Raw genomic sequence first — 227,537 nt, 5'->3', positions numbered from 1 at the left:
CAGGCCACCGTGCCGTCGGCACCGTCCGCGATACCAGCCGCAGGGGGTGAGCCGGCCCCTGCTCCCAGCGGGATCACGTGCCCGGCCTGCGGGCCGCGCTCGCCTTCGACGATCAGGAAGGCCACCCGCTGCCCCTCGGTGACCACGCCGCCGGTCACGATGGCGGAGCTGTGCACGAAGACGTCGGCGCCGCCGCCGTCCGGCGACGCGAAGCCGTACCCCTTGCTCGGCTCGTACCAGTTGACGGTGCCGAGCAGGCCCACGGCGCTGCCGGTGGCCGCATCGGCGGTGACGCGAACGCGCAGCGCCTGGGGCCCGCGGTCGTTCTCGCCGACCTCGAACACGACGGCCTGACCCTCGCGGAGCACTTTCGCGCCGCCGTCCCCGACGATCTCGGAGGCGTGCACGAACACGTCCGGCGAGCCGTCCTCGGGCGCGAGGAAGCCGAAACCCCGTTCGGCGTCGAACCAACGGACGGTCCCTTGCGGCATAAAAGGCTCCAGATCGAGAGGGCGGGCACTGGCCCCCAGTCTCTCTGACAGGCCTCCGGGCCGTCGGGCCGGGCCCACAGTCGGGCGGTGCGAAGCCAGGGACGGGCCGTTGGTTCACCTAGCGACACGCCGAGTTTTGAGACCAGATCTCAGGGCGATGGTCCAGGTGCGGGGTCCGGCGGCCGACGCCTTCAGCCTGGGTCTCGTTGTCCAGGACAGGTTCGCCCGGGGTGGTTCCGGTTCGTAGCGCGTTGGCTGTGTCCGAGGCCACGTCGCCGCTGGACAACTGGCACGAACCTGAGCCGGGGCGACGTCCGGGTCCAGGCAGGCTTCCCGGCAGAACTGGCCGGTGATTTCTGCCGGTTGCGTCTTTCGCTCCCGCAAGCCGCTTGCCTCGGGGTTGGACGGTGTTTCCGGCCGGGGCGAGACGCCGGTTGAGACTGTGGGCAGGCATCGCGGATCCACGAGCCTGCCTCGGTCGTTGATGAAGGATTCGGGACACTCAACGTCCCGAATCCTTCATCGACGACCGAGGCGCTCCCCGCTGAAGGCATGCCGAAGGGCCCGTCGCCGGTGTGGCTGGCGGGCTCCTCGACGTTCAGACGTGATGCAAGGTGTTGCGCCGGGGTTGTCGGAGCGGATCCCGGTATTGGGGTGGGATGAACTCCGGTAACCCATCGGCCGCCATCCGGACTTCCCAGTCACCGTGATGAATCAACCGGTGATGAAAACCGCACAGCAGCACCAGATTCCGAAGATCCGTCGGTCCGCCGTCTGCCCAGTGCTCAATATGATGGGCGTGACAGTTCTTCGGTTTCCGATGACAGCCCGGGAACGCGCAGCCACCGTCACGGATGTTCAGCGCCCGTCTCTGACCGGGCGTGACGAACCGTCGTAGCCGTCCCACATCCAGGGGCTCTCCGGCGGCGCTCATCACGACCGGCAGCATCAGGCAGTCGCAGGCCGCCAGCCGGGCTTCCCTCGCGGTCATCGTGCCGACGAAGTCCAGGCACGCGGTGCCGAGGCCGGATTTGAGTTCGTCGAGTCCGATGGTGACGTGCACGAGGGTGCGGTAGCCGCTGGTTCCGGGTTGGTCGGGGCACGCGATGGCTAGGTCAAGGAGTTCGGCCCAGGCGTCTCCCAGGCGTTCGCACTTCATCCGCAGGTCGGCTTGGCCGAATTCGTCGACTGGCCGTGGTTGGGCGTAGGCCTCCAGGGCGGCGGCGGTGCGGGCGCCGGTCTCGTCGTCCAGGAGGCCGGTGAGTTTCCAGAAGCCGTCCCTGCGCCGCTCGAGGGTGATTTCGCGGCGTGGTTCTTTGGGTTCGGGGTCTTGGGGTTCGTTGCCGTCGGGGTCCAGCCAGCCCAGCAGGTTCGCCTCGGCCTTGGCGAGCTGCTGCGGACCGGCGGTCGGGGCCAACTCGGCGAGGATCTTCTCCGCGACCGCCTTATCTTCGGCGGAGGTGTCGGCGGGGAGTCTCTTCAAGATCTCCAGAATCTGATCGATCCGCTCATCCCCGACCAACCCCTCCGCCGCGACCGCCGCGGTCGCAGGCGCGACCGGTGGAACCTCCGTGCCATCCAAAGCCCGCGTGGGATTCAAAGCGACCGCCCGCTTCACCACCACACCAGCCTCGGCCCGCGACAACCCCGCCAACTCCGCGAACCAACTCGCCGTACTGCCATGCCCGAACAAGTCTTTCGCGCCCCGAGACTCGACCTCCGCCAGAAACCGCCCCAACCCGGCGGTGGCCATCCGAATCACCTGCAACGACTGCTGCACGCCATGGGCAAGCTCCAGCTTGCCGGCACGCCACAGTTCTTGCGGCAACTCGGGGAGGAAGGTCTCGGACACGCCTCCATAATACCCGAAAAAATCGAACAGGTGTTCGTAATTTTAAGCAACAAGCGAAACATGCAAACAACACCGAAGGGTGAACCGGCCATCAGCGCCGATTCACCCTGAGCAACCCCTCCGCAATTAGTCGACTAACTGCGGAGAGGCCCACCCTTGAGCGTGAACCGAATGCAGTGATAGATCACTGCACGGAAAAGTGGTCGCGGGCGAACTCGGTGACGTCGCGTGCGGGTTTCCCGGTCAGCTCGGCGACGGCCGTATGCACTTCGGCGGCTTCTCCCCTGGCGTAGTGCGCGTAGTCCTCGATGAGGCCGTCGATCTGCCACGGCGGGAGCAAACCGGCCAGTGCCGCGGCGAACTGATCGGCGGAGGTGTCGTGGAACGCGACGGTCCGCCCCATGGCTTCCGAAAGCGCGTGGGCGATCTGGGCGTGGGTCACCGCACGCGGTCCGGTCAGCGTGTAGGTCCGGCCGGCGTGCCCCGTTCCGGTCAGCACGGCCGCGGCGGCGTCCGCGATGTCCCTGGTGTCGATGGCGCTGACAGCGGCGTCGCCAATGGGGGCGGCGAGGAAACCCTGTTCGATGGTGCCGGAGAAGGCGAGCAGCGCCTGCAAATACAGGTTGGGACGCAGCACGGTGTACTCGATCCCGAGTGCTCGGACGTGCGCCTCGACTTCGGCGTGCCAGCGCAGGAACCGCACCGGCGAGTCGGCGCGCGCCGCGTACTGCGAGAGCAGCACGAGCCGGTTCACCCCGGCGTCCCGGGCGAGGTCGGCGAACCGGGTCTGGAGCGAGGCGGCGTCGGGTGCGGAAGGGCTGTTGAGGAAGACCGCGTCGACGCCTTTCAGCGCCGCGCCGACCGCGTCGGGATCACGCAGGTCGGCGACGACGGTTTCGGCGCCGGGGATGGTCCGCCCGGGGTCCCGGGTCATCGCGCGGACGGCGACCCCGCGGGTCAACAGGGAGGGAATCAGGGCGGATCCGATGGTTCCGGTCGCGCCGGTCACCAGGATGGTGTCCATTGTGGAATGTCCTTTCTCGACAGAGGTCAACGACGGGTGGAGAAGAGCGACACCGCGAGGGCGATGACGACGAGCACGGCTTCACCGAGGAACGCGGTCGTGAACGAGATGTCGCCGTGCGTCCCCGCGGCGCCGATGGCGATTCCGGCGAGCGCGGCGAGCCCGACCGCGCCGCCCAGTTGCTGCGCGGCGTTCACCAGTCCACTGAGCAGGCCCGATTCACCGTCCGCGCTGTCGCGTACCGCCATCGCGGTGGCGTTGACGGCACCCAGCCCGAGCCCGGCGCCGATCAGCAGGAAAGCGCCCAGCAGGCTGATCGAGAAGCCGCTGGTCGTGGGATCCCCTGCCAGCCAAAGGAATCCCGCGAGCAGTACGACGAGGGCGGCCGGCAGCGCCCGGGCGAGCCCGATCCGTTTCGCCAGCATGGGCGCGAGAACGCTGCCCACGATGATCATGACGGCGAGCGGGAGCTGGGCCATGCCGGTCGCCAGCGGGCTCATCCCGAGTACGTCCTGCTGATATTGGGGCAGGAAGAAGAACAGGCTGGTCAGGGTTCCGCCGATCAGCACCATCACCACGTTCGCGGTGACCACCGGCTTCCGGCGGAACACGCCCAGCGGCACCAGCGGACGCGCAGAACGCCGTTCGACGAACACGAACGCCACCAGGGAAACGAGCCCGGCCACGAGACCGGCGATCGTGCCGGGCGCGGTCCACCCGGCGTCGGAGGCGGAGACCATGCCCAGCGCGAGCCCGGAGATCCCGACGGTGATCGTGACCGCGCCCAGCGCGTCGAACCGGCCAGGCCTGCCGGGCACCGGCGGCACGGCGCGCCACACGACGATCGCCCCGACGGCACCGAACGGCACCGGGGTCACGAACACCGACTGCCAGCCGAGCAGTTCGGTCAGCGTGCCGCCGAGGAAGACGCCGACGAGACTGCCCGCTCCGGCGACCGCGCCCCAGATCCCCATCGCGCGGGTGCGCTCCGCGGGCGACGAGTAGAGGCCGAGTACGAGCGAGAGCGCGGCGGGCATCAGGACCGCCGCCCCGATCCCCTGCCCGATCCGCCCGGCGATCAGCAGCCCGCCGGTGGTGGCGAGCGCGCAGAAGGCGGACGCCGCGAGGTAGACGGCCATTCCGGTGAGGAACACCTTCCTGGCCCCGAGCACGTCGGCGAGACGGCCGCCGAGCAGCAGCAGGCCGGCGAACGTCACCAGGTAGCTGTCCACGACCACCGTGAGTTCGGCGGCGGTGAGCGCCAGGCCCTGCCGGATCGTGGACCCGGCGAGGTTCACCATCGCGGCGTCGAGGATGACCAGGAACATGGCGCTCGCGAGGCCGAGCATCGCCACCCCGCGCGAGATCCGTTTCGTCGCTCGTACTGTCATGCCGCCACGATCGCGCGGGCACCGGTCCGCTCGCGTCGGTGACAATCGCCTACTTCGCCTCGCTAGGGTTCGGACCATGCCCACGACGTCCCCTCGTCCGCTCGTCGGCAGACGAGACGAGATCGATCGCCTGCTCGCCCTGGTCCACGCGGCGGGCCGGGGCGAGGGCGGGGTGCTCGTGCTCCGCGGCGAGCCGGGTATCGGCAAGAGCGCGCTCCTGGACCACGTCGAACGAGCGACGGCGGAGGAGTTTCAGGTCATCCGCGCGTCCGGGTCGGAATTCGAGGGTGAGCTGCCGTTCGCGGCACTGCATCAGCTGTGTGTTCCGGTGCTGGCGCATCTCGACACGTTGTCGGCTCCCTACCGCGAATCCCTTCTCGTCGCCTTCGGGCTGGCCGACGGCGCGCCGGACCCGTTCCGCGTCGGTCTCGCCGCGCTCGAACTGCTGGCGACCGCCGCGGGGACGCGCCCGATGCTGTGCGTGGTCGACGACGCGCACTGGCTGGACACGGCGTCGGCGAGGGCGTTGACGTTCCTGGCGAGGCGGATCGCGGCCGAGCCGATCGCGATGGTGTTCGCCGCCCGTGACCAGGATCCGGTGCGCGGGCTGGACGAGTTGCCGGGACTGACGGTCGGCGGCCTGAGCGATACGCACGCGCGTGCCTTGCTGGCCGAAGAAAAGACCGTGACGCTGGACGAGCGCGTGCGCGATCGCCTGCTCGCCGAGGCCCGCGGCAACCCGCTCGCGCTCATCGAGCTGCCGAAGGCGGGCGGTTTCGCGCCGCCGGCGCCGTCGCCGATCGCGGGCCGGATCGAGCGCAGTTTCCGGGACAGGATGGCGGAACTGCCGGTGGACGCGCGACGGCTGCTGACCCTCGCGAGCGCCGATCCCACCGGCGATCCCGGTCTGCTGTGGGCGGCGGCGCGGTGGCTGGACATCGACGTGCCCGCCGCGAGCGCCGCGGCCGAGGCGTCCGGGCTGATCCGGTTCGACACGCGGGCGCGCTTCTGCCATCCCCTGGCACGCTCCGCGGCGTATCGCGCGGCCGAACCGGAGCAGCGCCAGGCCGCCCATCGAGCGCTGGCCGAAGTCACCGATCCGGAGACCGCCGGAGACCGGCGGGCCTGGCATCGGGCCCAGGCCACCACCGGGCCGGACGAACAGGTCGCGGCGGAGCTGGAATTGTCGGCGTCGCGGGCGCAGGCCCGCGGAGGGGTGGCGGCCGCGGCCGCGTTCCTCGAACGTGCGGCGGCGCTTTCCCTCGACCCGGCCAAGCAAACCGCGCGCACCCTCGCGGCCGCGCGGACCACACTGGAGGCGGGCGCGACGGACGCGGCGGCGGATCTGCTGGCCAGCGTCGACACCGCGACCTTGGACGTCCCCCAGCACGCCTCGGTCGATCTGCTGCGCGGGCGGATCGCCTTCGTCCAAGGCGCGGAGGGCGCAGTCCGCGGGCCGGAACTCATCCTGCGGGCGGCGGAGCGGCTCTCCGCCGTCGATCCGGTGCGGTCACGCGAGTTCTTCGTCGCTGCGCTGGAAATGGGACTCGTGGTCGGACGGGCCGCGGGAGTGCTGGACCGGGTTCTCGAAGCGGCCCGCTCGGCGCCTCCGGCGTCGGGACCGCCGGACCTCCTCGACGCGCTCGTGCTGTTGACCACCGAAGGACACCACGCCGGTGTGCCGGCGCTCCGCCGGGTTCTCACCGGCGACGACGCGGGCTGGACCAGGACACCGGCGCTGGCCACGGTGCTCGCGGGCGAACTGTGGGACATCGACTTGCATGCGACGATCGTCGACTGGCTGGTGCGGACCGGACGGGACACCGGATCGCCGATGACCATCCGGCTCGGCCTGTCCCAGGTGGCGCTGCACGCGGTGCTCACCGGGAACTTCGGGCGGGCGATGGCCGCGATCGCCGAAGAGGAGGCGATCGCGGACGCCGCCGGCGATCCGCCGCAGCTCTACCCGCGCGTGCATCTGGCGGCGATGCGCGGACGCCGCCGGGAAGTGCTGGATCTCTTCGCCGAAGCGACGACCCGCGGCAGCGGGCAGCTGACCGCGAACGCGTATTGGGCGACGGCCGTGCTGTACAACGGCCTCGCCGAGTATCCGGCCGCGCTGGACGCGGCGACCAGGGCCGTGGCGAGCGGCGAACTCTTCCTCACCGGCATCGCCCTGCCCGAACTCGTGGAAGCCGCGGTGCGCTGCGGGAAGGAGTCCGTCGCCCGGTCGGCGCTGGACTCCTTGACCGCCCGCACGGAACCCGCGGGCACCGCCTTCGCCCTCGGGATCACGGCGAGCGCGCGGGCCATGGTCAGCGACGCGGAACCCGACCATCTGGAAGCGCTCCGGTACCTGGCGGACGGCCCGCTCTCGGTGCACCTCGCGCGGGCGCGGCTGCGTTACGGCGAGTGGCTCCGCCGCGAGGGACGGCGTCGTGAAGCGCGTGAACACCTGCGCACCGCGCACGAACAGCTGTCGGAGATCGGGTTGGAGGCGTTCACCCGGCGGGCCGCCGACGAACTGCGGGCGACCGGGGAGGTCGCCCGCAGCCGCTCCGGGCATTCCTACGACCACCTGACCATGCAGGAGACGCATATCGCGCGGCAGGTCGCGGCGGGCGCCACGTCGAAGGAAGTGGCCACCCGCCTGTTCCTCAGCCCCCGCACGGTGGACGCCCACCTCCGCAACATCTTCCGCAAGCTCGGCATCACCTCGCGCAGGCAGCTGAGGGACATGCCCGATCTCCGCGACGCGGAGTTCAGCTCTTGACCGGATACGCCAGCGACTCACCGTTTTCGCCCGCGGCGATGCCGGCGTACTCGCTCACGAGCGCCGGGACGAGCCCGACGTCGTCGGTGGCCAGATCCTTGCCCGTCCTGGCGTCCAGCACGATCGGCTGACCGCCGCCGGTCTTGCCGTAGACGGCGCCGTGCCAGGCGAACGTGACGCTGGGAGCCACCCGGTTGGCCGCCTTGTCCGGCAGGGTCCAGAGCGGGGCCGCGGTGGCGGCGTCGTAGCCGGTGAGCACGCCGCCCGCGTCGCAGACGAGCACCGATCGTTCGTCGTGGCGGCAGGTTCCGTACGAGCTGGGGCCGAACTGGTCCTCGCCGTCGACCTTGCTCTTTTCCGCGCCGGTGGCCGGGTCGAGGAACAGGAGCGACGAATCACCGCTGCCGTAGTCGGTCCTGGTGAGCACGACCAGGGCCGGATCCGCGCGGACCGGGACGACCGCGGACGATCGCGCGGCGCCGGTCCATTTCTGCCCGCCGGTGGCCAGGTCGAGCGCGGTCGCCTGGACCATCGAGGAGTTCTCGGCGACGTTGAAGTCGGCGCCGACGACGACGTCGCCGTGCACGCTGCCGGCCTCGTAATCCTTGCGCTCCCACAGGGTTTTCCCGCTCGCGGGGTCGAGCGCGACCGTGACGTGGTCGTCCGAGCGGCCGTAGCGGGCGATGACGGCCTTGTCCGTGACGGCGACGACCTCGGTGACGGCGTTGCTCGCGTCGGCGTACTGGTCGTCGGAGACCTTGGTCTCGGACTGCCAGACCTTGGTGCCCTTCTCCCGATCCGCCGCGATCACCGACAGCGCGACGTAGCCGGGCGTGGTGCCCTTTTCCGGGATGACGACCGGGACCGCGGCGACGACGAGCTTGTCGCCGACCGCGGGCGGACGCGGCCCCGTGGTGTTGACGAACGGCCCGCTCTGGTTGTACGGGTCACCGGGCGTGCGCTCGAACGGGACGGTCCATTTCTGTTGTCCCGTCAGCACATCCACCACGTTCAACGCGGTGGGGGTGACGATGTAGCCGGTGCGATCGCGCAGCGTCATGAACAGCGAGGTGACGTGGCCCGCCGCGTTGGACCGGACCGCGCCCGCTGGGAGCCCGACGGGCGCGCTCTTGTCGAACGACCGGGGCGGGTCGGCGGTCTTCGCCTCCGGTGTCGCGGACGTGGGTGGCTGCCCGGCGGCCGCCGAGCCGCTCGGCACCGGGGCCGGGGCCCGGTCGTCGGTTCCGCAGCCCGACGCCGTGAGCGCGGCCCCCAGGCAGGCCACGAAGACCAGAAATCGCCGCATTTGCGCACCTTCCCTGCTCGTTCTCCGCTCCGGTCGGAGCCACGGCAGGACGTTAGCCGAACTCGCACCCACTGTGTGGCACTTTCACCTAAAGTGTCACTACTGGCTGGTCAAGGGGCTGCTGTTGATCCACATCCGGACACCTCCGTCCTCCGCACGCGGAAGACGGAGGTTCCCGTTCACGACTCAGACCGGGATGTCGCCTGCCGTCCCCCACTGGGTGGTGAACAGGCCGAGGCCGTACCAGGTCCCGTTCGACGGCCGCCACACCACGAAGTCCGCTCGCGGATCGCCGCCGAAATTGCCCGCCATGGGCACGTCACCGGCCACACCCCATTGCTGGGTCGCGATCCCGAGCACGTACCAGACACCGTTGCCCGGCCGCCAGACGGCGAAATCGGCACGTCCGTCGGCATTGAAATCACCGGCGACCGGAATATCGCCCGAGACGCCCCATTGCTGCGTCGCGATTCCCCGCACGTACCAGACGCCGTCGCTCGGCCGCCAAACCGTGAAGTCGGCGCGCCCGTCGGCATTGAAATCACCGGCGACCGGAACGTCACCGGCGACACCCCATTGCACCGTGGCGATACCGAGCACGTACCACGTGCCATTACTCGGCCGCCACACCGCGAAATCGGAACGGCCGTCACCGTTGAAATCGCCGGTCAGCGGAACGTCGCCGGACACGCCCCACTGCTGGGTCACCACCGCGCCGGTGCTGCTCTGGATGACGTACCAAATACCGTTGCTCGGCCGCCACACGGCGAAGTCGGCCCGACGATCGCCGTCGTAGTCCGCGGCCACCGGCACGTCGCCGGAGACACCCCACTGCTGGGTCACGACACTGCCGTTGCTGCTGCGGATCACGTACCAGAAACCGTTGCCAGGACGCCAAACCGCCTTGTCGGCGAAGCCGTCGCCGTCGAAATCCGCGGCTGTCTTCTGAGACGGCGGCGAGGCGGCGATACCGATGTCGTCCGCGCTCGCGGCCGCCGGTATCGCCAGCAGGCCCGCGAGCAGACCCGCCAACGCCGTACCCAGCCGAATGGATCTTCGCATTTTGCCGGAACCTCTTTCCGTTCGGTGGACGCACTCTTCCCAGCCCGCGCTTTTTGACCGAAGATACGGACCGGGGCAGTTCCAGCCTGACACCGGCGGCGTGACCTTGTCAGCAAGGATTCCGTCCAACGGACCGCGCGAGGGGATTTCAATGGAGACCAAGAGAAGACCCAGAAGCGTCCTCGAAGGCGCCTTCACCCTATTGGATGCCTTGGTACGACATCAAGGTGAAGCAGGATTGACCCAGCTGGCCAATTCCTGTTCGATACCGAAATCGACGGCATATCGATTGCTCGAGCAATTGACCGCACTGGAGGTTGTCCAGCGCAGCGAAAACCGCTATCGCGTCGGTGCGCAGGCATTCCGGCTCGGCCAATCGTGGCAACCGTATCCGCGCCTGCTGGAACTCGCGCGCGGCGAACTCCGGCGCCTGGCCGCGGCCACCCGGGCCAGTTCGGTACTCGCCGTCCCCTGCGACGGCCGCATCCTGATCGCCGCCGCCAGCCTCACCCGGCCCGAAGACGGCGTCCTGCTCCGGCCAGGATCGACCGTGCCCCAGCGCACCGGCCGGTTCTGCCCCACCTGGCAGGCCGAACACGAGCTCGTCGCCGTCGAAGCGTCCGTCCGGCTGCCGACCGGCCGGACGATCGGTTCGATCGCGACCGTGCTCACGGTGCCCCGGACCCCCGTCACGATGACCGACACCGTCGCCCGCGCAGCCCGCACCCTCGGCGCGGCGCTGGCGGGCTGAGCGACGTGCGAGATCTCGCGCTACGGTCCTCTCGTGACTCCGGCCGAAGCCCGCGAAGCCCTCCTGTTCCACTCCGGCGCGCACGCGGATGTGGACGATCCGCGGTGGCAGAAGGGGTTTCTCGGGTCTTTGCGACCCTTCAGTGGCTTACGCGAAGAGAACTACCATGAGGTGATGGCCGCGTTGCGGGCCCTCACCGAACAGCTGCAGGCCGACTCGGTGCCGCGTGAAGTCGTTTCCGCCGTGGTCGGAATCTGTCACTTCGCGCGGGCCTGGGGCGTCGCGCCCGACGGCATGCTCCGCGGGAACGGCCTGATCGGCGACGAGGACGCGGCGCGCCTCGAGGAGTGGATCTGGACCATTTCCTATGCGCTGTCGATGATCTTGGACGGCGACGCGGCGGAGGCCTTCGACGAGTACGACCGTGAATGTCGCCCGTAGGCCGGACTGGCTGTCCGGGTGGTGCGTGGAACACCTGGGAGCCGAGCCGGTCGCCGTGCTGTTCGAGGCGCGGTCGATATCGGCGGTGTTCGGGCTGCGCCTGGCCACCGGGCGCGACGTCGTGGTGAAGGCGCGGGAAGACGACGGCCGCGCCGCGTCGTGTGTCGCCGCGCAGGCCCTGCTGGCCGACCGGGGATTCCCGTGCGCCCGGCCGATCACACCCGCGACGGGCGTGGGGGCGCTGGCCGTGCACGCCGAGGAATCCAGGCCCGGCGGTGAATTGCTGCGCGGTGACTCACCGGACGTCGCCGCCCGCTACGCGGCGGTGTTCGCGCGGCTGATGGACGGGCTGGCCGGCGTGGCCGTCTCGCCGCCACTGCCGAATCCCCGCTGGATCCGCTGGGACCACACGGATCCCGGGTTGTGGCCGTCCATCGAGGACCTCGACCGGCGGGATCAGCACGCCGTGCCCGCGTACGTCGTCGAGACGGCCGGGCGGCTCCGCGAACGACTGCTCGCCGCGGACCTGCCCCGCGTACTCGGTCACGCCGACTTCGAAGCGCAGAACCTCCGCTGGCGGGACGGCCATATCTGGGCCGTGCACGACTGGGACAGCATGGCGTGGCAGCCGGAGGCGGCGCTGGCGGGAGCGGCGAGCGCGGTCTTTCCCAAGACCGGGCCCGCCCTGCTGCCGCCGATCGAAAGCTCCGAGGCGTTCTTGGCCACCTATCAGGACATCCGGGGCCGCCGGTTCACCACGGAGGAGCAGGAGGTCGCGTGGGCGGCGAGCCTGTGGCCGGCGGCCCATGACGTCCGCTGGGAAACGCTGCACGGCACTCCCCCGGGTTCGCATGACGCCGTCCGTGCGCAGGTGACCGAACGCCTGCACCGCGCGAACGCCTGAAAGGAGATCAGCAGGCCTTGACGACGACCGCGTGCGCCTTGCTTCCGAGGTCGAGGACCCGCACGTTCCGGTTACCGGCGGGCACGCGGACCTGGTAGGTGCCGGGGTAGACCGGGTAGCCGAAGTAGCTGCCCGCCGGGGCCGCGCCGGTGCCCGCGATCATCGAGCCGTCGGTGCGGTGGATCGTGGTGGAGACCGCGCTGCCGCAGGTGTTGTAGATGATGATCTTGCCCTTGGTCGCGGCGGAGGCGGAGCCCGCGCCGAGGACCGAGATGACCAGGCCCGCGGTGGCAAGAACCGCGAAAGCGCGCCGGGTGGTCGTCATGGTGCTCCTCAGGATGTGCCGGGGTATCGGCCACAAGATATCCGCGGACGCGTCCGCGCACTGCCGGTCGAACGCACCACACGAGCTCAGTACTTCGGCGCCACCTTGCCGATGGCGGCGGTGGCCAGCGCGGTCACCCCGTCCTTGACGGGCGCTCCGTCGGTCTGGTTGGTGTAGTCGACGTGGTACACGATGTTGCGGTACCGGGCGGTCACCGCCACCGAGTGGCCGCGTTTCCCGTGCTCGACGAGCAAAGCCTCGTCGGCGTCCTTCACGTTCACCGAGACCCCGTTCCGGACCCGGCGTTTCAGGTGTTCCTTCGCGGCGTCCACCCCGGACTTCGTGCGTGTGGCGCGGTAGACGTAGCTGGTGACGATCACGTGCGCCGCCCGGACCTTGTCCTTGATGAAGGTGTCGGTGTTGTTCCAGGCGCACTGCCCCTGTTCCAAGGAGTCCGAGGACGAATTGGCCGATCCTGCCTCGAAATCCGTCCGGCCGGGGATGTAGCGGGCCACCTCGCTCTTGTCGAAGACGGCACAACCGATCGGCGCCTTCGCCACGTCCTGTGAAGCGTCCACGGGCGGTGGCGCGTCGGAGTCGCCCTCCCTGACGAAGATCCAGTACCCGCCGAAAGCCAGCCCCAGCACCATGACCGTGCCCAGTGCCAGCAGCACGATCAGCAGCCCGGTCTTCTTCTTGCGAGGCGGCTGCCGGTGGTACTGCCACCCCGGTGGCGGCACGGGATAGGCCCCTGGCGGACCGGGCTGACTCATCGAACTCCCTCGGGCGTCTTCCTCGGCGCGGTGCCGCGGGCATCCGGTCCCCTCGACGCCGAATGCCCGCGACGCCCCCTGCTCCGTCGACGCTAGACCGCCCGCGGGCCCCGGGATGTCCGGTGAACGCCCTACATCGAAGCCTCGTTGAGCTCGGCTAGCGTGATGACGCCGTCGTCGAGTGCCCGGGTGACGAGCTGGCTCTTGGTGCGGGCTTCGCGTCCGACGTTCGAGTACTTCACGCGCACCCGGGCGATATGCGTGTCGACGGTCTTGACGGTGATGTGGAGTTTCGCGGCGACGAGTTCTTTGGAGGAGGCGGCGAACCATGCCCGCAGCACCTCGATCTCCCGTGGGGACAAACGTGGCCTGCCCGGGGAGTACCGCCAGACCGTCATCCGCGGCACTCATCGCCGCTCGCCCCAGATCCAGATGAACCTGCGATCGGCGCCCGACTAGCACATCCGGAAGTCGGTCCGTGTCCAGAAAAGAACCAAGTTCATAAGACCGCCGCGCATCGCCAAGTTGCACAGTGACGGACAACTCGTGGATCGCGACGTTGGTAGGTCCGAATCCCGTCCACAGGAAATTCCCCTCGCAGCCCAAGTCAGCAGCGAACTCGCTCGCTTGCCGCAGCCATTTACGCGCGTTCTGACTGGCACCGCTCCGGGCAGCCATGACCGCAGCCAGCAACGAGAGTGCGCCTTGTACGGAGATTTTCACTCGCACATCGTCGCCGCCCTTCGCTAACCGCAGGTCTTCGATGGCTTCTTCGACGACTTCTTCAGCATCACCAAGGTGCCCATTCAGCAACAGTGCACACGCGACTTGGTAACGGGCAATTCCGGTAACCTCGGCACTCCCGGCGTCCAACGCTGCCAGGTTTGCACGATCCGCGGCTAGCCACGCCAAACTGCCACTACCGAGTTTCGTCGCCAGCTTTGCAGCAGCAACGTAGCCATAAGCCTTCTGCATAGCCACTGAAGCGCTGGGCAACTGTCCATTGAGCCGGTCTATCACTTGCGGAAGCATCTTCGCGGCCGCCTCATAGTCGGCATGTTGATAAAGCCTGTGCGCCCGATTGACGGCTTGCATGAGCTGCCTCTGATCAGACGAATCCCCGGCGAGCGCGGACCGACCGATGATCGATCGCCGCAGGTCATCCAGCAGCGAAAGCTGGCTTCGAGGCGAACCAAAACCAGGATCGGTCGACGCTGATTTCGTGACCCGATGGCTTGACTGAATCTTGACCGTACGAAGCAGTCGGTCGAGCTCCGCGAGGGACAGGCGTAGAAGCTTGGCCACCTTAGGTCGCGTGGTCGGAATCGGCGCACTTGCACCGATCTCCCAACGGCCGACCGTGCTGACGTCGACGCCCAGTGCGAACGCGAACGTTTCCTGCGTGTACCCAGCAGCCGAACGGGCACGTGCCAAAGCGGAAGACTTCGTCGCCATCACTTTCCTGTCGCCACACATCGTTACAACAATACATTACCGCAGGTCAGCTGCCTGCGTGCAAGGTTCGTGCGTGGTTATTGCGTGGTTCGCGCCCTGGTCTGCGCCACGTGGCCATACCAATGTCGTGACATCACGTCCCCAAGGAGCTGATGTCTGTGACTACCGACTGCCTCGATCCGGTTGAGCGCGCATCCCGAGGCCGCGCGTTGCCGGTACGCGTCGACCCGCGCCCCGAGAGGTTTACGCCTTTGCCAGACAGCATCCGATTCTCCACGTCCTTTCCGCTGCCGACCGTCACAAGCCCCAGCTTGGCGTTGATGTCGCGAGTCCGTCAGGGCTTGTGCGGGTTGCGCACGGATCCTGCTAGCGCACCTTCATCGGCAGTCACGCCAACGGTATCCGCCCTATCGGCAGGTGATGTTCCGGTGCCAACGAAAGAATTCCCCCGGTTATCCATGCCCTGCGACCTATGCCAGGGAAACCTGTTTGCCCCCGACTGGGAAGGGTGGAGGGTAGGCCCTGATTCTGCACCATTCGGTGAGGTCTTCGTCTACCGGTGGCCGGATCATGCGGACGTATTGGTCGTCACTAGGCACATCTCCGCCGAAGCCTACCGAACTCCCTCACGAAGGGTGCCGACCCGTTCGCGCCTGAACCGATTTGCTGGTCGTTCGGCGGCAGGACCAAGGATTCCTTGCGACGACTCCTCGCTCTTCCTCACCCAGGGGACAGCAGGGCTCCGCATTGGGGGCAACGGTTTCATGGGACCGCGCGTGTTCCGTCGCCGTGGCGCCAGGCTGTATGGCGTCGCGTCGCTTTGTCCAGCCGGCAGCTTTGCAGTTGCGAGCCTTCGCCTGGACCACCGACCCTCCGGATTCCACCCGGTCCCGAGTGCGGCTGGAGCGCTGACCGTCGCCTTACACCACCCGATTCACAACCCGTTCTCGCCCATACCATCACAGGATTCCCATCATGCTCGAAAAACTTCGGCCTTCCGCTACGCCTGACACGTGCTCAGTGACATGCGCCATCACGAAGGTCGAGCACCAAGTGGCCAAGGATAAGCGGGCTGCGGGCAGACCGAACGTCGGGATGACCGCGCTTTGCGGTGCCGTGATCCTTCCTCAGATCGATGACTGGCCCTCGGGACGGGCCTGCCGAGAGTGTGGCCGGGCGCTCAAACGTCCCCGGGCTCAGGAGGCCACGACCGCGATTCCTCTCGATGTCCGAGACCTGTACGAGCGCGAAAGAAGGACCCCACCGCGACGTGGACGGGCTGGCCATCGACGACGCTGCGCTCTTGCCCGCCTGGTGCGGCGCCACTGTGGCACCACCACAACCCGGAGCGACATACCTGTGCCGAGGACCGGGAATCCCGTGGCCGCCGATACGAACGAGGCCGAATGAACCCGGACCCGTCGCCTCAATGGGAGCGCCCGCGGAGCGTCGAAGAGTGCCTCTCGTGTGATCGCGCCACTGCCAGCGGGTTCCATCCGCTATACCCCGGCGCGGCGGATCCACTCGCCGCCGCGTGGTACGTGCGGGTCGGCAGGAACTACACGGACGTCCTGTTCCTGCTTCCTGGCAAGCAGGCCTTCGCTCACCGCTACTCCGGAGACCACGTGGACAAGGGACCACGAGGTCGCGCCCAGCTGGCCGCGGGCGGCTCTGCGGACTCGGTCGTCGACGCGGTCCTGGAGTGGCCACGTGAGTAGGGCGATCGGGCGGCCTCACGACCGGCACCAGGCCCTGGATCCCAATGAACCGGTCTGGTGAGCGGCGTGGCCGGCCAGGTGATGCGCGGACCTCTCGACGGGGTCTGGCCGGAGCTGGTGGAGTACTGGTTCTTCCGCCGCGTTGTCCTGCACCGTGTCCCGCCTCGCTATCTGCGTCGGCTGCGCTACGGCCGGATCACCGTGAGCGTGAGCCACTGCGGGAAGCTCTGCGGCCCACCGTTCCCCACGGGCGAGCGGACAGTCACCTGGTGCGGCGCCTGCTACCCGCCATCATCCCAGCCATAGCCCCCACGGCTCCTCGTTCATCCGAGAACTCCAAAGCTCCGTGCCACCACTTACACCCCGAAAGGAACAGAATCCATGTCCCATCAACCCGCCGACAACACCGTCCTGCTCGAGACGATCAGTGGCCGCGACTACGCCGAGGTGTTCACGGCCGCGGCCGCCTGGTTCGCCGACTCCGCCCAGACCGACGTGGTCGTGTGGGGCCTCAACCTGGACGAGCAAGGCCCGCTGTACGTCGAGTCCGACGACCTGTTCTACCTGGAACTCTTCTACCAACGCTTCGACAGGCCCCGCCTCATGCGCGAGACCCTCGAATGAGCCATAGCCGTGATTCGGCGTCACTGGCGAAACTCCGCTAGAGCGGGCGCCGTACACGACGAAGCCCTCACCGAGCCCAGCGACGCCCCGAGAAATATCATGAGGAACTGCGAGCATGAGCAGAAAAAACATCAATTCTTTATCCACCGCGAAGAGGAGAGAGCTGGGTATCGAGCTCCAGCGAATCCGCAAGCGGACTGGGATCGACGGAGGGACGTTGGGGGAATTACTGGATTGCAACGCGTCCACCATCTCACGCTTGGAGAACGGTCTCAGCAAGGTTGAAGATGGAAAAGTCGCGCTCTATCTGGCACGAACCAACGCAACGCCCACCGAACTCGAGGAGCTCGTGGCTTTGGATCGCCGCGCAGATGACGGCTATCAGGTCAGGCCTCACCCCGCAGGCTTCCCCGACGATCTTCCCATCGTCGCCATGCTCGACCGTGAAAGTACCTTCATTACGAGCTACGAGCCCGTGGAGGTACCACGTCGCCTCCAGATCGAACCCTACATTCGCGATGTCCTTAGCCAGCACGGGCACGACAAGCACACACTCGGCGCAGCGGTGATGACTCGGCTCTCACGCCACCCATCCTCACTGCAGCCGCCAGGCTCGTTCACCTTCTACATCTCCGAGGCAGCGCTCCGCGACAACACCGAAAATCCCGTAGTCATGCGGCAACAGCTGACACATCTGGTCACCGTGTCCTCGCTGCCACATTTCCGCATCCATCTCGTCCTAGCAGACGCACCCCTGACGGACATTCGTACCGGGTTCACCTTCTTCCGGCACGACGAATATCGCCCCGTGCTGCATCACCAACTCCCTACCGTCAGCTTATTCCTTGAACACGAGACCGAAGTCAGCTTCTACGAGAGTTACGAGAAACTCATCACCGGTTTCGCGCTCAGCCGCGAGGAGACCCGACTCTGGATGAAAGCACGGCTCGCACAGCTGGATCACAACCTTCGCGATTGACCCTGCACCGAAGGCCCACGATCCACCTCGCCCAGTATTGCACATAGCAAAGGGAACCATCACCCCATGACAAAGAATGTTTCCACCATCAAGCAACGAGAGCTGGGCTCCGAACTTCGCCGAATCCGCAAACGCGCAGGCTATCTCGCCACCCACATGGCCTCCATGCTGAATTGGGGGTGAGCCTGCGATTTCACACTTGGAGAACGGGACTCGAAAACTCCAAGACGGCAGAGTTGCACTCTTCCTCGCACGAGCGAAAGCGACCACCGAGGAGTTCGATCGCCTGGTGGCGCTCGATCGCGACCCCGACAACGGCTACCAGGTCAGGCCGCACCCGGCAGGGGTTCCCGACACACTGCCCGCCATCACCCTGCTTGACGCGGAAAGCACGTCTTACTCAACCTATGACGCAGTGGACATCCCCCGCCATCTGCAAATCGAGCCGTATGTTCACACCGCCCTCGGCAAGCATGGCCATTCGCAGGGTCCCGCGCTTGACGCCGCAGCGCAAGCACGCCTCACCAGAAACCCTTCAGCCACACACAAACCCGGTCCTTTCATCTTTTATGTTCCCGAGTCAGCCCTCCTCTCCACACTCGAGAATCCGGTCACCGCATGCGAACAGCTGGTGCACCTGATTCTGCTGTCTTCGCTTCCCCGGTGTCACATCCGCCTTGTTCCCGCCGATGCGCCAGTGGCCGAACTCGGTACCGGGTTCACCCTGTACCGGCACGAGGACCATCCCTCGGTCGTGCACCACCAGCTACCCACCGCCAGCCTCTTCTTCGAGAACGAACACGACGTCGCCTCCTACGAGCGACACTTGGAACAGCTCGCGGATCTGTCACTCGGCCGGCGAGAGACACGAGAATGGCTCTCTCGAACGCAAGCAGATGCCGAGCGACGTTTGGCCGATGCTCAACCGGTCGTGCTGAGCCGTTGCGCCACTGGGACGGCGGCCGGGACATGAGACTCCCCTACACCACCGACGATGAGCACGCTGCTGTCATCGCGGTCGGCCAGGAAATCAACCATCCGGACGCAGCACGCTGGCGAGCGATGACCACTCAGGACGAGCGACTCCGGCAGACTTACCGCGCGCTCGGCTTGCTGATCAAACAGGTCGAGGTTTCCTTCCTCAAGCGCAAGGCCGATCTGCGCGCCTTCGAGGGCACCCGCAAGGAGTATCGGCAAGCGGCAGCCGAGTACGAGAACTGGAAGTCACGAACGGTTCACTTCGCGAACCGCGCGCGTGAACGCCGGGCCGAGCTGGAGGACCGGGTCCGCCTCCTCAAGCAGAGCCACGGGTTCGACGAGATCCGGACGGCGCTACGGACCCTCGCGCAGGCTGTAGCCGACCACCGTGACACGATCCGCAGTAGCGACCGTCAGGAGACGACTGCGGACAGGATGTTGTGGGGTCGCCTCGATCTCTTGCCAGATGGCACCTTGGCAGATCGCGCCTCCAGTTCCACCGCCCCTTGATCTCGACCATGAGCGGCACGACGTCAGTACACGCTGGGCGGAGTTCAGACGTCCTGTTCGATGCGTTCGAAGATGTCGATGTCGGTGGCCTGCTGCCACTCGGGCAGAGCGTCCCAGTCGGCGACGTAGGACGGTTTCGGGTCGGGGAAGTGTTTGAAGATCTGGCCGATCCAGCACAGGGCGACGAAGCGGCCTTTCTGCTCTGGCGTGAGTTTGGCCGTCGCGCCGTTGGTGGTGGTGATGAAGGCGAGGACCTGGTCGTAGACGGCTGCGGCGGCGTCGCGTTCCCAGTCCGGTGTCTCGTCCCAGGGCGTGATGTAGCCGGGTTTCGGTTCGCCGGGGTAGTGCTTGCTGACTCCGGCGATCCAGGCTTCGCGGAACACTCGGCCACGGTCGTTGGGCATGGGTTTCCTCCACTAGGCGGCGTGGCCGCTTACCAGGTCGGCGATCTCGGCATCGAGTCGCTGAATGTTCTTGTCGGCGAGCATGGGGACAAGGTGTGGCTGGAGGTCGCGCAGTTTACGAGCGACCACTCCAGAGCCGGTCTTCCGAGCGGTGGCTAAGACTTCGTCGGCGTAAGTGACGACCTGCTCGGGATCGGCACGGTGGACGCCGATCATGGCCAGGTCGGTCAAGACGCCGGCTTTCCGCCGGGCGGTGAGAGGTGCGTTGAGCGCATCAGTCAGGGCCGCTTCGGCCAGGCCTAGCCGACCGAGTGTCACGAAGCAGGTGCCGCGCTCCTCGGCCAGGCGTGAGCCGTCGAAGCGGAGCCATCCGCCATTGTGGACCGGTCCTGTCAGGTGCTGGACTTCTGCCGCGGTCTCGAGCGCACGTTGACAGGCATCGAGATCGCCGAGGCCCGCGAAGGTTTCCGCTTGGACGGCGGCGACCCAGTGCTGGGTCGAGAGATCGGTGTCGCCCCGTGACGCGAGAGTTGCGGCCAAGTCGAGCAGCGGTACGGCCTCGGTGTACTGGTGTTCGTAGACGGCGATGAACGCGTGCCGGGTCAGCGCGCAGGCCCACAAGTCCGGCGCTCCGGCTTCCTTGCTCGCGGCCGCGGCCAGGGTGTAGCAGTGCGCCGCGTCGGTGTAGCGATCACCATCGAAATAGATCTCGCCCGCCAGCTGGAATAGGTCGGCGGCCAGCTGACAGAGCCGTCGCCGGGTCGCCGGTGTCTGCGACTGACGGAGGGCGTCGGTGAGCACGTCGAGCTGAGTGCGCACGAGCGGCAGTACTTGCAGCTTGTTCGACGCCATGCCGTATAGCCGCCACAGCTGCCCTGCGAACGCGGCGAATTCGTCCGCACCCTCCATGTCGAGAGCACCGCTGCCTGCTGCCGCAGCAGCCCGGTCGGCATCTACGGCCGCCGGCAGCGCCAGCAGCGCCCCTGTCGCGCTGAACAAGCGCAACAGGTCGCGACGGTTCATGTCGTCGGCCTCCGCAAGATCGGGTTGGACTACGGCTGCGGTCGCGGGGCGCGGCTCTGGCGCCGCCGCCTGCTCTAGCAACGTACCGAGTTCGTGCAAGGTCACGCCGAGAGCCTTCGCCATCCGAGGCCTGTGGACTGGGCTCGGAGTCACCTCACCTCGTTCCCATCGGCTCACGGTGGAGGACTCGACCTCCAGCTCGGCCGCGAAGGTTTCCTGCGTGTAGCCCATCGCTGTTCGCCGCGCGACGAAAGCGAGCCTTCGGTCGCCCATCATCACCACCGCCCCACTGGTCACCGATCACGATAGCCACCAGTCCACCGAGGCTGATCACCCTTCACTGAGCTGCACCCGTTCGGACTACCACCCCCCCACAGAGACATTTACGCAGGTCAGAGCCCCTATGCCTGATTAATGCCTTGCCGATGCCGGGTTCCTGCTCTGGCTGCCGCGACCCGGCGCAGCGTTGACTGAGTTCGTTGTAGCCCGAGCTGCCCCGTCCGGACTCTGGACCGCCGCGGGAGCTCTGAGCAAACGAACCGACAAGGGAGAAACGCGATGGACGTTGACGTGATGTTCACCGGAGAACTGGTGCTCGGTGTGCCCTCGGTGGAGGCGCTCTACGCCCCGAAGATGCCCGGCGACGCCGACGGATGCGACAAGGGCGACCACTGCGCCAGCTAGCCGATCACCACACCTCACTGCGGCTCGGGCGGCAGGTACTGCCCGAGCCGCACCGTGAAAGGGGCAGTACCCATGCTCTCGTTTCGCCTGGCACTGAACGCCGGCGCCGACCCGGCCTGGCGCTGGGACACTGACCGATGGCGCCGCGGTGACAGCTGGATACAACCGGTCGTTCACCCGGCACTGCGTCATGACATCGACAACCGCCCGGGGGGCACCACGATCCTCGTCCGTGACGCCGCAACCCAGCTGGTTCTGCCGGAGGTAACGACCCACAAGCCGAGCGCTGATGGCATGGTGGGTGCCGAGCGGGGTGACGCCCTGCTGCTCGGCATACAACCAGGACGGATCACTCTCACCTCTGGCATCGGCGGAACTGCGCCGCTCTACCTAGCCGTCGACGGAGACGTCCTGCATGGCACCTGGGACCTTCCCACGATTCGCCATCTCGCACGACGGTCCAGCCTTCTCGATCGCGCCGTGACCCGTGCACTGACCAGGCGGCACCGCTACAGCAGCGACACCCTGTTCACCGACGTCACGATGCTGACCGAACGAGCGACCGCGACGTTCACCGCAGCAGGCCTGAACATCGCATACCCACCCCCAGCCAAACACGTCACACGAGCCCGCGCCCTACGCCCCGGTGTTGACACGACAGCCGCACTCGCCCATCTGCTCACCGACGCGCTACACCCTTGGCAGGACCGCAGCGCGGCGTGGGGCCTCGAGCTATCCGGCGGCTTGGACTCCGGCACCGTCGCGGTCGCCGCCCGTACGGCCACCTCGACTCCGCTACGATCCTTCGGCCTCATCGTCAACGGTGCCCTCGGCGCCGAGCAGCACCGCCGCCGCGTGGCGATCGCCCGACAGGTCGACGCGGTCGACGACATCCTGCGGGCGCACGACCACGCGCCGTTCTGTGGGCACGGCATCCGCGCCAGCGGCGGCGCGCACGATCCGCGAGGCGAGTTCTACCGCGAGGCGTTCGAAGCCCTCGCCGACAGAGCTTCCCGCAGCGGCGTGGAGATCATGCTGACCGGCAACGGCGGCGACGAGATCATGGCGCCCCGCGTCGACGAGTTACCTCAACTACCGCCCCAACCCCTAACAGAAGTCCCATGGCTCGGGCCACGCGCCCGTGAAGCCGTCGCGGCTATCGACGACAACCTCGCTCCCTCCGCCGTGCTGCCGACACCGACCCTGATGAGCTTCGCCATCCACCACCCCGCCTACCTCAGGTCAGGAATCTGGCCCGTCGCCCCGCTCACCCACCCGCCCCTGATCCGGTTCGCCGAGCAACTCCCCCTCGACCTCCGCCGGCACAAGAAGCTCTACCGCGACTTCCTCACCCGTGCCGGCCTGCCAGCCCTAGTCACCCACCCGCGGCGAACCGAGCACTTCCGGGACCTGATGCAACACGGCCTGCGGCACAACGGACTCCAGTTGGCCGAGCGCCTACTGGCCGACGGAATGCTCCTTGCAGACCACGGCTTCATCGGCCCCGACGCGCTCCACCGCACTGTGCAGCACGCCCGCCAGAGCGCTACCGTGCCGTCCGTGCTGTGCGACACCCTCGTCCTCGAAGTCGGCCTCCGATCCCTGCAGGCTCCAACCAGCGCCCCGGCCGCATGAACCTGGCCGCCCACAACATCGCCTACCGGCGCCCCGACCTCTACGACGCCCTCACCCGCGGCAGCGCCGCCGCCGCGACCTGCCAGCACCTCATCCACCAGCACGGCACCGCAGCCAACGGCACTGTCCTCGACCTCGGCTGCGGCACCGCCCGCGACCTCGCCCAGCTCGCGACCACCCACCGCTGCGTCGGCGTCGACCTCCAACCAGCGCTCATTCACTACGCACGACAGCTGTATTCCGATCTGGACCTCCATGTCGGAGATCTGCGCACGGTGCGGATGGGCACCACCTTCGACACCATCACGTGCCTCGGAAACACCCTCGCCTACCTGCACCACAACGACGACATCCAGGCAGCGTTCACCACCTTCGCGGCCCACGCACACCCCGGCACCCTGTTGATCATCGTGACCCAAATCGCACCCAACACCACGGCCACGCCGAGGCGGAGCCGGATCGACGCGGCAGGAATACACGCCGACGTCACCACCGAGCACAACTGGGACGCCCGTACACAGATCTCCACCGTCCACCGCACCTGGCAGCTCAACAACGGCACCACTGAACACGACCTGCTCGAACGCCGCGTCCTCTTCCCCCGCGAACTCGAGCTCTACGCCACCATCGCCGGATTCACGCCCCTCGCACTGTTCACCGACCCGCATCACCCCGCCGGGCCACTGACCAGCTCCACAGCGCACTTCATCGCCACGTACAACCCGCGTTAACATCCAACGCAGGTCATAGGCATGTTGAACGCACCGTCGAGGCAGCAGAGCCTGCGACAACGCGAGCACGGTAAATGAACTGGCCAGTGCCAATTCCGCTGACACCAGGCTGGTCGAGCACCTACGCCGTTTCGCCAGTCTGACGTTAACGCACCGTTAGATATATTGGAGACGCCGGATCTCTGGCGTAACTTGACCTTCGCCTCCGTAGGGCGTCTCGAATCGAGGTGCTTGAGGAGCTGCTAAGAGGACACGAGAAGATGTCGACGTGCTTGCAGACTCCAAGCAGGAACTGTTGAACTGGCTACGTCATCGATCTTCTTCCTTCGCACGATCATCTCAGGTACCCGTGCACGGAAGCCTTGGTGACCGCTGTCGGCCGCTGGTTCACCCCGGCAGCGCTCCCGCCCGGGCGTCGGCTTGGCCTGCAACGCAGGTGCTTCACCAATGCGACCAGTCACAGCCGGCGCCACGGGCTGAGCTACGTGGAAGGGTTCGCGCTTGCCGACTCCGGTGTCGTGGCCGCTCACGCCTGGTGCGCTCATCCGGACGGCACCGTCGAGGACCCGACCTGGGGGGACGCGGGCCGCGCCTACCTCGGGATCGCCTTCACCCCGGATTACCTGGCTGAATTCGAGGCCCGCCGCGGAACTGTCACCGTCCTGTTCGACCAACACCTCGACGACATGCGACTTTTACGCGAAGGCTTGCCAGAGAACGCCTTCGCCGACAGCGGCATCCCACACCACCACACCCCGACCCCGGACGTCGGCTAACAGACAGATCACCACCACTTCGTCCAGCGCGATTCGTCGGGGACGACTCCTTGTTCGGTCTGGTGTGTGCAGGGGTGCGGGCTGGGTGGTCCGATGGCTCCGACGCGTGCCCAGAACGCGACCGAAATCGGGTCCTGCCCGATGGGAAGCGTCGTCCAGTCGTAGCGTGGCGCCCGGGCGGCCGCGGCGGCGACCAGTACCCGGCCGGCGCCGCGGCCTGAAGCAGCGCCTTGCTGAGACAACCAGCACCATCGAGGAACTTGTCGACTTCAAAGCCCAAGCCCTGTCCCGTCTCGCTGCACAGCACGATGAGATCACCCGCCTCCGAGCAACGCTCGGCACAACCCAGCCCGTTCGTCACCTGCGCACTCGAAACCGCATCGCCGGTCCATGCAGCTGACCACGATCAGAAGACAGGAGCATCCCCATGATCACCGCCCCGCCGAGAATCCGTGTCGCCGCCTACGTCATCCGCCCGAGACCACAGCCCGAACTTCTGATCTTCGAGCACATCGACGTCCCCGAAGCAGGACAACAGGTTCCAGCCGGAGGAGTGAACACCAACGAAGACCTCCCGACGGCAGTGCTGCGAGAAGTCACCGAGGAAACAGGGCTGACCGGCGTCACGATCGTCCGGGCGTTGACGACCGAGGACAAACCCCACCCCGAGACCGGACAACCACGCCGCACCACCTACTTCCATCTTCTGGCCCCCACCGACACAGCCGATGACTGGATACACCGCGTCGAGGGGAACGGCAGCGACACCGGCATGACGTTCGCCTGCCACTTCCACCCACTTCCTTTACAGCATCCGCTGGCTGACGATCAGGACGCCTGGCTCGAGCTGATCGATCCCGCGTTGGCCACGCAACCGCCCCGAACAGGACGACAAGCCACGTGATCTACACCACGCAGACTCGGCCGAATCGCCACACGACTACAGCAAGACTGTTGCGAACGCCCGGTCGAGGACGGCACTGCCCAAACACCACTCGAACCCGACCGCACACGACGACTGCGAAGACAAGCCGCTTCTTCGCCACCGAAGCCGTCACCAGCGGCCTCCCCGTCCACATCGCGGCACGCCTGCTCGGACACGCCTCCCTGGACACCACCCAGGCCTACGTCGCCGTCTTCCAGGAGGACCTGGTCCGCACCTACCGGGCATTCCTCGCCCAGCGTCGCGCGATCCGACCGACCGACGAGTACCGCGAACCAACCGACGAGGAATGGACTGAATTCCAGCAGCACTTCCAGGCACGCAAGCTGGAACTCGGCACCTGCGGCCGCCCCTACGGCTCCTCCTGCCAGCACGAGCACGCATGTATCCGATGCCCGGTCCTGCGCGTCGACCCCCGCCAACGCGCCCGTCTGGTCGAGATCGCGAACAACCTCCGAGACCGGATCCGCGAAGCCGAGCTCAACGGATGGCGAGGAGAGATCGACGGCCTCACCGCCAGCCTCAAAGCAGCCCACACCAAACTGGCCGCGCTCGATCAGCAGCCTGCTGGCTCCGCCCGGTCCGGGCCGGTGAGCATCAGGATGCCCGTCATCAAGAAATGCTAGCCAGTTAGCTCGAAGACGATCACAGATCGAGAGCCTCAACAGCAGAAGACATCGACGTCGCGGCAACATCGCTTACCGAGGCGACCCGCAACTGTGAAAAGGCCGCCAGGGCGCCTGGCAAGATCTTCCAGAACCTGTGGTTGCATCTCGCCCGGGCATTCGACGGCTCAGATCCGATCGCCGTCGCTAAGCGAAGGCGATGGTGCGGCTAGCAGATTCTTCGCCACTCCGGTGACCACAGCGCAGATGTCGCCGAAGTCGGCCGCCACGATGTTCTGGTCCTCGGTGATGTGACGGGCGATGCCGATACCGAGAAGCCACGCCAAGAGAAGACTTGCCCTCAGCCGCGCGTCAGGTGCGCCCGAGAGTGTTGCGAGCGCGTCGGTGTATCCGTCCCTGACCTGCTTTCGGCCCGCCGAAACCGTCCCAGGCTGGCCGGTGGAGAGCAGGATCGCTTTGACGATCTGATCAGATCCGGCGCCCGGGCCGACCGCCAGAAGTTCGCGCAGGATGACTTCGATCAGCCGGTCCGGTGGTGTCTCATCGAGCTGGGCCAGTGCACGCCGGGAGACGGCGGCGTCGAACAGCTCTTCCTTGGAGCCGAAGTAGCGGAACAACAGCGCTTGGTTGACCCCGGCGAGGTCGGCGATGTCGCGAACGGTGGCGGCGTCGAACCCGCGGTCCACGAAGAGCTTCATGGCCGCTTGGAGAATCGCTTCTTTGGTGGCGGCCGAGTTCCGCTTACGCCGGCGATCGGGCTGAAGGTCTTCGCTCACTCTTCGATGCCTTCGGGCGCTATGACCGCGCCAGTGAGAAGGTCTCGGACTCGGATCGCTTCGACCGGGCACCCCTCCGCTGCCTCCGCGACGACGTCATCGGCAGTGATCTCCGCGGTGACGGCTTGTGAGCCCGTAGCACCTTGTCGGAATCGTTGCGGCGCGGCAGCAATACACAGTCCAGAGTGGATGCACGCCTTCTCGTCGACCGAGAGAACCCAGTCAGCCACGCTCGTCTCCGTCTTCACCAGTCTGTTCGGCGATGCGCATGGCCTCTTCGATCAGCGTCTCGACGATCGCGTGCTCGGGCACGGTCTTGATGACCTCGCCCTTCACGAAGATCTGGCCCTTGCCGTTGCCCGAAGCGACGCCGAGGTCGGCCTCGCGCGCCTCGCCGGGCCCGTTGACGACGCAACCCATGACCGCCACGCGCAGCGGGACCTCCATGCCCTCGAGCCCGGCGGTCACCTGCTCGGCGAGCGTGTAGACGTCCACCTGCGCGCGGCCGCACGAGGGGCAGGAGACGATCTCCAGCTTGCGCTCCTTGAGATTCAGCGACTGCAGGATCTGGATCCCGACCTTGACCTCTTCCACCGGCGGCGCCGAGAGCGACACGCGGATGGTGTCACCGATGCCCTGGCGCAGCAGCGCGCCGAACGCGACGGCCGACTTGATGGTGCCCTGGAACGCCGGGCCCGCCTCAGTGACACCGAGGTGCAGCGGGTAGTCGCACTGCTCGGCCAGGATCTCGTACGCGCGCACCATGACCACCGGGTCGTTGTGCTTGACGGAGATCTTCACGTCGTAGAAGTCGTGCTCGGCGAACAGCGACGCCTCCCACAACGCCGACTCGGCCAGCGCCTCCGGGGTCGCCTTGCCGTACTTGTCCATGATCCGCTTGTCCAGCGAACCCGCGTTGACGCCGATCCGGATCGGGGTGCCGTGATCCTTCGCGGCCCGCGCGATCTCCTTGACCTGGTCGTCGAACTTGCGGATGTTGCCCGGATTCACCCGGACCGCCGCGCAGCCGGCCTCGATCGCGGCGAAGACGTACTTCGGCTGGAAGTGGATGTCGGCGATCACCGGGATCTGCGACTTCTTCGCGATCGCGGGCAGCGCCTCGGCGTCGTCCGCCGACGGGCACGCGACGCGGACGATGTCACAGCCCGCAGCGGTCAGCTCGGCGATCTGCTGCAGGGTCGCGTTGACGTCGGAGGTGAGCGTGGTGGTCATCGACTGCACCGAGATCGGGTGCTCGCTGCCGACGCCGACCGGCCCGACCTGCAGCTGTCGGGTCTTGCGACGCTCGGAGAGGACGGGAGGAGGAAGCGCTGGCATACCAAGAGCGACCGAACTCATGATCAAAACCCCCGCTCGGCGAGTCTGGCCACAGCCTTGGCGACACGGCCCGCGCCGTCTTCTCGCTCCACTGCGGCGGCCACCGCGCGAGCGGCAGCCGTGTGGACAGGATCGGTGACCGCGAGCCGCAAAGCGTCGGCGAGGCCGTCCGCGGTGAGCGCGCAGAACGGGATCGCCTTGGGCGCGACACCGAGCGCGACGATCCGGGAAGCCCAGAAAGGCTGATCGATCGTGACGGGTACCGGCACCGCGGGCACCCCGGCACGGAGCGCCGCGCCGGTGGTACCCGCGCCGGCGTGGTGCACGATCGCGGCCATCTGAGGGAAGAGCCAATCGTGGGGCGCGGCCCCGATCGTCAGGACGTCGTCGTTTCTCGCGTCGAGCTGGGCCCAGCCCGCCTGGATCACCCCGCGCAGGCGCGCCTTCCGGAGGGCGGCGGTGGCGAGATCCGCCAGCCGCTCGACCTCGCCGGGAGACATGCTTCCGAAGCCGATGAAGACCGGCGGGGGGCCGGCCGCGAGAAAGTCGGTCAAAGCGGCCGGTGGCGTCCATCGCTTGCCGCGCTGGGCCCACCAGTATCCGACCACCTCCATTCCGCGTCGCCAGTCTCGCGGGCGGGGGAAGACCGTGGGACTGAAACCGTGCATGACCGGCCATTCCCGCCTGGCTTGGCGACGTCGGGTGTCCGCATACCCGGCCGCAGGTACGCCGAGCTGCGCGCGGAGGCGGTCGACCGCCTTCACATACGCCTTGTTCGTGATCCTGAGGCCAATGTGTCCAGCCGCCTTGTTCCCCCACCATCCGTACGACCTGGCACCACCCATCGGCGGCGGGAACTGCCCCGTCGGCTCGGTGGGCCCCCAATAGATCCCCATGCTGGGGATTCGCCGAGCTTCGGCGAAGTGGTAGGCGAGCGGAGCGGCCGTGCCGGACAACAGGAGTACGTCGGTATCGTCCGGGACCGCGTCGATCAGCCCGCCGGCCACCTCGTACATCAGTTCACCGACGTCGCCGATGATCGCCTTGATCCGGCCTACCTGATCACGGGCCGACCTACGGGAGTACCCGGATCTTTCCCAGCTCTGAAACGCCTGTGAGGACACCAGAGCCGCAGGGTCGCCGGGGATCGGGCTGAAGTCGAAACCGCATGATTCCAGCTGTTCACCGAACACCTTGTGCGTGGCGAAGGTGACCTTCCAACCTTCCGCTTGCAGTCGTGCGCCGATTCCGGTGTACGGCGCGACATCACCTTGCGTTCCGGTTGTGATCACCACGGCACGCATGACGTTTCATACCTTCGTTCCGGCGATCCGGGCGCATTTGAGCCAGCGCCCGAGCGCGCGCAAGGAGTAGGTGTGTGCGATGAGATCGTCGCTGTAGTACAAGGTGTCGTAGTACAGCCCGACGCCTTGCGGGCGCCACGTGCCGCTCTTGTCCTGGTGGTCGAGTAACCACTCCACCGCACGCAGCACCTGGGGATCATCGAAAGGCCGTCCGCTGATGAGCAGCGAGAACAACGCCCAGCCGGTCTCTTCCGCGGTGCCGCCTTCGGGCGGACCCTCGATCACTTTGTCCGGCCAGGCACCGTCGGGTCGCTGGTGGCTGAGCAGCCAGTCGGCCGCCCTGGTCGCGACGGGGTGCTGCGCCATGCCGAGTTCGGCGTAGGTTTCGAGCACCTTCGCCGTTCCATGCGTCGAGTCGCGGAACCACAACGAAGAGAACGATCCGTCAGGTGCCTGGGTTTTCTCGAAGTACTTCAGCGCTCGCACCAGCGGAGAGCGTCCCTTGGCGCTGCCGCCGTGACGATCGAACGCCATGACGACGTGAGACGTCACTCCCGGGCAGGGGCCGTCGTGGATCATGGTCGAGTTGCGGACCCACTCCGACCATGAACCGTCGCGGTTCTGCATGCCCAAGAGCCAGTCCAGGCCCAGCTGAATGCCTTGGTCGCCGCGTCGCATCCCGAGTTCCGCAAGTGCGGTCAAAACGACCGCCGTGTCTTCCGACTCCGGCCATCCGGATGGTGAGGCCCAGGACCATCCGCCCGGCGCCATCTTCAACGGTGTGAACGGCTTCTTCCACTGGGTCGACAGCAACCAGTCTCGTGTTCCACGGAGACGCTCGTCCTTGCTGACGTCCACCATTTCAGCGAGCGCCAGCACGGCGTAGGAGGTCACGGCGATCTCGAGGTCGCGGTCGATCGGCCATGAGCCGTCCGGCCGGATGGTCGATAGCAGGAAGTCCAGGCAACCCTGCTGGATGTCGGCGCCGACGTCCTCCCCGGCGATGCGAAGGCCGCTGAACACCAACGCGCACATCAGCGCGCATTCTTCGATCCCGCCGTTGGGACCCATGACCTCACGAAGCCAGTCCAGTGCCTTGGGTTCAGCCAGCCGGTGGGCATAAGCCTTCAACGGGCTCAGAGGAAGCACCCGCGCCTGTCCGATGCCCAGCCCGAGTACGCCGGGCAAGACGATCGACGCCCGATTACGCAAACTGCTCGGCAGGAGCATCACTTCGAGCGGCTGGGAGGGCTGGATGGTGACGTCGCGCAAACCTTCCATCGCCCAGACGATCGGGACGATCTCCCGCCAGGTCCTGGGTCCGCCGTCGCTCAGGTCCGGGGTGATGAGCGCTTCCCCACCGTGTCGGTCGATGTAGGCCATGCCTCGTTCGATCACGTCGCGTGAACCGTCGGGGTCCAGCACCTTGAACGCGGCGACGGCGAACGCGGTGATGTGCTCGCTGCTCGGCGGGTCGGCGTCGACCAGGCTCCAACCCCCGTCAGCACGCTGGTTGTCCCGCAGCCATTTCAAGCCTCGCGTGATCTGGTCGCGGTGCGCCTCCCTGCCCGCCCGGCCCAGTGCCAGGAGACCGATCGCGGTGGAGATCGTCGATGACGACATCCGGTCGGTCCAGCCTCCGTCGGAACGCTGTCGTGCGAAAAGCCACTCAGTCGCCAGATCCGCCGACGCGACGACCCGCTCGAAGAGTCCGCTGTCCCCCATCACAACTCCCTCAGACCGCACTGGGTTTCGGATTGGACCGCTTGGCCTGCCATCTGCGGCTCGGCTCGTAACTGCCCCGCATCAGGAACAAGGACGACAGGAAGGTGGCACCGATGAACGGGATCATCAGCCCGAGACCGAGCCAGATGCCGCCCGCCGCGGCGACGACCGCCGAGGCGAGGACCAGGCGCTCGATGACGAGTACCTCATGGGACTTGAGGCCGGCCACTCGCGGGATCGGGGTTCCCGCACGATAGAGCATCACGATCGAAACCCACGTCATCACGACCGCGATCGCGATGAAGGGCGCGTAAGCGCCGTAGGAAAGCTCCGGCAGGACGACCAAGGGATAGCCGATCGCGAGCACCATCCACAGCACGTGCAGGACCACCATTAGGCGCAACGAGACCTTCTCGCCGTGGCGCACAGGGAAAGTTCGGTATCCCCCTTGCCGGTCTCCCTCGGCGTCGCAGATCGCACCGACCACATTGGACGCCGCGTCATGAAGCGCGAAGATCAACGCGAAGACGAACAAAGCCGGTGCGGGTGAAGGATTCGTCGAAAAGACACCGACAGCGAACGCGCACGCCGTGATCGCACCTCGGGCGAGATTGCCCCATGCGCCTCGCGCCTTGAGCACCTTGCTGTAGGCCACTCCGAAAGACAACGCCAAAACGACCATCGCCAGGTTGACGGGATTGAGCAGAACGGCGATGACCATCCCGAGCAGCACCCAGACGATCATTCCGGTGAGCGCGGTGCGCGGGCTCATCCGGCCGGACGGCAGAGGCCGCTGCGACTTGGTGATCTTGTCCAGCTCCCGGTCGAAGTAGTCGCCGCCGTACATAGCGGCGAACCAGCCGCAGGTCGTTGCCGCCCATGCCCCGATCAACTGCCAGACCGACCATGTCGGTGAAGCGACGACCGCACCCGCCACGCTCACGAGACCCGAATAGAAGACGAGGTCAGGTCGGCCCACTTCGAGGTGGGTCAAGAAGTGTTCCTTCATGGTCCGCTTAGGTCGGGCTCCGCTCCGGCTACCGGCCACAGTCATACAACCCCCATATGTCAGGCACCCAGCCCTTCGGACTCGGGCGCCGTCCCCGGCTCTTCCCAGCAGGCTGCACAGACGGACGTCCACCGAGACCCGTCTCCGTCGTTCCGAGCAAACCACACCGAACGATCAAATTCCACAGAACTATGAAACTTTCGAGGATGGGTCCTGACAACGGCGCACGGGTGTGCTTACATCGCTTTCAGCAACCTGGGAGGGCATCGTGGGGACTGCACCTATCAGCGCCGAGACCGTGGCGGAATGGGCCGTCGACGGCGCTCAGCGTGTGTTGGAGATCGTCGAAGACCTCACCGACGAACAGATGGTCGGGCCACTGCTGCCGACGGTGAACCCGCTGATCTGGGAGATCGGGCACATCGCCTGGTTTCAGGAGATCTTCGTGCTCCGGCGAGCGTGCGGGCACGATCCCATCCTGCCGTTCGCCGACTCGATCTACGATTCCGGCGCCATCCCGCACGACACGCGCTGGCGACTCAAACTGCCGACCCGCGAAGAGACGGTTTCCTACGTCCGGACTGTCGCAGAGAGAGTCGCCGAAGCGATCACCGCGAAGGACGCGACCGACGTCGCTTGCCATTTCGCCCGCTACACGGTCCATCACCACGACACGCACAGCGAAGCGCTTACCTACACCCGGCAAACACTCGGCCTTTCCATGCCGAAGCTGCCAGGACTCACCGACGCCGGCGCTACCTACGATGCTGCCGACAACTGGAGCGGGGACGTCCGCTTCGGCGGTGGCCGGTTCGTTCTCGGCGCCCAGATGTCCGACGCTTTCGCCTACGACAACGAAAAATGGGCACATCCGGTCAACGTCGCGCCGTTCTCGATGGCGAAGACCACGGTGACGCAAAAGGAGTTCGCCGCCTTCGTCGACGACGGCGGCTACCGCAACCCGCTGCTGTGGTCCGACGGCGGAGCCTGGCTCGCATCGACCAAGGCCGAGCACCCCACCTACTGGCGCAGGGCCGAGGAGGGCTGGCAACGTCGTCACTTCGACACCTGGGTGGACCTCGAACCGCATCTACCGGCCAGCAACGTCTCGTGGTGGGAGGCCGACGCCTACGCACGTTGGGCCGGACGCCGACTTCCCACTGAAGCCGAATGGGAATTCGCGGCCACCGGAGGTTCCTTTCCCAAGTCCGACTACCCATGGGGTGCGGCGCCGCCCGAAGCCACGCAGGCCGCGACCGACTGGCGGTCCGGCGGCCCTGTGCACGTCGGCGCGTGCGCTCCCGGCGACTCTCCCGACGGCTGCCGCCAGCTCATCGGCAATGTATGGGAGTGGACCGCAAGCGACTTCGTGGCCTACCCGAACTTCGAGCGCGACGCGTACTTCGAAAACTCGGAGCAGTTCTTCGGCAGCCGGAAGGTACTTCGAGGCGGCGCCTGGGCGACCCGAGGCCGCTATGTCCGGGCGATGATGCGGAACTACTTCACGCCCGATCGGCGAGACGTGTTCGCCGGCTTCCGGACCTGCGCGGCCGGCTGACGTGATGCTGCTGGTGAGCCCGGCGCCGCCGAGCGCGGTCCTCGGCAACGGTGTGACCGCGGACCGGTGGTGCCGGATCCTCGCTGATCTCGGCCACGAGGTGGAAACCTCAGACCACTACGCGACTGGGCAGTACACCGGCCTCATCGCCCTGCACGCGGGGAAAAGTGGAGACTCGGTCCTGAAGTTCCGCTCCGCGCATCCAGACGCGCCTGTCGTGCTCGCCTTGACGGGAACCGACCTCTACCCGAGCCTGACCGCCAACGGCGTCGATCCCGCTGTCCTCGCCGCCGCGGACAGGATCGTGGTCCTCCAGCAACGCGCGCTCGACCAGGTTCCCCCGACTCATCGTGACCGGACGAGAGTGATCGTCCAGTCGATGCCTCCGATCGCCCCCGAACCAGCCGACGACTCCGTGTTCGAGGTCGCCTTTCTTGCCCATCTCCGCTCGGTCAAGGACCCCTTGCTGGCAGCGAACGCGGCGCGTCTCCTGCCACCCGAATCGAGGATCTGGATCACCCATGTCGGCGCCGGACTCGACGACGAACTCGCGATCGCGGCCAAGGCCGAAGCGTCGAGCAATGCGCGCTACGACTGGCTCGGCGCGCTCCCGCGGCCAGAGGCGTTGAAAGTACTTGCCCGAAGCAGGCTGCTGATACTCACCTCGCGGCACGAGGGCGGGGCGAACGTGGTGACCGAAGCCCTCGCCGCCGGCGTACCGGTGCTTTCCACAGCGATCGCGGGCTCCGTCGGACTGCTCGGCGAGGACTACCCAGGTTACTTCCCGGTCGGCGACGCGCAGGCCCTCTCCGTGCTTCTGCGAGCCGCCGAACTGGATCTGAACGACGTCTACACCCGGCTGGCCGCGGCCTGCGGCGAGCGCAGTCACATCGTGGATCCGCTGACCGAATCGAATGCGTGGGCCAGTCTGCTGGGGGAACTGAGCATCCCGGTCCCGCCGAGGAAGGACCGTGCATGCGAAGGCTCACCTTATGGGCGGCCACGACCGCCCTGATCGCGACTTTGGCCGGATGCGGTGCCGCACCCGGCGATCCCAACGCACCGGGGAACGCTGCCGGCGACAAGGTCCTGAGCATCAGCGCCATCCCGGACCAGGATCCACAGAAGCTGCAGCGCCTCTACGGGACTGTGTCGGAGTATCTCGGAGCCCGGCTGGGCGTCAAGGTGCGCTACGTCCCGGTGACCGATTACACCGCGTCGGTGACGTCGTTTCGGCTAGGTGACCTGCAATTGGTGTTCTTCGGTGGACTGACGGGCGTACAAGCACGACATCAGCTTCCCGGTGCCGTGCCGGTCGCGCAGCGAGACATCGACGCGCAGTTCCGGAGCGTCTTCGTCGCCTCCAGCACGGCGAACCTGCCGCCCGTCGGCGACGTCGCCGGATTGCGGAACCTGCAGGGTCATTCGCTCACCTTCGGCAGTGACTCCTCGACCTCGGGACGTCTCATGCCGGAATACTTCCTGGATCAGGCCGGAGTTTCCTTGGACAAACTCAAAGGCAAACCCGGCTACTCCAGTTCACACGACGCGACCGCGAAGCTGGTCGAAGCCGGCACCTACGAAATCGGTGCGCTGAACGCCGCGGTCTGGGACGACCGGGTCAAGAACGGCAAGATCGACACCACCAAGGTTCGCGAGATCTTTCGCACCCCGACCTACCACGACTACCACTGGCTGGCGAGACCAGACCTCGACCAGCGCTTCGGCGCCGGTTTCACGAAAAAAGTGACCGATGCGCTCCTGTCGCTGAAAGGTGACGACGAACAGCAGCGCCAGATCCTGGATTTGTTCCAGGCAAAGCAGTTCATCGCCACCGATGTGCGCAACTACGAGCAAATCGAGTCGGTGGCCCGGCGTATCGGTCTGCTCAGGTGATCGCCCGTGCCTGCAGATAGACCGTTCTTCGAGGTAACAGACCTTCAGGTATGTCTCGGCGGCGCGGAGATCCTCAGGAACGTCAACCTCACGATCTCCCGGGGTGAACGCGTCGCCGTGATCGGCCCGAGCGGTGCCGGCAAGAGCACGTTGCTCTCGGTGCTCAACGGCACGACCGCGGCCTCGTCGGGCTCGGTCAAGGCGGCCGGATGCGACTACACCTCCGCGGGTACCCGTGCCGTGCGCGCCGTACAGCGCCGTATCGGCACCATTCACCAGCAGTTCGATCTGGTCGGCGAGCTCAAGGTCGTCCACAACGTCAACGCCGGACGACTGGGAGCATGGCCGCTGTGGAAGTCGGCACTGTCGCTGGTGCGGCCGCGAGACCTGGCCGAGGTAGGTAACGCGCTGCAGCGCGTCGGGATCGAGAGCAAGGTCAAGGCCCGTACCTCCGAACTGTCCGGCGGCGAACAACAACGTGTCGCGATCGCACGAATCCTCGTCCAGCGCCCGGACGCCATCCTCGCGGACGAACCGGTGGCCAGTCTCGACCCCGCGAGGGGCCGGGAGATCATCCGGCTCTTGCTCGACATCTGCGCGGGCTCGTCGACCACCCTCGTCGTAAGCCTGCACGACGTCGACATGGCGTTGGACCGTTTCGAGCGGGTGATCGGCATCCGAGGCGGACAGGTGATGTTCGACGAACCTCCGGTCGCGCTGACCACAGACCGGCTCGACGCGTTGTACTCCATGGAGGCCGCGGGACGTGGACGATGAGCATCTCCACACGACAAGCCTCTACCCCGACGGCTACGCCGCTGCTCGACCGCCCCGCGAATCGCGCTTCAGGGAAGCTCTGGCTTGCCGGTACGGCCACGCTCGCCCTGGGATCGCTCGTCTGGATCGTCGCGGGCCAGGACGAAGTCGTGAAACCGGACGGCATGAACCTCGTCGGCGACTTCTTCGGCGCGGCCGTCCGGCCACGGCTGGACGGTGGGTTCATCTCCCTCGTGCTGCTCTCGACTGTCACGACCTTGAGCTATGCCGTCCTGGGAACGGGGCTCAGCCTCGTCATCGGGCTGGTCGGTGGGGTTCTGTGTTCGCAAGCCTGGTGGTCCTCAGGGGCCCGATCGACGAGGCGCCGCCGCGCGGCCGGATGGACGGCTTTCCGACTGCTTCTCGTGGTGCCTCGCGGGATCCACGAGGTCATCTGGGGATTGCTTCTCCTCGCGATCCTCGGCGTCGATCCCCTGGTTCCGGTGCTGGCGATCGGTATCCCCTTCGGGGCGGTCACCGCGAAGGTATTCTCCGAGCTGATCGACGAGACGGGGCGCCGACCGTACGAGGCTTTGCTCGCTCAGGGCGCGTCGAGAACGTCGGCGATGTTGTACGGCCTGCTCCCGGCGGCGACATCGGAGCTGTTGTCCTACGGCTTCTACCGGTTCGAGTGCGCCATCCGCAGCGCCACGATCCTGGGTCTTGTGGGAGCGGGCGGCCTTGGATTCCAGATCACCCTCAGCTTCCAGACGCTGCAGTACGACGAAATCTGGACGTTGTTGTACGCGGTCATCGCCATCAGCTGGGCCGCTGATCGCTGGAGCTCGACCATCCGCCGCCGTCGGCAACGGCCCACGCGCGCGGGCCGTGACCCGGTACTCACCGGCTCGATCCTCCTCGGCTGCGCGCTTCCGGTTTTCGCGATCTGGTGGGTCGGCCTGGATCTCGCTGTCGCGCTCTCGCCGCGCGCATGGGACGCGGCCGGTGACGTGTTCGCCGCGGCGTGGCCGCCTACGCTGGGGTCGGGAGGCTTCTCCGAGCTGGTGGTCGAAGCGTCGATCACCGTGATCATGTCGGTGCTGGCCGGAGTCATCGCCTTCTGCGGTGGCGCTCTGCTGGCTTTTCCCGCGGCACGCTTGTCCGAATTGGGCCGCGCCCGTTCCGGGCATCCGTTGGCGATCTCGCTTCGCGTGTCGCTGATGCTGCTTGCCCGGCTCGCCCTTCTGGTGATGCGCGCGATCCCACCGCCCATCTGGGCCCTGCTGTTCCTGTTCGTCCTGTTCCCCGGCGTCCTGCCCGGCGCATTCGCGCTCGCGATCTACACCGTCGGCATCCTGGGGAGGCTGATGGCCGAATCGGCCGAGAATCTCGACGGCCGGCCCCTACGCGCGCTGCGCGCTCACGGCGCGTCGGAGGTGCAGGTGTTCTGTTACGCCGTCGTACCGGCGGCCGCACCCCGATTCATCGCCTACGGACTCTACCGCTGGGAAGTGACCATCCGCGAAACCGTCGTGGTCGGCGTCGTCGGCGCGGGCGGGCTCGGGCTGGTCCTGCAGCAGCAGTTGGCCGGTTTCGACTACGGTGCCGCGCTCAGCACGCTGACGGCGATGGTGGTCCTCACCATCGCCGTCGACTTCCTGAGCGCAGCCATGCGCAGGTCATTGCGGTGATCGTGCGCCGGTCACCACGAAATCGGCACATGTGTCGGAGCGTTGAGCATCGACCCGACCGTCCATTCGAGTTCCGACAGGGGCGCGTCGAGCCGTAGCGTGGGAAACCGGCGAGCCAGCTGACCGAACGCTTCGACCAGCTCCGCGCGGGCAAGCGGTGACCCGAGGCAGAAGTGAGTGCCGTGCCCGAAGGCGAGGTGCGGGACGAACTCCCGGCCCGGGTCGAATACGTGGGCGTCGGTGCGGACGGAGGGATCGAAGTTCGCCAGGTGCAGGCTGATGAACAGCTGGTCGCCCTTCTTGATCGAGGCCCCGGCGAGCTCGGTGTCGATCTTCGCCCAACGGAAAAGCCCGGTGTCGATGGGTGTCTGGTGCCGCAAGACCTCGTCGACGACCTGGCCCGGCGTGACTTCCCCCGCCACCAGCCGATTCCATTGACCGGTGTGCAGCAGAGTCATCGTCCCGCGCGTGATCGACTTCAAGGTCGTTTCGTTGCCCGCGACCAGCAGCAGCACCACGGTCGCCACCAGTTCGTCTTCGGTCAGGGCGTCCTCGCCGTCCCGGGCTCGGATGAGGTGGGACAGGATGTCCTCACCCAAGTTCTTCCGCCGGTCGGCGACCAGCTGATGCATGTAGGCATACATGGCATCGACAGCGGTGCCGATCTCTTCCGAGGTGTACGCGGTCATCGCTGTGAAGATGTGCGACCAGTACCGAAGATGCTTCTGGTCGTCTTGCGGGACGCCAAGAAGCCGACAGATCACCCTCGTGGGCAACGGCATCGCCAGCGCGTCGACCAGGTCCAGTGGCGGGCCCTTCTCCTCCATTTCGTCGAGCAGGGACGTCACGAGCCCCGTGATGTCCGGAACCAGTGTCCGAACACGGCGGGGGGTGAAAGCCTGAGCGGCGAGCTTGCGGAGACGGGTGTGATCCGGCGGATCGATCACGACCATGTTGGCCCGGCTGTTGATCGACGAAGGATCGATCATATTGCTGAAGCGGTCCGGTTCGGACAACACCTCCCGGGCCAGTTCGTCACTGGCGACCAGCCACGCTTTGATGCCGCCTGGACCGGTCACCGGCACGAGCGGGTTGTCGCGGACCAGTTCCAGAAGGAGCGGATCCGGCAGTCCTTCCGACGTCACCGGCCGTGGGAACTCGATTGTTTCGGTCGTGCTCATGGACATCCTCCCAGTGATCTTGCCGATCGATGTCACGCCGGCCGACGGCCTGTAGCTGTCTCGACCGGCCGAGGAGCGTGTTCGGCGACGAGCTGGGCGACCCGGGACTCGACGCAATCCGCGGTGAGCTCCAGTTCCTTGAGGACCTGGGCGCGTTTGCCGTGATCGAGGAATTTCCGGGCGATGCCGAGCGTGCTCATCGGCCGGTGGACAGAGTGGTGCCGCAGCATCCGGGCCACGCCATCGCCTACCCCGCCCGCGACACAGTTGTCTTCGACGACCACGACCACATGGTGGCGCCGCGCAGCGTCGACGAGGGCGGTGTCGAGCGGTGCGACCCAGCGTGGGTCGAGCACAGTGCAGCCAATTCCTCTCGCCCGCAGGCTCTTCGCCGCGGTGAGGCACAGTTCGACCATGGGACCGACACCGACGAGAAGCGCGTCCTCCGAACCGCCTTGGAAGACGACGTCCATGTCACCGAGCTTGCCGAGAGCGGGAATCTCTTCAGGAACAGGTCCCTTGGGATAGCGGAGCGCCGTCGGCCCCTCGTCGATGGCGACGGCTTCACCGAGGAGTTCCCGCAGCCGTTGTCCATCACGGGGCACCGCGACACGCAGGCCTGGAACGATCTGCAGTATCGACAGGTCCCACATCCCGTTGTGGCTGGGGCCATCGTCACCGGTGACGCCCGCGCGATCGAGAACGAACGTCACAGGAGCGCGGTGCAGTGCGACATCCATGAGCACTTGATCGAACGCACGGTTGAGGAACGTCGCATAGAGCGCAACGACCGGATGGAAGCCCTCCAGGGCGAGACCGGCCGCTGAGGTCGCGGCATGCTGTTCGGCGATCCCCACGTCGAAGATCCGCTCGGGGAACCTCTTCGCGAAGGTTCCGAGGCCGGTCGGCCGCAACATGGCCGCGGTGATGGCTACGACATCGGCGCGGGCTCCGGCTATCTCGACCAGTTCGGTACCGAAGACCGAAGTCCAGGTCTCCTTCGACTGGTGGATCGACCTGCCAGTGACCGGATCGAAGGGCCCCGGCCCGTGCAGGCAGTCGTCCGCATGGTTCTCCGCCGGCAGGTAGCCGCGCCCCTTCTGCGTGAGACAGTGCACGATGACCGGCGCGTGCAGTCCTCGCGCTCTCCGCAACGCCGTTTCGACCGCGGCGAGGTCGTGTCCGTCGACCGGACCGAGATACTTCAACCCGAGATCCTGAAACAGCGCCTGCGGCGTCAACAGATCTTTCAGGCTGCGTTTGAGCCGCCGCAGCACCTCGTAGGCCGGCGCACCGACACGGCGGTTTCGAGGCAAGGTCCGCTTGATCGCGGCAAGGACTCCTTCGTAACCAGGTGACATCCTCAAGCCCGCGAAGTGATTGGCGATTCCTCCTGTCGTGGGCGCGTACGACCTGCCGTTGTCGTTGACCACGATGATGACCGGCCGATCTCGGGCTGCGCCGATGTTGTTCAGGGCTTCCCAAGCCATGCCCCCGGTCAGCGCCCCGTCACCGACGACCGCGACGACGGCGCGGTCCTGACGGCCGGCCAGCTGCAGCGCCTTCGCGACTCCGTCTGCCCAGGACAGCGCGGTGGACGCGTGGGAGTTCTCGATGACATCGTGTACGGATTCCGAACGACTCGGATAGCCGGAGAGCCCTCCTCGCTGCCGGAGGCCGCCGAACCCTTCACGCCGTCCGGTCAGGAGCTTGTGCACATAGGTCTGGTGGCCGGTGTCGAACAGCAGCCTGTCCGCCGGAGACTCGAACACCCGATGCAACGCGATCGTCAACTCGACGCAGCCGAGATTGGGGCCGAGGTGGCCACCGGTCCGGGAGACGGCGGACACGAGTTCCTTCCTGATCTCGCTCGCCAAGACCTCGAGCTCGTCGTAGGTCAAATCAGCGAGATCACCGGGTTCGTGCACGTCGTCGAGGAGCGTCACTCGATCCCCCATCATCGATCCGGCATGGGCCAGGACCCGGCTCACGATACAATATTCCCGCTAATTGTGGAATATCGGACGAGTGGGCAGGATAAGGTTCCGTGAGCGCTTCCGATACAGCGAGTGGGGGTTCCATGGCCGAGTACGACGCCCTGGTCATCGGCGGCGGGCAGGCCGGTCTCGGCATCGGCTACCGGCTCCGGGAGGCCGGTTTGAACTTCTTAATCGTCGACGCCCACGGGCGTACCGGCGATTCCTGGCGCGAGCGCTGGGACTCCTTGGAGCTGTTCACTCCTCGCCCCTTCGACTTCCTGCCAGGCATGAAGCTGCCGAAGTCAGCCCCGTACTACCCGCGCAAGGACGACATCGCCGACTTTCTCTTCACCTATCGGGACAAGTTCGACTTGCCGGTACGACACAACTTCTCCGTACAGAAGGTCGAACAGGTCGCCGAGGGATTCCTGGTGTCCGGACAAGATGACAACTTCACCGCACGACAGGTGATCATCGCGGCAGGCGCGTTCCACACCCCCCGCATACCCGACTGCGCCACGCGACTGGACCCCGGAGTCTGGCAAGGTCACTCGCATTCCTACCGTCGCCCATCTGACGTTCCCGACGGCAAGGTTCTCGTTGTGGGCGGCGGAAACTCGGCCGCCCAGATCGCCGACGAACTGTCCGCGACGCACACGGTCACGATCGCCAGCAACGGCCCGATCGGGTTTTCACCACGTTCTTTGTTCGGCGTGAGCATCTTTTGGATCCTGCATCTGACGGGCATGCTCCGATCCGACAAGGATGCGGCGATTTCCCGGTACGTCCGCCCGTATTCGGACACGGTGATCGGGCGGACCCTAAAGCGCAAAATTGACCGCGGCGTCGTCCGGCACATCCCGCACTCCGTTGTCGACTGCGAAGCCTCGACCGTGGTGTTCGCGGACGGCGGCCGCGACGACTTCCCCAGCGTGCTGTGGTCGACCGGCTACCGGCCCTCCTATGAATGGGTCAAGGTGGACGGCGCGCTCGACGATGCGGGGGCACCGTTGCAGGACCATGGTGTGTCGCCGGTCTCCGGCCTGTTCTGGATCGGCTTGCCCTGGCAGGGAATGCTCAACTCGGCGCTCGTCAACGGCGTGACCGCCGAGTCCGCCGCACTAGCGGAAGCGATACTGAAGGAACGGACCTGATCGAGTCGCCGACGGGAGCCCGGTGGGGGTGTCCCGGCTCCCGCCGGCGACTCCTCAATCAGCCGCCGAAGGTGATCGACGCCGGGGGCGCGAAGACCGAGGGGTCAGCCTGGCTGCCCGCGGCGATCGAGCACGGTCCGGCGGCACAATCGACCTGACCGGCCGGCTGCCCGGTGACCGGGTTGGTTCCGTCGAATGTCGAACGGACCACAATGGACGCCGATACCGCTCCCGCCCCATCGGCCGTCGTCGAGACGTAGTCCGCGTAGTTGCAGCTGAGCTGCGCCGGATCACTCGGCGCGTTGCACTGAACGATCGCGATACCCGAACCCGCGGGGAAACCGCCGCCGGTGACGGCGACACTCTGCCCGTCGGACAAACCATTCGCCGGACTGACACTGATCGACGGCGCGTCCGCGTTGGCGGGCTGCGCAAGGACGACCAGTGCGGCGGCGCCCGCGAGCGCGACCGCCGCGCGCGCGAGCCGCCTGTTGCCGGACATGATCATGATGAGTTCCTCCCAGTACACATGGATGTCGGCGAGCGCCGCCCGGCACCTGCAGTGCGCCTGAGCAACACCATACCGTGAATATAGGTAATTATTACCTGGGTACCCTAAATTGAGGGTACCCAGCGCCCGATCAAGGTCAAGTGCCATCCGGGTGAGTCGATCACGACCCCGATCACGCGCTTCGACGGAGATAAAAGTGTCTGGCACACAACAAAAGCCGGGGTGTGCGACGCACACCCCGGCTTCAGCGTCCCTCAGCGATCGGAGTCAGTGATCGCGCGCGATCACCAGCTCCGCGATCCAGCAGAGTCGATCCCGGCTCGCCGACGGAGGCAGGCAGTCCAACGCATAGCGTGCCTTCTGCGCGTAGTCCCGGGCGATCGCCGCCGTCGTCGCCAGCGCACCTGTCCGCCTCAAGAGATCGTTGAGCAGATCCAGCGCATCGAGCGGCGACAGGGCTTTCGCCATGCAATCCCGGATGATCTGCCGCTCGGCCTCGTCCGCCGCCTGATACGCCTTGATCACCGGCAAGGTCATCCGCGCGTTCTCCAGGTCGCTGGTGGCGGATTTACCGGTGGCCTCAGGGTCGGACACGTAGGACAAGAGGTCGTCGTGAATCTGGAAGGCCATCCCGAGGTACTCACCGTAGGCGGCGAGCGCCTCGATGTCGGAGAGCTGGCCTCCTCCCATGATCGCACCGCTCTCGCAGGCACCGCGGAAGTACGCGGCGGTCTTGAGCTTGGCGACCATCAGATAGGCGTCCGCGTCGAAGCGGAGATCCCGCGACAGTTCCGATTCGAGGCATTGCCCGCGGCACAGATCCAGACCTGCTCGCGAGACCGCGGCAAGGGCCGAGACGACCCGATCGGCGGGCACCCCCGCCTCCCGGCATTCGGCGAGCCCAGCGAACAGATCGAAGATCAACGCGTCGCCGGCGACGATCGCGTCACCGACACCGAACTTGTGCTGCACCGACGCGCGACCGCGACGCAGGTCATCGTGATCGATGATGTCGTCGTGGACGAGGCTCGCCACGTGACCGCACTCGGCGCCCACGGCCGCCGGGAGCACCCAGTCGAGTTCACCACCGACCGCCAGCGCCGACTCCGCGAGCAACGTGGGCCGGAAGAGCTTTCCCGTCGGGACCAAGGCGTAATGACACATCGTGCCCAGGAAGCTCTGGTCGCCCGCCCACCGCCGTTCGAGCTCCGCTGCCACCGTCGCCGTCACGTCCGGCCCATACCGTGGCAGATCGGCATAGGACGACGGGATTTCGTATCTCGTGCCGGCCCCAGCCGCGTCAGGCAAGACTGCGCTCATAGTTCCTCCCTACGCTCGGCACTGCCCCCGACTACGGCCCAGTGAGCACCGTGACCTGGCCAGCGCTTCCCCCAACAACCCTGCCGACCACCGCGGCGGGATGACCATCCGCCCGCAGTGCGGCGACGGCCGAACCGGCGTCCCCACCCGCGGGCACGGCGAACAGCAGACCTCCCGAAGACTGGGCGTCGTGCATCAGGACGGCCACGTCCTCGGGCACTTGCGGATCAACCGTCACGCTTCCGGAAAGATGTGTCATGTTCGCCCGCGTACCACCGGGCACATAGCCTCGGGCGATGGCTTCGCGAGCCCCGTCCAGCAGGGGCACCGATGACGCGTCGATCTCCGCGGCCAGCCCGCTCGCCGCGGCCATCCGGTGGAGGTGGCCGGCGAGGCTGAAGCCGGTGACATCGGTCGCCGCGACCGCCCCCGCCTGTCGAGCGATCTTGCTCGCGGCCGCGTTCAGCATCGTCATGGACGCGATCGCCCCGTCGACCCACGCGGGTTCCGCTCCGTCGTTCTTGATCGCGGTGGAGATGACTCCGGTGCCGATGGCCTTCGTCAGGACGAGAGTGTCGCCCTCGGCGAGCTTGTCGATCTGGAAAAGCCGCTCTGGATGCGCCAGTCCGACCACGGCCATTCCGTACTTCGGGATCGGGTCGTCGATGGTGTGACCGCCGACCACAAAGCAGCCGGCCTCCTTCGCCACGTCGGCTCCCCCGCGCAAGACGTCCGCGAGCAGCTCCATGGGCAGTTCGTCGCCCGGCCAGGCGGTGAGGTTGACCGCGATGATCGGCGTACCGCCCATCGCGTAGACGTCCGAGAGCGCGTTGGCCGCGGCGATCCGGCCCCATTCGCGAGCGTCGTCGACGATCGGCGTGAAGAAGTCCGTGGTGAGGATCAAGGCGCGTTCGTCATCGAGGCGATAGACCGCGGCATCGTCCCCCTCGACGGCTCCGACGAGCAGATCGCCGGCAGCGGGTTCCAGGTCCGTCCCCAAAGAGGCGAACATGTCCTCGAGTTTGGACAACGGCAGCTTGCACGCACATCCCGCTCCGCGAGACAACGAAGTCAGCTTGACCGCCGGGGGGTGCACAGGAAGGCTCATTGTTGCTCCATTACTACATGGAGGACTGTTCGACAGTCCTGACGCTAGCAGGCATGGTGCAGGACACGTAAGACCAGCGCGACTCTCGGCTTGGAATCCGAGATCCGTTGCCAGGGCTTGGGCTACCGAGCGGTACGCCTTTTACCTGAAGTGTCTCCCACATGTCGGCAATGTTGCCTACATCACCCGATCGGACCCATGCCGCCGTCGGCAGAACGAGAACTCCATGAGAAACTGGACGAATGACCGGCAACGCGCGCCCCAAGGATGCCGTCTTCGAGCAGTTCGCTCGAGTCGGCAAGGCTCTGGCGAGCCCGAAGCGGCTTGAGCTCATCGACGTGCTCGCCCAGGGCGAGCGCACGGTGGAGTCCCTGGCCCAGGCGGCCTCACTCAAGCTCACCACCGCGTCGGCCCACCTGCAGACCCTCAGACAGGGCGGCCTGGTCACGAGCCGCAAGGAGGGCACCCGGATCTTCTACCGCCTCGCGGGCGAGGAGGTTCTCGAAGCCTTCGTCGCGGTGCGGAAAGTCGCTGCCAAGCAGCTGGCCGAAACCGACCGGGCGGCACGCGACTTCCTCGGCGAGGATGGCGTCGAAGCGGTCAGCCGCAACGATCTACTCGAACGAGTACGGACGAAGCGCTGCCTGCTGATCGACGTGCGCCCACCCTCGGAGTTCGCGGCAGGCCACATCGAGGGCGCCCAGTCCATTCCCCTGGATCAGCTTTCCGATCGACTGGCCGAGCTCCCCGCCGAGATGGAGATCGTGGCGTACTGCCGCGGTGAGTACTGCGTCCTGTCCTACGACGCCGTTCGTCTCCTGCGAGCGAAGGGGCGCCCGGCCCGTCGGCTTGACGGCGGAATGATCGAGTGGCGACTCGAGCAGAGACAGATCTCAGCGTCCGCGGCCTGATTTCCTGAGCCGAGGCCCCCTTCGGCTTCCAGCAGGTCAAAGCCCTTATTCCCGCCAAGAACACCATGCGCGGGGATGAGGGCTTTAATATCGCCACCCAGATGTGCAATCATCCACGGAACAGTGGATAGGGCGGCTGGGTGGGTCAACGCCGTCCTCGGGGGACTCGTAGGCCGTCTTCTTCGCCGTGCGCGGACATACCGGCCGGGGAGACAGATGACCACTCAGGCAGTCACCGTCCAGCTCACCGAACCGGCGCGAGCCGAGTTCCCCCGGATCCCGTTCGCCGTCGACATCGCGGCGCTGTCCGCGACCGCACTGCTCTTGTCACGTGTGACCTCGGACCAGCAAGTCACGCTGCGATGGACGTCCCGCACCGGCGAGGTACGGGATCTGGCGATCGAAGTGACCGCTTCGGGCTCCTGGTCCCGCCTGAACGAACAGATTCGTTCCACCTTGAACAGCCGACCGGACAAACAGGAGCACCCTTCACCCGATTGGTTGCTCGTCTGTCAGGCCGATCGGCAGGGGACACCCTGGCTCACGATTGCCGGCCCCTTGCCTCCCGGTATGAGACTCGGCTCCCTGGGTGCCTGGATTTCCGCCATCACGATCGGCGGGATGCGGGACCCTCATGCGCCCTTGCGCGAAGTCCCCACACTGACCGGGCCGGAGCTGGTCGAGCTCGACCGCTGGAACCACACTGAACAACGGTCGAGATCAGGCAACCGCCTCGACGAACTCGTTGAGGAGCAGGTTCGGCGGCAACCGGACGCCATCGCCGTCACTTGGCCAGGCGGGTCCATGACGTATCAGGACCTCGACCATCGGAGCCGCGCCCTCGCCGGCACACTTGCCCGCCAGGGTGCCGGCCCAGGAGAAGTCGTCGGGATTCTCCTTCCGAGAGGTTGGCAGCAGGCGGCCGCGGCCCTGGCCGTTTTGTACACCGGTGCGGCCTACGTACCCCTCGATCCGTCCTGGCCACGCGATCGCCAGGCCGACGTCCTGCGGCGATGCGAATCCCGGCTCGTCGTGACCGGACAGGCCGCGACCGGCGGCGAAGACCTTCCGGCCGAAGCGGTTCCGGTCCCGGCGAACGCCGTGCCGGCCACCTCGGGCAAGCTGCCGGCGCGCTCCGCGGACGACCTCGCCTACGTGATCTTCACTTCCGGCTCCACCGGATCCCCCAAGGGCGTGATGATCGACCATGCCGGAGCGGTCAACACGATTCTCGACATCAACGAACGATTCGCCGTAGGCCCTGCGGACCGAGTACTCGCATTGTCCTCCCTGTCCTTCGACCTATCGGTTTACGACATTTTCGGGACGCTCGCGGCCGGCGCGACGATTGTCTGCCTCGCGGAGGACGGCTCGAAAGATCCACGACACTGGCTGGAGCGGGCCGCTTCGGCGGGTGTCACCATCTGGAACTCCGTGCCGGCGCTCCTGCAGGCCGCACTCGGTGTCGTGGCTGAGCCGAATGCGGGTCTTCGCGGTCTTCGCCTCATCTTGCTCAGCGGCGATCGTATCCCCGTCGAGCTGCCTCGACGCGCGTCGTCCGAGGCTCCGCGCGCGGACGTCGTCAGCCTGGGCGGGGCGACCGAAGCGTCGATCTGGTCGATCTTCCACCCGATCGCCGACGGGCCTCGCTCCTCGACCTCCATCCCGTATGGGAGACCACTGACCAACCAGCAGTTCCACGTGCTCGACGAACACCTCCAGCCTCTCCCCGCCGGGGTCCCGGGTGAGCTCTACATCGGCGGGGCGGGCCTCGCGCGGGGTTACTGGCGAGCGCCGGACCTCACCGCGGCGAGCTTCCTCGAACACCCGCGGTACGGCAGGCTCTATCGCACGGGGGACCTCGGCCGGCGCTCCGACGACGGCGTGATCGATTTCCTGGGCCGCCGAGACCACCAGGTGAAGATCCGAGGCTTCCGTATCGAACTCGGCGAAGTCGAAGCAGCCCTGAACAACCTCCCCCAGATCCGCGAGGCCGCCGCGGTCGTCCACCGGAACAACATCGGCGAACCCACACTCGTGGCGCACGTCGTACCCGCTCCCCTGTCGAGCGAGCAGCAAGTGACCTCGATGTGGCGCCACGCCTTCGAGCAGACTTACGCTGCGGTGGACTTCACCGTCGAACATCCCGAATTCGCGGGATGGAACAGCGCGTATACCGGCGAACCGTTCCCAGTACCCGAAATGGAGGCGTGGGCCGACACGATCGCGAAGATCGTGTTAGAGGAACCACCGCGGCGAGTGCTAGAGATCGGCTGTGGCACCGGCATTCTCGTGCGGCGGCTGGCAGCGCACGCGGACAGCTACCGTGCCGTCGATCCCACTCCGGCCGCGCTCGCCCAGGTCCGGGCGTGGCTCGACGAGCATCCGGCCGAGGTAGTCCTGAGCCGGCATGCCGCGCATGAACTCGCCGTGCTGCCGAGCGGCTCGGCTGACACCGTGGTGATCAATTCGGTGGTTCAGTACTTCCCGACGGCCGGCTACTTGGTCGACGTCCTGGCCGAGGTCATCCGGATCACCGCGGCCGGCGGGCGGATCATCATCGGCGACGTCCGCCACCGGGGCCTCCTCCGGCTCCTCTACGCAGACATCGAACTCAGTCACGCGTCGGGTGCCGAACCGTTGCGTGACTTGCGGAAGCGGATCGACGACCGTGCAGCCACCGAGCACGAACTGGCCATTGATCCGGCCTTCTTCCCCGCGTTGCGACGACTGTCAGACCGTGTCGGCTCAATCGACGTGCGACCGCGCGAGGAGATCGGTCCCGCCGAGCTGCACAAGTACCGGTACGACGTCGTCATCGGCCTCGACAGCGTCGACCACCTGGGGCTGAACGACACCTCCGCGGCTTTCGAGGTCCGACTCGGTCGCGAACGAGCCTTGCTCGACCTCGTCGAGACCGGCGAGGACAGCATGACCGTCGCCGAGCTGACCGCCGCAGTGAACACAGCGCAGGTGGCCGGACGTCCGCCCGCCCCGGCCCCAAACGAGCTCTCACAGCGAGCCGCATGGGAGGACTTCACCAATCTCCCCCGGCCGCAGGCTTTGGAGCGCCCGCTCGTCCGTATGTGGCGCGAGATCCTCGAACGGAAGCTTCCTGACTACCTGATCCCTTCCCTGTTCGTTCTGGAAAGGCAACTGCCGCTCAACGACAACGGCAAGGTCGACCGAGGGCGACTGAACATGCCAACCGGGCGCCGCCCGCAGGGTGCTCCACCGGAGACAGCCGATCAGCTCGCCGTCGCCGGAGCATGGAGTGAAGCACTCGACCTCGACGACTTCGGGATCGACGACAACTTCCTCGAGCTGGGCGGCACCTCCCTCTCCGCGACAGTCGCGCTCCACCACCTGGCTGCACGGGGATACCACCTCAGCCCTGAAGATTTCTTCCGGGCCCCTACGCTCGCCGACCAGGCCGCGCTCCTCACCAATACCGACAGCGACCACCTCGTCGTCACCGAGCGGACCGTGTTTCCGCTGAGCGATACACAAGCGGCCCTTCTCGCCGCGAGTCTCGCTGATCCAGACGCCACAACCTACGTTGTTCACAGCCGCTATCGAGTAGACGGCGCGGTCAGTACCGACGACCTGCACACCGCCTGGAACGACCTGCACGCGAAGCATCCGTTGCTGGGTGCAACCATTACCTGGGACGACGACGGCCGGCCACAGTTCGACCTTTCCCGGCCCCAGGTCGTTCCGTGGCAACTAGCCGATCTACGCGGTCTCAGCGAGCCCAGGGCGAAGTCCGCCGAGGCCGAGCGGTTACGAATCGCTTGGCGGGCACGACCACTGAACACCGACGGGGACGGACTTGCCGAGGCGCTTCTGATTCGTCTCGACGACGAGCGCAGCGAGATCCTGTGGCGAATGCATCACGTCGTCTTGGACGGCTGGTCGCTCGCGATCTCGGAACGCGACTTCTGGCAGTTCTACGAAGCCAGGCGGCTGGGTCATGAAGGGGCGATCGGTTCATCGCCGACGCAGGGCCGCTACCTCGCGTGGCGTGATCAACGGGACCACGAAGTCGAAAACACGTTCTGGACGAGAACGCTTGATGGTGCTCAACCTCACCGGTTCCCGCTTGTCGCCGACGGACCGGGCGGTGCGCACGAACGGCTCGCGGTCCACATCGGCGAGTCGTCGATTGAGGAGCTGGTACGGCTGGCCAGGGCCCACCGCCTGACGATCACGACGATTCTGCACGGCGCGTGGGCGGTGCTCCTGTCGCGATACACTGGATCGGCGGAAGTCGTCTTCGGAATCACCTCTGCCGGGCGTCCGCCCGAGATCCCAGGTATCGACGAGTCCGTCGGCAGCTACGTCGTGACGCTTCCGTTGCGGACGACCGTCCCACGGTCTCGCTCCGCCGCCGCATGGCTTTCCGACCTTCAAGAACAACGCCTGCGTTGCCAGTCCCACGAGCACGCGTCGCCGAGCGCATACAGCCGAACAGGACAGTCCCACGGTGCCCCGCTCTTCGACACCGCGGTCATCACCGACAACCATCCGGCGAACCGGACCCGCTGGCGGTCCGGTGATCTCGACATCGTCCGCACCTCAGTGGCCACCCGCACGCAGTGGCCACTCACCTTGTTCCTCGAGACCGATCCTCGGCCGCGGCTGGTCCTGCAATTCGACTCGAGCCGGGTCACTGGCGACCAGGCGGCACAGATCAGCCGCCACCTGGCCGCTCTGCTCAGAGAAGTCGTCCATCGGCCCGACACCGGCCTCAGCGAGCTGAAGATGCTCGATTCACACGACCAACGACCGTTGGAAGGCCACAGCACCGAACCACGTCACCTCCCCGTCGACCTCCAGATCGCCGCCCAAGCGATTTCGTCACCCGACGCCGTCGCGGTCACGACCTCCGAGGAAGACATGACGTACCGGCGTCTGGAAGCCCGCGTCCACGCTCTCGCCGACGCCCTCCGAGCATACGGATTCGGCCCCGGCTCCCTCATCGGTGCGTGTCTACGCCGGCGAGCGGATCTCATCCTCGCGCTGCTGGCGGTCCTCCGCTGTGGCGGCGCCTATCTGCCGCTCGACCCGGACCACCCGCCGACCCGGTTGTCCCTCCAGTTAGAGGATTCCAACGCCGACGCCGTGCTCGCCGACGCGACCACCCACCACCTCCTGCAGACAACGCGGCACATCATCGACATCGATGTACCGGCTCAGCAGTCTCCTCCCGCGCCGGCGGCTCGACGCAGCATGGACGACACGGCTTATGTCATCTACACGTCCGGTTCGACCGGCCACCCGAAGGCAGTCGAGATCAGCCACCGCGCACTCTCGAACGCGTTGTCGTCCCTCCATTGCGAACCGGGGATCGACGCGAGCGACCGACTCCTGGCCATCACGACAGTCGCGTTCGACATCGCGGCGCTCGAACTGTTCCTGCCCCTCGTAGCCGGAGCGCGGGTGGTCCTCGCCGAGCCACACGTGACACGAGACGCCACTGCGCTGGCCGAGGCTCTTCATGACCACGAGATCACGTTGTTGCAGGCAACGCCCACGACCTGGCGGATGCTGATCGCCGACGGGTGGATGGGCTCTCACCGGTTGCGTGGCTGGTGCGGCGGCGAACAGATGTCGCCGGATCTGGCCGACGCACTGCTGAGGAGAACCACCCGACTCTGGAACCTGTACGGACCGACCGAAACGACTATCTGGTCACTCGCTCATCGTGTCGAGCCGGGCGACAAGGCCGTGCCGCTCGGGAGGCCGCTGGCCAATACACGAGCACACGTCATGGACACGGCGCTGAGTCCCGTACCTCGTGGCGCGATCGGCGAGCTCTGCTTGGAAGGGCTCGGACTCGCGCACGGCTACCGAAACCGGCCGGATCTCACCCGGGAGGTCTTCGTCCACCACCCCCACACCGGGGTTCGGCTGTATCGGACCGGCGATTACGTCCGGTACCGCCCTGACGGCCAGCTGGAGTTCCTGGGCCGCCGCGACGAACAGGTGAAGTTCCGCGGTGCCAGGATCGAGCCGGCGGAGATCGAGTCCGCACTGCGGAAACATCCCCGCATCGAGGACAGCGTCGTCGTAGTGCGCGACGACCGTCTCGTCGGCTACGTCCGGGCGCCCGGCGACAAGCCCTCGACATCGGCCATACGGCGCTTCCTGCGTTCGACGCTCCCCCGTGCCATGATCCCGTCGGCCTTCGTGTTCGTCGCTGACATTCCCCTTACGCCCAATGGAAAGGTAGACCGCCGGGCACTTCCTGCCCCGATCTCACGGACGGAAGACAGGGACAGCGACGACGCTCCGCGCACTGCCGAGGAGCGATTGCTGACGACGGTCTGGGCCGACGTACTGAACGTCGGGCACGTCGGCGTCCACGACGATTTCTTCGACCTGGGAGGGGACTCCATCACGGCGTTGCAGATCGTCATCCAAACCCGGCGGCACGGTCTCACCGGATCGCAACGGCAACTCTTCGACCACCCCACCGTAGCCGGCTTCGCATCCGTCCTCGTTCGGACGCGGCACGACGGCGAAGCGACTCGGCCGGACACCGGCGTCGACGGTCCTCCGGACAACGACTTCCCGCTGGCGGGGCTGACCCCCACCGCCCTCGCAGACGTACTTTCCGTACTGGACCGCCGCAAAGGACGTCCCCATGGCTGATGTCGAGGATCTTTACCCGCTGACCCTCCCGCAGCAAGGAATGCTCTTCCACACCCTCAGCGCCACGGACCAGGAGATCTACCGGGAACAGGTCGTTTGGAGCTTGTCCGGTCGGGTCGATCCCCCGCTGCTCGCCGAAGCCTGGCAACAAGTCGTCGACGCCAACGCCGTGCTTCGCACCAGCTTCGTGTGGGAAGCCACGGAAACCCCGCTCCAGGCGGTACATCGCACCGTTGTGGCCGACCTCCATCAGCACGATTGGAGCCGAATCCCTACCGTACAGCGAGCGGACCGCTTGCAGGAGTTCGTCGACAGCATCCCCGCCCTTGACCTCGCGTACGCTCCGCTCGTACGCCTCGATCTGATCGAGCTCGGACCGGCCGAAAACTGGCTGGTATGGACTTGCCATCACGGAATTCTCGATGGGTGGAGCGTCGGCGAACTCCGGCGCGAGCTCATTGGCGTGCACAACGACTTGTGCTCTGGGAAAAAGCCCACGCCGTCGTCGCGTCCACCGTTCCGTGACCATGTGGCCTGGCTCAAAGGTCAGGACATGACCGCCGGCAAGGAATTCTGGCGCGAGCGAATGCGGGGCTTCGCCACGCCGTTGCGGCTTCCGGACGGCTTCGAACCCGATCCCGCCGGCGGACATTCCTCCGTGCAGATCGCACTGTCATCCAACGAAACGCAGACTCTGCAGGAGCTGTGCCGTTCCGAGAGACTCACGCCGAGCACCTTGGTACAAGGCGCCTGGGCGGTCTTGCTCCACCGCTACACGGGTGCCGACGATGTGGTCTTCGGCGTCACGAGCGCCGGGCGCCCTCTCGGCCTGCCACGGGTCGAAGAGATGGTCGGCCCGTTCGTCACCACTACCCCGCTCAGGACCACCGTCGCCGCCGAGCAGGTCGACGACTGGCTGCACCACCTGCAGCGCGATCAGCTCGAAGCCATGGAGCACGAACATGTCGCGCTCCTCGACATCCACGCATACACCGACGTACCCCGCGGCGTGCCGCTGTTCGAGACCGTGCTCGCCTTCGAGAACCACCTCACGGACGCGACGGCCGAGGAAACGGTCGGTGCGATCAGCATCGGAACGGTGCTGAGCAGTGGTGTCACCAACTATCCCCTGACCGTGGTGATCACGGGCGGTCGGCAGCTCCGCTTCCGGATCACCTATGACCGGTCCCGGTTCGACCGCCCGTGGATGCTGCGTCTCGCGAGCCATCTGCGCACCATCCTCACCGGCATGGTCGGTGATCCGCGACAGCTCACCTCGGAGCTGGTGATGCTGAGCAACGAAGAACTCGCCCAGCAGGAAACCTGGAACGCGACAACGATCGAGCGGACAGATCAACGGTTGGACGACCTCTTCCTCCGGCAGGCCGCCACAACCCCGCAGGCTGTCGCCGTGATCGACGCCGAGCGGACCTTGACCTATGCCGACCTCGAGCGGCACTCGGCCGCCCTGGCGAACCAGCTGGCCGACCACGGGGCCGCCCGGGATCAGCTGGTCGGTGTCATCCTCGACCGAGGGTGGCGGCAGGTGGTTGCGGTGGTGGCGGTGCTCCGCGCCGGCGGCGCCTATCTCCCGATCGATCCACGGTGGCCGGCGGCCCGCCGCGCCGACCTGCTCGACCGCGGTGGATGCAAGGTCGCCATCGTGGAGCCCGACAACCGCGCCCTCGGGGACATCCAGGCCTTGACCGTTCCCGCGCACCCCGCCGAAACCCGGTCGTCGGCGTCGATCGACACCGGCGCGCCTTCCGATCTCGCCTACGTGATCTTCACGTCGGGCTCGACAGGAGTACCGAAAGGCGTCGCGATCGAACACCGAGCCGCCGCCAACACGATCCTCGACATCAACGAGCGGCACCAGGTGAAAACCGGCGATCGGGTCCTCAACCTTTCCGCGTTGACGTTCGATCTGTCGGTTTACGATATTTTCGGCGCCCTCGCGGCGGGTGCGGCAGTCGTGCTTCCGGAACCGTCGGCGGCACGAGAGCCCGCCCGCTGGTCGGAGTGGATCACCGATCATGGCGTGACCATCTGGAACTCGGTGCCCGCTGTGCTGGACGTCCTGGTCGACCACGCCCAGAACGCGGCACCAGACTTCAGCTCGGTCCGGCTCGCGTTGCTGAGCGGGGATTGGATTCCCGTCTCGTTGCCCGGCCGATTCCGCAAAGTGGCACCCGACGCCGCAGTCGTAAGTCTGGGCGGGGCGACCGAAGCGTCGATCTGGTCGATCAGCTATCCGATCGACCAGATGGACGCGACGTGGGATTCGATCCCCTACGGCACGCCGCTCGACAACCAACGGTTCCGGATTTTGAACGCCGCGCTCGAGCCGGTCCCCGCCGGAGTGCCGGGCGAACTCTGCATCGCAGGCCGAGGTTTGGCCCGCGAGTACTGGCGGGACGGTGATCGCACCAGAGCCGCCTTTGTCTCCTGCCCGCTTACCGGCGAACGGATCTACCGAACAGGTGACCTCGGCCGCTATGACCGCGAAGGAGTCATCCGCTTCCTCGGAAGGCTGGACGGCCAGGTCAAGATCCACGGATTCCGCGTCGAACCGGGTGAAGTCGAAGCGGCCCTGCTCGAACACCCCAGCGTGGCCGCCGTGACGGTCATCGCCCGAGGACAGACCGACAAACGCCTGGTCGCCTACGTCGTCACGCCGACAGCTGTATCCGGCAAGGAACTCCGCGACCACCTCGCCGAACGCCTGCCGCAATACCTCATTCCCGCGGTCTTCGTCCCGCTGGAGGAACTTCCCCTCAGTGCCAACGGCAAGGTTGACCGCTCAGCCCTCCCTGTGCTGACCCGGCCACCCTCGCCTGCCGCGATGCGGGCGACCCCTCCGAGAACCGAACTGGAAGCCCGGCTGGCGTCCGTGTGGGCCTCGACCCTCGGTGTCGACGAGGTCGGACTCGAGGACAACTTCTTCGAGTTGGGTGGTGACTCGCTGACCAGCATGCGGCTCGCCTCCGCGCTGCACCGCGACGGCATCGACGTCCCGATCGGCACGATCTTCGACAAACCCACCGTCGGCGAACTCTCCGGCTACCTCGAGCGGAAGCTGCCTGCCGATGGACTTCCGCCGGTGCCCCACATCGACCGTGCCGAACCCGTCGCCCTGACCTTCGCGCAGGAAATGATCCAGATTCTGAACGCGATGACGCCGGGAAACACCCAGTACGTCCCGCGCATGTCCCTGTCGTTCCACGGTTCCTTGGATCTCTCCGCGTTACGCCAGGCCTTATCCGCTCTGACGACCAGGCACCCCGCGCTACGTTCCACGTTCGAACATGGCGCGAACGGACAGATCGTGCAGCGAGTGCTGGACGAAGTCGCGACGCCTGTCGCCGAGTACGACCTCACCGGCCTTCCCGCGGATGCCGCCATGGGTGAAGTGGCGCGCATTCTCGGCGATGACGTAGTGGCCACGTTCGACCCGCTGGCGGATCGCCCGCTTCACCGCGCGGCGCTCGTGAAGATCACGGACGAGCATTTCGTCCTGCACCTAGGACTGGACCACATGGTGTGTGACGGCTGGTCGATGATGCTGCTGCATCGTGACCTGCTGGAGCTCTACCGTGGCGCGGTGATCGGTCTGCCGGCGGAGCTACCACCGCTGCCGGTCGACTACCTCGACTTCGCTGCATGGCAACGCGTTCACCTCACTGGTGAACGTCTCCAAGCGACCGCCGACTACTGGCGCCGTCGTATGGCTGATGCGCCACCCATGCAGCTCCCGAGCTCCAAGCCTCCGGTGCCGCTCAACGAGATGCGTGGTCGTGTCCACCCGGTGGCCTTCGAGGCGGAAATCCTTGACGCCGCCACCGGCCTGGCTCGGCGCGAGCGGACGACGGTTTTCGCCGTACTGGTGGCCGCTGTCCAGGCGATGGTGTGGGCCAGGGTCCGGGAGGATGTGATCACCGTTTCGGCGCCGGTGGGCGGGCGGACGCGGCCGGAGCTGGAGAACGTGGTCGGCTGTTTCGTTCACGGCATGATGTTCCCGACGAGCCTCGCGGGCAGCCCTTCGTTCGCGGAGGTCGTAGGACGAGTCCGTGATGGCATGCGCGAGGCCTGGGATCACCAGACACTGCCGTTGACCGAGATGGCGTCGATCTCCGAGTTCGCCACCGTCAACAACATGGGCACCCAGGGCATCGCGCTCGAGTGGGTCGACGATCAGACCGGAACCGTGCGGCTGCCCGGTCTCGCTGGCCCGGTCGACGTCGCGCCGTGGTGGCCTGACCGTTCGGGCGAGGTGGACATGCCTCCCGCCGACCTGTTCATCTACCTGCATAGGCGGCCGTCTGACGGTTCTCTCGCCGGCGAATTCATGTACAACGCCGCCCGCTTCGACGTACCGGAGATCGAGTCGGTGTACCGGCACTTGCGGGCGATTCTGGCCCGCGGCACCCACCGGCCAGAAACACCACTAGCCGAACTAGCCGAACTCGAGTGAGGTGAAGAACAGCTCCCGGTTGACCGCGATCGCCGCCAGCACGCCGTCGCTCATCGCGGTCGCCACGAAAGTGAGGCCCGGCTCCTGGGTTTGCCTCCTCGCCATGTCCCCGACGGCGTGGACGCCGTCGATGGACGTCTTCCCCAGTTCGTCCACGACGACGGTTCCGTCTTCGTGCAGATCACAGCCGAGGTCGGCGGGCAGATTGCTGCGCTGGCGAGTGGGTGCCTGGACGAATAGCGCATCGCGGGTGACGATCTGCCCGTCTTCGAACTCGATGGTTCCGAGGCCCGGACCGTCTCCACCGAGCCGGACGACCTTGCCCGGGTGAACCCGGACTCCGGCGGAGTTGAGTGTGACGTACTGGGACTCGTACAGCTCGACGCCGTTCACGCAGAACAGGACGTCTTTGCTCCACTGTGTCAGGTGGGCAGCCATGTAGGCGTCCAGGACCGACAGCGCGACGACCGCCAAGGCACCGCCTGAAACCTCCCAACCATGGCAGTACGGGCAGTGCAAGACCGAGCGTCCCCAGCGTTCGGAGAGGCCCTCGATCGCCGGGAGATCGTCCGTGACCCCGGTGGCCAGGATCAGGCGCCGCCCTCCGACGATCTCGCCGTTCCCCAGCTGGACGACGAAATCGCCGCCTCCCCCGTCGACGGTGACGGCGCTGTCGCGGCGAACGGTCACACTCGAATACTTCTCGAGCTCGGCCCTCGCCTCGCGGGCGAAGTCCCCGGGCGGCGTGCCGTCGCGGCTCACCACCCCGTGAACGGCGTCGGCGGGGGCGTTCCGCGGCTCTCCTCCCGCGATCACGAGTGTGTTCCGGTGCGCTCGGCCGAGCACCTGAGCCGCGCTCAACCCCGCGATGCCGCCACCCACGACGATGACGTCGTACATGTATCCCTCTTTTCCAGCGAGCCGAGGCCGTCGCGACTGCTCCGAGCAGTCGCGACGGCCTCCACCGAGCCTCGTACTACATGAAATTCTTGGTGTGCAACGCGGACAAGTCCGCAGCCTCGCTCGATGGGAAGCCGAGATGGACCAAGCGGCGTTGCCTGCCATCGTCCATTTCGGACTGCAGTTTCATGACCGCGTCGTATCCCTTGGCGATCGCCGCGGGAGTCCAGTCACCTGCCGCGAGTATCACCAGCGAGTCGAAGACATCCTGGTTGAGGCCGGAGGTATCGACCAGAGACTCGTAACGCCGCTCGACCGCCGCACGCATCCGGTGCCGAACACCTGGATCCAGCTCCGCCTGATGCTGAAGGTGCGCGACGCCGAACGCGACGTGCCTCGCCTCGTCCCGGCGCGCCATTCTGGTCACCTGGCGGGTGACCGGATCGGGCGCGTTCTTGTCGAGGAACTCCAGCAGGTTGAGGAAGCTTCCCTCGCCCAGCACCGACAACAGGAACGAGGCCATCGAGAACTCGGCCTCTTCGAGCAACGTCGACAATGACTCACGTCCGCTGACCGAGGACGTGCCCATCTCACCACCGCGCAGCAGGGCTCTGCGGGTGAAGACCTCCATGTGTCTCGCCTCGTCCGCGGCCTGGACGGCCAGCAACTGCAGCACTTCACGGAAGTGCGGATGGACCCGGGCCAGCAACTTCGACGGGATGACGAGAGCGGCCTGTTCGTTCTCGATCAGGTAGGTCATCACCTGGACGACCGCCTGCTCGATCTCCGGCTGCAGGGTGAACTCGGCCTTCCAGTCGATCGCGGTGTTGGGATCCCACTGCGCCGACGCGGCGTTGGCGTACAACGCCGGCGCGATCTCCGCCCATACGAGATCGCGATGGGTGATGTCGAACGGTGTCTGTGGCCCACCGCTTTCGATCAGCGCACCGCGGGCGGCGAGCCCCCAGTCCGCCGGAGGATTCTCCACGATCCCGTCGATGCCCGGGGAGCCTGCGCGCTGGGCACCGGCCCACCTGTCCAGATCCGCTCGCCCGCGAACAACCCAAGCCCGGACACCGAAGTCCGTGTCGACCGCCTGGCGGACCCGGTGACCGTTCTGCCTACACCAGGCTTCAAGGTGCACGGTCAGGGCCGGATCCGCGCCGGTGACGCCGAGTTCCTGTCCCGGGTGCATCTCCTTCAGAGCCTGCTGCACCAGAAGGTGAGCGCCGCGTTCGAAGCCGAGATTCTCCAGGTCGAGAACTCCAGGTGCTGCTGTCATGGGGTGTACTCCTCGGCAGTTACGCTGCCGCCGGCGTCGTAGAAGCTTTCCTCCTCCACCGCGGTTTCGAGCAGGGAGTAGTTGCTGCTGCGGCCCTCGTACCACATCTTCAAGCCCTCGAGGTCGAGCAGTGGCCGCACTTCCGGGTCGGCGTAAGACATCGACAGCAGAAGGTCACCGAACTTCTTGACCAAGTCGGCCGGGGCCGAGTCGATGACGCTCAGGTTGCAGTGATCGTAGGTCGGAGTTTGGGCGAGAACCCGGGTGCTGCCCGCAGGCAGTGTCCCTTCCCGGCTGAACAGCAGATGGTTCACGTCGATGATGGCCGCGGCTTCGATGTCACCGGCGAGCAGAGCGCGAGCGGCATCTCGTTCGCCGCCGATGTGGTCACCATGAAGGCCCACGCCGACGTCGAAGCGTCGGATGGTGACGTCCTCACCGGGAGTCAAGCCGGCTTCGCGGAGGAACGATCGCGGGACCAGCGTCGCTTGAGGCGAGTCGATGGCGCCCAGACCGACTGACTGTCCCTTGAGGTCGGACACCTTTTCGTACGGGGAATCGCTGCGAACCAAAAAGACCGACGTGAGGTCGCGGTCTGTGTCCCGCATGACGAGTGGGCTCACGGTGCGGCCCTTCGCCTTCGCGAGGCGCTCGGTACGAAGCCACGCCAGCGGCGAGTTCCACGCCGCGTGGATCTTTCCGTCGACGAGATCCTCGACCTGCCGCTCGTAGTGCGAATAGAGGACGAAGTCGAACGGCAGCCCACGAGCCTGGAGCCAGGACCGGAATCCGCCCCAGATGGTGACCACCTTCGGGTCGTATGCGACGGCGCCCATCAACAGTGTCATTTACTTCCCCTCAGAACAGCGGCAGGCCGAGCGCGGCCCGTCCGACGAAGTCGCGCAAGGCCTCGGTGGTCGGTGCCATGACGCGCGCGGCGAGCGAATCACGGAACCGGCGCTCGACGCCGAGTTCCTTCCGGAAGGCGGAGCCTCCGCAGAGCCGCATGACACCGTCGGAGACCTCGCTCGCCGCCTCGGCGGCGACCGCCTTCACCTGCAAGACCCGCAGAGTCGCGTCGGCGCGGCCGGAACCCAGAGCCTGCAAGGTGTCCTGCAGGAACGCGCGGACCTCGTCGACCTTGGTCAGCAGACGGGCGTACTGCGTGCGGTGATGTTCCTGTTCGGCCAGGGTTTGCTCGAGGTGAGCCAGCTGTGTGTTCTTGAGGTGCTCGCCGGCCTCGGCGATCTGTGCCTGCATCAACCCCAGCGAGAACGCGGCGTTGAGCACGAGGAAGTACGGCAGCGCGGTCTGCAGCGCGATATCCAGACCCGCACCGTCTTCACCGAGCATCGCACCCTTGGAAACCTCCACCGATTCACCCGCCACGGGGTTGGAGGCATTCCCACGAAGGCCGAGTCCGTCGAACTTTCCGCGCACGGTCAAGCCATCGGAGGCGGACGGGACCGACCACAACGTCATCGGCCCTTCGGCACTGATCGGCCTGCTGGACCACACATAGCTGTCCGCCTGCCCCGCCGCGGTCACCCAGCTCTTACTCGCGTTGAGTTCCACTTTTCCGTTACCGTCACTCGTCGCCGAGCTCATCGGAGCCCAGAAATGACTGCGTGAACCGGATTCCGAGAACGCCAGTGTGGTGAGATGATCCCCGGCCGCGATGGCACGCCTGATCTCCTCGCGACCGTGCGCCTCGAGAATCGCCGTCGCGGCGTAATGCATGAGCACGACCATCGCCGTCGAACCACAGTTCGACGCGAGCTTTTCGATGACGACCGCGCCATCGGCGAGGCTTCCACCCCCGCCGCCCACATCAGCCGAACTCAACAGGCCGAGAATTCCCGCTTTCCCCAATGCTTCCACGGAATTCCGCGGGAATTCACCACTGCGGTCGGTTTCCACCGCCTGCGGGGCGACAACGTTACTGATGACAGATTCCAGCGATGCTGCATAGTCTGCGGACACGCCAGACACCACCCCATCTCGCCGAGCTGGCCCACGATGACCCCCGGGCAAAGGACAAACCCCCGTGCTTTCGTTCGCCCCGCGAAACCCCTCAGCGTCCGTACTCCAAAAGTCTCTGGACGAACGTCAGACTAGCCATCGCCCAATCGTGTGTCCAGGCTCACGGACGATCAAGGGAATAATGCGGCCGCACGAGTTGTTGGCGGCCTGCCATGGTCACGTGACGTCACGCCGAACTGCCAGGAAGGTGCCAGCGACCGCGAAGACTACGCCGTACGCGAGTAGCACTACTCCGCCCAGCGTCGGCGCCAAAAGATGTTGATTACTTTGGGTCACCTGAGTGAGAGCGTCTTCCGCCGCACCGGGTAAGTACTTCGTCCAGCTCTCCAACGCGGTCACCCGGGTCAGGATCGGCTCGACGATGAAGAGATAGATGAGTAGGCCAACAACCGTCGCCACCTGATCGCGGATCAGCGCCCCTAAGCCGACACCGACGGCCGCGAAGATCGCGATCGACGCCACGACGCCGGCGAAGATCTCCAGCTTGCCGTCCATGACGACGGTGATGCCCTTCGCGGAGAGCCAAGGGACCGCGACCGCGGCCACGGCGGCGAAGCAGAGGACCGCGTAGCCGATCCCGACGACGCAGTAGGTGATCAGTTTCGCGATCACGATCCGGCCGCGCTTCGGGGTCGCCAGGAATGTCGCGGTGGCGGTCTTGTGCCGGAACTCGCCGGTCAGCCCGATCGCGCCCAGAACCGCGACCAGGGTGCTCGCTCCTTGCGCGGTGGCGAAAACCGTTCCCTGTCCTTCCTTTGTGGACAGAGGTGGAGTCGGATTTCCCGGACTGTCGGCGAACGCGATGGCCAGACTCGCGTACAGGACCGAGATCCCGATGGACCCGATGAGCAAGACCAGCCAAAGCCGGGTCGCGAAGAGCTTCTGAAACTCGGCGGTGATCAACCGTCCCATGTCATCCCACCCCGGGCATCGCGAGGACCCTGCCCTCGTCGCCGCCTGCTGTCAGTTCGAAGAACACGCGCTCGAGATCGCTCTGACGCTCGAACAGCTCGTGGATCTCGACACCCTCCACGAAGGCGATATGGCCGACTCGCGCCGTATCGGCACCGTTGATCTCGACCCGGCCGTCCGATGCTCGGCCGGCGTCATGGCCGGCTCGTCGCAGTGCGTCGATCAACTTGTCCGGATCGGGCGTACGAGCGACGACACCACCGGATTTCTCGGACAACTCCCCCAGGGTGCCTTGCCGGACAAGCCTGCCCTTGTTGATGATCACCGCGTGGTCGACCAGTTGTTGCATCTCGGTGAGGACATGGCTGGACACCAGGACGGTCCGTCCCTTGGCGGCGAATTCCCGGAGCAGCCCGCGCATCCAGACGATGCCTTCCGGGTCCAGCCCGTTGGCCGGTTCGTCGAGGATCATGACCTGGGGGTCGCCCAGCAGGGCCGCGGCGAGTGCGAGACGTTGTCGCATGCCCAGTGAGTACCCCTTGACCGAGCGCTTCGCCGCGGACGTCAGCCCGACAAGCTCGAGGACCTCGTCGGCACGACGCCCGGGGTAACCGTTGACCAGGCAGTACGTCTTCAAATGCTGGCGACCGCTACGGCCAGGATGGAATCCCGACGCCTCCAGAACCGCGCCGACCTGGCTATTGGGAGAGGGCATCGCGGCATAGGACACACCGTTGATCGTGGCCGAACCCGAGTCGGGTTTGACCAGCCCGACCACCATCCGCAGCGTCGTGGTCTTGCCCGCGCCGTTGGGCCCCAGGAACCCGGCGACAGTGCCGGGCTCGACCGTGAAGTTGAGGTCGTCGACCGCTTTGACCGCACCGAACGCCTTCGTGAGGCCGGAGACCACGATCCTGCCGTCGCCGTTCGCTAACATACCCACGGAGGCTACTACATCGTGAAGTCCATACACAATGAACTCAGCTCCGCGTCAGGGGCGACCACTGCACCCGCCGACGCGGACAGCACGCTGGACCGCTTGTTCGAGCTCAGCGTCTTGATGGCCGGCTACATGGAGCACTCGCTCGCCGAGCGGGGCCTGACCCGTGCACGGGCCACCGTTGTCTGGGAACTCTTCCATCGGGGCCCGATGACCCAGCGCGAGCTCAGCCAGGCGCTCAACGTCACGCCGAGGAACGTCACCGGCCTGCTCGACGCACTTCAGGAAGGTGGCTTCGTCGATCGCAATCCGCATCCGACGGACCGCAGGGCGACGATGGTGTCGATCACCGCGAAAGCCCGGCGTGCGGCGAAAGCCATGAACGAAGACCATCGGCAGTTCGCGCAGCGACTCTTCGCGGCGATGCCACAGGACGATCTGACTCTTTTCGATGCGACTCTGACCGGCGTGCTGGCGCAACTGCGAGAGGTCACGGATAGCGACTAGGGCGCAAGCCGAGGAGCCCCGCCGTCGACCCCGAGCCCGCGATCTCCCGTTGACGCCTTCGAACCGCGCGGATAGCCTCGGCTTCGACAGTCTTCCAAAGATCTCTGAAACATAGTCGGATGGGGCGCTGCTATGTCGATGCTCGAAGAGAAGCTGTATCCCGGCACGAAGCAGGAGGACCTCCCCTGGTCCGCCGCTGACGGTCCATCGATCATCGACATGTTCGCCGATCATGCGACGATGATGAATCCGTACCCGCTTTACCAGCGGATCCTTGCGGAACGACCGGTTCACCTGGCCGGTGATGCCATTGTTTTCACGTCGTACAACGATGTTTCCACCGTTCTGCGCTCGAACAAGGTCAGCGCGGACGACCGTAACGGCAAATCCCAGCAGAACATGGTGGCCAGCGGAGAGGTTCCGCCCGAATTGGTCTCCACCATGAACCAGCGGTCGTTCCTGCACCGGGACCCACCGGACCACACCCGCCTTCGCGGTCTGGTCAGCGATTCCTTGAGCACCAAGCGCATGGAGACGCTACGGCCCACAGTTCAGCGGCTCGTCGACGAGTACCTGGACGCCGCTGCTGCCAAGGGCGGCTTCGAACTGATCAACGATCTCGCATTCCCGCTCCCGATCACCTTGATCAGCCAGATCATCGGCGTCGATGCCGCCGACCACCTCGGCGAGGTCAAGCCCTGGACGCGGTCGCAGCTGTGCTGCGATTTCGAAGCGCCGACCACAGCGGGTGCCTGCGCGACCTACAGCATGCAGCAGCAGGACGAGTTCACACTGTATTTCGAAGCGCAGATCGAGAAGAAGCGCAAGAACCCCGGCGACGATCTCCTGACGACGCTCATCGCCGCAGCGGATCGGGGAGAACTGACTCTCGACGAGGTCAACGACACCTGCCGGCTCCTCGTGGTGTCAGGCCACGAAACCACCGTCGGCCTGATCTCCAACGGCATGCTCGCACTGCTGCGGAATCCCGACCAACTGCGGCAGCTGCGGGAGAACCCGGTGCAGGCTCCGTCCGCGGTCGAGGAGGTTCTCCGCTACGACTCGCCGATCCAGTTCACGAGGCGCTACGCCTTGGAGGATCTGGAAATCAACGGCAGCAAGGTCACCAAGGGCCAGATGATCCTGCTGTGGCTCGGCGCCGCGAACCGTGATGGCGCGCGCTTCCCTGATCCCGACAAGTTCGACATCGTGCGAGCCAACAATCACCACCTCGAGTTCGGTGCGGGGATCCACTTCTGCCTCGGCGCTTCCCTGGCGAGGATGCAAGGCCAGATCGCACTCGCGACGATGGCGAAGAGGCTCGTCGGTCCCGAGCTTGAGGCCGATCCGCCGAAGTACATGCCCGACGCCGTCCACGCCATCGAAACGCTGCCGATCAAGTTCGAACGCATTCTTCCTGCGTAGGTCCGGATTCTCTCTGGGGGAGAGCCCTATGGGCGGTCGTAACGGCCAAGGTTCGCCGGTCCTCGTGACCGGCGGCGCCGGCTTTCTGGGCTCGCACCTGTGTGAGCGCCTGCTGTCGTCGGGTCGGGAGGTCGTCTGCGTCGACGACCTCTCGACCGGCGTCATCGAGAACATCGAGCCGCTGATGTCCGATCCGGCGTTCGAGTTCGTGAACGCCGAGATACCGAGCCAAGCGACAGCGGATCTTCTCACGACGGTGCATCCGCGCTACGTCATCCATCTCGCGTCGCCGGCGTCTCCGGTCGACTTCGAGAGGATTCCCATTCGAATCCTTCAGATCGGCGCGTACGCCACCGATTGGGCATTACAGCTGGCGTGGAGGAACGACGCGCGGTTCGTCCTCGCCTCGACCTCGGAGGTCTACGGCACGCCCGAGGTACACCCGCAGGTGGAGTCCTACTGGGGCAACGTCAACCCTGTCGGTGTCCGTTCCGTCTACGACGAGGCCAAACGATACGCCGAGGCGCTCGCGATGGCCTACCACCGCCAACACGGAACGAACATCACCATCGCGCGTTTTTTCAACACCTACGGACCCCGTATGCGCGCCGACGACGGACGCTTGATCCCGCAACTGATCTCCGAGGCGCTCACCGGCCTGCCGCTCACGATTCACGGTGACGGGCAACAAACCCGCTCGCTCTGCTACGTCGACGATCTCGTGGACGGCATCGTGCTCCTGATGGAAAGTGACGTCCGCGGACCGATCAACCTCGGAAATCCCGAGGAGTACACGGTCGAACAGGTCGCACGCGTGATCGCCACGACAACGGGTACCGAGCCGCGATTCGCTCACACCGCACCACGTACCGATGACCCGGTCCGCCGTCGACCTGACATCTCACTGGCACAGTCGCTGCTCGGCTGGCAACCGCGAACATCGGTGCGCGCCGGCATCCGGCGTACCGTCGACTGGTACGTGGACAGGACGCCCCGTTTGACGGTCTCGGCGCGAAGCGATGGTTGATCGGGACATCGCGGTCGTCGGGGCGGGTTATGTCGGGCTGACCACCGCGGCGTGTCTGGCCGGCCTTGGACACCGGATCGCTTGCGTCGACAATGACCACGACAAACTGGCCGCACTTCGCCGCGGCGAGGTCGGGATTCTCGAGCCAGGACTGAGCGAGCTCGTCCTCCAGGGCATACTCCGGCGCAAGCTCTCCTTCACCGACGACCTGATCGAGGTCGCTCGGCGCGCGGAGATCGTGTTCCTCTGCCTCCCCACACCGACGACCTCATCAGGGCAGGCAGACGTCAGTACTCTGCAGCACGTGACGGGACAGGTAGGGGCGCATCTGCGTTCGGGAGCGGTCGTGGTGGTGAAGTCGACCGTGCCGGTCGGCACAGGTGACGACCTCGTGATCCGGCTCCGTCGAAGTGACGTCGAAGTCGTCAGCAACCCCGAGTTCCTCCGTGAAGGTCATGCCGTCCAGGACTTTCTCAACCCGGACCGGATCGTCGTCGGCTGCCAGAATCCCCGCACGGCGGAACTCGTTGTGGGGCTGTACCGGAGCCCGGATGTCACGACCGTGACGACGGACCGGCGTACCGCGGAGATGGCGAAGTACGCCTCCAACTGCTACCTGGCGGTGAGGTTGTCGTACATCAACTCGATCGCGGCACTGTGCGAGTCGACCGGCACGGACGCGCTCGATGTCGCGCACGTGATGGGCCTCGACCCGCGCATCGGGCCGGCGCATCTACGTCCAGGGCCTGGCTGGGGTGGTTCGTGCCTGCCGAAGGACTCACATGCCCTGCTGGCCGCGGCCAAGGCCGCCGACGTCGATTTCGATGTCCTGGGCGCCGCTGTGCGGTTCAACGCGGCCCACCAAGATCGTATGGCGCGGCGGATTCTCGCCTTGCTGGGCGACGGCCCCGGCCGCCCCCGGATCGGGGTCTTGGGATTGACGTTCAAGGCGGGAACCGGTGATCTCCGGGATTCGCCTGCTCTCGCCATCGCGCGAAGACTCGGGGAACTCGGCGCCGAAGTGACGGCGTTCGATCCCGCGGTCCGCGGCACACCACAGGCGCCGCTCGCGGTCGATGACCCTTATCAGGCCACCAAAGGAGCGCATGCTCTCGCGGTCCTGACCGAATGGAACGAGTTCCAGGAGCTTGACTGGCACCTCATCGGCCAGCTGATGGAAGGCGACCTCGTCGTCGACACACGGAACGTCCTCGACCCGGCTCAGCTCGGCGCGGCAGGCCTGCGGCTTCATGCCTTCGGCCGGCGGATCGGCACCGAGCGTCTGGAGGTGAAAGGAGCGGTTGATGGCATCGCTGTCCGACATGCCGACGATCAGTGAACTGGTGAACGTCCCGGGTGCCGCCGCCTCCGTGTCGCAGCGCAGCCTCCTCGAGACGGCCCGGAGGATCGGCGATCACCGTGGACTCTGGGACCAGAAGGTCGAGTTCGACCTCGCTCGCCGCCACTACGCGCGGCTTTACCGGGATCACCTCGTCGAGGTGTGGCTGATCTGCTGGGACTACGGGCAGGACACCCTGCTCCACGACCACGGTGGGAGCAGCGGAGCCTTCGCCGTCATCGACGGTGAACTACTCGAAGACTTCGGCTCGGTGACCGGTGGCAAGCTGACGACGAGACGTCACCGAGCCGGTGGCGGCGCCTTCTTCGGTCCGCGATACCTGCACAACCTCGTCGCCGCGAACGCTGTTCCGGCGGTCTCCATCCACGTGTACTCCCCACCCCTGACCAGCATGAACTTCTACTGCCTCGTACGCGACGGGCTCTACCACCTCCGGCGTATCCCGACCGAAAGCCCCGAACCCGACACCGCGGACCTCGTAGACGAGGCAGCCGACCACTACGCCAGTGCATGATGAAGACCATGGACACGATCTCGGGGTTGCTGGAGCGGGTACGTGAGAACATCACCCGCTACGAGCCGGACGCGGCTGCCGAGCGACTACGTGGCGGCGCTCTGCTCATCGACCTCCGGCCGCTGGAGTTTCGCCTTCGTAACGGCGACATCCCAGGTGCGATCGCAGTGTCAAGGCATGTTCTCGAATGGCGCCTCGACGTCACGAGCTCCTGGCGTCTGAAGGAACTGGCGTACGAGGACTACGACCAAGAGGTCATCTTGCTGTGCAATGAGGGCTATACCTCGAGTCTCGCCGCTCACCAAGTCATGTCCGCGGTCGGTCTGCGCGCAGTCGGTGACGTCGTCGGCGGGTTCGCCGCCTGGAAGGCGGCCGGCCATCCCGTCGTCGAGCGGTCTGCCGTCGAATAAGACGTTCAGGAGGCCGGAAATGACTCGATGTCGTCGCCGACGCTCGAGTAGCGGCTCGTACCCGCCGAGTACACGACTCGGTGCGTGAACGCTGGTGATGCGACCTTCGAAAACAGACGCGCGCCGACCCTTTCGGTGGTCAAGCGGAGGTCGACCACGTTGTTACGCGTCGCATCTCTCGGTCCCGCAGATGCCCTGTTCAACGGTGGCTGGAAGTAGTCGACCAGCGCGGACGCCGTCAGTCCCACCAATTCCGCCGCTGCGTCGTCAGAATCCCGCATGACCGTTGGTTCTGGGTCTAGCTCAACGAGGACAAGCCAGGCCTCCACGTCATCCGGCACATCACGAAGTGATTCCACCAAAGTGGGGTGAGTGATCAGGCTGCTGAACGCTCCCGCGCGCGTCGTACTGGTGAATGCCCTACCCACGTATCGAACTCCGAGGTCGAGGAACCGACCGCCGACGTCCGCGCGCTCCGGCTCGCTGGCACCCGCAAGGGCCTCGGCCAGGAGCGAACTGGCTCGCCGGCGGAAGATCGTGCTTCCGTCGGCATCCCGACCCTCTACGACGTCGTACGGGCTTTGACACATCAACCGCATGTCATTGGGCAGTTCCCTCGCAGGCCACTGGCAGGCGACCGCGCTGGTGCCGTCGGCATCGGCTGTCCGAAACTCAGCCCGCAGATGGCCTTCAGCACTGGCCAGGCTGCCGGGGACGATGGTCGTCCGGGGCCTCCAACCCACCAGGTGAAGCGGGAAACGGTCGAGAATCCCGCTCGTTCTCGCGTCGACCGCCGTCTCGAGCATGACGTGCGGTTCCAGCATGACGCAGTCACCGACGACGTCGAGTCGGCTCTGTCCCTCGCCGCTCTCGGCACGGACCATCGCGAGTACTCCTAATGCGTGTCACGAAGCCGCTTCTTGGTGCGGGCTCGAACCACTCTCGCACGCACGAACATCGCGACCGCGACGGCCTTTCCCACGCTGGACACGAGCTGGTTGACATTGATGACAGGACGAAAACGGACACGCCCGTTCGTGATGACGTACATGCCGACCGGCTGGGCGCACATCCCGTATCCGCCTCCGTCCCCAGACGCACCTTTCTCGTCTTCGCCTCCGCCCGCTCCCCCACCACCGCTGACGAGCGCGACGGGGATGAGGGTGACTCCGTCCCGCTCCAATGGTTCACCGAAGGCGGTCTTCACCGTCATGGTGGTCCGCACGGTCGTCATGAGTTCTTGGAGGTACAAGGCCGCCCCTAAGCAGAAGTGGTTGCGAATACCTTTCATGGGCCGCCATGAAGCCCCGTTCGTGGGCAATCACGATAACGGCGGTTCCATCTTCCCGCTCTTCGCGTCGTCGCACCACGGCTGCGCGTTGGCACCTTGTCTGACTCGACAGGAGGCGACGCACGTCGCCGAGCTGACTCCGAAGTCAGGCCGAAACCTCAACCCAGGGCGCCCGTCCCAGGAACGCCAGCATTTGCGTCTGCCTGTCGGCTCCAGCCGGCGGAGTCTCCGCCGGTGCGAAGAACCCCGGCCGTCGCACGATGTTGGATCGTGCCCAGTCCCACGCCGCATCGATCAGCTCATCATGCAATCGGATGTCCTTCCCGAGTCCGTGCGCGATGTCCCCCGTATGTGCCACGTGATCGGTGATCAACAAGTTCAGCACGCCGGCGAGCGGCACCTCGCCGATGCCGACGATCGAGACCTGCCGCGCAAGAGCCTTGTCAGTCAAAAACCGACCTGACACTGCCCGGGCTTCTCTCCAAACCTCGATGGGATCTCCACCGGCCAGGACACCGGGCGTCAGCGCACCAGGAGCACCTGCCCGCTCGTCGTACTCCTCGTCCAGCGCCCAAGCACGCATCTGCCGCTGACCCCAGACAACGTGACCGACGACGTCCTGGACCGTCCATCCGGCACAAGCCGATGCCGAGTCCCATTGATCAGGGCGGACGTCCCCGAGCACGGCGTCGAACTACTCTTGCGCCCGTCGATACAGCTCCATGATGTGCATCTACCCATCCCTTCGTCCGTGACTTCTCAAAGGACGATCGGCGAGATCGAGACTCGACATGTGGGCACCGTCGTTGTCGAGTGATGAGTCAAGGCACGCGGTGAGCTCGGTATCGAAACGATCACCATACAGGCAGAGCGTCACGCAACCAGTCCATACTCGCGACTCCCCCGTATGGCAAGCGACGTGCCCGATCCGCTCGTCGCAGCTGCGCAAAACGGGACCGAGTTCCGCGTCAGCACGCTCCCTCCCGAGTCCTTGCGGGTCAGTCAAGACCCTGGGCATCACCTGTCCGCGCACCTGATCCGTGAGATCGTGCGCACCGACACTCGCGGACTGGACCCACGGGGGATTCGCGTAGTCGGTGCGAGGATCACCGGCGAGGTTGATCTGCGGCACATCCGCCCTCAAGTCGGTTTGGCTTTCATCAGGTGTGCGTTCGACAACGGAGTGATACTGGAGGACGCGCACCTCCCGTGGCAGTCCCTCACCGGCTCCTACATGCCACAGCTCACGGCGAACGGCCTCGAGGTCGACGTCAAAGTCGACCTCGACCGCGGCTTCACCGTGGAAGCAGCCACTGGCAACGCGGTCGAACTGATCGCCGCGCATATTCACGGCAAGCTCAACCTGTCCGGCGCACAGCTCACCAGCAAGAGTGCATCGGCACTCGCCGCGGACCGGCTGCGTGTGGACGGCTCGCTCTACCTCAAGGAGCACTTCTTCGCGAGCGGCGCGGGAGACAACGGGATCCTCAGTCTGGCCGAAGCCCACGTCGGCGGCCAGCTGATCCTGACGCAAGCCGAACTCATCAATAACTCAGGGCCGGCCTTCGTCGGCGAGCAGATCACCGTCGATGGCGCGGTCTTCATTTCCGCACCGTTCAAAGCCGTCGGTCACGGATCAGCCGGCACCATCCGTCTCCGTTCGGCGAACCTCGGCAACAGACTCACCCTTGACGGCGCACGGCTCACCAACGACGCGGGCCCCGCCTTCTCCGCTGACGGCATCCAGATCACAGGCGACCTGTCCATGACAGGCGGGCTTCAAGCGTCAGGCCACGGGGAGCGTGGAGCGATCCGCATGACCGGTGCCCGCATCGACGGAGAGCTGGACGCGTCCAGCGCAGAAGTCACCAACACCACAGGACCGGCGATCTCGGCTCGTGACATCCAGATAGGCGAGACCCTCTACCTCAGTGACGGATTCATCGCCCGAGGAGAAGGGGCTGACGGCGCAGTCCGTTTGACAGGCGCAAAGATCGGCGCCCAGCTCGTCGGCACCAAGGCGCAGATCACCAACCGGTCCGGCCCATCCCTGTCCGCGGAACGACTGCACGTCCACAACAACATCGACCTCAGCAAGGAGGCAAAATTCGACGGGCTCCATCGACCTCACGAGAGCCGTTGTCGAAGGCAAGCTCGACCTCGCCGGCATCGAACTGGTCGACAAGAATCGCAAAGTCCTCAACCTTGCTGTCGCCAATGCGAACGAGGTAGCCCTCTCCCCCAGAACTGTCTGCACGGATGACCGAGAGCACGAGACATTGGCCGCAGAAGTCGACTTCGCCGGCTTGACCTACACGTACTTCCCTGACGCCGACTCAGATCAATGGCGCCACCTATTGCGCTACCACACCTCCGGCTACAGTCCGCAGCCGTATCAGCAACTCGCGCTCCTGCTCAAGTCGTACGGACACGACAACGAGGCCCGCACCATTCTCCGCGCTCAGCAGGACGACTTGCGAGCCCGAGGCGATCTCGGTGGCCGGTTCGCCCGCTCCGTCCACTCGCTGTGGGGACTTGCTCGCTGGATACGGCTACCGCGTTCGCAGAGTTGCGGGCGCACTCGCCATCGTGCTGCTGCTTGCGTCGACCCTCGGTGTCATCGCCGGAAGTGTCCCCGCTGGCGACACCGGAAGGCCTGTCGCGGCGCCCACCTCCGCGACAGCTTCGCCTGGCACCACCTGCTCGTTCATCGAACGTGTCGGGCTCGGCCTGGACCGCGGTCTTCCTTTGGCCAGTACCGGCATCCGCAGTCGCTGCGACCTAGACAGCTACACGTTCGCCGGGCAGGTCTTCGCCGCGAGCCTATGGCTGATCCAGTTCCTCATTTGGGGCCTCGCAACGCTCGCCATCGCTGGCTACACCGGCCTGATCCGACGGCTCTCCTGATGCCGTGAAGACGAGCAAAACCAGAAGTTTGCCATGACAGGAAGGAACTCTGGAAACAGAAAACCACAGTAACATTCGAGGTTGAATTCTCGACCTCAATCGCATGGCACCGCGACCACGATTCAGGCACATGGTCGACGCTTCCCGCGATGAAGCACAACTCGCCGTGCGCTTGTACAACGACCCATCAGAGGTCCGTTCCTTCGAGGGCTTCGGAGTCCACATGCACCTTGCCTGGGTGTACCTCCTGCACGCCGAACTCACCCGGCAGGAAGTCGACTTTCGATACTGGCGCACACGGGGACGGGCCAGACGACTGGAACGGGTCGATGGTGAACCGAAGCGATGGGATCTGGCCACCTGCGTACGGCATCGCTGGCCGGACAAGGCCGGCCCGGTCAGGGCAAACCTCGAGTTCTTCATCGCACTGCGCAACAAGATCGAACACCGGTACGCCCGTGAGCAGCAAGTGCTCGCCTCCGCTGTGGGCGGCCAAAGTCAGGCCCTCCTGCTCAACTACGAACAGGAGCTCACTGACCAATTCGGCCTCGACTCTTCCCTGGCGACCCGCTTACGCTTCCCGGTCTTCGTCGGCAGCTTCACCGACGAAGGCGAACGCGCCCTGCGACGGCTCCGCACTCACCTACCCGCACCCCTGCGGACCTTCATCGCCGACTACGACGCCGGTCTCGGCGTTTCCGTCACCCAGGACCCGCGGTACGACTTCCGACTACGAGTGCTCCAGGAACTCGCACCCAAAGACCCAGACGCTCTCGCGGTCCAGTTCACCCGTTACGACGACCTCACCGAAGAACAACGGGCTACCGTCGAGGCGATTGGCAGAAAGGGCTACGTCGTCGTCCGCGAGCGCAGGCGACCCGTCGTCGGGCACGGGCTTCTCCGGCCGGCACAGGCTGCACGAGCGGTCCACGACCGGATACCGTTCATATTTAATACGAACCACTTCACGACTGCTTGGAAGAAGCTCGGCGTGCGGCCGTTGGTGGGAGATCCGCAACCCGAGAGGACAGACGAAAAGTACTGCCTGTATGACGAACCGCACCGCGATTACGGCTACACCGAAGCCTACATCGCCGAACTTGCCCGTGATTGCGGCACTGAAACCGGGTTCCGCGCCTTACTCGGGACCGCACCGCGAGACAAAGCGACCGGCGACTGGGTTGGCCCGTCACCACCCACCACGACACCGCCTTGGAGACGACCGGACTCGCCCACGGCCACGGAACCTCCCGACATCGATTCGATACGCTCAGCCTGACTATCGCGAAGGCTGATAGGGGCGATCCGTTCATCGCCCTCTGGCTTACAGCAGTTCGATGATCGTGAGTGACATCGACGGTTTCGCCGCCGGTTCGGCGATGGCCACCGGTGATCGAGTGGGGTGCGATTCCGGGCTGCTCGGCGTGGCGCGCGGAGGAGCGCACTCGTCGACGCGGCACGCGACGCAAGGTGCACAGAGACTGTCCTGGTCAGCCGGCTCGCGCGAGCGGCTTGGACTTGGCCGGAATCACCAAGGCCAGGAGTCCTGCCACGATGACCATCAGCGCTGACACCAGGTAGCCGACCGAGAAGTCAGTCGTCTCGGCGCCGACGAAGATCGCGACCACGGGCGCGACGGCTGCAAGTCCTAGTGCCGCTCCCAGCTCTTGAGTCGTGCTGATCAAGCCCGCGGCTGCTCCTTGGTCGCCTTCTGGCACTGCGGTGGCGACCGAGTACGCCGGGGTGTACGACAATCCGTTGCCGGCTGCGACGAGGGCCAATCCGGGCAGGATCCCCGCCCAGTAGTTCCCGAAGGCTGTGGCAGTGCTCCCGAGAAGAACCATGCCCACCGCGGCGATTCCCGTACCCAGGACAAGCATGTTCCGCGCACCAAGACGCCAAACCAGCGCGCCCGCACGGGGAGAGACCAGAAGCACGATCGCCGTCACAGGTGCGAAGCCCAAACCGGTTTGCAGCGGGCCGTATCCCATGGCTCCCTGCATGGTCAACGTGGTGAAGTAGATGGCGGCGGTAGTGGCACCGGCGGTGAGACCTTGGATGACATTGGCGACAAGGACCGGGCGACGCCCGATGAGCCCCCCAGGTAGTACCGGCGCTGGATGCCTTCGCTCGACCACAAGCAGCACTGAGACGAGGATGAGCAGGACCACGATTCCCATGACGGTCGCGATGGTGCTGTCCTTGGTCACGCCGGCCAGCAGCAGACTCAAGGCGGCGAGTGACATGGTGAGCAGCATGGCGCCGCGCAAATCCAGCGTCGACGAGCGATTCATCGTTCCGCTGGGGAGGAACCGGAGCGCCACGACGAACACAAGCACCCCGAGAGGCACGTGCAAGAGGAAGATCGCGCGCCAGCCGGCCAGTTCGGTGAGCACACCGCCCAGGAGCTGGCCCGCGATCGCGCCGCCCGCGCTGGCGGCGATCCAGAAGCCGAGCGCTCGGTCGCGCTGCTCGCCTTCTCGGCTCGACGAGGTGAGCAGCGCCATCGCGTTCGGGGAAACCATCGCCGCGCCGATTCCCTGACCGGCACGAGCGGCGAAGAGCTGCCATGCCTCGTCAACCAGGCCGCACAGACCGGACGCCACCGTGAAGACGAGCAGACCGCACAGAAGCAGTCCGCGACGTCCGAACCGGTCTCCCGCTCGGCCCGCGACGATGAGCAGGCTGCCGAAGACGACCGTGTAGGAGACCGCGGTCAGCTGCAGCGTTCCCTGCGGCACGCCCAGCTCGCCCTGGATCGACGGCAGCGCCACGTTGACCACGACGACATCCACCATCACGGCGAACTGGGCCGCGCACAACACAGCGAGAAGGGCCGGCCTTCGTAGATTGCCTTCGGCCGCCTTCACGAGCCAGCCCTGGCGACCGGGGCCGGCGCCGACTTGCGACTGTCGACCCAGTCCTCGAGCAGGTCAGCCGCAGCCGCGACACCGCGATCGGCTTGGACGTAGCCACTGAGCTGCATCGCCCTTCGCTTGAGTCGGACGTCGGAAAGGGCCACGGTGATCGAGGCGTGCAAGTTCTCGGCGGTGATCCCCGGCAAAGGGACAGGAGCGGCGGCCACACCGACTTCGTACATTCGCCGTGCCCAGAAGGGCTGGTCCACTAGTGCCGGGACGGCGACCTGCGGCACGCCCGCGCGAAGAGCGTCGCCCATGGTTCCCGGGCCGCCGTGGTGAATCACCAGCGCCGACCGGGGAAACAGCCAGCTGTAGTCCACCTCGTCGATCTGGAACACGTGAGGCGGCAGCCCATCCTCGTGTTCGCCGACGAAGACTAGCCGTAGGCCAGATGCGGTCACGGAATCGATCACCATGCGCAGGAGATCGAAGTTCCGGTGGATCGGCCACATGCTGCCCAAGGTGAGCACCACGGGCGGTGTGCCGGTCTCCACGAATCGCGCCAGGTCACGCGGTGGATGCCAGGGGCGATCCCAGAACCAGAACCCGGTCATGTGGCTATTCTCTGGCCAGTCGCGAACCGGAGGCATGATGCTCGGACTGAACGGGTGGAACAGCGGGTTCTCGACGCCCAGACCGCGCAAGGGCGAGACGCGCCCCAACGGCGCGAGCCCGGCTGCCTGTCGGTGGTTGTTCACCGCGCGGCGTGCCCAACGCCATTCCAAGTGGGACCGCACCGCGTAGGTGAGCCGGTTGTACGTACTGCCCAGGCGTAACCGCGGCGCGCCGAAAGCGGGGAAAGCTCCCGTCGTGGCATGGGGCCAACCGGACAGACCCGCCCAAGGGGTGTCGTCCCCTGTCATGAGGTGGACAGGCCGGGTCAGGATGGCGTTGACCACGACGTCGGCATCCGCTGTCGCGGTCCGGATCGCCGGCACCAGGCCGAGGGGGTCTTCTCGAGGACGCTGGGGCAGGACATGGAGGGCTCGGCTCAACCGAACGGCCGATGTGGTGTGCCGGACCTTCTCCGTCAGGTCGGGAGCTCCGAGCGAATCCCACGGTTTTCCTGGCAGGAACTCACTGGGAGCGCCGCCCAGGGGAACATGGTCCAAGGATGCCTCGGCCACGATGTCGGCGTAGTCGGCGGGAGCCGCGACCCGGACCTCGTGGCCGCGGGAACGCAGTTCGTATCCCAGTGTCACGAACGGCTGGACGTCGCCGCGTGAACCCAGAGTGGTCAGAGCTACCCGCATGGCTCCACAACAGCTCATCACGAGGCAGTGGCGCTTGAGAATCACCAGAGCGCATGCGGCCGGGCCGCGGTCCAGCGGCACTCAAGGAGTGCTTGTCACTGTTCGGATCGTGATACCGAACGTCATCCACTTCGTTTTCGGCCTGTCCCCCGACTTCGGCGGAAAGCCGTTCTCCTTGGTACACCATCTCGCCGTCAGATCAGCCTACGAGGTCAACCGGCCGGACAAGATCTACCTGCACTGCAAACACCGGCCGTCCGGCGAGTGGTGGGATCGGAGTCTCCCCTATCTGGAACTGGTGGACCTGGAGCCGCCCACGGCCGTGGCCGGTGTCCCCATCGAGCACGTCGCGCACCGTGCGGACGTGGCGAGACTCGACATCCTGTGCGCGCAGGGAGGGATCTACCTGGATCTGGACGTCCTGTGCGTCCGCCCGTTCACTCCGTTGCTGGATCACCAGGTGGTCCTCGGCGCTCAGGAATCCATCGACCCGGCGGCACCCGGCGGCCCGCTTCGACGCGACGGCCTGTGCGCCTCCGTCATCCTGGCCGAGCCCGGCGCCGAGTTCATGCGAACGTGGCGTGATGGCCTCGATCCGGCGAAATCGCTCTGGGCGGGTTTCCGTTCGACCGGCTACGACGAGCATTGGGACGAGTACTCGGTCCGATATCCGGAGATGCTGGCTAACCGTCATCCGGATCTGGTGCACGTGGAGGGACACCGCAGCTTCTTCTGGCCTTCGTGGAACGCCCCAGGGCTGAGCATGTTCTTCGACGAAGGTGACGAGGAATTCCCCGAGGCCTACTGCCATCACTTGTGGGAGATGAACGCCTGGGAGCCGTACCTCAAAGATCTCACCGTCGCGGACCTCAAGCGCGGAAAGACGCCGTTCAGCAGACTCGCCGGACGGTTCCTCGACTGAACCCTTTACAAGGGTGGCGGGGCGCCCACTACCGCCTTGTCTTGCCCGCCGTGCTCGGCGACCTGCAGCATGAGTCCCGCGGCGACCCGCAAGATCTCACGTTCCGCATGCGTCAGCTCCGCTTCCAGGGCGTCGGCGAGCCAGCGATTCCCCTCTTCAACGTGGTCGTGGAGCGCGGCCCGTCCCCGTTCGGTGATCGAGATCCTCTGCGCACGACGGTCCTGCTCGTCCGGACGACGCGAGACGCAACCGTCCTCTTCCAGGGAGTTCAGTACACGGGTCAGCGACTGTGGCTGCAGGCCTTCGATCCCCGCCAACGCCGAGACCGTCAGCGAGCCGCTGTGCCGAAGATTCGCCAGAACGGACGCGCCGACCCGCGTCAGGGTCCGGCTGTCGCCGGACTGCTGAGCCCGCAACCTGGACGCGAGCCGGGACACCGCCCAGCGCACCGACTCCGCCACCTCAACCGCCTCACTCACCAAAACACGCTAACACTTCGGACCACCGCGCCCTGTGGTCTGTTCAACCGTCGACCTGCCGGACGAAAAGACCACGCATAAGCTTATTATATGCCTTCCAGGACGATCGGCGCCGGGATCCACCGGCCACCCCCGTGGCGAGTGTTCCGCGGTCTGCTCGAACGCGATCTGCTCATCACCCGGAAGCAACTCCTGGGAGTGATGGCCCAGGTCCTGATGCAGCCCTTGCTCATGCTCTTGGTGTTCGGCAAGGTCCTCGGCGCCCTCGGCTACACACCGCCCAGTTACACCCGGCTGCTCTTACCCGGCCTGATCGCCTTGAACGCGTTCTTCGCCGCGACCCAGAACGCGTCGTTCCCGCTCGCCATGGAATTCACCACCCGGACGATCGAAAACCGGCTTCGCGCGCCGGTGACCATCCCCTGGATCGTCGCCGAACGCGTCGTCGCGGCGAGCGCGCGCGGGATCATCACGGCCGTTCTGATGGCACCGATCGGCGCTTTGCTGCTCGGCGGACTCGACTGGACGGCTTCGGGGCTACCTGTCGCCTTGCTGTTCACCGTGGTCGGCGCGCTGACCGGCGGCGCCGTCGGCGTCACGATCGGCTCGCTCGTGTCTCCCGCGCGTATCGGGATCACCTTCTCGCTGGTGATGCCCCCGCTGCTGTTCACCGGGTCCGCCCAGTTCCCGTTCCCGGAACTCACCGCGGTCCCCTGGTTCCGCGTGCTATGCGCGCTGAATCCGATGACCTACGTCAGCGAAGGGCTCCGCGGCGCCCTCACCCCGGAGATCCCGCACCTTCCCGGCTGGATCTGCGCCGGCGGCCTCGCGATCGCCCTGCTGATCTTCCTGCCCGCGAGCCTGTGGTCGTTCAAGCGCCGGGCGATCGTCTGATTCGCCGCGCCGGTTACTACGCGTGAGCTTCTTGCCCTCCGAGGCGAGATGACTCCGGCAAGTACTAAGCTTATACTTAGTACTTGCCGACGTGGGCGCAACGTGGAGTCCGCGGTGACCACCGACTGAACGAAAGTATCTGGTATGCATGCTCACTGAAGCCTTCCGTGACCGGTTCGGCGCCAACGAGTGGCTCGTCGAAGAGATGTACGAACGATTCCTGGCCGATCCCTCCTCCGTGGATAGCGCCTGGCACGAGTTCTTCGCGGACTTCACCCCGGCGAAGCACGAGGTCGTCGAAGAGCCGCCCGTGTCGCAACCGCTCCCGCCACGGCCGCTGTCCGATGTCGACGGAAAGCAGCTCCGCGGCGCGGCGGCGGCGATCGCGAAGAACATGGACGCCTCGCTGTCCGTGCCGACGGCCACGAGCGTGCGCGCCGTCCCGGCGAAGCTGATGGCCGACAACCGCATCGTCATCAACAACCACCTCAAGCGCACGCGCGGCGGCAAGATCTCCTTCACGCACCTCATCGGGTACGCGATGGTCCGCGCGCTGAAGAACTTCCCGAACATGAACCGGCACTACCAGCTGATCGACGGGAAGCCGTTCGCGGTCACGCCGGAGCACGTGAACTTCGGTCTCGCGATCGACATGAAGGGCAAGGAAGGCGCCCGCACGCTCGTCGTGGCCTCCATCAAGGCCACCGAGAACATGACCTTCATGCAGTTCTGGCAGGCCTACGAGGAGATCGTCAAGAAGGCCCGCAACGGCAAGCTGACCGCCGACGACTTCGCCGGCACCACGATCTCGCTGACCAACCCCGGCGGCATCGGCACCAACCACTCGGTGCCGCGCCTGCAGGCGGGCCAGGGCGCGATCATCGGCGTCGGCGCCATGCAGTACCCGGCGCACTTCGAGGGCACCAGCGAGAAGGCCCTGGTCGACCTCGGCGTCTCCAAGATCATGACGCTGACCTCGACCTACGACCACCGCATCATCCAGGGCGCGGAGTCGGGCGAGTTCCTCAAGCGCATCCACGAGCTGCTGCTCGGCGAGGACGGCTTCTACGACGACGTCTTCACCAGCCTGCGCCTGCCCTACGAGCCGATCCGCTGGGTCGCCGACATCCCGGACGGCCCGGTCGACAAGACCGCGCGCGTCATCGAGCTGATCGACGCCTTCCGCATGCGTGGTCACCTGATGGCCGACACCGACCCGCTGAACTACCGGCAGCGCAGCCACGCCGACCTCGACGTCCTCTCCCACGGCCTGACCCTGTGGGACCTGGACCGCGAGTTCCCGGTCGGCGGCTTCGCCGGCCAAGAGCGGATGAAGCTGCGCGACATCCTCGGCGTCCTGCGCAACTCGTACTGCCGCACCGTCGGCATCGAGTACACGCACATCCTCGACCCCGAGGAGCGCCGCTGGATCCAGGACCGCGTCGAGATCCCGCACGAGAAGCCGGACCCCGCCGTCCAGAAGTACGTGCTCTCGAAGCTCAACGCCGCCGAGGCGTTCGAGACCTTCCTGCAGACCAAGTACGTCGGCCAGAAGCGGTTCTCCCTCGAAGGCGGCGAGACGGCGATCCCGCTGCTCGACACCCTGCTGGACAAGGCCGCCGAGCACGAGCTCGACGAGGTCGTCATCGGCATGCCGCACCGCGGCCGCCTGAACGTGCTCGCGAACATCGTCGGCAAGCCGATCGCGCAGATCTTCCAGGAGTTCGAGGGCAACCTCGACCCGGGCCAGGCGCACGGTTCCGGTGACGTGAAGTACCACCTCGGCGCCGAGGGCAAGTACTTCCGCATGTTCGGCGACGGCGAGACCAAGGTGTCGCTGACCGCGAACCCGTCGCACCTGGAGACCGTCGACCCGGTCCTCGAGGGCATCGTCCGCGCCAAGCAGGACATCCTCGACAAGGGTGGAGAAGGCTTCACCGTCCTCCCCGTCCTGATGCACGGCGACGCGGCCTTCGCGGGCCAGGGTGTCGTGGCCGAGACCCTGAACCTGGCGCTGCTGCGCGGCTACCGCACCGGCGGCACCGTGCACGTCATCGTCAACAACCAGGTCGGGTATACGACGGAACCGGAACATGGACGGTCCACGTACTACGCGACGGACGTCGCCAAAATGACGGGCTCCCCCATCTTCCATGTCAACGGCGATGATCCGGAAGCGGCACATTGGGTCGCGCAACTGGCGATGGACTACCGGCAGACGTTCCACAAGGACGCGGTCATCGATTTGATCTGTTATCGGAGAAGGGGGCATCAGGAATCGGATGACCCGTCGATGACGCAGCCGGCGATGTACGACATCATCGACACGAAGCGTTCGGTCCGGAAGACCTACACCGAATCGCTGATCGGCCGCGGCGACATCTCCGTCGAAGAGGCCGAAGCCGCGTTGCGCGACTTCTCCAGCCAGCTGGAGCACGTGTTCAACGAGGTCCGCGAGCTGGAGAAGCACCCGGCGAAGGCCAGCCCCTCGGTCGAGGAGGAGCAGCAGGTCCCGGCGAAGGTGCCCACGGCGACCACCACCGAGGTCATCGAGCACATCGGCGACGCCTTCCTCAACGTGCCCGAGGGCTTCACCCCGCACCCGCGGGTCAAGCCAGTCATGGAGCGCCGCCACAAGATGTCCCGCGAAGGCGGCATCGACTGGGCGTTCGGTGAGCTGCTCGCCTTCGGTTCGCTGGCCATGGAAGGCCGCCTGGTGCGGCTGTCCGGCCAGGACTCCCGCCGCGGCACGTTCACCCAGCGCCACTCGGTGCTGATCGACCGCAAGACCGGCCAGGAGTACTCGCCGCTGCAGAACCTGGCCGAGGGCCAGGGCCGCGTGATGATCTACGACTCGGCGCTGTCGGAGTACGCGGCGGTCGGCTTCGAATACGGCTACTCCGTGGCCAACTCCGAAGCGCTGGTCATGTGGGAAGCGCAGTTCGGTGACTTCGTCAACGGCGCGCAGACCGTCATCGACGAGTACATCTCCTCCGGCGAGGCCAAGTGGGGCCAGCTCTCCGACGTCGTGCTGCTGCTGCCGCACGGCCACGAAGGCCAGGGCCCGGACCACACCTCCGGCCGCATCGAGCGTTTCCTCTCGCTGTGCGCGGAGGGCTCGATGACCGTCGCGGTCCCGTCGACCCCGGCGAACTACTTCCACCTCCTCCGCCGCCACGCCCTCGACGGAATCCAGCGCCCCCTGATCGTCTTCACGCCGAAGCGACTGCTGAGGGATAAGAAGGTCAAGTCCGCACTGGACGAGTTCACCGGCACCTCGAAGTTCATGTCGGTCATCGACGACCCCGACATCGACCCCGCGAACGTCCGCAAGGTAGTGCTCAGTTCCGGGAAGCTGTACTGGGAGCTGGTGGCCGAGCGCGCCAAACGCGAGCAGAACGACGTCGCACTGGTCCGTATCGAGCAGTACTACCCCTTGCCCGTCAGGAAGCTTCGGGCTGCCTTGGAACGGTACTCACGGTCCGCCGAAGTCGTTTGGGTGCAGGAGGAGCCCGAGAATCAGGGTGCTTGGCCGTTCTTCGGCCTTCATCTCCCGCGGCGTTTCCCCGATCTGCTCAAGAGGATGGACGTGGTGGCCCGCCGGCCTATGGCGGCCCCCTCGGCCGGTTCCAACGCGGTCCACGACATCGAGCAGAAAGCGCTCATAACCCAGGCACTCGGCTGAGGGACAGGGGCGCTTCCGCGAGGAAGCGCCCCTGCTCCTCAGGAACCTCCGTCGACGTGGACGTTTTCCCCGCAGATGTTCCCGTTCGCCGCGGACACGAGGAACGTGATCGTCTTCGCGAGTTCGTCCGGCGTGCTGAACCGGCCGCTGCAGATCCGGGCCTGGAGCCGTTCGAGACGTTCGGGGGTCAGCCAAGCGGTGAGTTCCTCGTTCATCACTCCTCCCGGGGTGACGACGTTCGTGAGGACGCCACGCCTGCCGAATTCGACGCCGAGGCTGCGGGCCGCACCGGTCAGGGCGGCCTTCGCGGAAGCGGCGGCGACCTCGAACGGGAAGTCACCCGCCCAGCCACGCTCCGCGCCCAGGGAGGACACGAACACGATCCTTCCCCAGGATCGCTCCACCATGGACGGAATCACTCGTTGCACGGTGAGCAGGACGGCTTCCAGGTCGGTGGTGAGCCGACGCTGGATCTCCTCGCGCGGGACGGCTTCGAAAGCGGTCTTCGACATCGGCGCGGGCGCGGACATCGCGTTGGCCACGAAGATGTCGATGGCTCCCCACTGAGCCAGGACCGCCGCGATACCGCGGTCGATCGTTTCGGGTTGCCCCAGGTCGTACTCGACGGCGATCGCCTCGCCTCCCTCGGCCCGGATCTGCTCGGCCAGAGCGGCGCCCTTCTCTTCGTTGGTCCGGTAGGTCAAAGCCACCTTCGCGCCGTTGCGCGCGAGTTCACGGCAGGTGGAGGCACCGATGCCGACACCCGAACCGCCGGTCACGAAGGCGACCTTGCCGCTGATACCCAGTTCCATCGGGACTCCTTGCTTCGGGGTTTGTTCGGGTTACCAGGTGACTCCGCCGCTCAGGTCGACCTCCTGGCCGGTCACGACCCGGTTCTGGGCTGAGGCGAGCATTACCACCATCCGGGCGACATCGGCGGCGTCGACGAGATCACCGAGCGGTGACAGCGCGGCGAATTCCTCGCGGTACTCCGGGTACCAGGGTTCGCGCACGTTGCGCGCCGTGCGGGTGAGACCGAGCACGACGACATTGGACAGGATTTCGCCCATCGCTCCGGCGCTGAACGCGAGGGACCTGCTGAAACCGTGCAGCGCCGCCTTCGCGGTCGTGTAAAACTCGAATCCGCGTTTTCCTTGGGCGACCAGGCTGCTGGAGACGTGGACGAATCGCCCCCACTTCGCCTCGCCCATGTGTTCCAGGACAGCACCACTGAGCTCGACAGCGCTTTCGATGTTGTCCCGCAAGGTTTCCCGCCAAGGGAATCGTTCTAGCTTGCCGATGTCGGCGTCCGGTGGCGACATCGGTGACAGCGCGTTGTTGATCAGCACTTGAACCGGGCCACCCCAGTTCAGCACGTCTCCGACGAGGCGGACGCCCGCTCCCGGCTCGTTCATCGCGTAGCGGAAGGACTGCACCGCACCGTCGGTCTCCTCTTCGACCGTTCGAGCCGAACGGTCGTCCGCGTGGTAGGTGAAGGCCACCTGCGCGCCTTCGGCGGCGAAAGCACGCACCAGCTCGCGTCCGATCCCGCCACTTCCTCCGGTGATCAAGACCGTCCGATCTCGCAGGCCAAGGTCCACTGGTCGGCTTCCTTTCCGCGGTCAGCGCCGGGCGAGGCGCGGATAGTGTTCGAGCGCGTTCTCCCGGAGGACGCGCCCCCGGTCTCCGTCCGCGAGCAGGTCCAGCATGCGCCGGGAGCGACTGCCCGGGACGTGGGGGAAGTCGCTGCTGTACATCACGTGGTTCGAGACGGCGGCAAGATCGGCGACCTCGCGGATCTCCTCGTCTCCGGGTGGAAGATGACCCGGTTCGAGGGTGAACCGGATCCGCTCCGTCACCACGTCCGACGGCGGCCGATCGAGCCACGGGACCTCGCGCCATAAACTCTTCCAGTCCTTGTCCAGCCGCCACAGCAAGGGATGCAGCCAGGAGAATCCGCACTCGGCCATGGTCACCCGTAGCGTCGGTGTCCGGGCGAACACACCACCGGCGAGCAGGCTCACCAGCTGGTTCTGAGTAGCCAGATGCTGGTCGCCCAGTAATTGTTCGACGTACCCGGCTGTGTATCCGGTCCCTGCGGCACTCAAGCCGGTCCGACCGCCGGCGTGGAAGCACACGACCAGGCCGGCTTCAGCCGCGACATCGAACAGGCGGTGATAGCGCCGGTCTCCCCACCGGTTCTCGATCCGGACCGGAAGGATCACCTGTACGAAACGGTCGTCCTCCGCGACCCGGGTCAGTTCCGCGACCGCGGCGTCGACGTCCAGAAGCGGAAGGACGATCCCGCCGAGGAGCCGGTCGTCCCGGTCGAGGAACCGGTCGCGCTGCCAGTCGTTGACCGCGCGAGCGCACGCGGTCTCGAAATCCGGGTTGCGTGAAAGGTCGAACAACACTGTGCAGGACAGCAGGGCGGCCGCGACCGCGCCCCCGGCCCAGTGCGTGGAAAGCTCGCCAAGAGTGGCCGGCACTCTTGGCGGCGGTTCTCCGTCGTCGGGTGCGGGCCGCTCGGCTCGATGTTCCGGCCGGAGCCGGACCGAGCCCTCATCGACGTACTGGCGCCAGTAGTCCGAAAGGCGCTCCCGGATCTCCGAGATGTCACGAGGTGCGACGTGGACGTCGGTGTCGATGGGGTTCACGCCGGCACCGCGTTCTCTCGAGAGCGGTACAGCCCTGCGGCGTTCCGATGGAAGATCTTCTCCCGCAGAGCCTTGGGGAGGCCTCGGAGAGAGTGTTCGGGTGAGTCGAAGTCCCAGTGCGGATAGTCGGAGGCGAACAGAATCCGATCGGCCATCCCGGTGTGCCGGACTGCCGTCACCAGGTCCGCCGTGCGCGTCGGCTCTTCGATCGGTTGGGTGGTGAGCCAGAAGTGCTCGCGGAAGTATTCGGAGGGCGCCCTGGACAGGATCGGAAGATCGCGGTGCCAGGTCCGGTGTAGCTCGTCCATGGACCACATCAGTGGCCCCGCCCAGCTGACGCCGCCCTCGACGAGGACGACCTTCAGATCCGGGAAGCGATCGAACACCCCGCCGAGGATCAGGCTGATGACGACCGCCTGCATCGCCCCGCTGAACTCGACGTGTTCTTCGAGGTAGTAATTCGGCGGACCCGTCAGCGGATAGGTCGCCACGCCGCCACTGTGGACACTCACCGGCAGGCCCGCCGCGCAGGCCGCTTCGTAGATCGGCCAGTAGCGCGATGATCCGAGCTGCAGTTCCGTGCTCGCGGGCGCCAGAACCTGCTGGAAGGCAGGATCGCCCGACCTCGCCTCGATCTCACCCACGGCCAACGACGGTGTTTCGAACGGCACGCAGACTGAGCCGACGAACCGGGAATCCCTGGCGAGGAACTTCTCCTCCTGCCAGTCGTTGAGGATCTCGCTCAATGCCGCGGCGAGCTCGGGATACTCGGCGCCGAAGGCGTGGGCGTGCAGCGGAATGAGCACGGCCGAGGTGATCCCGTACCGATCCAGGAGCTGCTCGATCATCAGGTCGACGTCGTTTCCCGGAAAGGAGCCTTCCGGCCAGGAGTCGGCGCGGTAGCCGCTGTTGCGCATCCGCGGGTAGATCGCTCCGGGAACGGGTGGTCGCATCCCGTATCGTTCGAGCCTGATCCGCCAGGTCTCCGGCAGCCTCGCCGCCACCTCGTGCGGCAGGATGAACGGATGCACGTCGGCGTCCACGATTCCGTCAGGCGATGCCTTTTTCACGAGGTTCCCTCCTGCTCGCGGTCGTTCGCATCGGCCCGCCGTGAGGTATCGACGACGACGTCGCCGTCCTCGACGGTCACGACGTAGGAGTCAGCCGTGTAGGGGCCCGGGCGGCGACCGGTTTCGGTGTGCACGCGGTAGGTACGGGCCGGCGCGTGCCCCGCGCCGAAGTACGACTGTCCGGTCCGGATGTCGTATTCCCAACCGTGCCACGGGCAGGCGATGTACAGCGTCGACTCGTCGACGCTCGCCGGCTTCTCATCGGCCCGCAGTCCCGCGAGGACGTGCCCTTCGCACAACGGAGCCCCCTGGTGCGGGCAATAGTTCCGGATGGCGAAGAATCGTCCGTCTACTCTGAACACTCCGATCGACTTGCCGTCGACCTCGACGATCTTGCCGTCCCGCTCGCGGAACTCCGAGACCTTGCCGACAACGTGCAGCATCAGCCATCCCCCGTTCCGGCCGGACCGTCGACGATCTCGCACAGCGTGGTGCCCGCCTGCACGGTCTGGCCGACCTGGGCGTTCAAACCCCTGACGGTGCCGTCACGGTGCGCGTGCAGTGGTTGTTCCATCTTCATCGCCTCGAGGACGAGGACGAGATCTCCCTCCGCGACCATTTCCCCTTCCGCCACGGCGACCTTCACCACGGTTCCTTGCATGGGAGAAGCCACCGCCATGCCGCCTCCGGCGGCTACCGCCCGGCTCGCCGGCACGGCGCGGCGCGGCGATCGTCGTGTGCCGGCAGGCCCGCCGACGGCGATCGCGACCGCGGGCAGCGACACTTCGATCCGTTGCCCCGCGACCTCGACCACGACCGTTTCCCGCAACTCGGCCGGTGCGGGTTCCTCCTGCCGGGCCGGGTCGGGCGGGATCCGGTTGTCGAACTCTGTCTCGATCCACCTGGTGTGCACCGTGAACGGGCCTTCGGTGTCGCGGACCTCAGGGGCGAAGGCGATGTCTCGGACAACACTGCGGTGGAACGGCAATGTGGTCGGAAGGCCTTCCACTACGAATTCGTCGAGCGCGCGTGCGGCGCGGCGGAGGGCCTGTTCCCGATCGGCTCCGGTGACGATCAGTTTGGCCAGCAGGGAATCCCAGGCAGGCCCGACCACCGTGCCCGCCTCCACTCCCGCGTCGACACGGATTCCAGGCCCGTCGGCGGGCGCCCAGCGCTCGACCGTTCCAGGCGCGGGCAGGAATCCGCGGCCCGCGTCTTCACAGGTGATCCGAAACTCGAAACTGTGCCCTCGCGCGGGCGGGTCATCGAAGGAAAGCCGCTTCCCCTCGGCGATCCGGAACATTTCGAGCACCAGATCGATACCTGTCACCTCTTCGCTGACGGGGTGTTCGACCTGAAGTCGCGTGTTGACCTCCAGGAAGGATACTGTTCCGTCCGCGCCGATGAGGAATTCACAGGTACCCGCCCCGACGTAGCCGGCCTCACGCAGGATGCGTTTCGACGCGGTGTACAGGAGTTCTGTCTGTTCGGCGGTGAGATACGGCGCGGGGGCCTCCTCGACCAGTTTCTGGTGCCGCCGCTGGAGCGAACAGTCCCTGGTGGACACGACGACGACGTTGCCGTGAGTGTCGGCGAGGCATTGGGTCTCCACGTGACGGGGCCGGTCCAGGTACCGCTCCACGAAGCATTCGCCACGCCCGAAGGCACCCACTGCCTCACGGACCGCGGACTCGTACAGCTCCGGGATCTCCTCGATCGTCCACGCGACCTTCAGTCCCCGCCCTCCACCTCCGTACGCAGCCTTGATCGCGATCGGAAGCCCGTGTGCCGCGGCGAAGGCGACGACCTCGTCCGGGCCTCCGGCCGGTTCGTCGGTCCCGGCCGCCATGGGCGCACCGGCGAGCCGGGCGATCCGCCGGGCGGACACCTTGTCACCGAGGGCGCGGATGGCCGAGGGAGGCGGGCCGATCCAGATCAGGCCCGCGTCCAGAACCGCCTGCGCGAAGTCGGCGTTCTCGGAAAGAAAACCGTATCCCGGGTGGACGGCGTCCGCACCGGCCGTCACCGCGGCGTCGATCACCTTCCGGATGTTCAGGTAACTCTCCGCCGGAGTGTCACCCCCCAACGCGTAAGCGGTGTCCGCGGCGCGGACATGTGGCGAGTCCCGATCCGGCTCGGCGTAGACGGCGACGCTCTCCAACGCCGCGTCACGGCACGCACGGGCGACACGGACGGCGATCTCACCGCGGTTGGCGATGAGGACCTTGCGCATGCCCTCTCCTTTTCGTCGATACGCCTTCATCCGGTCGTCCGCCATCCAGGCAGGGGCCACGAGGACCAAGAACCAGGGCCGCCTCCGTCGAAGGGGCCGACCCGTCGCTCGCCCGTCACGGCGACCGTCTGCCGCCGGGCGGCCAGGACCGCGACGACCGCTGCCAGCTCGTCCGGCTCGGGCTTGCCGCGGACGATCTCGAAGGTCGTGGCTTCGCGGCTCATTGCGGCTGATTCCCGTGTTTGCGACTGGGCAGGTGTACCTGTTTCCGCCGCAGCATGGCCAGTGCGTCGATGAGGCGCGGTCTCGTTTCGGCCGGATCGATGACGTCGTCGACCAATCCGCGTTCGGCGGCGTAGAAGGGGTGCATCAACTGGTCGCGGTACTCCTCGATCAATCCCTTCCTCACCGTGTCCGGATCGTCGGCCGCCGCGATCTGCCGCCGGAACACCACGTTCACCGCGCCTTCCGCGCCCATGACGGCGATCTCGTTGCCCGGCCAGGCCAGCGAAAGGTCCGCGCCGATCGAACGCGAATCCATCACGATGTAGGCACCGCCGTAGGCCTTCCTCAGGATCACCTGGATCCGCGGCACTGTCGCGTTGCAGTAGGCGTAGAGCAGCTTCGCGCCGTGGCGGATGATGCCACCGTGTTCCTGGCCTACGCCAGGCAGGAACCCCGGCACGTCCACCAGACTGATCAGCGGGATGTTGAAGGCGTCGCACATCGCCACGAACCGGGCGGCCTTCTCGGACGCCTCGATGTCGAGCACACCGGCCAGCGTGCTCGGCTGATTGGCCACGATGCCGGCCACCTCACCGCCGAGCCGGGTCAGCGCGCAGACGACGTTGACCGCCCAGCGTTCGTGTACCTCGAAGAACTCTCCGTGGTCGACGATCTCGGCGATCACGTCGCGGACGTCGTAGGCCCGGTTGCCGTCGGACGGCACGATGTCGAGCAGGCGGTCCGAACGCCGTTCCTTCGGGTCGTCGGCGGGTGCCGACGGTGGTAGTTCTCGGTTGTTCGAAGGCAAAAGGGATAACAGATAGCGGACTTCCTCCAGCGCGCTGTGCTCGTCGTCGTACACGAAACCGGCGACTCCGGTGATCCCGGCGTGGGTGTCCGCACCGCCGAGGGCGTCGTGGGTGATGACCTCGCCGGTCACCGCCTGCACGACATCGGGCCCGGTGATGAACATCTGCGAGGTACCGCGGACCATGAAGACGAAGTCGGTCAGCGCCGGCGAGTACGAGGCGCCACCGGCGCAGGGGCCGAGAATGACGCTGATCTGTGGCAGCACGCCCGAGTTGCGCACGTTCCGGCGGAAGATCCCGCCGTAACCCGCCAGCGCGGTGACGCCCTCCTGGATGCGCGCACCACTCCCGTCGCAGAGGCCGACGATCGGAGCACCCGCTGATTCGGCGAGATCCATCAGTTTGTGGATCTTGTCCGCGTGCGCGGCGCCGAGCGCGCCCCCGAAGATCCGGAAGTCGTGCGCGTAGGCGAAGACGGTACGCCCGTGCACCTTGCCCCAGCCGGTGAGGACACCGTCGGTGTGCGGCCGTCGGTCCTCCAGCCCGAAGCCGGTCGCCTGATGCCGGCGCAACGACTCGATCTCCGTGAAGGTTCCTTCGTCGAACAGCAGCTCCATCCGATTGCGGGCCAACAGCTTGCCCTTGCCCAGCTGGGCTTCGGTCGCCGCCGGCGCACCCTCCCTGACCTGACGGCGCAAGCGGTGCAACTGTGCGCTGCGGTCCTTCAGGGAGGGGGCCGCGGCGGTTCCCACCGGCGGCCTGTTGTCCACCATGCTCATTTCGCGTCTCCCAGCTTCCGGAGTCGACCGACCTGACCGAGCCTGGCCCGCGTCGCCAAAGCGTCGCTTGAGCCGCTCAATACCTTCCGGTTTGGCTTGTCTCCGGTATTTCTCAACCGGCCGGCCACAGGCTGAAGGTCCAGGCGTGCCAACGGCGGATGAGGAAACATGACGATCTGCTCGGAATCGTTCCGCGATTTCTTCGGTGCCTTCCCGACCGCGGTGTCCATCGTGACCACTTTGGACGCCCAGGGCGAACCTCGCGGCCTGACCTGCAACTCGGTCGCGGCCGTGTCGCTCGACCCTCCACTGCTCTCGATCTGCGTGGCGAACCGGTCGAAGACGCTGGAGGCCTTCACCTCCACAGGCTCCTTCGTGGTCAACGTCCTCGCCGAAGGCGGCGAGGAACTGTCCACGGCCTTCGCCGGGAACTCGCGAGACAAGTTCGCCGGCGTGGAGTGGGTACCGTCGGCGATCACGGGCGGCGTTCCGGTGCTGGCCACGGGAACACTCGCATACGCCGAATGTTCGGTGGTGCAGAGCGTCCGGGCTGGAGACCATCGGATCCTGATCGGGCGGATCGACGGCTCGGCCGTCTTTCCCTCTCGCCCTCTCCTGTATCAGCGCAGCACCTACTCGGTGTGGCGCCCTGCCCCGCCGGTTTCAGCGGGGCAGGACTGACTCAGGCGTGACAGACGGGGAGACCACCGTGATGGCGGACCATTTCTCCGAACAACGCGCCCACATCGAGCGGGGTGCCGGGTTCGGCCCCGTCGTACTCGATGTAGGCGCGATGAAGGTTCGGCACCAGCCTCTCGGCGTCGAGCAGGTCCTGGAACTCCCCGAGATCGGCCTCGGCCGCCAGTTCCAGCGGTGACAGACCGGCCGCGATCCCTTCTTTCGCGAGTCGCTGCAACCAGCCGAAGTAGCGCTCGGTTTCGTCCAGGAGTTCCGGGCCCCCGATGCGGCCATGACCCGGAACGATCACCTTCGGCTCCAGCGCCCGTAGCCTCGACACTGCGGCGAGGGAGCCCGCGACCGAACCCATCAGGCAGAACGGGGTCGCGCCGGACAACACGACGTCACCGGTGAACAGGACACGCTCGGCGGGCAGCCACACGACCGTGTCGTCGGTGGTGTGGGCGGGGCCCATGTGCAGCAACTCCGCCACAACGTCACCCACGTGAACCACCATCTTGTTCGTATACGTGAGCTCGGGCAGGACGAGGTCGACGCCGCCCCAGCTGACATCGGGCCAGAGGCCGGTCAGATGCAATCCCGCGGCCGCCATCTCCTCGCGGGTGCGCTCGTGCGCGACCACCACCGCCTCGGGGAAGAGGAAGTTGCCGAAGGTGTGATCGCCGTGGAAATGCGTATTGACGATCACTCCCGGCATGACCGACGAGACCTTCGACACCGCCGACCGCAACGCACGGGCACGGGCTTCGGTCGCGACGGTGTCGACCAGAGCGGTCCGCGCGCCAGAGGTGATGATGCCGGCGTTGTTGAGGCACCAGCCGCCATCGGGCTGGACGTAGCCGAAGACCCCGTCGCCGATCTCTTCGCAACGGGCCGTGACGGACACTGTCATTTCGTCCTCTTCAAGAGTAGGTGCAGGCGTCCGGATCGAAGCGCCTTGTCCGGTTCCAGTACTCGAAGGCCGAGAACGGCCAGTTCTGCACGGACCTGCCGTGCTCGTTCTTGAACCACGAGGAGACCGACGACCAGCCCCACGCCCGGAGTGGCTGTGTCGCGTCCACCCAGGCCTGATACTCCGCGCAGACGTCGGAGCGGACGCTCAGGCTCCGCCGCCCGGACGCGAGCAGGTACCGGATGGCGCCGAGTAGATAGGTCATCGCGCATTCGGAGAAGTAGAGGACGCTGCCTCCTTGTCCGACCAGATTCGTATTGGGGCCGTAGATGCTGAACAGATTCGGGAAACCGGGTACGAGCATGCCGAGATAGGCCGCCGGCGCGTCGCCCCAGTGCTCGTGCAGGTCCCTGTTCCCCGGGCCGGTGACCTTCATGGGGGTCAGGAACTCAGATGCGCGGAAGCCGGTGGCGAAGACGAGGACGTCCGCGTCGTACTCGGTCCCGTCCGCCGTACGGATACCGCGCGTCGTGACTTCACCGATCGGGTCGGTGACCAAAGTGACGTCGTCACGTTTGAGGGTCTTCAACCAGGTCCCGTCGTCCCTCAGCACTCGCTTGGCCCCGATCGGATACCTCGGGATGACCTTTTCGCGCAGGTCCGGCGCATCGGCCAGCTGCGCCTCCATCGCGGCCGTCAACACTGCTCGGACGTCGTCGTTGGCGGCGGAAACCGCGCGTTCGGTCGGCGGGTAGCCGGGATCCACCACCCACGGCGCGCCCTGCAGTCCAGGGGCGAACAAGCCGAATCGGTACCAGGCCGCGTAATACGGGACGTGCTCCTGTAACCAGCGTTCCTCGTTCGGTACCCGGTCCCGATAGTGCGGTGTGGCGCGCAACCACGGCGGAGTGCGCTGGAAGACCACGAGCGCCTCGCATTCGGGGGCGATCTCCGGGACGAACTGAAAGGCGCTCGCGCCGGTCCCGATCACAGCCACCCGCCGACCGGACAGGTCGACCGTGTGATCCCACGCGGCCGAGTGGAAGGCGGGCCCATCGAACCGGTCCGCTCCGGGGATGTCGGGCATCTTGGGGCGGTTGAGCTGACCGACGGCGGTGATCACCACGTTCGCCGTGCTCAGCTCCTCGCCGTTCTCCGTGCGGGTTCGGATCCGCCATTCGCCCTTCTCTCCGTCCCATTCGAGGGAGCGCACCTCCGAGCCGAACCGGATGTGCTCGTGAAGCCCGTTCTCCTTGGCGAAGGCTCGTAGGTAGGAGAGGAACTCGTCCTGTGTGCAGAACCGCTCCGGCCAGTCCGACCTCTTGGCGAAGGTGTAGCTGTACAGATGGCTTGGCACATCGACCCGGCAGCCTGGGTAGCTGTTCTCCAGCCAGGTGCCGCCGAGCTCGTCGTTCTTCTCGTGGATCACGAAGGGAATGCCCGCCTGCGCCAGCCGATGACCCGCGAGCAGGCCACTGGGACCGGCGCCTACGACGACCACGCGGAACTCGCGACCCGGCGCGAGTTCCGCGAGTGTCCAGTCCGGCGCCTTCGGGTCCGCGCCGGACGGCACGATCTCCTCCGCCAAAAGGGGAAGCTGGCCGACGGTGTCCCAGCCCATCGCCCAGGTCGTGATCCGGCGCAGCGTCTCCGGGGACGGTGGCACGGGTGGCGGCAGTGAACCGTCCCGCAGGGCCCTCAGGAGCCGCAAACCCAGCTCCCTGGCCTTGTCCTGTTCTGCCGCACTCAGACCGCCGGCAAGGTCCGGGAGCCACCGGCTCGGGTTGTAGTCCTCCGGCAGGACATCGACGTCGCCGGTGAGGTGCGCCACGGTCATCAGCAAGGTCGGCAGATCCGCTCGGCTCAGAATCCGCCTGAGCTCCGCGTCGCCGGCCCGGACCGGTGATAGGGGTGGATTGATCACGATGCGGCCGCTCCTCCGGTCGAGCACTCAGTAGTTGCCCAGCCCGCCGCAGACGTTGAGCGCTTGAGCCGTCACCGCCGCCGCCCGGTCGCCGATCAGGTATTCGACCATGGCGGCCACCTCGTCGGGATCGACGTAACGGCCGATCGGTACGCGCGCGGTGATCCGATCGAACGTCTCCTGGGTGGAGACACCCCAGATCTCCGAATAGTGCTCGCGGACGCGTTCGGCCATCGGGGTCTCCACGAAGCCGGGGCAGACGGCGTTCACCGTGACTCCCGACTTGGCCAGTTCCAGCCCCAGGGCTTTGGTCAGTCCGACGACACCGTGTTTGGACGCGCTGTACGGCGCGGCGTGGATGACACCCTGCTTGCCTCCGGTGGAGGCGATGTTGACGATCCGGCCCGAGCCGCGCCCGAGCATTCCGCCGGTGGTCAGCACCTGCTTGGTCATCAGGAAAGTACCGTTGAGATTCGTGTCGATGACGTCGAGCCACAACGCGTCGTCCAGTTCCGCGGTCGCGCCACCTCCGCTGCGCCCGGCGTTGTTGACCAGGATGTCCACCGGGCCGAACTGCTCCACCGCCGCGGCGACGAACTCCTTGACATCATCAGGGCGCCGTACGTCGCACGCCTTCCCTTCGACTGTGAGGTCTTTCTCCTGCAGCGACTTCACCGTCTGCGCCAGCCGTTCACCGTCCCTGCCGCAGAGATACACCCGGTGCCCGAGTTCAGCGAGCCTGGTGGCGATCGTCAGCCCGATACCACTGGTCGCTCCGGTAACCAAAGCCGTCCGCTGCTCGCCTTGCGTCATTTCTCCTCCATCGGTGACGGGTGCGGGTACGGTCCGAGCCTGACCGGCCACTCTTGAAGCACACCCGAATCGTTCTGAACCCGGCGGTTTCCTCGTTCTTTCTGGCGTCGTTCAAGAACCCCGTAACAGAGTGGACGGAGAGACCGAGCCGGAGCAGTGAATCGGAGGAAGACCAGATGACCGAACCCAACCAGTCCGGCCAGTTGTACGCCGAGGTGCAGCATTTCTACGCTCGGCAGACACATCTGCTGGACGGCCGGGAATTCGAGGGCTATGCCGCGACATTCACCGAGGACGGCGAGTTCCTCCATTCACCCGGCAGGCCCGCCGCCAAAACCCGGCAAGGCATCGTCCGGGAACTCCGCGACTTCCACCGGAAGTTCGACGAGGACCCGGTCGTACGCCGGCATTGGTTCAACATGATCGTGCTCGATCCCGCGCCGGACGGCGTGCTCAACGCGACGTTCTACGCTTTGGTGGCCACGACCCGGCCGGGTGGGCGGATCGACGTCTCACCCAGCTGCGTGGTGCATGACGTGCTGGTCCGCGAGAACGGCGAGCTGCGTACCAAGTCCCGTCGCGTGGTACAGGATCGTCTGTTGTTCGAGGAGTCCGGGGTCGGCGCGGCGAGCTGACCCTATCCACGGGGGACGTCCGAACCGGACGTCCCCTGTGGACGCTCAGAGGGTCTTGATCAATCCCCCGTCGAGTACGACGTCACTTCCGGTCATGAAGGACGCCTCCGGCGAGGCCAGGAACACAGCGACCCGCGCGATCTCGTCAGGAGTGCCGAACCTGCCGAGGGAAATCCCGCCCATGCCGTCGGCGACGGCCGTCATAGCTTCCTCTCGGCCGATTCCCAGCTGGGCACCGATCTGATCACCGATTCCGCCTTCCCGGGTCCAGACGGACGTCCGGACAGGGCCTGGTGACAAGGTGTTCACGCGAACCCCTCGTCCGGCGAACTCGATGGACAACGCCTTCGCGAGGTTGCGTACCGCCGCTTTGGCGGCCGAGTAGTCCACCAGTTGAGGGTCCGGCCGTAAGGCGTTGACGGACGAGATGTTCACGATGGAACCGCCTCCGCCGGTCAGCATCGACGGAAGTGCGGCGCGGACGACGCGGATCAGGCTCATCAGGTTCAGCTCCAGTCCGGCGATCCATTCCTCGTCGGATACGTCCAGGAACCCGCCGAAGCGCGGTGTTCCGCCGGGCGGCCCGCCGACATTGTTCATCACGATGTCGATCGTTCCGAACCGGGACAGCGCCGCGTCGACCAGTTCGCTCGCGCCGTCCGGCCGAGAGAGGTCGACGTCGACCGTGTGGAGTTCGTCCTGTGCGGACCGGAGGTCGGCGAGATCCCTTGTGGCGTTCCGGCTTCCTGCCAGGACGAACGCGCCGGCGTTCAGGAGTTCGCGGGTGATCGCGCGGCCGATCCCGCGGCCCGCACCGGTCACCAGTGCCGTCTTACCCTTCACGGTCGCCGTCATCTTTCTCATCCTTTCCCTGACCCCAGCGTTCGATCACGTCGGCGGCCGCCTCCACTCCTCGGTCCGCCCGGACATGGTGTGCGAGCAGCTCCGCGCGTTCGGCGATCCGCCGGTCCGTCAGCGCGGACAGGATCGAGGTCGTCAAGCCACGTTCGGTCAGCTTCGGCGCGGGCAGCGGTGTCGCCGTGACTCCCAGCTCCCGGAGCCTCGCCGCCCAGAACGGCTGGTCGACGCCGCTGGGCACGACGACTTGAGGCACGCCTGCGCGCACGACCTCGCCCGTCGTCCCGAGCCCACCGTGGTGCACGACCGTCGAGGCGAGCGGGAACAACCAGCGGTAGTCCGTCTCGCCGATCTGGAAGACGTCGGGTGCGTGTTGTCGTGAACAGCCACCGACCAGCACCACCCGCCGTCCGCAAGCCCGTGCGGCCCCGATCACCATTCGTGCTCGGCGGTCCTCGATATCCGTGGCCCAGAACGTCCCCATCGTGCAGACGACCGGGGACGACCCTGCGGCCACGAACCGAGCGAGTTCCCTCGGCGGGCTGTGAAACCGGTCCAGATACCAGTAGCCGGTCACATGCGCGGACGGCGGCCAGTCGGCCGGAGGCCGGTACACCGCCGGGCTGAAGGGGTACAGGACCGGACGCTCGACACCCAGTGCGCGCAGCGGGGAACGGAATCCCAGCGGCCGCAAACCCCGGCGTCGCCGAATCACATTGACGGCACTTCGTGCCCGAAGCCACTCGACACTCGCCCGGGCACCATGAGTCAGACGGTTATAGGCAGGCCCCAGCGGGACTGGCCGGGCACCGAGGGCGGGCGCCGCGGCCGTCGTACTGCCGGGCCACCACGACACGCCGCACCATGGCGTCGGCGGTTCCTCCGTGAGGGCGACCGGTCTGGTCAGGATCGCGTTGACCACCAGGTCCGCGCCTTCGGCGACCTCTCGAAGCCGTTGCCATACCTCGGTCTCGCCGTCTCGGGCGAGTTCCGGAAGCACTCTCAGTGCCGCGGACAATCGAATGGCACTGGTGCTCTTCCTCAGCGACCGCACCAGTTCGGCGTCGTCCATCGACGGTCTGGCGCCGCCGGGGAGGAATTCGCTCGGCGATCCGGGAACCGCGGCGAACTCGACTCGGGCTTCTGTCGCCAGTGCACGGAATTCCGCCGGCGCGGCCAGTGCCACCTCGTGGCCACGCTTGCGTAGCTCCTCCCCCAGCGCGGCGAATGGCTGCACGTCGCCGCGCGAACCCAAGGTGGTGAGCGCGATCCTCATGTCGACCGAAGATCCCGGGGGCGCCCAGAGGGTTGGTGGAGGATCACCCGACGGCCACTACCCGGTAGTGGGTACTCCTGCCCGCTTCAACCACCCCTCTGGCTGTCGAGTTCATCGTTTCCCCAGACCGGCCATCCGACCAAGCCGGGTGCGCCTTCATCCTTGAGGAAACGAGCAGTATGAATCGACGTGCAGTCATCACCGGGATCGGTGTCCGTTCCCCGGGCGGCGTGGGCCAGGAGAAATTCTGGGACCTGCTGTCCGCAGGCCGCACCGCCACCCGCACGATCTCCTTCTTCGACCCGGCGGCGTTCCGCTCACAGGTCGCGGGCGAAGTCGATTTCGACGCCGAGGCGGAAGGCTTCACTCCGCGCGAGATCAGGAAGATGGACCGGGCGACCCAGTTCGCGGTCGCCTGTGCCAAGGAGGCACTGGCCGACAGCGGCTCACCATCCGATGTGGCACCGCATCGGATAGGGGTCTGTCTCGGCAGTGCCGTCGCTTCGGCGACCAGCCTCGAAAACGAGTACCTGGTCCTGTCCGACTCGGGCGCCGCGTGGGAAGTCGATCCCGGCTACCTGTCCCCGCATATGTTCGACTACCTCAGCCCGGGCGTGATGCCCGCCGAAGTCGCCTGGGCCGTCGGCGCGGAGGGACCCGTGACGATGGTGTCCGATGGATGCACTTCGGGACTCGACTCGGTGGGTTACGCGGCGCAGCTGATCCGCGAAGGCACTGTCGACCTCGCGTTCGCCGGTGCCACCGACACCCCGATCACGCCGATCGTCGTCGCCTGCTTCGACGCCATCAAGGCGACGACCCCACGTAATGACACCCCCGAACAGGCTTCGCGCCCCTTCGATGGCACCCGTAACGGGTTCGTCCTGGCAGAGGGAGCGGCGATGTTCGTCATCGAAGAGTACGAAGCCGCGAAGGCCCGCGGGGCCCGGATCTACGCCGAAATCGGCGGGTACGCGACCAGGTGCAACGCCTACCACATGACGGGGCTCAAGAAGGACGGCCGTGAGATGGCGGAGGCGATCCGCGTCGCGCTCGACGAGGCCAAGACCAACCCCGGTGAAATCGACTACGTGAACGCGCACGGCTCCGGCACCAAGCAGAACGACCGGCATGAGACCGCGGCCTTCAAGCGAAGCCTGGGTGAGCACGCGCGAAACGTGCCGATCAGCTCGATCAAATCCATGGTCGGGCATTCACTGGGCGCCATCGGCTCCATCGAGATCGCCGCTTGCCTGCTCGCCATGCGGTACTCGCTCGTCCCTCCGACGGCGAACCTCCACGAGACCGACCCCGAATGCGACCTGGACTACGTGCCTGTTCAAGCGAGGGAGAAGAAGCTCGGCGCGGTGCTGACCGTCGGCAGCGGATTCGGCGGCTTCCAGAGCGCGATGGTGCTGCGCAAACCTGAAGGAGTACGCGAATGAGCACGCGAACAGCGGTCACGGGGATGTCCGCGGCCACCGCGCTCGGTCTCGGCACCGAGGAATACTGGAAGGCGATTCTCGCCGGCCAGAACGGGCTCCGTGAACTCAGCCGATTCGACACGGCCGGCCATCCGGCGAAGCTGGCGGGCGAGATCACCGAGTTCCGGGGCGCCGACCATCTTCCGGGCCGGCTGTTGCCACAGACCGACATCTCGACCCAGATCGCGCTCGCCGTCGCGGATTGGGCCATCGAGGACGCCGCGCTCGACCCGGAGAAGATCCGTGACTACGACATGGGCGTGGTGACCTCGAACGCCCTGGGCGGATTCGAGTTCACCCATCGGGAGTTCAACAAGCTGTGGAGCCAAGGACCGCAGTCGGTGAGCGTTTACGAGTCGTTCGCCTGGTTCTACGCGGTGAACACCGGCCAGATCTCGATCAGGCACAAAATGCGCGGCCCTGGTGCCGCGCTCGTGGGCGAGCAGGCGGGCGGGCTGGACGCGATCGGGCACGCTCGCCGGACCATCCGGCGTGGCACCCCGCTCGTCCTCACCGGTGGAGTGGACTCCGCGTTGGACCCGTGGGGATGGGCGTCCCAGCAAGCGGGCGGACAGGTCAGCGTCGAGTCCGACCCTCGCTACGCCTACTTGCCGTTCGACGAACGAGCCGCGGGCTACGTGCCTGGTGAGGGTGGCGCGATCCTAGTACTCGAGGAACTCACCGCGGCCATGCGTCGCGGCGCGCCCCGCCTGCACGGCGAAATCGCCGGATACGCCGCCACCTTCGACCCGAAGCCTGGCAGCGGCAGGCCGCCGGGCCTCAAGCAGGCCGCCGAGCTGGCGATCGCCGACGCAGGTTTGACTCCGGACGCCATCGACCTGGTCTTCGCCGACGCGGCAGGGCTGCCGGAACTGGATCGAGCGGAGGCCGGCGCCCTCAACGACCTTTTCGGGAGGCGCAAGGTTCCGGTCGCCGCGCCCAAGGCCGCTTTCGGCCGCCTCTACTCGGGCGGTGGCCCGGTGGACGTCCTCACCGCCCTCCTGTCTATCAGGGACGACGTCGTCCCTCCGGTCGCGATCCCTGAGCCCTCTCGGCATTTCCACGGTCTCGACCTCGTGGTGGGAGAGCCACGGAGCGCCGATGTCGACACCGTCCTCATCCAGGCACGCGGACGCTGGGGTTTCAACTCGGCGCTCGTGATCCGTGCCTTGCGTGCTTGATCCGGTAGACCGAACAAAGGAGACGATCATGACTCTCGAAGATCTCAAACGCATCTTGATCGACTGTGCCGGTGACGACCCGGGAGGGCTCGACGGCGAAATCCTGGACACCCCGTTCGAAGACCTCGGCTACGACTCGCTGGCCTTGATGGAGAGTGCGGCCCGCATCAAACGCGACTTCGGGGTCGATCTTCCCGAGGACGACGTCGCCGAAGTCGAGACGCCGCGAGACCTGCTCGAACTCGTCGGCAGCGTGGGCGCTGCCGCGCGGTGACGCCCGTCGGCTGAGGAGGAGAATCTCATGACAAGCGGAACACTTCAGGAAACCGAACACACCCGGACCGTCGCGGCACCGGCCTCGGTGCTGTACGACCTGATCGCCGACGTCACTCGGTGGCCGGCGATCTTCGGTCCGAGCCTGCACGTCGAGCACATCGAGCGCGACGAGCGGGAAGAGCGCTTCCGGCTGTGGGCACTGGTGAACGGAGCGGTGGCGGACTGGACATCCAAAAGGAGCCTGGAACCCGAGAGCTTGCTCGTCCGATTCGGCCAGGAACGCAGCCATCCACCGGTGGCGTCGATGGGCGGCGAATGGGAATTTCGCGAGAAGAGCGCCGGTCTCACGGAGGTGGTACTGCGGCATCACTTCAGCCTGCTTGACGACAAACCCGCTACCGCCAGGTCCCTGCGCAACGCGGTCGACCGGAACAGCACCGAGGAACTGGAGGCGCTCGCCCGGATCGCCGAATGCGGTCATCCCGTGGACGAAGTGCTCTTCTCGTTCACCGACACCGTCGATCTGCCTTGCGGGCCCGATACCGCCTACGACTTCATCAACGAAGCCGACCTCTGGCCTCAGCGACTCCCCCATGTCCGGCGGGTGCGGCTCGACGAGGACACTCCGGGTATCCAGCAGCTCGAGATGGAGACGCTGACCGCGGACGGTTCGACCCACACCACCCGGTCGATCCGTATCTGCCAGGACAACGCGTGGATCGCCTACAAACAGCTCAAACCTCCACATCTCCTGCTCGGGCACAGCGGCTTGTGGACCTTCCACGACGGCAAGGAGGGCAGCCGGGCGACCGCCCGGCACACCGTGGTCATCGATCCCGGGGCGGCCGCGGAGATGTTCGGCAAGGAAAGGGCGCTGGCGGACGCGCGTGAGTACCTCCGCTACGCACTCGGCCGCAACAGCCGGACCACGATGCTGCACGCGGCTCGAACGGATCTGAAAGTGAAATGAAGAACGGGGATGAGGTGCCGTCGGGCACCTCATCCCCGGCTCATGCCGTTCAGGAAACGCCGAACCGCCTCCAGCTGAGTACGCGCTCCTTCGGCTTCCCGGCGATCATCACGGTGCCTCGCAGCACCAGCTCCCCGCTCCCGAACGTGACCCGGCGTTCCTGCAGGGTTCCCACCATGTGCTGATGGGAACTCACCCGGATGTCATGGAAAACGCTGCGTCCTTCCGTATGCCAGGAGCCGGCGTAGCCCATGAACAGCTCGGTGTGTATGGACCGACCCGACACCCCCGTCCGCATCATCGACACGGACATGAAGCCATCCTCACGGTAGAGCAGCAGTCCGGACGGCTCCGGACCGAGCGGGCCTTCACGTACCTCACCCTCGGAGCCCAGATCGTGATAGGAGCGGAGCTCCCAGGTACCGACCAGGCTCTCCACGGGGATCGAATCGTCGACCGGTCGCTCCGCGGCCACGAACTAGCTCCCCGGCTCGAACGCCGAGCAGCGGAAGGCAGTGGGCGCCGCGAGCGCGTGCTCGGCGATCGCCTTGTCGAGCCCGGCCTTTCGCGGGTCGGCGAGGAACTTCGACTCGTAGTGGTCGGAGTCCTTCCAGCGAGCGTGGTTCACGATCCGGGTTCCGTCGTTCGACAGGTGCAGTCGCGACGAAAGGAACCCGGGGCAGGTGCGGATCCACGAATCGATCTGCGCCTGAACGGCGTTCGCGAGCTTGTGCTGCTCTTCCCTGCCGGGGATCTGAAGGATGATGAAGACGGCGAGTTCCTTGTCGCCCGCGCCGTCGGATCCAGTGGTCATGCCAGCACCTTCTTCCTGTTTCGTGGGATCAGCCCGCGGTGCGGTACTGGTAGTCCTCGTTGAGGATCGAGTTGTGCAGGTGTCGCAGTCCGAGCGCCGGCTCGACACCGAGTTGCTCGACCATCGCCCGGTGCAGCTTCCGGTAGATCTCTAGTGCTCGCACCCGATATCCGGAGTTCGCCAGAGCCCGCATGTACTTGTAGCTCAGCCCTTCGTGCAACGGGTGCATGGCGACCATTTTGGACAGCTCGCCGAGGACCTTGTGGTCACGACCCAACGCGAGCTCCGCTTCGATGCGTGTTTCCGTGACCGACATACGGGACTGCTCCAGTCCTTCGATCTCGGCCTGGACGTATTGCCCGGCGCGCACGTCGACCAGAGCCGAGCCACGCCACAGCCCGAGCGCGGCGTCACACTCATGGACCGCCGCCACGTAGTCCTTCTCGTCCATGTGTCGGTAGATCCGGCGCTCCATGGCCCGATACGCGGTGATGTCGAGCCCCAGGTCGTCGAATCCGAGCAGATACCCGCGAGCACGATGGACGAGGTGGGTACTCGAGACCACATCGGACGACTCCCCGGTGAGGTGCACGAGAAACTGCCTGAGGTGAGCGATGTAGGTCTGCAGTGTCGCCATGGCACTGCGCGGAGCGGATTCAGGCCAGAGCTCACCGATGATCATGTCCGTCGACGTGATGTTCGGCCGGTTGAGCAAAAGCAGCGACAGCAGCTGCTTTTCCTTGTTGGACGAGGGAGCGTCCTCTCTCTGCCCGTTTCCTATGGTCAATGGTCCGAGCAAACGTGCGTGCATATTTTGCCCCCTAGCGAACTTTCCGTGTGCCCAGGTCGTCCACCTTGCCGCAAGAGGACATACCATTGCGCTCGAACTTGCATGACGACATACCGTTATGCAAGAATACTTCCCAAGCGCAGCACAACGCCTCCCAGGCGAAATGCAAGTCAGGGTTGCGCGTGTATTTCGGGCTTGCTTTACCGTTTGGTTATTCTCAATGTGCCACCCTCCTTGATCTTGCTCAATCCGCCATCAGGGTGAGGCGGTGGGAAATTAACCACCGCCACTGACCGTCGAACACGGCGACCGTGCTATCCCTGGCCATGCGACAGTACCGTGTCGAAATAACATGTTCACCGCCGCGAATCATCGAGTTTCCGAGAAGACTTTTCCGCCGAACAATCCAGCGGCATTGGTGAAACTCAGCGCGAAATGGCTGGACGCGCTGTGGATATCACGCCAGAATCGCTGCAGTTCGTGACTTTCATGGTGTGCTGACGTGCCGGATGCCGAGAAGATCAGATCCGCCGCGTCTCGGATCAGGGTCGTGGCGAATGACCAGTCCAACATATTCCGTTCGATGTCGTCCGTGGACGTTCCTCCGCCGTCCGCTCGCCGGGCGACCTTTTCGAGCAGGAGAGCAGCGGCTCCGATTCCCGCGGTACTGCGCGCGAGATCGTGCCGTACGTTATCCCGCTCGGCGGGACGCCTCCCATCCGGGCCGGCTTTCTTGACGGTCATCCACGTCGTCCAGCGGTCGACCATTCCTTTCGCCGCACCGAGCAACGGACCCGCGAACGACAGGCCGTTCACCGCCTTCAGCGGCACCCGATGACAAGCGGGTTCGCCCGCCGGAAGTCCAGCCTCGAGAGAAGCACGCTCGAACGCGTGGCCACGTGGTACGAATACGCCGTCAAGCACGACCGTATTGCTCCCGGTCGCGCGCATGCCGAGATTGAACCAGGTGTCTTCGACGACGAGACTCTTCTTCGGGACAATGAAGCACCAAGGCTTCTTGTCGGCCCCATCGGCAGGGAACGATGACAGCAGAGTCCAATCCGCCAGGTCCGCGCCACTGACGAACGTCCAACGTCCCGAAATTCGCCAGCCGCTGCCGTCGGGGCGCATTTCGCCGCCGGGAACGAGCCCGCTGGCGATGTACACATCCGGCCCGCCGCTCCACAATGCCTCCTTTCCCTCCTCGGGAAGGTGCGCCACCATCCTGCCGCCATGCGCCAGAAGTGACGCCATCCAAGCGGTCGACGGGCAAGCGCGGCCCAGGATGTCCACTGCCTTCAGCAAGTCCAGGAAGCCCCCTTGCCTGCCACCGAACGCGGCGGGAACGAAATGCCGGAGGAAACCTCCTTCCGCGAGGGCCTCGACGACTTTCGGTTCGAGATGACGTCGTGCGTCCGCGACAGCGGCGTGTTCGTCGGCGAGTTTCGCGATCTCCTCGGCCTTCGTCGAAAGCAGGCCATCGGGGACGGTGGTGAGCACGATCGATTCCTCCTTGGGTGGTCGGACGATCACGCCGCGATCCCTGCCGCCTTGACGGCGTGAACCTGTGTGATCTTCTCGATGGTGTCCGCTTTGGCGGCGGTGATCATGATGCCCAGCGTCGTGGCGCCCGCCCCGGCGTAGGCGGTCATCTTCCGCCGGACTCGCGCCGGCGGCCCGAGCAATGCGGTGTTGTCGATGAACTCGAGCGGCACCACCGCCGCGGCGCCTTGTCGATCCCCGGCTCGCATCCGTTCGTGGATTTCGACGGCCTGCTCTCCGAACCCGTCCCGGGTGAGGGTCTTGCAGAAGAAGTTCTCGTCGACGCTCCCGACCGCCAAAAGCTTCGCGTAGTGGTCCCGGAGGCGGTCGGCGGCGGCTTCGACGTCCTCGTCGATGTACGTGGTGACACAAGGCAGGACATCGAAGCCGGCCATGGTCGCATTTGCGGCGGACCGTCCCTCGGCCAGCTCGGCCACGGCCGCGCGGACCTCTTGCGGGGAACAGAAGGCTCCGATCCAGCCATCGGCTATCTCACCGGTCAGGCGAAGGTTCTTCGGCCCTACGGCACCAAGGTAGATGGGCATCGCGCCCGGCAACGGCCGAGTGGCCAGCGCCAGTGGAACGCCGCCGTGTTTCCCAGCCGGCAGCCGGAAGTGTTCTCCGTGGACCTGAACGGCTTCCCCGGCCAAGGCCCTCCGCAAGATCCTGACGTACTCCCGCGTCCTGCCAAGCGGGGCATCGAAGGGAACGCCGTACCACCCCTCCGAGACATGGGGATTCGATACACCAAGACCGAGGCTGAACCGGCCCCCGGAAAGCACCGCGAGGGAGGCCGCCGCGAGGGCCGTCGTAGCGGGTGGCCGTGCGGGGATCTGCATCACCCCGGACATCAGCCGGATCCGTCGAGTACTCGCCGCGACGTAGGAGAGAACCGTCAGCGCGTCGGTGGCGAAGTTGTCCGAGGCGAGAGCGATCGAGAAGCCCGCCTCTTCGGCGGCCCGCGCGATTTCCACCGCACCGTCGATGCCGAGATTGATCGCCAGTTCCATGATCCTCCGTTCGCGCGTACTTCTACAACAGGTGTGCGCCGCCGTCCGCGCCGAGCACTTCTCCAGTGCTGTAGGGAGCCTCCGCGAGCCACAGGACCGCGTCCGCGATCTCCTCGGAAGTCCCGATCCTCCGCAGCGGGGCGTGTGCGCGGACCTCTTCCCGGATGTCGGCGAAGTCCGCCGTCCACTTCGTATCGATAAGTCCAGGGGCGACGGCGTTCACTCGGACTTCCGGACCCACCACCTTGGCGAGCAGCCTCGTCAGGTGTTCGACGGCGGCCTTGCTCACCGCGTAAGGAATGCTGCTGCCCGCGGGCCGGCTTCCCGCGATCGAGGAGATATTCACGATGCTGCCGTTCACCGTGCGCAAGGGCGACAGCGCCGCCTGGATGACGTTCCATGTGCCGAGGAGGTTGACGTCGAGGATCTCCCGCCAGACCTTGCCGTCCACCGCGTCGATGTCCTGATGGGGAATCCGCCGGGTGGTCCCGGCGTTGTTCACCAGCACGTCCAATCGCCCGTGGTGCGCGACAGTCTCGTCCACGAGCCGCCTTGCCTCGTCCGCGTCCGAGACGTCGGCACGTACATAGTGGGCGTCCGGCAAGGACGCCGCGAGGTCACGGCCTTCGGCGACCGATCGACTGGAGTTGATCACGACACGCATCCCCCGCGATGCCGCGAGCTTCGCGATCTCCGCCCCGATCCCCGACGATGAGCCCGTGACAAGGATGACCCGTTCGTCACGCATCCTCGTTCTCCCGTCTGCTACCTGTTGGCTTCGGCGAGTCCGACGATCGCAGCCACTTCTTGAACGAGGCTTGAGCCGATCCTACGATGGGATGTTTCTTGCCGCGGCGGTGAAAGGTTCAGCGCGACGACCCGGGCAGCAACGCCCGACGAACCGCCGAGTGCGCGTCGTTCCGCATCCGGCGCGCCACATCGGCGTGGGGAACCCTTGTACAGCCATGGAAAGTCCGCGGGTAGAGGTGGATTTCGGTGCTCACACCCGCCTCGACCAGACGGCGCCCGTAGTCGAGCCCCTCATCCCTGAGCGGATCGAATTCGCATACGGCGACGTAGGCCGGCGGCAGGCCACTGAGGTCGTCAGTGCGTGCCGGTGCCGCGTACCGCGCCCAGCCCACCCCGCCGTTTTCTTTGCCCTCGGCGAGGTAATACTGCCAACTGAGCAAGGCTTGCGCGCGCGTCCACAGTGGCGTGTCGACGAACGTCCGCATCGAGGATGATTCGAGCCGATCGTCCAGAGCGGGCATGTTGAGCAACTGGAAACCGACCGGCGGCCCGTTCCCATCCCGCGCGGCCAAGGCCACCCCGGCGGCCAAACCTGCGCCGGCGCTGTCGCCGCCCACCCCGATCCGGCGAGGATCCGCGTCGACTCCCGCGTCTCCGGCCACCACCCGCGACAGCACACAGAGACAGTCCTTCAACGCCGCGGGAAAGGGATTTTCCGGAGCGAGCCGGTACCGCACGGAGACGACGACCACGCCGGTCTCGGCGGCGATCTCCGCTGCCGTCACGTGGACCGTGTCCAGGCCACCGAGAACGAACCCACCGCCATGCAGGTAGAGCAGCACCGCGGATCGACCGCCGGTCCCGGCCGGACGATAGATCCGGACCGGAACGTCCGGTTCCTCGCCGAAACCGGGGACCGTCCGTTCGGAAACGTCTACGCCGCAAGGAAGAAAGCCATTCGATACGTCGGATTCAGCCGACCTGAGCTTCGCTCTGGTGTCGGTCAGGTCGGCCAGATCCACATCGGGCAGCATCGCCAATGCTCTCGTAAGCTCAGGGTCGTAGGTGTAGCTCAAACCCGCCTCCCAGTTTGCCCCCCAACAGCCCCAGTGCCTCTCTCCCACCCTGAGTGCCATAGTACGCGAAAGCGTGCCAATTCGACTCTGCCACTAGGGAAACGTCGAGAGACTACGAAGTGTTAGCGTTGCTCTCATGGCTACGCTGACCTCGCATACCCCGCCGCGCACAGGCCGCTGGACGAGTGCGCGGTGACACGCACCACACACGATTCGCCCACTTCGGGTGTCACGCACCGTTCACGTGACGGCTTGATCATCATTGTTCTCGCCACTCTCACGGCGGTCGCTCCTTTGGCGACGGACATGTATGTTCCCGGCCTCCCCGATCTGAGCAGATCGCTCGGGGCGAGCGTGTCGTCGGCACAGCTGTCGCTCACGATGTTCCTGATCGGCGTCGTGGCCGGACAGCTTCTACTCGGACCACTCAGTGATGCGGTCGGGAGACGCGGAGTACTTCTTTGGGGCAGCACGGCGTTCGCCGTCTGCTCCGCGTTATGCGCCGTCTCGCCTACCATCGAGGTACTGAACGCGGCTCGGCTCTGCCAGGGCATCGCGGGAGCCGCGGGCATCGTCGTCGCCCGGGCGGTGATCACCGACCTCTTTCAGGGGGACACCGCGGCCAAGAGGTTCTCCGCTCTGGCCGCCATCGGCTCGGCTGCGCCGATCCTTGCCCCCATGCTCGGCGGCGCGATACTGAGCGTCTCATCCTGGCGCGCGGTGTTCGGGGTGCTCGCCGCGGTCGGCCTCCTACTCGTCGGAGGTGTCCTTCTGTGGGTCCCGGAGTCACTACCGCGCTCGCGACGAAGCAAAGGTGGGCCGGTCGCCACGGTGAGGATGGTCGGCGTCCTACTCCGGCGCCGGCGGCTCATGGGGCAGGTTTTCAGTCTGTGTTTCGGCTGCGCGGGCGTCTTCACCTATCTCGCCGGGTCCTCGTTCGTCTTCCACGAGGTTCATGGCGCGTCCACTGGCCTGACCAGCTTGATCTACGGCGTCAACGCTGTCGGCAGCATGGCCGGAAGCTTCCTCTTCGGACGACTAGTCCGTCGCTTCACCGTGGAAATCCTGCTCCTCACGGGAATCTCGGGCGGGTTGGTCGCCATCCTGTTTCTGGTCGGCGCGTCGCTCCTGGGCGTGAACTCCCTGGCGCTGACCTGGTCGTGCCTGTTCGCGTTCATCATGGCTTTCGGGCTCTACTTCCCTGCCGTCATGACGTCGGCACAAGAACTCGGACGCGATGCGCCCGGAGCGACGTCCGCGTTGCTTGGAGGCGGGCAGTTCTTGCTCGGCGGGATCACCTCCCCCTTGGTCGGCGCCTTCGGCACCGGAAGTGCTCTCCCGATGGCGGTGATCATCGCGATCTGCCTCGCCTTCGGCACGGTGGCGGCGGTCTCTGCGAGAGCGCCGAAGCGCGTGTGAACCACGGAAGCTCACGCAACAGGCATCCGGGGCGACACCTCGGCCTGGTTTCACTGCCGCTCATTCAGTCACCCGGCCATCGCGACGTGCAGGGAGCAGGAAAGCGAGCACGGCGACCATCAGCATCAGCGCGGCAATGATCAGGAACGCCTTCCGGTAATTCACCGATCCCGCGACGGACACCAAGATCGCGAGGCCGAGCGCTCCACCAACCTGCTTCGTGGTGTTCATCAATCCGGAGACGGCGCCGCCGTCCGCGACATCGACCCCGGAGGTGACCGTCGTGGTGAGCGGGGTGTTGAGGAGGCCGCCTCCGATCGAGAAAACGACAGCGGGCGCGAAGATGCCGCCCAGATAGTCACTGCCCGCTCCGAGGCGGCTCTGCCACAGAAAGCCCAGCGCGGCCAGCACGGCACCGATAGCCACCAAAGTCCGGCTGTCCAGGTAGCGCATCAACCAGGGCGTCAGCCAAGCCGCGACGGCGATCGTGACCAAGGTGTGCGGGAGGAAACCGAGCCCCGTCTTCACCGGTCCGTACTGCAGGACGTCTCGCATCGCGAGCGCGAGAAAGAACCACATCGGGTTCAAACACGCCCCGGCGAGCAGCATCATCACGTTGCCGACGCTGATCGCCCGCGACCGGAACAACCGCAGCGGGAACAATGGATGCACCGCGGCTTTCGCTTCAATCGCCACGAAACCTCCGAGCACCGTGACAGCCATCCCCAACGGCACGAGGGCGCCCGGCGCCGACCAGCCGACGGAACGGGCCTGGTCGACGCCGTAGGCCAGAGCGATCAAGCCGGTCGTCGCCAAGACCGCGCCGAGGAAGTCCAACCGTGGTGGAGTCGCCGGCCGCCCATGACCTGCCAAAGAGCGCACGGCCAAGGCCACGGCGGCCATGCCGATCGGAACGTTGATCAGCAGGATCGAACGCCAGGACCAGAACTCGGTCAGCAGGCCGCCCAAGAGGTTCCCCGCGGTTCCACCGGCGACTCCTACCGCCGTCCACAGCGCCAGCGCCCGGCTGCGCGCGATCCCCTCGGGAAAAGTGCTGGTGAGGACAGTGAGCGTGGCGGGTGCCAACACCGCCGCGCCGATCCCTTGTACAGCTCTCGCCGCGACGAGCAATCCAGCACTGTCTGCGAGCCCGCCGACAAGACTCGCTCCGGTGAACAACGCGAGGCCAGCGAGGAAGACACGCTTCCGGCCGTATAGGTCTGCCAGGCGCCCGCCGAGCAGGAGAAGGCCGGCGAACGGAAGCGCATAAGCGTTGACCACCCATTGCAAGGCGTCGCCGTCGAAGCCGAGCGCCACCTGTATCGCGGGCAACGCGACATTCACGACGGAAATGTCGAGGACGACCATGAACTGGGCGCTACAGGCCAAAGCGAGGACGATCTTGTCGCGGTCGGAACGCGTCATGACGTTATGGTACATACGTATCATATACACGCGTATCATCTCGCGGCACGGAGGAGGGAGAGACGAGTGCCCAAGACGGTCGACCACGAGCAGCGCCGCGCACAGATCGCCGACGCGCTGGTACGGGTCGCGGCCCGCGACGGCCTGCACGCCGTGACGATGCGGGCGGTCGCCTCGGAGTCCGGAGTGTCACTGCGTCTTGTTCAGTACTACTTCGAGACCAAGGAACAGTTACTGCTCGGCGCGTTGCGGCACTTGGAGCGGCAAAGCCACGAGCGCTGGCAGCGACGTTTGGCCGCGCTATCCGATCCAGCGCCCCCGCGAGCGTTCGTCGAGGCGTTCCTCGCCGAAGCGTTGCCCACCGACGACGAGAGCAGAGCCTTCCATCTGGTCGGCTCCGCCTACGCGGCACTCGCGATGACCGATCCGGGCCTGGCAGCCGAACCCTTCGCGACTTCGGTCGACGGGCTACACCGCCGGCTCGTGGACGCCCTGCAGCGCGCTCAAGCCGACGGCCAGCTGGCCATCGACACGGACGTCGATCTCGCCGCGGCACATCTGGTGGCGCTCAGCCACGGCGCCGGTACGAGTGTCCTCATCGGACAGCTGACCGTTCACACCGCTGAGAGGATGCTGAGCGCCCACCTGGACGACCTGTTCCAGAGCGCAGGCGGTCAATGACCGCCGACGAGTTCGCCGGAGAGTGTCCCGTGCATGCGGGCGCTGTGCTTGTTCAGCCCGACGATCTCGACAGTCTTGTCTCGTGACTCGTACTTGGTGGTGATCGCGTCGAGGGCAGCGACGGTGGAGGCATCCCAGATGTGGGCGCCGGTGAGGTCGATGACGACCTTGCCCGGGTCGTTGGCGTAGTCGAACTGATAGACCAAGTCGTTGCTGGAGGCGAAGAACAGCTCGCCGGTGACCGCGTACACGACCTGCGTGCCTGCCGGATCGAGGACGGCGGTGACCTCGACGAGGTGCGCCACCCTGCGCGCGAAAATCACCATCGCGACGATCGAGCCGACCACGACGCCGATGGCGAGGTTGTCGGTGGCCACCACGACGCCCACGGTGACGACCATGACGATGACCTCACCCGCGGGCATCCGCTTCAGGGTGGCCGGGGCGATGCTGTGCCAGTCGAAGGTGCCGAACGCGACCAGGACCATGACGGCCACAAGGGCGGCCATCGGGATCTGCGAGACGAGCGGGCCGAAGACGATGCACAGGATCATCAGGAAAGTCCCGGCCAGGAACGTCGAGAGCCGGGTCCTCGCTCCTGAGGTCTTCACGTTGATCATGGTCTGGCCGATCATGGCGCAGCCGCCCATGCCGCCGAAGATCCCGGTGACGACGTTCGCGATTCCTTGCCCGACTGCCTCGCGAGTCTTGTTGGAGTGCGTGTCGGTGATGTCGTCGACCAGCTTCGCAGTCATCAGCGATTCCATGAGGCCGACGAGCGCGAACGCGAGCGCATAAGGCGCGAGCAGGCCGAGCGTGGCGAAGGTGAACGGCACATCCGGCACGCCCGGGACCGGCAGCGAGGAGGGAAGCGCACCCTTGTCTCCGACAGTCGGAATCGCGATGCCCGCGGCGATCGTCAACGCCGTCAAGGCCACAATGGACACCAGTGGCGCGGGAACCACTTTGGTGAGCTTGGGAAACAGCACCATCACCACAAGTCCGGCCGCGAACAACGGATACACAGACCACGGTACGTCGATCAACTCCGGCACCTGCGCCAGGAAGATCAGGATGGCCAAGGCATTGACGAAACCCACCATGACGCTGCGCGGAACGAACCTCATCAGCTTGGCGACGCCCAGCGAGCCGAGCACGATCTGGAACAGCCCGCCCAGGATGACCGTGGCGATCAAGTAGCCGAGACCGTGTTCCCGAGCCAGCGGCGCGACGACGAGTGCGATGGCGCCGGTCGCGGCGGAGATCATCGCCGGGCGTCCGCCGACGATCGAGATCACCACCGCCATGGTGAACGAGGCGAACAGCCCGACGCTTGGGTCCACGCCGGCGATGATGGAGAAGGAGATCGCTTCCGGGATGAGCGCGAGCGCGACCACCAGGCCGGCAAGGATCTCCGTACGGGCCACCTTCGGGGACAACCACGAAGGCCTCGAAACACGCAAACGCGACGGCGTCCGAGACGCAAGATTCGGCACAGGCAGACGACCTGACTTTCTCGGGCGCCCCGCAGGGCGCTGAGTGACCTCACGCCTCCATGGCGTGTTGAGAGACTTGGTGAGAGCGGATGGCGCTTGTCAGCCTGTCCTGGCATCGCCCAGCCCGGAGGGCTAACCCGGAGCAGTCACAGCGGCCTGTACTGCACGCAAGGAACGCTCCTGGGCTCAAAGTTCAAAGGCGAGAGCCATCAGCAACTCTTACCTTACGTTAGGGTAGAGATCCTTCGCTCGCGTAGTCGCCTCACTTGAATGAGGGCTAGATCACGTTGAGCACCACACCGCGCCTGCTGCCATTGCGGTCGTAGGCCCAGCGGTTTCCGGCGACGATCGTCCAGGGATTTGAGGCTAGTTCGACCGAGTATGAGCGGAGGCGTGCGAGCGCAGAAGAGCGGCGAACTCCTCGGCGATGGCCAGCTTCGCACGCAGCTCCGCACAGGCTTTGTCAGCGGTCGCACCGAACTCCGCCAGCCGGGCCGCCGGGTCCTCGATCGTCGGGCTTCCCGGCGCGGGGTCGAGGATCGCCAGCAGATCGCGCATCTCTTCCAGCTGGAACCCCAGCGGCTTCATCCGCTTGATCAGCTCCAGCCGGTCCACGTCCGGGTCGGTGTAGAGCCGGAAACCACCCTGACTGCGAGCGCTCGGGACTACCAGGCCCACTTCCTCGTAGTATCGGATAGTCCGTAACGACAGCCCGGTGCGCTCGGCCACCTCGCCGATCTGCATCTGCTCGCCCACACCGGTTTCCTCTCGCCTGCCGCCCACCGCGCCGGATGCTCGATCCGCCGACGGCGCCACCGACCACACTCTCACGTAACAGTACTGTCGCCTGCTCGCCTGCCTCCGCCGCAGACGGCCTTGGCGATAGGTCGATCACAGCTTCGCAGCCGAGCCGGAGGGCGACGTGGCCAGCTGGGTGAGCAGCAAAGCGTGCGGCGGGCTATCCAGCCGCGAGGAGACCTGTGGTTATCGTGATGGCGGCGATCAGCAGCCCGAGCAACAGCGGCGACACGAACTGCCCGGCGAAGGACGCTGTCGCCGACAGCGCCACCGTCTGTCCGCGCAAATTCTTGCGGCGCGGCCTCGCCGACCAGGGTGATCAGAGCGGGGAAGGCGACGCCGTGCCACCAAAGCGATCTCGTCCCATTGAAGACCGTCGCCGCTCCGACACCGAATCCCAGCTTGCTCGCGATCAGCACCGGATACAACGCGACCAACAACTTCGAACCGGTCGATCAACCAACCCACCACCGGACTGGAAACCGCGATCGCCAGCCCGTGCACAGTGATTATCAACCCCGCGGCTGTGCAGCTGACACAGAGATCAGAGCGGATGACCTCAAACACCGGCATCACTTGGCCTGTGACCGAGGCACCGGGTACTGGTCACGCCGGTGTATGTGTGTCTGTGATTCCACACGCGCTGGCTCCGCAGAGCACGCGAACAGACTCAGCGATTACTTGCCCCTGTACCGGTGGAATGTCAAGCCGACTTCATCGAGTGGAGCGTAGTCGCCGGCACAGATTTCGGTGAATCCAACGGGCGGCGGGGTCAGGGACAGTTCCGTCGTACCGCGGACGCCGGAAGGGTCGTGGCCGTGGAGTCCGACAACAGGATGGTCAGTGTCCTTGATCCGCGATCGGATCTCGGCGTTGCGCAGGAAGAGATCGCGGTGTCGGGCGATGTGCCTGGCGTGGTCCGGCTGAGGCTTGAACGCGTTCGCGAGCACTACAGCGCGCCCACCGTCGACCAGGGACAGCTCTCCGACCAGCGCTGCTCCCGGCAATTCGAACGCGGCGTCAGAACCGGCGTCCCGCAACAAGATGTGGATGTTGATCCAGTATCCGGCACCAGGATCGGCGACCCACCGGACGTTGTCACGGTCGTCGGCGCCGGTTCGCCGGAGCTCACTGTGGGGAATGGTGATCACAAAGGCCCGGCGCCATCCTGGACTGAAAGGCTCGTGCCTTGTCCAGCGGTCGACGTGGCGGTCTGCATTGCGCTCGACGTAGTGCATGGCAACCTGGGATAAGAAGGAATGCTGCCAGGCCCCCGACTCGTGGAAACTGAACTTCATGGTCTCAGCCGTCGGGATGATCACGAGATAGACGTCGCTGGAGTTTTTGGCCGAGAAGACCTTGTACTCAGTGGACCTCGGTCCGACAGGTGAACCGACCGCGAACCGGAATCCGGTGCCGGACGCCATGACGAGCGGCTCATGCTCAGGCAGGCACACTGTGGGGACACGCTGCTCGTCAGTCATTTCTCAACGTCGGACATCGCGAACAGCTTGTTACAAGAGCGCGGCCGAGGCGCACCACCGCCGTCACACGCTCAACGGCCAGGCGCGGGCCGCGAGATTTCGGGTCGCCAGGCCGATGCCGGTCTTCGGCACGAGCAGTGCCGCGGTCAACTTGACGGTACGCCGCGCGGACTTGACGCGGATGCGGTGCTCTGCCTCGTACCGGCCGAAACCGGCGGACGGTGACGCCGCCAGTGCGGTGGCAAGCGTGTGCGCGCCGGCGATCGCGAGACTCGATCCTTCACCGAGCAGGGAAACGCAGGAGGCCGCGTCACCCACCAAAGCGATCCGGCCACGTGACCATGACGGCAGGTCGACCACACTGACCGCGTCGAAGAAGAGATCGTCGGAATCCCGCAGGTGCTCGAGTAAGGCCGGGACCCGCCAACCCATGCCGCGGTATGCCGTCGCGACGATCCGCTTGTGTTGACCCGTATCGCGGTAGTCCACACCGTTGATCCGGGCGCGGAAAATGAACGCGACGCCGCCCTCGTCGCGAGACGGGTGAATGGCGACCAGCCGGCCCGGCGTGTTGTAGAGGAGCACTTCCTCGGGGTGGTCGACCGGGCCTCCGAACGACGTCGTGGCGACAAAGATCCCTGTAGGACGAACGAAAGAGCGCTCGGCGCCGAAGGTGAGCCGCCGGACCGCGGAGTGCAGGCCGTCCGCGCCGATCACGAAGTCGAAGCGCCGTGGTGGGGCCTGGTCGAAGATGACGTCGACACCGTGCTCGTCTTGGCGCAACTCGGCGATCGTGTCGTCGAACAGGAACTCGGCGTCGCCGCGGGCCGCCTCGTACAACACGGTGACGAGATCGGCTCGGGGGACTTCGAGCTCCTCCCCCTTGCCCGCGGACAGGCCGACGGTGGCGATCCGACGGCCGTCTCCGCCGAGCAGGCACACCCTTTTCGTTCTCGTAGCGACGTCCCGTAGACGGCCTACGACACCCATGGCCTCGACGACCGGCAGCGCGGGCCCGCGGACGTCGACCGGGTTACCGCTGGAGCGCATGCTCTGGGCCCGCTCGACGACAGTGACCTTGAAGCCGTTACGAGCTAACCAATACGCAAGAGTCGAGCCAGCGACTCCAGCGCCGCAGATCAACACAGTCTCCATGCCGAACGACGATATCAGCAGCGAGTGCAACTTTGCAATGATTGCAAAGTTGCACTCGCTGCTGCTCCGCGTATGCTCCCCGCATGTCCCTCCGTGATCGAAAGCGAGCCCGCACGCGCCAAGCGCTGATCGACGCGGCGACGGAACTCTTCGAGCGCAAGGGTTACGACGAGACGACGATCGCCGACATCACGGCGGCCGTGGAGATCGGCGCCCGCACGTTCTTCAGCTACTTCGCCAGCAAGGAAGAGCTACTTTTCCCGGACGCCGACGAGCGCGTACAGGCCGCCATCGACGCCATCGCCACTCGCGGACCGGCCGAAGGCCCGGCCGAGGTACTGCTGCGGGCCCTGAGCCAGGTCACCGCCACCAGTGACGAACTGGTCAGCCCCCTGGCGGCATTGCGGCTCCGGATGATCCAGACCGTTCCCGCCGTCCGCGGCCGCGCACTCCAGGAACAGCTGGCCGCGCAACGAGAAATCGCGAAACATCTGGCAGCCGCCTTCCCCGACCGGATCGATCCGGTCGGGGCGGCAGCACTGACGGGAGCGTTCGTCGGCGCGGTCACCGGCGCGCTTCAGGCCCTGCTCGACGACACCGACGGAACAGACCCCGCAACACTGCAGGCCGCCATGAGAACCGCGACCGAAGTCGCACTCGCGCCTTGGCGACGATCACCATCGCCCGAGTCCTGACCGAAGACACTCAACGCCAGCCTGGGGTGATGAGTCCTGTCTCGTAGGCGATCGCGACGAGCCGCGCACGGTCGCGGGCGCCGAGTTTGCCGAGCAGGCGGCCGACGTGGGTGCGTGCGGTGGCCGGGCTCATGTGCAGGCTTCGCCCGATCTCGGCGTTCGACTGGCCCTCGCCGACCTTGATGAGGACCTCGCGCTCGCGCGCGGTGAGCACGTCGAGCGCTTCCGCCGAGCCAGGACTCGGGCTCGCTGCCGCCGCTCGCATCACGCGGCGGGTCACGGCAGGTGCGAGCAGCGCTTCACCGCGGGCGACGATCCGGACAGCTGCGCGCAGCTCGTCCGGACTGGTGTCCTTGAGGAGGAACCCGGCCGCACCCGCCCTGATCGCGTCAAGGATGTGCCCGTCGGTGTCGAACGTGGTGAGCACGACGACCTGCACCTGCCGTAGCCGCGGGTCAGCGACGATCCGGCGGGTCGCCGCGATGCCGTCTTCACCGGGCATCCGGATGTCCATCAGGACGACGTCGGGTCGCTCCCGGGCCACAAGCACGACACCGCCGACCGCGTCGCCCGCTTCTCCGACCACAGTGATGTCATCGGCCCGTTCCAGCAGTGATCGAAGCCCTTCCCGGACCAGCGCCTGGTCGTCGACGAGCACGACCCGGATCACGCGCGCCCTCGCACAGGGATCCGCGCCTGGATCGCGAACCATTCCCCCGGGCTGGTCCTGATGTCCAAGTCGCCGCCGAGCAACGTCAGTCGTTCCCGCATACCGGCGATACCCCAGCCGGCTGAAGCCTCGCCAGGTGCTTCGATACCGCGTCCGTTGTCGGTCACCCTGATCACCACGGCATCCGTGTCGTAGTCCAGTTCGATGAGCACGGTACTGGCCTCGGCATGCCTCAGCACATTGCTCAGCGCCTCCTGGATCATCCGATAGGCGGACACGTCCGAGATCGCGGGCAAAGTGACCGGCGTACCCGTGGTACGCACTCGGACATCCAGCCCGGCTTCGGTCGCGGTGGCGACGAGTACGTCCAACCGGTCCAGCCCAGGCGCAGGGGCATGGCCGGCCACCTCCGGCGCACGGAGCGCGTGCAATGTCATCCGCAGTTCCTCGCCCACGTTCCGGCAGGCCGCTCGAGCAGCGACTAGCGAACGGCTCGCCGTCTCGGGATCGTCGGTCAGCGCCTCTCTCGCCACATCGGTGTGCAGCGAGATCACGGAGATCGTGTGCGCCATGAGGTCGTGCAGGTCTCGTGCGATCCGCACGCGTTCCTGTTCGACCCGGGCCGCCGCCTCACGCTCTCGTTCCAGTTCGGCGGCACGGGCTTGCTTGGCAAGTTCGGCCCGCCAGCCACGCCGGGAACGCAGGCTGTCGCCCAGCGCTATGACGGTCGCCATCAACGCCGCCGACGTCGGCATCTCCAAGCCGAGCACGAAACCGAGGTTGTCGCCCTGACCGATCCGCACTCCGGTGGAGACGGCAAGCAACCCCGCGGCAGTGCCGACGGCCCAGTACAGGCGGCCGTACTCGGTCGCCGAGAACAGAGCGGCCGCCACAGGCACGGCGAGACCGATTGGCGGGTAGGACAGCATGTAGTAGCCCAGCAGGGCAACGGCCGTCACGAGCAGCGTCGCGACCGGCCATCGCCGTCGCACCAGCATCAGCCCACCGAACAGCGCCCCGAACAGGTAAGCGGTGAGGCCGGGGGACGATGGGCCGCCCACGTTCGCGGCGATGGCTGTGCCGACGGCGACCAGCACGAGCACGCCGAGAGCGAGGTCGACCAAGAACCGCCGCCCTCCGACAGCGCCGGTCTCCCCTGTGGACTGTCCGATGAGCACACCACATCCTTTCCGGTCCGCTACCGCGGCCGTGCGCCTGGGATCACCTTGGCCAGCAGCCAGCAAACCGTGCCGGACGCGGCGCCGGTGAGGACCCCTGTGAGCATGCTGCTGCCGAACGCGAAGATCCGCAGCACGACCGCTTCGGCGGATGGTGACAACTCGCCGGCGAGATTTCCGCCGATAGTCGGGGCTCCGTCGGGGAACGCCTCGGTCCACAGTATCTGGTGAGTGATACCGAGCAGGGCGCCGTAGACCAAGCCCACCACGAGCAGCGTGAGGAACGGATTGGGCACCCGGCGCCAAAGCACGACAGCGAGCCAGACAGCGAGCGGCGTGAACACCAGCAGCGCGTTGCCGACCGGGCCAACGAGACCGAGGTCGTGCGCGATGACTCTGGGCACTCCAAGCGCCGCGAGGAGGAAGATCACCGGCCACGAGACGCCGAGCGAGGAGCGGGCCCCGCCTTTCATGCCGCACCTCCGGACAACGCACGTGCTCGGTGGTACCGCAGGAACCCGATGAAGGCCAGCGTCGCGGTGACAGCGCTGAACGCGAGCCGGAACCAATGACCGACCTCGAACTCGAGCGCGGTACGCCGCAGGAACTCCACCGAATGCTCGGCGATCCCCTCCTCGAACATGATGTCGTTGCGCGGCCAGAAATAGAGCACGGAGAACAGGAACTCGCCGACCAGCAGGGTGCCCAGGCTCCCCGCGATCCACCATCGGGCCTCCCGCGCCCGCCTCAGCGACAGGAGACTCGCCGCGGCGGCGAGCACGGTGACCGCACCCATCGGCGGAAACAGGTCGGCCGGACCGGTGACCATGAAGAACTCCATGGCCTTGGCCAGCGAGGCGGGCGCGTCGTGGAAAACGTTCGGATAGATGACTACGGTCTCGACCGCGATACCCCCGAAAGCCACCATGGCAATCCAGACGTAGGCGCCCGAAACGGCAAGGGAAATGCCGTCGCTTCGCACGTGCTTCTCCTCGGACAGAAGGAACTTCTACCGCGTCAAAGCTATTTCCCTCTCCGGCTTCGCACATCCGTATGAGGGCCCACTCCACATACGCATCTCGACGTAGGCAAGGGTCCGGTGTTGAGGTCTCTGTGCTGGTAGCCGAGGACACCCAGCACGATCAGCGTGCCCCAGTCCGGCGGTGTGCCGGGGGCGAAAGCCGAGGAGGTGCACGGGGAAAGGTAGGTGAGCCACACGGGGGCCCGAGTGCTCTGCAGGATCACGGTGAGCAGGAAGCCACCGGTGGCCGGGAGCGCCGCGGTGCCGAGGGCGAGCAAGGCGACAGGCGCGACGTTGGCCGTTCCGGCGAGCGCCGCCGTGAGGCGCAACGGAGCGTCCGCGATGGTCGCGCCGCACCAGAGCGCCAGCCCCGCGACTGCCAGGAGCACCAGCGCTCCCAGGCCGACGTTCAGGAGTCCAGTGAGCACGGTGCGTCGCAGGGAAAGGAGCAACGCCAGCAGCGGAGTCAGCCACCGGTCGGTCTCGGCCGCCGCCAGCTCGGCGAACCAAGAGTTCTCGCGCATGAACGGCAGTATCGACGCGATGAGCACACCGACGAGCAGGAAGTAGGCCCCGATCGCCAGCGCCCAGGCAGCGGTCGGGCGCGCCGCTCGCCGGGCGGCGAAGCCGGTGACCGATCCCAGCAGCCGCACTCTCGGGCGCCGGCACTTTCCACAGTATGCGAGCGAGTCCTCAATGGACTGTTTTCGATAGGACGCAAAGTTCTGGCCGATCCCAGCCAGTCGCCTTAGCCTCTTTGGACAGCTGCGGGTGACCGGAGCCGGCCCTTATAGAGACCACTCCGGACAATCTCGGAGAGGTGCCGACGCTGGGTCGCGAAAACAGCCAGCGTGGTCAAGCACTCGCGGTCACATCAAGCAGCGGCGCTCCCGATCACAACCCGGGCAGGGCAACCGAGGGCTGCACCAGAAGACCTGCCCCAGCTAAACGATGAAAGGAAATCAAAGTGAAAACACTTCTCGGCAGGTTTACGCTGCGAGTATTTGCAGTTGTAGCCATCCTGATCGCTCCACTGGCCATCAACCAGACACCGGCACAGGCCGATACCGGGTGCCGGGATAGCTTCCAGCGCCCGTACCCGAGCGATAAAGGCGGCAAGAACGCCACTGTCTGGATCACCCGCGAACCTGAGTGCGGAGAGCTCAAAAACGCGCAACTCTGGGCCATATTTCACGCTTACGATGAGCTGCTTGTCATCTATAACTACCCCGTAGCAGGCAAGGTCTATGTCAACGTGGAGGTACTCGACCGCTACGGGAACGTTTTAGACAAAGACAGGATAACGGGGACCGAAGAGACGCACGAGCTCGGCACACCAGACGGAAGCCGTAACATCGCCGAAGGCCGCGTCGTCCGCATACAGGTATGCGGCACAATGATCCACTCGAATAAGAAGGAATGCAGCGCGTGGGGTACAGGAGTCGCTTGACAGGGACGTTCCGGTAGCTGTTCGTCGAGGACGAAGACAATCCCCGTGGCCTGGGGCGCGAAGGCAAGTGGCGCTCCAGGTGCGCTGGCGGGTGCCTCGTCCTGCCAGGGGCCATCATGATCGGGCGCTCCCGCCAGACAGATCCCCGAGGTGAGAGCAACAACCACGCCGAGACCTGCCCACATCGTCGAGTGCCGGTGAGCCATCATGCCTGCCACGACCGAGGTTCACCTTCACGGCTATCGCCGAGTTGCGCGACGGAGCTGTCGAGTACTGATTCGATCGACGCCGCGCACAGCCATCATTTGGCTCAGCAAGGATTGGCCACTGGTCGACGGCGAGGTCAGAGCCTTCCTCGACAGCTGAGCATGGGAGCGACGCCAGAGACCACGTCAGTCGCCCGCCAGCGGAAGTATTCCCGTCAGGCCGATTCTCGCTGCCAACCTGCGGATTCTCGGTGAAGGCAGGAAAAGCAGCGGTACTCCCAACGTCGCGCATCTCGTGGTGAGCCCGACCAGACATGAGAGCCCGCTGGAGTCACAGAACTCCACTCCGGTCAGATCGACGACCAGTCCGTCCGGCGATAGGTCCATCAGCCTGTCGAACTCCGCGGTCAGCTTGACATGAGTGGTGAAGTCCAGGTCACCGCCGACCACCATCGTCACGCGAGCCGCTTCGACCGCAGTCGTTGCCGAGAACGGCGTCGACCGCTCCATCCTCTTGTCACCTCCGGCGCGTCCGAGCTGTCCTCCAGACGCGGCCCAGCGTACGTGCTGCCTTCAGCTACTACCTGTTCGGCCGCGCGCCACCTGCTGAGGCAGGTCGACAACCAGGAAATGGGAATTTTTGCGTTTTCTTGACGGTCGACCTGGGGCTCGGCCGCTCAGCCGTCAAGACCGCGTTAGTAAGCGTTGCCGCGCACCGACATTTCGGGCAGGTGTCACTAGGGTCCACGCGCGGAGGTCCTGGAGTATGGGTGGTCAGACACTGGTGGTCGGCTTCGGCGTGGCCGGCTCCAGCGCCGCGAGATACCTGCTCGCCTACGGCACCAAACCCGTCAATCTCCTCGCCGTCGACGTCGCCCCTGATGCGGTACGGCTGGCTGGTGAGCTCGGTGTCACCTCCATCCTCGGGGACGGCACCGACCGGCAGGTGCTTACCCGCGCGGATTCCGACCAAGTGCGCCAGTTGATCGTCGCCGTGTCACCCGACGAGACGGCGATCATGACGACGATGCTGGCCCGCGAGCTTTATCCGTCGACGAGGATCGCGACCGCGGTGCGGGAGAGCGCTCACTTCGACCTGGTTCGACGTCACGGCGCCGATCAAGCCGTGGTCACCGCCGAAGCCTCGGGCGAGGCTTTGGCCGCGGCGCTGCTCGATCATCGCGGACCGTCCTTCGCCCCGTGGACGCTCGATCAACGGCCTGCCCGATCGTCCGAGATCGGGCAACGGGTCGCCGAATGCGGCACGACCGTTGTCGGCCTGATCCGAAACGACCAGCGCTACTGGGGCCTCCACGCGACACGACAACGCGTGGCCTCCGGCGACCACCTCGTCTTCCTCTGTCCCCTCTCCTTCACGGAAGCATAGGCCGCGCCCTCCATGCCCACATTCGCCTCCATAGCCAAACGCCTGCTCGTCGGCCGGCCGTTCCGCAGCGATCGCCTGTCGCACACCCTGCTGCCCAAACGGATCGCGCTGCCCGTCTTCGCCTCCGACCCGATGTCGAGCGTTGCCTACGCACCGGAGGAGATCCTTCTGGTGTTGTCGGTCGCGGGCGCTTCGGCGTTCGTGTTCAGCCCCTGGATCGCGGTGCTGGTCGCCGTGGTGATGATCTCGGTGGTCGCGTCCTACCGGCAGAACGTCCGGGCGTACACCTCCGGTGGCGGGGACTACGAAGTCGCGACCGTCAACCACGGCCCGCGTTGGGGCCTGGTCGTCGGCAGCGCCTTGCTCGTCGACTATGTGCTGACCGTGGCGGTGTCGATCGCCTCCGCGGCGGCCAACATCGGCTCGGCCGTGCCTTTCGTGGGAGAACACAAGGTCGAGTTCGCGGTCGGCGCCATCGTGGTACTGACTGCCATGAACCTCCGGGGCGTGCGGGAATCGGGCACCGCGTTCGCCATCCCGACCTACGCCTTCGTGTTCGGCATCCTCGCCATGATCGTCTGGGCGGTGGTCCGGGTCTTCCTCCTGGGCGAGGAGGTACGTGCCGAAAGCGCGGACTTCACGCTGGTCGAGGAAGGCGGACATCTCGCGGGGCTCGGTTTCGCTTTCCTGATCCTGCGCGCGTTCTCCTCCGGGAGCGCCGCGCTGACCGGCGTGGAAGCGATCAGCAACGGTGTTCCCGCGTTCCGCAAACCCAAGGGCCGCAACGCGGCGACCACGCTGCTGATGATGGGCGTGCTCGCGATCACCATGTTCCTCGGCTTGATCATGCTCGCCCGGCTCACCGGTGCGCAGGTCGCGGAAGACCCCGCGCATCAGCTGATCGGTGCCCCGGCAGGTTACGAGCAGAAGACGCTGGTAGCCCAGCTCGGCAACGCGGTGTTCGCGGGCTTCCCGCCGGCGACCTGGTTCGTCATCTTCTTCACCGGCCTGATCCTGGTCCTGGCGGCCAACACCGCGTTCAACGGATTCCCCGTGCTCGGCTCGATCCTCGCCCAGGACCGCTACCTGCCGCGACAGCTCTACACCCGCGGCGACCGGCTGGTGTTCTCCAACGGCATCATCTTCCTCGCCGCGGCCGCGATCCTGCTCGTCGTCGCCTTCGACGCCGAGGTCACCCGCCTCATCCAGCTCTACATCGTCGGCGTGTTCATGTCCTTCGTGATCAGCCAAAGCGGAATGATCCGGCACTGGAACCGGCGCCTGCGCACCGAAACCGACCCCGCCGCACGCCGCCGGATGCGCCGCTCCCAGTCGATCAACGCCTTCGGCTTCTCCATGACCGCGCTGGTCCTCATCGTCATCCTCGTCACCAAGTTCACCCAGGGTGCCTGGATCTCGCTGGCGGCCATGGCCGCGATCTACCTGCTGATGACCGCGATCCGCCGTCACTATCAACGGGTCGGTGATGAACTGCATGACACCGATGAGGATGAGCCGATCGTTCTGCCGTCGCGTAATCACGCGATCGTCCTGGTGTCGAAACTGCACCGGCCCACCCGCCGGGCGCTGGCCTATGCCAAGGCGGTACGGCCCGACGTCCTCGAGGCGATCACCGTCAACGTCGACAATCAGGAAACCCGCGAACTTCTCGACCGGTGGGCCAAACAGCCCTTCTCCATCCCGCTGAAGGTCATCGAGTCGCCCTACCGCGAGATCACCAAACCGATCCTCGACTACGTCAAACGCATCCGCACCAACAACCCGCGCGATGTGGTCACCGTGTTCATCCCCGAGTACGTCGTCGGCCATTGGTGGGAGAACGTCCTGCACAACCAGAGCGCGCTGCGGCTGAAAGGACGCCTCCTGTTCCAGCCTGGTGTCATGGTGACCAGCGTGCCCTGGCAACTCGCGTCATCAGCCAAAGTCCGTCACCGCCCGGAGCTTGCTCCCGGTTCAATCCGCCGGGGCCTGCAGCCAGAGGACACAGACCGCCCTCCGAAGCGCGGCGAACCGTGACCGAACGTACGGCCTAGCCACGTGTTTCACCTTCATGCTGGTGTACGTCCGGGATGCCGTCGTGGTCGGAGTCGACCGACTCTTCGGCACAGATTCTGCGGTGCACCCGGTTGCGGATGCGCAGGATGATCGTGGCGACGAGACCGGCGAGCAGGGAGCCCACCAAGATCGCGATCTTCGCATGTTCGTCGCTCTCGCTGCCCGCACCGAAGGCGAGGTCACCGATGAGCAGGGACACGGTGAAGCCGATGCCGCCCAGCGCGGCCAGCCCGATCACGTCGGTCCAGGCGAGGTCGTCGTGGAGTTCCGCACGGGTGAACCGGGACACGAGGTAGGTGGCCCCGGTGATACCGATGGTCTTGCCGAGCACAAGCGCGAGGACGATACCCAGCGCCACGGGGTCGAGGAGTGAATCGGCCAGGCCGCCAAGTCCACCCACGGTGACGCCGGCGGCGAAGAAAGCGAATACCGGGACCACCACGGCGGCCGAGATCGGCCGGAACCGGTGCTCGAAATGCTCGGCGAGCCCTGGCCCTTCGCCGTGCTTGCGGATCACTGGTACCGCGAACCCCAGCAGGACGCCGGCGACCGTGGCGTGGATTCCCGAAGCATGCACCAGCGCCCAGGTCGTCGCCGCGAGCGGAAGCAGCAGCCACCACGATCGCACCCGGCGCTGAACCAACACGGCGAACACGGCCAAGGGAAGCAGGGCGAACAGAAGCGGGCCGACCAGAAGGTCACGGGTGTAGAAAACGGCGATGATCACGATGGCGATCAGGTCGTCCACGACAGCCAACGTGAGCAAGAAGGTGCGTAAGGCGGACGGCAGGTGGTGTCCGATCACCGCCAGGACGGCGAGGGCGAACGCGATGTCGGTCGCCGTCGGAATAGCCCAGCCCTTGAGCGCGGCCGAGTCGCCGAGGTTGATCGCGATGTAGATCAGAGCCGGGACGGCGACGCCTCCAACAGCGGCGGCGACCGGGACCGCGGCCCGCCGGGGATCGCGCAGATCTCCGGCGACGAACTCACGTTTGACCTCCAGGCCCGCGACGAAGAAGAAGATCGCGAGAAGCCCGTCCGCGGCCCAGGTCGCCAGGCTGAGGTCCAGATGCAGAGCCGCCGGTCCTACCCGCAGATCACGCAACGCCTCGTACGCGCCTGACCAAGGCGTGTTCGCCCACACCAAGGCGACGACGGCCCCGACCAGGAGCAGCACACCACCCACGGTCTCCTTGCGCAGGATTTCCGCGACGCGCTGGGCCTCTGGCCAGGAACCGCGATCGAAAAGCCGGGCTCGAGGTGTGGTGCTCTCAGACATGGAACGCCGAGGTGCGTGATCCGGTGGCGGGAACAGTGATCATGGGCTACTCCGGGTGTGGTTCGGCTCGGCTCGCCGACCAGGCTTCCCGGCACACCACGAGGCAGCGCCTCGACGCGGACACCATACCCACGCTTACGTATTCTTGACGAACTGAAAGCCGTCGGCCCGAGCGACTTGCTCTTCGCCCAGGCCCGCTCGTCGTGAACTCCACGGTGACTTCCATGGACTTTCTTCGCGACCGTCAAGTGAGGCGCTCGATGACGCTGACCGCGGCTTCCAAACCGTTCTCCTTCCGGATTTCCCGCCCAAGGTGTTCGGCTCGCTCGCGCATTCCGGCATCATCGGTGGCTTGCCGCAGCGCCGCAGCGAGCCGATCGGCGGTGAGGTGCTGCTGCCGTATCGGCGGCGGCGCGACACCGGCGGCGTGCATGCTGCGCGCCCAGTACGGCTGGTCGGCGACGAACGGGCACACCACCTGCGGCCTACCCGCCAGGAGAGCAGCACCGGTAGTGCCGCCGCCACCGTGATGCACGACCACGCTCACCTGCGGGAACAGCCAGTCGTGTGGCGCGTGCTCGATCGCCAGGACGTCATCGTCGCCGACGTCCCCGTCGATCCCGCCCCAACCGGTCGCGACCACCGCGCGCACCCCAGCCTGCCGGACAGCGTTCTCGACTACTTCCCGCGTGCGCCGCGCGTCTCGGCCCGCCATGCTGCCGAATCCGATGTAGACAGGGACCTGCCCAGCGTCGAGGAATTCCTTCAACCTCGCGGGTGGCGACCACGCCGGTGCGGCGGGGAGGTACCAGAAGCCGGTGGTGCGCACCGAGTCCGGCCAATCGCCTGCGGGGACGGTGACATGGCGGCTGAAGGCCTGCAGAACCAGTCGATGGCCGCCTTCCTTGTCGTGGAACAAGTCGTGGCTCCCCCGGCGGCGCGGAAGCCCGAGTTCGGTGGTGCGCCAGGTGGTGGTGATCCCCGCGTACGTACGCAGGATCGCGGACACCGCGAGGTAGCTGGTGCGATTGAGGACCTTCGGCAGCCGCGGCAACGGCACCATCGGGCAGGGGAATTGTGAGGTGGGAACCCATCCGGGTTGCAGGGCGACGACCACCGACGGGACACCGAGCATCTCGGCGGCATGTTGGGCCGGCACCCCGGTCGTGTGCACGACAACGTCCGCGCGGGATGCCTTCGCCGCCACGCCGACGTCATGCAGGACCGCCACCATCCACGGCTTGAGGCGTCGCGCCGTGCGCACGGCGGTGATCTTGCCTCGGAGACCCCGATAGCCGTTCTCCATCGCCTCCTTCACCACCGGGTCGTCCATCAGCCGGTTCGGCCCCTCGTCCAGCGGCGCGAACTCGATCCCGTGCTCCGCCGCGGCGTCCGCGAACGATCCTGGCGCGGCCAGCACCGCTTCGTGCCCTCGCTCCCGCAAGGCCACCGCGAGCGCCAGCATCGGCTGGACATCACCGCGGGTGCCATGCGTGACCAGCAACGCCCTCATCGTCCCGCCTCCTGCTCTCCGATGGCCGAGTAGGCCTTCAGCCAGCGGTCGTCGGCGAACAGGCCATCGGTGAGCATGTCCAAACCGGCGCGGGCGCCCCGCACCGCCGTCGCGGTCTCCGCGGCGTCGCCGTCGAGCAACCGCCCCACGTGATCCCCGAGCACCAACGGCGCCAACAGCCACGACACATAGACGACGGCGCGCGCCCGCTTGTCCGCCGCGGCGCGCACCCAGCCTTCGCGCTCTCCTTCAGCGAGCCACTCCTCGGTGTGCTCCACGATCTCGGTGAACAGGGTGGACGCGGCACTCGTACCGTCCAGGAACGCCCGCGCGAGATAGCGCCGCACTGGAGTTGCGGCCTGCAACGCCTCCGCCAGTGCGGCGGTGCCGTCGACTCCCCCGGAACGGATGGCTTCGAGCACGTGATCGTCGCATGCCTGCCGCAATCCCTCCTTCGAACCGAAGTGATGCAGCACCAGTCCCGGCGACACGCCGGCGTCGGCGGCAACGGCGCGCACCGACGTTCCCGGTACACCGTCGGCACCGAATCTCGCCAAGGCCGCGTCCCGGATCCGAGCCCGGGCAGTCAGGTCAGAAGCTGAACGCATGATCAGAGTATTGAACAGTCGTTCAGCCGCTGTCAACCGCCCGACCCGCGAAACACCAGCAGCCTGGACAGCTAGACCGGCGGGAACAACTCGAGCCGCCAGCCATTTCGGCCCTGGGCCACCGAAACGTCGTAATTGAATTTCGTTCCGTCTCCGCGCATGCCCGCTATGGTCACCATGCGCGGAACATCCGAGACCGGCAGCAACGTAACGCTAATTGCCGTTGCCCCAACGTCATCCAGCTTTTTCAGATAGTTCTTCGCGAACTCGTCCGCGTCACCGGACGGGTACTCGATCAACTCTGCCAAGGCGTCGCTGTCGCGTTCGTTCAACGCCTTCGACAGACTGTCCTGCAATTCTCGCGGCGACGCTACGCCGACATCCGGTCGCAAGGCGATGATGGTCGTCACCACAACGATCCAGGCGACCAGAACCGCCATAGCACCTACAGCGGCAGCTCTTCGAGTCACTCGCATAGTCGTTCTTTCTCCGAGCAGTTCACCCTGGTCCGGGCGATACCGCGGTTTACGAGCCGGCCTCTCCCTCGGCGCTTTCATCGGCCCAGCCGAGCGCCGCGGTGATCGCCTTGTCCGCGATGGACGTCATCGTCGACATGTACGTACGGCTGACGTGGTTGTCGTCGAGGTACACCAGCACATTGCCGATGACCGGCGGGCAGACGTCGGCGGTGCAGAAGTAGTCACTGAAATCGAGGAAGCGGACATTCGACGGCAGGTCGAGCGACTCGTACGGAGGTCGCTCAGCGTACAGCTCGGCCCGCGGCGTGCTGCATTCCGGCGCGGTGGCCCCCCGTGTTTCGACGCAAGCCGAGGGCGCGTATCCGAAGCGCGGGTTGTCCCGCACCGCCAGCACCGGAATTCCCGCTTCGTCGACCTTGCGCCACTGCGCGACGTACCCCGCCGGCACGCGCTCCTGGACGCCAGGCATGACATCGCGGGTACCGATGGTCAGCACGGCGTCCGGCCGACCGGCGAGAATCTCCTGCACGACGGCGGCGTTCCAGTCGATGCACGGCTGATCCCCCGGCACCGCGTCGGAATCGGTGGAGAACGGGCATCCGCCGCGCAGGATCGACGTCACCTCCCAGTTGCGCTGGGCGGCGACCGGAAGAAGCGCCCCGAGAAGCTGTCCGGCGTGCGAGTCGCCGGTGACCACGAGCCGTCTCGCCGGTGTCCCCGTCGTTTCGGACGTGCAGACCTCCAACTCCGGCATACGTGGCGATTGACCGCACCGGGCAGGGTCGATTCCCGCCCAATCTTCGGGGAGGGACACGAAGGACGGCACCAGCTGAGCGTCGGCGGCGCCCCAGTAGCTGAACCCCGCCGTGTGTGCGAGCGCGCCAGGGTGGTCGGGATCGTTCACCGTGATCGCGTAGGCAGACGCCTGCCGCACGCTCGTCCACTGCCAGACACCCGATGCGGCCAGCACCACGACCAGCGTCAGGACACCGAACCGGTATGCGCCCCACCGAGTTCGGATCCCGATCTGGGACACCCGGACCGGGTTCTCCACCAAATGGTGGGTCAGTGCCGCCAGGACGAGCGAGAGCCCGATGATCACCGCGCCGCCGCGCACCCCGACCTCCGGCCGGTCACGGGCGACGAGGTAGAAGACGAGCACCGGCCAATGCCAGAGGTAGAGCGCGTAGCTGAGGTCGCCGAGGTACGTCAACGGGCGACTACTCAGCAGCCGATCGGCGCCGAACCGGCTCCCGGTCGAACCCGCCATGATCACCAGAGCCGCCGAAAGCGTCGGCCACAACGCCGCGTAACCGGGGAACACGGTCCCGACCTGCAGCACCATTCCGCAGGAGATCAGACCTGCCACCCCGGCCCACCCCAGGATCACCCGTGCGGTCCGCGGCAGGTCGACCATGTCGATCAGCAGTGCGAGAAGCCCTCCGAGAGTGAATTCCCACACCCTGGTCAGGGAGTCGAAGTACGCGAACGGCTGGTCGGCCGCGGTCGACCACACCGAATACGCCAGCGACGTCACGAACACCAGGCCCAGGACGGTGCTCAGCAGCGGGCGAACACTACGCCTCGCTCGCCGTGCGATCAGCAGCACGAGCCCGACCAGCAACGGCCACACCAGGTAGAACTGCCCCTGGATCGACAGCGACCAGAAATGCTGGACGACACTGGCCGAGTCGTGCTGGGCGAAGTAGTCGGTGGAGGCGGCCGCCAGCTGCCAGTTCTCCAAGTACAGCGCGGAAGCGACGACCTCCTTGATCGTCTGGAACCACCGGTTCTGCGGCAACAGCACCGTGCTCACCGCGACGATCACCAGCAGTACGGTGAGCGCCGCGGGAAAGAGTCGTTTGATCATCCGGCCCCACAGCGGCCGGTACTCGATCCGGCCGCGCACCGAAGCCCGGTACAACTGGCCGGTGACGAGGAATCCCGAGATCAGGAAGAACGCGTCGACACCACCGGAAATGCGGCCCAGCCACACGTGGTAGACGACGACCAGCAGGCACGCCAGCGCCCGCAATCCTTGCACCTCCGGACGAAAACGGCGTTCTTCCGCCGGACCCTGCCGCACTGCACCACCACCGTGTTCGCGTAGCCCCTGGAGCGGCACCCTACGTCACGACGCTGTGACCGTCTTCGCCGTGTCGCCGTCGTCGTGCTTCTTGTGATCTCTTGCGTCATCGCTGTCCCGCAACGGGAAAGCCTCTTCCGAGGGCTCCGGCCACCGCGCCTCTAAGGAGCGTCGAACCGGGCCCAGTCCCGTTCCCACTGACGGTCACGGACCAGATTCACCATCCGATGCGTCAAGGAGCAGGCCAGGCCCAGCGCACCGCCGAACAACAGCCACGACAGGACACCGCCGGAGACCGCCGCGGCAGCGACGTCAGCGGGCTCCCTCGGTGTCATGGCAATACGGCCATCCTCGTGAAGCCAGATCGAGACCTCCGTGCCGGCGGCGGTTCCATAGAGGACGGACACCATGCCCCGGCGCGGTTCACCCGCCGGGCCGGGCCACTGGACTTCGACGTTCGCGGTGGTCACTTGCGGAGCAGCACGGAGCGCGACGACGTTCGGATACGGGGCGTCGGCCAGCGTGGTGGCGACAACTTCCCGCCGAGAGGCTCGTTCCTCCGCGAGGCCCCGGATCTCGGCCGCGTAGCCGTCCTGCGCCAGGGAGATCGTGACCGGAACGGCGGCGAGACCGAGACAGACCGAGATCAGCACGACCACGCCTTCGAGGCGATCGCAGGGCCGCGTCAACGGGCCATGGCCAAGGTAGACCCGCCGGAACCGGGTCACCCACGAGACCTGCCGCGCGCTCACCACCGACCTCCGCCCACCCGATTGGGACGAAACAGTCTAAACCACCACGATAAGCAGGTGTCGCCTCGATGAGAAGCCGAACGTCCTGCGACCTGGTGGCTCCGTGACTCAGGACCGAGTGGACGTGAGTGCCAGTTGCAGCAGGCGCGATGCCGAGATCACGCCGAGCAGGGTCTTGTCCTCCATGACGGCCACGAGCGGACAGCGAAGTCTGGCCATGATCGCGGCGACCTCGATGATGGTGTCGTCCGCGTTCACCCTAGGCAGTTCCGCGGCCTCGCTGGGCAGCAGGGAACGGACCTTCTTGCCACCGAGTTTGCTCGCGACGCTGTCCGCCATGGATTCGTTCAGCACGCCGGCGAGCGACGGGTCGTCCTGGACATAGGTCGGCACCAGGAAGCGCACGACCTGGGACGCGGGCAGCACGGAGTGCGGGCAGCCGCCGCTGTCGGTCACCACGATGCCCGGCAACCGGTGTTCGGCCAGCAAACGGGCCGCGTCGAGCGCGTCGGAGTCCAGGTCCACGACCGGGAACTCCTCCGCCATCTCACTGGCATGCATCTCGCCAGCGTACGACCCACCGTGGCCGCCCCGCCGGGCTCATCCAGTACTTCTGTCGCGTTCTTTATGACCTGTCGGCAGGTTGTCCGGCGGTTCGAAGCTGAGCGCTTTCGCCACCGGCACGTCGGTCGAGGAATGCAGCACGATCGACAGCGCGATCGTGACGGCCACGAGGTCGAACACCAGTTCGTTGTCCGGGATACCGGACTGCAGCGCGAGCAAGCCGTAGACCACGGAAGCGAATCCCTTGGGCCCGAACCAGGCCGCCGCTGAACGTTCTCGTCGGGTCATCGGTGTCCGGAGCAACGACAGCATCATCGCGGCCGGGCGCACCAGCACGATCGTGACGACCGCCAGGATCCATCCGCCGACGGTCAGATGCGAAAGCCGGTCGGGCGTGATCAACGCACCGAACACGAGCAGAGCGGCGAATTTGGTGATCTCCGACAGCAGGTCGCCGAGTGGTTCGAAATGTTCGGCCGCCACCCGGTCCATCGTGGCCAACGTCGCGCCGGCGGCGAAGGCCGCCAGATACGGGTTCGCGTGGGTGAGGTGGCAGGCGGCGAAGACCATGACCGCGATCGCGAGCGGCCCGAGCGCCTGCAGCCGAGGCTCGGCGGTCAGTACCTTCAGCCGCCACGCCAGCGTGACCAGTGCCGGGATCACGATCCCGATCACGAGGCCGAGCACCAGCTCGAGCCCGACTTCGCCCAGGTCCGACGTGGTGTGGGACGCGGTCGCGAGGAAGATCAACACGAACGGTAGCGCCAGGCCGTCGTTGAGCCCCGATTCGACGTTGAGCAGCCGTCGTAGCCGCAGTGGCACGTCCGACCGACCCACGATCGCCGCGGCGAACACGGGGTCGGTCGGTGACAGGATCGCACCCAGCAGCAGGGCCGTCGGCCAGTCGACCCCGACCAGGAAATGGGCCGGGACGGCGATCCCGATCATGGTCAAGGGCATGCCGAGGCCCAGCGCGCGGCCGGACAGCTTCCAGCCTTCTTTCAGCGCCGGGAGGCTGGCGCGCTGACCGTCGGTGAAGAGCACGGTGAACAACGCGATGTCGGCCAACGCGGTCACCAGCGGATCGCCGGGATTGATCTGGACCAGGCCGAAGCCGCCTTGCCCGATCAGCGCGCCGACGAGCAGGAACAACAGTGCCGTCGACAGGATCGTACGCGCGGCGACGCCGGACAACGACACACTGACCAGGAGCACCACGCCGAAGGCGAGCACCAGTGCCATGAAAAACCGTCCCCAGAATCGGTGACTCCACCCCGACGTCCGGGGCGAAGTGCCGACCAGGCTTCCCGGCGCTCCGCGCGTAAAGATGCCGCAAACGTCGGACACTGGCAAATCGGCCGGGCCACCGATCTGCAATCGTGATCCCGCACCAGAGGCAGAGGGGACGCTCAGTGAGCTCAGGAGCCGATCAGACCGCGTTCGGGCCGATGATCATCGTCGCGACAGATCAGTACGAGACCACGCCCCTGGTCGAAGACGCCTGGGCTCGACGGCTCCTTCCCACGGGCGGGCGCCTGGCCGTCTCGCTGGCGAAGTACCGGCCGGTGCGGCGCCTGCTGATCGCCGCGACCGAGAAGCAGGCCCACGGCTTGTGGGCGAGCATGCTCTGCCGCAAGCGCTACATCGACGACCGGCTCATCGAAGCCGTCGAGTCGGGCATCGACGCGGTCGTCATCCTGGGCGCAGGCTTCGACACCCGCGCCTACCGGTTATCCCAGCTGGCCGCGCTGCCGGTATTCGAAGTCGATCTGCCCGCCAACATCGCTCGCAAGCGGTCGAGGCTGGAAAAGAATCTCGGCCACGTCCCCGAGAACGTCACGCTCGTGCCGGTCGACTTCGAAACCGCAGACCTACGCGAAGAGCTGACCCGGCACGGCTTCCTTCCCGGCTTCCGGACGTTCTTCATCTGGGAGGCGGTGACCCAATACCTCACCGAGGACGGCGTTCGCCGCACCTTCGAATTCATCGCCGACGCGGGGGCCGGCAGCAGGCTGGTCTTCACCTACCTCCGCCAGACCTTTCTGGACGGAACCACCATGTATGGCGCCGAAAAGGCTTATGCCCAGTTCGTGCGCAAGCGGAAACTCTGGCACTTCGGGATGACGCCGGACCAGGTCGCGGGCTTCCTCACGGAATACGGCTGGCAGGAAGCCGAGCAGGTTGGACCTGCGGAATTCACCGCCCGCTACCTTCGTCCACACGGCCGCGACATACCGGTGTCGGCGATCGAACGCTCGGTCTACGCGGAGAAGCCGGTGCCACGGAGGAAGTCTTCATAGATCGCGGTCCAGACATCCAACCGGGAAAGCCGGAGAGCCAGAGCGCGACCGCTGTCCGTGAGTTCGCAAGTGCCGCGCGGCGTGATCCACGAATGATCCCAAGTGCCCTCGCCGCGAATCGCGCCATGGGCGGCCAACGCGCGCAGCGCTGACGCGAACGGGCGACGGCGCGCGTGGAGCCGCCTGCGGAGATCGGCACGTTCGCACGAGCCGGCGACGAGGGAATCGATGATCTCGACGACGAAGCGCTGCCCGACCAGGTCCACCAGTTCCGGCTCAACGTCGGGCACGTCGCTCGCTCCCTCATCGGCGCCATGGACGACGACAAGGTACGGCGCGGCCGGGGCCCGCGGAACACTCATTGACGCGGAGCGAACGACCTCACCTCGCGTTTTTACGTTCTCTTTATGAGATCAGCGTCGGTCCTGCCGCTGATGCATCACCCTGAGCAGGGCGACAAGGACTCCGAAGGCGAGGATGAGGCCGATCGGAGCGAGAAGGTGCGACATGTTCACTCACCCCAGTGCCGACGTGACGGCTGTCACTTTTCCCCAGTGTAGTCCACCCACCGCCGGTCTCTGACGGCATGTGCAGCAGTCTTGACGAAAGATTGGCGTTTTGACCGGCCGTGTCGGCTCGCGTCCGGCACGATACGTACCGGACCTGGGAGATGCCTTTGCCGACGAGCCGTGAAACCGCGCTGACCGCTCTGCGGCTCTTGCGGTCCTTCCTACCCGACATCCGGCACCCTGGCCGGCTCGTGGTCTTCGGTTTCCTGGTCGCGACGCTGATCGGCACGTTTCTCCTGATGCTGCCGGTCTCGTCGGAAAGCGGTGAAGCCACCGATCCGCTGACGGCGTTGTTCACCGCTACTTCGGCGGTGTGCGTGACCGGCTTGGTCGTGGTCGATACAGCGGGTCACTGGTCCGGTTTCGGTGAGGTCGTCGTGCTCGGCCTGATTCAGGCCGGCGGTCTCGGGATCATGACCCTGGCGTCGCTGCTAGGACTGCTGGTGGCCCGGCGGATGGGGCTGCGGATGCAGCTCACGGCTCAGGCGGAGACGAAAAGCCTCAAGCTCGGCGACGTCAAACGCGTGATCATCGGCGTCATCGCGCTGAGCTTCCTGTTCGAGCTGGTCACCGCGATCGTGCTCACGGCGAGGTTCACGCTGGGGCACGGGCTGCCGTTCGGCCGGGCGATCTACCACGGGGTCTTCCACGCGATCTCGGCGTTCAACAACGCCGGGTTCGCCCTGCACGAAGACAGCCTGATCAGGTACGCCGACGATCCGTGGATCATCGTTCCGATCACGGTCGCGGTCATCGGCGGCGGCCTGGGCTTTCCCGTGCTGTTCGAGCTCGGACGCAGGCTCCGTGGCCGGCAGCGGCGCTGGTCGCTGCACGCGAAGATCACCCTGGTCACGTACGGCTCTCTCCTGCTCGTCGGCGTCGTCGCGGTCACGGCGATCGAATGGGGCAATCCCGCGACGCTCGGCCCCATGGGCGTGGGAGACAAGCTGCTGGTCGGCGTCTTCCATGGGGTGACACCGCGGACGGCCGGCTTCAACACTCTCGACGTCGGCCAGCTGCAGTCGGCGTCGCTGCTGGTCAACGACGTGCTGATGTTCATCGGCGGCGGCAGCGCGGGAACGGCAGGCGGGATCAAGGTGACGACCTTCGCCCTCTTGGCCTTCGTCATCCTCGCCGAGGTTCGTGGTGAACCGACCGTGCACCTGTTCGGCAGGCGGCTGGCCGCGTCGGTGCAGCGGCAAGCGCTCACCGTGGCGCTGCTGGGTGTCGGTGCGGTCATGGCGGGCACGCTGACCCTGCTGATCATCACCCCGTTCTCCCTCGACAAGGTGCTGTTCGAGGTGATCTCGGCCTTCGGCACGGTCGGGATGTCCACCGGCATCACCGCCGACCTTCCCGGCGCCGGGCAACTGCTGCTCGTAGGGTTGATGTTCCTGGGCAGGCTCGGGCCGATCACGATGGCGTCCGCGCTCGCGTTGCGAGACCGGGCCCGCCGCTACGAATTGCCAGAGGAGCGTCCGATCGTTGGGTAAGTCAGACAAGCAGCGCATCTCGCGCGTGGTGGTCATCGGGCTGGGCCGCTTCGGGAGTTCGCTCGCGGAAGAACTCGCCGACAGAGGTTCCGACGTGCTCGGCATCGATTCCGACGCTCGGCTCGTGCAGCGCTACTCCGACGACCTGAGCCATACCGCGGTCGCCGACACGACCGACGAAGAAGCCCTTCGCCAGCTCGGCGTGCCCGACTACCAGCACGCCGTCGTCGGCATCGGAACCGACCTGGAAGCCAGCATTCTCACCACCGCGCTCCTGGTCGACTTCGCGATCCCCAACATCTGGGCCAAGGCCACCAGCCGCCAGCATGGCCGGATCCTGGAGCGCATCGGCGCGCACCATGTCGTCCTTCCCGAGCACGACATGGGTGAGCGGGTCGCGCACCTGGTGACCGGCCGCATGCTCGACTACATCGAATTCGAGGACGGCTTCGCGATGGTCAAGACCGTCGCGCCACAGGAAGCGGTCGGGCACCCGCTGGCGGACAGCAGGCTCCGCTCGAAGTACGGCGTGACCGTGGTCAGTGTCAAACGCCGGGGCGAGGACTTCACCTACGCCACCGCCGACACCGTGATCCGGCGCGGGGACATCCTGATCGTCGCAGGCAGAACCGCCGAGGCCGAAGCTTTCGCCGACCTGACCTGACTGCGATCGGCGTCACACTCGAGCCCCCGAGTTTGCCCCACCGCTCCTCTTACGGCATCTTTACGCGAGGTGCGCCGGGAAGTCTGGTCGGCAAGCCCGCTCCCTCCGGGACTGGGCCACACAGACGACGGCAGGAGCACTGGTGCGGCTACCGGGTGACGTGCGTTCGCATGAGCGCACGGGACGGTGTCCGTCATGAACACTGTGGTCGCTGTCGCCGTCTTCGCCGTGGCCTACCTGTTCATCGCCACCGAGAAGATCCCGAAGATGGTCGCGGCGCTCGCCGGGGCTGGGATCGTGCTCGCGCTCGGCGTGGTCGGAGCCGAGGACGCGTTCTACTCCCACGAGACCGGCGTCGACTGGGACGTCGTCTTCCTGCTGCTCGGCATGATGATCATCGTCGGGGTGCTCCGGAAGACCGGTGTCTTCGAGTTCACCGCGATCTGGGCCGCGAAACGCGCCAAGGGGTCACCCCTGCGTGTGATGATCCTCTTGGTCCTCATCACCGCGGTCGCGTCGGCGTTCCTCGACAACGTCACCACCGTCCTGCTGATGGCGCCGGTGACGCTGCTGGTCTGTGATCGCCTCGACGTCAAGCCGGTCCCGTTCCTCATCGCCGAGGTCCTCGCCTCGAACATCGGCGGCGCCGCCACCCTGATCGGGGACCCGCCCAACATCATCATCGGCAGCCGCGCCGGCCTGACCTTCAACGACTTCCTGGTCAACATGGCCCCGATCGTCGCCATCGAGCTGCTCGTGTTCACCCTGGTGCTGCCCCGGCTCTTCCGCGGCTCGTTCACTGTCGACCCGGCCCGCGTCGCCGACGTCATGGCGCTCAACGAACGCGAAGCCATCCACGACAAACGCCTGCTGATCAAGTGCGGCGTGGTGCTCCTCGCCGTGTTCACCGCGTTCATCGGCCATTCGCTGTTCCACATCGAGCCCTCGGTCGTGGCCCTGCTCGGCGCGGGTGTGCTCGTCCTGATCTCCAAGGTGAAGACCAGCGACTACCTCGCCAGCGTCGAATGGGAAACCCTGCTGTTCTTCGCCGGGCTGTTCATCATGATCGGCGCGCTCGTGAAGACCGGCGTCATCGAAGACCTCGCGAAGCTCGCCGCCGACGCCACTGGCGGCAACGCGCTTCTGGCGGTGATGCTCATCCTCGTCGTCTCGGCCTTGTTGTCCGGGTTCATCGACAACATTCCTTACGTCGCCACGATGAGTCCGCTCGTGCTCGCGCTCACCGCCGACATCCCCGACCCCGCTCGCTCCGAAGCGCTGTGGTGGTCTCTCGCGCTCGGCGCGGACTTCGGCGGCAACATGACCGCCATCGGCGCCAGCGCCAATGTCGTCGTCCTCGGCATCGCCGCCCGCGCCGGCAGCCCCATCTCCTTCTGGGAGTTCACCCGCAAGGGGGCGGTCGTCACGCTGATCACCGTCGCGGTCGCCGCGCCCTACCTGTGGCTGCGGTACTTCGTACTCGCCTGAGCAACCTGACACCCCCATTCCTACGCCCCACGCCGAAGGACACACGAACGGACCTGCACACCCGGGATCCCACCCCGGCATCGCCAAGGATTGACAGTGACCCAAGTCCCCACCGAAACCGACGAGCAGCGCCGCTCCGAGCCGTCGTCCGCCGAGAAGCCGGCTCTCCGCCGATACCGTCCGGAACTGCAGGGCCTGCGCGGGCTCGCAGCCGCTCTCGTGGTCATTTACCACGTCTGGCTGGGGAGAGTGTCCGGCGGCGTCGACGTCTTCTTCCTGATCTCGGGTTTCCTGATCACCGGCCAGCTTTTCCGCGCCGCCGGGCGCGGCCGGATAGAGTTCCGGCCGCTCTGGGGACGGATGATCAAACGGCTGTTCCCGGCCGCGCTGACCGTGCTGCTGGTGGTCGTCGGGATGTCGATCCTGCTGCTACCCCAGGATCGCTGGTTTCAGACGATCAAGGAAGTCTTCGCCTCCGCGTTCTACCTCGAGAACTGGCGGCTGGCCGCCGATTCGGTCGACTACTTCGCCCAGAACAACACCGCCAGCGTCGTACAGCACTACTGGTCGCTGTCGATCCAAGGCCAGTTCTACGTGGTGTGGCCGCTGCTCGTGGCCGTGGTCGCGCTGGTCGCGGTCCGGCTTCGCGGCTCGCTGCGGCCCGCACTTCTCGTGACGCTGACCGTTGTCTTCCTGGGATCGCTCACCTTCTCGGTGATGCTGACCATGGCCGACCAGCCCTACGCGTACTTCCATTCGCTCGCCCGTGCCTGGGAATTCGCGTTGGGTGGGTTGGTGGCCTTGGGCATCGATGTCCTGCGGCTGCCCCGTGCGGTCCGCATCCTCCTGGGCTGGTTGGGCGTCGTCGCGCTGATCTCCTGCGGCCTCGTACTCGAGGTCGAGAGCGTGTTCCCGGGGTACGCCGCGCTGTGGCCGACCGTGGCGGCCGTTCTGGTGATCGTCGCCGGTGCGCCCGGCAGCGGCGCGGGTGCCGACCGGGTCCTGAGTTCCCGCCCGTTCGAATACCTCGGCAACATCAGTTATGCCTTGTACCTGTGGCACTGGCCGGTTCTCATCTTCTACCTGGTCGCGCGCAAACGCGAAGAGGTCGGCTGGCTCGGCGGCCTCGTGGTGATCGGAGTGTCCGTCGTGCTGGCGGTCCTGACCTATAACTTCGTCGAGAACCCGGTCCGGCTCTCGCCGGTGGGCACCCGCACGAAATGGGGCGCCTACCGATTCGGCGTCCTCGCGCTGCTCCCTGTCATTCTGGTTGCCGCGACCTGGCAGGTCGTGTCGCTGAAGAAGGCGGACTTCACCATCTCCCTCGATGACGCGGACCACCCCGGAGCGCTCGCCCGCGGTACCGGTCATCCCGCACAGACGTCCGAGGTGGTGCCGCCGCTCATCGCCGTACCGAACGACTGGGGCGGTATCGGCGACGCGCGTTGCGTCAAGTCAGCTCTGGACGCGGGGCTGGAAATCTGCACGAGCCGGCACACGGACTCTCCGGCGAAGCGGATCGTGGTCGTCGGGGATTCCCATATCCAGCAGTATCTTTCCGCGCTGAAACCCATCGCGGAGAAGAACGACTACGAGATCACGTTCATGCTCAAGGGCGCCTGCCCGTTCTCCACCACCTCGGACGCCATGCCGGGCGACAAGGGGTGCCTCGACTGGAACGACGCCGCAGCCAAGGAGATCATCACGATGCGGCCGGATGTGGTGTTCACCTTGGCCAGCCGTGACGTGCGTGCGGGGCTCACCGAGCAGACACCTCAAGGCTTCGTCGACCAATGGAAGAACCTCGACAAGGCGGGCATCAAGGTCATCGCGGTCCGCGACAATCCTCGATTCGGCTTCTCTCCACCCGCTTGCGTGGACGCGCACGGTGCGAAAGCCGACGAGTGCAGCGTCCCACGTGAGAAGTTCCTGGCGGCCGTTCCGCCGTACGAGAAGGCCACCGACGTCCCCACGAACGTCACATTCCTCGATTTCAGCGACTATTTCTGCGGACGACGCCTCTGCCGTCCGGTCGTCGGCAACGTGCTCGTCTACATGGACGGCAACCACGTGACGGCCACGTTCATGACCACCCTGTCCCCCATCCTCGAGCGCGGCGTCGTCGCCGCGCTCGGCTGGTGAGGTCACCCATGCCGATCTTCCTGTTCCGCCTGCTTCGCCGGTTCGCGCTCATGCGCACGTGGACGGCGCCGCTCGCGGTGATCGTGTTCGTCTTCGTGACGAGCTGGCCGCTCATGGCCTTGGCCGAGCCCGCGGGCAGTGAAATCACCCATCCGGCGAACTACTGGTGGTGGTTCGTCGTCACGGCCGCCACGGTCGGATACGGAGACCTCTACCCGCTTTCCCTTGGCGGGCGAATCATCGGCGTGTATGTGATCGTCGGCGGCATCGCCACCTTCACCGCGCTGTTCGCCAAACTGGCCGCGATGATCGAGAAGGCGAAAGGACGACGCATGCTGGGAGCAGTCACCCTGGATCTCTCAGACCACATCGTGGTTCTGGGCTACACCCCCGGGCGAACCGAACGCATCCTCGACGACCTGCTCGCGGAAGGCGGGCGGCAGGTCGCGCTGTGCGCCTGGGGCGACGTCGAAACGCACCCGGTCCCCGACCGCGACATCGGTTTCGTGCGCGGTGACCTCACCCAGGACGACGCACTCACCCGAGCTCGCGTCCAGCATGCCCAAGCCGTCCTCGTCGACGCCCGCGACGACAACGAAGCGCTCGCGATCTCGGTGACCGTCGATCATCTGGCCCCCTCGGTCCACCTTGTGGTCGCACTGCGCGACCTGAGCCGGGCGAACACTTTGAGCTATGTCAACGGTGATGTCCATTGTGTACAGTGGCACAGCCCGCACATGATCACCGATGAGGTCCTGACGCCGGGAATCACTCAGGTGTACGCCGAGCTGATGACCCACGGTGGAGGCAACACCTATTCCGCGCGGCTCCCGGAATCAGTGGGTCCGGTGTCGTTCGGCACGTGCCAAACCGCGCTCGGACGCGATCATGCCGCCACCCTCCTGGCGGCACGGGCCGATGGGCGGCTCTTGATCAGCCCTCCATGGAACACCCCGTTGCGGCCGGGAACCGTCGTGTACTACATCAGCGCACGGAGAATCCCGCTCGACCAGATAGTTCGCTCCGTGCACGACAGCTGAACCGAACGGTGTCAGTCCGCCGGCGGCAGCGCGCGGGCGGGCCAGTCCAGCAGCCGCGCACCGAGCACCGCGGCTTCCAGAGTGAACCGCTGTGCGGAATCCCGCGGGTCGTATCCGGTGCGTTCCTTGACCCGGTCGAGTCGATAGCTGACGGCCCGGACGCTCAGGAACAACACGCGAGCCGTCTCAGCGGTCACTCCACCCGTCGCGAAATAAGCCGAGAGTGTCTCGAGCAAAGGCCGCGCGCCCCCGCGTGTGCGGTCCAACGGCCCCAGGACATGTTCCACCAGCTCGATGATCGCGGACCTGTCCCGGAACAACACCTGATACACCAGCAGGTCGCTCGCGTCGAGGACGGAAGCCGTGAGACCGAGAGAGGTCGCCAGTTCCAACGCTCCCCGGGCCTCCTCATAGGACCGCAGGATCCCGGTGGGGCCCGCATGGCCCCGGCCGACGCCGACCTGGGCACGCTGGCCGGTCGGCAGCATGTTTTCGACATGGCGGGAGAACTCCGAAATGACGTCCGCCCGGGCGCCTGGGACGACGCACAGGAGCAGTCCGTCCTTGGTCGTGACCAGGACGTCGCGGGAGTCGAACCGGCCGGCCAGCGCGGCCTCGATGCGGCGGGTCGTGCTGTCGCTGTCGGTGAAGGCCTGATTCGCGCGCGCGGCCGCCACGACGTAACTGGCCGCGAGGCGCAGGCCGAACCGCTCGGCCCGCTCGGCCAGCCTTCCCAGATCGCTGCGGCCGTAGAGCAGGTCGTCGATGAATTCCCGCCGCTCCGCGCCCTCCTTCCGCATGACCAGCCGTTGTGCGCCGTCGTAGCCATCGGCGAGCGCCACGATGGCGTCGTCCGCGGCGCGCAGAACCGCTTCGGCGATCGCGCTGACCTGTTCCTTGCCGCTCGCCGCCGCGACCGCCGGGAGCTCTCGCCAGGACAGCCAGTTCGCGCTGAGATAAAGGTCGACCAGCGCTCGCAGCGGCACGCTCTGTTCGGCGGCACCCGCGCCGAGCGCACGCCGGGAGTCGAGCTCGGCACGCGTCAGCCTGCGTCCGGTGCCGCTGACTCCCTCAAGCATCTCGAGGTATCCGCCGAGGAATGCCGACGGCACGCCGCCCGCGTCCTGGGCCGCGCGTTCGGCGAGTGCGGCGACGTCGAGTTCTCGGTGTTCGCTTCCGGTCATCGCAGTCCGTTCCAGGTTCTGCCCGGCACCTTGCCTGGATCCGGCAATACCGAATCCAGGTCGCCGTTCGCGCGAGTCCGTGGGTGAGGCCACGTGCAACCAGCTCCGACCCCGTGTATCACGGTTTCACAACCGGACGACGATTGCCACCACTTGCCGGGTTCCGGCAATCAGAGAGGAAGGAATATCGCCGGGCGCAAGCCTAGCCGCGCGGGTGCCGGGCCGAACAGGATAAAGGGAACAGTTCGGGAGGCCCGGCATGATCGACTGGCAGATCTGGCTGATCCTCGCGGCGGTGCTCGGTATCGCCGAGATCTTCACCCTCACGGCGGCTCTCGGCCTGCTCGGCGGCGCCGCGCTGATCACGGCAGGCACCGCGACCTTGGGTTTGCCGCCGTCGCTGCAGCTGCTCGTCTTCGCCGTCACCGCCACCGTCGGCCTGCTCCTGCTGCGTCCCGCGGTCCAGCGGCACATGCTCCGGCCACAGCTGGAGAGATTCGGCGTGGACGCGCTCATCGGCAAGCCCGCGTACGTCGTGCGCGAGGTGACCGGCATGGAAGGACTAGTGCGCATCGGCGGCGAGGAATGGACCGCCCGCGCCTACGACGACACCCTCGTGATTCCTCGTGGGGCGGTCGTCGACGTCATGGAGATCCGCGGCAGCACAGCGCTCGTCTATCCCCGGGAGTAACGATGGAAATCTCCGCCATGCTCGTCGTCGCCGTCATCCTCGCGCTCTTCGCCGTCATCACCGTACTGCGTGCCGTCCGGATCGTGCCGCAGGCCCGCGCCCGGAACGTGGAACGGCTCGGCCGCTACAACCGCACACTGCAGCCCGGTCTCAACTTCGTGATTCCCTACATCGACCGGGTCTACCCGGCCATCGACCTCCGCGAGCAAGTCGTCTCGTTCCAACCCCAACCCGTCATCACCGAAGACAACCTCGTCGTCGAGATCGACACCGTGCTCTACTTCCAGGTCACCGATCCACGCGCCGCCGCCTACGAGATCGCCAGCTTCCTCCAGGCGGTCGAACAGCTCACCGTCACCACCCTGCGCAACGTCGTCGGCTCGATGGACCTCGAAAAGACACTCACCTCGCGCGACACGATCAACAGCCAGCTTCGCGGTGTCCTGGACGAAGCGACCGGGAAGTGGGGCCTGCGGGTCAACCGGGTCGAGATCAAGGCGATCGACCCGCCGAACACGATCAAGGAGGCGATGGAGAAGCAGATGCGCGCGGAACGGGACAAGCGTGCCGCCATCCTGAGCGCCGAAGGTCAGCGGCAGTCCCAGATCCTCACCGCCGAAGGCGACAAGCAGGCCGCGGTCCTGCGTGCCGAAGGCAACCGTGCGGCGGACATCCTGAAAGCCGAGGGCCAGTCCCGAGCCATCGATCAGGTCTTCCAGGCCGTCCACCGCAACGACCCCGACCCCAAACTCCTCGCCTACCAATATCTGCAAATGCTTCCGGAACTCGCGAAGGGACCGGGCAACACCTTCTGGGTCATTCCCAGCGAAGTCACCTCGGCACTGCAAAGTGTGTCCACCGCCTTCTCCGAGGCGTTGCCGAAGTCGCCCGCCACGCGCGCCACCGCACCGACCGACTCCGTGGCCGAAGACGCCACCCTCGATGCGGCCCGCGCCGCGGAAGCCGCGGCCCAGGCGGCGACCGAGGCGTCCGAGCCCGTCGGTACCCCTTCGGCAGGCGTGAACCACTCCGGCGAAGCACCACGTCCCGCCTGACCGGGAAGCATCGTGTCGACACGATCCCTCGGCGTGGCCGAGTCATGTCCTGATGGCACCGAGCAAGGCAAACTGATGCCCGTGGAAAAAGCCAGACGGGGTGAACTGCGCATCTACCTCGGCGCCGCCCCCGGCGTCGGCAAGACCTACGCCATGCTGGGCGAGGCTCGCCGTCGCTTGCAGCGGGGCACCGATGTGGTCGTCGGGTTCGTCGAGACCCACGACCGGCCGAAGACCAGGGAACTGCTCGACGGCCTGGAAGTGTTGCCCCGCGGGCGAATCGAACACCGGGGTGTCGAGTTCACCGAGATGGACGTTGACGCCATTCTGGCTCGGTGCCCCGAAGTCGTGGTAGTGGACGAACTCGCCCATACGAACGTGCCCGGGTCGCCCAACGCCAAACGGTGGCAGGACGTGGAGCGGCTGCTGAAATCCGGGATCGACGTGTTGTCCACGGTGAACGTGCAGCACCTGGAGTCCCTCAACGACGTCGTCCTGCGCATCACCGGCGTCGAACAGCGCGAGACCGTTCCGGACGAGGTGGTACGCCGCGCCGAACAAGTCGAACTGGTCGACATCACGCCGGAGGCACTGCGCAGGCGACTCGCCCACGGCAACGTCTACGCCGCGCCCAAGGTCGATGCCGCGCTGTCCAATTACTTCCGCGTCGGCAATCTCACCGCGCTGCGCGAGCTGGCGCTGTTGTGGGTGGCCGATCAGGTCGACGTCGCACTGCAGAAGTATCGCGCCGAGCAAGCGATCACCGACACCTGGGAGGCCCGCGAACGAGTGGTCGCGGCGATCACCGGCGGACCGGAGAGCGAAGCTCTGATCCGCCGGGCCAGGCGAATCGCGGTACGGGCGGGCGCTGATCTGCTCGTCGTGCATGTCCTGCGCGGTGACGGCCTCGCCGGCGCCTCGCCGGAGTCGGTGACGAAATGCCGCAAGATCACCGAAGATCTGGGCGCGACCTTCCACGCGGTGGTCGGCGATGACGTGCCGACCGCGTTGCTGGACTTCGCCGGTGGCGTGAACGCCACTCAACTGGTGCTGGGTACCTCCCGGCGGTCGCGGCTGGCCCGAGTGATCGACGAGGGCATCGGCGCGGCGGTGATCCAGGCTTCCGGGCCGATCGACGTGCACATGGTGACCCACGACGAGGTCCGCCGGCGACTGCGCCGGCAACCCGCCCGGACCGTGCTGGCGCGCTCGCGGCAGATCGCCGGATGGGGGCTGGCCGTCGCGCTCCCGGCCCTTTGCACGGTGATCGGCGTGCTGGCCCGGCCGGCGATCGACATGGCAGGCGCGCTGATCGGTTTCCTCGTGGCCACGGTAGTCGTCGCACTGGTCGGCGGGCTCGGGCCGTCGTTGTTCGCCGCCTTTCTCGGAGCAGGGTTACTCAACTTCTTCTTCACCGAGCCCTATCACAGCCTTGTGGTCGCGTCGCCGGCGAATGTGGTGTCGCTGATCGCGATGGTCGTCGTCGCGGTGCTCGTCGCCCTGGTCGTCGACCGAGCCGCGCGCCTGGCCGGGCAAGGTGCCCGCGCACGCACCGAGGCCGCCTTACTCGCGTCCTACTCGCGCGCGGTGCTCAGCCCGGATCCGCTGGAACGGTTGTTGACCAAGGTGCGGGAAAACTTCGGGTTCACGTCGGTGGCGATGCTGGAGCGCAGCGGCGACAACTGGATACGAGCCGCCTGCGTCGGCGAGAACCCGTGTGATGAGCCAGAGGACGCCGATGTGGACATCCCCATCTCGGCCGACGTCCATCTGGCACTGCACGGCAGGGTGCTCTCGGCCGGGGACCGGCGCGTACTCGAAGCCGCCGCGGGGCAGGCGTTCATGGCATTGCGGCAACAGCGATTGGCGGCCGAAACCGCCGATGCCCAGCGCCGAGCCGAGGCCACCGAACTCCGCACCGCCCTGCTCTCGGCGCTCGGCCATGACCTGCGCACTCCCCTGACGTCGATCAAGGCCGCCATGGGAAGCCTCCGGGACACCGGACTTCGACTGTCCACTGAGGACGAGGCCGAATTGCTGACGGCAGTGGAGGAATCCGCGGACCGCCTCGCCGATCTGGTCGAGAACCTGTTGGACTCCTCGAGGCTGGCCACCGGGTCGGTCACTCCCTTGCTGCAACCTGTCGGCTACGACGCGATCGTCGCCAGGGCTTTGTCCGGAATGGACGATCACCGCGTCATCCAGGTCGACATGGACGACCGGCTCCCCGAAGTCTTCGCCGATCCCGGCCTTCTGGAACGCGTCGTGGCCAATGTCATCGACAACGCCTTTCGGCATGGCAGACGCCTGAGCCAAGACCTCGGCGACGAACCCGAGATCGCGGTCCGGGCCAGCGCGCACGGCGACCAGGTCGAACTGCGCGTCGTGGACCACGGCAAGGGTCTGCCGAAGAAGTCGCTGGGCAAGATGTTCACCCCGTTCCAGCGGCTCGGCGATCGGAACTCGAGTACCGGCATCGGACTCGGGCTGAGCGTCGCCAAGGGTTTCACCGAGGCGATGGGCGGCACCATCGACGTCGAGCACACCCCGGGCGGCGGCCTCACCATCGTCATTTCGCTGCCCTCTCACCCCGCCGTGGCACGGACACCGGTATGACCACCATCCTCGTGGTCGATGACGAGCCACAGATCCTCAGCACACTGCGGATCTCCCTCTCCGCCTGCGGCTACGAGGTCCAGACCGCCGATGACGGGCACGCGGCGCTCACAGCCGCCGCAGACGGAAGCCCGGATGCCGTGATGCTCGACCTCGGCCTGCCCGACATCGACGGCACCGACGTCATCTCGACGCTGCGCAAGCGGACGGCCGTACCGATCATCGTCCTGTCCGGCCGCACCGGTCCCGACAGCAAGATCGCGGCGCTCGACGCCGGCGCCGACGACTACGTCAGCAAACCGTTCGGCATGGACGAGCTGCTCGCGAGGCTGCGCGCGACACTCCGCCGGGCGAGTACCAGGACCACCATGCCCCCGATCCTGACGACGTCCACCCTGACCATCGACCTCGCCTCCCGGTACGTGCACGACCGGGATTCCGAGATCCATTTGACGCCCACTGAATGGAGAATCCTGACGATTCTCGTGCGCGACAAGGGAAAGCTGGTGCGCCACGAGGATCTGCTTCACGAAGTCTGGGGGCCTGCGTACACGACGAAGATCCACTACCTACGCCAGTACCTGACGCAGCTCCGCCATAAACTCGAAGTCGACCCGTCACGGCCTCGGCATCTCATCACCGCACAGGGAATGGGCTACCGGTTCGATCCATAGCCCGCCTGGGACTCGGAATCGGCCAGAGGCAAGTGTCAGCGCCAGGAGACGGGACGCGGTGATCAGCCCGATCAGCGTGCCGCCGCGCATCACCGCTGCCAGCGGACAGCGCAGCCCGGCCATGATCGCCGCGGCCTCGACGAGGTGTCATCGTGGTCGACGATGGCCAGCTCCGAACCCTGGCTGGAAGGAGTCGCGGACGGTCTCGTCCCCGAGCTTGCCCGCGACCCGGTCGGCCATGGATTCGGACAACACTCCGGCCAGCGAAGGATCCTCCTGGACGTAGGTAGGCCAGGAAGAACCGAGCGGGACGACCATCGGCATCGGTGACCACGATGCCGGGCAGTCGATGCCCGGCCATGAGCTGGGCAACCTCCCGCACGAGAAAGCCCAAGCCCACGGCGGGGAACTCCTCGGCCATGTCGTCGGCACGCATCACCACCAAGTACGGCAAAACCGACATTTCTGGCTAGTCTTCCAGCACGCGCGCGGTCAGTTTCGAGCGGATCAGCAAGAGCCCTTTCGACCTCAGGCCTAGTGCCCTAGGTCACGCGCCACCACCTTGTGAACATTTGCTGAATCTGTTTTTATAGTTTTGTCACAGCGTTGAATGGTCTTCCAGGACTTGAGGAGCTGGCATGAAGACGACCGAAGCCGTGGCGGCGACGTTCGGACTGAAGGACGAGGCGTGGAAGCGGCACGCGAACCCGTGGAGTGTCTGGAGCCGGATGGCGGGCCTTATCCCGATCCTTGCGCCGATCTTCTTCCGGGAGACGCTGGGCTGGTGGGCCCTCGCGATCATCGTGCCCGGCATCGCGTGGATGTGGCTGAACCCGCGCGCGTTCAAGCCCGTCCATCAGCCTACGAAGTGGGCGGAGAAGGGCATCTATGGCGAGCGGTTGTGGTCGGCGGGCACGTCGTCGGTCTTGTCCGGGCACAAGACGGCGATGCGGCTACTGCTCGGGCTGGCCGGGATCGGTGCGCTGATCCTGGTCTACGGGCTGGTGTTCATCGAGGCGTGGCCGACGACCTTCGGCGTCGCTCTCCTCCTGCTCAGTCAGTTATGGCAGATCGACCGGTTCGCCGCGATCTACGACGAGAGCGTGCGCCTCGGCCAGGAGTGACCTACCGCCCCATCCTCCGCGCTCGGGGCCCGCCGGGGCCCGAGCGTCGACTTCCCCTGCGGAGAAACGCATGCACACTCCCGGAACCTCGCACCCACGCCGCTGGTGGATCCTCGGCGCACTCTGCTTGAGCCTGCTGGTACTGACCATCGACAACACGGTGCTGAACCTGGCGATTCCCGCGCTGATGCGCGATCTCGATGCCGGTCCGGCCGACATCCAGTGGATCATCAGCGCCTACACGCTCGCCTTCGCCGGCCTGTTACTGACCGCGGGCGGCCTGTCCGACCGGTTCGGCCGAAAGCGCCTGCTGCTGATCGGGTTGGTCCTGTTCGGGGCGGCCTCACTGGCCGCGGCCTTCGCGACCAGCCCCACCCAGCTGATCATCTGGCGTGCCGTGATGGGCGTCGGCGGCTGCCTCGTCATGCCGAGCACCATGGCCATCCTGATCACAGTGTTCGACGAGTCCGAACGCCGCAAGGCCATCGCGGCCTGGAGTGGCGTGTCCATGGCCGGCGTCCTCATCGGCCCCTCACTCGGCGGCCTGCTGCTCGAACACTTCGGCTGGGGGTCGGTCTTCCTCATCAACGTGCCGATCGCCGCCATCGCGATCCTCGCCGCCGTCGCGCTCATGCCCGAATCCACCGCTCCGGCTCGTAAACCCGATGTGATCGGCGCCCAGCTGTGCACCACCGGGATGGTGTCCGTCGTCTGGGCGATCATCAACGCGCAGAACACCGGCTGGGGCGACTTCGGCACCACAGGCGTGCTCATCATCGGACTGCTCGTGGTGGCTGGTTTCGTGTGCTGGGAACTCCGCACGCCACACCCGATGCTCCCCCTGCGGATCTTCCGCGACCGAGCCTTTTCCGGCGGCACGTTTTCAGTGATGCTGCTCGCGTTCGCCGCGGCGGGAATGATGCTGGCACTGACCCAGTACGTCCAACTCGTCCTCGGCTATCCCGTGTTCGAGGCCGGCATGGCGCTCCTGCCGTTCGTCGTCTCCGCCGCGTCGTGCAACTGGCTCGGCGCGACAGTGGGCAAGAAGTTCAGCAACCGCGCCATGGTCACCACCGGCATGCTGGTCACCGCCACCGGGTTCGCCCTCCTGCGAGCTATCCAGCCGGCTGACGGCTATCTCCCGCTCGCCGCCGCGATGGTGATCATGGGCGTGGGCGCGGGCCTGGCCACTCCGGCCGCGGTCGCCGCTCTGATGGGCGCCGTACCACCCGACCACGCCGGTGCGGGCTCGGCCATGAACAGCACCATCTCTCAAACCGGTAGCGCTCTCGGCGTAGCCGCACTCGGCAGCCTGCTCGCCACCGGCTACCCCAACCGCCTCGGCCCTGACATCCCCGACGCCGCGCGAACCTCACTAACCGACGCACTCGCCATCGGTGACCCCTATGTCGTCACCGCGGCGAAAGCCGCGTTCGTCGGCGCGATGTCCACCGTCATGCTCACCGGAACCGGCCTGGCGATCGCAGCCGGTTTCGTCGCCTTCACCTTGCTACGTCAAGGAAAACCCAAGTCCATACAGGACACTGAAGACACAGATGAGCTCGACTTGCCCGAATCCCTTACGACTTGAATCGCTTCACCTGACACGCCGGTCGCAGGGCACCTTGCGACCTGCGACCATATGTCCAGATCGTTCGTTCATCAGGAGGGTTTCCATGCCGCCCGCGTTCTCGACCGAGGAGAAGGCCCGTATTACTCAGCAACTGCTGGACAACGGCTATGAGCTGTTCACCCGCCAAGGCCTGCGCAAGACCTCCCTCGAAGAACTGGTCGTCTCCACCGGTATGGCGAAAAGCAGCTTCTACCAGTTCTTCGACTCCAAAGAAGCCCTCTACCTGGAGCTGATGACGCGAGAAACCGGCGCGATCAAGAAGAAGGTCATCGACAACGCCTTGCACGCCTCCGACGACACTCGCGACAGCCTGCGCAGGTTCCTGCGCGCCACCCTCGACGAGCTCGCCACCAACCCGTTATGGCGCCGCCTCATGACCCACCCCGAGGAAATGACGGCCGTCGCCCGCAAAGCCGACCCGCAGCGAGCCGCGGCCGCAAGCGACACCCCCGCCACCGCACTCGTCGACTACGTCACCGGTAAGCACCGCGACGGCCAGCTCATCGACGCCCCGCCAGAGGTGATCATCGGAGTCTTGCGAACCGTGCTGCTGGTTCCGCTCTACGCCGACCGTCTCGGCGACTCCGCCACCTACCCGAAGATCCTCGACCTGCTCATTGACCTAGTAACCACCGGACTCACCTCCACTAGGTCCTGACCATCAGCAGCCGATGCCCGAGTACCCGCACGTACGCAGCTCCGGCAGCGGTAGCCAAGGAAGGCCGAGCCCCGCTGTCCAGTCAAGAGAAGCTTGCAGCCCAGCGGCACGATGAATGAACGGCGATAGCCCCGCAGTAACGCCCTGCTGGATCATCTTGCGGTGAACCTTCGGCGGCCGGAAGCGCATGCCGCGACCGGTACGACATGCTGGACATGGCGAGCCCTTTCTCGGACGAGAAGGTCGCGACTGCCGACCAAGCTTCCCGGCGCTCCCTGCGGAAAACGCGCTCCCGCCGCCGCGCCCGGCACCACATGTTTTTGGCTCGGCCGTCGCTCCACGTGTGGCCTGGTATGGCTCTGCAGGCTTCAGCGAGTCTTTCTTGGCACGAGGTGACGGCGGCTGACGTTGACTTGCGTTCACCGCTTCAGTACGGCATCTTTATGCGTGGAGCGCCGGGAAGTCTGGTCGGCACAACTCATCCACTCGGGTGGGCTGTTCGACGCGGACGGGACTGTGATGACGCTCACCTCAACGTTCGGCCTGGTGTTGTTCACTGGTCGGCAACGTTCCGAACCACCCAATCAGGCGGACCTGCGAAGGCTGTCCGAACCCGCTGAACGACGTCGACGTGATGACGCGAGCGTATCGCGGGTCGTTCGCGAAACGATCGAAGGCCACTACGTTTCGCCCCCGCCGCAACCACTATCCCCTCATCGCTCACGCGGCGTTCCGCGACTCGCGTTCCCGTCGTCAACTGCCTGTCTCAAGCGACCACAGTGGCCATCACCGACGGCCGGCCTCAAGAAGGAAAACACCCATGGACAAGGTCACCCCCGCGCTTATTTTCGCGTTGTTGTTCATGGTTCTGCTCGGCGCGATTCCCCGACGCTATCGGTATCTGCAACTTCCGGCCGCCCTAGGCTGGATCGTTGTCTGGATCGACGGCGCTTTCACCGGTCATTGGACCGATACATTGGGTGTCACCATCACCGCTTTCGCTCTGTTGTGGCTTTTCATGACCGCCGAACGTGGTCACACCAGCAAGAGCGAAAGGCGATGACCAACTGTACGACCACAACCCGACGTGGCCATAGCAGAAGGTAACTCAGCAGGTCGTGCACCGTTGAAGCGCTCGGGACGCCGCGCTTGTCATGCAGGCATCAAGTTCGCCGGGTGCTCAGGCTGAAGAACAGTCCGAGAACCAACCACGCTTTACGCGCACTACCCGTACTCCGACCACCGAGAAAAGGACGAAGGCCATGTGGGCGCCGATCTCCATCGTGCTTCTCGTCGCCTGCCTCGGAAACGTGATGCTCGACCATGCCGGTCGTGCGATCCCGTTCGGCATCGCGTTGCTGGTGCTCGTCGCCGCGGCGACGTATCGGGCACGCCGCCGGACCACCTGATCACCCACGTGACGAGGAGGAGCGATGAAGCTGGTCAGTCTGTCCGAGATCGATGGCTCGATGATCGGCCTGGTGGGCGGTAAGGCGGCCGGGCTCGGTGAGATGATCAAGGCCGGCGAGCGTGTGCCGGATGGCTTTTGCCTGACCGTCGAGGCCTATACATCGCGCGATCTTCCGGTGAAGGAATTGCTCGGCGCCTACGAGCGGCTCGGCGGCGGCCGGGTCGCGGTGCGTTCCAGCGCCACGGCCGAAGATCTCCCGGATGCCAGCTTCGCGGGCCAGCAGGACACCTTCCTCGATGTCGACGGGCCCGTCCCGCTCGTCGACGCCGTCCGCAAGTGCTGGAACTCCTTGCATTCCGACCGGGCCGTAGCCTACCGCGGCTCCGTAGGTATCGACGAAGCCGCCATGGCCGTGGTGATCCAGCGGATGGTCCACCCCGTCGCGGCCGGTGTTCTGTTCACTGCCAACCCGATCACCGGTTGCCGCACCGAGATGGTCGTCGACGCCGCACCCGGTTTGGGAACCGCGATCGTCGACGGCACCGTCGTTCCCGATCACTACGTCTTCGCCCACCGCGCGCGGACCATGCCGCACCAGCCCGGGGGATGTCTCGATACGCGGCAGCTCGAACGGCTCCGGGACGCCGGTCTGCGACTGCAACGGCATTTCGGCTCCCCGCAAGACATCGAGTGGGCGATCGATTCCGACGGACTGCTGTGGCTGTTGCAGTCCCGGCCTATCACCACCCTGTTCCCGCAGCCACCGGACACCGGCGAGACCCGGCTGTACCTCGAGTTCGGCCACATCCAGGGTATGCTCCGCCCGTGTACCCCGATGGGGATCTCCTTGCTGAAGACCGGGTCGGCGATGTGGTTCCAAGCGAACGGCGTCCGAAGCGACCCACGGGATCCACTGCCACGGCTGGTGCCGATCGGCGGCAGGCTCTACTTCGACCTGACTGACTTCGTCCGCAGCAAGGCCATGCGCAAGCGGCTGCCGACGTCCCTGCAGGTGTACGGACCGCGGGTGCAAGGCGCCGTCAAGCGCATCATGACCGATCCACGCTTCGCCCCGCGGCGTGGCTTTCCCTTCCGGATGAGCAACATCCTCAGGGCCACAGCCGGACTAGCGCCGAGCGCGGTCGCAGGGTTCGTGTCGAGTCTGACCCGCCCGGACGCGGCACGCGCCCGCGCCTACCACGCGGTGGAGGAGATCCGGCGCCAGATCGTTCCGCCCCCGGGCTCGGCGACCACGGCAGAACGGCTGAGATGGGTTGTCGAGGACTCGCATCGAGCGATCATGAGCCGCGGCATGCTGGGGCTCACGGGGCCCTTGATGGCTGGGATCGTGCTCGGGCTGGCTCCCTCCGGCCTGCTCAACGGCATCGCCACGGACGAGGAACTGAACATCGTCTTGGGCGGAATGCCTCATAACGTCACGACGGAGATGGATCTGGCCCTCTGGGGCCTCGCGGTGAACGCGCGACAGCACCGGGAGTTGTTCCTCACCACCCCACCGGGCGAACTGACCGCGATGTACCGCACCGGGCGTCTGCCCGACATCGGGATGGCCGGATTCCTGGACAAGTATGGGATGCGCGCCGCGGCCGAGATCGATGTCGGCATGCCCCGCTGGGACGAGGACCCGGCGCCTCTGTTCGCCACTATCGCCAACTACCTCCGTGTCGACGACCCCGAGCAGGCACCGGACCAGCGATTCCGCCAAGCCGCGCAAAAGGCCGAAGCGATGATCGAGACGCTGTCCCACCGGACTCGGCGCCGGCGGCCGATCCGGGGGCGGATCGCGACCTTCCTCATGCGCCGGTCGCGCAAGCTCACCGGCTTGCGGGAGATCGGGAAATTCGCGTGGCTGCCCGCTATTCAAGCCTCCCGACGCCAACTCCTCCTCATCGGCGACGACCTCGTCTCGCGCGACCTGCTGGAAAGCCGCGACGACATCATGTTCCTGACTCTCGACGAAGCACGCGCGGCCGTCGACGAGGCGACCGACCACCGTCCCCTGATAGCTGCCCGCCGTGCGGACCACCGGCGAGAGTTAAAACGGCACACCGTCCCCGGCGCCTTGCTCTCCGACGGAACCGACGTGGAAGCGCTCGCCCCACCGGGGCCCGCCGAAGACGGCGTGCTGACCGGAATGGCCGGCGCGGCGGGGCAGGCGACCGGGAAAGCGCGCGTGATCCGCGATCCGGTCGGCGCGTACATCGAGCCGGGCGAGATCCTCGTGGCTCCGACCACCGATCCCGGATGGACCCCGCTGTTCCTGACCACCGCGGGCTTGGTCACCGAAACCGGCTCACCGGTCGCGCACGGCCCCACTGTCGCCAGGGAATACGGCATTCCGGCAGTCATCTGCGTCCGCAATGCCACCCACGAAATCACCACCGGCCAGCTGATCACCATCGACGGAACCGCAGGCACGGTGCGGATAGTGGACGAAGGCTGACCGCGACTCGCCGGCGACGAGGGGTCGCTCAGCGCGCGAGCACGCGTTCCAGCAGCCGGGAGGCGGTGATGACCCCGATCAACCTGCCGTCGCGCAGGACCGCGGCGAGCGGGCAGCTCAGCCGGGCCATCACGGCCGCGACCTCGACGAGGTTGTCATCGTGGTCTACGACGGCGAGTTCGGGCGGTCGCGCGGGGAGGAGCTCACCGACAGTCTTGCTGCCCACCTTGTCGGCCAGGCGATCCGCCATGGTTTCCGAAAGGACCGCGGCCAACGCCGGAGCTTCCTGGACGTAGCTCGGCAGCAGAAATTTCACGACGTCCGCAGCGGGCAGGACCGCGCACGGCAGGCCCTCGTCGTCGGTGACGACCAGGCCGGGCAACCGGTGCTCGATCATGAGCCGCGCCGCTTTCAGCACGAGAGAGTCCACGCGCACAACCGGGAAAGTCTCGGCCACCGCGTCCGCGAACATCGCACAAGAATACGTCAAACCGGTCAAATGGGCCAAACCGGTGACAAGGTCGATCTTTACTACACCTTTGCACACTTTTAGGGCATCTTTACGCCCAGGAGTGCCGGGAAGTCTGGTCGGCGGCCTGGCCCACCTCGGGCCGAGGTGGAGGCATGCCTTAGAGCGGAGACCGATGGTCCAGCGTTTCGCCAGAGAACTGCTTTCCGGACTGACAGTGGCCATCGTGGCGCTACCGCTGGCGATCGCTTTCGGGATCACCGCGACCGGTACCTCCGAAGGTGCCCTCGTCGGCCTGTACGGCGCGATCTTCGCGGGTTTCTTCGCCGCGGTGTTCGGGGGGACTCCCGCCCAGGTGACCGGCCCAACCGGCCCGATCACCGTAGTCGCCACTGGGGTGATCGCCGCACATGGGCTCGAAGGCGCGTTCCTCGCGTTCATCATGGCCGGCGCGTTCCAGATCCTGTTCGGACTGTGCCGCCTCGGATCGCTGATCCGCTTCATCCCGCACCCTGTGGTCTCGGGCTTCATGGGCGGTATAGCGTTGATCATCATCCTCGGCGAGCTCGACCAGGTTCAGAAGAGTTTCCTGGTGGTCGCGGTCACGATCGTGCTCATGCTCGTATCGGCGCGGGTGATCAAGTCGGTTCCGGCGAGCCTGATCGCCCTCGTGATCATCACAGCGGCCCTCCCGTTCGCCGAGTCGCTGTTGACGAATCTGCGTATCGGATCGATCTCGCTCAACGGCGCGGTCGATTACATCGGTCAGATCCCGGAATCCATCCCGTCCCTCACCTTCCCGGAGTTCAGCGGGTCTTTGCTGCTCACCCTCGTTCTGCCCGCGCTCAGTATCGCCCTGCTGGGTTCGATCGACTCGTTGCTGACGTCGGTGGTCATGGACAACATCACCGGCCGGCGGCATCGCAGCAACCGGGAGCTGGTCGGGCAGGGGCTCGGCAACATCGCGAGCGGCCTGTTCGGCGGACTGGCCGCCGCGGGGGCGACAGTCCGGTCTGTGGTCAACGTCCGCAGCGGCGGCAAAACCGCGCTGTCTGCCGCGACGCACAGCGTCATCCTGCTCGCGCTGGTCGCGGGCCTCGGGGCGGCCGTCCAGTTCATTCCCCTCGCCGTACTGTCCGGGATCCTGATCCTTACCGCGATCGGCATGTTCGACTGGGAAAGCCTGCGCAAAACCCACGTCGCCCCTCGAGGCGACGTCGTCGTGATGTTCGCGACGATGATCATCACGGTCCTCGTCGACTTGACCATGGCGGTCGCGGTCGGCGTCGCCGTGGCACTTGTCGTGCACTTCGCGCAATCTCGGCGAAGTAAGGCATCCGTCGTCTACGACGAAACGGGCACCTACCATGTCGAAGGCCCTCTGTCGTTCCTCTCCATCGATCGCGTCTTGACCCGGCTGCGGAACAACGAGTCGAAAGTGTCGCTGAGCCTCGAAAACGTCAGCTACATGGACATGTCAGGAGCGAAGGGGTTGCTGACCTTCATCGATCACTCCCACAAGTCCGACGTCGAACTTCACCTCAAAGACCTGCCGCGCCACGTCGAGCATAAACTCGTCGCGCTCGCGAACGCCGATCAGCGCGGCAAGCTCAGAACGGTCGTCAGAGGAGACTCGGCAGCTGCGACCGCGGAACCCGAAGCCGCCGACCGTTCGAGCGAAGGAAAGTCATGACGGCGATCGACGTGCTCCTCAAACGCAACCTCGAACTCGGCGACGCGGTACCGGGTGACCGGCGATCGCCTCGCCCTTCCCTGCAGGTAGCCGTTCTTACTTGCATGGACGCGCGCGTACGTGTGTTCGAGATCTTCGGCCTCGTCCAAGGCGAGTCCCATGTGCTGCGCAACGCCGGCGGTGTGGTCACCGACGACATGATCCGCTCGCTGGCACTCAGCCAGCGAAAACTGGGCACCCGGGAAGTCATGATCGTGCAGCACACGGACTGCGGGCTGTCGCTGGTGACCGAAGACGACTTCAAGGACGAACTGGAAGCCGATACCGGGCTGCGCCCGACGTGGTCGGTCGAAGCCTTCCGGGAGGTCTCCGACAGCGTCCGCCGATCAATGCAACGGGTGAAGCGCTCGGACTTCCTCCTGCACACCGACCACGTTCGCGGCTTCGTCTACGACGTCAAGAGCGGGGCATTGACCGAAATCGAGTAGCGACAGGGCTTCAACGCGGGGCGAGCGCCAGTTCCAGAAGCCGGGACGCCGAGGAGCGTCTTGCCCCGCATGACCGCGGCCGCGACCTCGATGATCGCGTAGTCGGAATTCACCCTCGGCAGCCCAGCAGGCTCGTCGGGAAGGAGTGAACGCACCTTACGGCCGCCCAAATTGTCGGCGACACGATCGACCGTCGACTCGTTCAAGGACGCAAGCGTGCGGCGGGTCGTCCTGAAAGTAGAACGGGACAAGAAGCCGGACCACCTCGGACGCGGGGGCGGGACCGACTGCGGGCGCCCGGTCCGATCAGTGACCCCTGATGCCGGCAAACGGTGTCCGGCGAGGAGCCGCGCCGCATCGAGGGCGCCGGAATCCATGCCCACGACCGGGAATTCCTCGGCCATCTCGGCGGCATGCATGGCGTCACGACTAGGACGTTCGCGCCGGGCCTGCCGGGCTCATCCTTCGCTACTGTCGGATTCTTTTCCGTTCGACAGTCCGGCGTTCACGGCCTCGTCCCGACGGTCTTGCCTCAGGTGGACGAGCCGAAGCGCCGTCATGAGAACGACGAATACGGCGATCAGCGCGAGCGGACCAAGCAGTCCGGACATCGGCTCCCCCATCTCCTTGCGCCTGTGTGACGTGCAGCACACATACCCACAGTACATGAGGCCTCTCAGCCAGTCGCGGGCGAACCATCGCCCGCTTCGGCTTCCAGCCGCGCTCCTCATCAAGTGCGGCATCGTGCTGGGCAGCGTGAACCCCGCCGTCGGCGCGATCGGGCCGACTGGCCGTGCCGTCGCAGCGCGCGCATGGAGCTGGCCCCCTGCGTGGGCGGCTCGTGGACCTTCGCCGGCGCGGGCACCGTCACCGTGGACGCCATCCCAAGGTCTACAAGCAGCGCCACGCCGTCGAATGCGGCATCCTCCACTACTTCGCCCTGACATACGGACCGTCAGATAACGACCGCCAAGAAAGAGCCGGGGGTGAAGCCCTCGCGCACAACCACTTCAGGTGATCCATCGGACCGTCTCTACGAATTCGTAATTATGAGTCATTCCGTGCTGCCTAAACCGAAGTGGCCCGATACGCTGGCGACCGAAGGCTCCGCGCTCCTCCCCCTCGGCGCGGGGCCTTCGTCATTCTCGTCGTCGACACCCTCGGCCAGACGTCGCCGTCCGGCTGACGCACCTCCCGCAGCACCCACCCACTCGCGAGTCACCCGGCTGTATGCGGCTGCGGCCGTCGCGTTGTTTGAGCTTTGGTTGTTCAGTCGCCGGAGACCGATCGTGAACAACACCTGTTCGGTAGATCTGGGGCTCGGCGCCTGTGGAGGTGCTGGGAATGGAGGAGATTCAATGCGTGTGAGGCGAGGAATCTCGGTGACCGCGGCGATGTTGGCGGTGGGGGCGGTGGCGGTAGTGACCGCGGCACCCGCCCAAGCCGCGGTGCTGGAACGGACGTTCGGTCCTAGTGGTGGGTACAGTATTTTCGACCACACCTGTGTTCCACGGCCGGGTAACACCGTCTGGGCCGAACTCAGAGGGAACCCCGCGGGGAACGACAATCACGTCGCGGAAGTGCGGTACAAGAACTTCAGTGGCGCGACGCTGCGGATCTACAGCGCGGTGGTGGGGGCGAACGGCAACCATGTGTACCTGCCGCCGAGAGAGCTCGGTCCGTTCGGTGAAGTGATTTATGGGGTGCACCGGACGTTCCCCGGCAAGATGACCATCTTGGCCGACCAGACGGCGCCTGACTTCGCCATCGAAAACTGCGGTGGGCGAGGCGGCAACAAGCACGTCTTCAGCAGGCCATGATCTCGACGGGTGCCCCATCCCCGTGGTGGGGCACCCGTCCTCACGAACACGGTGGCCGGTACGGCAGGCCAGGCAGGTAATGCTCCCACTGGGCGGCCGTGATGCGCGGATAGGCGGTTCGGCAGATCCGGGCGGCGACGTTGTCCGAGTCCACGTTCCACAGTCGTGCGGTGCGATCTTCGCTGGTGGTCAGCAGCATCCGGCCGTCGTGGCTGAACGCCACCGAGTACACGCGATCGGTGTGCCCCTTCAGAACGGCGACCAGCTCCGGTTCGGCCGCACCTGCCGCCGCTGTCCACAGGCGGGCCGTGTGATCCACTCCGGCAGTGGCCACGGTGTGACCGTTGGGCGAGAACGCGACCCCGCGCACGGCTCCGGTGTGCCCTGCGAGTACCCCCTCGAGAGCGGGCTGTCGAGGATCGGCGATGTTCCACAGTCGCGCCGTGCGATCCAGACCACCGCTGATCAGGCGCTGTCCATCCGGGGCGAACGCCACGTCCTGCACAGTGTCGGTGTGTCGTGCCAGCTCGGCCAGCACGACCGGTTGTCGCGGGTCGGAGACATCCCAGACGAGAATGGTCGACAGCCTTGCCACGGCGAGCACACGACCGTCAGGGCGGAAGGCGATCGCATTGACCGCATCGGTCTTGCCGTCGCCCACCTTGCTCAAGAGCTGCGCGCGAGCCGGATCCGTGGCGTCCCACAGCCACACGTTCCCGTCGTCACTGCCCGCGGCCACTATCCGGCCGGCCGGGGAAAATGCAGTCGCCCGCAGGCTTCTCTCGCCCGAGAGCAAGGAGGGCAGCACTCGCGGCGCCCCCAGAACATCCCACAGCCCGAGGGCACCGTCGATACTGGCCGCGGCGACCGTCGCGCCGTCCGGGCTGTACGCCATCGACTTGAGCGGCCCTGTCGGTCCAGCAAGCTGCGCAATGGGCCTTGGCCGGTAGGGATCGGTGACGTTCCAAAGACCTCCGGTGCCATCCTCGTTGGCGACCACTGCCCGGTCCGCGCCCGGGCTGAACACTCCTGAGGTGACAGCACTGGCATGACCTGTGAGCACCGGCCCGGGAATGTCTGTCAGCAGCGCCGTGTGATCGGCGCTTGCCGAGGCCAGTGTGTGCCCATCCGGGCCGAAGGTCAGCGACCAGACTATGTTGCTGTGCCCGGTGAGTACCGTCATGGGCACCGGGTTCTGGAGGTCGGCGACGTTCCACAGCCGGATCGTGTGATCCCAGCCGGCGGTCGCCACAGTTCGCCCGTCTGGACTGAACGCGACGGCCTGCAGCGGCGACAGGTGACCGCTGAGCGAGGCGAGCCTGCCAGGCCGGACCGGGTCGGTTACGTCGAACAACGCGGGCGAGTGCTCGTATCCGGCTACGGCCAGTGTGCGGCCGTCGGGGCTGAACGCGACCGACTTCACCAGGTCCTGGGCGGTGATCCTGCTCAGTTCGCGCGGCTCTCGGATGTCGGAGAGATCCCAGAGTCGGGCGGTACGGTCGTCGCTGGCGCTCGCTAGGGCCTTCCCGTCCGGCCGGAACACGACAGTCCAGACAGTGTCGGTGTGGCCAGCGAGGTCGGCGAGGTGGGTTGGGTTACGCCGGTCGGCTACGTCCCACAGGCGTACCGCGTGGTCGGCGCCCGCAGTGGCGAGAACGCGTCCGTCCGGGCTCAACCGGGCTTGAAGCAACGCGTCCTTGTGCGCTGTGAAGGTCGACAAGATCACCGGCTTCGCTGGTTCGGAAACGTCCCAGAGTTGGACTCCGCCGTTGTAGGTACCGCTCACCATCGCCTCTCCATCCGGTGTGAATGTCAGCGACTCGACATCCTCAGGCTGCCCGGGCAGCCCGGCGACCAGGACTGGGTGGTTCGGGATGTCCCTTGTCCACAAACGGATCGTCCGGTCGTCGCCACCGGCGGCGAGCAACCGGCCGTCCGGGCTGAACGCCGTCGCGTTGATCTCGTGATCGAGACGGGCGGTGAAGGGATGGGTGAACGAACTGAGCAAGCTGCCTGTGGTCTCGGTGGAAGGCGCCAAGCGGTGTGCAGCGAGACTGAGTTGCGCGGCCAACGGCGGATCGCTCGGCCGCAGTTCGTTCGCTTGAGTGGCCACTTTCTGTGCCAGGGCGAGATTACGCTGGCCGGTCGCTTCATCGCTGGCTCGAAACGCGAAAACGAGCGAAGTGACCATGATCAGCAGCAGCACGCTCAACAGCGCGATCAGCTGCAGCAGGTGCCGTGTCCGGCGACGGGCGAGTCGGCGTTCTCGTGACTCCGCGGCGAGACTGGCGCTCAGGTAGTCCAGCTCGCTGGAACTCAGCGTGCGATCCCCTGACTCCGTCCAGTCCCGGACGGCCGCCAACCGGGCACCGCGATGCAGCGCGCCCTCGTCCCTGTCGACGGCTTCCCAAGCTGCCGCGGCCTGAGTCAGATCGCGATGGACACGCAGACCGTCCCGGTCCTCGTCGAGCCAGGCACGTAATCGAGGCCAGCATCGGATGAGCGCTTCGTGACTGATCTCGACACTGTCTCGCCCGACGCTGAGCAACCGGGCTTCGATCAGCCGGTCCAGAACCACATCGGCCTGTGGTGTATCCAGTTCGTCCGGATGTACCCTGCGCTTGGTGTCCTCGGTGCCCTCCCCCAAAGCACACAACCGGAGAAATACACCGCGCGCCAGCCGTTGCTGTTCCGGCTCCAAGGCGCTGTAGACATTCTCGGCAGTACGGGCCACGGCACGGTCGATACCCCCGACGGCCTCGTAACCGGCGAGAGTAAGGGCGGCGCCGCGCCGACGGCGCCACGTCTCGAGCAGCGCGTGCGACAAGAGGGGCAGCACTCCGGCCAGGCCGGAGGCATCCGCGATCACTCGCGAGACCAGCGCCGTTTCCACAGTGCAGCCCGCACGTACCGCAGGCTGGGTGATCGCCTGGCGCAACTCCTCGGCCGACATCGGACCGACCGGCAGCTGCGCGTCGCGAAATGCCTCGGTCAACGCCGGGAACGTCGTGCAGTGCGCGTAGAAGTCGGCCCGCACGCCCAACACGACGCGGCACCGGCTGCCCTGCGCCATGGCCGCATCGACCAGCTGACCGATGAACGAGGCTCGTTCGCCCTGGTCCGCGCAAAGGGTGAATGTCTCCTCGAACTGATCCACCACCAGGATGATTTCGGCGGACTCAGGCTGTCCGGCCAACGCTTGGCGGGCCAGCCGGTGCCCTGCACGCGGGTCCTCGGCAAGCTCGGCCAGCAGCTGGCCCGGCGTGGTGTTCGTGAGCGCGGCCAGCTGGATCGCCAGTTCCTCCATCGGCCGCGCGCCGGGAGTGAACAGCACCCTCATGCCCGGCCGGTCCCGCAGACGGGCGGACAGCCCCGCCCGCAACAGCGAGGACTTTCCCGCGCCGGAGGCCCCGAACACCGCCACCACGCGATGCTCGCTCAAGTGGTTCAGCAGGGTGTCCAGCAAGCGCTCGCGACCGAAGAACCGGTCCGCATCGGCCTCCTGGAAAGCCTCGAGCCCGACGTACGGTGCGGCGTCGTCATTCGCCTCGGCGGCCACCGCCGATTGCTCCTCAGCCGAGAGCGCATGCCAACGTTCGCGCCACACGTCGACGTCACCGTTACAAGCGCGAACGTAGGCCAACGTCACCGCGAGTCCTGGGAGCTTGCGTCCGGAAGCCGCCTGAGACAAAGTCGCCGCGGAGTAGTGGGCGACCTCGCTGAGCTTGCGGTATGTAGGGCTACCTGCCTCTTTTCTCAGGTTGCGCAGATCCGCGGCGAAGCGGAGTACCTCGCTATCGCCGGCTTTGAGAGGACGTTCAGGACGAGGCACCGATCCCCCTTCGTTGCCATTGGGCGAAGGGATTCTCCCGAAGTCGCCACTGCGGTGTCCACGCAGGGAGACCGGACAACGGCCGCTACCGTGGTCGGCCGATTCCAGCCACGTACGCGAAATGATCGTCTCACCACCGACTGGCTTCGAAATCTGCATTGAGTCGACTATTCGAGAACGATCTCGCAGTGCGCTGGCGAACCTGACGCGTTCGAGGTGCCAGAATGCAGTTCCCCTGCAGCACCCGTATTCAGGTGTCACCGCAGGCTTGCGTAACGTTGGCCGGTCAGAACTACAGGGTGAGAACGGGTTTCGGCATGACGCCAGAACTGCCTGGACGAGCAGGCGCACAAAGAGCGCTGCTCATCGGGGTCGGGGACTTCTCCGCACAGGTTCCCGCAGGCGAAGAACCAGCACTCGACGACTCGGGGTGGCCTCCACTCGATTTCGCCAACGAGGTGACTGCGTCTGTCAGCCATGCTCTGACGAACTTGCAGTACGAAGCAATAACTCTTCACAACCCCGATCGCCACGATTTGGTCGGCGCGATCGATCGCGAGCTCGAGGATGAAGAAGCGTGTCTCGTTGTCCACGTCGTCTCCCATGGCGACATCGGTGACGACGATCAGCGCCTCGATGTGGTCCCGGCCAACGGCCGCCCTGGTCTGGGTACCAACGTCAGCGAGTGGATCTCGACCGCACAGCAACGCCGCGCCCCGGCGTTGTTCCTTCTCGACCTCTGCCGAGCTGGCCGTGCGGCACGCCTACCGTGGCTCGTTGCACGGGCTGGACGCGACGCCAGGGCTTGGGTGATCGCGGGGGCCGGGCCGGACGAAGACGCCTTCGACGGCCGGTTCAGCCGGTCGGTGGCCGAAGTACTGAAACAGCTGGCCGTGGACGGCCTCGGTACCGACCCAAGCAGGCGATACGTTTCGTTCCCGGCGTTCGCGCGGAGGATCGCTGAACGAGTCGAGGCGATGCCAGGGCTGCCTCAACGGGTACACGCTACGCCACTCGATCCCGCACAAGATGTTCCCGAGCTACCGTTCTTCCCCAACCCCCGCTTTGTCGACGACCCGCAGCGCCTGGCACGCCAAGCCATCGAGTCGCCACTGCGCAGCTTCCTCGACGAACTCGACGACGTTTTCGACGCGGAGCATTTCCTCGGCCGGGTCGGTTCGCATTTCGCGGGCCGCCGCCGCCAGCTCCGAGACCTGGCCCGCTGGATGGACGGTGCCGACCCCGGCAGCGGCCTCCGTGTCGTGACCGGAAGCCCTGGAGTAGGGAAGTCCGCCTTGCTCGGAGCGCTGGTCTGCGCCGCGCACCCGGTCCTCGCGGCTGCGGTACCGCACGTACGGTCCCGCCTGGAAGCGGCAGGTTGCCCATCACGCAACCCTTATCTCGGCGCGGTTCACGCACGCCAACGCCGGGTCCCCGAGCTGGTCGACTCGCTGGTCCGGCAGTTCGGCCTGCCTCGCCCGAGCGAAAGCCGCTCCGTCTCGGGGCTGATCACAGAGCTGGCCGGCCTCGCGGTCACGCCGGTCATCGTCGTCGACGCCGTCGACGAGGCCTTGGACCCGAACCGGATGATCAGGGACTTCCTGATGCCTCTCGTCGGTGCGCGGCACCTCGATGACACCCCGGTCTGCAGGCTGCTGGTCGGATTCCGGCCCTGGCAGGAGTTCCAGCTGCTCCGGAAGATCGCCGCGGAGGACCACGGGCTGACGGACCTGGACACCGTCTCTCGCGTCGAACTTCGCTACGACCTCCAGGAGTACCTCCGAACCCGGCTCGCAGACATGCCGGGCTACGACACGGCCGATCAGCGACTTATCCGGGAACACCTCGCCACCACCATCGCCACTCGTCTCGTCGGGCTCCGAAGGAGGTCGGACCAGCCCGCGTGGGGCGCCTTTCTCGTCGCGGGGATGTTCGTGGGGTACCTCGGCCATCTGGCGCCCGTGACTTCCCTCGTCGAGGCCGAGAGACTGGGCGCGACGGCGCCACGCAGTCTGCCTGAAGTCCTGGAACTGGAACTGGGCGCGCGGCCTGATCGCGCCGAGCTCCGCGCGACGCTGGCCGCGGTGGCGCACACAGTCGGTGAAGGTGCTCCCGCCGAGGTCATCGGCTTCCTCGCGGAAGGATTCTGCGCTACAGCCACCGAGGACCGGGTCCGCGCTCTCCTTGACGCTGTCAGGTTCTATCTGCGGACGACGGTCGAACAGGACGGCACGACCCTCTACCGCCTGCTGCACCAGAGTCTCGCTGACTACCTTCGCTTGCGCCCGATGTCCGGCAGCACGGTGGAGGCCGACGGATCAGAAGACCTCGGGGCAGGCTCCGGCCCCGTCTTCGACCGGCTGCTCGGAGCGGTGCGGGCGGGTCGCTGGGGCAGCTGGTCCTCGGTCCCGCCCTATCTTCTCCGCCACGTGATCCACCACGCCATCGAAGCCGGCCGCGTCGACGAGTTGCTTCTCGACATCGAATTTCTCCTCCATGCCGACGGCCGAAGTCTCGTGCCGGAGCTTTACCGCGCGCAGGACACAGCCGCCCGGTTGCGCGGCGACATGTACTTGCAAGCACTCCGGCGCTGGGCGTTCGGTCACGAGCCCCTGGCAGTCCGCCGCTGGGTCCTCGCAGTCGAAGCCGCTCGTCATGGTGACGCGGAGCTAGGGCGACGGATCGCCTCGGACATCCAGTCCGGTGGCTGGATCCCTCGGTGGGCGTCCACCCTGCCCTTCGACGACGAAAGAAGCTGGGCCACCGCGGTCACCTCTTCCAGCGGCGAAAGCGCCGGGATCGTGGTCGCCGCGGGAAGCGACGGCCACGCGTGGCAATTCGACTTGAACACCGGAGAGCGCATCGGCAAGCCCTTCGCAGGGGCATCCGGCGTCGTCTCTTCCGTCGCGCTCGCGGACGTCGACGGCATGCGGTTGGCCGTGACCGGCGGTGCGGACGGATCCGTTCGGGCTTGGGACACCAGGACAGGCGCGCTGGTCGGTTGCACCGACCTGGCCATCGGGTGGATCAACGCGATTACCTGCTCCGAAGTAGGCGGCCGGACAGCGATGATCGTGTGCGGAGACGAATGCGTACGGTTCTGGGACCCCGCCACCGGCGCAGTCCTGGACGCCCCAGCGATCGATCACCGGTGGAGCCGGGCGATCGCTTCGACGAGCATCGATGGGCATCCTGTCGCCGTCACGGTGAGCAACGATCACGCCGTGAGGATCTGGGATCTGACCGACGGGACGCTTGTGCATCCACCGTCGCGGGATCACCGTGACCGGGTTTACGCGGTCGCCTGCACCATGCTGGACGGCGATCCGGTCGCGGTGACCGGCGGGGACGACTACCTGATCCGGCTTTGGAATCTCAGGACCGGCCGCCCCATCGCTGAGCCACTGGCAGGGCACAATGACTGGATCGCCGCCGTCGTGTGCACCGAGATCGACGAACGGCCGACTGCCATCAGCGGCGGGTTCGACCGGGCAGTCCGGGTATGGGATCTCGGTACCGGCCAATGCAGCGAGGTTCTGAAGATGCCCGCGCCGGTATGGGCCCTCGACATCACTCCGGACAACGGTCTCGTGGTCTGTACGGGCCAGGATGTCCTGACCCTCGATCACATCGCGAAAGGGCGCTAATGCTTCAGATCATCGGCGTACATGGCGTCGGAAATCATCGTCCCGGTGAGACGGCGGAGCACGCCGCTCTGCAGCTGTCCACCGTCTGGCGACGGCATCTGTCGGCCCACTTTTCGGCCATCCGATCCATCGATGTCGCCTACTATGCCGACCAGCTGCGAACACCTGGCAGGCAGGGCAGCGACGACCTCGACCACCTTTCCCCGGAAGCCGAGCAGATGCTGCGGGCTTGGCTCGAAAGCCTCGATCTCCCCGTCCAGGGCCGTCAGGGCTGGGGTACCTGGCCACTGCGTCAAGCTCTGTCCTGGGTTGCGGAACGACGCGGGCTGTCCCCACGCCTGGTCACTCTGTTCGTGGCGACCTTCTTCCGGGAAGTCGCGAGCTACCTGAACCCCGACGACGACTCGGCACGAATAGCTGCCCGGGAACGAGTAGTCGACACTCTCCGTTCCAAGCAGGCAAAAGTGGTCATCGCACATTCGCTCGGGTCGGTCGTCGCCTACGAAGCGCTGTGGGAATGTCGCGACGTACAGGTCGACCTGCTGATCACCCTCGGCTCACCACTGGCCTTACCGCATGCGGTCTTCCCTCGGCTGTGCCCGGCCCCGGCAGACGGTCGCGGAGCCCGACCACCTGGCGTAGCCCGGTGGGTGAACCTCGCCGATCCGGGCGATCTGGTGGCTGTACCGCCCTTCGGCGTTTCGCGGCGTTTCGCGGACGTTGACGTCGACGAGCACAGCGTCGCCCATGCCTTTGACTTCCATCTCGTGTCGAACTACCTGTCCTCCGCACGCATGGCTTCGGTATTGACGGAGCACTCACAACGTAGCGGCTGACAGCCCGCGCACGGGCTGCCGTTCTGGCTGGTCGGGTGTACGCAGTCCCGTTGGTCTCGGTGACGCAGACGGCGTCTAAAACTCGTCCACTCGTCCGCTATGGTCGCCTGCCGAATGAACTAGTAAAGGTCGGCTGCGGGGTCTCACCCTCCGTTTCGCTCGACGCCCTCAATGTCACCGTCCACCCCATCCTCTTCTTGAAAGCAGGAGATGACGAGCCAGATGAGCACCAAGAAGACACCGACCGCGAGGTCACTCGTCGTCGCTCCCGGCGCCGGCGTTCCGTCGTTGTAGCCCAGGCCAAAGGGTGCCGCGATCAGCCACAGCCCGAGGGCAGGCGGCAACGACGACCAGCGTGAAGCCGTACGGGGTTCCACCAGCCGCGCGGAACCAATCACTATCAGTGCGATGCCCGCCAACGCGTCATTCCAGACGCCGTCGAATCCAGTCCCCGCGTACTCATGATCGAGCACAAAGGGCGAAAGTGTCAGCCAGACCCCGGCAAGAAACGTACACGCTCCCGCGACAGCAGGCGCCAATCGGTTCGTTTCGCCCGCATCGGCTCTTTTTCGGTCAGTTGTATTCGCTTCGGGAGAACACGACTTCATACCGTGGGAAATCCTGTCGTCCTGCACCCCCGCCCATGCCGACGAGGACCTTCACCCCAGTGTGATTGGTGCCAGAATGCCTTGACCTGACGATTCCCTTGCGATCCACCATCAAATGATCTGAAGCCAGGTCCAAAGTGGACCGTGGTCACGACGTGGTCGTTTGTACGCTCCCCACCGCTTGTGGTGACGACGGAACTGCGCCTGCCACGAGCGGCACTCCTCGACACGTCGACCTCGGGCGGCCTGTGCAAGCGAGGCGGCTCCCCCGGTTCCGTCTACCGGCCCAGCCGCTGGCGGTGGCGAGCGGCCGCTCATGGATGTGCACGGCCCACAGCGATCGTCAGATAGTCGTCAGGTTCACTTCGGCGCTGCCCCGGAAGAATGGCTGGAGAACCGAGGCATCACAGGAGAGCGATGAGCGTGGAGACACCGAAGGCGCAGGACGTCGTCGATGACGTGACCGTCTGGCTGGCCAGCGAGTTCTCGACGAAACTGTCGCCCTTGGCGGTGGGCGCCATCGTCCGCGCTACCCACCGCGACCTCAAGGACCAGATCGTGCCCGAGGCGATCGGCGAGATGCTGCACCGTCTCGCACGCGACCGCATCGCGCGAGTCGTGCGGGTGTTGTGATGCGCTATGAGCAGCACTGTCCGATCGCGCTGGCGGCCGAGGTGGTCGGCGAGCCCTGGACGCTGTTGATCATTCGCGAGCTGCTGAACGGCAGCACCGCGATCACGGATATCGCGGCTGGCGTGCCGGGCATGTCGACCGGTCTGCTGGCCAAACGGCTGCGCAAGCTCGAGGCAACCGGCATCGTGGTGCTTCGCCCCCGTCGGGCCGAGTTGACCGAAGCGGGCCAGGCGCTGGCCGAAGTCGTCGAACCGCTAGGCCGCTGGGGCGCACGGCACCTCCCGCCACCGCGACACGGCGATCTCGACCCTGCCCTCGTTCTCCGTGACGTCGCCCGCGGAATCGACCGTTCCCTGCTTCCACCAGAAGCCGTGTCGATCCACTTCCGGTTCACCGAATCTTCCGGGCCGCGCTGGTGGTGGCTCGTGCTGTCCAGGACGGTCACCGCGGCGACCGTCCACGATCCGAAGCTCCCGCAAACGATGCGAATCGAATGCACGGTCGGCGCCCTCGCCCGGGTCTGGCTCGGCCACGAGGACTGGCTGGACGTCCTGCGGGACAGGGCGATCGTCATCACTGGCCAACGGAACTCCGTACGCCAGGCCATCACTTGGCTCGGCACCAGCCGCTTCGCCGAGAACAGTCCTACCGGTAGCGGTGCGCCGATGCCGTCCTCATAGAACGAACAACGTTGTGTCGCGTAGGTCGCTGAGAGACTTCTCGTCGATGTACACGACGTTCCGGCTCTGGGGCGGGCTCCGGGCGGCTCACCCAAGAATCGAACAACAGGATCACAGCCGCGAACGCGAAGCCCGCACTCGCGAGCACCCACAGATCCAGCACAAGCATGAGAACCGCCACCAAGAGGGCGGGGACCACAGCGATCAGACAGAACGGATCAGGCCTGCCGAGAATCGGACGTGACTTGATTCCAGCCCTCACGGCGCTTCCTCGTTCGATCCGTTTTCCATGAGTTCGAACGCGCGGAGGTCGGCAATCCTCGCTTTCTCCTCGGCCTCCTCTGCGAGTTTCCGATGGCGCAACGCTGCGAAGGCGTCGCCGCGGCGACGAAGCTCTTCCCCTCGCTCCCGGTGGCCCTCGGCGCGCCGGATCGCCGCGTAGGCCCGGTGAATCTCGATCTCCCGCGCCTTCATGCCACGCGGGAACCGCCTGGCCCTGCTCCGATGTTCCGACGCGACGGCCAACTCGTCGTAGGCTCTGTAATAACAGGCGACCACTTCGCCGAGAGCCCGGTGTCTCTGTGCCAGAGCCGGGTCACCAGCCGCCATCGCCTCCGCTGCGCGCTCCAAGTGCTCACCTGCCGCCGAACGTACCCGAGCGGCCTCGACTCGCAAGCGCTTGGCACGCTGGAACCCGCTGTCGACGGTGCCTGCGGGGACAACCGCTCCGCCGGATGCCACCGCCGGCTTCCCCCTGCCCAGGTACGACAGTTCGGTCAGAGCTCTGCTGCGCACGCTGGCTGAGAGACCCATCGCCGTCCTCGTTCAATCGGATAGGGAACGCACGCCGAGCGTGTCATGGAACCCCCAGAACCGACCTGACGAAATCCTTACGATCACACCGTTCAGCGGTCAGCCCGCTTCCATGAGCGACCGCACCGCACGCCTGTCCGCCTCGCCGGCGGCGAGGTCGTGCCGTCGGGCGGCAGCCTCGTCACCGGCCGTTCTGGCCGAGTAGGCCGCGGCGCGTTCGTGATGTGCTTCGGCGCGACGGATCGCGGTGAAAGAACGGTCGATCAGAAGGTTCCACTGTGGAGACTCACGCGGATGGATTTGCGCTCCAGCGCGGGCTTCGGCGGCGTTGGCGAGTTCGTGATAGGCGAATCCGTGGTGCGCGGCGACTTCGCCGAGCAGACGCTGGGACTTGGCCCGTGTGAACGCGTCCGGCTCTCCGCTCGCTTCGATCTCCGCGGCCAATGTTCGATGTCCGTCCGCGATGGCCCAGGCCCGGTCCGCGTCGTCGCGCAGCCGTCGCACCCTGGGGTGAAGTTCCGCCCGCGAGGTGGTGTCGGCTTGTGCTGCGAGCACGTCGGTGGTCATGGGCGTTTCCTCCCGTGTTTTCGGTGAGCGTGTTTCCACCCTGACACGAATCGGGGACCCTGAAACTGACGACTGCCTTACGATCGAAGACTGTTAGCCTGGCAGTCGGAAGGAGATACCGACTGTGCCCACTCGTGTTCTTCTCGTCGAGGACGACGCGATGATCAGCGAGGCACTGAGCCTCGCGCTGGCCGACGAGGGCTTCGACGTCGACTGTGCGGAAACCGGCGAAGACGGGCTCGAACTGCTCGCGGACGGCCGATTCGACGTCGTCCTGCTCGATCTCATGCTGCCGGGCATCGACGGACTCACCGTCTGCCGGTCCGTGCGCGAACAAGGTGCACTGCCGATCATCGTGATCACCGCCCGCGCGGACACCCAGGACGTCATCGCGGGGCTCGAAGCCGGCGCGGACGACTATGTCACCAAACCGCTGGTGGCCGGTGAACTCGCGGCCAGGATCCGCGCCCTGCTCCGCCGCGCGGCGCCACCTCCTCCGGCCCGGATCACCGTGGGCGGCCTGGAAATCCAGCCCGACGAGGAAACAGTGCATCGTGCCGGCCGCCGCGTGCATCTGACCCGCACCGAATTCCGTCTTCTCGCCGAACTGGCCACCGCCGAGGGCAGGGTCGTCACCAGAGAACAGCTGCTTCAGCGAGTGTGGGGTCACGACTACTTCGGCGACACGAGGCTCCTGGATGTCCACATCAGACGGCTACGTCGCAAGGTCGAGTCCGATCCCGACAATCCGAGCCTGGTGCTGACCGTGCGCGGACGCGGCTATCAAATCAGTCCCGGATCATGACCCGCGCGGGGTTCGGGGCGGCGTTGCGGCGGCTTTCCCTGCGCTGGCGCGTGGCAGGCGCGTTCGGCCTCGGCCTGGCGGTGGTCATGACCGTGCTCGGGGTCGCGACCTGGAACCTGACCACGGGCTACATGCTCGACCAGCGCGAGCAAAGCACCTTGCGGCAATCGGAGGTCAATGTCGGGCTCGTCAACAAGGCATTGGCCGAACACTCCGACAACCTCACCGAACTCCTGACCGGCCTCGCCAGCGGCCCGGACTCGTCGATCCTCCTGTCCCGGCCCGACGGCTGGCTCACCAGCGGCCGGCAGATCGAGCCCAGCGTCATTCCGGCCGCCCTGCTGAAGAGCGCGCGTGACGGCGTCGCCGCCCGGCAACGGTTCACCGCCGACGGCATCCCCGTGCTCGCCATCGCGACCCCGGTGGGAAGCGGCGACAGTATCTACGTCGAGCTGTACCCGCTCTTGGAATTGGACCGAACCTTCCGCTATCTCAGCATCCTGCTGATCACCGGCACCGTGGCGGCCGCGCTCTTCGGAGTCGCACTCGGTGCCTGGACCACCAAGCGCGCCCTGCGACCGCTCTCCGTACTCCGCGGAGCCGCCGCCCGTGTCGCACGCGGTGACCTGACGACCCGGCTGCCTCACCAGGACGACCCCGACCTCGCGCCGCTCGCCACGAGCTTCAACACCACGACCGAGCAACTCGAACAACGAGTCCGCCGCGACAAACGCTTCGCCGCCGACGTCAGCCACGAACTCCGCTCACCCCTCACCACCATGGTCAACGTCACCCAGGTCATGACCCGCCGCCAGGACACCATGGACCCGACCGCCCGCAAAGCACTGGGACTGCTCGACGCGGAACTGCACCGCTTCCAAGGCATGGTCGTCGACCTACTGGAAATCTCCCGCGCCGACCAGGACGACATCACCGACACCGCCGAACTGGTGGACCTCGACGACCTCCTGCGCAACATCCTCGACAGCAGAGGTACTTCCGAGTCGATCCTCGACAGCGATCCGGACACACCACTCGTCTCCGCCGACCGCCGCCGCATCGACCGGGTCGTCACCAATCTGCTCGACAACGCCGACCGCTACGGCGGAGGCGCCGTAGCGGTGATCCTACGGCGACGCGGTGCCTATGCGAGGTTCGAAGTCGACGACGCCGGCAGTGGCGTTCCACCCGCTCTGCGGGAACGCATCTTCGAACGCTTCGCCCGCGGCCTGCACGCCGGCCGACGCGACCGCGACACCGGCAACGGCCTCGGCCTGGCCATCGTCGCCGACCACGTCCACCGCCACGGCGGCACCGTCTGGGTCGAAGACCGGCCCGGCGGCGGCGCCCGATTCGTCGTCGAACTCCCGGAGGCGGCCACATGAAGCACCGCACGATCATCCTCGTCACGCTCGCCCTCTTACTCAGCGGCTGCGGTGTGACAGACCAGGACGAACCCGAGCCGATCACCACACTCGCGCCCAGCACCACCCCGACGGTCTCAAGCCGTTCGGTTCCACCCACGTTGCCGCCGAGTCCCGCTCAATCGTCAGGCACTCGTCAGGTGCAGTCCCCCGCGTCGCCGACACAATGAGGATGTCGTCGAACAGGAGGAGAGGGACATGGCCGCCCACGAGCACCAGATCGACGGCATCACCGACGAAGTACGACAATGGCTTTCCCGCGAGTTCGCCCCCTCCTTATCCGAAGCCGCCGTCAACGACATCGTGTGCACCGCCCACGCCGAACTCGACGGCCAAATCAGGCCCGACACCATGGGCGAAATGCTCCACCGACTCGCCCGATTCCGCGTGCTCCGCGCACTCGGAACTCAATGAAGTCCTACGGTGTGCAACCCCGCGAGGTTTCGCCAGACCGTCAACGGCCAGCTCGCCACGGACACGAAAATGACGACCGCGAGCGGAAACGTTTACCCTCGCCCCAAAACCCGGCGTGACAGCAACCTCGAAAATGCGAACGGCAACTCCGTCTGCAGTCCGTCGGCGACCATTTACCAGTTGACATGCTGATGAAGTGTCAGCTTCCAGCCATCGTCACGACGAACGTAGACGCTGCTCACCCGGGCCGAATAGGGAACCCCGTCCTTGGTGGCGGCGACCCGATAGTTGACCGCGCCTACGACAAGACTGAGTCTTGCGGAACTCAGGCCACCGAGAGTGCATTCCTTCCACTGTGCCTCACACAAGGCGACCAAAGCCGCTTCGCGCTGCTGGATGGTTTCCGGCCGATCAGGAGAAGAACAACGCGGTCGTCGAGCACGTCCTCGTAAAACGACCGCGCGGCGGCCGGTTTGTCCGCGAGTACACGCCAGGCACGTTGCTCCAATCCCGTCAGCGCGTCCATGACTGTCACTTCATAGTCGCGCAGCGCAATACGCTCGGCCAGGGCTCACCGTATAGCCCGCTTCACGATTCATGCCCGAGCCTCGTCGCTATGTCGTGGCCCGCACCTCCGAGCCGTCGCGTCTCCGTTCGCCGGCGTGCGCCGGACGGCGATCAGTATCCCGCAGACCGAAGTTGGCGAACCTGACAATCACCTTACGATTGGGCGGCCGCGTACTCGGCGAGCCCTACGACGGCTTTCGTCATCGCACGCTGAACTTGTCTTTCCGAAGATCGGAGCCCTACTCCACGTACGGAGTACGTTCCCTGCCAACGGATCCGGGTGCCCCCACCAGGGATCTCATGGAGTTCGACCGTCGCTTGGTGGGCCGCCATGTGCGAGCCTTCCAAGGTCTCATAGGCGAACCGTCTCCCGGGCGTCAAACTGGTAATTCGTTCTCGGATCACAGACCGGCGCACCCGAAAAGCCCGGGTAGCACCGACTTTGTCGCGCCCGTTCGGCGAGAGGCCGGCAGAGGAACCGAGGTCCAGCTCACCGTGGCCCGACCAGGCGGGCCACGTCCTCGGGTCCAGCAACAATGCCCACACGACCGCCGGCGGCGCTGCCGATTCAGCCAGAACGTCGTACGACCGCACTGCAGGAACCTCCAGGAAAGGCGACTGTGACGAACCCGGATCGTGCCACAGGTCGCGCCTGACGGTAAGCCGATTGACCCACATCGGCCCTGAGCGTCCATTATGGATAGATGCATGATTGGGCATGCCCAACTAGATCTCTTCAGCTCAACTGCGGCGCCGATCAGCTATTGCAGAGGGCAGATTCTACTTCGATGTGAACAGTCCGATAACTCGTATGCACACCCGTGCTAAGGGGTCTCGCACCCCAGCGCGGGACGACCAGGGCCCACTCCGAGCAGGCGCCGCCCGCATACGCCGGTTCGTGGCCTGAACGCGACGAGCGAAAGTTGCAGTGTCAAACGACGGCACGCGGCATCCGCACGCGGTCGTAGTTCCACCGAGCAGGCCGCTGAGCACCGGACCAAGGATAGGCAGCAGCATTCGAAACCGGAGATGCGACTGACACCGATGCCTCCGGCATCGGTGTCAGCACGCTCACCGCAAGCTTGGCCTCAGATGGTCAGTGCACCGGCTGGGGATAATGCTCGTTCTGGGTAGCGAAGGGGTGTTCCGTGTCGCGTGGTGTTCCGTTGCGGTCGGTGGAGCGCGATTTGATCGCGTTTGGGTTAAGGCAGGGGAAGTCGTTCATTCCGAGCTTGCTTATCGCCGGGGTGCTCTGACCGTCATCACCGTATTGCACACAGGAACTGGCACGCACGAACCCACATCGCGCTGGCTCGCATCGGCGAAGCCCTCGGTGACACGACGGGCCCACGACGCCAACGCTGACAACCTGTGCGCCCGTCTGGAGCATCAGTGGAAGGACCTCGTCGCGCCGAACCGAGGTAAGCAACTCGGCTCTCTTGACACGCCGCTGACACACCGGTGACACGCGCCAGCGGCAAGATCCTCTGAGCATCCAAGGTCACACCTGGTCACCAAGCATGCGAAGGAGAAGTAAGGAGAAATGATGAAGAGAGCCCTACCTGCTGGGCTCGCCGTCGCCGGCTCGATAGCGAGGGAGGGGCCAGCCGTCGCCGCGGAGTCTCCGGCGACCTGACGGCCACGACAGGCGGGGCCTCCCCGGCCATTGACACGCTCGCTTGGAATCGAGGGTGATCATGTTCAACCTTCAACGTAGTGTCGCTGTCACGTTGACTCCCGGCTAGCGCAGCCGCGGCACAGACAGACTTACCACTGAGAATGCCCCGTTAACGCACTCGCCTGGCTCTGGGACGGGCAGACAGCACCGCTATGTGGTGCGCAAGACCGGCACCTACGACCCTTCCCGCCGGATACGTAGACAAAATCACCTCGATCCGCTGCAGGTAGGTCGAAAAGATCGTTCTGTGAAACTGGAACGCCATCTGCCACCGCTTTGACGGCGTGTACCTGGTGGCCGGTACGGATGCCTAGGGAAACCTGCCTGCGGCGGCGAACAACGTCGCGGATCGGGTCACAGCCGACAACTGATTCAGGAGTATCAAATGAATAAGGGAACCGCCACGGCAATGGCCTTGGCCGCTATACTCGCCGCCGGTCTCGCCATCCCGGGAACCGCATCGGCCAGCGCATCGGGATGCAACGGCGACATCTGCATCTCGGTCGTCGGAGACAACAAGGGCACGGAGTCGGCAACGGTCCGATACCGCGGCAGCGAATCCAGGCTGTGGAACTTCGGTTTGGCCACCAGGAACGGTTTGTTCTGGTCTCCCGCGATCAGGGGTGGCGAGGGGCTTTCCTACACCTGGACACAGAGCACGATGCTGTTCCCCGACGGAAAGGTCTGTGCGACCATGCGCCGCACTCAAGACAACACCAGGCCGCCCGGATACCCGTGCGTGACGATCAAGTACTGGTAATGCATAGCCTGCTTGCCTCCACGTCGCTGCTCAGAGAGCAACCAGTCGTCAAACAGGACGTCAGTACACGTCGGCGGACGGTCAGGATGTCCGCAAGACACGTACGCTCCCGCCTGCCATGTCGACACCGTCAGACAGGTGGATGAACCGTGCCCTGTGCCAACCTCGAGGCCGTACAGCAGTTCGTCCAGCTACATTCCGTTGACCGCCGCGGCCAGGGCGGCGTGACACCTTCCCACTCGGTCTCCCCAGCCGTACTCCGGACGTTCGCCGCCGCCGGCGGAAACAGCCACTGGCCGCATACCCCCGGTCTCCGCAACCCATAGCCAGCTCCCGAAAGGGGCTGCGGAGACCAGGGCGAATATTGGACTAATGGCCGCCCGCACACACGATTCGCGGGTTCTTCGTCGTCGCCGTACATCACGTCGCATCAGTCATGTCAAACAGATTCACAGGTCGACTGCCGTGGCAGATCTGATCGACAGACGGCGGCTGGACCAGTACCTGGACCTACCTCGCATCCGCACACAAGATCGAAGCCAACCCATACGCAACTATCGCATTAACCAAGGAAGGTTCTGTGAAAAAGACACAAGGAAATCGGGATAACGTTCGCCGCAGGCTTACCCGCGCCACGATCGGCCTGTTGCTGTCAGGACCGATCGTCGTCGGAATCGCGACGCCCGCCTCGGCAGCGGAACGTACGGATGCCACCCCGGCACGGGAAATCGGAGTCTCGGCGTATCCGAGCGACTGCTGGTACAGCGTGACCAACTCCTACGGAGCCAGGGCCTCCTGTCAGCACCACAACGGCGGATCGTACCGTGCGATCGCCCTATGTCGTCACTCCAACGGCACGCTACGCGACTACTACGGATTCTGGACGCAGGGAGGCTGGTCTCAAGCCTACTGTCAAGGCGACAGCAAGGTGTCGTCCGCCGGTATCGAGTATTCCTCAATCAATCGTTCTTAGCGCAGAAAGGAATCATCTTAAATGAAGAAGCGGCGGACGACTCTGCTTACTGGCAGCGTTCTGGCAATCCTGTTCACGGCCGGGGTTTACGGATCGGCTCATGCAGAGACCCACGACACCTTGACCGCGGAAACTAAGATCGGCATCCAAGGCTGGCCGACAGATTGCCGCACCGGCCCGGTAAGCAACGGCAGTTATGCCACCTGTGGAAAAAGTAACGGCGGACACTACCGGGCGACCGTCATCTGCGAAGACTGGTTCGGTCAGGTGATCTGGCGGTCCGCTCCCAACTGGGTTTCCAGCGGCTACTCGATCGTCTACTGCCCGCCGGAGACCAGTCGCATCAACTACGGCATCGAGTCGCGGGGATATTAGGTCCGCCCCGGCGAATCGAGCGATTCCCTGCTCCCGCCCTCGCGGACAGCCGAATCCGGAGATGACTCAGGGCGGCGTCCCTGCAAGACGTCGTCCTGAGTCATCCTAGGGAGATCGAACAGCACAGCCTTCCAGAGAGACCATCAGACTAGGGCGCTCCAAAAATGACCAAGACCACCCATGCAGGCGCCAGGCACTGCAAGCCCCTTCTCGAATGTGCTGCGCCAAGCCTGTTCATCGGATGTGCCCGCCTCGCATATCGCCAACCTCGCACAGTGGCGTCTCAGTTTGCCGGGCAAGCATCCGGACCTGAATAAGCCGGAACGTATCCACCCGTCAGCAGCATTCGATTCTGTTCACACATTTGACACACCCAGATGACACCTAGCCACAAATCAAGTCCGGTCAGTTACACAACTGACCGTCGATCAAACATGGTCAATAATTTAACGCCGGTGCCGCCAGATCTAAGCATGCTAAAGTCCGATGACATCCAACCCGGGCAAATTTACCGCCAACAGTATGAAAATAAGACGTAGCGATGATCGCGAAATAAAGGAGAGAGCGAAATGGCCGCTGTCTATACCTGGGACGTGTTCTCAACTCTTGACGGCTACGGTTCATATGTTGAGGGCGCCGACTGGGGTGGCTACTGGGGCAAGCAGGGCCCTGAACTCCTTGAGCACCGCGCCGCCCTCGTCGCCCCTGAGCACCGGATGGTCTTCGGCGCCACAACATTCCGGGAGACCGCTGAAATCATGTCCTCGGGCATCGACCCGAATACGCTCGATGAATGGAACCTCCAGACCATGCGGATGCCGGCGACCGTGGTGTCCTCTGCATTGCAGGACACCTTCGACTGGCCGGACGCAACCATCGTCAGCGGTGATGCCGTGGAGATCGTGGCCCGGCTCAAGGAGGAGTCGCACGTGCCGCTGCGTTCGCAAGGAAGCCTCTCGCTGAACCGGACACTAATGGCAGCTGGCCTTGTCGACCGCTTACAGGTGACAATCTTCCCAGCTATCTCCGGACGAACTGGGAGGAGCCCCATCCTCGCGGGAGCAGGCGACTTCGACCTTGAATTGCTCGAAAGCCGGACGCTCGACGGCCACACGCAGGAACTGGTCTACCGCCCCTCCCTCCGCTGACAGCCGCGACACAGGCCACCACTCATGGCCGTCAACCCAACAGCCCGATCACTGCAAAACACGAGCCGGCCCTGATGAGGGGGGCGGACCGGCGCAGTCGTGGCCGGCCGCAAGATCGGACTGACCTCTCCCGGCCGTGCAACGACGCTCGGTCTCGACGGTCTTGCCCCGCGACTCGTATTTTGGTGGTGATCGCGTCGAGCGCAACGACGGTGGGGAGGCGTCCCAGATGTGGGCGTTCGGTGAGTCCGGTGACGACCTTGTCAGGGTGGTCCGCATAGTCGAACTGGTAGACGAGGTCGTTGCTGGAGGCGAAGAACAGCTCACCGGTGACGGCGTAGACGACCTGGGTGCCGTCGAGGTCGGCGCCACGGCGGTGACGTCGACCAGACGCGCGACCCTGCGAGCGAAGATCACCATCGCGGCAATCGAACCGACGACCATGAAGATGATCTCGCCCCACAGCATCCGCTTGAGCGTGGCCGGCGCGACGCTGCCAATCGAAGGTGCCGAACGCGACCAGCACCATCACCGCCACCAGGGCCGCCAGACGATGCACAGGATCATCAGGAATGACCAGGCCAGGAACGTCGACAACCGGGTCCTGGCCCCGGCGGTCTTCACGTTGATCATGGTCTGCCGATCATCGAGCAGCCGCCCATCCCGCCGAAGAAACCCGTGACGATGTTCGCGACACCCTCCCCGATCGCCTCGCGGGTCTTGTTGGAGTGCGTGTCGGTGATGTCGTCGACGAGCTTCGCGGCCCCGTCAGCAAAGACCGTCCACTGAGGGGGCCTGGTCGAGTTCCTCCCATGAAAGACCAAGCAGATCACACAGCCCTTCAGCGCGCAGGCGGTGCTGTTCAGCCAGCGCATGACCACCGAGCGCGGCGTGCACACGTGCGAGCGCGACGTGGGTACGTGCCTGCCAGTACTGGTTGCCGATGCGGTATGCGACGGTCAGCGCCGCGCCCCGATGCACATCTTCCGCAGGAAGATTCCCAGCCAAACGGGCGAGTTCACCGAGGGCGTTCAACGCTTCCAGCTCGAGGGCGTCGTCGCCCGTCCGGCCGGCCAGCTCGCGCGCTCGCAACTGATGCTGGGCGGCCGCGTCCGCGTCACCACGGCGAGCCAGGATGACACCGATATTGCTCACTACGTAGCCCTCGACAGCGCGGTCGCCGATCTGCCTGCTCAGTGCGAGAGCGCGCTCGAAATAACGCAAAGCCTCATTGTCATGGTGCTGCTCCATGGCGACGAAGCCGAGGTTGTTCAGTACACGGCTGGAAATCGACCGGTCGTTCTCCTGCATAGCCAGACGCAGGGCGGACTCGCCGTGCAGCTGGGCGGCGTCGTGTTCGCCGAGTCTCTGGTAGGTGATGGCAAGGTTCATGTGCGTACGGCACTGGCCGTACTGGTCCGCGGCCTTCTCCGCCAGCTCCAAGGCATTCAGCTCGCAGACCAGCGCGTCCCGGTAATGCCCGGTCCAGCTGTGCACCAGACCGAGCGCATTGAGCACACGGCTCTCGGCCAGGGCGTCGTCGACCGTGCGCAGAGCGGTCAAGGCCTGTTCAAGCATTTCGGTGGCAGCCGCTACTTGCCCCTGCCTCACGAAGGCGACACCGAGGTCGGTCAATTCAGCAGCCTCGGCGGCGACATCACCGAGCATGCGGGCGGCGGTCAGTGCCTGTCTGAAGAGCGTCACGCCTTCGTCGTAGTACCCGGCCCGGTCGAGATGGCGGAACAGTAGGCGCGACAAAGTGGTCAGCTCTCGATGTTCGCCCTGGTGCGCCGCGATGTCCGCGAGGGCAAGCAGCGCGGGCCGCTCGCTGTCCAGCCATCGCAACGCGGCCTCGGCTCCGAGGAACACGGGGCTACTGGTCCGCGGTGGGGCGATCGTGGGTCGGTAGCGCCGCTCGAGTGGCGTGGTCTCGTCCATGGCCACGGACACGGTGTAGAGGTAATAGCCGAACAATCTGCGCAGTACATCGCGATTTTCTGCGGCGTCATCCGCTCGCTTAGCCAGCCCGATGGCAAAGCCTCGCAGCAGATCGTGCAGGTGGAAACGGTCTTTACCGCCCCGCTGGATCAGGTTCGCACGGGCAAGCGTGCGTAAGCTCGACGCCGCCGTGGCGAGATCCGTCCCCGCGGCGGCGGCCAGGGAATACTGGTCGAACTCGCGTCCCGGAAGGTGCCCCAGCATGCGGAACATGTGGCGATCACGTGGCTGGAGGTGTCGGAGCGACCAGGAGAAGACGGTGTGCACGGTGGCCGACTGGTCGCCCACGTCCTGCCAGCAACTACTGTCCAGGCCACTGACCGCCGTCGCCAGCTCCTCATCGGAGCGGTCGGCGACCGATTCAGCCGCCACTCGCAGGGCCAAGGGTAGCCGGGCACAGCGGCGGACCAGCTCGCGTGCGGCATCGGGGTCCTCGTCGATCCGCGCACCGAGGAGTGCGCGTAGCAACTCGAGCGATTCCTCCGCCGACAACAGCCCGACGTCGATCCGGCGGGCACCATCGCGGACGACGAGCCCTGGCAGGGCATCGCGACTCGTCACCACCACCAGGCACGCCCCGGCCCCGGGCAGCAAGGGCCGCACCTGCTCGGCAGAGTGTGCGTTGTCCAGCACCATGAGCACCCGTTTACGGTCCAGCATTGACCGCAACAGCGCTGAACGCTCACACGCGTCCGGAGGAGCCGACGTCCCGAGCGACCGCAGGAGCCAGTCGAGCGCCTGCGCTGCGTCCACCGGGTCGCCCGGCCCGTAGCCACCGAGATCGACATACAGCTGCCCGTCGGGAAATTGATCTCGTACCCGGTTCGCCCAGTGCACGGCGAGCGCGGTCTTACCGGCGCCTGCGGCTCCACTGAGTACGACGATCGGTGTGCGTCCCGACGCAGACGAACGTTCCTGGAACAGGCCGTCGAGCGTCGAGAGAAGTCCTGTCCTTCCGCAAAAGCCGAACACCTCGGCGGGAAGTTGCGCTGGGACGGGTACCGCCATGTCCGCCGCGACCGGCTGAACGACTTCTCCCGCCAGCACACTGCGGTGCAGGTCCTGCAACTCCGCGGATGGCTCCACGCCCAGTTCGTCGCGAATCAGCGCATGAACTGTGCGGTAGCACTCCAGTGCTTCAGCCTGGCGTCCCGCTTGCGCCTGCGCACGAATCAACTGAGCCCAAAATCGCTCCCGCAAGGGGTGATCGCGCACCAGTACACGCAATTCTCCGATCAAAGCCGCAGACCGCCCGAGGGCCAGGTCGGCGTCAATCCGCTTCTCCTGCGCTTCGGTGTACTGCTCCCCGAAGACGGGGACGACTTCATCGGTCAGCCGACCGGCGGACACATTGGACAGTGGGTCCCCGCGCCACAGCCGCACTGCGCGATGCCACAGCTCCGCGGCCTCGGCTGCGTCGACTGCCGCCTGAGCTCGCCGTCTCAGGATGTGGAATTCATGCAGGTCCAGCTCAGCTTCGTGGACTCGTATCAGATAGCCGACGTCGGTCCGCTCCAGCCGCTCCGCGACGCCACCGGACTCCAAGGCACGCCGCAGTCTCATGACGTAGCCGCGTAACGTCGTGCGCGTGTCACGGGGTGGGTCGGTCTCCCACAGCCATCCTGCCAGCGTTTCGACCGGCACCGGCTGGTTCGCTCTCAGGAGCAGGCACGCCAGAAGGCTGCGTAACTTGCCCTGCGCGATCGGCACGAGCACGCCGTCGCACCACACCTCGACCGCGCCAAGCACGAGAAACCGGATTGTCGTTGCTTGGGAACCCCGGCCGAACCTGTCTTCCATCATGGACCGCCCCCCGTAGTCCGTGCAGCTCCTGCACCCATCCTGGCTTGTCGGTATCGGCAGCTCCAACGGATATCCGCCTTAGGTACGGCACCGGGCAGGTTACTCGCATGCGATTCATTTCCGTGATGAAAAGGCGGATGGGCGATGCCCCCTCGCTCATCCATGTATTCACATTCGTAAGCCCTCGGCCACGGGCGCCCGCGCCATCCCCCACTACATCGGCACACCGACCAAAAGTTGAAGTTCTCTCACTTTGACGGCGCGAGGAGTTCCGGTCGCGCTCACGCGGTACTACAGGCCACGACGCCTGGTCAGTCAGTCTGCCATCCCCCGCGCCAGTGACCAAGCCATCTATCATGCGATGTCGTTCGCGATCGATAACCGACAAGGCATCCATGTCGACCGCTCGGCGACACATCACCTTGATCGGTCAGAAATTCTCGCTACCGTCTAGCGGCCATGAGTATCTTTCGAACCAGGCCGAATGCCTCCCTCGACGGTGAACCGATACGGCACGTGGACGGGTCACTCCATAAACTGGCCTCTAACTTGACGTAACGTCAAAACTGACTGCTCGCGTATCGATACGATTCACATAGATCACCCTTCAAGCGGGGCAAGATGCGTATTGTCCGGTTCATGACAGACGGCGAATGTTCCCGATGGTCCGCCCCCACCGTGCATCAGCTGCGAATCTTCTTGATCTTGGCTGAGGAGTTGCACTTCGGCCGGGCCGCCTCACGCCTTCACATGAGCCAGCCTGCTCTCAGCCGTCAGATCGGCGCCCTGGAACGCAGGTTGGGCGTCGAGGTTGTCTCACGGACGAGCCGGACGGTGGACCTCACCCCTGCCGGGCAGGCGTTGATCAGTGAGGCTCGTGCCGTGGTCCAGGCGATGCACAGGCTTCACAGGGTCGCAAAGGCCCATTCCCGCGGGCTGGCCGGGAAGCTGGCCATCGGGACAGTGGGCGCCGAGGCGTCCATGGAGCACACGGCCGCCGTGCTTCGCGAAGTGCGACGCTTACATCCCGCGCTCGAGCTCGACGTCCGGCTCTTGGATCTGGCGGACCAGTTCAGCAGCCTGAGCTCCGGCCGGTCCGATGTGGTCTTCTGCCGTCCACCGGCCCCCGGCGACGTGGAGACCCATCACTTGAACACGGAACCCCGAGTGGCGTGCGTACCCGCCCAGGATCCACTCGTCGAGCGGACCAGTGTTCGCCTGGCCGAGCTGGACGACCGCGTCGTTGTCTCATATCCCCCCGAGTGTCCTCGTGTTTGGCGCGACTTCTGGGCGAACGACCCTCGGCCGAGCGGTGTCACGGTGAAGTACGGTCGCGTGGTCCGGGACATCGAAAGCTTGATGGCCGAGGTGGCCCACAACGGCACCATCTGCTTCTTGCCGTCGGCCGCACGAACACTCTTCCCTCGCCCAGGGGTCGCCTACCTCGACGTGTCCGACCTCTCGCCGTGCACATCAGCCCTGGCCTGGCACGCGTCGGCACGAGACCAGCCTCTCGTCGCCGCGGTCCGGGAAGCGGCGGAGAACGTCCGCCCCTGCCGGATGCAGTTCTCGCTGTCGATCGCAGGCACAGTAGGTACGGCCCGCGCTTACACTCGATCAGGTCATGAGAAACCTTTACGCTTCCCTCAAGAAGATCGCCGCAGCCGCATGACATGCCTACCGCTCGACGCCCACGACCTCGCGCACCCATGACAGGACTGGCGGCGCGACCTTCCTCAGGGCCGAATCGGCGATGATCCAATGCGGCAGACCGGGGTGCACCTGGTGTTCCGCACCGTAGCGATCCGCGAGCCGCCGTGACAGCCATGGTGCGACGTTGCGGTCGGAGCCCGCGCTGACGACCAGTACCGGACACTTGACGTCTGTGGCCTTGATCCGTGTGGCAGGAGTGCCGAACGTCATCGACCGGAACACCCGCCCCGAGTCCGGGACCAGCTCAGTGACCAGCTCGTCTTGTTCATCTCTCGGGAGAGTACTCAACGGCACCTTCCGCATCGTGCGGGCCGACGGCAGGAACGCACGCCCGGCCAGCACAGTCGGCAGGATGGGGAACAAATGCGGTAGAGGACGCAGTTGCGGCCACAGCACGCCGGGCGGGATCGAGGCCAGCAGAACCAGTGCGGCACATTCCCTCTTTGCCGCTAGCTTCTGGCCGAGCAATCCGCCCATGCTGTGACCGATCACGATGGGACTCTCGGCGCAGGTCTCTCGCGCGGCCATGACCTTCACGAAGTACTCTCGCAGACCGGATCGGTTCAGTACGCCGCGATCTGTCGGTTCGCGCCCAGGTAGCGCCGGCACGTGGCAGGTGAATCCGGCGTCCTCGAAGAACCGCACCCACGACTGGAACAGCGCGGGCCTGCCGAAGACACCGTGCAGGAACAGCACTGGCGGCCTCACCACGGCTTAGTCCTTTGAGGCTGGCGTTCCACGCCATCACATGGCCGCACCGCTTCATGCCGTTCCGTACTCCGAAGTGCCATGACCCTCTTCCCTGCTTCGGTTCGATCCAAGACGCGTGGCCGAGTCGAGGAAGTCTGCCTCTGCCGCGTGTCATCTGCGTGTCATCGGTGCCTTCAGCGGGGGTCCTGGCGGCGATCTTCCAGGCCGACACAGCAGCTGCCTCATGACCAGCCGAAAAGGTCTTGTCCGACATCATTCGGCACCATCCGACACGCCCAGGTGCCGACTCTTAACCAGCTGGTTGCCGACGATCCCGATCCAGATATGCCGCCAGGTCTGTCAGACGCCACGACCTCTCGGTACACGCGTCAGCGACGGAATGCGCTCGCGAGAGTTACCAAGCTGATGATCCGCCAAGTGCACCATCGTCGCGCATCGACCGGGTCGCTACAGCAGCTACCGGGCGATCATTTGGACGGGCGTCAAAATCGACACTAAATCGCCCCTGGTGTCCAGACACGAAGAAGCCCAGGTCGCTTGACCTGGGCTTAAGCTCCCCCGCTTGGACTCGAACCAAGAACCCTCCGGTTAACAGCCGAATGCTCTGCCAGTTGAGCTACAGGGGATTGTGCTCCGTACCGGCCGGATCGCTCCGACCGATGAGAGAACTTTAGCCCATGCCCTCCGGCGGCCGCGCACCCACCCCCCACTTTGGGGAGCACCTCGTCAAGCTCGCGTTTTGAGGGACAATGACAGCTGGAGCAAGATCGAACGGAGGCGTGGACTCGGATGAAGATGTTCCTGCTGGGCGCGGCCGCGGGCTACGTGCTGGGCGCGAAGGCCGGCCGGGGGCGGTACGAGCAGATCGTGCGGACCTACCGCAAGATCGCTGACCACCCCATGGTGCAGGGCGCCGCCGGGGTCGCTCGCGCCAAGGTCGGTGAGCGGTTCGGGCGGCCTCAGCGCTGACCTGAGCCGAAAGGGCCCTTCGCCGCATGCGACGCGGCGAAGGGCCCTTTCACTACATCTGACGAGGGGAATGGCCCCTTCAGCCCACGACGGCGACCACGAAGACGCGCCGGAACTCGAACCAGGTGGTCCCGTCGGGACGCGGCGGGTAGGCCTCGTCCAGCTTCCGGGCGATCTGGGCGCGGAAGTGGTCCCAGTCCTCCCCCGGCAGCGCCTCCTTGACCGGCCGCAGCGAGGTGCCGGTGATCCATTCGAGTACGGCGTCCTCACCGGTCAGCCGCTGCAGGTACGTCGTCTCCCAGGCGTCGACGGCGCATCCCGCGTCGGCCAGCAGGTTCCCGTAGCCGAGCGGGCTGTCGACGGCCTCGTTCTCCCGCAGGACGACGTCGGCGAGGCGCGGAGCCCATTCCTCGGTGCGCGCGAGGGCGCGGACCAGGGCGTGCGACGGCGCATCGAAGTTGCCGGGGACCTGGAACGCGAGCGTCGCCCCGGACGGCAAGAGATCCACCCAGCGGCGGAGCAGGCGACGGTGCTCCGGGACCCACTGGAGCACGGCGTTCGAGATGACCACGTCGGTGTCCGGCTCGGGCACCCAGTCGTTGACGTCGAGCACTCGTGCGTCGACGCCCCGTGAGCGAGCCGCTTCGACCATTTCGGGTGAGCTGTCGCTCGCCTCGATGACCGCGCCGGGCCAGCGTTCCGCCAGACCGGCGGTCAGGTTTCCAGGACCGCAGCCGAGGTCGGCGACGCGGCGGGGATTGTCGGCCGGTATCCGTGCCATGAGGTCGTGGAACGGCCTGGCCCGCAGGTCGGCGTAGTCGAGGTACTTGACCGGATCCCACATGGCGCCTCCCAGCGATACAGTACGAGTGTACTGCTAGGCCAGCTTCCTTGCCGCTTCTTCGGCGATCGCCTTGACGACGTCGGCGTCGGTGCCCGGATCGGGCCGCACCTGCAGCACCGTGCCGTCCTGACCGGGGACCTTGCGCTCGACGAACCACGCTCCGCCGGTTTCGAGGTCCTTGCGGTGCCGTCCCCGGACGGAGCCGTCGACCCGCTGCCGCACCAGGATCGGGACCTTGCCGGGTTTGGGCAGCCGGAACCGGACCGGGGTCTTGTCGGCCAGCAGGACGGCGTTCCCCGCCGTCCCGGTCTCCTCGGACTCGGTCAGCGTCAGCACCCCGTCGGACCACGCGGCCTTGCCGACCAGATGCCAGCCGACCCGGCGCGGCCCCGGGATCCACAGCCCCAGCGCGGTGACCAGCAGATATCCGCCGCCCTCGACCGCCGCGCTCCCGACGACGTGCTCGCCGTCGTCCAGCGTGCCGTCGAAATCCACCGGGACACGGTCACCCAGCAGGTGACGCAGCCAGCCCATGCTCAGTCCAATCCGCCGATGGCCTGTTCCTTCAGCGCCTTCCGGTACTGCTCGAGCGCGACGAGGTCGCCGAACAGGGCGCGGTAGTCGTCCGGCGCCTCGACCGGGGAAAGCCGCTGCAGCTTCGACTTGATCTCGTTGATCTGGCGGCCGACGAGGCTCTCCTGCACCGCCGCGAGCTGCGCGGAGATGTAGCGCGAATCGACCTCGCCCTTGGCGCGCAACGGTTCCACCGAAAGCTCGCTGAGCACTCGCCGCACCGTCCCCTGCGGACAGTGCTGGGCGGCGGCGTCGAGCAGGGCGGGCCCGGTCAGCCCGGAACCCGCTCCCCCGGCGGACAGCAGCGCCTTGTGGATGGCGACATAAACCGGATGAGTGAAAGCGTCCTCGGGGAGCGCGTCGTACTCGGCCCCGGCGAGCATCGGCTGCTGCAACGCCGCCTTGAGCGCCTCACGCTGCGCGATGAACCGCGGGTCGCCGGGCGCGGGCCGGGGCAGGTCCTCCTCGGCCGCGGCCGCCGCCGAGGAAGGAGCGGGCCGCCGGACCTCGATGGTTGCGGAACGTTTCGCCGCCGCCCCCGCGCTGCCGCGCACCCGGTTCACCACCTGCGCCGCGTCCTGCCAGCCGACCCACCACGCGAGTTTCGACGCGTAACCGTCGCGGCTGGCGCGGTCCCTGATCCCCGCGACCATCGGGACGGTCTTCTGCAGCGCCGCCACCTGACCGTCGACGGAGTCGAGGTCGAACGCCTTGAGCATGCTCTTGATCGCGAACTCGAACAGCGGGATGCGCCGCGCGACCAGGTCGCGCACCGCGGCGTCGCCCTTGGCGAGCCGCAGTTCGCACGGGTCCATGCCGTCGGGGGCGACCGCGATGTAGGTCTGCCCCGCGAAGGTCTGGTCGCCCTCGAACGCCTTCAGCGCCGCCTTCTGGCCCGCTTCGTCACCGTCGAAGGTGAAGATCACTTCGCCGCGGAAGGCGTCGTCGTCCATCATCAGCCGCCGGAGGACCTTCATGTGGTCCTCGCCGAACGCGGTGCCCGAGGACGCGACGGCCGTCGGGACGCCCGCGGCGTGCATCGCCATCACGTCTGTGTAGCCCTCGACGACGACGACCTGGTGCCGCTTCGCGATCTCGCGTTTGGCCAGGTCGAGGCCGAACATCACCTGCGACTTCCTGTAGATCGGCGATTCCGCCGTGTTCAGGTACTTCGCCGAGACGCGGTCGTCGTCGTACAGGCGCCGCGCGCCGAACCCGACCACCTCGTTGCCGACGTCGCGGATGGGCCAGAGCAGCCGCCGGTTGAACCGGTCCATCGGCCCGCGCTGCCCCTCCTTGGCCAGCCCGGCCGTGAGCAGTTCCTTGACCTCGAACCCGCGGTTGAGCAGATGCTTCGTGAGCTTGTCCCAGCCCGCCGGCGCGTAGCCGCAGCCGAACGTCTGCGCGGCGGCCGCGTCGAAACCCCGTTCGGACAGGAAGTCCCGCGCCGCCCGCGCGTCCGGGGTGAGCAGCTGCTCGGCGTAGAACTCCTGCGCCGCGCGGTGCGCCTCGATCAGCCGGGCGCGGGTGCCGCGATCACGCTGGACGCTTCCGCCACCGCCTTCGTAGGTCAGCCGGAACCCCACGCGATCCGCGAGGCGCTCGACGGCTTCCACGAACGAGATCAGGTCCATCTTCTGGATGAACTTGATCACGTCACCGCCTTCGCCGCAGCCGAAGCAGTGGAAGGTGCCGTGGGTGGGGCGCACATTGAACGACGGGGTCTTCTCGTTGTGGAACGGGCAAAGCCCTTTCAGGCTGCCGCCGCCGGCGTTGCGGAGGGCCACGTAGTCACCGATGACCTCGTCGATCCGGTTACGCTCGCGCACCTCCGCGATGTCGCTTTCCCGAATCCGTCCTGCCACGCTCATCACTCTAGTTCCCGTGTCCGGAGCACTGTGCGGCACACTCGGGGAATGAGCACCGCCCTGGACGAACTCGCCGGGAACTTCGCCGCGTTGCGCCCCCATCTGGTCTCGGTCGCCTACCGGCTGACCGGCACGCTGTCCGACGCCGAGGACGCGGTCCAAGAGTCGTGGCTGCGCCTGAGCGGCCTGGACGAACAGCGCCGCTCGGCCATCGAAGACCAGAAGGGCTGGCTGACCACCGTCGTCAGCCGCATCTGCCTCGACCGGCTGCGGTCCGCGGTGGTGCGCCGCGAGCGGTACGTCGGCGAATGGCTGCCCGAACCGGTCCTCGGCCCGCTGGGGACGCCGTCGTCGGAGGATCCGCTGACCGTCGCCGTCCGCGACGACGGCATGCGCATGGCGGCGATGGTGGTCCTCGACCGGCTGACGCCGGAGCAACGCGTCGCGTTCGTCCTGCACGACGCGTTCTCTGTGCCGTTCGGGGAGATCGCCGAGATCCTGGGCTGCACGCCGGAAACCGCGCGCCAGCACGGTTCCCGCGGTCGCCGCGCGGTCGCCGACGCCGATCCGCCGCCCCGGACGGCGCTCGCCGAGCAGCAGCAGATCATCGAGAAGTTCATGACCGCGATGCTCACCGGCGACATCCAGGCGGTGGCCGAGGTGCTGCATCCCGACGTCGTCCTGGTCGGCGACGGCGGCGGCAAGGCGCGCACGGCGGTGCGCACGGTCGCCGGGTTCGACAAGGTCACCCGGCTGTTCCAGGGCCTCATGCGGATGTACGACCCGGCCGGGATGGAGCAGGCGAGGCCCGCGCTGGTCAACGGCGATCTCGGGCTCTACATCCCGCCGCAGGCCGCCTCCGAGGGATACCGGGCGCTCGACGAGCACGTCGACGCGTTCGTCATCCGCGACGGGAAGATCGTCGCGATCTACGACATGGCGAATCCGGACAAGCTCACCACCGCGCGGACCCGCGTCGGCCCCTGACCGCGTTTAGTCCTCTGAATGCGCCCGGGCGCATTCAGAGGACTAAACGCGGGAGTCTTTCAGGGAAGCGGGATCTTGCAGGCGTCGCCCGAGGTGAAGCCCTGCGCGGTGATGTCGAGCGCGCTGTTCATCCGGGCACGCATGTTCTCCAGGCCGATCTGGTAGGTCAGCTCGATGACGCCCTTGCGGCCGAACTCGCGTTCCAGCTCGGCGACCTGCTCGTCGGTGGCGGTCACCGGGCTCGCGGTCATCGCGTCGGCGTACGCGAGCGCGAGCCGTTCCTGGTGGGTGAAGGCGGGCGACTTCGCGTAGTCGTCGATGTTCTTCAGCCGTTCGATGTCGAGGCCCTCGTGCAGTTGCAGCATGGTCCCGAAGTCGATGCACCACGAGCAGCCGAGCTGGGTCGCGACGCGGTACACGGCCAGCTCGCGCACGTTCGACGGCAGCGTCTTGCTGGCCTTCTCCGCCATCATTTCGTGCATGCCGTTCGCCCGGAGCAGCGCCGGGTGGTGCGCGTAGACGGCCATCGGCTCGGGCACGGCGCCGAAGCGCTTGCCGGCGAACTTGTAGAACAGCTTCAGCAGGAAGCCGGCCTCGGCGGTCTTCACGGCGGGAATACGCGGCATGGTGTCCTCCTCGTGCGGTTGCGGTCACCGAATGGACGAGACGGCCCGTACGGACGTGACAGTGACGCCGGTGACGCGCGCCACGCGGCCGGTCGGGGCCTCGATTTCGCCTTTTCGCCGGAACCCCCAGTCGATCATCGACGGTAGGCTGGCGAGTCGGCCCTTTCCCCTCCCCCAGGAGGAACGATGCTCGCCGTCGAGGACCCCGCCACCGGACAACGGATCACGGCCGTCCCCGACTGCGGGCCCGCCGAGGTCGACAAAGCGGTCCGCGCCGCCGCCGGGGCATGGCCCGCTTGGCACGTCTCGGACCGGCACGCGGCGCTGACGTCGTGCGCGGTCGTCGTCGAGGAGGCCGCGCCCGTGCTGGCCCCCGTGCTCTCCGAAGAGCAGGGGAAACCGCTTCACGAGGCCGAAGCCGAGTTCGCCGAGGCGGCGTCGCGGTTCCGGTACTTCGCCGGGCTGCGGCCGGAGCCGCGGGCCGACGGCGGCGGACCGGTCGCCGCGATCACGCCGTGGAACTTCCCCGTGCAGTCGGCCGTCGCGAAGCTCGCGCCGGCGTTCGCCGCCGGGAACACGGTGGTGCTCAAGCCGTCGCCTCGCACCCCGCTCACCACGCTGCATCTCGGCCGGATGCTGGCGCAGGTGCTGCCGCCGGGCGTGCTGACCGTGCTCACCGGACGGGATCCCCTCGGCGAGCGCCTGCTCGCCCATCCCGGGATCCGGCAGGTCGACTTCACCGGCTCGGCCGACACCGGGAAACGGATGGCGGCCGCGCCGGAATGGCGGCGGCTGACACTGGAACTGGGCGGCAACGATCCCGCGATCGTCCTCCCCGGCACGGATCCGGCCGCGATCGCGGAACGGCTGTTCTGGAGCGCGTTCGCCAACTGCGGTCAGATCGGCGTGGCGATCGAGCGGGTCTACGCCGTCGGGCCCGGCTACGACGGCGTCGTCGAGGCGCTCGCGGCCGTGGCGGCGCGAGTGGTGGTCGGCGACGGACGCGCCCCCGGGACACAACTCGGTCCGGTGAACAACCGGCCGCGGTACGACCGCGTCACCCGACTCACCGACGAGGCACGCGCGGACGGCGCGCGGATCGTGACCGGCGGGCCGCTCGACGGACCCGGGTACTTCTTCGCCCCGGCGATCCTCGCCGAGGCGCACGACGGGATGCGAGTCGTGACCGAGGAACAGTTCGGCCCGGTGCTGCCGGTCGTCCGATGCTCCACAGTGGACGAGGCGGTCGGGCTGGCGAACGCCACGGCGCCCGGCCTGTGCGGTTCGGTGTGGGGCACGGACGAGGAGTACGCCGCCGAGGTCGCGGCTCGGCTCGGCAGCGGGACGGTCCGGGTCAACGCGCACCTCGCGATGCCGGTGGGCTCGCGGTGGTCCGCGAGCCGCGCCGGCCTCAGGGGGTGATCGTCCGGACGTCCCACACCCAGACGCCGTCGACGAACTCGGCGGGTTTCCGCAGCAGCAGGTCCACAGTGGTCCGGAAGGCGTCCTGGTGTTCGCGCGGGATCAGCACGAGCACGTCGGCGTTCCAGTACCGCAGATCCTCCAGTGCCTGCACCCGCTGCGATTCGGTGATCGTCGCCGGTACGCCGGTCTGCTTGATCTGGTCGAAGATGACCGAGGTCGGCCGCTGGACGGCGCCGTAGCGGCCGCGTTTGTCGTCCGGGCCGCTCGGCCCGACGAAGTACCCCTCCGGCATCGAATAGCCGAGTCCGGCGTCGATCTGCCAGTGCAGCGGTTCGGATTCGCCGGAACTCGGCAACGGCACGGGTACCACGGTCCCGCCGGGCGCGACGTAGCTCCGCCAGGTGCCGTCGGCGAGGAACCGCGGTGTCGGCGGCCGTTCCTTCACGATCAGCTGGGTCGGCGCGATCGGCAGCAGGACCGCGATGACGACACCGATCCACAGCAACCGCAACGGGAATCGCCGCTCCCCCGGCACTTCGGGGAGTTTCGACGCGACCGCGTAGACGCGCTCGGTGGCCAACGCCAGCAGCGCGCCGATCAGCGGGATGCAGCCCATCGCGAGCCGCGATTCCAGCAGCGACTCGAACAGCGGCAGCTCCGAGAAGAGCTTCCACGGTCCCGGGATGCCGGTTTCCTCGTGCACCACGATGATCTGCACGCCGAGCGAGAGCCACGCCATCACGAACATGGAGATCGCCAGCGCCCGCGCGAAGACCTCGCGCCACAGCCAGACGGTGATGACGACCATCAGCACGATCAACGGCCAGCCGAAGAAGGCGTTCTCCTCGGTGCGGTTCATCGACACGTCCGCGGCGGCCTGCGGCTGCCCGGCGACCGACTGCGTCGCGAACCGGGTGAACGCGGCCGTGTCGTTCCCGACCGGGCCGTGCTCGATCGCCTGATAGCTCTGCGGGCCGAAGAACTGCCACCACAGCGGGAAAGCGCACAGCACGAGGGCCACGAGGACCCCAATGCCGACGCCGATCCCCAGTGGTTTCGCCATCGGCGGGAACTCGCGGTGGTTCGTCGCGAAGTAGGCGATGGCGAAGATCGCGAACGCCATCGCGAAGATCAGCAGCGGTTCCTCGCCGAGGAAGATCTGGTACGCCGCCAGCAGGCCGAGGAAGATCCCGTTGCGGACGGGGCGTTCGCCGCGGGCGATCTTGAAGACCAGCAGCGCGATGAACGGCAGGACGAACCAGGCGACGAAGTTCGGGTGCGCGTTGCCGTGCGAGATCATCGGCGGGGCGAAGCCGACGAAGGCGCCGCCGATGGCCGCGCCGACCCGGTGGGTGACCAGATGCCGCGAGAACACCCAGTACCAGGCGGCCGCGGTGCCGGCGAGACCGCCGGTGAGCGCGATGGCCCAGGTGACCGTCGGGCCGAAGGTGAGCGTGACCGGCGAGAGCGGGATGCCGATGCCGAGCATGGCCGTGTTGGCCATCAGGTTCACGCCGAGCGGATGGTTCTGGAAATGCGTGCTGAGCGGATTCCTCAGGTGCAGCACGTTGTCCGCGGTGACGGAGAAGAACCACTCCCACAGGTTCTGGTCCGACGCGCTGTTCCAGAGATAGCCCTCCTCGAGGTCGAGCCAGAGCCCGTTGTAGAGCAGGAAGGCGAACAGCAGGAAGCCGCCCATGATGGCGGCGTCGGCGGCGGCGAACCGGCGGGGTCTCGTGGGAGTCTTCTCGGCCTCCACCTCCGCCTCAGCCTGGAAAAGACTCACGGACCGTCCTCACGGCTCGACTACGCGGGCGAGAAAGTAGATCACACCCGTCGAGGCATGCCTGACGAGCAGAAGGAAGGGGCGATCGACGGCGACTTCGAGCGGTTCGTCGACGATGAGCGACGTCAGCCGCATCAGCACCGCCGTCGCGGCGGCGCCTTCGAGGCCTTGTTCGTCGATGCGGAGCACGGACTGGTGGACGACCTCGGACACTTCGAGCCGGTCGTCGTCGGCGAGCCCGGTGAGGTCGGCGTCGGCGGTGAACATCGTCCGCACACCGAGTTCCTGGAGTTTCGCCGTCAGCGGGCTGTCGACGTCGAGATCGAGTTTCGGCAGCGACAGGGCGATGGTCTTGGACCGCGTGTTCTCCAGCAGCCGCGCCAGCTTGCCCGCGTCCAGCTCGGCGTCGTCGAGATCGCCGTCCGGCAGCAGGACGATCGCCTCCACCCCGCCCTCGGCACCGAGGCGGACGACCTGCCAGCCGTCCTCGTGGGTGTGGTCGAGCTGCTTTTCGAGCCACATCGTCGGCACCGTACGGGTGCCGGACGGCGCGTGGAAGTCCGCGGGCGCGGTGTTGTCACTCGAGAACGGGTTGGTCCAGGCGGTTTTGAGATACAGGGCGTTGACGATCGCGGCGACGGTGTCCCGTGCGACGGTCCCCGGCTTCAGCAGTTCGGGGATCAGTTCGCGGGTGGCCTCGGCGACGTCGGCGTTGATCAGCCGCCGCGCGGCCTCCGGATCATCGCCGAACGGGGCGCTTTCGACCTTCCCGCCCGGCCAGGTGGCGAGCTCCTCGCGGAAGGAGTCTTCGAGCGGGAGCCCGTCCCAGGCCCAGAGCGTGTTCGCGACCGCAAGTTCGGGACCGTCGTCGAGCAGCGACGAGGCCTTGCCCAGCAGGTCGGCCAGCTCGTCCGGGTCGCCGAGCAGCGCGATCAGCTCTTCTCTGGTCTTGCCCTTGGCGGCCTGGGTCACCAGGCCGAGCGCGCTCGCGATCGAGTACGGCGAGAAGCACGCGTTCTCCGCGCGGCTCGCCAGCACCCGATAGAGGTCCAGACCAAACCGGAGGTGGCTTTCGACAGCGCCCATGCCGCAGACCGTACCGTGGACGGGGCCGCCCGTCTCCTGTCCGAAAGTTCCGCCTTGTCCGAGGGGCGGCGCCGAGCCGGCATGTCGCGAAAGCCACTTTCGGGACACCAGACGTCGCGAAAGTGGCTTTCGCGACCTGTTCGGCGGTCCCTGGGCCGGTCCTCGACTCCTCCCCGCCCCCGCCGACGTTGCGAAAGCCACTTTCGCAACGTTGAAGGTTGCGAAAGTGGCTTTCGCAACGTCGGCCGGGGCAGGGTGAGCGGGCGGCTCGGCCTTCTCAGCCGTGGCGGCCCGTGTGCCAGGCGTGCCATGCGTACGCCTGCGCATCCGTGAGCGACGCCACCTGGTCGACGACCACGCGCAACCGGGCCGCGTCGTCCGAGGCGGCCTCCCACGCGGGCAGGAACAGGCCGTCCAGCGAATCGGGCGCGCGGCGGCACAGCGCGACGACCAGCTCGGCGAGCATCTGACGCTGGCCGTCCTGCATCGCGAGACGCCGCTTGTCGCTCATCACGTACCGCAGCGCGAGCGCCTTGAGCAACGCGACCTCGGCCGCGACCTGCTCCGGGATGACCAGCCGCGCGGCGTAGCGGCTCAACGGCCCTTCGCCGTACACCTGCCGTGTCGCGCCGACGACCGCCGTCGCGAACCGGCCGACCAGCTCGCTCGTCAGCCGTTTCAACGCGACCTGCGCCTTGAGCGACCCGTCGAGCCCCGGTTCGCTGAGTTCTGCGACCACCGGCAGGTCGAGCAGTTCCTTCGCCGCACCCTCCAAAGTGGACTGCGACCGGTGCGAAAACCGCCGCGCCGCCTCGGCCACCGCCGCGCGTTCCTCCGGGTCGGCCAGCACCCGCAACGAGATCCGCCCGGCCAGTACTCCGTCTTCGACGTCGTGCACGGAATAGGCGACGTCGTCGGACCAGTCCATGATCTGCGCTTCGAGGCAGGTGCGGCGCTCCGGCGCCCCTTCCCGGACCCACGCGAACACCTCGGCGTCGTCGGCGTAGACGCCGTACTTCGCATTGCCTTCTTCACGTTGCCACGGGTACTTCATCGAGGCGTCGAGACAGGCGCGGGTGAGGTTCAGCCCGCCGACGAGCCCGCCTTCGAGCAGGACCTTGGGCTCCAGCCTGGTCAGGATCCGCAACGTCTGCGCGTTGCCCTCGAAACCACCGCACGGCTGGGCGACCTCGTTCAGCGCGCGCTCGCCGTTGTGCCCGAACGGCGGATGCCCGATGTCGTGCGCGAGGCCCGCCGTGTCCACCAGATCCGGATCCGCGCCCAGCTCGTCCGCGATACCCCTGCCGATCTGCGCGACCTCCAGCGAATGCGTCAGCCGCGTGCGGGGCACACCGCTGACCTCGGCCCCTTCACCCGGGCCGACCACCTGGGTCTTGCCCGCCAGCCGGCGCAGAGCGGCCGAGTGCAGCACTCGGGCACGATCGCGGGCGAAGGCGCTCCGCCCGTCCGCGGCACCTTCCAACGCCGCGCCCTTGGGCCGCTCGGGCAGCAGGCGCGCCCTGTCGGCCTCGGTGTAGGTGTCCACCCGACCAGACTAAACGTGCTCACCGACACTTATCGGTCGTCAGACCTCGCCGGTACCGAACAGACTGTCCGCCGGCGACTTCGTGAGGCGGTAGTACAGCAGCGCGCCGGTCTCGCGGACGATGTAGCGCGCCTGCGTCTCGCGGGTCTGCACGACCGGGCCGCGATGGGTCGGCGACGTCCAGGTCTCGAGGCCGAGGTCGTCGGCCATCACCCGCGCGCGGAAGGAGTGCCACGGGTCGCTGACCAGCACAGCGGTCTTCCAGCCCCGTTTCTGGACCTGCTCGGCGACCGCGCGGAGGCTCCGCAGCGTGTCGCTCCCCTCGCCGACCGGCAGTGTCGCCGACGTGGGCACGCCGCGTTTGCGCAGCCACTGCGCGCCCGCGTGCGCCTCGGTGTAGTTGTCGTCCGCCTTCTTGCCGCCCGCGGTGACGATCACCTTCGCCACGCCCTGGTCGTACAGCGTCTTCGCCTTGGCCAGCCGGGCCTGGAAGATCTCCGACGGCCTGCCGTTGTACTGGGCCGCGCCGAGCACCACGATGACGTCGGCCCGGTCGCGCACGTCCTCACGCGCGACCTGCCAGACCCGGAACGCCGTTCCGCCGATCACCGCGACGACGACCAGCAGGAATCCCGCCACTATCCGGCGAACCCAGTTCGCGCGAGTCGGTTTCGTCCGTTCGGCGGTACTCACGTGGGTGATTCTCGCAGAGCGGGGAGTCGATCTCAGAGCCAGCCGTGCTCTTCCGCGAGCCGCACCGCCTCGGCCCGGGTCCTCGCCCCGGTCTTGCCCATCGCGGCCGAAAGATGGTTGCGCACGGTGCCTTCGGAAAGGTGCAGGGCACGGGCGATGTCGGCCACCGTGCGGCCGTCCTTGGCGGCACTGAGGACGTCGTGTTCGCGTCCGGTGAGCGGGCTCGCGCCGGTGGCGAGCGATTCCGCGGCGAGCGCCGGATCGACCACCCGGAGCCCGCCGTGGACCCGCCGGACGGCGTCCACGAGCTGCTCCGGCGGAGCGTCCTTGACGACGAACCCCGCGGCGCCCGCGGCCATCGCCCGCGAGAGATACCCGGGCCTGCCGAAGGTGGTGCAGATGATGATCCGGCACAGCGGAAGCGCGCCGTGCAGCTCGGCGGCGGCTTCGAGACCGTCCTTGCCGGGCATCTGGACGTCGAGCAGCGCGACGTCCGGGGCCGTCTCCTTCGCCCGCTGGAGCACTTCGTCTCCCGAGCCGACCTGGGCGACCACCTCGATGTCGGCTTCGAGGCCGAGCACGGTGGCCAGCGCCCCGCGCACCATCGCCTGGTCGTCGGCGAGCAGGACCCGGATCACGCGCAGCCTCCCGTGGGATCGGAGAGTGGCGCGGGCGCGCCGCTCCGGAAGGCGGACTCGGGTACCTCCGCCCGGACGAGCCATCCTCCCCCAGGTGGCGTGGTGGCGGTCAAGGTCCCGCCGACCGCGTCCAACCGTTCGGTGAGACCGCGCAGGCCGTTGCCCGCCGTCGCGTCGCCGCCTTCACCGTCGTCCTCGACTTCCAGCCAGGTCTTGCCGAAGCGGACTTTCACCCGTTTCGCCCCGGAATGCCGGATCACGTTGGTGACCGCTTCCCGCAGCACGTAACCGAAAGTGCGCTGCAGGGCGGGATCGACGTTGTCCACCGCGTGCGGCAGATCCGCGTCGATCTCGGCCGCCCGCAACGCCGCCCGCGCCCCGGCGACCTCCGCCGACAGCGACACCTCGCGATACTCGGAGACCGTGGCCCGGATGTCCGAGAGCGCGCTGCGGGTCAGGCCCTCGACCTCGCGGATCTCCTGTAGCGCGCGGGGGTCGTCCTTGCCGCTCTCCAGGATCCGGCGGGCGAGCCCGGCCTTGACCGTGATGGTGGTGAGGCTGTGGCCGAGGATGTCGTGCAGATCCCGCGCCAGGCGTTCGCGTTCGCCCGCCACCGCGAGCGTCGCGATCTCCTGGTTCGCCGCCTCCAGTTTCCGCACCGCGCGGACCAGGTTCGCCATGAAGAACATCGCCGCCGTGATCGAGGTGACCGCGATGAGATCGCCGAAGTCGTCCTTCCCGAGGACCAGGTGGACGGCCAGCACCAGCAGCAGGGCGCCGCCGTCCAGGATCACCGCCCACGCCGGCGGCAGCGTGAAGGCCAGCACCGCCGTCGCGTAGATCAGGACGTACGGGTTGTTGTCGTGCAGGAACACGAGGGCGAGACCGATGAGCAGCATCAGCACCGAGAAGACGTAGGTCGTCTTCCGCCGGGAAGGCCGCAGGCTGAGCGGGAACAGCACGTAGCAGGAGCCGTAGAAGAGCAGGAGAACGGCGATCACCAGCTCTTTCGCGGTCGCACCGTCGGTGGCCAGATCGACCACGGCGGGGGCGAAGCCGGGCACGATGAAGGCGAGGCCGAAGAACACCCACCGCCTCGGCCGAGGTCCCCGGCCGGTTCGCGGCGGCATGTCCGCCCACCAGTTCTCCCGGCTGTTCAAGCCCGTCTCGACCCTGCCCGGGTAGTCACTCACCGGTTCACCCATTTCTCAGACCCGCGCACTGTCCTTACGGTAACGCCTGATCACGAGCGTCCCGAGGACCGCGGTCCACGCCGCCAGCACACCGAGCGCGGCCGGGAGACTCACCGTGAGATGGTCGGTGACGACCGGGCGGACCAGCTGGATCAGCCAATACGTGGGCGTCACCTTGGCGACGTCGGCCATCCACGACGGCATCCCGTCGATCGGGATCCACAGGCCGCCGAGGAACCCCATGCCCATCATGACGATCATGTTCAGCGGCTGCATCGACTCCGGCGTGCCGAACTGGCCGAGCAGGAGACCGAGCAGCACCAGCGGGATCGCGCCGAGCCAGATACCCGCCACGAGCCGCAGCCAGCCGGCGGCGTCGAGGTGGACACCTTGGAAGAGGACACCGACCAGCGGGACGACGAGCAGCGACGGGAGCGCGACGAGCATCGCCGAGAGCGCCTTGCCGCCGAGGTAGCCGGCGCCGGTCAACGGCGTCAGCCGCAGCTGGCGCTGCCAGCCGGTGGACCGCTCGATGGCGAGTTTCGCGCCGCTCGTCATCGCGGCGGAGAAGGCCCCGAAGGCCATCATGTTGACCATGATCACGCCCGCGATGTTCACTTCGCCCGCGGCGAAGACGTTGGCCTGCAACAGGAACATCAGCACCGGGAAGGCGACCGCGAAGAGCACGAACCTGGTCGAACGGAAGGTGCGGACGATCTCGGTCTTGAGGTAGGTCGGGTTCATCGGACGGCTTCCTCGCTGGTGGTCAGGGACAGGAACGCGCCTTCGAGGCCGACGGCGCTGATCTCGATGTCGTGGGCTTCGGGTACGTGGGCCAGCAGCGCCCGCAGCGTCGCGTCGGAATCGGAACTGGAGATCGCCACGCGGCCGGCGCGGAGTTCGTGACCGGTGACCGCGGGCAGCGCCGCGATCACCGGCTCCGCCGCCGCGGGCACCCCCACCGCGCGGATCGTGCGTCCCCCGGCCAGCGCACGGACCTGCGCGACCGAACCGTCCGCGACGATCCGGCCCGACCGCATCAGCACGACACGGTCGGCGAACTCTTCGGCCTCTTCGAGATAGTGGGTCGCGAACAGGACCGTGCGGCCGGAGTTCGTGTACTCGTACATGGACTTCCAGAACTCGCGGCGCGTGCCGACGTCCATCGCGGCGGTCGGCTCGTCGAGGAGCAGCAGATCGGGGTCACTCACCAGCGCGACGGCGAACCGCACGCGCTGCTTCTGCCCACCGGAAAGCTTGGTGGAGCGCCGGTTCGCGATGTCCTCGATCCCGGCGCGGCGCAACGCCTCGCGCACGGGCATCGGCTCGCGGTGCAGCGCCGCGACCATGCCGACGGTCTCCGCGACCGTGAGATCCTCGACGAGCGCGCCGCCCTGCAGCATCGCGCCGATCATCCCGTCGCCGACCGCGTCACCCGGCTCCCGCCCGAAGACGGTCACGGTGCCGGCATCGGGTTTCGAGAGCCCCAGGATCATGTCGACCGTGGTGGATTTGCCCGCGCCGTTGGGGCCGAGGAGGGCGACCACCTCGCCCGGCGCGATCGTCAGGTCCACGCCGTCGACGGCGTGGACGTCCCCATAGTGCTTACGCAGCCCGGAAAGCCGGACCGCCGCCCCCGCGGTGATGTCTTGTTCTCGCATACTCAGAGCTTGTCGCGCGGGGGCGTCCCGGCCTTGGGCCGCGCGTCACGACCTGAGGGTGACAGTTGTCAGGGGTGGGGGGGTCGGCGCCGGTGGGGCGACGTTGCGAAAGCCACTTTCGCAACCTTCAACGTTGCGAAAGTGGCTTTCGCAACGCCGGCGAAGCCTGGGCAAGCGGTTCGGCGTGATCGAAGGGACGACAGGCGTGATTGGACGGACGGCACACGTGTCCAGACGGACGACTCGCGCCGGAGCCCGGTCGCGAGCGTGTCGTCCGTCCAATCACGCGTGTCGTCCGTCGGATCACGCGTGCCGTCCATCCAGACACGCGAAGGCAAGTACGTGAAGGCCCCCTTCACTGCGCCTAACGCAATGAAGGGGGCCTTCACGTACTTCCCAGCCGGAACTCAGGCGCCGATCAGACGCCCCGCCAGGTAGGACTCCAGCTTGTCGATCGCGACCCGCTCCTGCGCCATGGTGTCGCGCTCCCGCACGGTCACCGCGTGGTCGTTGAGCGAATCGAAGTCGACGGTGACGCAGTACGGCGTCCCGATCTCGTCCTGGCGCCGGTAGCGGCGGCCGATCGCGCCCGCGTCGTCGAAGTCGACGTTCCAGTGCTTGCGCAGCGCCGCGGCGACGTCGCGCGCCTTCGGCGTGAGGTCGGCGTTGCGCGACAACGGGAGCACGGCGACCTTGAACGGCGCGAGCCGGTAGTCCAGCTTGAGCACCGCGCGGGTGTCGGTGCTGCCCTTGGCGTTCGGCACCTCTTCCTCGTGGTAGGCGTCGACGAGGAACGCCATCATCGACCGGCCGACACCGGCCGCGGGCTCGATGACGAACGGGCGGAACCGCTGCTTCGTGGCCTGGTCGAAGAACGACAGGTCGACGCCGGAGTGGTTCGAGTGCGTGGTGAGGTCGAAGTCGGTGCGGTTCGCGATGCCTTCGAGCTCGCCCCATTCCTGGCCCGCGTTGAACGCGAAGCGGTACTCGATGTCGACGGTGCGCTTCGAGTAGTGGGAGAGCTTTTCCTTCGGGTGCTCGTAAAGACGGAGGTTGTCCGCCTTGATCCCGAGGTCCTTGTACCACTCGGTGCGCGCGTCGATCCAGTACTGGTGCCAGGTCTCGTCCTCGCCCGGCTCGACGAAGAACTCCATCTCCATCTGCTCGAACTCGCGCGTGCGGAAGATGAAGTTGCCCGGCGTGATCTCGTTCCGGAACGACTTGCCGATCTGGCCGATGCCGAACGGCGGCTTCTTGCGTGCCGCGGTCTGCACGTTGAGGAAGTTGATGAAGATGCCCTGCGCGGTCTCCGGGCGGAGGTAGTGCACGCCCTCCTCGGACTCGACCGGGCCGAGGTAGGTCTTCAGCATCATGTTGAAGTCACGCGGCGCGGTGTACTGCCCGCGGGTGCCGCAGTTCGGGCACGGCACCTCGGACAGGTCGTCCTCGGACACCTCCTTGCCCGACCGGGCGGAGAAGTCCTCGGCCAGCTGGTCGGCGCGGAAACGCTTGTGGCAGGACAGACATTCGATCAGCGGGTCGGTGAAGACGTCGAGGTGACCCGACGCGACCCACACCTGGCGCGGCAGGATGACCGAGGAGTCGAGGCCGACGACGTCGTCGCGGCTCTGCACGACGGTCTTCCACCACTGGCGCTTGATGTTGTCCTTGAGTTCGACACCGAGGGGCCCGTAGTCCCACGCCGACTTGGTACCGCCGTAGATCTCTCCACACGGGAAAACGAAGCCTCGACGCTTGCACAGGCTGACGACGGTCTCAATGGTGTTGGCGGGCACTCCACGCTCCGAAGCATGCGGGGACGGGTATGGACTAGAAGGACAAGACTAACCGCCCGTCCCCGCACGACCTCCGGCGAGGTCGGACCGCTCAGGGCCTGCTGACCAACGAGGCGGTGACGATGCGGTTGTCCTCGTAACCGTCGGTCCCGCCGACGTACTCGCCACCACAGGTGACCAGCACCAGCCGATGCGGCCCGTCCGGTCCGAACAGCTTTTCCGACTGTTCGGCGAGCTTCGTCTTGTGCACGGTGACGACCTCGCCGATCTTGTAGACCCACTTGCCGCCGTCGGTGTCGACGACGTCGACCTGCTGGCCGGTCTTGAGCCGCCACAGTTCGTCGAACGGGCCCTTCTTCCCCTTCCAGTTCACATGCCCGGAAAGCAGGGAAGCGCCCTGGTCGGCGCCCAGTTTCGCGCCCCACCAGGTGGCTTCGTCGAGACCCTCGGGGATGGGGAGGGTCCCGTCCGCGGTCAGTTCCTTGCGGATCAGTTTCGCCGTGCCGCCACCGGGGAGCCTGACCGTGCCGGGCGCCTGTCCCGTGTCGGCCGGGGCCTGCGCCTGCTGCCCCGCCGACGTGTCCGCCTGACCGGGGGCGGCCGCGACGACAGGATCACTCTTTCCGGTGAACACCAGCACCGCGACCACGGCCGCCACCACGAAGATCGCGGCGCCGATGAGGATCAACCCCAGGCTGGAGCGCTTTTTCGGCCGCTCCTCGCTCGCCGTGCCGTCGTCGATCTGTCCCACCATCGGGTATTACTCCTTGCTCGCGTCGAGCCGCCGGAGCGGCCGGTGTGGCTAGACACGCGACGCGAGCCGCGAGTGGTTGCACCGACTTCCCGCATTTCGTCCTCTGAATGCGGGAATCAGGCGGGCGGCCCGGAAACGGGAGTCGCGACGACGACCCGGTTGTCCCGGTAGCCGTCCGTACCCCCGAGGTAGTCGCCGCCGCAGGTGACCAGCACCAGCCGGTGCGGCCCGCTCTGCGCGAACAGCTTCGCCGCCTGCGCGGGCAGGTCGTTCTTGTGCACGGTGACGACCTCGCGCACGCGATAGACCCAGATACCGCCCGCCGCGTCGCTGACGGCCACCTCCTGGCCCTCGCGCATCCGCCACAGCTCGTCGAACGGCCCTTTGACGCCACCCCAGTTGACGTGCCCGGAGATCAGCGACGTACCCGCTTCCGCGCCGAGCCGCACACCCCACCACGCCGCGTCGCCGAGACCGCGCGGGATCGGGAGGACACCCTGAGCGGTGACCTCGGAGCGGACGAGTCTCGCCGACCCGCCTTCGGGCAGGCGGATCGTGCCGGGGCGCTGCCCCCGTTTCGAGCTGTCGGCGGGCAGCGCCAAGGGAGCGCCGTCCTCACCCGGCATGACCGCGGGTTCGGCGAACGAGACCGCCGGCGATTCCGGCGGGATCCAGGTCAGCACGACCACGCCCGCCGAGATCGCGATCGCGGTGACCACGGCGGACAGTCCCGCCAGCCAGGGCCGCACGGGCCGCTACTTCTCCCGCACCGGCACGGGCTTGCGACGGCGAAGCATCAGCATGGCCGCGGCGCCGACGAGGATGCCGCCGCCCAGCAGCCCGAGCCCGACCACGGTCCGCGTCGAGTCGTCGGCCTGCGGCGGGATACCGCCCGCGGGCACCGTCCCCGGCACCGCGGGCTGCTCGGGCGCCGCGCCCGGTCCCGTACCGCCGGCGGGCTTCGCCACGAAGTTCCTCGGGATCGCGCAGCTCACGCCACCGAGCACGACCGTCGTGCGGGCCTCTCGCAGATCCTTGCCGGTCTCGTCGCGCACGTGCGTGACGATGTCCACCTTCCAGCCCGCGACCGCGGTCACGTCGCCGGCGCGCCAGCCGTCCTGGCGGATGAGCTGGTCGAAGGCGGTCACGCGCGTGACGGTCAGGTCGGAGGTGGTCTTGTCCTTGCTGAGGCTCTCGTTCTTGATCATCGACGGCGGGCCGAGCTTGAGCCCCTTGACGTCGACACCCGAAGCACCGGATGGCTTGAGGTCGCCGTTCTGGTCCCGTACCCAGATCTTGCCCACGCTCGTCGACGACGTCGCCTTGCCCGGCGCGGCACAGTCGACCGAGCTCTTCGCGCCTTCGAGCACCAGCACGGTGTTGTCGAGCGGCTTCGCGCCGCCGCGCCCGTTGTCGATCAGGGCGTAGTTGCTTTCCGCGACCGCCGTCGGGACCGTGGTCTGCTGCAGCGCGGCGACCACGTTGTGATCACGGCTGGCGATCCCGGCCGGGAACGGGCTCTGCGCGCCGTAGCGGCCCAGGTTGATGGCCCATTTGTCACCGAGGGTGCCCTGCTCGCCGGCGTCACGCGGGACGACAGTGCGGTCCGGGGAGAGTTTCGACTGGCCGGGCGTCAACGGCGAACGCTGGGTCTCGGTGATCAGCGATCCCGGGTTCCCGATCCGCACCGACGCCACGTTCGCGAACGACACGGGGCCGGTCTTCTCATCGACGGCCTTCGTCGTCTGCGCCGAGGCGAGCCCCGGAACCGAGGCCAAAGCGACGGCCGCCGTCGCGGCGGCCAGCTTCGTCACGAAACGAGTCATGTCTCCCCACTGCCTTCTCCGGGCACTCTGAGCGCGGTCGTCAGTGTGAAGCGACGAAACGCTCCGCGACAACCTTGCACCGTTGGCGACGACATGCGAAGCGGAATGGTCATTTCTTCGCGAAGTCACCCGAATGGAGCAGTAACGTCGCCGCCAAGTGGTCGCCCGGTCGGCGAACAGACCAGCGGGGACGGGAACACTAAGATGGACTGGACTGTTACTGGCAATGACTTCGGAAATCATGATGGACTTGGAGGCCGCGATGGCTACGGTGACCCCGGATTCGGCCGCCGCGGGCCTCGCGGAGGACCCCGGACCGCATTCGTCCGCCCGTCCCCCCGCCGAACCCGCCGTGTCGGCCTCGCCCGCCGTGCTCGCGGACGCGGGTGACCTGCTCCGGGCCCTCGCCGCCCCCGTGCGCATCGCCATCGTGCTGCAGCTGCGTAACGCGGACCGGTGCGTCCACGAACTGGTGGACACGCTCGATGTCGCGCAGCCGCTGATCAGCCAGCACCTGCGGGTACTGAAGACCGCGGGGGTCGTACAGGGTGAGCGACGCGGCCGTGAGGTGGTGTACCGGCTGGTCGACGATCACCTTGCGCATATCGTGGTGGACGCCGTAGCCCACGTTCAGGAGGGGAAGTGAGCATGAGTCCGACGACGGCCAACAGTTCCGCGCCGGTGCCGGGACGCCGGTCGACGAAACAGCGGGCCGCCGTGGTGGAGCTGCTCAAGGAGATCGACGACTTCCGTTCCGCCCAGGAACTGCACGACGAGCTGCGCAAACGTGGCGACGGTATCGGGCTCACCACGGTGTACCGGACGCTGCAGTCGCTCTCGGAGGCCGGCGAGATCGACGTCCTGCGCACCGACACCGGCGAGGCCATCTACCGGCGCTGCTCGTCGCACCACCACCATCACCTGGTGTGCCGGATCTGCGGCAGCACCGTCGAGGTCGAGGGCCCGGCCGTGGAGCGGTGGGCCGAGAAGATCGCCTCGGAGCACGGGTTCTCCGACATCAGCCACACCGTGGAGATCGTCGGGACCTGCTCGAACCACTGACGGGCGTCACCGGGCCTGGTTCTTGAGGTGGTGTCGCGAAAGCCACTTTCGGGACACCAGACGTCTCGAAAGTGGCTTTCGCGACATGATCGCCAGGGCACATCGCCCAGCAGGACCCCGAGTACCGACCCGGTCCGGGCGTCAGTACTCGTACGGGTCCTTCGGCGCCGGCACCTGCCGCACCGACGTGAGCGTCAAGTCCGGCATGTAGCTGTTCTCCCGCACCGCGGTTCCCGGCACGACCGTCCCGGTGACCTCCAGCCAGGTGTCGTCCCCGAACCCCGACGCGCCCTCGCCCACCATCCGCACGGTGATCGGGTACGCGTCGGCGGCACAGCAGCCGATCACCATCCTGGCCAGCATCGTGTTGCCCTCGTTGTGCACCACGAACCCGGACAGCCGCACCGTCCGCCCGTTCAGCGAGCCACTGGAATCCCAGCCCGCCCGGCTGACGAATTCGTTGACCTCCAACGCGACCACATCCCCGGCGGGCAGCGGCGGGAAGGCGGCCGCGTTGCTCGCCGAAGCGCTTTGCGGCGCCCTGGCCTCCGTGCGGGTCACCGAATCGGCGCCCAGCGCGGGCGGCGCGACCAGGAACACGGCCAGCACCGGCACCATCAGCAACCAGGCCGACCGGGTGTTGTGCTCGTGCGCGTGGACGTCCCCGGACACGGCGGCGGCGGTCGCGCGGGCGGCCAGCAGGTCACGGACGATCGCGACCGCGCCCAGCGCGACCATCACCGCGCCGCCGGCGATGATCCACGGCTGCTGCGCGGGTTTGACGTAGCGCAGGTAGTCGCCGTTGATCGTGATCTTGAGCAGCGCCCCGCCGAGCAGGATCAGCAGGATGTTCTGGGTCTCGCGTTTCACACGCCACCTCCGAGGATCAGCGTGCCCGAGACGACCGCGCAGCTGAGCGCGACCACGAACGTCACGGGCGCGAACCGCAGCGCGAACGACTTGCCGAAGGTACCGGTCTGCAGCGCGAACAGCTTCACGTCGATCGCGGGCCCGACCACCAGGAACACCAGCTTCGGCAGCAGCGGCATCGCGGTCAGCGACGCGGCGACGAAGGCGTCCGCCTCGCTGCACAGCGCCAGCACGACGGCGAGCACGGCCATCACCAGCACGCCGAGCACGATCTGCTCCCCCAGCACCCCGAACCACTTCGCGGGTACCAGGACGTTCATCGCGGCGGCGACCATCGCGCCGAGCACCAGGAACCCGCCCGCCTCGACCAGGTCCGCCCGCGCTGTCTCGGCGAAGGTCTTCCAGCGCGAGCCGTGCTGGACCTCGGGGAGACGCCGCAAGGCGCGCTCCGCGATCCAGTCGAGCTTGCCCCACTTCGCCCACAGCCAGCCCATCACCATCGCCGTGGCGAGCGAACCGGCGAACCGGGCGAACACCATCTCCGGGTTCCCCGGGAACGCCACCGCGGTCGCGACCAGCACCACCGGGTTCACCGCGGGCGCGGCCAGCAGGAACGTCAGCGCGGCCGCGGGCACGACACCCTGCCCGATCAGCCGCCGCGCGACCGGCACCGACGCGCATTCACAACCCGGCAGGGCGACCCCGGCCAGCCCCGCGACACCGACCGCCGCACCGGCCCGGCGGGGAAGCACCTTCTCCAGCACCCGCGCGGGCACGAACGCCGCGATCGCGCCACTGATCAGCACCCCGAGCACCAGGAACGGCAGCGCCTGCACGCAGACCGCGACGAACACCGTCGAGCCGGTCCGCAGCGCGGGAACGTCGAACACCTGCTGGAGCCAGCTCTGCCCGAGGATCGCGATCAGCAGGATCGCGCAGAGCACCTCGATCGAGGTGATCTTGAACCGCCGGGCCGGCTTCCGCTCCGGGGCGCTTCTGGAAATGGTTTCCATGCGCGCGATGATGCCAGGTGACCCAGCGTTCCGGCGGTCACTCCCCGGGAGCGGTCCCCAGGAGGTCCGAACGCAGCTGCGACGCCGTCGACACGACCAGCATGAGCAGCGTTCCGAGCGGCGAGGGATCCATGCCCTCGGCCGGGAACGCGTACCTCAGCGTGATGTCGATGCCCTTCTCCGAACGCACGACACCGAGCGTCCCGAACAGGCCCTGTCCGGCGCGTTCCGCCGCCGAGGCCGCGATCGCCGGGTCGTCCGGCAGGTCCCAGGCGACGACGCAGGTCAGGCTCAGCACGGTCAGCCCTTCGGCCAGCCGGGTCGCCTGGATGACGCACGGGACGTCCGCGTGCGAGAAGGTCAGCGCGCCGTCGTCGTCGACGTGGACTTCGAGATAGCGCTCGAGGGCTTCCCGCGCGGAGGTGAGCAGGGCCGCCGTGTCCGCCGCCTCGGTGGTCATGAGGTTCCTTCCGAAGCCTTGTCGACGGCCCCGCCGAAGCGGCGGTCCCGTTTCGCGAACTCGAGGCAGGCCCGCCACAGGTGGGTGCGGTCGAAGTCCGGGAAGAGCGTGTCCTGGTAGACCATCTCGGCGTAGGCCGACTGCCAGAGCAGGAAGTTCGACGTGCGCTGCTCCCCCGACGGCCGCAGGAACAGGTCCACGTCCGGCATGTCGGGCTGGTACAGGTACTTCCCGATGGTCTTCTCGGTGACCTTGTCCGGGTTCAGCTTCCCGTCGGCGACGTCCTGCGCGATCCGGCGCATGGCGTCGCCCAGCTCGGCGCGGCCGCCGTAGTTGACGCACATGGTCATGTTCAGCGCCGTGTTGTGCTTGGTCTTCTCCTCGGCGACCTGCAGTTCCTTGATGACGCTCGCCCACAGCTTGGGACGGCGGCCCGCCCAGCGGATGCGGACGCCGATCGAACCGAGGTAGTCGACCTGGCGGCGGATGGTGTCGCGGTTGAAGCCCATCAGGAAGCGGACCTCCTCCGGGCTCCGCTTCCAGTTCTCGGTCGAGAACGCGTACACCGACAGCCATTTGACGCCCAGCTCCACGGCACCGCTGGCGACGTCGATCATCACCGCTTCACCGCGTTTGTGGCCTTCGATCCGCGGCAGTCCCCGCTGGTTGGCCCAGCGGCCGTTGCCGTCCATCACCAGCGCCACATGCTTCGGGAGGAGTTCCTTGGGGATCTCCGGCGGCCGGGCACCGGACGGATGCGGCTCCGGCGCGCGAAGTTCGAATTGTGACGCCTTGTTCTCGCGTCCCCTGCGCAGCACCTTCGAGCCTCCTGATCGAGCGAACCTGTGCCTGCGACCCTACTGCGCCTGCGTGCTGGTCTCCCGCGCACGCCTCTCCACCAGCGGCAGCGACCGCAACTGGCGCTCCAGATGCCACTGCAGATGGGCCGCGACCAGGCCGGACGCGTCCCGCCGCGGCACCGGCTGCGAAGCCTCGGCCACCGGCCACTCGCCGTGCAGGAGCGCCGCGAGCAGCGTCAGCACCTCCGGGGAGGGGTGGACGCAGCCGGGGACCCGGCAATCCGGGCACATCGAGCCGCCGGCGGACACGCTGAACGCCTTGTGCGGCCCGGGCAGGCCGCAGCGGGCGCATTCGGTGATCGCGGGCGCCCAGCCGGCGTAGGCCATGGCGCGCAGGAAGAAGGCGTCGAGGATGAGGGAACTGTCCCGCTCCCCGCCCGCGAGCGCGCGAAGGGCGCCGACGACGAGCATGTAGAGCTTGAGCACCGGCTCGCCCTCTTCGGCGGACAACCGGTCCGCCGTCTCGGCGATGGCGCTCGCGGCGGTGTAGCGCTGGTAGTCGGCCACCAGCGGCAGCGCGAAGGCGTCGACCGTCTCGACCTGGGTGATCACGTCGAGGGAGCGGCCGGTGTAGAACTGGACGTCGACGTGGCCGAACGGCTCCAGCCGCGCCCCGAAGCGCGATGACGTCCGACGCACGCCTTTCGCGACCGCACGGACCTTGCCGTGCCGCCGCGTGAGCAGGGTGACGATCCGGTCGGCCTCACCCAGCTTGTGCGTCCGCAACACCACTCCGGTGTCGCGATAGAGGTTCACCACCCCGACATCGTCCCACCTGGGACCGACATCGGGGTGGTGCGCCCCGGAAACGAAATCAGCAGTAGCTGCCGTAGCAGCTGTAAGTCGACGCGCTCGTCGCCAGGACGACGGCGAAGATGATCCACACGATCGAAAGCAGGCAGCCGACGCCACCGATGATGGTGGCGATCAGGCAGAGCGTCTTCGTCGACTTCGACGCGTCCATGGCGGCGGCGTAGTTGCCCTGCATCTTGTAGGTGTTGACCTCGTTGGACTTCATGATCGCGAAGATCGCGATGATCCAGAAGAGGAAGATGCAGCCGATCGCCCAGCCCTTGTAGTCCTTGATGGCGTTGATGTCACCGCCGGGCATACCGCCCGGAGCGCCGTAAGGAGCGGGCTGGCCGTACGGAGCGGGCTGCCCGTAGGGAGCGGGCATGCCACCGGAAGGCGGCCCATAGCCAGGCTGCTGCTGTCCATAGGGCTGCTGCTGGCCGTAGGGGTTGGTCATGAAAGTGGTCCTCGTTGTTCTTTCGGCTTCGGGTCGGGCTAGATGCTCGCGGCGACCAGGACGATCCAGAGAATGGAGAACAGGCAGCCGACCCCGCCGATGATCGAGGCGATCATGCACATGGTCTTCGTCGACTTCGACGCGTCCATGGCGGCGGCGTAGTTGCCCTGCATCTTGTAGGTGTTGACCTCGTTGGACTTCATGATCGCGAAGATCGCGATGATCCAGCAGAGGAAGATGCACCCGATCGCCCAGCCCTTGTAGTCCGGGATCGAGTTGATGTCACCGCCGCCACCGGGCATCCCGCCCGGGGCGCCGTAGGGCGCGGGCTGACCGTACGGCGCGGGCTGGCCATACGGCGCCGGCTGGCCGTACGGCATCGGGTTCGGGCCGGAAGGCTGGCCGTACGGCGCGGGCGTGGCGCCGGACGGGGGTCCGTATCCGGGCTGAGGCTGCTGGCCATAGGGTTGCTGGCCGGGGCCGGGCTGCTGGCCGTACGGGTTCGTCATCGGGTTCCCCACTTGTGTCGTGCTTCCCGACGGGTGGATCCCGCCGGTCGTTCCTTACTTCTGCGGTGTTCCGGGCCCGTTCGGCCCATCCGCTCCGGGCAACTGCTGCCTCAGCTGCTCCGGGGTGATCTTCTGCGTCGGCTCGGCTTCGTCGAACCCGGACGGCGCCTGCTGAGGTTGCTGTCCCGGGCGGAGGACCTGCGTCGGCTCGGCCTCGCCCAGGGCCGGTCCAGGCTCGGACTCCGCGGACGGCGCCGCGGTTCCCTGCGGCTGCTGCCCGAACGGCTGGGACGGCTGCTGCCCGAACGCCTGTGGCTGCTGGGGCGCGCCGACCGGCTGTTGCTGCTGCGGTTGCTGGCCGAACGGCGAGGGCGGCGCGGGGAACGACGACGAAGCCGGCTGCGGCGGCGCGGGGAATCCCGGCGACTGGCCGAACGGCGCCGACGCGGGCGCGGCGTCGGCCTCGCCCGGCACGACGACGGTGCTGAGGATCTTGTCGGCGAACGTCTGGTTCTTCTCGTCCCAGAGCGGCCAGAGGTAACCGAGACCGCAGACCCAGCCGTCGAGGTTGTGGCACAGGTCCCGGACGAAGGCCATCAACGGGCCGATCGGCTGCCCATCGCTCTCGCGGACGAGCTTGATCTTCAGGATCTTCTTGCCGAGCGACTGGCCGGTGGTGCCCATCCTGATCCACCGGTTGTAGACGGTCCAAGCGAAGCCTGCGAGGTAGCCGAGGCCGGCGATGAACAGACCGAGCGTTTCGGGCCCCACCGCCGAGATGATCGCGCCGATGATCGGCAGCACGACGATCGGGCCGAAGTCGATGAGCGTCGCGCCCGCGCGCAGGCCCCAGTGGGCGTAGTCGGTCTGCGGGCCGAACTGGGCGGCCTGGCCGAACGGCGAGGGCTGGCCCTGCTGACCGAACGGGGACGGCTGTCCCGGCTGCTGGCCGAACGGCGACTGCGGCTGCGCGCCGAACGGCTGGTTCGGCTGCTGGCCGAACGGGGACTGCTGCTGTTGCCCGAAGGGCGAAGGCTGCTCGCCCGGCGCCTGCTGACCGAACGGCGAAGACTGCTCGCCCTGCTGCGGCTGTTGCCCGAACGGCGAAGGCTGGTCACTCTGGTGCTGCCCGAAGGGCGAGGACTGTTCGCCCGGCGCCTGCTGACCGAACGGCGAAGACTGGCCACTCTGCTGCGGCTGCTGCCCAAACGGCGAAGCCTGGTCACTCTGCTGCTGCCCGAAGGGCGAAGACTGCTCGCCCGGAGCCTGCTGACCGAACGGCGAAGACTGGCCACCCTGCTGCGGCGGCTGCGGTTGTTGCCCGAAGGGCGAAGGCTGGCCACCTTGCTGAGGCTGCTGCCCGAACGGCGAGTGCTGCTCTCCCGACGGCTGTCCGAACGGCTGCTGCGCCTGCGGTGACTGCGGCTGCCCGTCCCCCGGCGGGGGCCCGGATCCGGGCGGCGGCTGCTGTCCCGGCGGCTGCTGGCCGTAGGGAGTGGTCATCGAAATCCCCTCGCTGGTTGCGGCGACCCGGGCTGAATGTACGGCATGGGTACACACCGAGCAGACCGGTGCGCGGGAGCGTACTCGGTACCACCGACGATCCGGGCCTCGGCCCGGCACTCACACGTAGAGCGAGGTGAACGGGGCGAAAGGCAGGTTACGGATGACGAACCAGACGACGAACACGACACCGAACGCGAGCGGCGTCCAGCGCCAGTGCAGCCAGCTGTTCACCGCGCGGCCCCGAAGTCTTCCGACCGCCCAGGCGACGGTGCTCCAGACCAGCAGCAGAAGGACCACAAAGGACACCGCGTTGTAGTGCAGCGCGGCGGGGATGTCCCCGTGCAGCGCGCTGTAGACCATGCGCATGCCGCCACAGCCCGGACAGGCGATGCCCAGCAGGGTCTTGGTGGGACAGACCGGAAGCGGCCCGCCCGGAGTGGTGGGATCACCCAGCCAGAGGACGACGCAGCCGAGCCCCGCGCCGGCCGCGATGGCCAGGGGTGGCCCCAGCGCGCGGGCCTTCGCCTTGAACCCGCGCGCCGGGAATCCCGTGTAGACGGACGACGTCACGGCGTGAAGCTTCCCGCCGACGCGCCGATGATGACCATCACCACGATGAAGATGATGTACAGCAGGAAGAGCACGCCGGTGGAGATCGCTCCCCACATGGCCCACTTCTTCGCGTCGTCGGCGGCCTTCTGGGCTTCGGCGTGGAAGCCCTGCGACCACAACGTCTGCACCTGGCTCGACTTCACGATCGCCACGATACCCAGCGGCAAGCAGCACAACACCGTGCAGAGAATGGCCCACACCAGGTTGTTGTCCGGCGGCGGGCCGTAGTTCGGCACGCCGCCGTAGTACGGCTGCTGCGGCGGTGGCCCGCCCGGGGGCGGGTAGTTCGGGTACTGGTCGGTCATGAGGTCTCCCCCTCGATCGCCTCGATCAGCGGTAGGTGTTCACGTCGACCGAGGTCGCGAAGACACCGAGCACGACGACGAGGATGACGTACAGAACGGCGATCACGGCACCGACGATGGCCGCGATGATCGACCACTTCTTGGCCGCGTCGGCCGCTTCCTGCGCCGCGGCGGGCTGCCCCTGCGCCCAGAGGGTGTTCACCTGGTTCGCCTTGACGATGGCGACGATACCGAAGGGCAGGCAGCACAGGATCGTGGTGAGGATCGCCCACACCAGGTTGTTGTTGGGCGGCGGGCCGGGGTTGTTGAAGCCTCCACCGCCCTGAGGGTCGCCGGAGTAGTTGGGCAGGCCCTGGTTGTCGGTCATTTACCGCTTTCCCTTCACGAATGATATGCAGAACTACGACCCGGGCGCGCCGCCCGATCAGCGATCACCGGAGTCAAGGGTTGAGACTCTAAGGTCACCCGTCCGGTTCCACATCATCAACCGGTCTCCGCGACCGAATCGAGACATTCCGTTCAGTCAGAAGCCCAGCCGTCGCAACTGACGGGGGTCGCGCTGCCACTCTTTGGCGACCTTGATGTGCAGGTCGAGGTAGACCTTCGAGCCGAGGAGCCCCTCGATCTGCTGCCGGGCGCGGGCGCCGACGTCCTTGAGGCGCTCACCCTTGTGCCCGAGGATGATGCCCTTCTGGCTCGGTCGTTCCACATAGAGGAACGCGTGCACGTCGATCATGTCGTCCCTGCCCTCGTGGGGCAGCATTTCCTCGACGGTGACCGCGATCGAATGCGGGAGCTCGTCGCGCACACCCTCCAGCGCCGCCTCGCGGATCAGCTCGGCGACCAGGGTCTGCTCGGGTTCGTCGGTGAGTTCGCCGCCCGGATAGAGCTGCGGCCCCTCGGGAAGGTGCCGCACCAGCAGGTCCGAGAGCGCGCCGACCTGGAAACCGTCCACAGCGGACACCGGGATCAGCTCGGCGAACTCCATGACCTCCTGCAGGGCGAGCAGCTGCTCGGCGACCTGCTCGGGTTTCACGAGATCCGTTTTGGTGACGACGCCGATCACCGGGGTCCGCTTGGCGATCTTCTTGAGTTCGGCGGCGATGAACCGGTCACCGGGACCGACTTTTTCGTTGGCGGGAACGCAAAGCCCGACAACGTCCACTTCGGACCATGTCGAGTGGACGATGTCGTTGAGCCGCTCGCCGAGCAGGGTCCGCGGGCGGTGCAGCCCCGGTGTGTCGATGATCACCAGCTGGGCGTCGTCGCGGTGGACGATGCCGCGGATGGCGTGGCGGGTGGTCTGCGGTTTGCTGGAGGTGATCGCCACCTTGCTGCCGACGAGCGCGTTGGTCAGCGTCGACTTGCCGGCGTTGGGCCGTCCGACGAAACAGGCGAAACCGGAACGATGCGGCTCGGCCATCAGCTCAGCACCTTGCCACTGGGATCCGCGAGATAGACCGGGGCGTCTTCGGCGATGTCCCGCACCGCCTGGAGCGAAGCGCCGTTCAGGAGCGCGTCACCGCTGACCACGACGGCGGCCTCGATTCCTTCGGCTCCACTCGAAACGGCGGCGGCGACGGCGGCCTGCAACGCGGTCAGCTTGAACGACGGCTGGTCGACCGTGCTCGCCGCGTAGGTGCGGCCGTCGGTGTCCCGGAGCGCGGCGCCTTCGGCGGCCTGGGTGCGGGCTCGCGCGGACCTGGCCAGGGTCACCAGCTTCTGGTCCTCGGCGTCCAGCTCAGGCATGTTCGACACTCCTGTCACGTTCATCGGGCTGCGGGACCCGGGTCCGGCGCCTGCCCTGGGCAGGGTCGGTCACCGCGTCCGCGTCGGCGGGGTGGACGACCACCGTGGTGATCCGCATCCGCCCGCGCCGGTCCTTACCGCCTTCGGCGAACAGCCGAAGTCCGGCGACCTCGGCTTCGGCCCCCGGCAGCGGGACCCTACCCAGTCGCTCGGCGAGCAGCCCGCCCACGGTCTCCACGTCGTGGTCTTCGAGGTCGATCCCGAACAGTTCGCCCAGGTCGTCGATCGAAAGCCGGGACGACACGCGGACCGCGCCGTTTTCGAGTTCTTCGACCTCGGGGCGTTCGTCGGTGTCGGATTCGTCGGTGATCTCGCCGACGATCTCTTCGAGGATGTCCTCGATGGTGAGCAGGCCGGCGGTGCCGCCGTACTCGTCGACGGCGATCGCCATGTGGTTGTGGGAGACCTGCATCTCCTTCAGAAGGTCGTCGAGCCGCTTGGAGTCCGGCACGAAGCTCGCCGGGTTCATCAGCTCCTGGACCTGGCGCTGCGAGCCGCCCTCGGCCATGTACGCGGGCATGAGGTCCTTGATGTTGACCACGCCCACCACGTCGTCGACGGAGTCACCGATCACCGGCAGCCGGGTGAATCCGGTCCGCAGGGCCAGCGCGAGCGCCTGGCGCACGGTCTTGTCGTGCTCGATCCAGACGATCTCCGTGCGCGGCACCATGACCTCGCGGGCGACGGTGTCGCCGAGCTCGAACACCGAGTGGATCATCTCGCGTTCGGATTCCTCGACGACGCCGCGCTCCTGGGCGAGGTCGACCAGCTCCCGCAGTTCGACTTCGGAGGTGAACGGGCCTTCTCGGAAACCGCGGCCCGGGGTGATGGCGTTACCGAGGACGATCAGCAGCCTGCTGAGCGGGCCGAGGATCGACCCGAGGACGCGGACGGGACCCGCGACGACCAGGCCGATCCGGTACGGGTGCTGGCGGCCGAGGGTGCGCGGACCGACCCCGATGATCACGTAGCTGACCACGACCATCACACCCGCGGCGACGACGACGGCGAGCCACAGCGGCTCGACCCAGCCGAGGACGTCGACGGTGACCAGCACGGTGGCGGTCAGCTCGCAGGTCATCCGCAGCAACAGGATCAGGTTGATGTGGCGGCGGCGCTCGGCGATGACCAGGGAAAGCTGGCGCGCGCCGGGCCTGCCGAGCCGGACGAGACCGTCGGCGCGGGCCTTGGAGACCGTGCTGACCGCCGCGTCGGCGGCCGCGAACACCCCGGCGAGCAGGATCAGCGCGATGGCGATGATCAGCAGAGCCGCGGGACTACCCATTCCGGCGCCGCCTAGGCCGGGGGTTCGTCGGCGGGCACGGCGTCGAGGCCGGCGGTGCCGAGGAGCCTGTCGTCCGCGGAGCGCTGTGCGTCACGCTTGTTGAGCGCGGCCACGGCCGCCTGGAACTCGCCGAGGATCCGCTTCTGCAGGCCGAACATCTCGCGTTCCTCGGCCGGTTCGGCGTGGTCGTAGCCGAGCAGGTGCAGCACGCCGTGCGTGGTGAGCAGATGCAGCTCGTCCATCAGCGAATGGCCCGCCGTCTTGGCCTGGTCCTTCGCGAACGCCGGGCACAGCACGATGTCACCGAGCAGCGCGGGCGAGGCGTCCGGCGCGTCGGGGCGGCGTGACGAGTCGAGCTCGTCCATCGGGAAGGCCATCACGTCGGTGGGACCGGGCAGGTCCATCCACCGCTCGTGCAGGTCCTCCATCACCTCGAGGGTGACGAGCAGGATGGACAGCTCGGCGAGCGGGCTGACCTCCATCTTGTCGAGCGCGAACCGGGCGGCCGACACGATGGAGGTCTCGTCGACGTTCACGCCCGATTCATTGGCGATCTCGATGCTCATGAACGGCGTTGCCCTTTCCAACCGCTGCCCTGGCCCCGGTTGCCCTGGTCCTGGCTGTCCTGCAGCGCCTGCCACTTCTCGTACGCGTCGACGATGTCGCCGACGAGCTTGTGCCGCACCACGTCCTGGCTGGTGAGCTGGGCGAAGTGCAGGTCCTCGACACCTTCGAGGATGTCGCGGACCACCCGCAGGCCGCTCTTCTGGCCGTTGGGGAGGTCGACCTGCGTGACGTCGCCGGTGACGACGATCTTGGCGCCGAACCCGAGCCGGGTGAGGAACATCTTCATCTGTTCCGGCGTGGTGTTCTGCGCCTCGTCGAGGATGATGAAGGCGTCGTTGAGGGTGCGGCCGCGCATGTACGCCAGCGGCGCGATCTCGATGGTGCCCGCCTGCATCAGCCGCGGGATCGACTCGGGCTCGACCATGTCGTGCAGCGCGTCGTAGAGCGGGCGCAGGTACGGGTCGATCTTCTCGTTGAGCGTGCCCGGCAGGTAGCCGAGGCGCTCACCGGCTTCGACCGCCGGGCGGGTCAGCACGATGCGCGTGACCTGCTTGGCCTGCAGCGCCTGGACGGCCTTCGCCATGGCGAGATACGTCTTGCCGGTACCGGCGGGGCCGATGCCGAAGACGATCGTGTGCTTGTCGATGGCGTCGACGTAGCGCTTCTGGTTGAGCGTCTTGGGCCGGATCGTCTTGCCGCGCCGGGAGATGATGTTCATGCTCAGCACTTCGGCCGGTGACTCGTGGTCACCGGTGGAGAGCATGCCGACGGTGCGGCGGACGGTGGCCGGGTCGACCTGCTGGCCGCGGCCGGCGAGCGTCACGAGTTCGGCGAAGACACGCTCCGCGAAGGCGACGTCGGCGGGGGCGCCGGTCAGGGTGACCTCGTTGCCCCGGACGTGGACGTCGGCGGCGAGGAGTTCCTCGGCGACGCGGAGGTTTTCGTCCCTGGAGCCGAGCAGGCTGAGCGCGGCGGCGTCGGGGATGGGGAATCGGGACTGGGCCGCCTCGGTGATCGCGGCCTCGTCGGTCTTCGTCGGGATGACGTCCGCGGGAACGTCGGGTCGGGCGGCTTCACCCGGTACGGTTCCGGCCACGTGGCCTCGGGCCTACTTCCTGCGCTTACGCTGCGATTTTCAACGACAGTGACAAGTTCGATGTTACTGGTTGCGGGTGTCGGCACGCAGTCCGGTTTCCGGAGGGCGCGCGCCTCAGCGGCCGAAATGCCCCAGCTGCTCGCCGCCGAGCACGTGCGCGTGCACGTGGAACACGGTCTGGCCAGCGTCACGGTCGGTGTTGAACACCACCCGGTACCCGGACTCGGCGATGCCCTCGATCTCCGCGACCTTCCGGGCCGTCGAGGCCACGTCGGCGAGGAGTTGCGGGTCACCCGCGGCCAGCTCGGCCAGATTGCGGTACCGCTTCTTCGGCACCACGAGCACATGCACCCGGGCCTGCGGCGCTATGTCCCGGAACGCATACGTCGTCTCGTCCTCGTACACCTTCTCGGACGGGATCTCACCCGCGATGATCCGCTCGAACAACGTCTCCGCGTCACTCATCCCCCCACCCTATCCCCACCCCCGCGCCGCACCCGACACGCTTCGCCACACGCGAAAGTGCCGCCTCGGTCCGAGTGGTCGTGAGTGGCGTTTCGGGTTAGAACCCGAAACGCCACTCACGACCCGGGAAGGAGCCGGGCCCGACGCCGGTACCGAAGACCACGCACGCTTTGCTCTGCCGCGCCGACCGCCGACCCCCGCCGATCGCGCCGTGGGGGCCAGGGGGCTCACCCCCGGACCAACACCCACGGCATCGGATTCCGGGGTGCGACAAGGTACGAAGGCCTGAAATGAAGATGCCGCGGCGCGGTGGGCCCTGGGGGTCGGCCCACCGCCGCCGCGGCTCCGCCGGACCGAGGGGGGAGGTGCCCGGCGGGGATTCACGCGCGCGACCGGGCTTCATCCCCAGTGGCGCGCCGAAACCGTGTGTTGCGCGTCAGTTAACGAGAGTAACGGCTGTTTGCGTGATCGCGCCATAACTCGCCGCAAATTGGTGGGGTGTTTTTCACTTCCAGCGTTCTGTGAGAACCCCTAGCGCCCCGAGTGCCACGGCGGCGGCGGTGGAGGTGCGCAAAACGGTGGGGCCCAACCGAATGGCGGTCGCGCCGGCGTCGGTGAGGGTGCTCAGTTCTTCGTCGGTGATGCCGCCTTCGGGGCCGACGACGAGGAGGATGTCGCCTTGTGCCGGGAGTTCGATCTCGGTGAGGCGGGTGGTGATGCCGGATTCGAGGACGAGTGCGCGGGAAACGGTCTGGGCGAGTTCGGCGAGTTCCCGGGTGGTGACGGCTTCGGCGACTTCGGGGACGTGGGCGCGGCGGGCCTGTTTGGCGGCGGCGCGGGCGGTGGTGCGCCAGCGGGTGAGGGCTTTGTCCCCGCGGGTTCCTTCTTCCCAGCGGGCGACGCTGCGCGCGGCACGCCAGGGGACGATGGCGTCGGCGCCGGCTTCGGTGGCGAGCTCGACGGCGAGTTCGCCACGGTCACCCTTCGCAAGCGCCTGGGCGACGATGACGCGCAGTGCGGGCGGTTCCTCGGTCCAGTGTTCCTCGATGGCGAGGGTGAGCGCCGCGTCGCGGCCCGCCTGGACGGCTTCGACGACGCAGCGCGCCATGCCGCCTTCGCCGTCCGAAAGCACGAGACGTTCCCCGACGCGCAGGCGCCGGACGGTGGCGGCGTGCCGGGCTTCCTCACCGTCGAGCGTGGTGCGCCCGGAGCCTGGCAGGGCGGCGGTGAGGAAGACCGGCAGTGTCGTCTCGGGCACGGGCTACCGGTGGTTCTTGGTGCGCAGCTTGGAGAACAGCCCGCCGGGCTTGGAACCGTTCGAGGCCAGCGAAGGCACGTCCTCGCCGCGCTGCTGGGCGAGTTCGACGAGGAGGTCGCGCTGGGCGTCGTCGAGTTTGGTCGGCACTACGACGTCGATGTGGACATGCAGGTCGCCGCGGCCGTCGACGCGGCCGGAGGACCGCAGCCGCGGCATTCCCTTGGCGGTGAGCACGAGTTCGGTGGCGGGCTGGGTGCCCGGCTCGATGTCCAGCTCGTAATCGCCGTCGATGAGCGTCTCGATGGGCACCGTGGCGCCGAGCGCGGCGGTGGTCATCGGGATGCGGAAGTTGCAGTGCAGGTCGTTGCCCTGCCGGACGAACACCTCGTGCGGCGCCTCGTCGATCTCGACGTACAGGTCGCCCGCGGGGCCGCCGCCGGGGCCGACCTCGCCCTGGCCGGAGAGGCGGATGCGCATACCGTCGCCGACGCCCGGCGGGATCTTGGCGGTGACGTTGCGGCGGGCGCGGACCCGGCCGTCGCCGCCGCACTGGCGGCAGGGGTCGGGGATGACCTCGCCGAAGCCGCGGCAGACCGGGCAGGGACGGGCCGTGACGACCTGGCCGAGGAAGGACCGCTGCACGGACTGGACCTCGCCCGCGCCGCCGCAGGTGTCGCAGGTCTTGGTGCCGGTGCCTTCGGCCGCGCCGGCACCGCGGCACAGGTCGCAGACGATGGCGGTGTCGACGGTGATCTCGCGGTCGACACCGGTGGCGCATTCCTCGAGGGTGAGGCCGAGGCGGATGAGCGCGTCGGAGCCGGGCTGCACGCGGCTGCGCGGGCCACGGCCGCGGCCGCCGCCCCCTCCGGCGGCGCCGAAGAAGGCGTCCATGATGTCGCCGAGGCCGCCGAAGCCGGAGAACGGGTCTCCGCCGCCACCGCGGGCGCCGCCGTCCATCGGGTCGCCGCCGAGGTCGACGACCTTGCGCTTCTGCGGGTCGGACAGCACCTCGTACGCGGTGGTCACCTCGCCGAAGCGGTGCTGAGCGTCTTCCGACGGGTTGACGTCGGGGTGCAGTTCACGGGCCAGTTTGCGGTACGCGCGCTTGATCTCCTGATCCGTCGCGTTCTTCGCAACCCCGAGAATGCCGTAATAGTCCCTCGCCACCGTCTCCGCCTTCTCCTTCTGACTTCGACCTCAACGCCGCGTTCAGCGGCCGGAGAGGATCTGCCCCACGTAGTTCGCCACCGCGCGCACCGCGGCGATGGTGTTCGGGTAGTCCATCCTGGTCGGCCCGACGACGCCCATACCGCCGAGCAGCATGTCGTCCATCCCGTAGCCGATGGACACCACCGAGGTGCTGCGCATCTGCTCGTCCTCATTTTCCTCACCGATGCGCACGCTGATCGCACCGGGGTTGCGCGCGGCCGCCAGCAGCTTGAGCACGATGACCTGCTCCTCGAGCGCCTCCAGCACCTGCCGCAGCGATCCGGGGAAGTCCGAGACGTTGCGGGTGAGGTTGGCCGTGCCGCCGAGCACCAGCCGCTCTTCGGGGTGTTCGACCAGCGATTCCACCAGCACGGTACAGACGCGGGTGAGGCTGTCTCGCAGCTCGCCCGGCGACTTCTCGGGCAGTTCGGCGACCGACGCCGCGGCGTCGGCGAGCCGACGGCCAGCCAGTGCCCCGTTGAGCACCGTGCGCAGCCTGGCGACGTTCTCCTCGGTGATGACGTCCCCGAGGTCGACGGTGCGCTGGTCGACGCGGCCGGAATCGGTGATCAGCACGAGCATCAGCCGCGCGGGGGTGAGCGGCACCACTTCGAGGTGGCGGACGGTGGAGTTGGTCATCATCGGGTACTGGATGACCGCGACCTGCCTGGTCAGCTGCGCGAGCAGCCGGACGGACCGGCGCAGGACGTCGTCGACGTCGGTGCCGCTGTCGAGGAAGGCCGTGATGGCCCGGCGTTCGGCCGCGCTGAGCGGTTTGACCTCGGCGATCCGGTCGACGAACAGGCGGTATCCCTTGTCGGTGGGGATCCGGCCCGCGCTGGTGTGGGGCTGTGTGATGTAGCCCTCTTCTTCGAGCGCCGCCATGTCGTTGCGCACCGTGGCGCTGGACACCCCGAGGTTGTGTCTGTCGACGATCGCCTTGGACCCGACGGGCTCCTGGTTGGAGACGTAATCGGCGACGATCGCGCGCAGCACTTCGAATCGGCGTTCTTCGGCGTTGGCCACCCGCACCTCCCTCGGCTCGTCCTCACAACGAGTTTACGGAAGACGAAGTGCCCGGGGCGTCACCGGACGTCTCCAGGGCCGTCAGCCGCGCCTCCGAGGGGAACGCCGCGGCGGCTCCACAGGCCTTCGGATCACCTTCACCGACCCCCACCAGGCGAAACCCGTGACGCGAAGCACCGGCGCGCCCGTCGCCGGCCGCCGTCGCCCCGTCCTGCGGCCGGTGCCGAACCCGCCCATCAGGCCGAGGCCCCGGACGTCGAGGGCGAAGTCCTCCGGAACGACGATCTTGACGCCGCCCATGACCGCCACCGCCCTGATCGTGCAGGATCCGCCGTCGATCCGGGCCCGCCGCAGATCGAGGCGCACGCTGCCCCAGAACGCGCGGGTGACGTGGTTCGACGGCAGTGGTCCGGCGAACCTCCGCGTGGTGCCCGACATGACAGCGAACGACCGCCGTCCGCCTTGCTCCTCGTCGCCGGCATGGGACAGGCCGAGCGTGCCGCCGGGGGCCAGATCCGCGACGACGGGTTCGAATTCCGCAAAAGTCTTGGCCGCGTAGACGGCGTCCAGTCTCGTTTCCAGTTCACCGGCGGTGATCCGTCCCGCGCCCATCGCCTCACACAGCAGCCGCGCGACGTTTTCGCGATCGGAATCGGCCACCCGCATCGCCGACCGCTTCGGTTCCGACATGACGGCGATGCTAACCGGAATCGGCGCTCGCTCCGGCGATTCCCGGCGATCTGCTGGAAAGCCATGACCGCCATGAGTGAATTCGGTTCCGCCGTCCTGCCTGCCATGACAAAACCATTTTCCGCGATTGACCGCGCGGGAACGGAACCGCTTCCATCTAGGCGTTCTTCCACCGGCAGCACATTCCGACCCAGCGTGGAGCGCAGTGATGACTTCCTTCCTTCGCCATGCTTTCATCGCCGTCATGACCGCGACCTTGGTCGCCGCGGGAACGACGGTCGCGGGCGCGGACACGAATTCGGTGTACACCTCCTCTTCACCACTTCCCGCCGGCGAAAACGGTGACGTGGTCAAGTCGCAGCCCTCGAACTACAACGGCGCGAAGGCGACCCGGATTCAATATCTGTCCCGGGACAACAAGAACAAGCAAGTCGCGGTGAGCGGCACCGTTCTGGTGCCGGACAAGCCGTGGACCGGTCCCGGCGAACGGCCGATCGTGGCCTACGCGCCCTTCACCTTCGGCATGGGTCCGGACTGCGCTCCCTCGAAAACCCTCGCGGGCGAGGGCTCCTCGGACCTGATCTCCGGTTTCCAGGGCGGATTCGTCAACGCGTTGCTGGGCGCCGGGTTCGCCGTGGCGCAGACCGACTACATCGGACCGTGGGTGGAGGGCAGCGGCGACCATCCGTACGTCGTCCGGCTGTCCGAGGCGCACAGCGTGCTCGACGTCGTCCGCGCCGCGCAGCGGCTGCCGGGAACGGGGCTGCCCGCCGGAGGCCCGGTCGGTATCGCCGGCTACTCCGAGGGCGGCAGTGCCGCCGCGGCCGCCGCCGAACTGGCCGCCACCTACGCGCCCGAACTGGACATCAAGGGCGTCTACTCCGGCGCGCCGCCCGCGGACAAGGCGGTGCTGTCGAAGTCGCTCGACGGCGGGATGTACGCCGGGTTCCTCGGCTACGCGCTGATCGGCATCAACCAGGCCTACCCCGAGGCCAGGTTGATGGACCTGGCCAACCCGGCCGGGGCCGAGCTGTTCCTCAAGGCCCGGCAGACCTGCACCCTGAACGCGGTCCTCCAGTTCATGTACAAGCAGACCAGCTCGCTGACGAAGGAGGGCAAGCCGGTCTCCGCCTACCTTTCCCAGCCGCCGTTCGACGCGATCGTGGCGGAGAACCGGATCGGCACGATCAAACCCGCCATGCCGGTCATGGTCGAACACAGCCCGCTGGACGACGTCATCCCGGCCGCCGTCGGCAAGCAGATGGCGAAGGACTGGTGCGGCAAGGGCGCCAACGTCCAGTGGAAGGACTTGACGACCTTCACGCCGTTCCTGTCCCACGCGCTGGGCATGACGACCGCGTCCACCGATGCCACCGAGTGGCTGAAGAGCGCGTTCAACGGACAGGCCGGTAGCGGCAACTGCGGCCGGTTCTGACCACACCCTCGTGAGTGGCGAGGACGGTTCCAGCCGAGGGTGTCTTGGGTACCTACTGGCTTCCGGCCGCCGTTGATCCCGGGCCCGGTCTGTGGGTCTGCGGGAGACTGGGGGCTGGAGCCGGTGTCGCGAAAGCCACTTTCGGGACGTCAGAGGTCTCGAAAGTGGCTTTCGCGACATGATCACCAGGCCTGGCCAGGTCCAACGTTGCGAAGCGGCTTTCGCTACCCCCGGCCAAGCCCCCGCACCCGGCGGTCCCGAGCGTCAGCTGTTGCGCGGGAACCCTAGGTTCACCCCGCCCTGCGACGGGTCCGGCCACCGCGAGGTGACGACCTTCGTCCGCGTGAAGAAGTGGAACCCTTCCGGCCCGTAGGCGTGGCTGTCCCCGAACAGCGAGTCCTTCCACCCGCCGAACGAGTAGTAGCCGACCGGCACCGGGATCGGCACGTTCACGCCGACCATCCCGACTTCGACCTCGTTCTGGAACCGCCGCGCGGCCCGGCCGTCGTTGGTGAAGATCGCGGTGCCGTTGCCGTAGGGGTTGCCGTTGATCAGCTCCAGCGCCGCGTCGTACCCCTCGGCCCGCGCGACCGCCAGCACCGGCCCGAAGATCTCGTCGGTGTAGATCGACATCTCCGGCGTGACGTGGTCGAACAGCGTCGGGCCGAGCCAGAACCCGCCGTCCTCGCCGTCCACCTCGACGCCGCGGCCGTCGACGACGAGCCGGGCGCCCGCGTCGACCCCCGCCCCGACGTAGGACTCGACGCGTTCGTGGTGGGCGGCGGTGACGAGCGGCCCCATCTCCGAGGTGGGCCGCATGCCGTCGCCGACGCGGAGCCGCTTGATCCGCTCGGCGATCTTCGCGACCAGTTCGTCGCCGACCGGGTCGACCGCGACCACGACCGACACCGCCATGCACCGCTCCCCCGCCGAGCCGAAGCCCGCCGAGACGGCCGCGTCGGCGGCGAGGTCGAGGTCCGCGTCCGGGAGGACGACCATGTGGTTCTTCGCTCCGCCGAGCGCCTGCACGCGTTTCCCGTGCCTGGTCCCGGTTTCGTAGACGTACTTCGCGATCGGCGTCGAGCCGACGAACGAGATCGCCTTGACGTCGCGGTGTTCCAGCAACCCGTCGACGGCCACCTTGTCGCCGTGCAGGACGTTGAGGACGCCGTCGGGCAGGCCGGCCTCGGCGAACAGTTCCGCGATGAACACGGCCGCGGACGGATCCTTCTCACTCGGCTTGAGCACGACGGTGTTGCCGCAGGCGAGCGCGTTCGGGACGAACCACAGCGGGACCATCGCCGGGAAGTTGAACGGCGAGATCACGCCGACCACGCCCAGCGGCTGCGAGATCGAGTAGACGTCGACCCCGGTGGAGGCGTTCTCGCTGAACCCGCCCTTGAGCAGTTGCGCGGCACCGCAGGCGTACTCGACGTTCTCGATCGCGCGCGCGACTTCGCCCGCCGCGTCGGATTCGACCTTGCCGTGTTCGCTCGTGACGATCTTCGCCAGCTCGTGACGCCGCGCCGAAAGCAGCTCACGGAAGGCGAACAGCACCCGCGTCCGCCCGGCCAGCGACGTCCCGCGCCAGCCCGGCAGCGCCCGGGACGCGGCCGCGACGGCGGCGTCGACGTCGTCCTGCGCCGCGAAGGCGACCTTCGCCCGCACCCGGCCGGTGGCCGGATCGAACACGTCCCCGGATCGTTCGCTCACGCCTTCGCACGGTTTGCCGTCTATCCAATGGGTGATGCGGTCGGTCACGGGTTCCGCCCTCCTGATCGCCGATGCCTGCTCCCGGTCGAGTCTGGGCGCGCGCGCCACACCGACGCCATCGGCAACGTGTACGGACTCCCGGTCCCGGCCGTACAGTCTGTCTCCAGCGTTGCCGAACCGGGTGGGAGGCCGATGTACCCGACCGTCGCCGAGGTGCTCGCG

General features: G+C 66.7%; 211 protein-coding genes, 1 tRNA gene and 2 pseudogenes (2 of these 214 cut by a window edge). 90 read left to right on the top strand and 124 right to left on the bottom strand.

Features of this window, described 5'->3' with window-relative positions:
* From ACZ1DY_RS13080 to ACZ1DY_RS13065, 4 genes are all read right to left on the bottom strand, one after another.
* Positions 1-491: the 5' portion of a cold-shock protein gene (locus ACZ1DY_RS13080; RefSeq protein ID WP_465484524.1), read on the bottom strand. 457 nt of this gene lie to the left of the window's left edge; the window shows 491 of its 948 coding nt (coding positions 1-491); it begins with the start codon at positions 489-491; its stop codon lies beyond the left edge, outside the window.
* 598 nt (positions 492-1,089) lie between these two features.
* Complete coding sequence (locus tag ACZ1DY_RS13075; protein WP_465484523.1) at positions 1,090-2,343, bottom strand: HNH endonuclease signature motif containing protein; 1,254 nt, start codon at positions 2,341-2,343, stop codon at positions 1,090-1,092.
* 184 nt (positions 2,344-2,527) lie between these two features.
* Positions 2,528-3,367: an SDR family oxidoreductase gene (locus ACZ1DY_RS13070; RefSeq protein ID WP_257488217.1), complete on the bottom strand. Its 840-nt coding sequence runs from the start codon at positions 3,365-3,367 to the stop codon at positions 2,528-2,530.
* 26 nt (positions 3,368-3,393) lie between these two features.
* Complete coding sequence (locus ACZ1DY_RS13065) at positions 3,394-4,758, bottom strand: MFS transporter (protein WP_465484522.1); 1,365 nt, start codon at positions 4,756-4,758, stop codon at positions 3,394-3,396.
* 76 nt (positions 4,759-4,834) lie between these two features.
* Between ACZ1DY_RS13065 and ACZ1DY_RS13060 the strand changes: the two genes are divergently transcribed.
* The gene (locus ACZ1DY_RS13060; RefSeq protein ID WP_465484521.1) at positions 4,835-7,531 is read left to right on the top strand and encodes an AAA family ATPase; all 2,697 of its coding nucleotides are present in this window, start codon (positions 4,835-4,837) and stop codon (positions 7,529-7,531) included.
* Here the strand turns inward: ACZ1DY_RS13060 and ACZ1DY_RS13055 are convergent.
* Together ACZ1DY_RS13055 and ACZ1DY_RS13050 are read right to left on the bottom strand one after the other, a co-directional pair.
* Entirely contained in the window at positions 7,521-8,837 is a 1,317-nt protein-coding gene (locus ACZ1DY_RS13055) for an outer membrane protein assembly factor BamB family protein (RefSeq protein WP_465484520.1), read from the bottom strand. The two genes, ACZ1DY_RS13060 and ACZ1DY_RS13055, sit on opposite strands and share 11 nt — an antisense overlap.
* Positions 8,838-9,023: 186 nt before the next feature.
* Entirely contained in the window at positions 9,024-9,899 is an 876-nt protein-coding gene (locus ACZ1DY_RS13050) for an FG-GAP repeat domain-containing protein (RefSeq protein WP_126729435.1), read from the bottom strand.
* Here ACZ1DY_RS13050 and ACZ1DY_RS13045 point away from each other — a divergent pair.
* Genes ACZ1DY_RS13045 through ACZ1DY_RS13035 form a run of 3 tightly spaced genes read left to right on the top strand, consistent with a single transcriptional unit; the run spans position 9,811 to position 11,995 of the window.
* A complete protein-coding gene (locus ACZ1DY_RS13045; RefSeq protein ID WP_465484519.1) occupies positions 9,811-10,650 on the top strand; it encodes a helix-turn-helix domain-containing protein in 840 nt (279 codons plus the stop codon). The two genes, ACZ1DY_RS13050 and ACZ1DY_RS13045, sit on opposite strands and share 89 nt — an antisense overlap.
* 33 nt (positions 10,651-10,683) lie before the next feature.
* The gene (locus ACZ1DY_RS13040) at positions 10,684-11,091 is read left to right on the top strand and encodes a hypothetical protein (protein WP_465484518.1); all 408 of its coding nucleotides are present in this window, start codon (positions 10,684-10,686) and stop codon (positions 11,089-11,091) included.
* A gap of 25 nt (positions 11,092-11,116) precedes the next feature.
* The gene (locus ACZ1DY_RS13035; protein ID WP_465484517.1) at positions 11,117-11,995 is read left to right on the top strand and encodes a phosphotransferase; all 879 of its coding nucleotides are present in this window, start codon (positions 11,117-11,119) and stop codon (positions 11,993-11,995) included.
* 7 nt (positions 11,996-12,002) lie between these two features.
* On the opposite strand, the gene ACZ1DY_RS13030 is transcribed toward ACZ1DY_RS13035, so the two are convergent.
* The 4 genes and pseudogenes from ACZ1DY_RS13030 to ACZ1DY_RS13015 all read right to left on the bottom strand — a co-directional run.
* Positions 12,003-12,320 carry a hypothetical protein gene (locus ACZ1DY_RS13030; RefSeq protein ID WP_257488225.1) on the bottom strand — a complete coding sequence of 106 codons (318 nt, stop codon included), beginning with the start codon at positions 12,318-12,320 and terminating at the stop codon, positions 12,003-12,005.
* 86 nt (positions 12,321-12,406) lie between these two features.
* A complete protein-coding gene (locus ACZ1DY_RS13025; RefSeq protein WP_465485842.1) occupies positions 12,407-13,093 on the bottom strand; it encodes a hypothetical protein in 687 nt (228 codons plus the stop codon).
* A 131-nt stretch (positions 13,094-13,224) separates the two neighbouring features.
* Positions 13,225-13,491: a response regulator transcription factor gene (locus ACZ1DY_RS13020; RefSeq protein ID WP_465485650.1), complete on the bottom strand. Its 267-nt coding sequence runs from the start codon at positions 13,489-13,491 to the stop codon at positions 13,225-13,227.
* An 883-nt stretch (positions 13,492-14,374) separates the two neighbouring features.
* Positions 14,375-14,548, bottom strand: a pseudogene (locus ACZ1DY_RS13015) (helix-turn-helix domain-containing protein); the annotation flags it as partial.
* A gap of 1,406 nt (positions 14,549-15,954) precedes the next feature.
* On the opposite strand from ACZ1DY_RS13015, the gene ACZ1DY_RS13010 reads away from it, so the two are divergent.
* The 6 genes from ACZ1DY_RS13010 to ACZ1DY_RS12985 all read left to right on the top strand — a co-directional run bounded on the left by ACZ1DY_RS13010 (position 15,955) and on the right by ACZ1DY_RS12985 (position 19,357).
* Positions 15,955-16,266: a hypothetical protein gene (locus ACZ1DY_RS13010; protein ID WP_465484516.1), complete on the top strand. Its 312-nt coding sequence runs from the start codon at positions 15,955-15,957 to the stop codon at positions 16,264-16,266.
* A gap of 57 nt (positions 16,267-16,323) precedes the next feature.
* Positions 16,324-16,572, top strand: coding sequence for a hypothetical protein (locus ACZ1DY_RS13005; RefSeq protein WP_465484515.1), 249 nt, complete (start codon positions 16,324-16,326; stop codon positions 16,570-16,572).
* Between the two features lie 75 nt (positions 16,573-16,647).
* Positions 16,648-16,890, top strand: a complete 243-nt coding sequence (locus ACZ1DY_RS13000; protein ID WP_465484514.1) for a hypothetical protein — start codon at positions 16,648-16,650, stop codon at positions 16,888-16,890.
* A 115-nt stretch (positions 16,891-17,005) separates the two neighbouring features.
* A complete protein-coding gene (locus ACZ1DY_RS12995) occupies positions 17,006-17,869 on the top strand; it encodes a helix-turn-helix domain-containing protein (protein WP_465484513.1) in 864 nt (287 codons plus the stop codon).
* A gap of 199 nt (positions 17,870-18,068) precedes the next feature.
* Positions 18,069-18,842 carry a DUF5753 domain-containing protein gene (locus ACZ1DY_RS12990; protein WP_465484512.1) on the top strand — a complete coding sequence of 258 codons (774 nt, stop codon included), beginning with the start codon at positions 18,069-18,071 and terminating at the stop codon, positions 18,840-18,842.
* A complete protein-coding gene (locus tag ACZ1DY_RS12985) occupies positions 18,839-19,357 on the top strand; it encodes a hypothetical protein (protein WP_465484511.1) in 519 nt (172 codons plus the stop codon). The genes ACZ1DY_RS12990 and ACZ1DY_RS12985 overlap by 4 nt, the downstream gene beginning before the upstream one ends.
* Positions 19,358-19,401: 44 nt before the next feature.
* Here ACZ1DY_RS12985 and ACZ1DY_RS12980 read toward each other — a convergent pair whose 3' ends face one another.
* Positions 19,402-19,761 (bottom strand): hypothetical protein, encoded by a 360-nt coding sequence (locus ACZ1DY_RS12980; RefSeq protein ID WP_465484510.1) that lies wholly within the window; start codon positions 19,759-19,761, stop codon positions 19,402-19,404.
* Between the two features lie 12 nt (positions 19,762-19,773).
* Positions 19,774-21,081: a helix-turn-helix domain-containing protein gene (locus ACZ1DY_RS12975; RefSeq protein WP_465484509.1), complete on the bottom strand. Its 1,308-nt coding sequence runs from the start codon at positions 21,079-21,081 to the stop codon at positions 19,774-19,776.
* A gap of 261 nt (positions 21,082-21,342) precedes the next feature.
* Here ACZ1DY_RS12975 and ACZ1DY_RS12970 point away from each other — a divergent pair, with 261 nt between their 5' ends.
* The 6 genes from ACZ1DY_RS12970 to ACZ1DY_RS12945 all read left to right on the top strand — a co-directional run bounded on the left by ACZ1DY_RS12970 (position 21,343) and on the right by ACZ1DY_RS12945 (position 26,179).
* Positions 21,343-21,468: a hypothetical protein gene (locus ACZ1DY_RS12970; protein WP_360971607.1), complete on the top strand. Its 126-nt coding sequence runs from the start codon at positions 21,343-21,345 to the stop codon at positions 21,466-21,468.
* A 72-nt stretch (positions 21,469-21,540) separates the two neighbouring features.
* Positions 21,541-23,103, top strand: a complete 1,563-nt coding sequence (locus ACZ1DY_RS12965; RefSeq protein ID WP_465484508.1) for an asparagine synthase-related protein — start codon at positions 21,541-21,543, stop codon at positions 23,101-23,103.
* Positions 23,100-23,834, top strand: a complete 735-nt coding sequence (locus ACZ1DY_RS12960) for a class I SAM-dependent methyltransferase (RefSeq protein WP_465484507.1) — start codon at positions 23,100-23,102, stop codon at positions 23,832-23,834. Before ACZ1DY_RS12965 ends, ACZ1DY_RS12960 begins: the two co-directional genes overlap by 4 nt.
* Before the next feature lie 365 nt (positions 23,835-24,199).
* Positions 24,200-24,610 carry a hypothetical protein gene (locus tag ACZ1DY_RS12955; protein WP_465484506.1) on the top strand — a complete coding sequence of 137 codons (411 nt, stop codon included), beginning with the start codon at positions 24,200-24,202 and terminating at the stop codon, positions 24,608-24,610.
* Positions 24,611-25,037: 427 nt separating this feature from the next.
* Positions 25,038-25,514 (top strand): NUDIX hydrolase, encoded by a 477-nt coding sequence (locus ACZ1DY_RS12950; protein ID WP_465484505.1) that lies wholly within the window; start codon positions 25,038-25,040, stop codon positions 25,512-25,514.
* Positions 25,511-26,179: a hypothetical protein gene (locus tag ACZ1DY_RS12945; RefSeq protein ID WP_465484504.1), complete on the top strand. Its 669-nt coding sequence runs from the start codon at positions 25,511-25,513 to the stop codon at positions 26,177-26,179. Before ACZ1DY_RS12950 ends, ACZ1DY_RS12945 begins: the two co-directional genes overlap by 4 nt.
* Positions 26,180-26,346: 167 nt before the next feature.
* Here the strand turns inward: ACZ1DY_RS12945 and ACZ1DY_RS12940 are convergent, their stop codons facing one another.
* The 6 genes from ACZ1DY_RS12940 to ACZ1DY_RS12915 are packed head-to-tail and all read right to left on the bottom strand — an operon-like array spanning position 26,347 to position 32,376.
* On the bottom strand, positions 26,347-26,955 hold the full coding sequence (locus tag ACZ1DY_RS12940; RefSeq protein WP_465484503.1) for a TetR/AcrR family transcriptional regulator: 609 nt from the start codon (positions 26,953-26,955) through the stop codon (positions 26,347-26,349).
* Positions 26,952-27,185, bottom strand: coding sequence for a ferredoxin (locus tag ACZ1DY_RS12935; RefSeq protein ID WP_465484502.1), 234 nt, complete (start codon positions 27,183-27,185; stop codon positions 26,952-26,954). Before ACZ1DY_RS12935 ends, ACZ1DY_RS12940 begins: the two co-directional genes overlap by 4 nt.
* Positions 27,178-28,293 carry a flavodoxin-dependent (E)-4-hydroxy-3-methylbut-2-enyl-diphosphate synthase gene (gene ispG, locus ACZ1DY_RS12930; RefSeq protein WP_465484501.1) on the bottom strand — a complete coding sequence of 372 codons (1,116 nt, stop codon included), beginning with the start codon at positions 28,291-28,293 and terminating at the stop codon, positions 27,178-27,180. The genes ACZ1DY_RS12935 and ispG overlap by 8 nt, the downstream gene beginning before the upstream one ends.
* Positions 28,294-28,316: 23 nt before the next feature.
* Positions 28,317-29,597, bottom strand: coding sequence for a glycosyltransferase (locus ACZ1DY_RS12925; RefSeq protein ID WP_465484500.1), 1,281 nt, complete (start codon positions 29,595-29,597; stop codon positions 28,317-28,319).
* Between the two features lie 6 nt (positions 29,598-29,603).
* Complete coding sequence (locus ACZ1DY_RS12920; RefSeq protein WP_219151781.1) at positions 29,604-31,322, bottom strand: prenyltransferase/squalene oxidase repeat-containing protein; 1,719 nt, start codon at positions 31,320-31,322, stop codon at positions 29,604-29,606.
* 10 nt (positions 31,323-31,332) lie between these two features.
* Positions 31,333-32,376 (bottom strand): UbiA family prenyltransferase, encoded by a 1,044-nt coding sequence (locus tag ACZ1DY_RS12915; RefSeq protein ID WP_465484499.1) that lies wholly within the window; start codon positions 32,374-32,376, stop codon positions 31,333-31,335.
* Positions 32,377-32,599: 223 nt separating this feature from the next.
* Here ACZ1DY_RS12915 and senA point away from each other — a divergent pair, with 223 nt between their 5' ends.
* Genes senA through ACZ1DY_RS12890 form a run of 5 tightly spaced genes read left to right on the top strand, consistent with a single transcriptional unit; the run spans position 32,600 to position 38,232 of the window.
* Entirely contained in the window at positions 32,600-33,889 is a 1,290-nt protein-coding gene (senA, locus tag ACZ1DY_RS12910; RefSeq protein ID WP_465484498.1) for a selenoneine synthase SenA, read from the top strand.
* A 4-nt stretch (positions 33,890-33,893) separates the two neighbouring features.
* The gene (senB, locus tag ACZ1DY_RS12905; RefSeq protein ID WP_465484497.1) at positions 33,894-34,904 is read left to right on the top strand and encodes a selenoneine biosynthesis selenosugar synthase SenB; all 1,011 of its coding nucleotides are present in this window, start codon (positions 33,894-33,896) and stop codon (positions 34,902-34,904) included.
* Positions 34,865-35,785, top strand: coding sequence for a putative selenate ABC transporter substrate-binding protein (locus tag ACZ1DY_RS12900; protein ID WP_465484496.1), 921 nt, complete (start codon positions 34,865-34,867; stop codon positions 35,783-35,785). The genes senB and ACZ1DY_RS12900 overlap by 40 nt, the downstream gene beginning before the upstream one ends.
* A 6-nt stretch (positions 35,786-35,791) precedes the next feature.
* A complete protein-coding gene (locus tag ACZ1DY_RS12895) occupies positions 35,792-36,562 on the top strand; it encodes a phosphonate ABC transporter ATP-binding protein (RefSeq protein WP_465484495.1) in 771 nt (256 codons plus the stop codon).
* On the top strand, positions 36,559-38,232 hold the full coding sequence (locus tag ACZ1DY_RS12890; RefSeq protein ID WP_465484494.1) for a PhnE/PtxC family ABC transporter permease: 1,674 nt from the start codon (positions 36,559-36,561) through the stop codon (positions 38,230-38,232). The genes ACZ1DY_RS12895 and ACZ1DY_RS12890 overlap by 4 nt, the downstream gene beginning before the upstream one ends.
* A gap of 11 nt (positions 38,233-38,243) precedes the next feature.
* Here the strand turns inward: ACZ1DY_RS12890 and ACZ1DY_RS12885 are convergent, their stop codons facing one another.
* A complete protein-coding gene (locus ACZ1DY_RS12885) occupies positions 38,244-39,413 on the bottom strand; it encodes a cytochrome P450 (RefSeq protein WP_465484493.1) in 1,170 nt (389 codons plus the stop codon).
* 32 nt (positions 39,414-39,445) lie between these two features.
* Positions 39,446-41,359, bottom strand: a complete 1,914-nt coding sequence (dxs, locus tag ACZ1DY_RS12880; protein WP_465485649.1) for a 1-deoxy-D-xylulose-5-phosphate synthase — start codon at positions 41,357-41,359, stop codon at positions 39,446-39,448.
* A 134-nt stretch (positions 41,360-41,493) separates the two neighbouring features.
* On the opposite strand from dxs, the gene ACZ1DY_RS12875 reads away from it, so the two are divergent.
* Positions 41,494-42,546, top strand: coding sequence for a flavin-containing monooxygenase (locus ACZ1DY_RS12875; RefSeq protein WP_465484492.1), 1,053 nt, complete (start codon positions 41,494-41,496; stop codon positions 42,544-42,546).
* A 58-nt stretch (positions 42,547-42,604) separates the two neighbouring features.
* On the opposite strand, the gene ACZ1DY_RS12870 is transcribed toward ACZ1DY_RS12875, so the two are convergent.
* The 3 genes from ACZ1DY_RS12870 to selD all read right to left on the bottom strand — a co-directional run bounded on the left by ACZ1DY_RS12870 (position 42,605) and on the right by selD (position 45,485).
* Positions 42,605-43,054: an enediyne antibiotic chromoprotein gene (locus tag ACZ1DY_RS12870; protein ID WP_465484491.1), complete on the bottom strand. Its 450-nt coding sequence runs from the start codon at positions 43,052-43,054 to the stop codon at positions 42,605-42,607.
* A gap of 270 nt (positions 43,055-43,324) precedes the next feature.
* On the bottom strand, positions 43,325-44,377 hold the full coding sequence (locus ACZ1DY_RS12865) for a polyprenyl synthetase family protein (RefSeq protein ID WP_465484490.1): 1,053 nt from the start codon (positions 44,375-44,377) through the stop codon (positions 43,325-43,327).
* 31 nt (positions 44,378-44,408) lie between these two features.
* Positions 44,409-45,485, bottom strand: a complete 1,077-nt coding sequence (gene selD / locus ACZ1DY_RS12860) for a selenide, water dikinase SelD (RefSeq protein WP_465484489.1) — start codon at positions 45,483-45,485, stop codon at positions 44,409-44,411.
* A gap of 242 nt (positions 45,486-45,727) precedes the next feature.
* Here selD and ACZ1DY_RS12855 point away from each other — a divergent pair, with 242 nt between their 5' ends.
* The 4 genes and pseudogenes from ACZ1DY_RS12855 to ACZ1DY_RS12840 all read left to right on the top strand — a co-directional run bounded on the left by ACZ1DY_RS12855 (position 45,728) and on the right by ACZ1DY_RS12840 (position 57,527).
* The gene (locus tag ACZ1DY_RS12855; protein WP_219151769.1) at positions 45,728-46,396 is read left to right on the top strand and encodes an ArsR/SmtB family transcription factor; all 669 of its coding nucleotides are present in this window, start codon (positions 45,728-45,730) and stop codon (positions 46,394-46,396) included.
* Between the two features lie 75 nt (positions 46,397-46,471).
* A pseudogene (locus tag ACZ1DY_RS12850) lies at positions 46,472-48,334 on the top strand (amino acid adenylation domain-containing protein); the annotation flags it as partial.
* Between the two features lie 150 nt (positions 48,335-48,484).
* Positions 48,485-53,053 (top strand): amino acid adenylation domain-containing protein, encoded by a 4,569-nt coding sequence (locus ACZ1DY_RS12845; RefSeq protein WP_465485648.1) that lies wholly within the window; start codon positions 48,485-48,487, stop codon positions 53,051-53,053.
* Positions 53,046-57,527 (top strand): amino acid adenylation domain-containing protein, encoded by a 4,482-nt coding sequence (locus ACZ1DY_RS12840; RefSeq protein ID WP_465484488.1) that lies wholly within the window; start codon positions 53,046-53,048, stop codon positions 57,525-57,527. The genes ACZ1DY_RS12845 and ACZ1DY_RS12840 overlap by 8 nt, the downstream gene beginning before the upstream one ends.
* On the opposite strand, the gene ACZ1DY_RS12835 is transcribed toward ACZ1DY_RS12840, so the two are convergent.
* The 6 genes from ACZ1DY_RS12835 to ACZ1DY_RS12810 form a co-directional block, all read right to left on the bottom strand.
* Positions 57,510-58,427, bottom strand: a complete 918-nt coding sequence (locus tag ACZ1DY_RS12835; RefSeq protein WP_465484487.1) for an NAD(P)/FAD-dependent oxidoreductase — start codon at positions 58,425-58,427, stop codon at positions 57,510-57,512. The two genes, ACZ1DY_RS12840 and ACZ1DY_RS12835, sit on opposite strands and share 18 nt — an antisense overlap.
* Before the next feature lie 76 nt (positions 58,428-58,503).
* Positions 58,504-59,709: a sulfurtransferase TusA family protein gene (locus tag ACZ1DY_RS12830; RefSeq protein WP_465484486.1), complete on the bottom strand. Its 1,206-nt coding sequence runs from the start codon at positions 59,707-59,709 to the stop codon at positions 58,504-58,506.
* Positions 59,706-60,557, bottom strand: a complete 852-nt coding sequence (locus tag ACZ1DY_RS12825; RefSeq protein ID WP_465484485.1) for a phosphate/phosphite/phosphonate ABC transporter substrate-binding protein — start codon at positions 60,555-60,557, stop codon at positions 59,706-59,708. Before ACZ1DY_RS12825 ends, ACZ1DY_RS12830 begins: the two co-directional genes overlap by 4 nt.
* A gap of 10 nt (positions 60,558-60,567) precedes the next feature.
* Positions 60,568-61,701 carry an acyl-CoA dehydrogenase family protein gene (locus tag ACZ1DY_RS12820; protein WP_465484484.1) on the bottom strand — a complete coding sequence of 378 codons (1,134 nt, stop codon included), beginning with the start codon at positions 61,699-61,701 and terminating at the stop codon, positions 60,568-60,570.
* 207 nt (positions 61,702-61,908) lie between these two features.
* Positions 61,909-62,664 carry an ABC transporter permease gene (locus ACZ1DY_RS12815; protein WP_219151762.1) on the bottom strand — a complete coding sequence of 252 codons (756 nt, stop codon included), beginning with the start codon at positions 62,662-62,664 and terminating at the stop codon, positions 61,909-61,911.
* A gap of 1 nt (position 62,665) precedes the next feature.
* Positions 62,666-63,601, bottom strand: a complete 936-nt coding sequence (locus tag ACZ1DY_RS12810) for an ABC transporter ATP-binding protein (protein WP_465485647.1) — start codon at positions 63,599-63,601, stop codon at positions 62,666-62,668.
* A gap of 102 nt (positions 63,602-63,703) precedes the next feature.
* On the opposite strand from ACZ1DY_RS12810, the gene ACZ1DY_RS12805 reads away from it, so the two are divergent.
* The 6 genes from ACZ1DY_RS12805 (at position 63,704) to ACZ1DY_RS12780 (ending at position 68,847) form a co-directional block, all read left to right on the top strand.
* Entirely contained in the window at positions 63,704-64,111 is a 408-nt protein-coding gene (locus ACZ1DY_RS12805) for a MarR family winged helix-turn-helix transcriptional regulator (protein WP_465484483.1), read from the top strand.
* A 132-nt stretch (positions 64,112-64,243) separates the two neighbouring features.
* The gene (locus tag ACZ1DY_RS12800) at positions 64,244-65,536 is read left to right on the top strand and encodes a cytochrome P450 (RefSeq protein WP_465484482.1); all 1,293 of its coding nucleotides are present in this window, start codon (positions 64,244-64,246) and stop codon (positions 65,534-65,536) included.
* A gap of 28 nt (positions 65,537-65,564) precedes the next feature.
* The gene (locus ACZ1DY_RS12795; RefSeq protein ID WP_465484481.1) at positions 65,565-66,563 is read left to right on the top strand and encodes an NAD-dependent epimerase/dehydratase family protein; all 999 of its coding nucleotides are present in this window, start codon (positions 65,565-65,567) and stop codon (positions 66,561-66,563) included.
* Positions 66,556-67,902: a UDP-glucose dehydrogenase family protein gene (locus ACZ1DY_RS12790; RefSeq protein ID WP_465484480.1), complete on the top strand. Its 1,347-nt coding sequence runs from the start codon at positions 66,556-66,558 to the stop codon at positions 67,900-67,902. Before ACZ1DY_RS12795 ends, ACZ1DY_RS12790 begins: the two co-directional genes overlap by 8 nt.
* Positions 67,868-68,437 (top strand): cysteine dioxygenase, encoded by a 570-nt coding sequence (locus ACZ1DY_RS12785; protein WP_465484479.1) that lies wholly within the window; start codon positions 67,868-67,870, stop codon positions 68,435-68,437. The genes ACZ1DY_RS12790 and ACZ1DY_RS12785 overlap by 35 nt, the downstream gene beginning before the upstream one ends.
* A gap of 8 nt (positions 68,438-68,445) precedes the next feature.
* Positions 68,446-68,847, top strand: coding sequence for a rhodanese-like domain-containing protein (locus ACZ1DY_RS12780; RefSeq protein WP_219151755.1), 402 nt, complete (start codon positions 68,446-68,448; stop codon positions 68,845-68,847).
* Positions 68,848-68,852: 5 nt separating this feature from the next.
* On the opposite strand, the gene ACZ1DY_RS12775 is transcribed toward ACZ1DY_RS12780, so the two are convergent.
* The 3 genes from ACZ1DY_RS12775 to ACZ1DY_RS12765 all read right to left on the bottom strand — a co-directional run bounded on the left by ACZ1DY_RS12775 (position 68,853) and on the right by ACZ1DY_RS12765 (position 70,823).
* Positions 68,853-69,731 (bottom strand): hypothetical protein, encoded by an 879-nt coding sequence (locus tag ACZ1DY_RS12775; RefSeq protein WP_465484478.1) that lies wholly within the window; start codon positions 69,729-69,731, stop codon positions 68,853-68,855.
* An 11-nt stretch (positions 69,732-69,742) separates the two neighbouring features.
* The gene (locus tag ACZ1DY_RS12770) at positions 69,743-70,081 is read right to left on the bottom strand and encodes a spore germination protein GerW family protein (protein ID WP_219151753.1); all 339 of its coding nucleotides are present in this window, start codon (positions 70,079-70,081) and stop codon (positions 69,743-69,745) included.
* 202 nt (positions 70,082-70,283) lie between these two features.
* Positions 70,284-70,823 (bottom strand): TIGR03086 family metal-binding protein, encoded by a 540-nt coding sequence (locus ACZ1DY_RS12765; RefSeq protein ID WP_465484477.1) that lies wholly within the window; start codon positions 70,821-70,823, stop codon positions 70,284-70,286.
* A 222-nt stretch (positions 70,824-71,045) separates the two neighbouring features.
* On the opposite strand from ACZ1DY_RS12765, the gene ACZ1DY_RS12760 reads away from it, so the two are divergent.
* The 3 genes from ACZ1DY_RS12760 to ACZ1DY_RS12750 all read left to right on the top strand — a co-directional run bounded on the left by ACZ1DY_RS12760 (position 71,046) and on the right by ACZ1DY_RS12750 (position 74,324).
* Positions 71,046-72,401: a hypothetical protein gene (locus ACZ1DY_RS12760; protein WP_465484476.1), complete on the top strand. Its 1,356-nt coding sequence runs from the start codon at positions 71,046-71,048 to the stop codon at positions 72,399-72,401.
* Between the two features lie 326 nt (positions 72,402-72,727).
* The gene (locus ACZ1DY_RS12755) at positions 72,728-73,045 is read left to right on the top strand and encodes a hypothetical protein (RefSeq protein ID WP_465484475.1); all 318 of its coding nucleotides are present in this window, start codon (positions 72,728-72,730) and stop codon (positions 73,043-73,045) included.
* Positions 73,046-73,175: 130 nt separating this feature from the next.
* Complete coding sequence (locus ACZ1DY_RS12750) at positions 73,176-74,324, top strand: DUF3644 domain-containing protein (protein WP_465484474.1); 1,149 nt, start codon at positions 73,176-73,178, stop codon at positions 74,322-74,324.
* Positions 74,325-74,535: 211 nt separating this feature from the next.
* Here the strand turns inward: ACZ1DY_RS12750 and ACZ1DY_RS12745 are convergent, their stop codons facing one another.
* On the bottom strand, positions 74,536-75,915 hold the full coding sequence (locus tag ACZ1DY_RS12745) for an MFS transporter (protein ID WP_465484473.1): 1,380 nt from the start codon (positions 75,913-75,915) through the stop codon (positions 74,536-74,538).
* A complete protein-coding gene (locus tag ACZ1DY_RS12740) occupies positions 75,912-77,300 on the bottom strand; it encodes a glycosyltransferase (RefSeq protein ID WP_465484472.1) in 1,389 nt (462 codons plus the stop codon). Before ACZ1DY_RS12740 ends, ACZ1DY_RS12745 begins: the two co-directional genes overlap by 4 nt.
* A 28-nt stretch (positions 77,301-77,328) precedes the next feature.
* On the opposite strand from ACZ1DY_RS12740, the gene ACZ1DY_RS12735 reads away from it, so the two are divergent.
* Positions 77,329-78,141, top strand: coding sequence for a glycosyltransferase family 32 protein (locus ACZ1DY_RS12735; RefSeq protein ID WP_465484471.1), 813 nt, complete (start codon positions 77,329-77,331; stop codon positions 78,139-78,141).
* A gap of 5 nt (positions 78,142-78,146) precedes the next feature.
* Here the strand turns inward: ACZ1DY_RS12735 and ACZ1DY_RS12730 are convergent, their stop codons facing one another.
* A complete protein-coding gene (locus ACZ1DY_RS12730; RefSeq protein ID WP_465484470.1) occupies positions 78,147-78,620 on the bottom strand; it encodes a MarR family winged helix-turn-helix transcriptional regulator in 474 nt (157 codons plus the stop codon).
* 90 nt (positions 78,621-78,710) lie between these two features.
* Here ACZ1DY_RS12730 and ACZ1DY_RS12725 point away from each other — a divergent pair, with 90 nt between their 5' ends.
* The gene (locus tag ACZ1DY_RS12725) at positions 78,711-79,514 is read left to right on the top strand and encodes an ABC transporter permease (protein ID WP_465484469.1); all 804 of its coding nucleotides are present in this window, start codon (positions 78,711-78,713) and stop codon (positions 79,512-79,514) included.
* Positions 79,515-79,662: 148 nt separating this feature from the next.
* A complete protein-coding gene (locus ACZ1DY_RS12720; RefSeq protein WP_465484468.1) occupies positions 79,663-83,199 on the top strand; it encodes a multifunctional oxoglutarate decarboxylase/oxoglutarate dehydrogenase thiamine pyrophosphate-binding subunit/dihydrolipoyllysine-residue succinyltransferase subunit in 3,537 nt (1,178 codons plus the stop codon).
* 38 nt (positions 83,200-83,237) lie between these two features.
* On the opposite strand, the gene ACZ1DY_RS12715 is transcribed toward ACZ1DY_RS12720, so the two are convergent.
* The 8 genes from ACZ1DY_RS12715 to ACZ1DY_RS12680 are packed head-to-tail and all read right to left on the bottom strand — an operon-like array spanning position 83,238 to position 90,966.
* Positions 83,238-84,011: an SDR family NAD(P)-dependent oxidoreductase gene (locus ACZ1DY_RS12715; RefSeq protein WP_465484467.1), complete on the bottom strand. Its 774-nt coding sequence runs from the start codon at positions 84,009-84,011 to the stop codon at positions 83,238-83,240.
* 30 nt (positions 84,012-84,041) lie between these two features.
* Entirely contained in the window at positions 84,042-84,800 is a 759-nt protein-coding gene (locus ACZ1DY_RS12710) for an SDR family NAD(P)-dependent oxidoreductase (protein WP_465484466.1), read from the bottom strand.
* A 21-nt stretch (positions 84,801-84,821) separates the two neighbouring features.
* On the bottom strand, positions 84,822-85,856 hold the full coding sequence (locus tag ACZ1DY_RS12705; protein WP_465484465.1) for an amidohydrolase family protein: 1,035 nt from the start codon (positions 85,854-85,856) through the stop codon (positions 84,822-84,824).
* Positions 85,853-86,926 carry an amidohydrolase family protein gene (locus ACZ1DY_RS12700; protein WP_465484464.1) on the bottom strand — a complete coding sequence of 358 codons (1,074 nt, stop codon included), beginning with the start codon at positions 86,924-86,926 and terminating at the stop codon, positions 85,853-85,855. The genes ACZ1DY_RS12705 and ACZ1DY_RS12700 overlap by 4 nt, the downstream gene beginning before the upstream one ends.
* Complete coding sequence (locus ACZ1DY_RS12695; RefSeq protein ID WP_465484463.1) at positions 86,923-87,369, bottom strand: Rieske (2Fe-2S) protein; 447 nt, start codon at positions 87,367-87,369, stop codon at positions 86,923-86,925. Before ACZ1DY_RS12695 ends, ACZ1DY_RS12700 begins: the two co-directional genes overlap by 4 nt.
* The gene (locus ACZ1DY_RS12690) at positions 87,369-89,159 is read right to left on the bottom strand and encodes an acetyl/propionyl/methylcrotonyl-CoA carboxylase subunit alpha (RefSeq protein ID WP_465484462.1); all 1,791 of its coding nucleotides are present in this window, start codon (positions 89,157-89,159) and stop codon (positions 87,369-87,371) included. The genes ACZ1DY_RS12695 and ACZ1DY_RS12690 overlap by 1 nt, the downstream gene beginning before the upstream one ends.
* 26 nt (positions 89,160-89,185) lie before the next feature.
* Positions 89,186-89,383, bottom strand: coding sequence for an acyl-CoA carboxylase epsilon subunit (locus tag ACZ1DY_RS12685; protein WP_465484461.1), 198 nt, complete (start codon positions 89,381-89,383; stop codon positions 89,186-89,188).
* Complete coding sequence (locus ACZ1DY_RS12680) at positions 89,380-90,966, bottom strand: acyl-CoA carboxylase subunit beta (protein ID WP_465485646.1); 1,587 nt, start codon at positions 90,964-90,966, stop codon at positions 89,380-89,382. Before ACZ1DY_RS12680 ends, ACZ1DY_RS12685 begins: the two co-directional genes overlap by 4 nt.
* Before the next feature lie 174 nt (positions 90,967-91,140).
* Here ACZ1DY_RS12680 and ACZ1DY_RS12675 point away from each other — a divergent pair, with 174 nt between their 5' ends.
* Positions 91,141-91,653: a flavin reductase family protein gene (locus ACZ1DY_RS12675; RefSeq protein ID WP_465484460.1), complete on the top strand. Its 513-nt coding sequence runs from the start codon at positions 91,141-91,143 to the stop codon at positions 91,651-91,653.
* 1 nt (position 91,654) lies between these two features.
* Here ACZ1DY_RS12675 and ACZ1DY_RS12670 read toward each other — a convergent pair whose 3' ends face one another.
* Genes ACZ1DY_RS12670 through fabG form a run of 3 tightly spaced genes read right to left on the bottom strand, consistent with a single transcriptional unit; the run spans position 91,655 to position 95,300 of the window.
* Positions 91,655-92,563: an MBL fold metallo-hydrolase gene (locus tag ACZ1DY_RS12670; protein WP_465484459.1), complete on the bottom strand. Its 909-nt coding sequence runs from the start codon at positions 92,561-92,563 to the stop codon at positions 91,655-91,657.
* Positions 92,564-92,573: 10 nt separating this feature from the next.
* The gene (locus ACZ1DY_RS12665; protein WP_465484458.1) at positions 92,574-94,487 is read right to left on the bottom strand and encodes a flavin-containing monooxygenase; all 1,914 of its coding nucleotides are present in this window, start codon (positions 94,485-94,487) and stop codon (positions 92,574-92,576) included.
* 27 nt (positions 94,488-94,514) lie between these two features.
* Positions 94,515-95,300, bottom strand: a complete 786-nt coding sequence (gene fabG, locus ACZ1DY_RS12660) for a 3-oxoacyl-ACP reductase FabG (RefSeq protein WP_465484457.1) — start codon at positions 95,298-95,300, stop codon at positions 94,515-94,517.
* Positions 95,301-95,476: 176 nt separating this feature from the next.
* On the opposite strand from fabG, the gene ACZ1DY_RS12655 reads away from it, so the two are divergent.
* Complete coding sequence (locus tag ACZ1DY_RS12655; protein WP_465484456.1) at positions 95,477-95,935, top strand: nuclear transport factor 2 family protein; 459 nt, start codon at positions 95,477-95,479, stop codon at positions 95,933-95,935.
* A gap of 45 nt (positions 95,936-95,980) precedes the next feature.
* On the opposite strand, the gene ACZ1DY_RS12650 is transcribed toward ACZ1DY_RS12655, so the two are convergent.
* Positions 95,981-96,790 carry an SDR family NAD(P)-dependent oxidoreductase gene (locus ACZ1DY_RS12650; protein ID WP_465484455.1) on the bottom strand — a complete coding sequence of 270 codons (810 nt, stop codon included), beginning with the start codon at positions 96,788-96,790 and terminating at the stop codon, positions 95,981-95,983.
* Complete coding sequence (locus ACZ1DY_RS12645) at positions 96,768-98,069, bottom strand: glycosyltransferase (protein ID WP_465484454.1); 1,302 nt, start codon at positions 98,067-98,069, stop codon at positions 96,768-96,770. The genes ACZ1DY_RS12650 and ACZ1DY_RS12645 overlap by 23 nt, the downstream gene beginning before the upstream one ends.
* Positions 98,070-98,248: 179 nt before the next feature.
* Here ACZ1DY_RS12645 and ACZ1DY_RS12640 point away from each other — a divergent pair, with 179 nt between their 5' ends.
* The 4 genes from ACZ1DY_RS12640 to ACZ1DY_RS12625 are packed head-to-tail and all read left to right on the top strand — an operon-like array spanning position 98,249 to position 101,980.
* Entirely contained in the window at positions 98,249-99,514 is a 1,266-nt protein-coding gene (locus ACZ1DY_RS12640) for a beta-ketoacyl-[acyl-carrier-protein] synthase family protein (RefSeq protein WP_465484453.1), read from the top strand.
* The gene (locus ACZ1DY_RS12635; RefSeq protein WP_457955360.1) at positions 99,511-100,734 is read left to right on the top strand and encodes a ketosynthase chain-length factor; all 1,224 of its coding nucleotides are present in this window, start codon (positions 99,511-99,513) and stop codon (positions 100,732-100,734) included. Before ACZ1DY_RS12640 ends, ACZ1DY_RS12635 begins: the two co-directional genes overlap by 4 nt.
* 28 nt (positions 100,735-100,762) lie before the next feature.
* Entirely contained in the window at positions 100,763-101,008 is a 246-nt protein-coding gene (locus ACZ1DY_RS12630) for an acyl carrier protein (RefSeq protein WP_125737583.1), read from the top strand.
* A gap of 27 nt (positions 101,009-101,035) precedes the next feature.
* Positions 101,036-101,980 carry an aromatase/cyclase gene (locus ACZ1DY_RS12625; RefSeq protein WP_465484452.1) on the top strand — a complete coding sequence of 315 codons (945 nt, stop codon included), beginning with the start codon at positions 101,036-101,038 and terminating at the stop codon, positions 101,978-101,980.
* A gap of 49 nt (positions 101,981-102,029) precedes the next feature.
* Here the strand turns inward: ACZ1DY_RS12625 and ACZ1DY_RS12620 are convergent, their stop codons facing one another.
* The 7 genes from ACZ1DY_RS12620 to ACZ1DY_RS12590 form a co-directional block, all read right to left on the bottom strand.
* Positions 102,030-102,455, bottom strand: coding sequence for a lipocalin-like domain-containing protein (locus ACZ1DY_RS12620; protein ID WP_465484451.1), 426 nt, complete (start codon positions 102,453-102,455; stop codon positions 102,030-102,032).
* 3 nt (positions 102,456-102,458) lie between these two features.
* Entirely contained in the window at positions 102,459-102,794 is a 336-nt protein-coding gene (locus tag ACZ1DY_RS12615; RefSeq protein ID WP_465484450.1) for a hypothetical protein, read from the bottom strand.
* A gap of 28 nt (positions 102,795-102,822) precedes the next feature.
* Positions 102,823-103,581 carry an AfsR/SARP family transcriptional regulator gene (locus tag ACZ1DY_RS12610; protein WP_457955364.1) on the bottom strand — a complete coding sequence of 253 codons (759 nt, stop codon included), beginning with the start codon at positions 103,579-103,581 and terminating at the stop codon, positions 102,823-102,825.
* A gap of 372 nt (positions 103,582-103,953) precedes the next feature.
* Entirely contained in the window at positions 103,954-105,117 is a 1,164-nt protein-coding gene (locus ACZ1DY_RS12605; RefSeq protein WP_465484449.1) for an acyl-CoA dehydrogenase family protein, read from the bottom strand.
* A complete protein-coding gene (locus ACZ1DY_RS12600) occupies positions 105,114-106,136 on the bottom strand; it encodes an LLM class flavin-dependent oxidoreductase (RefSeq protein WP_465484448.1) in 1,023 nt (340 codons plus the stop codon). Before ACZ1DY_RS12600 ends, ACZ1DY_RS12605 begins: the two co-directional genes overlap by 4 nt.
* A gap of 22 nt (positions 106,137-106,158) precedes the next feature.
* A complete protein-coding gene (locus tag ACZ1DY_RS12595) occupies positions 106,159-106,884 on the bottom strand; it encodes an SDR family NAD(P)-dependent oxidoreductase (RefSeq protein ID WP_465484447.1) in 726 nt (241 codons plus the stop codon).
* Positions 106,885-107,002: 118 nt separating this feature from the next.
* Positions 107,003-107,962, bottom strand: coding sequence for an alpha/beta hydrolase (locus tag ACZ1DY_RS12590; protein WP_465484446.1), 960 nt, complete (start codon positions 107,960-107,962; stop codon positions 107,003-107,005).
* A gap of 192 nt (positions 107,963-108,154) precedes the next feature.
* Here ACZ1DY_RS12590 and ACZ1DY_RS12585 point away from each other — a divergent pair, with 192 nt between their 5' ends.
* A complete protein-coding gene (locus tag ACZ1DY_RS12585) occupies positions 108,155-109,381 on the top strand; it encodes a multidrug effflux MFS transporter (RefSeq protein WP_465484445.1) in 1,227 nt (408 codons plus the stop codon).
* Between the two features lie 60 nt (positions 109,382-109,441).
* On the opposite strand, the gene ACZ1DY_RS12580 is transcribed toward ACZ1DY_RS12585, so the two are convergent.
* On the bottom strand, positions 109,442-110,806 hold the full coding sequence (locus tag ACZ1DY_RS12580) for an MFS transporter (protein WP_465485645.1): 1,365 nt from the start codon (positions 110,804-110,806) through the stop codon (positions 109,442-109,444).
* Between the two features lie 66 nt (positions 110,807-110,872).
* Between ACZ1DY_RS12580 and ACZ1DY_RS12575 the strand changes: the two genes are divergently transcribed.
* The gene (locus tag ACZ1DY_RS12575) at positions 110,873-111,487 is read left to right on the top strand and encodes a TetR/AcrR family transcriptional regulator (protein WP_465484444.1); all 615 of its coding nucleotides are present in this window, start codon (positions 110,873-110,875) and stop codon (positions 111,485-111,487) included.
* Here ACZ1DY_RS12575 and ACZ1DY_RS12570 read toward each other — a convergent pair.
* The 4 genes from ACZ1DY_RS12570 to ACZ1DY_RS12555 all read right to left on the bottom strand — a co-directional run bounded on the left by ACZ1DY_RS12570 (position 111,481) and on the right by ACZ1DY_RS12555 (position 116,420).
* Positions 111,481-112,914, bottom strand: a complete 1,434-nt coding sequence (locus ACZ1DY_RS12570; RefSeq protein ID WP_465484443.1) for a SulP family inorganic anion transporter — start codon at positions 112,912-112,914, stop codon at positions 111,481-111,483. The genes ACZ1DY_RS12575 and ACZ1DY_RS12570 overlap by 7 nt on opposite strands.
* A 435-nt stretch (positions 112,915-113,349) precedes the next feature.
* Positions 113,350-113,739, bottom strand: coding sequence for a MerR family transcriptional regulator (locus tag ACZ1DY_RS12565; RefSeq protein WP_465484442.1), 390 nt, complete (start codon positions 113,737-113,739; stop codon positions 113,350-113,352).
* 719 nt (positions 113,740-114,458) lie between these two features.
* Positions 114,459-115,265: a hypothetical protein gene (locus ACZ1DY_RS12560; protein ID WP_465484441.1), complete on the bottom strand. Its 807-nt coding sequence runs from the start codon at positions 115,263-115,265 to the stop codon at positions 114,459-114,461.
* Positions 115,266-115,328: 63 nt separating this feature from the next.
* Positions 115,329-116,420, bottom strand: coding sequence for an FAD-dependent oxidoreductase (locus ACZ1DY_RS12555; protein ID WP_465484440.1), 1,092 nt, complete (start codon positions 116,418-116,420; stop codon positions 115,329-115,331).
* Positions 116,421-116,503: 83 nt separating this feature from the next.
* Here ACZ1DY_RS12555 and ACZ1DY_RS12550 point away from each other — a divergent pair, with 83 nt between their 5' ends.
* Entirely contained in the window at positions 116,504-117,115 is a 612-nt protein-coding gene (locus ACZ1DY_RS12550) for a TetR/AcrR family transcriptional regulator (protein WP_465484439.1), read from the top strand.
* Between the two features lie 10 nt (positions 117,116-117,125).
* On the opposite strand, the gene ACZ1DY_RS12545 is transcribed toward ACZ1DY_RS12550, so the two are convergent.
* Genes ACZ1DY_RS12545 through ACZ1DY_RS12525 form a run of 5 tightly spaced genes read right to left on the bottom strand, consistent with a single transcriptional unit; the run spans position 117,126 to position 120,637 of the window.
* On the bottom strand, positions 117,126-117,785 hold the full coding sequence (locus ACZ1DY_RS12545) for a response regulator transcription factor (RefSeq protein ID WP_465484438.1): 660 nt from the start codon (positions 117,783-117,785) through the stop codon (positions 117,126-117,128).
* Positions 117,782-118,963 (bottom strand): histidine kinase, encoded by a 1,182-nt coding sequence (locus tag ACZ1DY_RS12540; RefSeq protein ID WP_465484437.1) that lies wholly within the window; start codon positions 118,961-118,963, stop codon positions 117,782-117,784. Before ACZ1DY_RS12540 ends, ACZ1DY_RS12545 begins: the two co-directional genes overlap by 4 nt.
* A gap of 20 nt (positions 118,964-118,983) precedes the next feature.
* Positions 118,984-119,436, bottom strand: a complete 453-nt coding sequence (locus ACZ1DY_RS12535) for a hypothetical protein (RefSeq protein ID WP_465484436.1) — start codon at positions 119,434-119,436, stop codon at positions 118,984-118,986.
* A complete protein-coding gene (locus tag ACZ1DY_RS12530; RefSeq protein ID WP_465484435.1) occupies positions 119,433-119,945 on the bottom strand; it encodes an anthrone oxygenase family protein in 513 nt (170 codons plus the stop codon). Before ACZ1DY_RS12530 ends, ACZ1DY_RS12535 begins: the two co-directional genes overlap by 4 nt.
* A gap of 41 nt (positions 119,946-119,986) precedes the next feature.
* Positions 119,987-120,637, bottom strand: a complete 651-nt coding sequence (locus ACZ1DY_RS12525) for a hypothetical protein (protein WP_465484434.1) — start codon at positions 120,635-120,637, stop codon at positions 119,987-119,989.
* A gap of 314 nt (positions 120,638-120,951) precedes the next feature.
* Here ACZ1DY_RS12525 and ACZ1DY_RS12520 point away from each other — a divergent pair, with 314 nt between their 5' ends.
* Positions 120,952-121,434: a hypothetical protein gene (locus ACZ1DY_RS12520; RefSeq protein ID WP_465484433.1), complete on the top strand. Its 483-nt coding sequence runs from the start codon at positions 120,952-120,954 to the stop codon at positions 121,432-121,434.
* Between the two features lie 392 nt (positions 121,435-121,826).
* Here the strand turns inward: ACZ1DY_RS12520 and ACZ1DY_RS12515 are convergent, their stop codons facing one another.
* Entirely contained in the window at positions 121,827-122,150 is a 324-nt protein-coding gene (locus ACZ1DY_RS12515) for an STAS domain-containing protein (protein ID WP_465484432.1), read from the bottom strand.
* Between the two features lie 274 nt (positions 122,151-122,424).
* Here ACZ1DY_RS12515 and ACZ1DY_RS12510 point away from each other — a divergent pair, with 274 nt between their 5' ends.
* Complete coding sequence (locus ACZ1DY_RS12510) at positions 122,425-123,027, top strand: potassium channel family protein (RefSeq protein WP_465484431.1); 603 nt, start codon at positions 122,425-122,427, stop codon at positions 123,025-123,027.
* A gap of 12 nt (positions 123,028-123,039) precedes the next feature.
* Entirely contained in the window at positions 123,040-125,064 is a 2,025-nt protein-coding gene (locus ACZ1DY_RS12505; protein ID WP_465484430.1) for an APC family permease, read from the top strand.
* Positions 125,065-125,077: 13 nt separating this feature from the next.
* Here the strand turns inward: ACZ1DY_RS12505 and nhaA are convergent, their stop codons facing one another.
* The 8 genes from nhaA to ACZ1DY_RS12465 form a co-directional block, all read right to left on the bottom strand.
* Positions 125,078-126,382 carry a Na+/H+ antiporter NhaA gene (nhaA, locus tag ACZ1DY_RS12500; RefSeq protein WP_465484429.1) on the bottom strand — a complete coding sequence of 435 codons (1,305 nt, stop codon included), beginning with the start codon at positions 126,380-126,382 and terminating at the stop codon, positions 125,078-125,080.
* A gap of 244 nt (positions 126,383-126,626) precedes the next feature.
* Positions 126,627-127,895 carry a glycosyltransferase gene (locus ACZ1DY_RS12495; RefSeq protein WP_465484428.1) on the bottom strand — a complete coding sequence of 423 codons (1,269 nt, stop codon included), beginning with the start codon at positions 127,893-127,895 and terminating at the stop codon, positions 126,627-126,629.
* Positions 127,892-128,503 (bottom strand): TetR/AcrR family transcriptional regulator, encoded by a 612-nt coding sequence (locus tag ACZ1DY_RS12490; RefSeq protein ID WP_465484427.1) that lies wholly within the window; start codon positions 128,501-128,503, stop codon positions 127,892-127,894. The genes ACZ1DY_RS12495 and ACZ1DY_RS12490 overlap by 4 nt, the downstream gene beginning before the upstream one ends.
* A 71-nt stretch (positions 128,504-128,574) precedes the next feature.
* Positions 128,575-128,943 (bottom strand): hypothetical protein, encoded by a 369-nt coding sequence (locus ACZ1DY_RS12485; RefSeq protein ID WP_465484426.1) that lies wholly within the window; start codon positions 128,941-128,943, stop codon positions 128,575-128,577.
* 85 nt (positions 128,944-129,028) lie between these two features.
* Positions 129,029-131,026, bottom strand: coding sequence for an acyltransferase family protein (locus ACZ1DY_RS12480; protein ID WP_465484425.1), 1,998 nt, complete (start codon positions 131,024-131,026; stop codon positions 129,029-129,031).
* Positions 131,027-131,229: 203 nt separating this feature from the next.
* Positions 131,230-131,820, bottom strand: coding sequence for an Rv1733c family protein (locus ACZ1DY_RS12475; RefSeq protein WP_465484424.1), 591 nt, complete (start codon positions 131,818-131,820; stop codon positions 131,230-131,232).
* A gap of 108 nt (positions 131,821-131,928) precedes the next feature.
* Positions 131,929-132,381 (bottom strand): CBS domain-containing protein, encoded by a 453-nt coding sequence (locus ACZ1DY_RS12470; RefSeq protein ID WP_465484423.1) that lies wholly within the window; start codon positions 132,379-132,381, stop codon positions 131,929-131,931.
* A gap of 39 nt (positions 132,382-132,420) precedes the next feature.
* Positions 132,421-133,626 carry a cation:proton antiporter gene (locus ACZ1DY_RS12465; protein ID WP_465484422.1) on the bottom strand — a complete coding sequence of 402 codons (1,206 nt, stop codon included), beginning with the start codon at positions 133,624-133,626 and terminating at the stop codon, positions 132,421-132,423.
* 170 nt (positions 133,627-133,796) lie between these two features.
* Between ACZ1DY_RS12465 and ACZ1DY_RS12460 the strand changes: the two genes are divergently transcribed.
* The gene (locus ACZ1DY_RS12460) at positions 133,797-134,684 is read left to right on the top strand and encodes an SAM-dependent methyltransferase (protein ID WP_465484421.1); all 888 of its coding nucleotides are present in this window, start codon (positions 133,797-133,799) and stop codon (positions 134,682-134,684) included.
* Here ACZ1DY_RS12460 and ACZ1DY_RS12455 read toward each other — a convergent pair.
* Entirely contained in the window at positions 134,645-134,974 is a 330-nt protein-coding gene (locus tag ACZ1DY_RS12455; RefSeq protein ID WP_465484420.1) for a hypothetical protein, read from the bottom strand. The two genes, ACZ1DY_RS12460 and ACZ1DY_RS12455, sit on opposite strands and share 40 nt — an antisense overlap.
* A 449-nt stretch (positions 134,975-135,423) precedes the next feature.
* On the opposite strand from ACZ1DY_RS12455, the gene ACZ1DY_RS12450 reads away from it, so the two are divergent.
* From ACZ1DY_RS12450 to ACZ1DY_RS12430, 5 genes are all read left to right on the top strand, one after another.
* Positions 135,424-136,746: a TrkH family potassium uptake protein gene (locus ACZ1DY_RS12450; protein WP_465485644.1), complete on the top strand. Its 1,323-nt coding sequence runs from the start codon at positions 135,424-135,426 to the stop codon at positions 136,744-136,746.
* Positions 136,739-137,410, top strand: a complete 672-nt coding sequence (locus ACZ1DY_RS12445) for a potassium channel family protein (RefSeq protein ID WP_465484419.1) — start codon at positions 136,739-136,741, stop codon at positions 137,408-137,410. Before ACZ1DY_RS12450 ends, ACZ1DY_RS12445 begins: the two co-directional genes overlap by 8 nt.
* A gap of 195 nt (positions 137,411-137,605) precedes the next feature.
* Positions 137,606-138,898 carry an ArsB/NhaD family transporter gene (locus tag ACZ1DY_RS12440; protein ID WP_465484418.1) on the top strand — a complete coding sequence of 431 codons (1,293 nt, stop codon included), beginning with the start codon at positions 137,606-137,608 and terminating at the stop codon, positions 138,896-138,898.
* Between the two features lie 96 nt (positions 138,899-138,994).
* The gene (locus ACZ1DY_RS12435; protein ID WP_465484417.1) at positions 138,995-141,040 is read left to right on the top strand and encodes an acyltransferase family protein; all 2,046 of its coding nucleotides are present in this window, start codon (positions 138,995-138,997) and stop codon (positions 141,038-141,040) included.
* A gap of 8 nt (positions 141,041-141,048) precedes the next feature.
* Positions 141,049-142,080 carry an ion channel gene (locus tag ACZ1DY_RS12430; RefSeq protein WP_465484416.1) on the top strand — a complete coding sequence of 344 codons (1,032 nt, stop codon included), beginning with the start codon at positions 141,049-141,051 and terminating at the stop codon, positions 142,078-142,080.
* 11 nt (positions 142,081-142,091) lie between these two features.
* Here ACZ1DY_RS12430 and ACZ1DY_RS12425 read toward each other — a convergent pair whose 3' ends face one another.
* Positions 142,092-143,264 (bottom strand): PucR family transcriptional regulator, encoded by a 1,173-nt coding sequence (locus ACZ1DY_RS12425; RefSeq protein ID WP_465484415.1) that lies wholly within the window; start codon positions 143,262-143,264, stop codon positions 142,092-142,094.
* A 259-nt stretch (positions 143,265-143,523) separates the two neighbouring features.
* On the opposite strand from ACZ1DY_RS12425, the gene ACZ1DY_RS12420 reads away from it, so the two are divergent.
* The 4 genes from ACZ1DY_RS12420 (at position 143,524) to ACZ1DY_RS12405 (ending at position 148,300) form a co-directional block, all read left to right on the top strand.
* Positions 143,524-143,955: an NfeD family protein gene (locus ACZ1DY_RS12420; RefSeq protein WP_465484414.1), complete on the top strand. Its 432-nt coding sequence runs from the start codon at positions 143,524-143,526 to the stop codon at positions 143,953-143,955.
* 2 nt (positions 143,956-143,957) lie between these two features.
* Complete coding sequence (locus ACZ1DY_RS12415) at positions 143,958-145,010, top strand: SPFH domain-containing protein (RefSeq protein ID WP_465484413.1); 1,053 nt, start codon at positions 143,958-143,960, stop codon at positions 145,008-145,010.
* A 75-nt stretch (positions 145,011-145,085) separates the two neighbouring features.
* Entirely contained in the window at positions 145,086-147,626 is a 2,541-nt protein-coding gene (locus tag ACZ1DY_RS12410; RefSeq protein ID WP_465484412.1) for a sensor histidine kinase, read from the top strand.
* Complete coding sequence (locus ACZ1DY_RS12405) at positions 147,623-148,300, top strand: response regulator (RefSeq protein ID WP_465484411.1); 678 nt, start codon at positions 147,623-147,625, stop codon at positions 148,298-148,300. Before ACZ1DY_RS12410 ends, ACZ1DY_RS12405 begins: the two co-directional genes overlap by 4 nt.
* A gap of 147 nt (positions 148,301-148,447) precedes the next feature.
* On the opposite strand, the gene ACZ1DY_RS12400 is transcribed toward ACZ1DY_RS12405, so the two are convergent.
* Positions 148,448-148,624: a hypothetical protein gene (locus ACZ1DY_RS12400; RefSeq protein WP_465484410.1), complete on the bottom strand. Its 177-nt coding sequence runs from the start codon at positions 148,622-148,624 to the stop codon at positions 148,448-148,450.
* Positions 148,625-148,938: 314 nt separating this feature from the next.
* Here ACZ1DY_RS12400 and ACZ1DY_RS12395 point away from each other — a divergent pair, with 314 nt between their 5' ends.
* The 6 genes from ACZ1DY_RS12395 to ACZ1DY_RS12370 all read left to right on the top strand — a co-directional run bounded on the left by ACZ1DY_RS12395 (position 148,939) and on the right by ACZ1DY_RS12370 (position 155,590).
* Complete coding sequence (locus ACZ1DY_RS12395; RefSeq protein ID WP_465484409.1) at positions 148,939-149,424, top strand: DUF6653 family protein; 486 nt, start codon at positions 148,939-148,941, stop codon at positions 149,422-149,424.
* 70 nt (positions 149,425-149,494) lie between these two features.
* The gene (locus ACZ1DY_RS12390) at positions 149,495-151,015 is read left to right on the top strand and encodes an MFS transporter (protein ID WP_465484408.1); all 1,521 of its coding nucleotides are present in this window, start codon (positions 149,495-149,497) and stop codon (positions 151,013-151,015) included.
* Between the two features lie 85 nt (positions 151,016-151,100).
* Positions 151,101-151,715 carry a TetR/AcrR family transcriptional regulator gene (locus tag ACZ1DY_RS12385; protein ID WP_465484407.1) on the top strand — a complete coding sequence of 205 codons (615 nt, stop codon included), beginning with the start codon at positions 151,101-151,103 and terminating at the stop codon, positions 151,713-151,715.
* Between the two features lie 820 nt (positions 151,716-152,535).
* Entirely contained in the window at positions 152,536-152,778 is a 243-nt protein-coding gene (locus ACZ1DY_RS12380) for a hypothetical protein (RefSeq protein ID WP_465484406.1), read from the top strand.
* A 199-nt stretch (positions 152,779-152,977) separates the two neighbouring features.
* Positions 152,978-153,124 carry a hypothetical protein gene (locus ACZ1DY_RS12375; RefSeq protein ID WP_465484405.1) on the top strand — a complete coding sequence of 49 codons (147 nt, stop codon included), beginning with the start codon at positions 152,978-152,980 and terminating at the stop codon, positions 153,122-153,124.
* Positions 153,125-153,148: 24 nt separating this feature from the next.
* Complete coding sequence (locus tag ACZ1DY_RS12370) at positions 153,149-155,590, top strand: PEP/pyruvate-binding domain-containing protein (protein WP_465484404.1); 2,442 nt, start codon at positions 153,149-153,151, stop codon at positions 155,588-155,590.
* 28 nt (positions 155,591-155,618) lie between these two features.
* Here the strand turns inward: ACZ1DY_RS12370 and ACZ1DY_RS12365 are convergent, their stop codons facing one another.
* On the bottom strand, positions 155,619-156,008 hold the full coding sequence (locus ACZ1DY_RS12365; RefSeq protein ID WP_465484403.1) for a CBS domain-containing protein: 390 nt from the start codon (positions 156,006-156,008) through the stop codon (positions 155,619-155,621).
* On the opposite strand from ACZ1DY_RS12365, the gene ACZ1DY_RS12360 reads away from it, so the two are divergent.
* The 4 genes from ACZ1DY_RS12360 (at position 155,986) to ACZ1DY_RS12345 (ending at position 160,060) form a co-directional block, all read left to right on the top strand.
* Positions 155,986-157,752 carry a SulP family inorganic anion transporter gene (locus ACZ1DY_RS12360; RefSeq protein ID WP_465484402.1) on the top strand — a complete coding sequence of 589 codons (1,767 nt, stop codon included), beginning with the start codon at positions 155,986-155,988 and terminating at the stop codon, positions 157,750-157,752. The genes ACZ1DY_RS12365 and ACZ1DY_RS12360 overlap by 23 nt on opposite strands.
* Positions 157,749-158,240 (top strand): beta-class carbonic anhydrase, encoded by a 492-nt coding sequence (locus tag ACZ1DY_RS12355; protein ID WP_465484401.1) that lies wholly within the window; start codon positions 157,749-157,751, stop codon positions 158,238-158,240. Before ACZ1DY_RS12360 ends, ACZ1DY_RS12355 begins: the two co-directional genes overlap by 4 nt.
* A 332-nt stretch (positions 158,241-158,572) precedes the next feature.
* The gene (locus ACZ1DY_RS12350) at positions 158,573-158,881 is read left to right on the top strand and encodes a hypothetical protein (protein ID WP_465484400.1); all 309 of its coding nucleotides are present in this window, start codon (positions 158,573-158,575) and stop codon (positions 158,879-158,881) included.
* 741 nt (positions 158,882-159,622) lie between these two features.
* Complete coding sequence (locus ACZ1DY_RS12345; protein ID WP_465484399.1) at positions 159,623-160,060, top strand: hypothetical protein; 438 nt, start codon at positions 159,623-159,625, stop codon at positions 160,058-160,060.
* A 40-nt stretch (positions 160,061-160,100) separates the two neighbouring features.
* Here ACZ1DY_RS12345 and ACZ1DY_RS12340 read toward each other — a convergent pair whose 3' ends face one another.
* Entirely contained in the window at positions 160,101-164,051 is a 3,951-nt protein-coding gene (locus tag ACZ1DY_RS12340; RefSeq protein ID WP_465484398.1) for an nSTAND1 domain-containing NTPase, read from the bottom strand.
* Between the two features lie 158 nt (positions 164,052-164,209).
* Between ACZ1DY_RS12340 and ACZ1DY_RS12335 the strand changes: the two genes are divergently transcribed.
* Positions 164,210-167,539 (top strand): AAA family ATPase, encoded by a 3,330-nt coding sequence (locus ACZ1DY_RS12335; RefSeq protein ID WP_465484397.1) that lies wholly within the window; start codon positions 164,210-164,212, stop codon positions 167,537-167,539.
* On the top strand, positions 167,539-168,375 hold the full coding sequence (locus tag ACZ1DY_RS12330; protein WP_465484396.1) for a serine peptidase: 837 nt from the start codon (positions 167,539-167,541) through the stop codon (positions 168,373-168,375). The genes ACZ1DY_RS12335 and ACZ1DY_RS12330 overlap by 1 nt, the downstream gene beginning before the upstream one ends.
* 143 nt (positions 168,376-168,518) lie before the next feature.
* Here ACZ1DY_RS12330 and ACZ1DY_RS12325 read toward each other — a convergent pair whose 3' ends face one another.
* Entirely contained in the window at positions 168,519-169,010 is a 492-nt protein-coding gene (locus ACZ1DY_RS12325) for an SPW repeat domain-containing protein (protein ID WP_465484395.1), read from the bottom strand.
* Between the two features lie 390 nt (positions 169,011-169,400).
* On the opposite strand from ACZ1DY_RS12325, the gene ACZ1DY_RS12320 reads away from it, so the two are divergent.
* Both ACZ1DY_RS12320 and ACZ1DY_RS12315 read left to right on the top strand, forming a co-directional pair.
* A complete protein-coding gene (locus ACZ1DY_RS12320; RefSeq protein ID WP_465484394.1) occupies positions 169,401-169,616 on the top strand; it encodes a hypothetical protein in 216 nt (71 codons plus the stop codon).
* Complete coding sequence (locus tag ACZ1DY_RS12315; RefSeq protein WP_465484393.1) at positions 169,616-170,296, top strand: winged helix-turn-helix transcriptional regulator; 681 nt, start codon at positions 169,616-169,618, stop codon at positions 170,294-170,296. Before ACZ1DY_RS12320 ends, ACZ1DY_RS12315 begins: the two co-directional genes overlap by 1 nt.
* A gap of 258 nt (positions 170,297-170,554) precedes the next feature.
* Here ACZ1DY_RS12315 and ACZ1DY_RS12310 read toward each other — a convergent pair whose 3' ends face one another.
* Positions 170,555-171,109, bottom strand: a complete 555-nt coding sequence (locus ACZ1DY_RS12310) for a hypothetical protein (protein WP_465484392.1) — start codon at positions 171,107-171,109, stop codon at positions 170,555-170,557.
* A 99-nt stretch (positions 171,110-171,208) separates the two neighbouring features.
* Positions 171,209-171,676: a hypothetical protein gene (locus ACZ1DY_RS12305; RefSeq protein WP_465484391.1), complete on the bottom strand. Its 468-nt coding sequence runs from the start codon at positions 171,674-171,676 to the stop codon at positions 171,209-171,211.
* 124 nt (positions 171,677-171,800) lie between these two features.
* On the opposite strand from ACZ1DY_RS12305, the gene ACZ1DY_RS12300 reads away from it, so the two are divergent.
* The 3 genes from ACZ1DY_RS12300 (at position 171,801) to ACZ1DY_RS12290 (ending at position 174,319) form a co-directional block, all read left to right on the top strand.
* Positions 171,801-172,481 (top strand): response regulator, encoded by a 681-nt coding sequence (locus ACZ1DY_RS12300; RefSeq protein WP_465484390.1) that lies wholly within the window; start codon positions 171,801-171,803, stop codon positions 172,479-172,481.
* Positions 172,478-173,866, top strand: coding sequence for a sensor histidine kinase (locus tag ACZ1DY_RS12295; RefSeq protein ID WP_465484389.1), 1,389 nt, complete (start codon positions 172,478-172,480; stop codon positions 173,864-173,866). The genes ACZ1DY_RS12300 and ACZ1DY_RS12295 overlap by 4 nt, the downstream gene beginning before the upstream one ends.
* Before the next feature lie 237 nt (positions 173,867-174,103).
* Positions 174,104-174,319: a hypothetical protein gene (locus ACZ1DY_RS12290; RefSeq protein ID WP_465484388.1), complete on the top strand. Its 216-nt coding sequence runs from the start codon at positions 174,104-174,106 to the stop codon at positions 174,317-174,319.
* 720 nt (positions 174,320-175,039) lie between these two features.
* On the opposite strand, the gene ACZ1DY_RS12285 is transcribed toward ACZ1DY_RS12290, so the two are convergent.
* Positions 175,040-175,564 (bottom strand): SRPBCC family protein, encoded by a 525-nt coding sequence (locus ACZ1DY_RS12285; RefSeq protein ID WP_465484387.1) that lies wholly within the window; start codon positions 175,562-175,564, stop codon positions 175,040-175,042.
* Positions 175,565-176,949: 1,385 nt separating this feature from the next.
* Here ACZ1DY_RS12285 and ACZ1DY_RS12280 point away from each other — a divergent pair.
* The 4 genes from ACZ1DY_RS12280 to ACZ1DY_RS12265 all read left to right on the top strand — a co-directional run bounded on the left by ACZ1DY_RS12280 (position 176,950) and on the right by ACZ1DY_RS12265 (position 180,502).
* Positions 176,950-177,324, top strand: coding sequence for a hypothetical protein (locus ACZ1DY_RS12280; protein WP_465484386.1), 375 nt, complete (start codon positions 176,950-176,952; stop codon positions 177,322-177,324).
* A gap of 994 nt (positions 177,325-178,318) precedes the next feature.
* Positions 178,319-178,672, top strand: a complete 354-nt coding sequence (locus tag ACZ1DY_RS12275; RefSeq protein WP_465484385.1) for a hypothetical protein — start codon at positions 178,319-178,321, stop codon at positions 178,670-178,672.
* 569 nt (positions 178,673-179,241) lie between these two features.
* The gene (locus ACZ1DY_RS12270; RefSeq protein WP_465484384.1) at positions 179,242-179,820 is read left to right on the top strand and encodes a dihydrofolate reductase family protein; all 579 of its coding nucleotides are present in this window, start codon (positions 179,242-179,244) and stop codon (positions 179,818-179,820) included.
* Positions 179,821-179,956: 136 nt separating this feature from the next.
* A complete protein-coding gene (locus tag ACZ1DY_RS12265; RefSeq protein ID WP_465484383.1) occupies positions 179,957-180,502 on the top strand; it encodes a hypothetical protein in 546 nt (181 codons plus the stop codon).
* 86 nt (positions 180,503-180,588) lie between these two features.
* Here the strand turns inward: ACZ1DY_RS12265 and ACZ1DY_RS12260 are convergent, their stop codons facing one another.
* Positions 180,589-183,621 (bottom strand): AfsR/SARP family transcriptional regulator, encoded by a 3,033-nt coding sequence (locus ACZ1DY_RS12260; RefSeq protein WP_465484382.1) that lies wholly within the window; start codon positions 183,619-183,621, stop codon positions 180,589-180,591.
* Between the two features lie 639 nt (positions 183,622-184,260).
* Here ACZ1DY_RS12260 and ACZ1DY_RS12255 point away from each other — a divergent pair.
* A complete protein-coding gene (locus tag ACZ1DY_RS12255) occupies positions 184,261-185,334 on the top strand; it encodes a LysR family transcriptional regulator (RefSeq protein ID WP_465484381.1) in 1,074 nt (357 codons plus the stop codon).
* Here ACZ1DY_RS12255 and ACZ1DY_RS12250 read toward each other — a convergent pair.
* Together ACZ1DY_RS12250 and ACZ1DY_RS12245 are read right to left on the bottom strand one after the other, a co-directional pair.
* The gene (locus tag ACZ1DY_RS12250; protein ID WP_465484380.1) at positions 185,299-186,045 is read right to left on the bottom strand and encodes an alpha/beta hydrolase; all 747 of its coding nucleotides are present in this window, start codon (positions 186,043-186,045) and stop codon (positions 185,299-185,301) included. The two genes, ACZ1DY_RS12255 and ACZ1DY_RS12250, sit on opposite strands and share 36 nt — an antisense overlap.
* A gap of 553 nt (positions 186,046-186,598) precedes the next feature.
* Positions 186,599-186,671 (bottom strand) — tRNA-Asn (locus tag ACZ1DY_RS12245).
* 163 nt (positions 186,672-186,834) lie between these two features.
* Here ACZ1DY_RS12245 and ACZ1DY_RS12240 point away from each other — a divergent pair.
* Complete coding sequence (locus ACZ1DY_RS12240) at positions 186,835-187,014, top strand: hypothetical protein (protein ID WP_007031230.1); 180 nt, start codon at positions 186,835-186,837, stop codon at positions 187,012-187,014.
* A 79-nt stretch (positions 187,015-187,093) separates the two neighbouring features.
* Here ACZ1DY_RS12240 and ACZ1DY_RS12235 read toward each other — a convergent pair whose 3' ends face one another.
* Genes ACZ1DY_RS12235 through dnaG form a run of 3 tightly spaced genes read right to left on the bottom strand, consistent with a single transcriptional unit; the run spans position 187,094 to position 190,302 of the window.
* A complete protein-coding gene (locus tag ACZ1DY_RS12235; protein WP_257488232.1) occupies positions 187,094-187,858 on the bottom strand; it encodes a trans-aconitate 2-methyltransferase in 765 nt (254 codons plus the stop codon).
* 33 nt (positions 187,859-187,891) lie between these two features.
* Positions 187,892-188,392: a hypothetical protein gene (locus ACZ1DY_RS12230; RefSeq protein WP_465484379.1), complete on the bottom strand. Its 501-nt coding sequence runs from the start codon at positions 188,390-188,392 to the stop codon at positions 187,892-187,894.
* Between the two features lie 2 nt (positions 188,393-188,394).
* Positions 188,395-190,302, bottom strand: coding sequence for a DNA primase (dnaG, locus tag ACZ1DY_RS12225; RefSeq protein ID WP_465484378.1), 1,908 nt, complete (start codon positions 190,300-190,302; stop codon positions 188,395-188,397).
* A gap of 45 nt (positions 190,303-190,347) precedes the next feature.
* Between dnaG and ACZ1DY_RS12220 the strand changes: the two genes are divergently transcribed.
* Complete coding sequence (locus ACZ1DY_RS12220) at positions 190,348-191,286, top strand: sigma-70 family RNA polymerase sigma factor (RefSeq protein ID WP_465484377.1); 939 nt, start codon at positions 190,348-190,350, stop codon at positions 191,284-191,286.
* 59 nt (positions 191,287-191,345) lie between these two features.
* On the opposite strand, the gene ACZ1DY_RS12215 is transcribed toward ACZ1DY_RS12220, so the two are convergent.
* Entirely contained in the window at positions 191,346-191,912 is a 567-nt protein-coding gene (locus ACZ1DY_RS12215) for a carboxymuconolactone decarboxylase family protein (RefSeq protein ID WP_016332491.1), read from the bottom strand.
* A gap of 186 nt (positions 191,913-192,098) precedes the next feature.
* Here ACZ1DY_RS12215 and ACZ1DY_RS12210 point away from each other — a divergent pair, with 186 nt between their 5' ends.
* Positions 192,099-193,334 (top strand): aldehyde dehydrogenase family protein, encoded by a 1,236-nt coding sequence (locus ACZ1DY_RS12210; RefSeq protein WP_465484376.1) that lies wholly within the window; start codon positions 192,099-192,101, stop codon positions 193,332-193,334.
* Here the strand turns inward: ACZ1DY_RS12210 and ACZ1DY_RS12205 are convergent.
* From ACZ1DY_RS12205 to ACZ1DY_RS12150, 12 genes are all read right to left on the bottom strand, one after another.
* Positions 193,324-195,123, bottom strand: coding sequence for a glycosyl transferase (locus ACZ1DY_RS12205; RefSeq protein WP_126729458.1), 1,800 nt, complete (start codon positions 195,121-195,123; stop codon positions 193,324-193,326). The genes ACZ1DY_RS12210 and ACZ1DY_RS12205 overlap by 11 nt on opposite strands.
* A 9-nt stretch (positions 195,124-195,132) precedes the next feature.
* Positions 195,133-196,209 (bottom strand): serpin family protein, encoded by a 1,077-nt coding sequence (locus tag ACZ1DY_RS12200; RefSeq protein ID WP_257488236.1) that lies wholly within the window; start codon positions 196,207-196,209, stop codon positions 195,133-195,135.
* Between the two features lie 277 nt (positions 196,210-196,486).
* Positions 196,487-197,755, bottom strand: a complete 1,269-nt coding sequence (locus ACZ1DY_RS12195) for a deoxyguanosinetriphosphate triphosphohydrolase (RefSeq protein WP_465484375.1) — start codon at positions 197,753-197,755, stop codon at positions 196,487-196,489.
* A 39-nt stretch (positions 197,756-197,794) separates the two neighbouring features.
* Positions 197,795-198,448 (bottom strand): YdcF family protein, encoded by a 654-nt coding sequence (locus tag ACZ1DY_RS12190; protein ID WP_465484374.1) that lies wholly within the window; start codon positions 198,446-198,448, stop codon positions 197,795-197,797.
* A gap of 32 nt (positions 198,449-198,480) precedes the next feature.
* Entirely contained in the window at positions 198,481-199,086 is a 606-nt protein-coding gene (locus tag ACZ1DY_RS12185) for a response regulator transcription factor (RefSeq protein WP_257488238.1), read from the bottom strand.
* Entirely contained in the window at positions 199,083-200,279 is a 1,197-nt protein-coding gene (locus ACZ1DY_RS12180) for a sensor histidine kinase (protein WP_257488239.1), read from the bottom strand. The genes ACZ1DY_RS12185 and ACZ1DY_RS12180 overlap by 4 nt, the downstream gene beginning before the upstream one ends.
* A 15-nt stretch (positions 200,280-200,294) precedes the next feature.
* Positions 200,295-201,023 carry an ABC transporter permease gene (locus ACZ1DY_RS12175; RefSeq protein WP_465484373.1) on the bottom strand — a complete coding sequence of 243 codons (729 nt, stop codon included), beginning with the start codon at positions 201,021-201,023 and terminating at the stop codon, positions 200,295-200,297.
* Complete coding sequence (locus tag ACZ1DY_RS12170; protein WP_465484372.1) at positions 201,020-201,940, bottom strand: ABC transporter ATP-binding protein; 921 nt, start codon at positions 201,938-201,940, stop codon at positions 201,020-201,022. Before ACZ1DY_RS12170 ends, ACZ1DY_RS12175 begins: the two co-directional genes overlap by 4 nt.
* A 407-nt stretch (positions 201,941-202,347) precedes the next feature.
* A complete protein-coding gene (locus ACZ1DY_RS12165) occupies positions 202,348-203,736 on the bottom strand; it encodes a glycine--tRNA ligase (protein WP_034316415.1) in 1,389 nt (462 codons plus the stop codon).
* A 91-nt stretch (positions 203,737-203,827) separates the two neighbouring features.
* Positions 203,828-204,490: a class F sortase gene (locus ACZ1DY_RS12160; RefSeq protein ID WP_126729470.1), complete on the bottom strand. Its 663-nt coding sequence runs from the start codon at positions 204,488-204,490 to the stop codon at positions 203,828-203,830.
* A 116-nt stretch (positions 204,491-204,606) separates the two neighbouring features.
* Positions 204,607-205,239 (bottom strand): class F sortase, encoded by a 633-nt coding sequence (locus ACZ1DY_RS12155; RefSeq protein ID WP_465484371.1) that lies wholly within the window; start codon positions 205,237-205,239, stop codon positions 204,607-204,609.
* 6 nt (positions 205,240-205,245) lie between these two features.
* Positions 205,246-206,316: a hypothetical protein gene (locus ACZ1DY_RS12150; protein WP_257488244.1), complete on the bottom strand. Its 1,071-nt coding sequence runs from the start codon at positions 206,314-206,316 to the stop codon at positions 205,246-205,248.
* A gap of 262 nt (positions 206,317-206,578) precedes the next feature.
* Here ACZ1DY_RS12150 and ACZ1DY_RS12145 point away from each other — a divergent pair, with 262 nt between their 5' ends.
* Positions 206,579-206,962 carry an ArsR/SmtB family transcription factor gene (locus ACZ1DY_RS12145; RefSeq protein ID WP_126729475.1) on the top strand — a complete coding sequence of 128 codons (384 nt, stop codon included), beginning with the start codon at positions 206,579-206,581 and terminating at the stop codon, positions 206,960-206,962.
* Positions 206,963-206,964: 2 nt separating this feature from the next.
* Complete coding sequence (locus tag ACZ1DY_RS12140; RefSeq protein WP_034316411.1) at positions 206,965-207,378, top strand: Fur family transcriptional regulator; 414 nt, start codon at positions 206,965-206,967, stop codon at positions 207,376-207,378.
* A 141-nt stretch (positions 207,379-207,519) separates the two neighbouring features.
* Here ACZ1DY_RS12140 and ACZ1DY_RS12135 read toward each other — a convergent pair whose 3' ends face one another.
* Genes ACZ1DY_RS12135 through ACZ1DY_RS12100 form a run of 8 tightly spaced genes read right to left on the bottom strand, consistent with a single transcriptional unit; the run spans position 207,520 to position 213,143 of the window.
* On the bottom strand, positions 207,520-208,248 hold the full coding sequence (locus ACZ1DY_RS12135) for a TIGR03943 family putative permease subunit (protein WP_465484370.1): 729 nt from the start codon (positions 208,246-208,248) through the stop codon (positions 207,520-207,522).
* Complete coding sequence (locus ACZ1DY_RS12130; protein ID WP_465484369.1) at positions 208,245-209,261, bottom strand: permease; 1,017 nt, start codon at positions 209,259-209,261, stop codon at positions 208,245-208,247. The genes ACZ1DY_RS12135 and ACZ1DY_RS12130 overlap by 4 nt, the downstream gene beginning before the upstream one ends.
* Positions 209,262-209,298: 37 nt before the next feature.
* Positions 209,299-209,721, bottom strand: coding sequence for a hypothetical protein (locus ACZ1DY_RS12125; protein WP_005158775.1), 423 nt, complete (start codon positions 209,719-209,721; stop codon positions 209,299-209,301).
* Complete coding sequence (locus tag ACZ1DY_RS12120; RefSeq protein WP_037342848.1) at positions 209,718-210,539, bottom strand: isoprenyl transferase; 822 nt, start codon at positions 210,537-210,539, stop codon at positions 209,718-209,720. The genes ACZ1DY_RS12125 and ACZ1DY_RS12120 overlap by 4 nt, the downstream gene beginning before the upstream one ends.
* Before the next feature lie 39 nt (positions 210,540-210,578).
* Positions 210,579-211,340 carry a DNA repair protein RecO gene (gene recO, locus ACZ1DY_RS12115; RefSeq protein ID WP_125676128.1) on the bottom strand — a complete coding sequence of 254 codons (762 nt, stop codon included), beginning with the start codon at positions 211,338-211,340 and terminating at the stop codon, positions 210,579-210,581.
* Positions 211,341-211,395: 55 nt separating this feature from the next.
* A complete protein-coding gene (locus ACZ1DY_RS12110) occupies positions 211,396-211,830 on the bottom strand; it encodes a CD225/dispanin family protein (protein WP_257488247.1) in 435 nt (144 codons plus the stop codon).
* Positions 211,831-211,868: 38 nt separating this feature from the next.
* Positions 211,869-212,339: a CD225/dispanin family protein gene (locus ACZ1DY_RS12105; protein ID WP_185926925.1), complete on the bottom strand. Its 471-nt coding sequence runs from the start codon at positions 212,337-212,339 to the stop codon at positions 211,869-211,871.
* Positions 212,340-212,393: 54 nt separating this feature from the next.
* Complete coding sequence (locus tag ACZ1DY_RS12100) at positions 212,394-213,143, bottom strand: RDD family protein (protein WP_465484368.1); 750 nt, start codon at positions 213,141-213,143, stop codon at positions 212,394-212,396.
* 48 nt (positions 213,144-213,191) lie between these two features.
* Between ACZ1DY_RS12100 and ACZ1DY_RS12095 the strand changes: the two genes are divergently transcribed.
* The gene (locus ACZ1DY_RS12095) at positions 213,192-213,758 is read left to right on the top strand and encodes a hypothetical protein (protein ID WP_465484367.1); all 567 of its coding nucleotides are present in this window, start codon (positions 213,192-213,194) and stop codon (positions 213,756-213,758) included.
* 204 nt (positions 213,759-213,962) lie between these two features.
* Here ACZ1DY_RS12095 and ACZ1DY_RS12090 read toward each other — a convergent pair whose 3' ends face one another.
* The 13 genes from ACZ1DY_RS12090 to ACZ1DY_RS12030 form a co-directional block, all read right to left on the bottom strand.
* Complete coding sequence (locus ACZ1DY_RS12090; RefSeq protein WP_126729486.1) at positions 213,963-214,415, bottom strand: DUF2752 domain-containing protein; 453 nt, start codon at positions 214,413-214,415, stop codon at positions 213,963-213,965.
* Positions 214,412-214,762 (bottom strand): CD225/dispanin family protein, encoded by a 351-nt coding sequence (locus ACZ1DY_RS12085; RefSeq protein WP_126729487.1) that lies wholly within the window; start codon positions 214,760-214,762, stop codon positions 214,412-214,414. The genes ACZ1DY_RS12090 and ACZ1DY_RS12085 overlap by 4 nt, the downstream gene beginning before the upstream one ends.
* 25 nt (positions 214,763-214,787) lie before the next feature.
* Positions 214,788-215,129, bottom strand: a complete 342-nt coding sequence (locus ACZ1DY_RS12080; RefSeq protein ID WP_126729489.1) for a CD225/dispanin family protein — start codon at positions 215,127-215,129, stop codon at positions 214,788-214,790.
* Between the two features lie 156 nt (positions 215,130-215,285).
* The gene (gene era, locus ACZ1DY_RS12075; RefSeq protein WP_016332464.1) at positions 215,286-216,185 is read right to left on the bottom strand and encodes a GTPase Era; all 900 of its coding nucleotides are present in this window, start codon (positions 216,183-216,185) and stop codon (positions 215,286-215,288) included.
* Positions 216,185-216,511 carry a cytidine deaminase gene (locus ACZ1DY_RS12070; protein ID WP_192745782.1) on the bottom strand — a complete coding sequence of 109 codons (327 nt, stop codon included), beginning with the start codon at positions 216,509-216,511 and terminating at the stop codon, positions 216,185-216,187. Before ACZ1DY_RS12070 ends, era begins: the two co-directional genes overlap by 1 nt.
* Entirely contained in the window at positions 216,504-217,856 is a 1,353-nt protein-coding gene (locus ACZ1DY_RS12065; RefSeq protein ID WP_257488250.1) for a hemolysin family protein, read from the bottom strand. The genes ACZ1DY_RS12070 and ACZ1DY_RS12065 overlap by 8 nt, the downstream gene beginning before the upstream one ends.
* A gap of 11 nt (positions 217,857-217,867) precedes the next feature.
* Positions 217,868-218,422 carry an rRNA maturation RNase YbeY gene (ybeY, locus tag ACZ1DY_RS12060; RefSeq protein ID WP_126729494.1) on the bottom strand — a complete coding sequence of 185 codons (555 nt, stop codon included), beginning with the start codon at positions 218,420-218,422 and terminating at the stop codon, positions 217,868-217,870.
* A complete protein-coding gene (locus ACZ1DY_RS12055; RefSeq protein WP_126729495.1) occupies positions 218,419-219,519 on the bottom strand; it encodes a PhoH family protein in 1,101 nt (366 codons plus the stop codon). The genes ybeY and ACZ1DY_RS12055 overlap by 4 nt, the downstream gene beginning before the upstream one ends.
* 114 nt (positions 219,520-219,633) lie before the next feature.
* On the bottom strand, positions 219,634-219,984 hold the full coding sequence (locus tag ACZ1DY_RS12050) for a histidine triad nucleotide-binding protein (RefSeq protein ID WP_465484366.1): 351 nt from the start codon (positions 219,982-219,984) through the stop codon (positions 219,634-219,636).
* A gap of 505 nt (positions 219,985-220,489) precedes the next feature.
* Entirely contained in the window at positions 220,490-221,242 is a 753-nt protein-coding gene (locus ACZ1DY_RS12045) for a 16S rRNA (uracil(1498)-N(3))-methyltransferase (RefSeq protein WP_257488253.1), read from the bottom strand.
* Positions 221,243-221,245: 3 nt separating this feature from the next.
* Positions 221,246-222,409 carry a molecular chaperone DnaJ gene (dnaJ, locus tag ACZ1DY_RS12040; RefSeq protein WP_125676153.1) on the bottom strand — a complete coding sequence of 388 codons (1,164 nt, stop codon included), beginning with the start codon at positions 222,407-222,409 and terminating at the stop codon, positions 221,246-221,248.
* 42 nt (positions 222,410-222,451) lie between these two features.
* Positions 222,452-223,477: a heat-inducible transcriptional repressor HrcA gene (gene hrcA / locus ACZ1DY_RS12035; RefSeq protein WP_126729501.1), complete on the bottom strand. Its 1,026-nt coding sequence runs from the start codon at positions 223,475-223,477 to the stop codon at positions 222,452-222,454.
* An 81-nt stretch (positions 223,478-223,558) separates the two neighbouring features.
* Positions 223,559-224,167 (bottom strand): DUF1707 SHOCT-like domain-containing protein, encoded by a 609-nt coding sequence (locus tag ACZ1DY_RS12030; protein WP_465484365.1) that lies wholly within the window; start codon positions 224,165-224,167, stop codon positions 223,559-223,561.
* A 244-nt stretch (positions 224,168-224,411) separates the two neighbouring features.
* On the opposite strand from ACZ1DY_RS12030, the gene ACZ1DY_RS12025 reads away from it, so the two are divergent.
* The gene (locus tag ACZ1DY_RS12025) at positions 224,412-225,602 is read left to right on the top strand and encodes a lipase family protein (RefSeq protein ID WP_465484364.1); all 1,191 of its coding nucleotides are present in this window, start codon (positions 224,412-224,414) and stop codon (positions 225,600-225,602) included.
* Positions 225,603-225,866: 264 nt separating this feature from the next.
* Here the strand turns inward: ACZ1DY_RS12025 and ACZ1DY_RS12020 are convergent, their stop codons facing one another.
* Positions 225,867-227,363 carry a CoA-acylating methylmalonate-semialdehyde dehydrogenase gene (locus tag ACZ1DY_RS12020; protein WP_126729505.1) on the bottom strand — a complete coding sequence of 499 codons (1,497 nt, stop codon included), beginning with the start codon at positions 227,361-227,363 and terminating at the stop codon, positions 225,867-225,869.
* Between the two features lie 144 nt (positions 227,364-227,507).
* Here ACZ1DY_RS12020 and ACZ1DY_RS12015 point away from each other — a divergent pair, with 144 nt between their 5' ends.
* A protein-coding gene (locus ACZ1DY_RS12015) for a PucR family transcriptional regulator (RefSeq protein ID WP_465484363.1) crosses the window boundary here: on the top strand, positions 227,508-227,537 show its start. It continues 1,593 nt past the right edge of the window; only the first 30 of its 1,623 coding nucleotides appear in the window; its start codon is at positions 227,508-227,510; its stop codon lies off the right edge, out of view.

It is taken from the genome of Amycolatopsis sp. PSD-21, from assembly GCF_055561455.1.
This window is presented reverse-complemented; position numbering and strand designations above follow the sequence as displayed.

Bases quoted from the DNA above. Each gene is read 5' to 3' on its own strand.
- ACZ1DY_RS12200 (WP_257488236.1), bottom strand. From the start codon at position 196,209: ATGGGCGCTGTCGAAAGCCACCTCCGGTTTGGTCTGGACCTCTATCGG.
- ACZ1DY_RS12465 (WP_465484422.1), bottom strand. From the start codon at position 133,626: ATGGCACTGGTGCTCGCCTTCGGCGTGGTGCTCCTGGTCAGTGTGTCG.
- ACZ1DY_RS13060 (WP_465484521.1), top strand. From the start codon at position 4,835: ATGCCCACGACGTCCCCTCGTCCGCTCGTCGGCAGACGAGACGAGATC.
- ACZ1DY_RS12535 (WP_465484436.1), bottom strand. From the start codon at position 119,436: ATGAAAGGCGGGGCCCGCTCCTCGCTCGGCGTCTCGTGGCCGGTGATC.
- ACZ1DY_RS12385 (WP_465484407.1), top strand. From the start codon at position 151,101: ATGCCGCCCGCGTTCTCGACCGAGGAGAAGGCCCGTATTACTCAGCAA.
- ACZ1DY_RS12340 (WP_465484398.1), bottom strand. From the start codon at position 164,051: ATGCAGATTTCGAAGCCAGTCGGTGGTGAGACGATCATTTCGCGTACG.
- ACZ1DY_RS12405 (WP_465484411.1), top strand. From the start codon at position 147,623: ATGACCACCATCCTCGTGGTCGATGACGAGCCACAGATCCTCAGCACA.
- ACZ1DY_RS12295 (WP_465484389.1), top strand. From the start codon at position 172,478: ATGACCCGCGCGGGGTTCGGGGCGGCGTTGCGGCGGCTTTCCCTGCGC.
- ACZ1DY_RS12490 (WP_465484427.1), bottom strand. From the start codon at position 128,503: ATGCGTTCAGCTTCTGACCTGACTGCCCGGGCTCGGATCCGGGACGCG.
- ACZ1DY_RS12230 (WP_465484379.1), bottom strand. From the start codon at position 188,392: ATGGGCTGGCTGCGTCACCTGCTGGGTGACCGTGTCCCGGTGGATTTC.
- ACZ1DY_RS12310 (WP_465484392.1), bottom strand. From the start codon at position 171,109: ATGGGTCTCTCAGCCAGCGTGCGCAGCAGAGCTCTGACCGAACTGTCG.
- ACZ1DY_RS12415 (WP_465484413.1), top strand. From the start codon at position 143,958: ATGGAAATCTCCGCCATGCTCGTCGTCGCCGTCATCCTCGCGCTCTTC.
- ACZ1DY_RS12260 (WP_465484382.1), bottom strand. From the start codon at position 183,621: ATGATGGAAGACAGGTTCGGCCGGGGTTCCCAAGCAACGACAATCCGG.
- ACZ1DY_RS12960 (WP_465484507.1), top strand. From the start codon at position 23,100: ATGAACCTGGCCGCCCACAACATCGCCTACCGGCGCCCCGACCTCTAC.
- ACZ1DY_RS12760 (WP_465484476.1), top strand. From the start codon at position 71,046: ATGGCAAGCGACGTGCCCGATCCGCTCGTCGCAGCTGCGCAAAACGGG.
- ACZ1DY_RS12885 (WP_465484493.1), bottom strand. From the start codon at position 39,413: ATGAGCACGACCGAAACAATCGAGTTCCCACGGCCGGTGACGTCGGAA.
- ACZ1DY_RS12550 (WP_465484439.1), top strand. From the start codon at position 116,504: ATGTCCCTCCGTGATCGAAAGCGAGCCCGCACGCGCCAAGCGCTGATC.
- ACZ1DY_RS13000 (WP_465484514.1), top strand. From the start codon at position 16,648: ATGTCCCATCAACCCGCCGACAACACCGTCCTGCTCGAGACGATCAGT.
- ACZ1DY_RS12810 (WP_465485647.1), bottom strand. From the start codon at position 63,601: ATGTTAGCGAACGGCGACGGCAGGATCGTGGTCTCCGGCCTCACGAAG.
- ACZ1DY_RS12255 (WP_465484381.1), top strand. From the start codon at position 184,261: ATGACAGACGGCGAATGTTCCCGATGGTCCGCCCCCACCGTGCATCAG.
- ACZ1DY_RS12650 (WP_465484455.1), bottom strand. From the start codon at position 96,790: ATGACGGCGACCGTGAAGGGTAAGACGGCACTGGTGACCGGTGCGGGC.
- ACZ1DY_RS12280 (WP_465484386.1), top strand. From the start codon at position 176,950: ATGAATAAGGGAACCGCCACGGCAATGGCCTTGGCCGCTATACTCGCC.
- ACZ1DY_RS12420 (WP_465484414.1), top strand. From the start codon at position 143,524: ATGATCGACTGGCAGATCTGGCTGATCCTCGCGGCGGTGCTCGGTATC.
- ACZ1DY_RS13055 (WP_465484520.1), bottom strand. From the start codon at position 8,837: ATGCGGCGATTTCTGGTCTTCGTGGCCTGCCTGGGGGCCGCGCTCACG.
- ACZ1DY_RS12410 (WP_465484412.1), top strand. From the start codon at position 145,086: ATGCCCGTGGAAAAAGCCAGACGGGGTGAACTGCGCATCTACCTCGGC.
- ACZ1DY_RS12680 (WP_465485646.1), bottom strand. From the start codon at position 90,966: ATGGTGGACAACAGGCCGCCGGTGGGAACCGCCGCGGCCCCCTCCCTG.
- ACZ1DY_RS13070 (WP_257488217.1), bottom strand. From the start codon at position 3,367: ATGGACACCATCCTGGTGACCGGCGCGACCGGAACCATCGGATCCGCC.
- ACZ1DY_RS13010 (WP_465484516.1), top strand. From the start codon at position 15,955: ATGAACCCGGACCCGTCGCCTCAATGGGAGCGCCCGCGGAGCGTCGAA.
- ACZ1DY_RS12985 (WP_465484511.1), top strand. From the start codon at position 18,839: ATGAGACTCCCCTACACCACCGACGATGAGCACGCTGCTGTCATCGCG.
- ACZ1DY_RS12980 (WP_465484510.1), bottom strand. From the start codon at position 19,761: ATGCCCAACGACCGTGGCCGAGTGTTCCGCGAAGCCTGGATCGCCGGA.
- ACZ1DY_RS12640 (WP_465484453.1), top strand. From the start codon at position 98,249: ATGAATCGACGTGCAGTCATCACCGGGATCGGTGTCCGTTCCCCGGGC.
- ACZ1DY_RS12965 (WP_465484508.1), top strand. From the start codon at position 21,541: ATGCTCTCGTTTCGCCTGGCACTGAACGCCGGCGCCGACCCGGCCTGG.
- ACZ1DY_RS12175 (WP_465484373.1), bottom strand. From the start codon at position 201,023: ATGAACCCGACCTACCTCAAGACCGAGATCGTCCGCACCTTCCGTTCG.
- ACZ1DY_RS12655 (WP_465484456.1), top strand. From the start codon at position 95,477: ATGACCGAACCCAACCAGTCCGGCCAGTTGTACGCCGAGGTGCAGCAT.
- ACZ1DY_RS12635 (WP_457955360.1), top strand. From the start codon at position 99,511: ATGAGCACGCGAACAGCGGTCACGGGGATGTCCGCGGCCACCGCGCTC.
- ACZ1DY_RS12170 (WP_465484372.1), bottom strand. From the start codon at position 201,940: ATGCGAGAACAAGACATCACCGCGGGGGCGGCGGTCCGGCTTTCCGGG.
- ACZ1DY_RS12615 (WP_465484450.1), bottom strand. From the start codon at position 102,794: ATGACCACTGGATCCGACGGCGCGGGCGACAAGGAACTCGCCGTCTTC.
- ACZ1DY_RS12070 (WP_192745782.1), bottom strand. From the start codon at position 216,511: ATGCCTGAGCTGGACGCCGAGGACCAGAAGCTGGTGACCCTGGCCAGG.
- ACZ1DY_RS12775 (WP_465484478.1), bottom strand. From the start codon at position 69,731: ATGGTCCGTGCCGAGAGCGGCGAGGGACAGAGCCGACTCGACGTCGTC.
- ACZ1DY_RS12130 (WP_465484369.1), bottom strand. From the start codon at position 209,261: ATGGAAACCATTTCCAGAAGCGCCCCGGAGCGGAAGCCGGCCCGGCGG.
- ACZ1DY_RS12160 (WP_126729470.1), bottom strand. From the start codon at position 204,490: ATGGTGGGACAGATCGACGACGGCACGGCGAGCGAGGAGCGGCCGAAA.
- ACZ1DY_RS12915 (WP_465484499.1), bottom strand. From the start codon at position 32,376: ATGACTGTGGCCGGTAGCCGGAGCGGAGCCCGACCTAAGCGGACCATG.
- ACZ1DY_RS12440 (WP_465484418.1), top strand. From the start codon at position 137,606: ATGAACACTGTGGTCGCTGTCGCCGTCTTCGCCGTGGCCTACCTGTTC.
- ACZ1DY_RS12320 (WP_465484394.1), top strand. From the start codon at position 169,401: ATGAGCGTGGAGACACCGAAGGCGCAGGACGTCGTCGATGACGTGACC.
- ACZ1DY_RS12840 (WP_465484488.1), top strand. From the start codon at position 53,046: ATGGCTGATGTCGAGGATCTTTACCCGCTGACCCTCCCGCAGCAAGGA.
- ACZ1DY_RS12080 (WP_126729489.1), bottom strand. From the start codon at position 215,129: ATGACCGACAACCAGGGCCTGCCCAACTACTCCGGCGACCCTCAGGGC.
- era (WP_016332464.1), bottom strand. From the start codon at position 216,185: ATGGCCGAGCCGCATCGTTCCGGTTTCGCCTGTTTCGTCGGACGGCCC.
- ACZ1DY_RS12845 (WP_465485648.1), top strand. From the start codon at position 48,485: ATGTGGCGCCACGCCTTCGAGCAGACTTACGCTGCGGTGGACTTCACC.
- ACZ1DY_RS12715 (WP_465484467.1), bottom strand. From the start codon at position 84,011: ATGGAACTGGGTATCAGCGGCAAGGTCGCCTTCGTGACCGGCGGTTCG.
- ACZ1DY_RS12675 (WP_465484460.1), top strand. From the start codon at position 91,141: ATGACGATCTGCTCGGAATCGTTCCGCGATTTCTTCGGTGCCTTCCCG.
- ACZ1DY_RS12290 (WP_465484388.1), top strand. From the start codon at position 174,104: ATGGCCGCCCACGAGCACCAGATCGACGGCATCACCGACGAAGTACGA.
- ACZ1DY_RS12235 (WP_257488232.1), bottom strand. From the start codon at position 187,858: ATGTGGGATCCGGTCAAGTACCTCGACTACGCCGACCTGCGGGCCAGG.
- ispG (WP_465484501.1), bottom strand. From the start codon at position 28,293: ATGCCAGCGCTTCCTCCTCCCGTCCTCTCCGAGCGTCGCAAGACCCGA.
- ACZ1DY_RS12690 (WP_465484462.1), bottom strand. From the start codon at position 89,159: ATGCGCAAGGTCCTCATCGCCAACCGCGGTGAGATCGCCGTCCGTGTC.
- ACZ1DY_RS12970 (WP_360971607.1), top strand. From the start codon at position 21,343: ATGGACGTTGACGTGATGTTCACCGGAGAACTGGTGCTCGGTGTGCCC.
- ACZ1DY_RS12670 (WP_465484459.1), bottom strand. From the start codon at position 92,563: ATGACAGTGTCCGTCACGGCCCGTTGCGAAGAGATCGGCGACGGGGTC.
- ACZ1DY_RS12815 (WP_219151762.1), bottom strand. From the start codon at position 62,664: ATGGGACGGTTGATCACCGCCGAGTTTCAGAAGCTCTTCGCGACCCGG.
- ACZ1DY_RS12210 (WP_465484376.1), top strand. From the start codon at position 192,099: ATGCTCGCCGTCGAGGACCCCGCCACCGGACAACGGATCACGGCCGTC.
- ACZ1DY_RS12275 (WP_465484385.1), top strand. From the start codon at position 178,319: ATGAAGAAGCGGCGGACGACTCTGCTTACTGGCAGCGTTCTGGCAATC.
- ACZ1DY_RS12625 (WP_465484452.1), top strand. From the start codon at position 101,036: ATGACAAGCGGAACACTTCAGGAAACCGAACACACCCGGACCGTCGCG.
- ACZ1DY_RS12555 (WP_465484440.1), bottom strand. From the start codon at position 116,420: ATGGAGACTGTGTTGATCTGCGGCGCTGGAGTCGCTGGCTCGACTCTT.
- nhaA (WP_465484429.1), bottom strand. From the start codon at position 126,382: ATGTCTGAGAGCACCACACCTCGAGCCCGGCTTTTCGATCGCGGTTCC.
- ACZ1DY_RS12770 (WP_219151753.1), bottom strand. From the start codon at position 70,081: ATGACGACCGTGCGGACCACCATGACGGTGAAGACCGCCTTCGGTGAA.
- ACZ1DY_RS12470 (WP_465484423.1), bottom strand. From the start codon at position 132,381: ATGCATGCCAGTGAGATGGCGGAGGAGTTCCCGGTCGTGGACCTGGAC.
- ACZ1DY_RS13020 (WP_465485650.1), bottom strand. From the start codon at position 13,491: ATGACGGTCTGGCGGTACTCCCCGGGCAGGCCACGTTTGTCCCCACGG.
- ACZ1DY_RS12645 (WP_465484454.1), bottom strand. From the start codon at position 98,069: ATGAGGATCGCGCTCACCACCTTGGGTTCGCGCGGCGACGTGCAGCCA.
- ACZ1DY_RS12085 (WP_126729487.1), bottom strand. From the start codon at position 214,762: ATGACCGACCAGTACCCGAACTACCCGCCCCCGGGCGGGCCACCGCCG.
- ACZ1DY_RS12950 (WP_465484505.1), top strand. From the start codon at position 25,038: ATGATCACCGCCCCGCCGAGAATCCGTGTCGCCGCCTACGTCATCCGC.
- fabG (WP_465484457.1), bottom strand. From the start codon at position 95,300: ATGACGCAAGGCGAGCAGCGGACGGCTTTGGTTACCGGAGCGACCAGT.
- ACZ1DY_RS12685 (WP_465484461.1), bottom strand. From the start codon at position 89,383: ATGAGCCGCGAAGCCACGACCTTCGAGATCGTCCGCGGCAAGCCCGAG.
- ACZ1DY_RS12855 (WP_219151769.1), top strand. From the start codon at position 45,728: ATGACCGGCAACGCGCGCCCCAAGGATGCCGTCTTCGAGCAGTTCGCT.
- ACZ1DY_RS12425 (WP_465484415.1), bottom strand. From the start codon at position 143,264: ATGACCGGAAGCGAACACCGAGAACTCGACGTCGCCGCACTCGCCGAA.
- ACZ1DY_RS12900 (WP_465484496.1), top strand. From the start codon at position 34,865: ATGCGAAGGCTCACCTTATGGGCGGCCACGACCGCCCTGATCGCGACT.
- ACZ1DY_RS12270 (WP_465484384.1), top strand. From the start codon at position 179,242: ATGGCCGCTGTCTATACCTGGGACGTGTTCTCAACTCTTGACGGCTAC.
- ACZ1DY_RS13045 (WP_465484519.1), top strand. From the start codon at position 9,811: ATGTCGTCCGCGCTCGCGGCCGCCGGTATCGCCAGCAGGCCCGCGAGC.
- ACZ1DY_RS12240 (WP_007031230.1), top strand. From the start codon at position 186,835: ATGAAGATGTTCCTGCTGGGCGCGGCCGCGGGCTACGTGCTGGGCGCG.
- ACZ1DY_RS12285 (WP_465484387.1), bottom strand. From the start codon at position 175,564: ATGTGGGTCAATCGGCTTACCGTCAGGCGCGACCTGTGGCACGATCCG.
- ACZ1DY_RS12830 (WP_465484486.1), bottom strand. From the start codon at position 59,709: ATGACAGCAGCACCTGGAGTTCTCGACCTGGAGAATCTCGGCTTCGAA.
- ACZ1DY_RS12220 (WP_465484377.1), top strand. From the start codon at position 190,348: ATGAGCACCGCCCTGGACGAACTCGCCGGGAACTTCGCCGCGTTGCGC.
- ACZ1DY_RS12370 (WP_465484404.1), top strand. From the start codon at position 153,149: ATGAAGCTGGTCAGTCTGTCCGAGATCGATGGCTCGATGATCGGCCTG.
- ACZ1DY_RS12695 (WP_465484463.1), bottom strand. From the start codon at position 87,369: ATGCTGCACGTTGTCGGCAAGGTCTCGGAGTTCCGCGAGCGGGACGGC.
- selD (WP_465484489.1), bottom strand. From the start codon at position 45,485: ATGAGCCTTCCTGTGCACCCCCCGGCGGTCAAGCTGACTTCGTTGTCT.
- ACZ1DY_RS12825 (WP_465484485.1), bottom strand. From the start codon at position 60,557: ATGACACTGTTGATGGGCGCCGTCGCATACGACCCGAAGGTGGTCACC.
- ACZ1DY_RS12780 (WP_219151755.1), top strand. From the start codon at position 68,446: ATGGACACGATCTCGGGGTTGCTGGAGCGGGTACGTGAGAACATCACC.
- ACZ1DY_RS12390 (WP_465484408.1), top strand. From the start codon at position 149,495: ATGCACACTCCCGGAACCTCGCACCCACGCCGCTGGTGGATCCTCGGC.
- ACZ1DY_RS12725 (WP_465484469.1), top strand. From the start codon at position 78,711: ATGCCTTCCAGGACGATCGGCGCCGGGATCCACCGGCCACCCCCGTGG.
- ACZ1DY_RS12215 (WP_016332491.1), bottom strand. From the start codon at position 191,912: ATGCCGCGTATTCCCGCCGTGAAGACCGCCGAGGCCGGCTTCCTGCTG.
- ACZ1DY_RS12495 (WP_465484428.1), bottom strand. From the start codon at position 127,895: ATGAGGGCGTTGCTGGTCACGCATGGCACCCGCGGTGATGTCCAGCCG.
- ybeY (WP_126729494.1), bottom strand. From the start codon at position 218,422: ATGAGCATCGAGATCGCCAATGAATCGGGCGTGAACGTCGACGAGACC.
- ACZ1DY_RS12305 (WP_465484391.1), bottom strand. From the start codon at position 171,676: ATGACCACCGACGTGCTCGCAGCACAAGCCGACACCACCTCGCGGGCG.
- ACZ1DY_RS12125 (WP_005158775.1), bottom strand. From the start codon at position 209,721: ATGACCACCGAGGCGGCGGACACGGCGGCCCTGCTCACCTCCGCGCGG.
- ACZ1DY_RS13050 (WP_126729435.1), bottom strand. From the start codon at position 9,899: ATGCGAAGATCCATTCGGCTGGGTACGGCGTTGGCGGGTCTGCTCGCG.
- ACZ1DY_RS12995 (WP_465484513.1), top strand. From the start codon at position 17,006: ATGAGCAGAAAAAACATCAATTCTTTATCCACCGCGAAGAGGAGAGAG.
- ACZ1DY_RS12800 (WP_465484482.1), top strand. From the start codon at position 64,244: ATGTCGATGCTCGAAGAGAAGCTGTATCCCGGCACGAAGCAGGAGGAC.
- ACZ1DY_RS12750 (WP_465484474.1), top strand. From the start codon at position 73,176: ATGGTCGACGCTTCCCGCGATGAAGCACAACTCGCCGTGCGCTTGTAC.
- ACZ1DY_RS13065 (WP_465484522.1), bottom strand. From the start codon at position 4,758: ATGACAGTACGAGCGACGAAACGGATCTCGCGCGGGGTGGCGATGCTC.
- ACZ1DY_RS12375 (WP_465484405.1), top strand. From the start codon at position 152,978: ATGTGGGCGCCGATCTCCATCGTGCTTCTCGTCGCCTGCCTCGGAAAC.
- ACZ1DY_RS12400 (WP_465484410.1), bottom strand. From the start codon at position 148,624: ATGCCGATGGTCGTCCCGCTCGGTTCTTCCTGGCCTACCTACGTCCAG.
- ACZ1DY_RS12065 (WP_257488250.1), bottom strand. From the start codon at position 217,856: ATGGGTAGTCCCGCGGCTCTGCTGATCATCGCCATCGCGCTGATCCTG.
- ACZ1DY_RS12600 (WP_465484448.1), bottom strand. From the start codon at position 106,136: ATGGAACTGGCGATCAATCTCGGCATCGACGGTGCGGTGGAAATCGCG.
- ACZ1DY_RS12355 (WP_465484401.1), top strand. From the start codon at position 157,749: ATGACGGCGATCGACGTGCTCCTCAAACGCAACCTCGAACTCGGCGAC.
- ACZ1DY_RS12870 (WP_465484491.1), bottom strand. From the start codon at position 43,054: ATGATCATGTCCGGCAACAGGCGGCTCGCGCGCGCGGCGGTCGCGCTC.
- ACZ1DY_RS12580 (WP_465485645.1), bottom strand. From the start codon at position 110,806: ATGACGCGTTCCGACCGCGACAAGATCGTCCTCGCTTTGGCCTGTAGC.
- ACZ1DY_RS12785 (WP_465484479.1), top strand. From the start codon at position 67,868: ATGGCATCGCTGTCCGACATGCCGACGATCAGTGAACTGGTGAACGTC.
- ACZ1DY_RS12865 (WP_465484490.1), bottom strand. From the start codon at position 44,377: ATGAGCGCAGTCTTGCCTGACGCGGCTGGGGCCGGCACGAGATACGAA.
- ACZ1DY_RS12560 (WP_465484441.1), bottom strand. From the start codon at position 115,265: ATGACTGACGAGCAGCGTGTCCCCACAGTGTGCCTGCCTGAGCATGAG.
- ACZ1DY_RS12630 (WP_125737583.1), top strand. From the start codon at position 100,763: ATGACTCTCGAAGATCTCAAACGCATCTTGATCGACTGTGCCGGTGAC.
- dnaG (WP_465484378.1), bottom strand. From the start codon at position 190,302: ATGAGCGTGGCAGGACGGATTCGGGAAAGCGACATCGCGGAGGTGCGC.
- ACZ1DY_RS12835 (WP_465484487.1), bottom strand. From the start codon at position 58,427: ATGTACGACGTCATCGTCGTGGGTGGCGGCATCGCGGGGTTGAGCGCG.
- ACZ1DY_RS12795 (WP_465484481.1), top strand. From the start codon at position 65,565: ATGGGCGGTCGTAACGGCCAAGGTTCGCCGGTCCTCGTGACCGGCGGC.
- ACZ1DY_RS12335 (WP_465484397.1), top strand. From the start codon at position 164,210: ATGACGCCAGAACTGCCTGGACGAGCAGGCGCACAAAGAGCGCTGCTC.
- ACZ1DY_RS12105 (WP_185926925.1), bottom strand. From the start codon at position 212,339: ATGACGAACCCGTACGGCCAGCAGCCCGGCCCCGGCCAGCAACCCTAT.
- ACZ1DY_RS12380 (WP_465484406.1), top strand. From the start codon at position 152,536: ATGGACAAGGTCACCCCCGCGCTTATTTTCGCGTTGTTGTTCATGGTT.
- ACZ1DY_RS12395 (WP_465484409.1), top strand. From the start codon at position 148,939: ATGAAGACGACCGAAGCCGTGGCGGCGACGTTCGGACTGAAGGACGAG.
- ACZ1DY_RS12430 (WP_465484416.1), top strand. From the start codon at position 141,049: ATGCCGATCTTCCTGTTCCGCCTGCTTCGCCGGTTCGCGCTCATGCGC.
- ACZ1DY_RS12330 (WP_465484396.1), top strand. From the start codon at position 167,539: ATGCTTCAGATCATCGGCGTACATGGCGTCGGAAATCATCGTCCCGGT.
- ACZ1DY_RS12875 (WP_465484492.1), top strand. From the start codon at position 41,494: ATGGCCGAGTACGACGCCCTGGTCATCGGCGGCGGGCAGGCCGGTCTC.
- ACZ1DY_RS12140 (WP_034316411.1), top strand. From the start codon at position 206,965: ATGAGTCCGACGACGGCCAACAGTTCCGCGCCGGTGCCGGGACGCCGG.
- ACZ1DY_RS12150 (WP_257488244.1), bottom strand. From the start codon at position 206,316: ATGACTCGTTTCGTGACGAAGCTGGCCGCCGCGACGGCGGCCGTCGCT.
- ACZ1DY_RS12790 (WP_465484480.1), top strand. From the start codon at position 66,556: ATGGTTGATCGGGACATCGCGGTCGTCGGGGCGGGTTATGTCGGGCTG.
- ACZ1DY_RS12505 (WP_465484430.1), top strand. From the start codon at position 123,040: ATGCCCACATTCGCCTCCATAGCCAAACGCCTGCTCGTCGGCCGGCCG.
- ACZ1DY_RS12485 (WP_465484426.1), bottom strand. From the start codon at position 128,943: ATGGCGGTTCTGGTCGCCTGGATCGTTGTGGTGACGACCATCATCGCC.
- ACZ1DY_RS12890 (WP_465484494.1), top strand. From the start codon at position 36,559: ATGAGCATCTCCACACGACAAGCCTCTACCCCGACGGCTACGCCGCTG.
- ACZ1DY_RS12025 (WP_465484364.1), top strand. From the start codon at position 224,412: ATGACCGCGACCTTGGTCGCCGCGGGAACGACGGTCGCGGGCGCGGAC.
- ACZ1DY_RS13030 (WP_257488225.1), bottom strand. From the start codon at position 12,320: ATGACGACCACCCGGCGCGCTTTCGCGGTTCTTGCCACCGCGGGCCTG.
- senB (WP_465484497.1), top strand. From the start codon at position 33,894: ATGCTGCTGGTGAGCCCGGCGCCGCCGAGCGCGGTCCTCGGCAACGGT.
- ACZ1DY_RS12360 (WP_465484402.1), top strand. From the start codon at position 155,986: ATGAGCCGCGCCGCTTTCAGCACGAGAGAGTCCACGCGCACAACCGGG.
- ACZ1DY_RS12595 (WP_465484447.1), bottom strand. From the start codon at position 106,884: ATGCGTGACGAACGGGTCATCCTTGTCACGGGCTCATCGTCGGGGATC.
- ACZ1DY_RS12925 (WP_465484500.1), bottom strand. From the start codon at position 29,597: ATGCGTGCCGTGGTGATCACAACCGGAACGCAAGGTGATGTCGCGCCG.
- ACZ1DY_RS12145 (WP_126729475.1), top strand. From the start codon at position 206,579: ATGGCTACGGTGACCCCGGATTCGGCCGCCGCGGGCCTCGCGGAGGAC.
- ACZ1DY_RS12050 (WP_465484366.1), bottom strand. From the start codon at position 219,984: ATGAGTGACGCGGAGACGTTGTTCGAGCGGATCATCGCGGGTGAGATC.
- ACZ1DY_RS12030 (WP_465484365.1), bottom strand. From the start codon at position 224,167: ATGTCGGAACCGAAGCGGTCGGCGATGCGGGTGGCCGATTCCGATCGC.
- ACZ1DY_RS13025 (WP_465485842.1), bottom strand. From the start codon at position 13,093: ATGAGTCAGCCCGGTCCGCCAGGGGCCTATCCCGTGCCGCCACCGGGG.
- ACZ1DY_RS12920 (WP_219151781.1), bottom strand. From the start codon at position 31,322: ATGGGGGACAGCGGACTCTTCGAGCGGGTCGTCGCGTCGGCGGATCTG.
- ACZ1DY_RS12720 (WP_465484468.1), top strand. From the start codon at position 79,663: ATGCTCACTGAAGCCTTCCGTGACCGGTTCGGCGCCAACGAGTGGCTC.
- ACZ1DY_RS12110 (WP_257488247.1), bottom strand. From the start codon at position 211,830: ATGACCAACCCCTACGGCCAGCAGCAGCCCTATGGACAGCAGCAGCCT.
- ACZ1DY_RS12315 (WP_465484393.1), top strand. From the start codon at position 169,616: ATGCGCTATGAGCAGCACTGTCCGATCGCGCTGGCGGCCGAGGTGGTC.
- ACZ1DY_RS12515 (WP_465484432.1), bottom strand. From the start codon at position 122,150: ATGGAGCGGTCGACGCCGTTCTCGGCAACGACTGCGGTCGAAGCGGCT.